The organism is Bradyrhizobium lablabi (genome assembly GCF_018129385.1).
Lineage (GTDB): Bacteria > Pseudomonadota > Alphaproteobacteria > Rhizobiales > Xanthobacteraceae > Bradyrhizobium > Bradyrhizobium lablabi_C.
In genome coordinates, this window is record NZ_JAFCLN010000007.1 from 110373 (window position 1) to 293866 (window position 183494).

At 62.0% G+C, this 183494-nt stretch carries 146 protein-coding genes, 1 tRNA gene and 2 pseudogenes (1 of these 149 only partly in view); 47 read left to right on the forward strand and 102 right to left on the reverse strand.

What is annotated here, in order from left to right; genetic code table 11:
- The 6 genes from JQ628_RS16215 to JQ628_RS16240 form a co-directional block, all read right to left on the reverse strand.
- A protein-coding gene (locus JQ628_RS16215) for a DUF3754 domain-containing protein (protein WP_212223665.1) crosses the window boundary here: on the reverse strand, nt 1–1223 show its 5' portion. Its footprint begins 67 nt before the window's first position; only the first 1223 of its 1290 coding nucleotides appear in the window; its start codon is at nt 1221–1223; its stop codon lies off the left edge, out of view.
- A gap of 174 nt (nt 1224–1397) precedes the next feature.
- On the reverse strand, nt 1398–1628 hold the full coding sequence (locus JQ628_RS16220; protein ID WP_212223666.1) for a hypothetical protein: 231 nt from the start codon (nt 1626–1628) through the stop codon (nt 1398–1400).
- The gene (locus tag JQ628_RS16225; RefSeq protein WP_212223668.1) at nt 1618–3480 is read right to left on the reverse strand and encodes an HlyD family type I secretion periplasmic adaptor subunit; all 1863 of its coding nucleotides are present in this window, start codon (nt 3478–3480) and stop codon (nt 1618–1620) included. Before JQ628_RS16225 ends, JQ628_RS16220 begins: the two co-directional genes overlap by 11 nt.
- 2 nt (nt 3481–3482) lie before the next feature.
- Nucleotides 3483–5195: a type I secretion system permease/ATPase gene (locus tag JQ628_RS16230; protein ID WP_212223901.1), complete on the reverse strand. Its 1713-nt coding sequence runs from the start codon at nt 5193–5195 to the stop codon at nt 3483–3485.
- Between the two features lie 364 nt (nt 5196–5559).
- A complete protein-coding gene (locus JQ628_RS16235; protein WP_212223678.1) occupies nt 5560–7512 on the reverse strand; it encodes an endo alpha-1,4 polygalactosaminidase in 1953 nt (650 codons plus the stop codon).
- A 596-nt stretch (nt 7513–8108) separates the two neighbouring features.
- Nucleotides 8109–8699, reverse strand: coding sequence for an HdeD family acid-resistance protein (locus JQ628_RS16240; RefSeq protein ID WP_212223680.1), 591 nt, complete (start codon nt 8697–8699; stop codon nt 8109–8111).
- A gap of 225 nt (nt 8700–8924) precedes the next feature.
- Here JQ628_RS16240 and JQ628_RS16245 point away from each other — a divergent pair, with 225 nt between their 5' ends.
- From JQ628_RS16245 to JQ628_RS16280, 8 genes are all read left to right on the forward strand, one after another.
- Complete coding sequence (locus tag JQ628_RS16245; RefSeq protein ID WP_212223902.1) at nt 8925–9545, forward strand: hypothetical protein; 621 nt, start codon at nt 8925–8927, stop codon at nt 9543–9545.
- Nucleotides 9546–9556: 11 nt separating this feature from the next.
- Nucleotides 9557–10006, forward strand: a complete 450-nt coding sequence (locus JQ628_RS16250; RefSeq protein ID WP_212223682.1) for a DsrE family protein — start codon at nt 9557–9559, stop codon at nt 10004–10006.
- 216 nt (nt 10007–10222) lie between these two features.
- Nucleotides 10223–13069 (forward strand): bifunctional transaldolase/phosoglucose isomerase, encoded by a 2847-nt coding sequence (locus JQ628_RS16255; protein ID WP_212223684.1) that lies wholly within the window; start codon nt 10223–10225, stop codon nt 13067–13069.
- Nucleotides 13070–13080: 11 nt separating this feature from the next.
- Nucleotides 13081–14067, forward strand: a complete 987-nt coding sequence (gene gnd, locus JQ628_RS16260; RefSeq protein WP_212223685.1) for a phosphogluconate dehydrogenase (NAD(+)-dependent, decarboxylating) — start codon at nt 13081–13083, stop codon at nt 14065–14067.
- Nucleotides 14068–14072: 5 nt separating this feature from the next.
- On the forward strand, nt 14073–15584 hold the full coding sequence (zwf, locus tag JQ628_RS16265; protein ID WP_212223686.1) for a glucose-6-phosphate dehydrogenase: 1512 nt from the start codon (nt 14073–14075) through the stop codon (nt 15582–15584).
- A gap of 2 nt (nt 15585–15586) precedes the next feature.
- On the forward strand, nt 15587–16333 hold the full coding sequence (gene pgl, locus JQ628_RS16270) for a 6-phosphogluconolactonase (protein WP_212223688.1): 747 nt from the start codon (nt 15587–15589) through the stop codon (nt 16331–16333).
- Nucleotides 16334–16370: 37 nt separating this feature from the next.
- Nucleotides 16371–16859 carry a gluconokinase gene (locus JQ628_RS16275; RefSeq protein WP_212223904.1) on the forward strand — a complete coding sequence of 163 codons (489 nt, stop codon included), beginning with the start codon at nt 16371–16373 and terminating at the stop codon, nt 16857–16859.
- Entirely contained in the window at nt 16856–17656 is an 801-nt protein-coding gene (locus tag JQ628_RS16280; protein WP_212223691.1) for an HAD family hydrolase, read from the forward strand. Before JQ628_RS16275 ends, JQ628_RS16280 begins: the two co-directional genes overlap by 4 nt.
- 134 nt (nt 17657–17790) lie before the next feature.
- Here JQ628_RS16280 and JQ628_RS16285 read toward each other — a convergent pair whose 3' ends face one another.
- Entirely contained in the window at nt 17791–19590 is a 1800-nt protein-coding gene (locus JQ628_RS16285; RefSeq protein WP_212223693.1) for a glycoside hydrolase family 15 protein, read from the reverse strand.
- Nucleotides 19591–19620: 30 nt separating this feature from the next.
- On the reverse strand, nt 19621–21579 hold the full coding sequence (malQ, locus tag JQ628_RS16290) for a 4-alpha-glucanotransferase (RefSeq protein ID WP_212223694.1): 1959 nt from the start codon (nt 21577–21579) through the stop codon (nt 19621–19623).
- A 355-nt stretch (nt 21580–21934) separates the two neighbouring features.
- Here malQ and treS point away from each other — a divergent pair, with 355 nt between their 5' ends.
- Genes treS through treY form a run of 5 tightly spaced genes read left to right on the forward strand, consistent with a single transcriptional unit; the run spans nt 21935 to nt 34017 of the window.
- Nucleotides 21935–25237: a maltose alpha-D-glucosyltransferase gene (gene treS, locus JQ628_RS16295; RefSeq protein ID WP_212223695.1), complete on the forward strand. Its 3303-nt coding sequence runs from the start codon at nt 21935–21937 to the stop codon at nt 25235–25237.
- Complete coding sequence (gene glgB, locus JQ628_RS16300; RefSeq protein ID WP_212223696.1) at nt 25237–27381, forward strand: 1,4-alpha-glucan branching protein GlgB; 2145 nt, start codon at nt 25237–25239, stop codon at nt 27379–27381. Before treS ends, glgB begins: the two co-directional genes overlap by 1 nt.
- Nucleotides 27382–27384: 3 nt before the next feature.
- Nucleotides 27385–29460 (forward strand): glycogen debranching protein GlgX, encoded by a 2076-nt coding sequence (gene glgX, locus JQ628_RS16305; RefSeq protein ID WP_212223906.1) that lies wholly within the window; start codon nt 27385–27387, stop codon nt 29458–29460.
- The gene (treZ, locus tag JQ628_RS16310; protein WP_212223697.1) at nt 29457–31232 is read left to right on the forward strand and encodes a malto-oligosyltrehalose trehalohydrolase; all 1776 of its coding nucleotides are present in this window, start codon (nt 29457–29459) and stop codon (nt 31230–31232) included. Before glgX ends, treZ begins: the two co-directional genes overlap by 4 nt.
- A gap of 4 nt (nt 31233–31236) precedes the next feature.
- The gene (treY, locus tag JQ628_RS16315; protein WP_212223699.1) at nt 31237–34017 is read left to right on the forward strand and encodes a malto-oligosyltrehalose synthase; all 2781 of its coding nucleotides are present in this window, start codon (nt 31237–31239) and stop codon (nt 34015–34017) included.
- A 315-nt stretch (nt 34018–34332) separates the two neighbouring features.
- Here treY and JQ628_RS16320 read toward each other — a convergent pair whose 3' ends face one another.
- The gene (locus JQ628_RS16320; RefSeq protein ID WP_212223700.1) at nt 34333–34641 is read right to left on the reverse strand and encodes a polyhydroxyalkanoic acid system family protein; all 309 of its coding nucleotides are present in this window, start codon (nt 34639–34641) and stop codon (nt 34333–34335) included.
- Nucleotides 34642–34802: 161 nt separating this feature from the next.
- Between JQ628_RS16320 and JQ628_RS16325 the strand changes: the two genes are divergently transcribed.
- A complete protein-coding gene (locus JQ628_RS16325) occupies nt 34803–34967 on the forward strand; it encodes a DUF3309 family protein (RefSeq protein ID WP_212223701.1) in 165 nt (54 codons plus the stop codon).
- Nucleotides 34968–35096: 129 nt separating this feature from the next.
- Here JQ628_RS16325 and ligD read toward each other — a convergent pair whose 3' ends face one another.
- Nucleotides 35097–37712, reverse strand: a complete 2616-nt coding sequence (gene ligD, locus JQ628_RS16330) for a DNA ligase D (RefSeq protein ID WP_212223702.1) — start codon at nt 37710–37712, stop codon at nt 35097–35099.
- A gap of 95 nt (nt 37713–37807) precedes the next feature.
- Between ligD and JQ628_RS16335 the strand changes: the two genes are divergently transcribed.
- The 6 genes from JQ628_RS16335 (at nt 37808) to JQ628_RS16360 (ending at nt 44937) form a co-directional block, all read left to right on the forward strand.
- A complete protein-coding gene (locus JQ628_RS16335) occupies nt 37808–38692 on the forward strand; it encodes a Ku protein (protein WP_212223703.1) in 885 nt (294 codons plus the stop codon).
- Nucleotides 38693–38841: 149 nt separating this feature from the next.
- Nucleotides 38842–40449 (forward strand): AMP-binding protein, encoded by a 1608-nt coding sequence (locus JQ628_RS16340; RefSeq protein ID WP_212223704.1) that lies wholly within the window; start codon nt 38842–38844, stop codon nt 40447–40449.
- A 156-nt stretch (nt 40450–40605) separates the two neighbouring features.
- Nucleotides 40606–41232, forward strand: coding sequence for a hypothetical protein (locus JQ628_RS16345; RefSeq protein WP_212223705.1), 627 nt, complete (start codon nt 40606–40608; stop codon nt 41230–41232).
- A complete protein-coding gene (locus JQ628_RS16350) occupies nt 41229–42422 on the forward strand; it encodes an AAA family ATPase (protein WP_212223706.1) in 1194 nt (397 codons plus the stop codon). The genes JQ628_RS16345 and JQ628_RS16350 overlap by 4 nt, the downstream gene beginning before the upstream one ends.
- A 131-nt stretch (nt 42423–42553) precedes the next feature.
- Complete coding sequence (locus JQ628_RS16355; protein ID WP_349628067.1) at nt 42554–43888, forward strand: tetratricopeptide repeat protein; 1335 nt, start codon at nt 42554–42556, stop codon at nt 43886–43888.
- 77 nt (nt 43889–43965) lie between these two features.
- Nucleotides 43966–44937 carry a hypothetical protein gene (locus JQ628_RS16360; protein ID WP_212223723.1) on the forward strand — a complete coding sequence of 324 codons (972 nt, stop codon included), beginning with the start codon at nt 43966–43968 and terminating at the stop codon, nt 44935–44937.
- Between the two features lie 13 nt (nt 44938–44950).
- On the opposite strand, the gene JQ628_RS16365 is transcribed toward JQ628_RS16360, so the two are convergent.
- Nucleotides 44951–45904: an ABC transporter substrate-binding protein gene (locus JQ628_RS16365; RefSeq protein ID WP_212223725.1), complete on the reverse strand. Its 954-nt coding sequence runs from the start codon at nt 45902–45904 to the stop codon at nt 44951–44953.
- A 162-nt stretch (nt 45905–46066) separates the two neighbouring features.
- Nucleotides 46067–47653, reverse strand: a complete 1587-nt coding sequence (locus tag JQ628_RS16370; protein WP_349628068.1) for a cache domain-containing protein — start codon at nt 47651–47653, stop codon at nt 46067–46069.
- On the opposite strand from JQ628_RS16370, the gene JQ628_RS34860 reads away from it, so the two are divergent.
- Complete coding sequence (locus JQ628_RS34860) at nt 47612–47947, forward strand: hypothetical protein (RefSeq protein WP_349628069.1); 336 nt, start codon at nt 47612–47614, stop codon at nt 47945–47947. The genes JQ628_RS16370 and JQ628_RS34860 overlap by 42 nt on opposite strands.
- Here the strand turns inward: JQ628_RS34860 and JQ628_RS16375 are convergent.
- From JQ628_RS16375 to JQ628_RS16405, 7 genes are all read right to left on the reverse strand, one after another.
- On the reverse strand, nt 47944–48633 hold the full coding sequence (locus JQ628_RS16375) for a response regulator (RefSeq protein ID WP_212223730.1): 690 nt from the start codon (nt 48631–48633) through the stop codon (nt 47944–47946). The two genes, JQ628_RS34860 and JQ628_RS16375, sit on opposite strands and share 4 nt — an antisense overlap.
- Nucleotides 48630–51344: a sensor histidine kinase gene (locus JQ628_RS16380; protein WP_212223731.1), complete on the reverse strand. Its 2715-nt coding sequence runs from the start codon at nt 51342–51344 to the stop codon at nt 48630–48632. The genes JQ628_RS16375 and JQ628_RS16380 overlap by 4 nt, the downstream gene beginning before the upstream one ends.
- Nucleotides 51345–51379: 35 nt before the next feature.
- Nucleotides 51380–51985: a K(+)-transporting ATPase subunit C gene (locus JQ628_RS16385; RefSeq protein WP_212223732.1), complete on the reverse strand. Its 606-nt coding sequence runs from the start codon at nt 51983–51985 to the stop codon at nt 51380–51382.
- A 105-nt stretch (nt 51986–52090) separates the two neighbouring features.
- Nucleotides 52091–54205 (reverse strand): potassium-transporting ATPase subunit KdpB, encoded by a 2115-nt coding sequence (kdpB, locus tag JQ628_RS16390; RefSeq protein WP_212223733.1) that lies wholly within the window; start codon nt 54203–54205, stop codon nt 52091–52093.
- A gap of 20 nt (nt 54206–54225) precedes the next feature.
- Entirely contained in the window at nt 54226–55929 is a 1704-nt protein-coding gene (gene kdpA / locus JQ628_RS16395) for a potassium-transporting ATPase subunit KdpA (RefSeq protein ID WP_212223734.1), read from the reverse strand.
- 113 nt (nt 55930–56042) lie between these two features.
- Complete coding sequence (locus JQ628_RS16400; RefSeq protein WP_016846764.1) at nt 56043–56132, reverse strand: K(+)-transporting ATPase subunit F; 90 nt, start codon at nt 56130–56132, stop codon at nt 56043–56045.
- A gap of 10 nt (nt 56133–56142) precedes the next feature.
- A complete protein-coding gene (locus JQ628_RS16405) occupies nt 56143–56304 on the reverse strand; it encodes a hypothetical protein (RefSeq protein ID WP_212223735.1) in 162 nt (53 codons plus the stop codon).
- A gap of 376 nt (nt 56305–56680) precedes the next feature.
- On the opposite strand from JQ628_RS16405, the gene JQ628_RS16410 reads away from it, so the two are divergent.
- The 6 genes from JQ628_RS16410 to JQ628_RS16435 all read left to right on the forward strand — a co-directional run bounded on the left by JQ628_RS16410 (nt 56681) and on the right by JQ628_RS16435 (nt 59718).
- Nucleotides 56681–56956 (forward strand): hypothetical protein, encoded by a 276-nt coding sequence (locus tag JQ628_RS16410; protein WP_212223736.1) that lies wholly within the window; start codon nt 56681–56683, stop codon nt 56954–56956.
- A gap of 33 nt (nt 56957–56989) precedes the next feature.
- A complete protein-coding gene (locus tag JQ628_RS16415) occupies nt 56990–57433 on the forward strand; it encodes a hypothetical protein (RefSeq protein ID WP_212223738.1) in 444 nt (147 codons plus the stop codon).
- Between the two features lie 8 nt (nt 57434–57441).
- The gene (gene dapA, locus JQ628_RS16420; RefSeq protein WP_212223908.1) at nt 57442–58386 is read left to right on the forward strand and encodes a 4-hydroxy-tetrahydrodipicolinate synthase; all 945 of its coding nucleotides are present in this window, start codon (nt 57442–57444) and stop codon (nt 58384–58386) included.
- Between the two features lie 37 nt (nt 58387–58423).
- Nucleotides 58424–58825, forward strand: coding sequence for a hypothetical protein (locus JQ628_RS16425; RefSeq protein WP_212223740.1), 402 nt, complete (start codon nt 58424–58426; stop codon nt 58823–58825).
- 106 nt (nt 58826–58931) lie between these two features.
- Nucleotides 58932–59399 (forward strand): hypothetical protein, encoded by a 468-nt coding sequence (locus tag JQ628_RS16430; RefSeq protein ID WP_212223742.1) that lies wholly within the window; start codon nt 58932–58934, stop codon nt 59397–59399.
- A gap of 85 nt (nt 59400–59484) precedes the next feature.
- A complete protein-coding gene (locus JQ628_RS16435; protein ID WP_212223744.1) occupies nt 59485–59718 on the forward strand; it encodes a hypothetical protein in 234 nt (77 codons plus the stop codon).
- On the opposite strand, the gene JQ628_RS16440 is transcribed toward JQ628_RS16435, so the two are convergent.
- From JQ628_RS16440 to mobB, 10 genes are all read right to left on the reverse strand, one after another.
- A complete protein-coding gene (locus tag JQ628_RS16440; RefSeq protein ID WP_212223746.1) occupies nt 59696–59935 on the reverse strand; it encodes a hypothetical protein in 240 nt (79 codons plus the stop codon). The genes JQ628_RS16435 and JQ628_RS16440 overlap by 23 nt on opposite strands.
- Nucleotides 59936–59945: 10 nt before the next feature.
- Nucleotides 59946–60203, reverse strand: coding sequence for a hypothetical protein (locus tag JQ628_RS16445; protein WP_212223748.1), 258 nt, complete (start codon nt 60201–60203; stop codon nt 59946–59948).
- 125 nt (nt 60204–60328) lie between these two features.
- Nucleotides 60329–63094 carry a formate dehydrogenase subunit alpha gene (gene fdhF / locus JQ628_RS16450; protein ID WP_212223750.1) on the reverse strand — a complete coding sequence of 922 codons (2766 nt, stop codon included), beginning with the start codon at nt 63092–63094 and terminating at the stop codon, nt 60329–60331.
- On the reverse strand, nt 63091–64800 hold the full coding sequence (locus tag JQ628_RS16455) for an NADH-ubiquinone oxidoreductase-F iron-sulfur binding region domain-containing protein (protein WP_212223752.1): 1710 nt from the start codon (nt 64798–64800) through the stop codon (nt 63091–63093). The genes fdhF and JQ628_RS16455 overlap by 4 nt, the downstream gene beginning before the upstream one ends.
- A 292-nt stretch (nt 64801–65092) precedes the next feature.
- Entirely contained in the window at nt 65093–66745 is a 1653-nt protein-coding gene (locus JQ628_RS16460) for an OFA family MFS transporter (RefSeq protein ID WP_212223753.1), read from the reverse strand.
- A gap of 350 nt (nt 66746–67095) precedes the next feature.
- A complete protein-coding gene (locus JQ628_RS16465) occupies nt 67096–69114 on the reverse strand; it encodes a sensor histidine kinase (RefSeq protein WP_212223754.1) in 2019 nt (672 codons plus the stop codon).
- Complete coding sequence (locus tag JQ628_RS16470) at nt 69107–70504, reverse strand: sigma-54-dependent transcriptional regulator (protein WP_212223755.1); 1398 nt, start codon at nt 70502–70504, stop codon at nt 69107–69109. Before JQ628_RS16470 ends, JQ628_RS16465 begins: the two co-directional genes overlap by 8 nt.
- Nucleotides 70485–70733 carry a sulfurtransferase TusA family protein gene (locus tag JQ628_RS16475; RefSeq protein WP_212223756.1) on the reverse strand — a complete coding sequence of 83 codons (249 nt, stop codon included), beginning with the start codon at nt 70731–70733 and terminating at the stop codon, nt 70485–70487. The genes JQ628_RS16470 and JQ628_RS16475 overlap by 20 nt, the downstream gene beginning before the upstream one ends.
- Before the next feature lie 31 nt (nt 70734–70764).
- Nucleotides 70765–72021 carry a molybdopterin molybdotransferase MoeA gene (locus tag JQ628_RS16480; protein WP_212223757.1) on the reverse strand — a complete coding sequence of 419 codons (1257 nt, stop codon included), beginning with the start codon at nt 72019–72021 and terminating at the stop codon, nt 70765–70767.
- 14 nt (nt 72022–72035) lie between these two features.
- Nucleotides 72036–72557 carry a molybdopterin-guanine dinucleotide biosynthesis protein B gene (mobB, locus tag JQ628_RS16485; RefSeq protein ID WP_212223758.1) on the reverse strand — a complete coding sequence of 174 codons (522 nt, stop codon included), beginning with the start codon at nt 72555–72557 and terminating at the stop codon, nt 72036–72038.
- Between the two features lie 92 nt (nt 72558–72649).
- Between mobB and JQ628_RS16490 the strand changes: the two genes are divergently transcribed.
- The 3 genes from JQ628_RS16490 to JQ628_RS16500 all read left to right on the forward strand — a co-directional run bounded on the left by JQ628_RS16490 (nt 72650) and on the right by JQ628_RS16500 (nt 74542).
- On the forward strand, nt 72650–73540 hold the full coding sequence (locus tag JQ628_RS16490) for a formate dehydrogenase accessory sulfurtransferase FdhD (RefSeq protein ID WP_212223760.1): 891 nt from the start codon (nt 72650–72652) through the stop codon (nt 73538–73540).
- Nucleotides 73530–74174, forward strand: a complete 645-nt coding sequence (gene mobA, locus JQ628_RS16495) for a molybdenum cofactor guanylyltransferase MobA (RefSeq protein WP_349628070.1) — start codon at nt 73530–73532, stop codon at nt 74172–74174. Before JQ628_RS16490 ends, mobA begins: the two co-directional genes overlap by 11 nt.
- Nucleotides 74175–74293: 119 nt before the next feature.
- Nucleotides 74294–74542 carry a hypothetical protein gene (locus JQ628_RS16500; protein WP_212223764.1) on the forward strand — a complete coding sequence of 83 codons (249 nt, stop codon included), beginning with the start codon at nt 74294–74296 and terminating at the stop codon, nt 74540–74542.
- Between the two features lie 13 nt (nt 74543–74555).
- On the opposite strand, the gene JQ628_RS16505 is transcribed toward JQ628_RS16500, so the two are convergent.
- From JQ628_RS16505 to JQ628_RS16515, 3 genes are read right to left on the reverse strand one after another with little or no spacing between them, the layout of a single operon-like run.
- The gene (locus tag JQ628_RS16505) at nt 74556–75686 is read right to left on the reverse strand and encodes an FAD-dependent monooxygenase (protein WP_212223766.1); all 1131 of its coding nucleotides are present in this window, start codon (nt 75684–75686) and stop codon (nt 74556–74558) included.
- Nucleotides 75687–75725: 39 nt separating this feature from the next.
- Nucleotides 75726–77681 carry a molybdopterin biosynthesis protein gene (locus tag JQ628_RS16510; protein WP_212223768.1) on the reverse strand — a complete coding sequence of 652 codons (1956 nt, stop codon included), beginning with the start codon at nt 77679–77681 and terminating at the stop codon, nt 75726–75728.
- 13 nt (nt 77682–77694) lie between these two features.
- A complete protein-coding gene (locus JQ628_RS16515) occupies nt 77695–78807 on the reverse strand; it encodes a molybdopterin-binding protein (RefSeq protein WP_212223770.1) in 1113 nt (370 codons plus the stop codon).
- 170 nt (nt 78808–78977) lie between these two features.
- Here JQ628_RS16515 and JQ628_RS16520 point away from each other — a divergent pair, with 170 nt between their 5' ends.
- On the forward strand, nt 78978–80189 hold the full coding sequence (locus JQ628_RS16520; RefSeq protein ID WP_212223771.1) for an ABC transporter substrate-binding protein: 1212 nt from the start codon (nt 78978–78980) through the stop codon (nt 80187–80189).
- Between the two features lie 142 nt (nt 80190–80331).
- Here JQ628_RS16520 and JQ628_RS16525 read toward each other — a convergent pair whose 3' ends face one another.
- Entirely contained in the window at nt 80332–81297 is a 966-nt protein-coding gene (locus tag JQ628_RS16525; RefSeq protein ID WP_212223772.1) for a TAXI family TRAP transporter solute-binding subunit, read from the reverse strand.
- 122 nt (nt 81298–81419) lie between these two features.
- Here JQ628_RS16525 and JQ628_RS16530 point away from each other — a divergent pair, with 122 nt between their 5' ends.
- Both JQ628_RS16530 and JQ628_RS16535 read left to right on the forward strand, forming a co-directional pair.
- Nucleotides 81420–82388, forward strand: coding sequence for a Bug family tripartite tricarboxylate transporter substrate binding protein (locus JQ628_RS16530; RefSeq protein ID WP_212223773.1), 969 nt, complete (start codon nt 81420–81422; stop codon nt 82386–82388).
- 123 nt (nt 82389–82511) lie between these two features.
- Nucleotides 82512–82587, forward strand: a tRNA-Ile gene (locus JQ628_RS16535).
- 301 nt (nt 82588–82888) lie between these two features.
- Here the strand turns inward: JQ628_RS16535 and JQ628_RS16540 are convergent.
- The 10 genes from JQ628_RS16540 to JQ628_RS16585 are packed head-to-tail and all read right to left on the reverse strand — an operon-like array spanning nt 82889 to nt 93172.
- A complete protein-coding gene (locus JQ628_RS16540; protein WP_212223774.1) occupies nt 82889–83794 on the reverse strand; it encodes an allantoinase PuuE in 906 nt (301 codons plus the stop codon).
- Nucleotides 83791–84291: an ureidoglycolate lyase gene (locus JQ628_RS16545; protein ID WP_212223775.1), complete on the reverse strand. Its 501-nt coding sequence runs from the start codon at nt 84289–84291 to the stop codon at nt 83791–83793. The genes JQ628_RS16540 and JQ628_RS16545 overlap by 4 nt, the downstream gene beginning before the upstream one ends.
- 32 nt (nt 84292–84323) lie before the next feature.
- The gene (locus JQ628_RS16550) at nt 84324–85391 is read right to left on the reverse strand and encodes a 2Fe-2S iron-sulfur cluster binding domain-containing protein (RefSeq protein WP_349628071.1); all 1068 of its coding nucleotides are present in this window, start codon (nt 85389–85391) and stop codon (nt 84324–84326) included.
- On the reverse strand, nt 85366–86502 hold the full coding sequence (locus tag JQ628_RS16555; protein WP_249127971.1) for an ABC transporter substrate-binding protein: 1137 nt from the start codon (nt 86500–86502) through the stop codon (nt 85366–85368). The genes JQ628_RS16550 and JQ628_RS16555 overlap by 26 nt, the downstream gene beginning before the upstream one ends.
- A gap of 2 nt (nt 86503–86504) precedes the next feature.
- Nucleotides 86505–87722: a DUF1116 domain-containing protein gene (locus tag JQ628_RS16560; RefSeq protein ID WP_212223780.1), complete on the reverse strand. Its 1218-nt coding sequence runs from the start codon at nt 87720–87722 to the stop codon at nt 86505–86507.
- Between the two features lie 10 nt (nt 87723–87732).
- The gene (locus JQ628_RS16565) at nt 87733–89343 is read right to left on the reverse strand and encodes an ATP-binding cassette domain-containing protein (RefSeq protein WP_212223781.1); all 1611 of its coding nucleotides are present in this window, start codon (nt 89341–89343) and stop codon (nt 87733–87735) included.
- The gene (locus JQ628_RS16570) at nt 89340–90290 is read right to left on the reverse strand and encodes a branched-chain amino acid ABC transporter permease (protein ID WP_212223782.1); all 951 of its coding nucleotides are present in this window, start codon (nt 90288–90290) and stop codon (nt 89340–89342) included. Before JQ628_RS16570 ends, JQ628_RS16565 begins: the two co-directional genes overlap by 4 nt.
- Entirely contained in the window at nt 90287–91156 is an 870-nt protein-coding gene (locus tag JQ628_RS16575; protein WP_212223783.1) for a branched-chain amino acid ABC transporter permease, read from the reverse strand. Before JQ628_RS16575 ends, JQ628_RS16570 begins: the two co-directional genes overlap by 4 nt.
- Before the next feature lie 14 nt (nt 91157–91170).
- A complete protein-coding gene (locus JQ628_RS16580; protein ID WP_212223784.1) occupies nt 91171–91785 on the reverse strand; it encodes a hypothetical protein in 615 nt (204 codons plus the stop codon).
- A gap of 22 nt (nt 91786–91807) precedes the next feature.
- A complete protein-coding gene (locus tag JQ628_RS16585) occupies nt 91808–93172 on the reverse strand; it encodes an aromatic ring-hydroxylating dioxygenase subunit alpha (protein ID WP_212223785.1) in 1365 nt (454 codons plus the stop codon).
- Between the two features lie 217 nt (nt 93173–93389).
- On the opposite strand from JQ628_RS16585, the gene JQ628_RS16590 reads away from it, so the two are divergent.
- Complete coding sequence (locus tag JQ628_RS16590; protein ID WP_212223786.1) at nt 93390–94349, forward strand: LysR family transcriptional regulator; 960 nt, start codon at nt 93390–93392, stop codon at nt 94347–94349.
- A 179-nt stretch (nt 94350–94528) separates the two neighbouring features.
- Nucleotides 94529–95110, forward strand: a complete 582-nt coding sequence (locus tag JQ628_RS16595) for a DUF488 domain-containing protein (protein ID WP_212223788.1) — start codon at nt 94529–94531, stop codon at nt 95108–95110.
- A gap of 766 nt (nt 95111–95876) precedes the next feature.
- On the opposite strand, the gene JQ628_RS16600 is transcribed toward JQ628_RS16595, so the two are convergent.
- From JQ628_RS16600 to JQ628_RS16665, 14 genes and pseudogenes are all read right to left on the reverse strand, one after another.
- Nucleotides 95877–96188, reverse strand: a complete 312-nt coding sequence (locus tag JQ628_RS16600) for a ferredoxin family protein (RefSeq protein WP_212223790.1) — start codon at nt 96186–96188, stop codon at nt 95877–95879.
- Entirely contained in the window at nt 96188–98374 is a 2187-nt protein-coding gene (locus tag JQ628_RS16605) for a molybdopterin-containing oxidoreductase family protein (protein WP_212223791.1), read from the reverse strand. Before JQ628_RS16605 ends, JQ628_RS16600 begins: the two co-directional genes overlap by 1 nt.
- A gap of 42 nt (nt 98375–98416) precedes the next feature.
- The gene (locus tag JQ628_RS16610; protein ID WP_212223793.1) at nt 98417–98881 is read right to left on the reverse strand and encodes a nuclear transport factor 2 family protein; all 465 of its coding nucleotides are present in this window, start codon (nt 98879–98881) and stop codon (nt 98417–98419) included.
- On the reverse strand, nt 98878–99948 hold the full coding sequence (locus JQ628_RS16615) for an ABC transporter ATP-binding protein (protein ID WP_212223795.1): 1071 nt from the start codon (nt 99946–99948) through the stop codon (nt 98878–98880). The genes JQ628_RS16610 and JQ628_RS16615 overlap by 4 nt, the downstream gene beginning before the upstream one ends.
- Nucleotides 99945–101054, reverse strand: a complete 1110-nt coding sequence (locus JQ628_RS16620; protein WP_212223797.1) for an ABC transporter ATP-binding protein — start codon at nt 101052–101054, stop codon at nt 99945–99947. The genes JQ628_RS16615 and JQ628_RS16620 overlap by 4 nt, the downstream gene beginning before the upstream one ends.
- 4 nt (nt 101055–101058) lie before the next feature.
- The gene (locus tag JQ628_RS16625; RefSeq protein WP_212223799.1) at nt 101059–102027 is read right to left on the reverse strand and encodes a carbohydrate ABC transporter permease; all 969 of its coding nucleotides are present in this window, start codon (nt 102025–102027) and stop codon (nt 101059–101061) included.
- Entirely contained in the window at nt 102024–102881 is an 858-nt protein-coding gene (locus JQ628_RS16630) for a carbohydrate ABC transporter permease (protein WP_349628072.1), read from the reverse strand. Before JQ628_RS16630 ends, JQ628_RS16625 begins: the two co-directional genes overlap by 4 nt.
- A gap of 58 nt (nt 102882–102939) precedes the next feature.
- On the reverse strand, nt 102940–104424 hold the full coding sequence (locus JQ628_RS16635) for an ABC transporter substrate-binding protein (RefSeq protein WP_212223918.1): 1485 nt from the start codon (nt 104422–104424) through the stop codon (nt 102940–102942).
- Between the two features lie 42 nt (nt 104425–104466).
- A pseudogene (locus JQ628_RS34955) lies at nt 104467–104562 on the reverse strand (twin-arginine translocation signal domain-containing protein); the annotation flags it as partial.
- A 75-nt stretch (nt 104563–104637) separates the two neighbouring features.
- Nucleotides 104638–106002, reverse strand: coding sequence for an FAD-dependent oxidoreductase (locus JQ628_RS16645; RefSeq protein ID WP_212223801.1), 1365 nt, complete (start codon nt 106000–106002; stop codon nt 104638–104640).
- Nucleotides 106003–106386: 384 nt separating this feature from the next.
- Complete coding sequence (locus tag JQ628_RS16650; RefSeq protein WP_212223803.1) at nt 106387–107883, reverse strand: PLP-dependent aminotransferase family protein; 1497 nt, start codon at nt 107881–107883, stop codon at nt 106387–106389.
- A gap of 259 nt (nt 107884–108142) precedes the next feature.
- The gene (locus JQ628_RS16655) at nt 108143–109633 is read right to left on the reverse strand and encodes an aldehyde dehydrogenase family protein (protein ID WP_212223805.1); all 1491 of its coding nucleotides are present in this window, start codon (nt 109631–109633) and stop codon (nt 108143–108145) included.
- A gap of 326 nt (nt 109634–109959) precedes the next feature.
- Nucleotides 109960–112029: a molybdopterin-dependent oxidoreductase gene (locus tag JQ628_RS16660; RefSeq protein WP_212223807.1), complete on the reverse strand. Its 2070-nt coding sequence runs from the start codon at nt 112027–112029 to the stop codon at nt 109960–109962.
- Nucleotides 112030–112089: 60 nt separating this feature from the next.
- Nucleotides 112090–112671, reverse strand: coding sequence for a helix-turn-helix domain-containing protein (locus JQ628_RS16665; protein WP_212223809.1), 582 nt, complete (start codon nt 112669–112671; stop codon nt 112090–112092).
- Between the two features lie 280 nt (nt 112672–112951).
- On the opposite strand from JQ628_RS16665, the gene JQ628_RS16670 reads away from it, so the two are divergent.
- The 4 genes from JQ628_RS16670 to JQ628_RS16685 are packed head-to-tail and all read left to right on the forward strand — an operon-like array spanning nt 112952 to nt 116300.
- Entirely contained in the window at nt 112952–113986 is a 1035-nt protein-coding gene (locus JQ628_RS16670) for an ABC transporter substrate-binding protein (RefSeq protein WP_212223811.1), read from the forward strand.
- A gap of 12 nt (nt 113987–113998) precedes the next feature.
- On the forward strand, nt 113999–114814 hold the full coding sequence (locus JQ628_RS16675) for an ABC transporter ATP-binding protein (RefSeq protein WP_212223813.1): 816 nt from the start codon (nt 113999–114001) through the stop codon (nt 114812–114814).
- Nucleotides 114811–115662 (forward strand): ABC transporter permease, encoded by an 852-nt coding sequence (locus JQ628_RS16680; RefSeq protein WP_212223815.1) that lies wholly within the window; start codon nt 114811–114813, stop codon nt 115660–115662. The genes JQ628_RS16675 and JQ628_RS16680 overlap by 4 nt, the downstream gene beginning before the upstream one ends.
- A gap of 23 nt (nt 115663–115685) precedes the next feature.
- Nucleotides 115686–116300, forward strand: coding sequence for a 2-hydroxychromene-2-carboxylate isomerase (locus tag JQ628_RS16685; RefSeq protein ID WP_212223817.1), 615 nt, complete (start codon nt 115686–115688; stop codon nt 116298–116300).
- Between the two features lie 8 nt (nt 116301–116308).
- On the opposite strand, the gene JQ628_RS16690 is transcribed toward JQ628_RS16685, so the two are convergent.
- Complete coding sequence (locus tag JQ628_RS16690; protein WP_212223819.1) at nt 116309–116872, reverse strand: helix-turn-helix domain-containing protein; 564 nt, start codon at nt 116870–116872, stop codon at nt 116309–116311.
- 416 nt (nt 116873–117288) lie between these two features.
- Between JQ628_RS16690 and JQ628_RS16695 the strand changes: the two genes are divergently transcribed.
- Genes JQ628_RS16695 through JQ628_RS16705 form a run of 3 tightly spaced genes read left to right on the forward strand, consistent with a single transcriptional unit; the run spans nt 117289 to nt 120106 of the window.
- The gene (locus tag JQ628_RS16695) at nt 117289–118614 is read left to right on the forward strand and encodes an MFS transporter (RefSeq protein ID WP_212223821.1); all 1326 of its coding nucleotides are present in this window, start codon (nt 117289–117291) and stop codon (nt 118612–118614) included.
- 26 nt (nt 118615–118640) lie between these two features.
- On the forward strand, nt 118641–119156 hold the full coding sequence (locus JQ628_RS16700; protein WP_212223823.1) for an MOSC domain-containing protein: 516 nt from the start codon (nt 118641–118643) through the stop codon (nt 119154–119156).
- Entirely contained in the window at nt 119156–120106 is a 951-nt protein-coding gene (locus JQ628_RS16705) for a PDR/VanB family oxidoreductase (RefSeq protein ID WP_212223825.1), read from the forward strand. The genes JQ628_RS16700 and JQ628_RS16705 overlap by 1 nt, the downstream gene beginning before the upstream one ends.
- Here the strand turns inward: JQ628_RS16705 and JQ628_RS16710 are convergent.
- From JQ628_RS16710 to JQ628_RS16725, 4 genes are all read right to left on the reverse strand, one after another.
- Nucleotides 120103–120726: a pyridoxamine 5'-phosphate oxidase family protein gene (locus JQ628_RS16710; protein WP_349628073.1), complete on the reverse strand. Its 624-nt coding sequence runs from the start codon at nt 120724–120726 to the stop codon at nt 120103–120105. The two genes, JQ628_RS16705 and JQ628_RS16710, sit on opposite strands and share 4 nt — an antisense overlap.
- Nucleotides 120727–121417: 691 nt before the next feature.
- Nucleotides 121418–122428: a quinone oxidoreductase family protein gene (locus JQ628_RS16715; protein WP_212223829.1), complete on the reverse strand. Its 1011-nt coding sequence runs from the start codon at nt 122426–122428 to the stop codon at nt 121418–121420.
- Nucleotides 122429–122445: 17 nt separating this feature from the next.
- Nucleotides 122446–123357 (reverse strand): 3-keto-5-aminohexanoate cleavage protein, encoded by a 912-nt coding sequence (locus tag JQ628_RS16720; protein WP_212223831.1) that lies wholly within the window; start codon nt 123355–123357, stop codon nt 122446–122448.
- 37 nt (nt 123358–123394) lie between these two features.
- Nucleotides 123395–124315: a dioxygenase gene (locus tag JQ628_RS16725; RefSeq protein WP_249127974.1), complete on the reverse strand. Its 921-nt coding sequence runs from the start codon at nt 124313–124315 to the stop codon at nt 123395–123397.
- A gap of 112 nt (nt 124316–124427) precedes the next feature.
- Here JQ628_RS16725 and JQ628_RS16730 point away from each other — a divergent pair, with 112 nt between their 5' ends.
- A complete protein-coding gene (locus JQ628_RS16730) occupies nt 124428–125480 on the forward strand; it encodes a LacI family DNA-binding transcriptional regulator (RefSeq protein ID WP_349628074.1) in 1053 nt (350 codons plus the stop codon).
- Between the two features lie 11 nt (nt 125481–125491).
- Here JQ628_RS16730 and JQ628_RS16735 read toward each other — a convergent pair whose 3' ends face one another.
- From JQ628_RS16735 to JQ628_RS16760, 6 genes are read right to left on the reverse strand one after another with little or no spacing between them, the layout of a single operon-like run.
- The gene (locus tag JQ628_RS16735) at nt 125492–126856 is read right to left on the reverse strand and encodes an amidohydrolase family protein (protein WP_212223833.1); all 1365 of its coding nucleotides are present in this window, start codon (nt 126854–126856) and stop codon (nt 125492–125494) included.
- Entirely contained in the window at nt 126857–128239 is a 1383-nt protein-coding gene (locus tag JQ628_RS16740; protein WP_212223835.1) for an amidohydrolase family protein, read from the reverse strand.
- A 6-nt stretch (nt 128240–128245) separates the two neighbouring features.
- A complete protein-coding gene (locus tag JQ628_RS16745; protein WP_212223837.1) occupies nt 128246–129619 on the reverse strand; it encodes an amidohydrolase family protein in 1374 nt (457 codons plus the stop codon).
- Between the two features lie 14 nt (nt 129620–129633).
- Entirely contained in the window at nt 129634–130458 is an 825-nt protein-coding gene (locus JQ628_RS16750) for an ABC transporter permease (protein ID WP_212223839.1), read from the reverse strand.
- Nucleotides 130459–130467: 9 nt separating this feature from the next.
- Nucleotides 130468–131268 carry an ABC transporter ATP-binding protein gene (locus tag JQ628_RS16755; RefSeq protein WP_212223841.1) on the reverse strand — a complete coding sequence of 267 codons (801 nt, stop codon included), beginning with the start codon at nt 131266–131268 and terminating at the stop codon, nt 130468–130470.
- Nucleotides 131269–131308: 40 nt separating this feature from the next.
- Nucleotides 131309–132343: an ABC transporter substrate-binding protein gene (locus JQ628_RS16760; RefSeq protein ID WP_212223843.1), complete on the reverse strand. Its 1035-nt coding sequence runs from the start codon at nt 132341–132343 to the stop codon at nt 131309–131311.
- A 702-nt stretch (nt 132344–133045) separates the two neighbouring features.
- On the opposite strand from JQ628_RS16760, the pseudogene JQ628_RS34960 reads away from it, so the two are divergent.
- Nucleotides 133046–133378 (forward strand): annotated as a pseudogene (locus JQ628_RS34960) (DUF7380 domain-containing protein); the annotation flags it as partial.
- A 147-nt stretch (nt 133379–133525) separates the two neighbouring features.
- Here the strand turns inward: JQ628_RS34960 and JQ628_RS16765 are convergent.
- From JQ628_RS16765 to JQ628_RS16820, 12 genes are all read right to left on the reverse strand, one after another.
- A complete protein-coding gene (locus tag JQ628_RS16765; RefSeq protein ID WP_212223845.1) occupies nt 133526–134089 on the reverse strand; it encodes a gamma carbonic anhydrase family protein in 564 nt (187 codons plus the stop codon).
- A 10-nt stretch (nt 134090–134099) separates the two neighbouring features.
- On the reverse strand, nt 134100–134492 hold the full coding sequence (locus JQ628_RS16770; RefSeq protein ID WP_212223847.1) for a nuclear transport factor 2 family protein: 393 nt from the start codon (nt 134490–134492) through the stop codon (nt 134100–134102).
- 26 nt (nt 134493–134518) lie between these two features.
- Nucleotides 134519–136060 (reverse strand): AMP-binding protein, encoded by a 1542-nt coding sequence (locus JQ628_RS16775; RefSeq protein WP_212223849.1) that lies wholly within the window; start codon nt 136058–136060, stop codon nt 134519–134521.
- Nucleotides 136047–136781 carry a nitroreductase gene (locus tag JQ628_RS16780; RefSeq protein WP_212223851.1) on the reverse strand — a complete coding sequence of 245 codons (735 nt, stop codon included), beginning with the start codon at nt 136779–136781 and terminating at the stop codon, nt 136047–136049. Before JQ628_RS16780 ends, JQ628_RS16775 begins: the two co-directional genes overlap by 14 nt.
- Nucleotides 136782–136796: 15 nt before the next feature.
- On the reverse strand, nt 136797–137507 hold the full coding sequence (locus JQ628_RS16785; protein ID WP_212223853.1) for an ABC transporter ATP-binding protein: 711 nt from the start codon (nt 137505–137507) through the stop codon (nt 136797–136799).
- Complete coding sequence (locus JQ628_RS16790; RefSeq protein ID WP_212223855.1) at nt 137504–139297, reverse strand: branched-chain amino acid ABC transporter ATP-binding protein/permease; 1794 nt, start codon at nt 139295–139297, stop codon at nt 137504–137506. The genes JQ628_RS16785 and JQ628_RS16790 overlap by 4 nt, the downstream gene beginning before the upstream one ends.
- Nucleotides 139297–140214, reverse strand: a complete 918-nt coding sequence (locus tag JQ628_RS16795; RefSeq protein ID WP_212223856.1) for a branched-chain amino acid ABC transporter permease — start codon at nt 140212–140214, stop codon at nt 139297–139299. The genes JQ628_RS16790 and JQ628_RS16795 overlap by 1 nt, the downstream gene beginning before the upstream one ends.
- A gap of 15 nt (nt 140215–140229) precedes the next feature.
- Entirely contained in the window at nt 140230–141429 is a 1200-nt protein-coding gene (locus JQ628_RS16800; protein ID WP_349628076.1) for an ABC transporter substrate-binding protein, read from the reverse strand.
- A 124-nt stretch (nt 141430–141553) separates the two neighbouring features.
- Nucleotides 141554–142486 carry a LysR family transcriptional regulator gene (locus JQ628_RS16805; RefSeq protein ID WP_212223858.1) on the reverse strand — a complete coding sequence of 311 codons (933 nt, stop codon included), beginning with the start codon at nt 142484–142486 and terminating at the stop codon, nt 141554–141556.
- A gap of 106 nt (nt 142487–142592) precedes the next feature.
- Nucleotides 142593–143813, reverse strand: a complete 1221-nt coding sequence (locus tag JQ628_RS16810) for a GTP-binding protein (protein ID WP_212223859.1) — start codon at nt 143811–143813, stop codon at nt 142593–142595.
- Nucleotides 143814–143920: 107 nt separating this feature from the next.
- The gene (locus tag JQ628_RS16815) at nt 143921–144433 is read right to left on the reverse strand and encodes an antibiotic biosynthesis monooxygenase family protein (RefSeq protein ID WP_212223860.1); all 513 of its coding nucleotides are present in this window, start codon (nt 144431–144433) and stop codon (nt 143921–143923) included.
- A gap of 249 nt (nt 144434–144682) precedes the next feature.
- Nucleotides 144683–145105 (reverse strand): nuclear transport factor 2 family protein, encoded by a 423-nt coding sequence (locus JQ628_RS16820; protein ID WP_212223861.1) that lies wholly within the window; start codon nt 145103–145105, stop codon nt 144683–144685.
- A gap of 180 nt (nt 145106–145285) precedes the next feature.
- On the opposite strand from JQ628_RS16820, the gene JQ628_RS16825 reads away from it, so the two are divergent.
- The gene (locus JQ628_RS16825; RefSeq protein WP_212223862.1) at nt 145286–146776 is read left to right on the forward strand and encodes a PLP-dependent aminotransferase family protein; all 1491 of its coding nucleotides are present in this window, start codon (nt 145286–145288) and stop codon (nt 146774–146776) included.
- On the opposite strand, the gene JQ628_RS16830 is transcribed toward JQ628_RS16825, so the two are convergent.
- From JQ628_RS16830 to JQ628_RS16855, 6 genes are all read right to left on the reverse strand, one after another.
- The gene (locus JQ628_RS16830; RefSeq protein ID WP_212223863.1) at nt 146739–147392 is read right to left on the reverse strand and encodes an ABC transporter ATP-binding protein; all 654 of its coding nucleotides are present in this window, start codon (nt 147390–147392) and stop codon (nt 146739–146741) included. The genes JQ628_RS16825 and JQ628_RS16830 overlap by 38 nt on opposite strands.
- Entirely contained in the window at nt 147385–148152 is a 768-nt protein-coding gene (locus JQ628_RS16835) for an ABC transporter ATP-binding protein (RefSeq protein WP_212223864.1), read from the reverse strand. Before JQ628_RS16835 ends, JQ628_RS16830 begins: the two co-directional genes overlap by 8 nt.
- Complete coding sequence (locus JQ628_RS16840; protein ID WP_212223866.1) at nt 148149–149153, reverse strand: branched-chain amino acid ABC transporter permease; 1005 nt, start codon at nt 149151–149153, stop codon at nt 148149–148151. Before JQ628_RS16840 ends, JQ628_RS16835 begins: the two co-directional genes overlap by 4 nt.
- Nucleotides 149150–150055: a branched-chain amino acid ABC transporter permease gene (locus JQ628_RS16845; RefSeq protein WP_249127975.1), complete on the reverse strand. Its 906-nt coding sequence runs from the start codon at nt 150053–150055 to the stop codon at nt 149150–149152. The genes JQ628_RS16840 and JQ628_RS16845 overlap by 4 nt, the downstream gene beginning before the upstream one ends.
- A gap of 79 nt (nt 150056–150134) precedes the next feature.
- Nucleotides 150135–151451, reverse strand: a complete 1317-nt coding sequence (locus JQ628_RS16850; protein ID WP_212223868.1) for an ABC transporter substrate-binding protein — start codon at nt 151449–151451, stop codon at nt 150135–150137.
- A 21-nt stretch (nt 151452–151472) separates the two neighbouring features.
- Entirely contained in the window at nt 151473–151913 is a 441-nt protein-coding gene (locus JQ628_RS16855; protein ID WP_212223869.1) for a nuclear transport factor 2 family protein, read from the reverse strand.
- A gap of 242 nt (nt 151914–152155) precedes the next feature.
- Here JQ628_RS16855 and JQ628_RS16860 point away from each other — a divergent pair, with 242 nt between their 5' ends.
- A complete protein-coding gene (locus JQ628_RS16860) occupies nt 152156–153580 on the forward strand; it encodes a PLP-dependent aminotransferase family protein (protein WP_212223870.1) in 1425 nt (474 codons plus the stop codon).
- A 35-nt stretch (nt 153581–153615) separates the two neighbouring features.
- Here JQ628_RS16860 and JQ628_RS16865 read toward each other — a convergent pair whose 3' ends face one another.
- Nucleotides 153616–153999, reverse strand: a complete 384-nt coding sequence (locus tag JQ628_RS16865; protein ID WP_212223871.1) for a nuclear transport factor 2 family protein — start codon at nt 153997–153999, stop codon at nt 153616–153618.
- Between the two features lie 947 nt (nt 154000–154946).
- Nucleotides 154947–161315: a VCBS domain-containing protein gene (locus JQ628_RS16870; protein WP_212223872.1), complete on the reverse strand. Its 6369-nt coding sequence runs from the start codon at nt 161313–161315 to the stop codon at nt 154947–154949.
- A 458-nt stretch (nt 161316–161773) separates the two neighbouring features.
- Here JQ628_RS16870 and JQ628_RS16875 point away from each other — a divergent pair, with 458 nt between their 5' ends.
- The gene (locus JQ628_RS16875; protein ID WP_212223873.1) at nt 161774–162598 is read left to right on the forward strand and encodes a LuxR C-terminal-related transcriptional regulator; all 825 of its coding nucleotides are present in this window, start codon (nt 161774–161776) and stop codon (nt 162596–162598) included.
- Nucleotides 162599–162747: 149 nt separating this feature from the next.
- On the opposite strand, the gene glmS is transcribed toward JQ628_RS16875, so the two are convergent.
- The 14 genes from glmS to JQ628_RS16945 all read right to left on the reverse strand — a co-directional run bounded on the left by glmS (nt 162748) and on the right by JQ628_RS16945 (nt 183462).
- On the reverse strand, nt 162748–164577 hold the full coding sequence (gene glmS / locus JQ628_RS16880) for a glutamine--fructose-6-phosphate transaminase (isomerizing) (protein WP_212223875.1): 1830 nt from the start codon (nt 164575–164577) through the stop codon (nt 162748–162750).
- A 15-nt stretch (nt 164578–164592) separates the two neighbouring features.
- Nucleotides 164593–165492 carry a Crp/Fnr family transcriptional regulator gene (locus JQ628_RS16885; RefSeq protein ID WP_212223877.1) on the reverse strand — a complete coding sequence of 300 codons (900 nt, stop codon included), beginning with the start codon at nt 165490–165492 and terminating at the stop codon, nt 164593–164595.
- A gap of 461 nt (nt 165493–165953) precedes the next feature.
- Nucleotides 165954–167339 carry a polysaccharide biosynthesis/export family protein gene (locus JQ628_RS16890; protein ID WP_212223878.1) on the reverse strand — a complete coding sequence of 462 codons (1386 nt, stop codon included), beginning with the start codon at nt 167337–167339 and terminating at the stop codon, nt 165954–165956.
- A gap of 209 nt (nt 167340–167548) precedes the next feature.
- Entirely contained in the window at nt 167549–168931 is a 1383-nt protein-coding gene (locus JQ628_RS16895; RefSeq protein ID WP_212223879.1) for a tetratricopeptide repeat protein, read from the reverse strand.
- Between the two features lie 65 nt (nt 168932–168996).
- Complete coding sequence (locus tag JQ628_RS16900) at nt 168997–169986, reverse strand: GDP-mannose 4,6-dehydratase (RefSeq protein ID WP_349628077.1); 990 nt, start codon at nt 169984–169986, stop codon at nt 168997–168999.
- Between the two features lie 98 nt (nt 169987–170084).
- Entirely contained in the window at nt 170085–171470 is a 1386-nt protein-coding gene (pelG, locus tag JQ628_RS16905) for an exopolysaccharide Pel transporter PelG (RefSeq protein ID WP_212223881.1), read from the reverse strand.
- The gene (gene pelF, locus JQ628_RS16910) at nt 171433–172992 is read right to left on the reverse strand and encodes a GT4 family glycosyltransferase PelF (protein ID WP_212223882.1); all 1560 of its coding nucleotides are present in this window, start codon (nt 172990–172992) and stop codon (nt 171433–171435) included. The genes pelG and pelF overlap by 38 nt, the downstream gene beginning before the upstream one ends.
- Entirely contained in the window at nt 172992–173906 is a 915-nt protein-coding gene (locus tag JQ628_RS16915) for a hypothetical protein (RefSeq protein ID WP_212223883.1), read from the reverse strand. The genes pelF and JQ628_RS16915 overlap by 1 nt, the downstream gene beginning before the upstream one ends.
- On the reverse strand, nt 173903–174952 hold the full coding sequence (locus tag JQ628_RS16920; protein ID WP_212223885.1) for a hypothetical protein: 1050 nt from the start codon (nt 174950–174952) through the stop codon (nt 173903–173905). Before JQ628_RS16920 ends, JQ628_RS16915 begins: the two co-directional genes overlap by 4 nt.
- 223 nt (nt 174953–175175) lie before the next feature.
- Entirely contained in the window at nt 175176–175961 is a 786-nt protein-coding gene (locus JQ628_RS16925) for an endo alpha-1,4 polygalactosaminidase (RefSeq protein WP_212223887.1), read from the reverse strand.
- Nucleotides 175962–176083: 122 nt separating this feature from the next.
- Complete coding sequence (locus JQ628_RS16930; protein ID WP_212223889.1) at nt 176084–177007, reverse strand: NAD-dependent epimerase/dehydratase family protein; 924 nt, start codon at nt 177005–177007, stop codon at nt 176084–176086.
- Nucleotides 177000–177797, reverse strand: coding sequence for a sugar phosphate nucleotidyltransferase (locus tag JQ628_RS16935; RefSeq protein WP_212223890.1), 798 nt, complete (start codon nt 177795–177797; stop codon nt 177000–177002). The genes JQ628_RS16930 and JQ628_RS16935 overlap by 8 nt, the downstream gene beginning before the upstream one ends.
- A 301-nt stretch (nt 177798–178098) precedes the next feature.
- Nucleotides 178099–180018: a hypothetical protein gene (locus JQ628_RS16940; RefSeq protein WP_212223891.1), complete on the reverse strand. Its 1920-nt coding sequence runs from the start codon at nt 180016–180018 to the stop codon at nt 178099–178101.
- A gap of 111 nt (nt 180019–180129) precedes the next feature.
- Nucleotides 180130–183462 carry a beta strand repeat-containing protein gene (locus JQ628_RS16945; protein WP_212223892.1) on the reverse strand — a complete coding sequence of 1111 codons (3333 nt, stop codon included), beginning with the start codon at nt 183460–183462 and terminating at the stop codon, nt 180130–180132.
- Nucleotides 183463–183494 lie beyond the last annotated feature (32 nt).

Sequence of the window (183494 nt, forward strand, 5' to 3'; positions counted from 1 at the left end):
ACCGCTATCAAGCCGTCGCCGGTCTCGACGACAAGGTCATACTGCCTTAGCCGCGACAGAGCGTGGTCGACGTCGAAATCGGCGGAGATTCCGATCATGCGAGCCAGAAGCTCCTCGATGCGCGTATCCAGCAATTCGCGTGCAATAGGCGCGGCTTCGGTCAGCAGGCCGTAGTACGCCAGCAGCGTTTCCTTCCAATCCTGATCCTCGGCTTCGCCGATCAGATAGCTGAAGATGCCGGAATTATTGTTGACGTTGCGGTAATAGACATTGTCGGTGAGCTGCTTCTGATGGACCAGCGACTGGCGGTGGAAATTTCCCCATTGCCGCAGCAGGAACGCGCCGAGTGCCAGCAGTCCGCTGAGCGCGGCCAGCGCCTGCTCCACGTCCTTGTCGTGGATCGTGCCTGATAGCCCGAGATAGAAGCCGGCGACCAGAAACAGCACCGTCATGGTCGACGCCAGCTTGATGAGGATCGGCACGCCGCCGAGAATCGCCGGCACGCCCAGCGTGAGGTGATCGATCAGGCTCCTGACCACGCGGACATTGGGAAACAGCGCCTTGAGGTCGGCGCGCGCGATGTGGCGGAAGTATTTTAGCAGCATCGCGCCGCTGCGGACTTTTTGTCCGCCGCGCCTTGCGCTCAGCAGGGCCAGCCGGTTGTCGGCCGCGTCCATGCCGTCAGGCTTGGTTGCGACCATCAGCACGACGTCGTCATAGACCATGATCTCCAGCGGCCGCCGGCGCAGGCCGAACCAGGCCGGCACCTTGATCGTCTCCATGTGAGAGCCGCGGCGGAACATGCGGACGTCGCGATAATCCTCGACCGGCGCCTTGATCTTCACCCTGACACGGGCGCCTTCGGCGAAGGCTTTCGTGATCTCCGCATGCGAGACCTCGATGAAGTTGGCGTCCGTCAATACGCGGACGAATTCATCGGTCAATTCCCGATAAGCCGCGTTCAAATCCTTGGCCGAGCCGAACTCGTGCGGATCGATCTCGGGATCGAAGTAAAAGTAGGTCTCGCGCAGCCGATCGAGTTCTTCGAGATAGTCGTAATGCAGGATGGCGCCGAGCATGCGGGCCAGTTGCCTGAACCTCGCCTGGTCAGCTTCGTCGAGCCGGCCCTCTGCAATCAGCCCGTCGATGACATCCGACTTGCGCAGCGGAATGACACGGTCACGCTGCTCTCGCGGGGCGATTCCGCGCACCGGCGCGTCCATCAAGAACCGCTCGCCAGCATCATGACAACCATCGGGAACGCTTTCCTGCGGGATCGATCCGGAAGTAAAAACAGGCCCCCCTGCCATAGCAGACCGGACCGGCTCGGGGAAATATCGCGTCCCGAGCCGGAAGTCGACGGCTTGGCCGTGCCGGCCGATGCCTGCTCGCCCGCGCTATGCCGCGACCGGCTCGTACTCGTGGTTCCTCAGCCGCAACGCCGGCGCGATGAAGGTGATGCCGAACACGATCGAATAGGCGGCGATCGCCCAGATCAGCCCGAGCGCACCGGCGCCATCGGGCACGATGCGCGGATGGGCGATAGCGGTGAGCAGGACGTGCGTGCGATCCGCGAATGCGAGTACCACGGCGGGATGCAGGATCGCGCAGCGGCGGCTACCGCTCAACAAAAGCCCGATTGAACTGCTCGGTGATGGGCTTGAACAGATAGCTCATCATCGTGCGGCTCCCGGTCTGCATGAAGACCTCGGCCGGCATGCCCGGAACGAGTTGTAGGCCGCCGAGCCGGCGACGCTCGTCATCGGGCAGCACGACCCGGACCGAGTAATAGGACGCATTGGTCTGAGAATCGTGCCTGATGTCGGCCGATACCAGCGACACCGTGCCGGCGAGCTGCGGTGTAGTCCGCTGATTGAACGACGAGAAACGGACGAACGCCTGCTGCCCCGGGCGGACCTGGTCGATGTCATGCGGCTGAAGCTTCGCTTCGACAAGCAGATCGTCCGCGTCGGGAACGAGCTGCATGATGACGTCGCCGGGACGGATCACGCCGCCGATCGTATGGACGGAAAGCTGGTGGATCGTGCCCGACGTCGGCGCGCGCAGCTCGATACGGTTGAGTTGATCCCGGGCGGCAACGCCACGTTCGATGAGTTCGGCTTCCTTGCCCTGGGTCTCGCCAAGCTCCTTGACCACGTCGGTGCGGAAGTCCTGATCGAGCCGGGCGATCTGGAGTTGATTCTCATCGACCTTCGTTCTTGTCTCGGCGATCGAGGATATCAATTGCCCGCGCTCGCCTTCGATCCGGGCGGTTTCGCGCTGCAACGTCGTCAGGCGCGCCAGCGGCACCAGCCGCTTGTCGTAGAGATCCTGCACCCCCGTGAGCTCGCCGGCGATCAGGTCGAGCTGCTTCAGCTTGGAAGAAACCTGGGCCTCCAGCCCCGACGTTTCCTGGCTGAGCTGCGTGATCTTGCTCTGCAAGAGATTCTTCTGGCTCGCGCGCCCCTCCGAACGGGCCTTGAACAAGGAGGTCTCCGAATTCAGCAGGCCGCGGACGTTGGCATCGCCTGCGCGCGCCGTCAACACGGCGGGAAATTCAACCTGGGCGAGGCCATCCCGCTCGGCAGTCAGCCGCGCAATCCGCGCGCGGACCTCGTCGAGCTGCTTGCTTACGATCTGAAGGCTGGCCTGCACCTGGGTGGCGTCGAGCCGCAGCAGGAGATCACCCGCGGCTACCCGCGCGCCGTCGGTAACCTTGATTTCCGCGACCACGCCGCCGGTCGGATGCTGAATCGATTTCACATTGGACTGCACGACGAGATTTCCCGGCACCACGACGGCGCCTGCGAGCGGAGCCAGCGCAAGCCAGCCACCGCCCAAGAGGGTGACGACGAGCAGAACACGAAGGCCGGTCCGCAACTCGTTCTCATACGACCGGCCGGCGCGTGTCAGCAGGCTGGCATCGGCGGCATCAATCGCGCCGGCGTGGCCATTGCGCCCGAGCAGGAATGACGTTGCCGCGACCAGACTGACGCCGCCAACGCGCAGCATGCGTTCAACGGACTTCGCGGGCGTCAACGACGGCGAAAGGTTCACTCGTGGCGTATCGATTGCCGATGCGGATTTCGTCAGGTCCATCGTCAATACACGACGAGACACAAGGCCATCGCCTGTTTGGCGAGGTGCAATTGGAATCTCATCCTGCGCGATGCCTCGCTCGATGGCGGGGGATTTCAATCCGAACTGGACGAGACAGAAATCGATGACGCGTCCCAGCCTGCTCTTTTTCCTGCGCCTGCTCTTGCCGGCCCGGCGATCAGAGGATCGCACCGACGCGTCGGACTGCGGGCGCCGCCCATGCGAACCGGCATGATGCCTGCGGATCTCGCCGTCGAAGGCGCGGCGCAGACGCTGTAGCTCGAGCACCAGGGCGGCGCCCTGCGGTCCGTGCGCATCCGAATTTGGCGTGCGGGTCACGCCTGCCTCTTCCGATGGTCCCGTTGCGAGTGTGGGCGGCATGGTCAGGCGGTCTCGGTAATCGCGGCGCGACGCATCGCGCGGACGGTCCGCGCGGCGGCCGGATGCATTGCGGCCCCGGACTTGCCCGATCCCGCCTCGATTCGTGCAAAGATTTCCTCGCACGTCCCGAACGCAATCGTCTTCCCTTCAAACAGCACCATCGCCATGTCCAGCACGGCGAGCGCGCTCGGACGATGCGATATGACGATCACGATGCTGCCGTTGCGGCGCAAGGTGTGAATGGCGCCACCCAGCGAATTCTCGCCGTCGGTGTCAAGGTTCGCGTTGGGCTCATCGAGCACGATCAGGAACGGGTCGCCGTAGACCGCGCGCGCAAGGCCAATCCGCTGGCGCTGGCCTGCGGAGAGCGACATGCCGCCCTGACCGATGCGCGTCGCGTATCCCTGCGGCAGACGCAGGATCATGTCGTGCACGCCGGCGATCCGCGCAGCCTTCAGGATTGCCTCTGACGTCGCCTTCTCGTCGAACCGGCAGATATTCTCGGCCACCGTGCCATCCAGCAGCGACACCTCCTGCGGCAGATAGCCGATATGGCGGCCCAGTTCCGCGCTGCCCCATTGATCGATTGCCGCGCCGTCGAGCCGAACGACGCCCTGTGCAGCCGGCCAGATCCCGACCAGCGCTTTCGACAGCGAAGTCTTGCCGGATGCACTGGCGCCGAGCAGCGCCAGTCCCATGCCCGACTTCAGCGAGAACGAGATGTCGGACACGATAGGCTTGTTCATGCCGGGGACCGCGACGCAGAGATTTTCCACCGTAAGCTCGCGGCGGGGACGCGGCAGCGCGACCGGCGGCGCCGGCGGCTTTGCCGTCAGCTTGCAGATGTCACGCAGCCGGATGAGGCTCTGGCGCGCCGCAACCAATTGCTTCCAGGTGCCGAGTGCAAGCTCGACCGGCGCCAGCGCGCGTCCCATCATGATCGACGAGGCGATCATGATGCCGCCAGAGGCCTTGTCGATCACCACGAGGTAGGCGCCGATCCCCAGCATCCCCGACTGTAGCACGTAGCGCAACAGCTTCGCACCCGATCCGAGATTGGCATAGATGTCGGTGGCCCGGATGTTTTCGCGTAAGTAGCGCTCGTTGGTCTGGGACCAGCGCGCCGTGAAGCGATCGGTCATGCCGAGTGCCTGGATGACCTCGGCGTTGCGTTGGGTGGCGTCGGCCAGCACCTGCCTGCGAGCGCTCAGGTCCATCGCGATCTTGGTCGCACCGCGCGAGAGCCGCTCCGTCACGAGCGTCATCGCGATGATCGCGATTATTCCCACCACCGCGGTCATGCCGATCGCAGGATGGAACAGGAACAGCGCAATCAGGAAGATCGGAATCCAGGGCATGTCCAGAAACGCCGTCGGTCCCAGTCCCGACATGAAGCTGCGCACCTGGTCGAGATCGCGCAGGGGCTGCTGTAGCGTCATCGGGCCCGCGCCACGAAGAGGCAGCGTGGCCAGCGCGGTATGAATCGATTCCTGCAGGCTGACGTCAAACAGTGTCGCCACCCGGCACAGCATGCGCGAGCGCAATGCCTCGAAATAGCCTTGGACGAGGTAAGCGAACAACACCATCAGCGAGAGGCCGAGCAGGGTCGCGAGGTTGCGGCTCGGGATCACCCTGTCGTAGACCTGTAGCATGTAGAGCGAGCCCGACAGCATCAGGACGTTCACCACGCCGCTGAACCCGGCGATGCCGACCATCCGTCGCGCGCTCGCGCGCAGGCTCACGCCAACGGGATCATCCGCAGGCGCCGCCGGCACCGCGTCCTTCACGTTGAAGGACGGCATCATGCCCATCTGAACGAACCAACTCTCATCGGTTGCGGTCCCCTCGTACGATCATGCCAAGGTTCCATGATGACGGATGCTGACGAATTGCTGACAGCATTGCGGCCCTCGCGTGTCTGCCAACAGAACCCACCTACCCCAAAAGAGGTAGGTGAAAAGAGGTAGGTGGCCGTCGATCCCTCTGCCTCAGCGAGGCAGAGGCTCCACTGAAGTCCAAACTTCGCCCCATCGGACCGCGCTCGCCAAGGAAGCAGGCGACGGCGCTGGGGCGTTGGCGTCACCACAAGTGCGAATAATGGTGATGCAGGTCGTGAGTATGATCCGCACTCCAGTCGGTCGCGACGGGTGCCATCGTCGCAGTAGTGCTGCTCGCGGCGGTAGCCTTGTCGAACTTGTGCCACCAATCGTTTTGAGACGTCGTCGTTTGAGTGTCGGCAATCGGCGTGGTGGTACTGGTGGTCGTTTCGAGCGAACGCACGGTCTGACCAGGCAGCACGCCGTCGTAGTCAATCCCGTCGAGATCGAGATGCGTGACATAGGACCCGAAGCCGTCATTCGTGGCCTTGGCTTGAACGTCCGCGATCTTCTTCGCACTGTTCACATATTCGATGACCACGACCGGCTTGCCAGCATCGACAGCCTTTTGCAGGTTTTCGACCGTGTACTGCGTCTCGGCGAGAGGCTGCTTCCTGCCGCTGTCCGTATAATACACCTCCTCCTTGAACATGCCGTCGATGGCGTTCACGTAGTTGGCGTGATCGAGCAGCTCTTCGGCGCCGTTGACCCACACCTTGAAGCTCGGATCCTTCGACACCGCGTACTGCTTGAGCGATACGACGAGGTCGACCATGTCCTGTTCGGCATTCGGATCGTTTTTCTTCGCCCATCTCGCGTAGAACTCGTCGACCACGTCGAAATAGATGCCGTCGTAGCCGGCAGAGATCATCTGATCGATGGCCTTCTCCGCAACCGCCTTCCATTCCGGCGTCCAGTAGGCAACGTGGAAATTGCCCGGCCAGTCCCGGTCCTCGGGGCCGATGATGGACTTCGACAGCGTGCTGAAATAGTCCCGGTAATTCTCGGCCTCGCCCAGGTTGAAATAGCCGAGCACCTGGCTGCCGCCGCTCTTCATCAGCGACACCTGAGACGCCGTGAACGGCACACCGGAATCATTCTCGGTTTCGACCACCTGAACGTCGAACGGTGCCTTCGCGATCTCCGCGGGATCCACCCCTTGCAGTACGTAATCCGCCGTGATCGGCCCATACGAACCGCCCGAGCTGGTGCCACCGTCCGTGCTTCCGGTCGAACCGCCGGTGCCATCGGTCGTACCGCCGGTGCCGCCCGTCGTGCCGCCGGTGCCGCCCGTTGTGCCGCCGGTGCCGTCAGTCGTACCGCCGGTGCCATCGGTCGTGCCACCGGTCGATCCGTCGATCGGATGCACCGTCTGCCCCGGAAGTACGCCGTCGTAGTCGATCCCGTTGAGATCGAGATGCGCGACATAGGACCCGAGACCGTCACGTGTGGCCTGCGCATGAACATCGGCGATCTTGGTCGCCCCGCTCACATATTCGATGACCACGACCGGCTTGCCGGCATCGACAGCCTTTTGCAGGTTTTCGACCGTGTACTGCGTCTCCGAGACAGGCTGCTTCTGACCGCTGTCGGTGTAGTACACCTCCTCCTTGAACATGCCGTCGATGGCGTTCAAATAGTTGGCGTGATCGAGCAGCTCTTCAGCGCCGTTGACCCACACCTTGAAGCTCGGATCCTTCGACACCGCGTACTGCTTGAGCGACACGACAAGGTCGACCATGTCCTGTTCGGCATTCGGATCGTGGTTCTTCGCCCACGAGGTATAGAACTCGTCGACCACGTCGAAATAGATGCCGTCGTAACCGGCAGAGATCATCTGATCGATGGCCTTCTCCGCAACCGCCTTCCATTCCGGCGTCCAGTAGGCAACGTGGAAATTACCCGGCCAGTCCCGGTCCTCGGGGCCGATGATGGACTTCGACAGCGTGCTGAAATAGTCCCGGTAATTCTCGGCCTCGCCCAGGTTGAAATAGCCGAGCACCTGGCTGCCGCCGCTCTTCATCAGCGACACCTGAGACGCCGTGAACGGCACACCGGAATCATTCTCGGTTTCGACTACTTGAACGTCGAACGGCGCCACCGCGATCTTCGCGGGATCCACCCCTTGCAGCACGTAATCTGCGGTTACCGTCATTTGCATTTCCCCTACTTTATTGTTCCCAAGCGTGTTGCTCCGGAGGAAACGAGGCCGAATAAAGGTCGCTTCGGGAAAAGTTGGCGGCCAGCTTGGAGCGGCTTTGGAGCACTGTTGGAGCGCTCTATTGATATTATTTGATTATCAATCTGAACGTGCACGACGTTCCTGAAATTATTTCCGCGGCCGTCAGCAGCACAATCCGTCGATGCTTCCTCGTCAGCGCGCAGCAGCGCCGACAAAATAGGATCATCTTCTCTTGCTGTCGCTCACGCGCGGCGCCGCCCTGTGGCGCATCTCGAACCATAAGGCCGAGCACATTCACAGCCTCCAAAGTCCACCAGCGCGTACCCTTGATGGTGGAATTTCGCTTTCCGGCCCAAGTAGCGATTTTCTAACTTGCATTAGAAGACCTTCCGACGGCGCCCGCGAGGCAGACCTGAACTAAGGCGCACTTCCAGGCGGGCCTGGCAATTGCGGACGCAAATCGGCGATGATGCGCTCGATCCGCGCAACATCCTCGGAAGGCATCGACGACTCCATTCATCGCCAACTTCCCCGCGATGATACGAGCATCGAGAGGATGCCGTCAAAGGTTACGCCGCGACCGGCTCGTGCTTGTGGTTCCTCAGCCGCAACGCCAGCGCGATGAAGGTGATGCCGAACACGATCGAATAGGCGGCGATCGCCCAGATCAGCCCGAGTGCGCCGGCGCCCGGAGCTATCAGCACGATCAGGCCGAACAGCACCGAGATGACGCCGGAGAGGATCAGCATCCACTCATTGTCGATCTCCTTGCGAAGCTGAATGGCCCCGATGATCTCGAAGATGCCGTGCACCAGCGCCCAAACGCCGATGAATATGATCAGCAGCAGCGCGGTGATGCCGGGCATCAGGAAGGTGACGATCCCGGCCGCAATCCCGAGCAGGCCGACGATGACCAGCCACCAGGTCGGCGCCGGCCTGCCCCCGCCGCCGGAGAAGGCCGCGATAAGCGCGATCACGCCGTCCACCAGCGCGAAAGCGCCGTAGAACAGCACCAGCGTCACCAAAGTGAGGCCGGGCCAGACAAAGGCCAGCACGCCGAACACGATGGAAGCGATGCCGCGGAGCAGTAGCAGCCACCAGTTCTTGGCGAGCGCGTGCAGCATCGGGCGGGGAAGAAGGGTCATGGATGGAGTGGACATGGCGATCACCTCTCGAAAGCGAGCGCTCACGAAGGCCGCGGCGCTCGGAAGTCGCTCCGGTCTCAACGGCAGGTAGCACCCGGCAAGAATACCGGATTGATCTGGATCAGTCGACTGGCCGGGATGTGACGGAAACGGAAAGCCGGCCCTGCCGGGCCTTGAACGCCAGGGCGTCCGGAAGCGACTAATCGGGGGTCATCACCCATTTTCGCGGGCAACCCCATGATATCAGCGCGTATTCTGTTTGCCCTGTCGATCGCGGCACTCGCTTGCGGCACCGCCGCCGCCCAGGAAGAACAAGGAGAAATCGACAAGGCCAAGGCCGCCACTTTCGACAAGCGGCTGTTTGCAGCGCCGCTGACGCCTGACATCACCTACGCCTGCTTCGTACGCGTCTATGATGCCGAGCATCTGGCAAAGCATCCAAAGCAGAAGGTCGCGGCGATGAAACTACTCGTCAGCGCGGAAAATCCACCGGACGAGAAGATCACCAACTACTCCTTCCGCCTCGGCGTAAAATTTCGCCATCGATCGGGCCAGTTCGACTCCTCCGGCTCGTGCAGTCACGTGATCGCGGAAAATACCGATGGCGAAATCCGCCTGGGCTGCGGCGTCGATTGCGACGGCGGCGGACTCCAAGCCGCAGTCTCGAAGGACGACAAATCAGCGGTCATCCGGCTCGAGCGCGTTCGCATCTGGCAGAACAACAAGCCGGACGACGAGGCCGATCATTCGTTGACCGCGGGCGCCGACGACGGGATATTCCGGCTTGATCGCGTCGACAACAGGGAATGCGCCTCGCTCGTGACCGACCGCAAGGTGCTCGCCGCGCTTCGACGCAAGTGATGGAGAATGCCATGCATCGACGCAGCCTGCTATCGGGTGTGATTGCCGCGATCGGCGGTGCATTCGGAGCCTCTCGTGCCAACGCGGCAACCGAGACGCCCGCGGCAAGGAAGCTCAAGGTGGTCTACCACCTCAACGACCTCGACAAGGTCAATTTCGTCCTCGGCAATATCCAGAATCATTTTGACGGAGTCGGCGGCCCCGGCAATGTCACCATCGCTCTGGTCATTCACGGCCAGGCGCTGAAGGCATTCCATGCATCGTCCGCCAATCCCGATATCACCAAACGGGTCGGGCAATTCTCCAAGGCCGGCCTTGAGCTTGCCGCCTGCGGCAACACCATGAAGTCGCAGAATGTGACCGTGCAGGATTTGCTGCCCGGCTTTGTGGCCGTGGAACAAGGCGGCGTGGTGCGCATCGCTGAATTGCAGTCGCAGGGATACCTCTACCTGCGGCCCTGATAGCTGCGGCCCCGGGTGCGGCGCTGTCTGTCACAAAATTGCGGTCTAATCACCGGCGTCGGCCACGGATCGAACGGATTTGAATGGCGTTATCCCCTTGGGAAGCGCAGATTCTCCCTATCTGTATCCTGCCCGTGTTGACAATCCCCGCTCCCGCCCGAAAGCTGGAACCCGCATTCCACGCTGGCTCGCGCCAAACCAAGCAGAACAGGCATCATGAATCCCGTCAAAGCACTCGAAAACCACGGCCAGGCGGTCTGGCTCGATTTCCTCGCCCGCGGCTTTGTCGCCAAGGGCGACCTCAAAAAGCTGATCGAGACTGATGGCGTGAAGGGCGTCACTTCCAACCCCGCCATCTTCGAGAAGGCGATCGGCAGTTCCGATGAGTATGACGGCGCCATCGCCAAGGCCCTGAAGCAGAGCGACCGCTCGGTGGCCGATCTGTTTGAAGCCGTGGCCGTCGAAGATATCCAGAATGCCGCCGATGTGCTCAGACCCGTCTATGACGCGACCAACGGCGGCGATGGCTTTGTCAGCCTGGAAGTATCGCCCTATCTCGCCAACGATACCAAGGGGACGATTGCAGAAGCGAAGCGGCTCTGGAAGGACGTCAAACGCAAGAACTTGATGGTGAAGGTACCGGCGACCGACGAGGGCCTGCCGGCCATCGAAGCGCTGATTGGCGAAGGCATTTCGATCAACATCACGCTGTTGTTCTCGCAGGAAGTCTACCGAGATGTCGTTGAGGCTTATCTTGCGGGGTTGGAAAAATACGTCGCCAAGGGCGGCGATCCCTCGCATGTCGCGAGCGTCGCCAGCTTCTTCGTCAGCCGCATCGACAGCGCGGTCGACAAGCAGTTGCTTGAGAAAATCGCGAAGGCCAACGATCCAACCGAAAAGGAGCGGCTAGCCAACCTGATGGGCCACGTCGCCATTGCTAACGCCAAGATGGCGTATCAGGATTACAAGAAGCTGTTCGCGGGCCCACGTTGGGAAAAGCTCGCCGCCAAGGGCGCCAGGCCACAGCGGCTGCTATGGGCGTCCACCGGAACCAAGAACAAGGAATATTCCGACGTCCTCTACGTCGAGGAATTGATCGGCCCCAACACGGTCAATACCGTGCCGCCCGCCACACTCGATGCGTTCCGCGATCACGGCAACGTTCGCGACTCCCTGGAAGAGGATGTCGAAGACGCCGCCCGCGTGCTGGAGGAACTGGAAAGAACCGGTATCTCGCTCGACGCGATCACGGCCGAACTCGTCGTCGACGGCGTTAAATTGTTTGCGGATGCTGCCGACAAGCTCTACGGCGCGGTTGCCTTCAAGCGCGCAACGTCGCTTGGCGAGAACATCGACGGCCAACAGCTCGCCCTCGGTGAGAGCCTCGGCAAGACCGTCGCGAAGAGCACCGAAGAATGGCGCGCCTCGGCGAAAATTCGAAAATTGTGGCAGAAGGACAAATCGGTCTGGACCGGCGATGACGAGAACAAGTGGCTGGGCTGGCTCGATAGCCCGGCAAAAGCCGACATTGCGGATTACGAAGACTATGCGCAGCGCGTGAAGGGCCAGAATTTCACTGATGCCGTCGTGCTCGGCATGGGCGGATCGAGCCTTGGTCCGGAAGTGCTGGCACAGACCTTTCCGAAGAAGGCCGGCTTCCCGAAACTGCACGTGCTCGATTCCACCGACCCGGCGCAGGTGCGGGCGATGGAGGCTTCCGTCGATATTGCCAGGACGGTATTCATCGTCTCCAGTAAGTCCGGCGGCACCACCGAGCCGAACGCGATGAAGGACTATTTCTTCGACCGCGTCTCAAAGGCGATCGGCAAGGACAAGGCCGGGCATCGCTTCATCGCGGTGACCGATCCCGGCTCGTCGCTGGAGAAAGTCGCAACGAAGCAGGGTTTTGCGCGTATCTTCCATGGCGAGCCCAGCATCGGTGGACGTTATTCCGTGCTGTCGCCGTTCGGTCTCGTACCCGCCGCGACCGCCGGGATCGATGTGCGCGGCCTGATTGGGCTTGCGCTCTCGATGGTGCGCTCCTGCGGGCCGGACGTGCCGCCGCATGAAAATCCCGGCGTACAGCTCGGCCTCGCCATGGGCCTCGCCGGGCTCGAAGGCCGCGACAAGGTGACGATCTTCTCGTCGAAGGCCGTCGCGGATTTCGGCGCCTGGACCGAGCAATTGATTGCGGAATCGACCGGCAAGGAAGGCAAGGGCTTGATTCCGATCGACGGCGAAACGCTCGGCGATGCCGTGCTCTACGGCGATGACCGCTTCTTCATCGACCTGCGCACCGAAGGCGAGGACGATGCCGCGCATGACGAAAAGCTCGATGCGCTGGAAAAGGCCGGCCATCCCGTGGTGCGCATTGTCATGAAGTCGATCGACCATCTCGGCCAGGAGTTTTTCCGGTTCGAGATGGCGACCGCGGTGGCGGGCGCGATCCTCGGCATCAACCCGTTCAACCAGCCCGACGTCGAATCCGCAAAAATCAAGACACGGGAATTGACCGGCGCGTTTGAGAAGACCGGCACATTGCCGGCCGAAGAACCGGTGGTGTCTTCGGACGAAGCCGATCTCTACACCGACGAGCAGAATGCCGAGGAGTTGCGCAAGGCCGGGGCCGACGGCACGCTCGGCTCCTGGATCAAGGCGCACCTTTCCCGTGCCGGCCGCGGCGATTACGTCGCCCTGCTCGCCTATATCGAGCGCGACGGCGAGCATATCGATGCCCTGCAAAGGATGCGGCTGGCGGTGCGCGACCACAGGCATGTGGCAACCTGCGCTGAGTTCGGGCCGCGCTTCCTGCATTCGACGGGGCAAGCCTACAAGGGCGGCCCGGACAGCGGCGTGTTTTTGCAGATCACGGCCGACGAGAAAAAGGATCTCAAGGTGCCCGGTCAGAAGGCGAGTTTCGGCATCATCAAGGCGGCGCAGGCGCGCGGCGATTTCGACGTGCTCACGGAGCGCGGCCGTCGCGCGCTGCGGGTGCATCTCAAGGGTGATCTTGCATCAGGCCTGAAAGCGCTCGATGCCGCGATCACCGAAGCTCTCAACTAGGAAGAACCAGGATGCAGCTCGGCATGATCGGCCTCGGCCGGATGGGCGGCAACATCGTCCGCCGGCTGATGAAGCACGGACATAGCACCGTCGTGTACGATAAGGATTCCAAGGCCGTTGCCACGCTTGCGGCCGAAGGCGCGACCGGCGCCGCTACGCTGGAGGAATTCGTCGCAAAGCTCGAGAAGCCGCGCGCCGCCTGGGTGATGCTGCCGGCCGGCAAGATCACGGAAGCGACTGTCGAGACGCTGGCAAAGCTGATGCAGGCCGATGACGTGATCATCGACGGCGGCAACAGTTTTTGGCAGGACGACGTCCGCCGCGGCAAGGCGCTCAGGGAGCGCGGGCTGCATTATGTCGACGTCGGCACCAGCGGCGGCGTCTGGGGCATCGAGCGCGGCTATTGCATGATGATCGGCGGCGACAAGAAGGTGGTCGACCGGCTCGACCCGATCTTTGCCGCGCTAGCGCCGGGCATCGGCAATATTCCTCGAACCGAAGGCCGCAGCGGGCGCGATCCCCGCATCGAGCAGGGCTACATCCATGCCGGTCCGACCGGTGCCGGGCATTTTGTAAAGATGATCCACAACGGTATCGAGTACGGCCTGATGCAGGCTTATGCCGAGGGTTTTGACATTCTCAAGAATGCCAATATCGAGGCGCTGCCGCCCGAGCATCGCTTCGACCTCGATATCGCTGATATCGCAGAAGTGTGGCGCCGCGGCAGCGTGATCCCGTCATGGCTGCTCGATCTCACCGCATCTGCGCTCGCCGAGAACCACACACTGGATAGTTACTCCGGCTTCGTGGAAGATTCCGGCGAAGGCCGCTGGACCGTCAATGCCGCAGTCGATGAGGCCGTGCCGGCGGAGGTGCTGACCGCGGCGCTGTTTGCACGCTTCCGCTCGCGCAAGGATCATACCTTTGCGGAAAAAATTCTTTCCGCGATGCGTGCCGGCTTTGGGGGCCACAGGGAACCAACCAAGCCGAAGGCTTGATACGAATGGCAATCAGCACATCAGTCCAGAAGAAGCCCGACCCCTGCTCCTTCGTCATCTTCGGCGTGACCGGCGACCTGACGCATCGCCTCGTGATCCCCGCCCTCTACAATCTCGCCGCCAGCAACCTGCTCCCCGACAAGTTCTGCCTCGTCGGCGTCGCGCGCAAGGGTACGACGAGCGAGAAGCTGCGCGCAGACCTGATGCAGGGCCTGCGCAAATTCGCCACCCGTGCGGTCGATGAGGCAATCGCCAAACGATTGCTGGATTGCGTGACGGCGATCGAAGCCGACCCGAGAGAACCCGAATCCTTCGACACGATGCGCGACCAGCTCGACAAGCTCGAGGCGGCGCGAGGCACCGGCGGCAACCGGCTGTTCTATCTGGCAACGCCGCCGGGCGCGTTCTTGCCGATCAGCCGCGAACTCGGCCGCACCGGCATGCTGAAGGAAAACGGCATGTGGCGGCGGCTGGTGGTGGAAAAGCCGTTCGGCACCGATCTGGCCTCGGCCAGGGCGCTGAACGGCGCGCTGCTGCAACTCATGGACGAACACCAGATCTACCGGATCGATCACTATCTCGGCAAGGAAACGGTACAGAACATCCTGGTGCTGCGCTTTGCCAACGGCATGTTCGAGCCGATCTGGAATCGCAACCATATCGACCACATCCAGATCACGGTCGACGAAAAACTTGGCGTCGGCCACCGCGGCAGCTTCTACGATTCCACGGGCGCGCTGCGCGACATGGTGCCGAACCATCTGTTCCAGTTGCTGTCGCTGGTGACGATGGAGCCGCCGGTGAAATTCGACGCGCATTCGGTGCGCTCGGAAAAGGCGGAGGTGCTCTCCGCGATCCAGCGCCAGAGCGAAGCCGACGCGCTGAATAATTCCGTGCGCGGGCAATATCTGGCCGGCAAGATCGGCGATACCGACCTCGAGGACTACCGCAAGACCGAAGACGTCAAGCCGGGCAGCACCACGGAAACCTATGCCGCGTTGAAGCTGACCATCGACAACTGGCGCTGGGCCGGCGTTCCCTTTTACCTGCGCACCGGCAAGGCGCTGTGCGCCAAGCGCACCGAGATCGCCATCAAGTTCAAGCAGGCGCCGTTTGCGATGTTCCGCGATACGCCTGTCGATCGGTTGTCGCAGAATTTCATGATCATTTCGACCGAGCCGACCGAAGGCATCGAGCTACAGTTCAACACCAAGGTGCCGGGCCCGACCATCAATATCGACGGCGTCGAGATGAAGTTCCGCTACAAGGATTACTTCAAGGCCGAGCCGTCCACCGGCTACGAGACACTGATCTATGACTGCATGATCGGCGACAACATCCTGTTCCAGCGTGCCGACGGCGTGGAGGCGGGATGGCAGGCGGTGCAGCCGTTCCTCGATGCCTGGAAGAAGGCCGGCGCCGACGGCCTGGAAAACTACAAGGCCGGCAGCGAGGGCCCCGCCAAGGCGGAAGAGCTGCTGGCGCGCGACGGCCGCAGCTGGCGGAAGCTCGGCTGACCATGGGCTCGCTCAGCAAGCGCAAGATCATCACGGTGGCCGACCCGGCCGCGCTGGCCAAATCCGCGGCAGACCGGCTGTCGGCGCGGGTCTCGGAAAACAACGGACGCATCGCGGTGTGCCTGACCGGCGGCTCAAGTCCGCGCCAACTCTATGCATTGCTGGCGACGGATGCCTATCGGGGCAAGATCCCCTGGGATCGCGTGCATTGGTTCATCGGCGACGAGCGCTTCGTGCCGGCGGACGATCCGCGCAATAACATGAGCGCAGCGCGGCAGATTTTCCTAGATGAGTGCGCGCCGACCGAGAATGTGCACGCCATTCCAACAGATGCCGACGATCCCAACGCCAGCGCCGAGCAATACGCAGAAGAACTGAAGTCGTTCTATGGCGCCAACAATATCGAGTCAGACCGTCCCCTGTTTGATCTTGTGCTGATGGGCGTCGGCCCCGACGGGCATACCGCCTCACTGTTCCCGAGCTATCCGGCGCTTGAAGAGACGTCACACTGGGTCGTCGGCGTGCCCAAAGCCAATGTCGAGCCGTTTGTGCCGCGGGTAACCCTCACCCTTCCCGCGCTGGGCTCGTGCCGCGAAATGCTCTTCGAAGTAGCAGGCACCGACAAACGCGCCATCCTGACCCGCGTGTTCGGCGGCGAGAACCTGCCGGCCAACCGCGCGCGATCCGCGGGCGAGACCGTCTGGCTGGTGGACCAGGCCGCGCTTCCGGAGAGCTTTCGTGGACGATGAAAAAGTCCCTCGTACGGTTCTTTGCGCGCTGATCGTGATGGGCGTGTCCGGCTCCGGCAAAAGCACGATCGCGGAGACGCTCGCAGAGCGGATCGGCTGGCGTTGCGAGGATGGCGACAGGTTTCACCCGGCAAGCAACATCGCCAAGATGAGCGCAGGCCAGCCGCTCACCGATGAGGACCGCTGGCCCTGGCTCAAGGCCATCGCCGATGAAATCGACCGCCTGCTCATGAAAGGCGAGCGCGTGGTGGTAGCCTGCTCGGCGCTGAAGCGCGCCTATCGCAACGTGCTTGTTCACGGGCAAGACGACATCCGCATCGTCTTTCTCGACGGCACGCAGGAACTGATCGCCGGCCGGCTCGCCGCCAGGCGCGGCCACTTCATGCCGCCGGGCCTGCTGGACAGTCAGTTCAAGACCCTCGAACGGCCAACCGCAGATGAACGGCCGATCGTGGTTTCGATCGACGCTACGGTGGATGCCGTCGTCGACGACATTGTCAGCCAATTGGAACTGGACCCCGTATGACCCGCATCAAGCTCGTTGTCTCCGATGTCGACGGCACGCTGCTGACGAAGAACAAGACCCTGACGGATGCGAGCAAGCAGGCCGCACGGCGGCTGCACGAAGCCGGCATCGGCTTCACCATCGTCTCCAGTCGCCCTACCATCGGCATGGGATTTCTGGTCACCCCGCTTGCGATCACGCTTCCGGTCGGCGCCTTCAATGGCAGTTCGATCGTCGATCCGCAGCTAAAGCCGATCGAACAGCATCTGATCCCTCCCGATACGGCCCGGCGCGCCCTCGACGTGCTGACGGATTTCGGCGTCGACATCTGGCTGTTCACCAACGAGCAATGGCTGACGCGCAATCCCGATGGCGAATATGTCGGCCACGAAAAACTCGCCATCAAGCATGATCCCGTGATCGTTGCCGATTTCGCGCCGTATCTCTCCCGCGCCTGCAAGATCGTCGGCGCCAGCTCGAACGCGGAACTGCTGGTCCGGTGCGAGGCTGCGATGCAGGCCGCCGTCGGTACGCAAGCCACCGCGGTTCGCTCGCAGACCTATTATCTCGACGTCACGCCGCCGGGCCGCGACAAGGGCACGTTTGTCACTGACATAGCAAAGCGGCTCGGCGTCCCCCTGTCCGAAGTTGCCACCATCGGCGACATGCAGAACGATCTGCCGATGTTTGCCAGAAGCGGCGTTTCGTTTGCGATGGGCAATGCGAGCGACGACGTCAAGAAGCGCGCGAAGCATGTCACGGCCTCGAATGAGGAAGACGGGTTCGCGAAGGCGATGGATGTGATTTTGGCTAAGTAGTGCCACACCATCACCGTCGTCCCTGCGAACGCAGGGACCCATAACCACCGTTGCCAATTGTTGGAAGAGGAAGCCGCTGCCGTGCCTCGAGAGAGGCCGCAGCGTATGGGTCCCTGCGTTCGCAGGGACGACAATTATTTTGACCGCTGCACCGCCGGTTTTTCGGTCGTCCGCTTCGCGCTGCTGAGATTGTGCGCAGTATTGATCAGCGCGATATGGGTCAGCGCCTGCGGGAAATTGCCGGTCTGCCGGCCGGCTTGCGTGTCATACTCTTCCGCCAGGAGGCCGAGATCGTTAGCTACCTTCACCACCTGGTCGAACAGTGCCTGCGCCCTGTCGATGTTGCCGGCCAGCACATAGGCATCGGCCAGCCACAGCGTGCAGGCGAGGAATGCGCCCTCGATCGGCTGCGTTTCCTCCGTGACCTCGCGCGGGTCGTGCCGCAGCACGAAGCCGTCCCGCATCAGGTATTTTTCGACGGCCGCCAGCGTGCCCTGCACCCGCGGATCGGACGGCGGCAGAAAGCCCACCGCGGGCAGCAGCAGGATGCTGGCATCGAGCATTTTTGAATCATAGGACTCGACAAAGGCGTTGAGCTCGCGGTCAAATCCCTTTTCGCAGACGTCGCGATGAATGATCGCGCGCAGATCGCGCCACTTTTCGAGCGGCGCCTTGAAGCCGAATTTTTCCACGCTCTTGATGCCGCGGTCGAACGCCACCCAGCACATGACTTTCGAGAACACATAATGCCGGCCGTCGCCGCGCCGCTCCCAGATGCCGTGATCCGGCCGGTCCCACACGCCCGAGAGATGCTCCAGCACGGAGCATTCGATCGCCCAGCTTCCTTCGTAAAGCTGAAGCTTTTCCATCCGCGACTGATGGAACGCGTCGATCAACTCGCCGTAGACGTCGAGCTGCAACTGCGCATGCGCGGCATTGCCGACCCGCACCGGCCGCGCGCCCTCATAGCCGGCGAGCCACCCGGCCTCCCACTCCAGGAGGCGCCGCTGGCCCATGATGCCGTACATGATCTGCATCAGGGCCGGCGATCCCGCGACGGCGCGCAATAGCCAGTTGTGCCAAGCCAGCGCTTCTTCGGTGTAGCCGGAGTTCATCAGAGCCAGCAGCGTGAAGGTGGCGTCGCGCAGCCAGCAGAAGCGATAATCCCAGTTCCTGGCTCCGCCCAGTTTTTCCGGCAACGATGTCGTGGGTGCCGCAACGATGCCGCCGGTTGGGGCGAACGTCAGCGCCTTCAGGGTGATCAGCGAGCGGAGCACGAGATCGCGGCCCGCCCCTTCATAGGTGCAGCGGCTGCTCCATTCGGCCCAGAAATCCTCGGTGTCCTCCAGCGCCTGAGCCGGATCGATCGGCTTTGGCACCGCCAGATGCGACGGACCATAGGTGAGCACGAACGGCACGGTCTCGCCCTCGCCGATCTCGAAATCCGCGATCGTGGTCAAATCCTCGCCCCGGGTCTCGACCGGCGTGCGCAGCACCGTCATGTCCTGCCCGCAGATCGCGAGCAGGCCGTTCTCGTGCTTCCTGACCCAGGGAATGTCGGCGCCGAAGCCGAAGCGGATGATGAGCTCCATCCGCATCTTGACGCGCCCGCTGATGCCGCGCACCAGCCGCACGACGTCCGATGCGTTGCCGCGCGGCGGCATGAAGTCGATGATCGCGACCGTGCCGTCGACCGTCTCGAACTGCGTTTCCAGGATCAGCGTATTGTCCCAGTAGCGGCGCGAGATCTTTGTCGGCTCCGTTGCCGGCGCGATCAGCCAGCGGCCGTTCTTGCGGGTGCCCAGCAGAGCGGCAAAACAGGCATCGGAATCGAAGGCAGGCCAGCACAGCCAGTCGATCGACCCGTCCCGGCCGACCAGCGCCGCGGTCTCGCAGTCGCCGATCAGTCCATAATCTTCGATTTTGCAGGGCAAATTTTCGTCACCGTCAATATGCCCCGCCCGTTATTCAGCCGCTTGCGACCGCACGCGCGTCGCAGCCCGGAGCCGCTTCACGTCGATCGATCCCGCAATCTCGTCGATGCATAGCGGCATGCGCCGCCGCCAGTTCGGATGTTCGTGCACCGTGCCGGGCACGTTGGGCTGGTCGACCACGCCCAGGAGATCCTCCAGCGCGATCGCCATCAGCCGCGACTTCGTTCGCGCGAGGAATTCGGCAATCGCATAGAGCGTGTTGTTCCCAATGCCGTTGTGCCGCAGCACATTGTCCAGCATGGTCAGCGCGTGCCAGCGCGCATCATCGCTTTCGCCGGGATCGATGCCGAGCGAGCGCTTGAGCTTGAGGTCGCCGAACGAGCGCCAGCCGGCATAGGTCGACAGATCGTGGGTGTTGAAGGTGACGAGCGCGTTCGGCAGGTAATAGTCGATGTCTCGGAATGCGCCCTGCTCGTCGCGCTCGAACATCATCACAAGGTACGACCAGATGCCCCAGTCACGGGTGCGGTCGCGAAAGCCCGCCGGCACGGTGCCGAGGTCTTCGCCGATCACCACGCAGCGATTGGCGACGCTCTCCAGCGCGGTGACCGCCAGCATCGCCTCGAACGGCATCGGCACATAGACACCGTCGGCGGCGCCAAAGCCCCGCGGCACAAGGTACAGACGCTTCAGCCCCATCACGTGATCCAGCCGGGCCGCGCCGGCATGGCGCATCGAGGCCTGTAGCATCTGCCGGAACGGCTCGAACGAGCGCTGCTCCAGCCCCGCGGCATTGAAGCCGGCAAGGCCCCAATCCTGGCCCGCGGTGTTGAGCGGATCGGGCGGCGCGCCGACGCCAAGATGGCGCGAGATCGCATCCTGCTCGTTCCAGGCATCGAACCCGTTGGATTGAACGCCGACCGCGATATCGAGATAGAGCCCCACCCGCATGCCGAGTTCTTTGGCCAGCGCGCTGCACGCAGCCAGTTGCCGGTCGGCATTCCATTGCACGAATTCGACGAATTCGATCTCGTTAGCGTCCGCGCCCTCGCGCAGTTCGGCGCATTTGCCGTCGTCCGGCTGCCGCCATTCCGCCGGCCATTCCCACCAGGGCGTCTTGAACTTGTGCCGGAGCACCTCGAAACAGGCAAAGTGCGACAGCAGCGCACCTCGTTCCGCGCGGAATTTTGCGAAATCCTCTTTCCGCTCGAGGCTTGCCTTGCTCTTGAAGGCGGCAAATGCCGCCTTCAGCGCGCGCCATTTCAGCCCGGCGACCGCGACATAGTCGACGGTCTCGCTTTGCCGCAATCGCGGCGTCAGCTCCATGCTCTCGGTCAACGCACGGGACGGAAGCTCGGGAATCCGTTCGACGTCGATATAGAGCGCGTTCAGGAACAGCCGGCTGTTCGGCGAATAAGGGCTGCAATCGCCGGGCTGGTCGTCGAACAGCACGTGCAGCGGATTGAGGCCGACCCCATCGGCCCCCAGGTCGCTGGCGAGTTCGATCAGGTTTTCGAGGTCGGTGAAATCGCCCATGCCCCAGTTGCGAATCGAGCGCACGCCGTAAAGCTGAACGGCGAGCAGCCATCCGCGGTCGAAATCGCCGGAAAATGCCTGGTGCGGGGCGACGACCAGCGGCACATCTTCGATGGTTGAAGCCGCATCCGCCAGCGAAGCCCGGTAGATGCCGAACGGCAGACCGTCGGGCCAGGCGATGATCCGGTCGGACGCCTTACCCTTGGCGATGGTCTTGCCGTCGGCAACAATCTTCCACTCCACCGGCAGCTTGGCGGCCTCTGAAAGCTCGCTCGTGCCGGGCAAACCGGACCGCAGTACCACAGGCTCGGAAAGCAACGCCCGTATGGGCTGTAGCGGCAGCGCCTCGAGGATGGTTTTGAGGGCCGCCGCATCCGTCACGCGGCGGTGGCCCTGTCCGTCGAGGAATTCCGTCTGGATTCCCAGGGATTTGGCTTTGACAAAAAGGTCCATTCGGCACGCGGTTTGCACGCGACAGGAAGGCAATGTCGCGAAATTGTCCAAATACAGGAAGGAGATAGGAGGTGATAACGCTTCGGCGCGTCGGCTGTTCCCGTGGAACCAACGCCCCTTGAGCGGCTTTTCTATATCATCCGGGGCGCCTCCTTCCCGCAAGCGGGGCGTCATTCCATGTCAGTGGCGGCATCACCGTGACCAAAACAAGTCAAACTGTCGAGAGTGCCCGCGGCACTTTCTCTACCGGAAATGTTTTTCCGTCGGCCATGGACTGGCGCGATCCGGCAGGCCATATCGTTTCGCTACTGCGCACAGTCGCCCTGCCTTGCCGCCTGGCGTAAGGGAAAACGCCATGAATGTGATGTCGTCCGTCGATGCCAAACGGCTGGTCGCAACCGAAGGCGATGACCAACTCTGGTACAAGGATGCGATCATCTACCAGCTTCACGTGAAGGCCTTTGCCGACAGCAACAATGACGGCATCGGCGATTTCGCGGGACTGACGGAAAAACTCGGCTATCTACAGGACCTCGGCGTCACCACGCTGTGGCTGCTGCCGTTTTATCCCTCCCCCGGCCGCGACGACGGCTACGACATCGCCGACTATGGCGACATCAATCCCGATTTCGGGACGATGAAGGATTTCAGGCGCTTCATTCAGGAAGCCAAGAAGCATGGCCTGCGGGTCATCACCGAACTGGTGGTCAATCACACCTCCGATCAGCACCACTGGTTCAAGCGCGCCCGCCGCAGTGCGCGCGATTCCAGTGCCCGCAACTGGTACGTCTGGAGCGACAGCGACCAGAAATATCCGGGCACGCGCATCATCTTCACCGACACGGAAAAGTCGAACTGGACCTGGGATCCGGAGGCCGGCCAGTTCTACTGGCACCGCTTCTTCTCGCATCAGCCGGACCTGAATTTCGACAATCCGCGCGTGGTCAGCGCGATCGTGCAGGTGATGAAGCGCTGGCTGGATACCGGCGTCGACGGCTTCCGGTTAGATGCCATTCCCTATCTGTGCGAGCGCGACGGCACCAACAACGAGAACCTCCCGGAAACCCACGCCATCATCAAGCACCTGCGGCAGGAGCTCGACGCCTATGCCAAGGGCAAGGTGCTGCTGGCCGAGGCCAATCAATGGCCGGAGGACGTGCAGGAATATTTCGGCCGCAGCGATGAATGCCACATGGCCTATCATTTCCCGCTGATGCCGCGCATCTACATGGCGATCGCGCAGGAAGACCGCTTTCCGATCACCGATATCCTGCGGCAGACACCCGACATTCCCGCCGACTGCCAATGGGCGCTGTTCCTGCGCAATCATGACGAGCTGACGCTCGAAATGGTCACCGACGTGGAGCGCGACTATCTGTGGTCGACCTACGCCAACGATCCGCGCGCCCGCATCAATGTCGGCATCCGCCGCCGCCTCGCGCCGCTGATGGACAACGACCGGCGCAAGATCGAACTGATGAATTCGCTGCTGCTGTCGTTTCCGGGTACGCCGATCATCTATTACGGCGACGAGATCGGCATGGGCGACAACATCTATCTCGGCGACCGCAACGGCGTGCGCACACCGATGCAATGGACGCCCGACCGCAACGGCGGTTTCTCGCGCGCCGATCCGGCGCGGCTCTATGCGCCGATGATCATGGACCCGGTCTATGGCTATGAGTCGGTCAACGTGGAAGCGCAGTCGCGCAGCCTGTCCTCGCTGCTCAGCGCCACCAAGCGGCTGATCGCGGTGCGCAAGTCGACGCTCGCCTTCGGCCGCGGCACCATGACCTTCATCCGTCCCGAGAACCGCGCGGTGCTCGCCTATGTGCGCCAGCATGACGACGAGGTCATTCTCTGCGTCGCCAACCTGTCGCGATCGGCGCAGGCGACCGAGCTCGACCTGTCCGCGTTCAAGGAGCGCATCCCGCTGGAGATGCTGGGCCGCACGCGGTTTCCCGCGATCGGCGAACTGCCCTACATGATCACGCTGGCGCCTTACGGCTTCTACTGGTTCGAATTGCAGGAGCGCGGCAAGTCGGAGCCCGTGCGGCAACGCGCCGTGGGAGAGTTCGAGACGCTGGTGGTGCCGCTGAACTCGACATGGATGACGCTGGCCCGCACCCGCGGCGTGTTCGAGCATGACGTGCTGCCCGGACATCTGGCGCGCACCCGCTGGTATCCCGAGCATCAGGCCAAATCGATCCATCCGACGCTGACGGCGGCGATTCCGTTCTGCGACATCGGCGACAACCGCCCCTACCTGATATTCTTCGATGCGACCCAAAAAGGCGAGACAGGACGCTATGTGTTGCCGATGCAGATCGAATGGGTGCGTTTCGATCGCGAGCACTACAATCCAAAGGCGTTCGCGGCGGTACGCCAGGGCGCGCGCGAGGGCACCCTGCTCGACGTCGCCAACGACCACATCTTCACGGGCCTGCTGCTGCGCAACCTTCGCGAAGAGCTGACGGTCGATGAGCCCGATCACGGCATCCAGCTCGAATTCCGCCCCACCGAAAAGTTTGCCGAAAAGACGGTCCGCGAGCCGAAGCACATTCGCGTCATCGAGAACGACAAGTTGAGCAGCAGCGCCATTGTCGACGAGGACTACTTTGTCAAGATTTACCGCAAGCTGGACGCCGGCACCCATCCCGAAATCGAGATGGGGCGCTTCCTTACCGAAGTTGCCGGCTTTGCCAATACGCCCGCGCTGCTCGGCAGCGTCGAGCTGATGCACGGAGAGCAGCGGAGCGCGATCGGCATCGTCAACGCTTTCGTCATGAACCAGGGCGACATGTGGACCGTGTCGGCCGCCTATCTCGACCGCTTTGTCGAAGAGCAACGCCTGCTGTCGTCCGGCGAGGGTGTCAAGGAAAGCGAAGAGCAGGTTTCATATCTGCGCTATATGTCGCAAGCCGGACGTCGCCTGGCCGAGTTGCATATTGCACTCGCCGGCAGCAAGGGGATGCCCGATTTCGAACCCGCCGCGGTCGTGCCGGATGATTTCGAACTCTGGCTTGACGACGTCCTGGTATGCGCCGGACGTGTGTTCGACGCTCTCCGTCACCCGCACAAGGCGTTCAACGAGATGGAGCGTCCGCTGGTCAACCAATTGCTGGCCGAGCCGGCGCAGTTGCCGGATCGGCTGCGGGCCTTGCTCCCGCGCGAGATCGACTGCCCCAATATCCGTCATCACGGCAACCTGCATCTCGGAAAATTGCTGATCGTCAAGGACGACGTTTTCATCATCGATTTCGAGGGCAATCCCGCGCGCAGCATCGCCGAGCGACGGCGCAAGGCACCGGCGGCGCGCGACCTCGCAGGACTGATCCGGTCCATCGATTGCTCGACCACGGCTACGCTGGAGCGTGGGCTGAAGGCGACGCCGGACGCGCACGACAGACTCGCCGCGGCCCTGGAGGGATGGCGGGACCGCGCCACCGAGGCGCTGCTGATTGCCTATAGCGAGACCATCGACGGACACGGGCTTTGGCCGTCGCGGGCCGATACCGCCGAAAAGCTGCTCAACTTCTTCCTGATCGAAAAAGCGTTCCATGAAATCGAGCATGGGGTGACCAAGCGGCCCGACTGGCTCCACGTACCGCTCACCGGTATGCTGCGTCTTCTGTCGCATTTACCCTTCGAGGCTTGATGCCGAAATTACCCGCCGAGGCCTATGCGATCATCGAAGGGCGTCATTCCGACCCCTTCCACTATCTCGGACTGCACACCGAGGGCGACAAGAGCGTCGTGCGCGCGTTCCTGCCGGAAGCCTCGAATGTCGAGGCTGTCGGCGAGCATGGCGAAACCGCGCCGCTGAAACGCATCCACGATGCCGGCCTGTTCGCCGGCGCATTGCCGAACGGCTCGCAGCGCTACCAGTTGCGCGCCCGTTTCGGCGATCATGTCGTCGACCTCGATGATCCCTATCGTTTTCCACCCGTGCTGGGCGATATCGACCTCTATCTGCTCGGCGAGGGCACCCATCAGCGCATCTATGACAAGCTCGGCGCCCACCCGATGACGCTCGATGGCGTCGAAGGCGTCGCCTTCGTGGTGCTGGCGCCGAACGCCCGGCGAGTCAGCGTGGTCGGCGATTTCAACTTCTGGAACGCGCGGCGGCATCCGATGCGGGTGCGCGGCAACGGCTATTGGGAGCTGTTCATTCCGCATGCGCGCGAAGGCGACCACTACAAGTTCGACATCATCGGCCCCAACGGACAGCATTTGCCGCTGAAATCCGATCCGGTCACCTTTGCCGCCGAGGTACGGCCGAAAACCGCCTCAATCGTGCTGGACGTAACCAAAATTCCGTATCCGCATCCGGCGCCTGACGGCATCAACGCGCTCAGCGCGCCCATGTCGATCTACGAGGTTCATCTCGGCTCATGGCGGCGCAAGGGCCGCAACGAGTGGCTGAGCTATCGCGATCTTGCCGAGCAGCTACCTCGCTATGCCCGCGATCTCGGATTCACCCACATCGAATTCCTGCCTGTCAGCGAGCATCCGTTCGATGGCTCCTGGGGCTATCAGCCGACCGGGCTGTTCGCGCCGACCAGCCGGTTCGGCCCGCCGGCCGATTTCGCTCATCTGGTCGATGCCTGCCATCGCCAAGGCCTTGGCGTGTTGCTCGACTGGGTGCCCGGGCATTTTCCCGACGATCCGCATGGCCTCGGCCATTTCGACGGCACCTCGCTCTACGAGCACGCCAATCCGCTACAGGGCCGGCATCTCGACTGGGGCACGCTGATCTACAATTACGGCCGCACGGAAGTGACGAATTTTCTGGTGTCCAATGCGCTGTTCTGGCTCGAGCGCTACGGCATCGACGGCCTGCGCGTCGATGCGGTGGCGTCCATGCTCTATCTCGACTACAGCCGGCCCGCCGGCGGCTGGATCCCGAACCAGCATGGCGGGCGCGAGAATCTCGAAGCCATCGCCTTCCTGCGCCGCTTCAACACCGAAGTATTTGCCCGCTTTCCGCAGGCCACGACGGCGGCGGAAGAATCGACCGCCTGGCCGCAAGTCTCGCGCCCGCTCGAATTCGGCGGCCTCGGCTTCGGCTACAAGTGGAACATGGGCTGGATGCACGACACGCTGAAATATATCGGCAAGGATCCCATCCACCGCCAACATCACCACGGCGACATCCTGTTCGGCCTGCACTACGCCTTCTCGGAAAACTTCATCCTGCCGCTGTCGCATGACGAGGTCGTGCACGGCAAGCGCTCGATCCTCGGTCGCATGCCGGGCGACCAGTGGCAGCGCTTTGCGAATTTGCGCGCCTATTACAGCTTCATGTTCGGCCATCCCGGCAAGAAGCTGCTGTTCATGGGCTGCGAGTTCGGCCAGGAGCGGGAGTGGAATCACGACCATTCGCTGGATTGGCATCTGCTCGGCGACCAGAAGCATGCAGGCATCCAGAACCTGATCCGCGACCTCAACAGGCTGTACCGCTCGCAGCCGGCACTTCACCAGCTCGACTGCGAGGAGGCTGGCTTTGAATGGGTGATCACGGATGATGCTGGAAACAACGTGTTTGCCTGGATACGTAAAGGCCGCGATGCGCATGCGCGCTGCCTCGTCGTCGTAAACTTCTCGCCCAACGTCTATTACAATTACCGTGTGCGCGTGCCCTTTGGCGGAAAGTGGCGCGAGGTGTTCAATTCCGACTCCGCACATTATGGCGGAACCAATGTCGGGAATGTCGGCGAAGTACATGCATCGGGACCGGCACCCGAACTCAACCTCACCATCCCACCGCTGGCCGCGATCTTCCTCGTGCCGGAAGGCTGAATGATGCGACTGACTGGGGGCACGTCCTCGCGTCTGGGTGCAAGCTGGGACGGCAGGGGCACCAATTTTGCGCTGTTCTCCGCCAATGCGGAGAAGGTCGAGCTATGCCTGTTCGATGCCCAGGGCCGCCGCGAGCTCGAGCGCATTGAGCTGCCGGAGCGCACCGAAGACGTCTGGCACGGCTACCTCAACGACGTTTCGCCCGGGCAGCTCTACGGCTATCGCGTCTATGGGCCCTACGCGCCGGAGCGCGGCCACCGTTTCAATGCCAACAAGCTGCTGCTCGACCCCTACGCCAGACGGCTCGCCGGGCGGCTGGTGTGGAGCGATGCGCATTTCGCCTACCGCACCGGCAGCGCCCGCGAGGACCTTTCGTTCGATCGCCGCGACAACGCGCGCGGCATGCCGAAGGCGGTGGTGGTCGACGAGAGCTTCAACTGGGGCCGGCGTGAAATTCGTCCGAACATCCCTTGGGAAGACACCATCATCTACGAGGCCCATGTCAAGGGCCTGACCCAGAAGCGCGAGGACGTGCCGCCCAACCTGCGCGGCACCTATGGCGGCCTCTCCTCGCCGGCGATGATCGAGCACCTCAAGAACCTCGGCGTTACCGCGATCGAACTGTTGCCGATCCACGGCCTGATCGACGACCGGCGGCTGGTCGAGCTGAAGCTCGCCAATTACTGGGGTTACAACACCATCGCCTTCTTCGCCCCCGAGGCGCGCTACGCACAGGACAATCCGCTCGATTCGTTCCGCACCACGGTGGCGCGGCTGCACGATGCCGGCATCGAGGTGATGCTGGATGTCGTCTACAACCATACGGCCGAAGGCAACCATATGGGTCCGACGCTGTCGTTCCGCGGCATCGACAACGCATCCTATTACTGGCTGAACAAGGAAAACCCGCGCTATTACGACGACTTCACCGGTTGCGGCTCGTCGGTCAACCTGACCCATCCACGCGTGCTCCAGATGGTGATGGATTCGCTGCGCTACTGGGTCGAGGTCTGCCATGTCGACGGCTTTCGCTTCGACCTTGCCACCACGCTGGCGCGCGGGCCGAACGGGTTCGACCGCGGCAGCGGCTTCCTCACCGCTGTCAGGCAGGACCCGGTGCTCGCCACCGTCAAGCTCGTTGCCGAACCCTGGGATCTCGGCATGGGCGGCTACCAGGTCGGCGCATTCCCCTCGCAATGGTCGGAATGGAACGACCGCTATCGCAGCGCGATGCGGCGCTACTGGAGCGGCGAAGGCAGCCTGATCGGCGATATCTCGAGCCGGATGACGGCGTCATCCGACCTGTTCCATCATGACAACCGCGCCACGCGCGCCGGCATCAACCACATCACCGTGCATGACGGTTTTACGCTGGCCGATCTCTTCAGCTACAACGAAAAGCACAACGAGGCCAATGGCGAGGAAAATCGCGACGGCTCCAACGACAATCACAGCAACAATTGCGGTGTTGAAGGTCCGACCGACGATCCAAAGATCCTGGCGCTGCGCCGGCAATTGCGCAAGAACCAGTTCGCCTGCCTGATGCTGGCTCAGGGCACGCCGCTGCTGCTTGCCGGCGACGAAGTCGGCAATTCGCAATCCGGCAACAACAACGCCTATTGCCAGGACAACGAAATCGGCTGGGTCGGCTGGGACAATCTCGGCAAGGATGGCGAGGATTTTACCGGCTTCATCGGCCATCTGACTGCACTGCGCCGGCAATTTGGCCAGATCCGCTGCCAGCGCTGGCTCGACGGACGCCGCACCGACGGCTCCTATGGCGTGCTCTGGCTCACGCCCTCAGCCGAGGAGATGAAGGAATCCGACTGGAAATTCCCGGAGGGGCGATTTCTGTCCTACGTGCTCGGCCCGATGGAACAAGGACAGGCGCCGATCTTTATCGTGCTCAACGCCGCCCCCGAAGAGATCGCGTTCAAGCTGCCAAAAATGACCGAATACAAGAACTGGCAACAGGTGCTCAACACCACCGGCGAAGAGCCGGCAAGCGTTGCGTTCCCTTCGGGCGCCGACACCAAGGCGCCGCCCCGCTCGGTGCTCGCCTTTGCGGGTTCGGCATGAATGAGCGGCAGTTCGGTCCGGAACTGACGAAAGATGGCACGCTGTTCCGGCTATGGGCGCCGGCGGCCAAGCGTGTCGATCTGCTGCTGGACAAACCGCATGCGATGACGCGCGGCGATGGCGGCTGGTTCACAGCCGGGATTTCGGGCGCCGGTGCCGGTACCCGCTACAAATTCCGCATCGATGACGAGGTCGACGTCCCCGATCCCGCATCCGCCTTCCAGCCCGACGATGTGTTCGGCCCCAGCGAGGTGATCGATCATGCCGCCTACCCATGGCGCGCAAAGGATTGGCGCGGAAGGCCGTGGCAAGAGGCGGTGGTGCTGGAGACACATGTCGGCACGTTCACGAAAGAAGGCACCTATCGCGGCATGATCGACAAGCTCGATCATCTGGTCGAGACCGGCATCACGGCGCTCGAGTTGATGCCTCTGGCGGATTTCGCCGGCAGCCGTGGCTGGGGCTACGATGGCGTGCTGTTGTATGCGCCGGACAGTGCCTACGGCCGTCCCGAAGACCTCAAGGCGCTGATCGATGAGGCGCATCGGCGCGGCCTGATGGTGATGCTGGATGTCGTCTACAATCACTTCGGCCCCGAGGGAAATTATCTCGGCCGCTACGCGCCAAACTTCTTCACGGACGCGCATACCCCGTGGGGCAGCGCGATCGACTATCGCGTGCCTGAAGTGCGCAGCTTCGCGATCGGAAACGCGCTGCATTGGCTGCGCGATTACCGCTTCGACGGGCTTCGACTAGACGCCGTCAACACCATCGTCGAGGCCGGCGAAGTCCCGATCCTGAACGATATCAGCAGGGCAGCCGGCAAGCTTGCGGGCGAGACCGGCCGCCACATTCACCTCGTGCTCGAAAACAGCGACAACCGTGTCACCCTGCTCGACGCCAACGAGGATCCGTTGCGCGGCAAATACCGCGGACAATGGAACGACGACTATCACCACGTCTGGCATGTGATGATGACCGGCGAGGCGCAAGGCTATTACGGCGATTATCAAACCTCGCCGCAGCGCGATCTGGCCAAGGCGCTGGCGTCGGGTTTCGTCTATCAGGGCGAGGTTTCCGAATTCTGGGGCGGCAAGCGGCGCGGCGAACGAAGCGGGAAATTGCCGCCTACCACCTTCATCAACTTCCTACAGAACCACGACCAGATCGGTAACCGCCCTTTTGGCGACCGGCTGGAAAGCATTGCCGATCCCGCTGCGGTCGAAGCGGCGCTGGCGGTTACGCTGATCGCGCCGATGACGCCGATGCTGTTCATGGGCGAGGAGTGGGGCTCAAAGGTCCCCTTCCCGTTCTTCTGCGATTTCAAGGGCGATCTCGCGAATGCGGTGCGCAAGGGGCGTCGCAGCGAGTATGAATGGGCCTATGCGAAGTATGGCGATGAAGTCCCTGATCCCCTCGACAAGGCCACGTTCGATTCCGCCGTGCTCGACTGGGAGGCGTGCAATGTCGAGCCGGGCCGAACACGGCTGAGACTGGTGCGCGACCTGCTTGCGGTCCGCCGCCGCGAAATCGCACCAAGACTTGCGGATTCGAGCTTTGGCGAGGCCTACGCGACCGACGATGGTTTTGTGACGGCAAACTGGCGCATGGGCGACGGCAAGACGTTGCACCTGCTGGCCAACCTGTCGAATCGCGATCTCGCCATTTCGCCGGGTGAAATAAAGGGAACCCTGATCTGGGGCAATGAGTTGAAAGGAACTGTGCCGCCGTCAAAGATCAAGGCTTGGGCGGTGTCCTGGCGCATCGGATGACAAAATGCCTCCGGCGATACCGATTGCGACCTACCGCCTGCAACTCACAGCAGATTTCGATTTCGACGCGGCAGCGGCGGTCGTTCCCTATCTGAAAGCGCTCGGCATCACGCACCTTTATGCGTCGCCCTTCATGAAGGCGCGCAAGGGCTCCACGCATGGTTATGATGTCGTCGATCACACCAAATTCAACCCGGAGCTCGGCGGCGAGGCCGGCTTCGAACGATTGAGCGCGGCGCTCCGGCAGCACGATCTCGGCCTGATCCTCGACTTCGTGCCCAACCATGTCGGCGTGCATTTTGACGACAATCCCTGGTGGCTCCATGTACTCGAATGGGGCCCGGCCTCGCCGCACGCCGCATCGTTCGACATCGACTGGGATCAATTGCCCTATCGCTCGCGCGGCGGCGTGTTGCTGCCGATCCTCGGCTCTTCCTACGGGCAGGTGCTGGAGCGCGGCGAGATCGAACTTCGTTATGACGCGGATGAAGGCAGTTTTTCCGCCTGGTATTATGAGCACCGCTTGCCGATCGCGCCGGAGCGCTACGGCGAGGTTCTGCGCACGATCGTCAGGGAAGCGGACGCGAGTGAAACCGCCGCCGGGAAAGAACTGCTGGCGCTGGCTTCGCAATATCCCGGCCTGCGCCATCCAAACCGCGAGGAAGCTCCCGCCTTCAAGGCGGCGCTTCGGGCGATCCAAGGTGGCGGCGACATCATCGAACGCGGGCTCGCCGCCTATCGCGCCGGAACAGATCGCGCGTCCCAGACGCTGACGCTGCACCATCTGCTCGAACGCCAGCATTACAAGCTCGGTCACTGGCGGCTGGCCTCCAGCGACATCAACTATCGCCGCTTCTTCGACGTCAACTCGCTGGCGGGCCTGCGGGTGGAGGATTCCCGCACCTTCGATGCCGCGCACGACCTGGTTAAGAAGCTGATCGCCGAAGGCAGGTTGCAAGGTCTCCGGCTCGATCACATCGACGGCCTGCGCGATCCCGTGCAATACTTTCAGCGCCTGCGCCGCCTCGTCCGCGACGCACATGGCGGCAAGCAGAAGCCGTTCTACATCCTGATCGAAAAGATCCTCGGCGAGCACGAGAAACTTCACGTCTTTGCCGGCGTTCACGGCACCACAGGCTATGAGTGGATGAATGCGATCACGCAGGCCTTGATCGACGGCAACGGCCTGGCGCCACTCGACGAGGTCTGGCGCCAGGTCAGCGGCCAGTCGCCCAGGCTGGAGCCGGTGCTGCTGGAGGCGAAGCGCCGGGTGCTGGAAACGCTATTGACCAGCGAATTCACAGTGCTCTCGCGGCTGCTCGCACGGATCGCCAGCGGGCATTATTCGACACGCGATTATTCCGCCGACAGTCTGCGGCGCGCGCTCGAACTCTATGTGCTGCATTTCCCGGTCTATCGCACCTACCTGACAGCGGCCGGGCCGACCGCGCATGACCGCGCACTGGTCTCGCGGACGATCGAGAAAGCGCGCGCCGACTGGTTCGACGCCGACGAAGGCCTGTTCGATTTCCTGCGCGATGCGCTCACCATGGATCTGCTCAAGCCGGGACGGCCTCCCCACAGCGCGCCCCGGGTCCGGCGATTTGCGCTGAAGGTGCAGCAGTTCACCGGCCCCATGATGGCAAAGTCGCTCGAGGACACGGCATTCTACCGCTATCACCGGCAACTGGCGCTGAACGAGGTCGGCGGCGATCCTGCGGCAAAAGCCCTTTCCATCGATGCCTTCCACGGTTTGATGCAGAAGCGCGCCGCGGAATGGCCGCACGGCATGACGTCGACCGCGACGCATGACACCAAGCGCGGCGAGGATGCCCGCGCCCGCATCATGGCGTTGGCGGAGATCCCGGGCGAATGGACCTCGGCGGTCGCGCGCTGGAAGGTGCTGAACGCGCCGCACATCGTGCTCGACGGCGAAATGCGCGCGCCCTCGGTGACGTTCGAATACATGCTGTACCAAGCCCTGCTCGGTGCGTGGCGCCCGGAGGACGCTTCTTTGCCGGAGCGGCTGCAAGCCTATGCCTTGAAAGCAGCACGGGAAGGCAAGCAGGAGACGAGTTGGCTCAATCCGCATATGGCCTATGAGGAAGGCGTGAAGACGTTCATCGAGCGGATGCTCGATCGCTCGATCTCCAGTGAGTTCCTCAATTCATTGGACACGCTGGCGAGGCGCATCTCGCTGCTGGGCGCGTTGAACTCGCTGAGCCAGATTACGTTGAAGGCGACGATGCCGGGCGTGCCGGATTTCTATCAGGGCACGGAGCTTTGGGATCTTTCCTTTGTCGATCCCGATAATCGCCGGCCAGTCGATTTTGCGCCGCGTGCATCCGCACTTTCATCCGTCGAGTCGCCAGACTGGTCTCACCTGGTGCAGGGTTGGCCAGGCGGCCAGTTAAAATTCGCCTGGACGCGGCATCTCTTGAAGCTGCGAAGCGACATGGCCGATGTCTTCACTGACGGCGACTATCAGCCGCTGCAAGCGACGGGACCGCACCGCGATCACGTCATCGCCTTTGCGCGGCGACACGGCCGCGATGCCGTGATCGTCGCGGTGGCAAGATCGTTCGCGCCGTTTACGGATGGCGGGCGCATATGGCCGACCGCGGCAGCTTTTGACGGCGCCATCGACATCGCCGGCTATTCAACGGAGAAGGGCGGACGCATGTTGGCTCTTTCGGGCCTGTTCGAGCATCTTCCGGCCGCAGTGGTGAAAGCAAAGGTGCAGCGCACGGCAAGACCACGGCGCAAGCAAAAGGAAGAGGCCTAGAGCGGGATGACTTTTCTTCGAATCGCCATCCCGCTCTATCTTTTGTCTGAGCATGATCACCGCGCAAACGCTTCGCGTTTGTCGCGAGGGAAAACCGGTGTCCACTTTTCCGGATCATGCTCCAGAAACAGCGCGGCCGTCCGGGATCTTTGGGCCGGACGGCCTGGCGGTGATCGTGCCGATTCGAGAGATCGGTTCCCTACCCCGCGCAGCAGAAATACTCCGGGAAATTCGTTGCCAGCAAGCTAACAATCCGTCGATCCGGATTCTTGCAGCATCGTTGCTGTGGCGCAGCAACGATGCTGCAACTGCGAATCAGCGCTTTGTCAGCAAGAGCTTGCCGCGCTGCTTGATTGCGGCCTGCGCGACTTCCGCAAAGCGCTGGAGCAGCCACGGCAGCACCACTTCAACCTTTACATGATCTTCTTCAACGTCGACATGACCGTTCGCGGCCTGGCCCAGCGCACGCACGCGAAAATTCATGCGGTTGTCTTCCCAGCGCTCTTCATCGACGGCCAGCACCGGCACGCTGGAGGCCGCACGCGAGAGCCCGTTCTTGAGCCGGCGCATCGCTTCTTCGCGGCCGAGGCTGTGGGGAATCGAAACAACGAGCGGCGCGGGCATCGCAATATCCTCTGTTGGCCTGACTGGATGTAATCGCAAGCGGCTCAAAAGGAAGAGCGGCAAGCATTATCGCGCCGCAAAAACGGAACTATCACGATTCCGGTTTGTTGCCCCGCCGAAGGCAGACACAGGCGCCCCGTCATGGGCTGAGGAGAGGTCTTATGTCTATCGGCACAATCATCCTGATCATTCTGATCATCGCGCTGCTCGGCGGATTTTCCGGTATCGGCGGCGGCCCGTTCTACGGCACCGGCTATTACGGCGGCGGCGGGCTCGGGCTGATCATTGTCATTCTGTTGATCCTGTTGTTGCTGGGTAAGCTGTAAGCCAAACACATGTCGTCATTCCGGGATGCGCCCTCTTGGGCGCAGGCCCGGAATCCATAACCACCATCGTGAGTATGGATTCCGGGCTCGTGCTTCGCACGCCCCGGAATGACGGTCGTGTTGTAGCCGCTACAGTTTCCCCGCCAGCTTCTTCATCGCCGGCTTGATGGGGCCGGCTGCGTCTTCATATCCGTCCCACGCCTTGCTCTTGCCGAGCAGCGCCGGCACGCTGCGTACCGTATAGCGCTTGGGATCGAGATCGCCGCGCACTTGCGCCCAGGTCACCGGCATCGAGACGGTTGCGCCAGCGCGCGCACGCGGCGACAGCACGCCGACCGCGGTCGACATCCGGTCGTTGCGGAGATAGTCGAGAAAGATTTTTCCCTTGCGCAGCTTCTTCGACATGTTGAGCAGATAGCGATCGGGATCGTCATTGGCCATCCACTGGCAGACGCCTTGCGCGAACGCTTTCGCTTCCTTCCACGTCACCTTATCCTTGGCGCCATGCAGCAGCGGCACGACCACATGCAGCCCCTTGCCGCCGGTGGTCTTGCAAAAGCTTTCCAGACCGACCGCCTCCAGGCGCTGGCGCATCTCCTTGGCCGCCTCGATCACATCGGCGAATTCGACATTTGGTGCGGGGTCGAGATCGAACACCAGCCGGCCCGGCACGTCGGGGGCATCCGGCGCGCAATTCCAGGGATGCAGCTCCAGCCCGCCGGATTGTGCAACCGCCGCCAGCCCTTCGACACGGTCGATCTGGATGTAAGGTTTGCGGTCGCCGGAAACCTTGACCAGCTCCAGCAGCTTGGAGGTCCCCGTCATCGCATGGCGCTGGAAGAACGTCTCGCCATTGATGCCGTCGGGCGCGCGCACCACCGAGCAGGGCCGGCCCTTTAGATAGCCGATCATCCATTCGCCGACTGCTTCGAAATAGTTTGCGAGGTCGAGCTTCGTCACCGGCTCACCATCGCCGCCGTCAGGCCACAGCGCCTTGTCCGGATTGGAGATGGCAACGCCCATCACCGCGGCGCCTTTTTGGGCCGGCGACTTTCCGGCAACGGGTTTTGCGACCTTGGCCATGGTTGGCTTCTCCGCTTCCACGTCGCTTGCGGGTTTGTCTTGCCGAAGCCCCTTGAAGGCTGCCTGCCGGATATTGCCGCCCTCGGTCCAGCCGGCGAATTCGATTTCGGCGACCAGTTCCGGTTTCAGCCAGTGCACGTCGCGCGTCTTCTTCGGGACATTCTCTCCGCTGAACGGATTCTTGTCTGACGCTAGCGCTTTGAGCTGTGGCATCAGTCGACGGACCTTGTCCGCACCAAAACCGGTGCCGACGATGCCGACAAAGGCCAGATGCTTGCCACGGTAGACGCCGGCCATCAGCGAGCGGAATTTTCCCTGCGTGGTCTTCCAGCCGCCGATCACCACTTCATGCCCGGCGCGCACCTTCGCCTTGGTCCAGCTTTCCGTGCGGCCCGAGCGATAGGGCGCATCGCGCCGCTTGGAAATGATGCCTTCGAGATTGAGCTTTTGCGCCGATTCGAGCACGGTCTCGCCGTCCTCTTCGAAATGATCGACATAGCGGACCAGCCTTGTCTTGCCCCTGCGGCTTTCGAGCAATTGCTTCAGCCGTTCCTTGCGTTCGACCAGCGGCAGCGCACGGAGATCCTCGCCAGCCGTAAACAGCAGGTCGAATGCGAAGAAGATGAGATTGCCGGTCTTGCCGTCGGCGATCGCCGCCTGTAGCGCCGAAAAGTCGGGCAATCCCTGCTTGTCGACTGCGACGATCTCGCCGTCGATCAGCGCATCGGGCAACCCGCCGCCTTCTTTCACGATCGCCGGAAACTTGTCGCTCCAGTCGAGTCCCTTGCGGGTCTTCAGCACTGCCTCGCCATCCTCGACGCGCAACTGCACGCGGTAACCGTCGAATTTGATCTCGTGGCACCAGTTCTCGCCGCTCGGCGGGCTTTCCACCGTGGCGCAAAGCTGCGGCGCGACGAAGTCCGGCATGGCCGAAATCTTTTTCGGCTTTGCCGTCGCGGCGCGCGAGGCGCCGGCCTTGCCGTTTGTCCGCGCTTCCGCCGCCATGCCGCGATTGGAGTGCCACACCGCATCGGCTTTGCCCTTGCCGTTCTTCGCCAGCATGAACGGCTTTGGCGCCCGGCCCTTGCCCGCCGCGATCTGCTCCATCGACCGGCCGGAGGCCACCGAACGGTCTTCGTCCAGAATGTCGTTATCTTCCCCTTCCTTGACGTATTCGTCGCGGTGCTTGATCAGCAGCCAGTTGGTGCGCTTGCCGCCATAGCGATCGCCCTTCATCCGAACCAGCACCCAGCTTCCGTGCAGCTTCTCGCCATGCAGGACGAACTTCAGGTCGCCTTTCTTGAAGCCCCGCTCGGGATCATCCGATTCCCAATAGCCGCGATCCCAGAGTTGTACGGTGCCGCCGCCATATTCGCTTTCGGGGATGGTGCCTTCGAAATCGCCGTAGTCGAGCGGATGATCCTCGACCTCCACCGCCAGCCGCTTGTCATGCGGATCGAGCGAGGGGCCGCGCGTCACCGCCCACGACTTGAACACGCCGCCGAACTCCAGCCGTAGATCGTAATGCAGCCGCGTCGCATCGTGTTTCTGGATTACGAAACGCCGCTGTTTCGCGGGCGCCACCTTGACGTCGCCGGAGGGCTCCTCGGTTTTCTCGAAGTCGCGTTTCTTGCGGTATGTGGCGAGGCGATTGAGAGGCACGGCTGATCCTGTGGCTGGCCTGCAACAGTATTCCGGAACGAAAACCAGCGCCAGCCGTTCAAGTTCCAAACCGCAGCCCTTACTGGAGATTGGTCATGGCTCCCCGCGCCTATTGGAAAGGCTCCCTCAAGCTGTCGCTCGTGACATGTCCGGTGGCGCTCTATCCCGCTTCAACAGCGGTCGAGAAAACCCGCTTTCACATGATCAACAAGGAGACGGGCAACCGGCTGAAGCAGCAGATGGTCGACGCCGAGACCGGCGACGTCGTGGAAAGCGATCAGAAGGGCCGCGGCTATGAACTGCGGAAGGGCGAGTATGTCGAGGTCGAGAGGGAGGAGCTGGAGGCGGTCCAGATCGAGAGCAACCACACCATCGAGATCGACAGCTTTGTGCCGAAGGAGGAGATCGACAAGCGCTATCTCGACCGGCCCTACTATATCGTCCCCGACGGCAAGGCCGGGATGGATGCCTTTGCGGTGATCCGCGACGCCATGAAAGACCAGGATCGCACCGCGCTGGCGCGGATCGTGCTGACCAACCGCGAGCACGTGATCGCGATCGAACCGCTTGGCAAGGGCCTGCTCGGCACCACGCTGCGCTACCCCTACGAGCTGCGCGACGAGACCGACTATTTCGACGACATCAAGAGCCCTAAAATATCGAAAGACATGATCGAGCTTGCCGGGCACATCCTCGACACCAAGGCCGCCCATTTCGATCCCTCGAAATTCAAGGACGAATACGAGACCGCGCTGAAGGCACTGGTCCGCCGCAAGGCCTCCGGCAAGCCGCCGAAGACCGTCGAGCGGGAGGAGAAGCCGGACAATGTCGTTAGCCTGATGGATGCGCTGAAGCAGAGCCTGAAAGGCAGGAAGGCCGCGGCCAAACGCGGCCGCTCCACCGCCCGCCGCGCCCCGCAGCGTCGTCGCCCGGCGCGAAAGGCGCATCGTTCGGCGGCGCGGCACCGCAAGGCGAGCTAGTCACTCACGGGTGGCAGACCGTTCACCACCTCTTGTGAGCGTCTTCTGAGGTGTTCAATACCCCTCGACCGCCGCTTGCATTGATATCGCCCCGAAGGCATTTTGCGTTCCGAGGACCGCCTGAACACAAGAGCGGCCGGGAGGACGAAATGGCTTTGACGATGTCGTATGTCGCAGGACCCACCACGCCTGCGGTAAGGGAAATGACGTTCGGCGACCTGTTGCGCCAGGCGGCGGAATCCGCGCCCGACCGCCTCGCCCTGATCGCGGGCGTTCCGGACCCGGCACAACGGCGGCAATGGACCTACGCGCAGTTCTACAGAGAGGCTGAGCGCACCGCCCGCGCGCTGCTGACGCGCTTCAGGAAGGGCGAGCGCATTGCGGTGTGGGCGCAAAACCTGCCGGAATGGGTGATGCTGGAGTTCGGCGCCGGCATGGCGGGGGTAGTGCTGGTCACCGTGAACCCGGCCTTCCGCGCCAACGAGGTGCAATACGTGCTGAAGCAGTCGCGCGCGGCCGGCATCTTCGTGGTCAACAATTTTCGAGGCAATCCGATGCTGGAGACGGTGCAGGCAGTGAAACAAAACTGCCCCGAGCTGCGCGAGGTTATCTGCTTCGACGACTGGGATTCCTTCATCGCCGCCGGCGACGACGAGAACATCGAGCTTCCCCCGGTCAGCCCCGACGATCCCGTCATGATCCAGTATACCTCGGGCACGACAGGCTTTCCGAAGGGCGCCCTGCTGCGCCACCGCGGGCTGCTCAATAACGGCGCGGACACCGCCGACCGGATGGGGGTCGATCCCGGCGACGTCTTCATCGTCACCATGCCGCTGTTTCATACCGGCGGCTGTGTCTGTTGCGTGCTCGGCGCGGTCTCGAAAGCGGTAACGCAAGTGTTGATCGAAGCGTTCGATCCCGCGCTGGTGCTCGAGATGATCGGAACCTACCGCGGCAATGCCATGCTCGGCGTTCCCACCATGCTGATTGCGATGCTGGAGCACCCGAATTTTCCGTCCACCGACCTCTCCCACATCAAGGCGATCTGCTCCGGCGGCTCTACCGTGCCGGCGCCGCTGGTGCGGCGGCTGGAGGAAAAGCTGGGTGCGCCCTTCACCATCGTGTTCGGCCAGACCGAATGCTCGCCGGTGGCGGCGCAAACCCGTACCGATGACAGCGTCGAGGACAAGGCCGGCACGATCGGCCTGCCGCTGCCCAACATGGAGACCAAAATCATCGATCCCAACACCGGCGAGACCGTGCCGGTCGGCACCATCGGCGAGTTCTGCACCCGCGGCTATCACGTGATGCTCGGCTATTTCGAGATGCCCGAGGCGACCGCCGCCGCCATCGACAAGGATGGCTGGCTGCACACCGGCGACCTCTGCGCCATGGACGAGCGCGGCTTCTGCACCGTCGAGGGCCGATTGAAGGACATGATCATCCGCGGCGGCGAGAACATCTATCCGCGCGAACTGGAAGAATTGCTGTTCAAGCACCCCAAGGTCGGCGAGGTCGCCGTCATCGGCGTGCCCCATGAGCGATGGGGCGAAGAAGTCGCGGCCTTCGTCCGCCCGGCGCCGGGCGCCTCGATCGACAAGGAAGAGCTGATCGACTACATGCGCACCGCGCTCGCACCGCACAAGACGCCAAAGCACTGGTTCATCGTGGACGCCTTTCCACTGACCGGATCGGGCAAGATCCAGAAGTTCAAGCTGCGGGAAGCCTGGACCAAGGGCGAAATGATCGCGATCTAGGTAGGCGTGCATTCGCGCCGTTTGACCTCTCGCAGCCGATCGGCGTCCCGGGCTAGGTTGCATTTGATATATTTGACTAGATTGTAGTTAACCATTCAAACTACCTGTCGATGCGCGCCCCATCATTTCTTTAAGGGATCGTCGTATCGGTTGCGCATGAGCAACGATACACGTCCTCTCGCTGCGCATTCCTCGGCCCGCAGCCAATCGCCGACTGAACCGCAACTGCTCGGCCCGCAGCAGCTGCTGCGGCCCTCCGCACTCGCGGCTGGCGCGACCGTGCTGATCGCGGCATTCACGGCTTACCATTTGCTCAGCGAGCTGAAGCCCGGCGCCGACAATGATTCGCGCGATCTCACCAAAGAGGCCGTGCTCACCATTCCCGCCGACAAGGCGCACGGTGCTTTCACGGTGCTTGCCTCCAACTTCCAGCAATCGCCCGGGAGCGTGCTGGTCCAATTGAAGATGTCGGAAGCGGAGAAGCAGCGCCTCGCCGAAAAGCTCGCCGACGGCTCGGTTCGCCTCGCCGCCGTGACGGTATGGGACACGATGGATGAGGACGGGGACATCGTCGAGATCAGCGCCGCCGGCTTCAGCCAGCGGGTGACGATTATGCACAAGCCGGCAACCTTCTTTCTTCCGCTTCATCCGGGCGGCAACGTCACCATCAGGGCAGTGCGCGACGGCTACGGCGGCATAACGCTGGGAGTCCGTACCATCACCGGCAACCTGCCGTTGCCGCGGCTAGCCGTCGGTCAAACGTTGGAGATACCAGCGCTATGATGGCGATGCCGCTCGGTCCGCTGATGTCAATCCTCTTCAGCATAGCCTTCATGGCGATGCTGGCGAAGACCAGCCCCACGCTGGCCCTTCTTGCAACCGCGTTGAGCGCAATCCTCGCTCTCATCATCATCTCTTACACAGGCCGTTACCTCCCGAGGTGGATCATGGATGTTCTGGACAGGCTCACCAACAAGGCTTCGCTCGAGGCGTCCTACGGAGCCCGCTCGCGAAAGCTCGTCACGATCGACGCCGGGCTTCTTGCCAGTCGGCTCAAATCGCGCGTCATCGGCCAGAACGCCGCGATTGATTCGATCGCGGTGCAATTGCGGCGTCGGCTTGCGGCGCAACGTTCCGACAAGCCGGTCGCGGTCTTTTGCCTCGCGGGTCCGCCCGGCGTCGGCAAAACCCATCTTGCCAAGGTTCTTGCTGACGAATTGTACGGTGACAAAGGCCATCTGCATTTCTTCGACATGAGCCAGTTCGGACAGTCGCATGCCGCAGCCAGTCTGTTCGGCCAGGCCCGGGGCTATGTCGGCTCTACGAGTTATGGCTCACTCACTGCCGCCTTGCGCGATACTCCGAATTGCATCGTGCTGCTGGACGAGTTCGAGAAGGCTCATCCAGATGTGCACAAGCGCTTCCTGACGGCCTGGAATGACGGCTTCGTGACCGAAACCAGCGACGGTGCGCGCGTCTCCACGACGGAAGCTATCTTCATCATGACGACCAATGCGGCGTCGCGTCGTATCGGAGAAATCGCCAAGGAACATGAAAGCGATCCGGTCGAGGCGGACCGCCTGATCAAGCGCGCCCTGTCGGATGCCCAGTTCGCGCCCGAAGTATTATCGCGCATCGACACTGTGTTTGCCTTCAAGCCGCTAAGCGGCCTCGATATTGCGCGTGTAGTCGCGCTGGAAACCGAAAGCCTTTGCAAGCAATACGCTCTTCTGATCGAAGACGGTGGAATCGACCCGGCGATCCTGCTGCGCGCAATTGAAGCAATGCAAAAACAATCCGATGGCGGCGTGCGCGACATCGCCCGTGCGATCGAACGCCAGGTCACCGACGGCCTGCTCGAAGCACGGGAAAACGGCGCAAGGAGCATTCGCCTGTTTGCGGAAGGGCAGAACGTTCGCGTCGAGATCGCAAGCTTTTTGGCCACCGCCGAGCGCAGCGCAGAGGTCGGCTGATGGCAGCCCCGCCCGTGCAGGCGATGCTTCCGGCGGACAACAGGCGGCCGTCGTTCTTCTCTCACGCCGTCAGCCTCTACCGGAGCAACCTGTTGCTTCGGGGACTGATCGACCTCGCCTTCGCTGGCGTGGTGATCCTGACGTTCAGCGGTGATTTTAAGGCGGCCTGGCGTCCCGTCGATGCTGCCATCAAATCGCTCACTCGCGGACTGGACCGCCCGATCTCCGAGATCAGGGCGGGCAGCGGCAAGTCGTTCACGACGGCGACAAGCGGCCCCGGCCATGAGGTCATTGACGGCTTGAAGCCGCCGACTATCCCGGTCGCTATCATCGAGAAGATGCCCGCGGCAACGGCGGCCGTGTTGAAGGACGCGCGCTCCAAACTGCTGGCCGGCCGGCCGAGCGACGCACTCGACGTCCTGCAAACGGCTGCCGAAACCGACCCGGCCATCGCTTATGCAAAAGCCGTCGCGACCCTCAACTATCCAAGCAAGGACCAGGCGATCACGGCGCAGCGCCTGCTGCGCCAGGCGACCCAGAAGGCGTTTGCGCCTGCGTTCACGCTGAATGGACTGGTCTTGTACCGGCTGCTGGCTCTGGATGAGCGTGGAGAGCTTCCCTATTCGGATCGCGTGACGCTGGACGGCTCGGGCCGGACCGTGAACGTGACGAATACGCAACTGGCTTCGGAGGCCATGTTGTGGTGGCAGCGGGGTGCGGCCTTCCACGATCCCGAGGCCATGCGCCTGCTCGGCATGGGCGAAGCGAGGGGTTTCAACGGCAAACCCAACCTGTCAGCCGCGATCGCCTACTGGCATGACGCAGCTCGTCGCGGCGACGCGCTGGCGCAGCTCGAACTGGCACATTTGTATTATCAGGGCGCCGGCGTTGAAGCAGATTCCGAGAAGGCAATTGCGCTGTTCCGGCAGGCAGCTGATCAAGGACTGTCCCGTGCCGCGCTCGGGTTGGGCGCGGTACTGACCGGCAAAGGCATCACCGGCGATCTCGACGCCACGAGAGATGCCTTGCGGGTGCTCGACACTGTTGCACGGACTTCCACATCGAAGGAAGAGCGCGCGCTGAGTCAACTGGTGCTCGGCCGCCTCCTGAGCGAGGCTGCTCCGCCCGCCTTGCGTGATCCCGCGCGGGGGCTCGAGCATTTCCGCATGGCCCTTCGTCTTGGCAATCGCTCGGCTCGCGCCCCTCTCTGCCGTGCTTATGAGACGGGGGTTGGCGCTCCGCAAGACCTCGTGCGCGCCGCGAACTGCTTCATGGCTATGGGCGGCGCCGACATATCCAAGGACGTCGCGAGGGTGGTCCAAAATCTCAATGAAGCCGACCTCGCACGCGCCAAGGCGCTTCAGACATCGGAGGATCCGCCCCCGGAATTCCTCGCCGAGTACACGCCGCGGACAAGCGCTCCGACGTTGCGGTTGACGCGACCTTCCGAGACGGTGAAGCCTTGACGACGTTTGGTAGACGCACGGCACCGCTGTTGGCCGCATCTTCAGGCGGAGCTACTGCTCCGGCAATTCCGACGCCCATGATGCGTTGGGTCGCCATCGCCGCGCTAAGCGCCGTTGCGATGCTTGCGACGCTGCACGTTTGGTTCAACGTCTTTCAAATACCGCTGGAGTTTCCCCCGGCGCTATCCCTGTTCGAGCAGCCGCGAAGCTGGACGGGCCTGGGAGACTCACGGAAAGCCGGCTGGATGGCCTGGTATGTGCCGGTATTGACAACCGCCTTCTTCGCCTCGGTCGTGCTGGCTCGCCTCACTCGGCAACGGACCCGCTGGAGCGTGCTGTCAATGGCGATTGCCGGATGCATTGCCGTCCTGGTTGGCGTGATGATCGCCTGCTGGGCTGAGCATAACGGCTTCATATGGTACCACCGAACCGAAATGACGCTGCGGATGCTGCTCGGAGTTCAAGGTCAACTGCTGACCTTTTCGTTCTGGGAGTCGGTGAGGTTTCTCTCCGGCCAGTGGCCGCTTCTGGTGATCGGGGCGGTCGTGGGCGCTGGATGCGCATTTCTGGCAGGGGCTCCGTTGAGGCGGCCCCGTGCGGGCGCGTTCGCCGAGGAGACCACCGTCGAGCCTCTAGACGGGCGGACAGACCTGACGGCCCGGATCGTCTCGACAATCGTCCTCTTTATCTTCAGCCAGACGGGCAGCACGTTCGGACACCCGTTTTTCATGCTTGCGGCCGGCACCTGCATTGCCATCGCGTGGTTTACGGTTGCGTTTCCGAAGGTCGAGTTCAACCTCAAGCGCCTGTTGCTGGGCGGTTTGATTGCATCGATCGCCGGATCGCTCGTTCAAACCGTGCTGTTCGCCAAGAAAAATCCCCTTGCGGTGACGTTCGCTAAAAATCCATTCGTAGGGGAGATCATCTTCGCCCAGAACGTGCAGGCTTTCGTGATGATCTTCATCATGTACCTCATCGGCCTGACGTTGATCTTCATGCTCTTCGCGAAGGTAATGGTTGCCCTCTGCCGACGCCGCACGTCCCCATAGCGTACGCCATCGTCTACTCGATCACCTCGTCCGCGCCGCTGACGAGCGCAGGCGAAAACTCGTGGCCGAGGAATTTGGCCGTCTTCAGGTTGATGACGAGTTCCACCTTGGTGACCAGTTGGACCGGAAGATCGGACGGCTTTTCGCCCCTGAGAACCCGTCCGGCATAGATGCCCGCGCGGCGGTGCGATTGCATGAAATCTCCGCCATAGCTCATCAAGCCGCCGGCCATGGGGAAATCCCGCGTTTGGGTGATCGCGGGTACGCGATACTTCATGGCAAGATCGGCCAGCCGCCGGCTGCGAAATGCAAAATAGGGGTCGGAGGTGAAGACAAGTCCACCCGCCAACTGCTGGGTCACCGAAGAGACCACAGACTCAAACTCCTCTTCCTTGCTCGCATTCAATGTCTGTAGCTGGACCCCCAGCGTTTCGGCTGCGGAGCGAAGTTTCTGCAATTGTGAATTGGCGGTGGGGCTCGTGGGGTTGGCGACGACAGCCAATTTGCTTGCCGCCGGCAGCAGCTCATGCATCAGTTCGAGCCGCTTCGGCGACACGTCGACGCTCAGGCTCGAAACTCCCGTGATGTTGCCACCCGGCCGCGACAGGCTGTCCACCACGCCGAGTTGGACGGGGTCGCCGCCCATCTCGAAGATGATCGTCTTGGAGGTGCCGGAAGCTTTCGCGGCAAGTGCGACTTGAGCGCCGCCGGACGCAACAACCAGATCCACATTGCGAGCGACCAGTTCGGTCGCGAGGGCCGGTAGCCGGGCGTACTGCCCACGGGCCCATTGATATTCGATCGCAACATTGCGCCCTTCGACAAAACCGGCTTCGCGAAGTCCCTGGTGGAAAGCCCTCAGCCGGCTGTCAAACAGCTCCGGTGTTTCCGGGCCAAGATAGCCAATGACCGGCATCGACGGCTTCTGCGCATACGCAGAGGTCGTCCAGGCGGCGGCGCCTGTCATCAGCAAGAGGACGTCACGCCGCCTGACGCCTCCGTGGGGCGCTGCTGCGGTGTGGTTAGCGCGTCTCATCCTTCAATCAACCGGCTGCCATCCGTTGTCGATCGGAGCATATCCCATGATGCTCCACCCGTCGCCAGCGGATTGTGCCAGATGCGGCATCAGCTAAGACGCATTGAAGGAAATTCCGAATACCGGAATGGCTTCATCAAAACCCTTGATTTGACGGCCTCCAAGATCATCCAGTAGCCGCTTGCCCCTGACGCTTGCGGCGACTTCGGCGTCGATCAGGATTTCCCGGTCTGCGGCAGATGCGCACAGGCGCGCGGCGAGATTCACAACGCTGCCGATGGCGGTGTAGTCGAGCCGGTCCTCGTAGCCGATCCGGCCGACAGTTGCCGGTCCTTCGGCGAGACCTATTCCGAAACCAACGTGGTAGCCGCGCGATCGCCAGCCGGCGATGAGTCCTTGCACGATCTTCTGCATTTCGATGGCGAGATCGACGGCTCGCAAGGCCGGTTGTTCGACCGGGACAGGTGCGTTCACCAGCACCATCAGGCCGTCCCCGGAGAAGCTGATGAGCGTTGCTTCAAACTGCGCAATGACCCTGCCAAGCGCCTCATAATACTCCGAGAGCACGCTCATGACTTCCTCGGGGGCAACGCCTGCGGAAAATGCGGTAAAACCTCGCAGATCGCAGAACACAACGACGACGTCGGTACGGCGGCCGTCCAGCACGCTGTCGTCGCCGGTTCGATCGACAAGATCGGCCACCTGGGGCGCGAGGAATCGCTTGAGCTTCGCGATGCGTTCCTGGTGCTGCTGCGCGAGCGCCAGCTCACCAGCCATCCTGTTAAAGCTGTTTGCAAGACGCTGAAACTCATCGCCGGTCTGGATCGAAATGCGGTGGTCGAAGGAGCCGGCGCCGATCCGTTCCGTCCCCTCCTCGAGGAGCTTGATCGGATCCGTCATTCGGTGCGCCAATGCATAGGCGAGAAACCCTGCGAATATGGTGCTGATCAAGAGCAGCGTTGCGGTCCGCGATAACGCCGCATAGATCGGCGCGTAAGCTTCGGATAGCGGCTGCTCCACCACGACGGTCCAATCGGGACCCGGTACCGGAGCCGCGCTGGCGGCAACGGCGCGTCCCTGTGCATCCCGGCTGGTTGCGAAGCCGCCTTCCGGGCCGATCGCGTCTCGTATGGTACGGAACGGTCCGGAGGTTGCTTCTTCCGCCCCGCGGAGGACGAGGCTGATATCGGGATGGGCAATCAGGCGGCCCGGCTGGTCCAGCACGAAGGCAATGCCGGTCTTTCCGACCTTGATTGACGATATCACATCCCAAATCAGCTTGAGATTGACCTCGGCGACGACTGCGCCAACCGCCTGGCGATTACCCACGATCGCAACCGTCAGGTATGGCTCGGAGCCTCGATGGTAGCTTACGGTGCTGAACCAGATCTGGGTGGCTCGGGCCCCCACCAGCGCACGATCGGTCGACCAGTCTGCGCGGCTTTCAATCCGGTTGAGACCGATTCGCGAGACGTAGAGACGCTCCAGGCCATTATTGTCAAGCAGCGTCAGACTGACGATGGCGGGCGCCTGCCGAAACAGGCGTAACGCGTCGGTCCGCCGCCGCTCGTCCGGCTCGTCGGTCCACGAAACCTGGACCAGCCAACCGAGCTGGTTGGTGATGCCATAGATAAAATCATGGATTTCGGCGGCAGCGGCCGTCGCCTGAACGCCAAGCAACTGGTCGACCCGGGCGCGCTGGTCGCGATAGCCGAACCAGGCTTCGATGGCGCCGTTGATGACGAGCGGAATCGCGACAGCCATGAACAGCGCGAGCAGGTATTTCTGGAAAAGGCCGCGAAAGCGTTCTTGGGCAATCATGCTTCTGGTGCTTGTTCAATCAGAATAGTACAGGGACGCACTATAGCACCTGCTTCGCAGGCCCAGCGGCGCTCGTTGTCACATATTCCGAAGCATGCAGCCCTTTTCCAGGGCTTTGAGCCGTTTGCCGAACCGTTGCGGAAGGCGCCCTAATCCGCCGCGCGCAGGCGATAGCCGATCCCTGTCTCGGTCAGCACGAATTGCGGACGCTCCGGATCGGCTTCGATCTTCTGGCGGAGCTGGCGGACATAGACGCGCAGGTATTGCGCGTCGGTCAGTTCGTCCCACAACTCCCTGAGCAGGAAGCGGTGGGTCAAGACCTTGCCGGCGTGCTGCACCAGCACGCGCAGCAGGTCGTATTCCTTCGGCGACAGCTTGATCTCCTTCTCGCCGACCTTGACGATGCGGCGCACCAGATCGACCGAGAGATCGCCGGTGCGAAAAACCGGCCGCTCGCCCTGCACCTGCAATTGATGCCTGAGCGCCGCGCGCATCCGCGCCAGCAATTCGTCCATCCCGAACGGTTTAGTCAGGTAATCGTCGGCGCCGAGGTCGAGCGCCTGCACCTTCCCGGCCTCGTCGCCGCGGCTCGACAGCACCACGATCGGCACGTTCTCGTTGCGGCCGCGGATCATGCGCAGGAGATCGTGGCCCTGGATGTCGGGCAGGCCGAGATCGAGGATGATCAGCGCGGGGCTCTCGGCCAGCTTCTCCAGTCCGATCTTGCCGTTGGAGGCTTCGATGATGTCGTAGCCCTGCGTGCTCAATCCCATCCGCAGCAATTTGCGGATCGGCGGCTCGTCGTCGATGACAAGGACCTTGATGGCGCTGGCGTTCATGCGGCGGTATCCAGCTTGTCTGCCCCGGCCGGCACCGGCAGGCGAATGGTCATCACTGCGCCGCTGCGGTCGGTGCGGTTACCGGCCGAAATCGTGCCATGCATCGCCTCGACAAAGCCGCGCGAGATCGCGAGCCCGAGGCCGGTGCCCGGACGGACGTGATCGCCCTTCTGCGCGCGATAGAACTTGTCGAACACGCTGTCGAGCTCGTCAGGTGGAATGCCGCTGCCTTCATCCATGATTTGCAGCGTGATCGCATCAGCCTCGCGCCCACCCCGGATCGATATCGTGGTGTCACGGGGTGCATATTTTGCCGCATTGTCGAGCAGATTGAACAGCACCTGCTCGAACAGGACGGCGTCCAGCTCGAGCATCGGCAAGTCAGCCGCCAGTTGCAGCGAAACCTTGTGATGCACCAGAATCTTGCTGGCGCGCCGCAGCGCGCTGCCGACGATCTCGCCGATGTCATGCCGCGCAGTGTTGGGCACGATGGCGCCGGATTCCAGTTTTGTCATGTCGAGCAGATTGGCAATGAAGCGGTTGAGCCGTTCGGATTCCTCGATCACGGTCGCGAGCAGTTCGCGCTTCTCGGCATCGCTCAAGCCGCCGCCGAGGTCGCGCAAGGTGCCGGCCGCGCCGAGCACGGAAGCCAGCGGCGTCTTGAGATCGTGCGAGATCGACGTGAGCAGCGCGCCGCGCAGCCGGTCGGATTCCACCGTGCGTTTGACGCGGTCCATATCCTCCACCAGCAGCACGCGCTCGATCGCGAGCGCGCCCTGATCGACCAGCGCGTCCAGCAGGCGCCGCTGGTCCGGCGTCAGCAGCGGCCCGGTCCGGTCGTCGTCGATGCCGATCACGCCGGTCAGGCCGCGCCCGGTCCGCATCGGCAGGAACAGGCGCTTTGCGCCGGGCAATGTATCCGCGCCGCGACCGGCGGGACGATCATTGCTCCAGGCCCAGCTCGCAGCGGCCAGGTCCGCCTGATCGAGCTGATCTTCGGGCGGATAGCCCGTCATAACCGTCAGCACGCCGTTGTCCGGGAGCAGCAGCACCACCCTCACCTTCAGCATCAGCGCGATCTGGTAGGCGGTCGCCCACAACACGTCGTCCAGGGTCGCCGTGCCAGCCAGCTTGCGGCTGAACGCATAGAGCGATTCCGTCGTACGTACCCGCCCGATCGCGGTATCGGCTTGCAGGCGCACGCGTGCTGCGATGTTGGAAACCAGGAAGGCGATCAACATGAAGAAGAAAAAGGCGGCAATGTTGGTCGGATCGGTAATGGTGAAGGTATAGACCGGCGCCAGGAAGAAGAAATTGTAGCACAGCGAGGCCGCAAGGCTGGCCAGCAGCGACGGCCACAAACCATATCGGGATGCGACGACGATCACGGCCGTGAGGAAGACCAGATCGACGTTCTCGGTCCCGAACACCGGCTGAATCAGCGCGGCCGTGCCCAGACCGATCGCGACCAGCAGCAGCGCCATCAGATAAGGCCGCGGATTGAACGGCTCGCTCCGCGCGGCGGCGCGCACCTCGGGTTTGCTGGCCGGCGGTTCCTCGCCGGCAATCACATGCACGCTGATATTGCCGGCGCTCCGCACAAGCTCATATACGACAGAGCCGCGCGTCAGCTCGAACCAGCGCGAGCGGGTGGATTTTCCGATGATGATGTGCGTCACGTTGTTGGCATGCGCAAAATTGAGCACGTCGTCGGCGATACGGCGGCCGACACCGGGGATCGAGATGGCCTCGCCGCCGAGCGCCTCGGCAAGGCGCATGGTATCGGCCAGGCGGTCGCGCTCCTCGTCGGTGAGTTGCAGGCTACGGCGCGTGTCGATTGCAATCGCGGTCCACGGTGCATGCAGGCGGTCGGCGAGGCGCTTGGTGTAACGCACGAGCCCGGCGGCACGTGGATCTTCGCTGACGCAGACCAGGATGCGCTCGCCCGCCGCCCAGGGGCCGGCGATCGCATTGGCCTGCATGTGGTTGAGGAGCTGCTCGTCAACGCGCTCGGCGGTGCGCCGCAGCGCCAGCTCGCGCAGCGCGGTGAGATTGCCCGGCGAGAAATAGTGTTCCAGCGCGCGCTCGGCCTGCTTCGGGACATAGACCTTGCCGTCCTTCAGCCGCTGGATCAGGTCATCGGGCGTGAGGTCGATCAGCTCGATGGCATCGGCGCGGTCGAACACCGAATCCGGCACCGTCTCGCGCACCCGCACATGCGTGATCTGCGCGACGACGTCGTTGAGGCTTTCGATGTGCTGGATATTGACGGCGGTGTAGACGTCGATGCCGTGCGACAACAGCTCTTCAACATCGAGGTAGCGCTTGGGATGACGGGAGCCCGGCGCGTTGGTGTGGGCGAGTTCGTCGACCAAAGCGAGCTGCGGGCGGCGCGCGATCAGCGCGTCGATGTCCATCTCCTCAAGGGTCTGGTCGCGGTAAACGATCCGCTTGCGGGGGACGACCTCGAGGCCCCTGAGCAGCGCTTCGGTCTCGGCGCGCCCATGGGTCTCGACCACGCCCACCACCACATCGACGCCGGCCTTGAGCTTGGCCTGCGCGTTCTGAAGCATTTCGTAGGTCTTGCCGACGCCGGGCGCGGCCCCGACAAAGATCTTCAGCTTGCCGGTGCGGCCGTCCTCTCGCCGGGCCGCTTCCAGCAGCGCTTCCGGCGAGGGACGCAGGTCTGTGTCTCGGCGCTCATTGGCCATGCCGTAATATAGTTACCCCATGGCCCAAGCCTAGGCTACCTGGCCGTTGCGGTATCGAGCGCGAGGTTGAGCGCCAGGACGTTGACGCGCGGCTCGCCCAACAGCCCGCCGAGGCGGCCCTTGGTGTTGTCTGTCACGAGCTGGCGGACGCGGTCCTCCGGCAGGTTGCGCGCCTTGGCGACGCGCGGCACCTGGAATAGCGCGGCTTCCGGCGAGATGTCGGGATCGAGCCCGCTGCCCGAGGTGGTGACGAGGTCGACCGGCACCGGCGCATTGGGATTCTCGGCCTTCAGCTTCTCGACGTCCTCCTTGAGACGGTCGGCCAGCGCCTTGCTGGTTGGGCCGAGATTGGAGCCGCCCGAATTGGCCGCGTTATAGGGCGCGGACACGGTCTTGCTGGAGTTGGCCGGATCGGGTGCGAGGGTCGCCGACGGACGGCCATGGAAATATTTGTCCTCCTTGAACTCCTGCCCGATCAGCGCCGAGCCGATCACCTTGCCGTCCTTTTCGATCAGGCTGCCTTGCGCCTGGCCCGGGAAGAGAACGCCGGCGATGCCGGTCATCGCGAGCGGATAGGCAAGGCCGGTGATCAGCGTGAGCACGAGCAGGACGAGGATCGCGGGGCGAATTTCTCTGAGCATTTCAAGTCTCCTTCGGTCGTCAATGCGAGGAGCGAAGCGACGAAGCAATCCACACTTTGTTCGCGGGGATACTCATGGATTGCTTCGCTGTGCTCGCAATGACGGTTAAGCCAGGTGCAAGGCGGCGACGGCGAGGTCGATTACCTTGATGCCGATAAAGGGAATGATGATGCCTCCCAAGCCGTAGATCAGCAGGTTACGGCGCAGCAGCGCACCGGCGCCAATTGCGCGGTAAGCCACCCCCTTCAGCGCCAGCGGAATCAGCGCGATGATAACAAGCGCGTTGAAGATGATCGCCGACAGGATCGCGCTCTGCGGGCTCGCCAGGTTCATGATGTTCAGCACCCCAAGCTGCGGATAGAACGCGAGGAACATCGCCGGGATGATCGCAAAATACTTTGCGACGTCGTTGGCGATCGAGAAGGTGGTCAGCGCACCGCGGGTCATCAGGAGCTGCTTGCCGATCTCGACCACCTCGATCAGCTTGGTCGGGTTGGAGTCGAGGTCGACCATATTGCCGGCTTCGCGCGCAGCCTGGGTGCCGGTGTTCATGGCTACCCCGACGTCGGCCTGCGCAAGCGCCGGCGCGTCGTTGGTGCCGTCGCCGCACATCGCCACCAGCTTGCCCTTGGCCTGCTCGTCGCGGATCAGCTTCAGCTTGTCTTCGGGCGTGGCCTGGGCGAGGAAATCATCCACGCCGGCTTCCGCCGCGATGGCGGCTGCGGTCATCGGGTTGTCCCCGGTGATCATGATGGTGCGGATGCCCATGCGGCGCAGCTCGGCAAAGCGCTCGCGGATGCCGCCCTTGACGATATCCTTGAGCTGGATGACGCCGAGCAGGCGACCGTCCTTCGCAACCGCAAGCGGCGTGCCGCCCTCTTTCGCGATCTCGTCGGCGATGACCTGCAACTCGCGGGCCGCGTCTGACGTGACTGAAGGCTGGATGGCACGAACGGCATTGCCGCTCGCCAGCGACTGCGCCGTGCCGCCGCCGATATAATTGAGGATCGCTTCCACCGCGCCCTTGCGGACCGAAGAACTGCCGGCATCGATGCCGCTCATGCGGGTTTGCGCCGTGAACGGCACGAAGGTCGCGGCCAGCTCGTTCATGTCGCGGCTGCGGATGCCGTACTTCTCCTTGGCCAGCACGACAATGGAACGGCCCTCCGGCGTCTCGTCGGCCAGCGAAGCAAGCTGCGCCGCATCGGCCAGCTCCTGCTCGGTGACGCCCCGCACGGGCCGGAAGGCCGTCGCCTGGCGATTGCCGAGCGTGATGGTACCGGTCTTGTCCAGCAGCAGCGTATCGACGTCGCCCGCGGCCTCGACCGCGCGGCCGGACATCGCCAGCACGTTGAAGCGCACCAGGCGATCCATGCCGGCGATGCCGATCGCCGAGAGCAGCGCGCCGATGGTGGTCGGTATCAGCGTCACGAACAGCGCCACCAGGACCACGACCGAGATCGAACCGCCGGCATAGCTGGCGTAGCTCGGAATCGTCACGGTCGCGAACACGAAGATGATGGTAAGGCCCGCCAGCAGGATATTGAGCGCGATCTCGTTCGGCGTCTTCTGCCGCTCGGCGCCCTCGACCAACTTGATCATGCGGTCGATGAAGGTCGAGCCCTGCGCGGCGGTGATGCGCACCTTGATCCAGTCCGACAGCACCTGCGTGCCGCCGGTCACCGCCGAGCGGTCGCCGCCGGATTCGCGGATGACGGGAGCGGACTCACCGGTGATGGCGGCCTCGTTCACGGAAGCGACGCCCTCGATCACCTCGCCATCGGAAGGAATGTTGTCGCCGGCCTCGACCAGCACGACATCGCCGACCTTCAGGCTGGTGCCCGGGACGAGCCGATAGTTGCTGGTCAAATCCATCAACAGCTTGGCCTGGCTCTCGGTGCGGGTCTTCTTCAGCGATTCCGCCTGCGCCTTGCCGCGGCCTTCCGCCACCGCTTCCGCGAAATTGGCGAACAGCACCGTGAACCAGAGCCAGAGGATGATCTGGAGGGTGAAGCCGAGATTGGCATCGCCGGTGACGAGATCGCGGATGAAGATGACGGTCGTGAGCGTGGCCACGATCTCCACCACGAACATCACGGGGTTCTTGGCCATCAGCCGCGGATCGAGCTTGGTGAAAGACGACCAGATCGCGGGCACGACGATCTTCGGATCGAGCATCGTCGACGCGGTCGTTTTCTTTTGCAGTTTCATGGTTTCCATGGAGGTTACTCCGAATACGATCAGAACACGGTGTTGGCGTTCATCGCGAGGTGCTCGACGATCGGGCCGAGCGCCAGCGCCGGGAAGAACGTCAGGCCGCCGATGATCAGGATCACGCCGACGACGAGGCCGACGAACAGGCCGCCCGTGGTCGGGAAGGTGCCAACCGATGCGGGAATCGACTTCTTCGCCGCCAGCGAGCCTGCGATTGCCATCGCCGGCACGATCATGAAGAAGCGGCCGACGAACATCGAGACCGCAAGCGTCAGGTTGTAGAAGAAGGTATTGCCGGTAAGGCCGGCGAAGGCCGAGCCGTTGTTGGCGGTCGCCGAGGTAAAGGCATAGAGCACCTCGGTGAAGCCGTGCGGGCCGGCATTGGCCATCGAGGCAACCGCCGGCGGGAACACGACGGCGACCGCGGTCCAGCCGAGATACATCAGCGGCAGCACCAGGATGGCAAGCATCGCCATCTTGACCTCGCGGGCCTCGATCTTCTTGCCGACATATTCCGGCGTGCGTCCGACCATCAGGCCGGCGACGAAGATCGCCAGGATCACGAACAGCAGCATGCCGTAGAGACCGGCGCCGACACCGCCGACGATGATTTCACCGAGCTGCATGTTGATCAGCGGGATCATGCCGCCGAGGGCCGTGAAGCTGTCATGCATGGCATTGACCGCGCCGCAGGAGGCGGCTGTCGTGATGACGGCGAACAGCGAGGACGCGACGATGCCGAAGCGGACTTCCTTACCCTCCATATTGCCGCCGGTCAGGCCCAGGCTGCTCAGGGTGGAGGTACCGTGAGCTTCAGCCCAGTAGGTGACCGCGACGCCAGCGATGAACAACACGCCCATTACGGCGAAGATCGCCCAGCCCTGACGCTGGTTGCCGACCATCCGGCCGAACACGTTGGTCAGCGCCGCGCCGAGCATGAAGATACAAAGCATATGGATGTAATTCGTAAGCGCCGTCGGGCTTTCGAACGGATGCGCGGCATTGGCGTTGAAGAATCCGCCGCCATTGGTGCCGAGATGCTTGATCATCATCTGCGAGGCGACAGGACCGACCGCGATGGTCTGCTTGGCGCCTTCCAAGGTTGTTGCTTCGACATAGGGACCGAGCGTCTGCGGTACGCCCTGCCACACCAGCACCAGAGTTCCGATCACACAAATCGGCAGGAGGACATAAAGAGTCACCCGCGTCACATCGACCCAAAAATTGCCGATGGTGCGCATCGAGGCACGCGAGAACCCCCGGATCAGCGCCACGGCAAGCGCGATGCCGGTCGCCGCCGACAGGAAGTTCTGGTGGGTCAGGCCGAGCATCTGCACGAGATAGGACACCGTGCTCTCGCCGCCGTAATTCTGCCAGTTGGTATTCGTCAGGAACGAGATGGCTGTATTGAACGAAAGATCCGGCGCCACCGCGCTCTGCTCAGCAGGATTGAAAGGCAGAAATGCCTGCAACCGCATCAGGCCATAGATGATGAGGAAGGCGCCGACATGGAACAGCAGCATGGCGACCGCATAGGTCAGCCAGTGCTGCTCGCGCTTCTCGTCGACGCCGCCAATCCAGTATATGGCGCCCTCGACCGGGCGCAGCACCGGCGACAGGAAAGTGCGCTCGCCGTTGAATACTTTGGTCATGTACCAGCCGAGCGGTTTGACCAGCGCGGTGATGATCGCACAGAAGAGAATGATTTGGATCCAGCCAATGGCGGTCATGGGTTCAGGCCTTTCGAATTTTCTTCGAACGCAAGAGGAGGGCCAACAGGCCAAACAGCGCCGCGCTCAGGGCTGCGAACGCGAGCAAGAGTTGGACAAGGATGAGCATGGCTCTAGAAGCGTTCGGGGCGCAGCAGGGCGTAGGTGAGGTAGAACAGCAGACCGAGCGAGACGAGGCCGGCGAGCGAGTAATCGAAGATCATTTCACCCTCCTCACAACCGTTCGCAGACATAGGCGTAGCCGATCCCCGCTGCGAACAGGCCGGCGGTGATGGCAAGCATGAGAATGTCGAGCATGGGATGTTCCAGTGCGCCAAAATGCGGGCCGCACGCACGGCCCGCTTCATTCGCAGGCTGAGATGCCACCCGGGACATAGGTTTTCGAGGCTGGAGCCCGGCCGGTCTTATAGGAATCTCATAAAGACGGTTTGCCGCGGCAAACCGGCCAACCCTGTGACATCAAAGATAGTTCCGCCTGACTTCGCGGTCTTGCGTGCCCGTCACGGCCTTTCCGAAACGCACGTTTGTGAGAGTCCCACGCCTTCTGCATTTCACCGCGCCGGCCGCGAGCGTGAACGGGGCAGCGGCATTTGCCGGCCTTATGCGGCGCTTATGCCGTCGTTCCGGCAGCGCCCTCGAATTCATATCCGGCCGGGAAGATATTCAGCGGCGTGAGTGAAGCGGCCTTCCGTCAAACGAGGCCACGGCCTTGCAGAGGTCCGCCACTCCACCATTGAAAGGGAATACCAACGTGAAGCTCGTCGAACCTCCATCGTGTAGTTCACCGTCTACCATCGTTTTCATCGGCCGTAACAGCCGCGGCCAATGGGTCGCCCAGGAACAGAACGGGCTGTTCGGCGGTCTGTTCGTGAACCGCGCCCAGGCCGTCAAATACGCGCTGTTCGAGAACGGCCATCATCCCGAAACCATCATTGAACTATCGCGCGGCATTGAGCTCGATATGAGCGGCAACAAGCCGGCGCCCGCCATCGCCTTTGCGACGTCCGCCGCCCGCCGCGCGCGCTGACTGGGCGGCTGTTACAAATCTCCGGGAGTACCCATGATGCAGGCTCATCCCAACACAGATCGCGAGCAGGTGATCGACACCATGATCACGCTCACGCGGTTGTCCAACCTGCATCGTGCCATCGTGGCCGGCGACGACAGCATGGAGCTTTGCCTCGCGTTGCGGCAGCGCGGCTTTGTGCGCGTCGCCACACCTGCCACGCCACGCCTGGCCCGCGGACAACGCACCATCGCCCTGGTCACGGCGCGGCAATCGCCGTCCGCGACCGAGGCGGTGCTGATGCAGGTCTCGCAGTTCCTCGCCGCCAACGCGACGATTACCGTCCTGATCGATTCCCGTGACGGCAATACCTCGCTCAAGATCCGCAGGAAGCTCGAACAGATTGGTTTCCGGATCGAGGCTGGGGTGCGTTGCCACGAGGGGCTGGTGCTGTCGGCCTATCGCCAGGCCTTTGCCCAGATGGAAAATGTGGCGTGAGGTACAAGATGTCACCGGCGATCTCTGTTTCTTCCTCCACCCCTTCCTCCATTTCCTGGCTCACGGGCTATATCCCCGATCTGCCGACCCCGTTCGATGAAGCCGATCGCATCGACTTGCCGGCCTTCACGCGGCTGTGCGAACGGCAGATCGCGAACGGGGCTTCCGCCGTCGTGGTCTGCGAGACCGGCGGCGAGGCCTCCACATTGTCGCCGGCCGAGCAGGGAACGCTGATCCGCGCCGCGGCGGCCACCGCGCGTGGCCGCGCGCGCATCATCGCGGGTGCCGGCTCGAATTCCACCGAGCATGCGATCGAACTGACGCGCCTTGCCGAGGTCGCGGGCGCCGATGCCATCCTCACCGTCGTGCCTTACTACAATAGGCCGATGCAGAGCGGCATCTTTGCGCATTTTCAGGCCATCTCCGTTTCAACCGGACTGCCGGTCATCCTGCACGACATCCCCTCGCGAACCATGCGCGAGCTGGCGGACGAAACGATCGCGCGGCTGTGCCGGTCCAATCGGTTCATCGGGCTGCGCGATGGCAGCGGCGACATCGCCCGCCCCATGCGCTTGCGCGCCCTGGTGCCGCAAGGATTTCGTATCCTGTCCGGCGATGATGCGACCGCCCTCGCCTGCATCGCCGCCGGCGCCGATGGTTGCATCTCCGCTGTCTCCAACGTCGCGCCGGATCTCTGCCGGACGATCTTCTCGAATCTGCAACAGGGCCGGATGCAGACCGCGCGCCTCCTCAGCAAGCGCCTGTCGACGCTCGAGGCTTGCGTGGCCCGGCAACATCCCGCAGCCGTGAAGTATGCGCTGAGCCTGCTCGGCTTGATGGATCCTGCCGTCCGCCTGCCGATTGTCGAACTGGACGATGCCGCAAAGGCCGAGGTCGCAAGAGCCGTCAGCGGCATGGCCGACGAGGATCTGGCCGTCGCGATCCAGGCGTGATGCCGGTTCAGGCCAGCCGATCACGAAAGCCTCTCAAATGAGTCCGCTGGGTTCTGAACGCCACGCCGGCCTGCTGCGCGCCTGGCATCTCGCCGTCCTGCGTTTTGCACTGACGCGCGATAACGCCGACCGGCTCGGCGTGCTCGCCATAGCAAACGAAATCGACAGGCTGGGGCACCAGCACCAGGTCGAGCCGCCCTTCAGCTTCTTCCGCCGGACAAGCGCGGAACTCTGCGCGGCCATGATGCGGCAACAAACGGCAAACGACGACATTCTCAGCCGCTATCTCGCGCAAATCGAGGATGTTCGTCTCCATCGCGCCCTCTCCGCCGCGCTCGGAATTCCGCAACAGGAGCCGGACTCAACGAAGAAGCGCATCAAGCCGAAACATGATCTCTGGAAGGGACTGCCGTCGCGAAGCAACCTCAGCCGCTTATGAGATCCCTATATTTCCGCAGCTTCCCTCCTCTCGTTTTCAAACGGCGTTTTGACCACTTTTGCAGTGCGGCCAAAACTTCAAGCCGCCTGTTATGTGAGTTACCGCCATGTCACTCATCTCTCTCCCCCAAAATCCCGCCACGCTCGTCGAACGTCTTCAGGATGCGCTCTCCGTCACGCCTTCGCTGATTGCTGACATCATCCGCGTGGCCTGCCGCCGCCTTCCCTCGCAGGTCCAGGCCGGCAAGACCGAACGGGTCGAGCACCTGATCAAGATGGGCGCCTGGACCGACGCCGCGCTGGCGCTGATCGAACTAGAGCTGCCGCAATGGCAGGTCCGCCGCATCGCCTATGATAGCGGCGAATGGTACTGCGCCCTTTCGCGTATCCACGAACTGCCGGACTGGCTCGATGAATCCGTCGAGGGTCGCCACACCGATCTGGCGCTCGCCATCCTCAGCGCGTTTGTCGAAGCACAGCATGACAACGCATCCTCGAATCGGACCAGCGTTCCGCGAACCGGAGAGCGCAAGAACGCGCACTACGAACCCGTTCTTTGCGACAACTTTGCGTAAAGCCGGTGCCGCGCTGCTGCCGAAAGTTCACGCGTTGAGTCAGTCGAAAAAGCTGCCGGAATCTGCCCGGCCCGCCCGAATCGTGATGCGCTTCCTGGTGCGCCTAGCGATCCTTTTGCTGTTTGCGGCCTTCAGCGGTGCCGGCTTCGTGAAGGGCATGGTGGCGCTGCTGTGGATGGCCGCTATCCTCTGTGCAGCAACCGCCGTCTTTCGGGGAGAGCCGCCGCTCGACGGCGACCTCAACAACTGGGATGAAGCGGCGGCCTATCTCGCCGTGTGCTGCCTCGCCAACAGCTTTATGCTGCACGCTCCGGCGTGAATGCGGTGCGGGGCGATCCAAGCTGATTGAGTGAACTGCGATCAGCCCCGCTGTTCAGCAAATGCTTCTCCCGCCATTTCGGACCGGGGCCGCGCATATAGTGCTGTTCGGGATGGTACGCCTTGTCCGGACCGATGGCGGCGCGGACGAGCCAGGCCATGGCGCTCGCTGCGATGGAGAGTGCTTTCCTGGTCAACGGGATATCGAGGTGGGACATGACGAATGTCCTAAAAATCCCATTTGTCGCCCAGGATCAGCGGGCGCTGCGGGAACTTTGCGGCGTCGAATTCCGCCGGCGCATGCGCGCTACGGTGAAACATCAGCTCATGCCGCAAGCGCCGCAGCTTTGCCGCAACGATCGCACGATGAATCGCCCGCAGGGCCACTGTGATTTTTCGCGTGATGCGCCCAGCCGAGAAGCGGCTGCCGCGACGCAAGCCGCGCGAGCCGATCGGCTCGCCGCGATGAATGGGAAACAGGGTCATAACCGTCTTCCAGTCGCCGGCGCGAACCGCGCCGGATCAGCCGGAAGATGCGAAGGACGGCGTAGGAATTCGAGACGGGCGGACGCCGTCTCGCATAGGCGCGCTATGAAGACAGCGGGTCGCGGCTACTCCGCCGCGACCTGCTGCTCGGCCTTCTCCGCCTTGACGGCGCAGAACTTGAACTCAGGAATCTTGCCGAACGGATCGAGCGCCGGGTTGGTCAAAAGATTCGCCGCCGCTTCCGCGTAGCAGAACGGCATGAACACCATGTTCTCCGGCACGTCGCGGTCGGAGCGCACTTTCACCTCGACCGCGCCGCGACGAGTCATCAGGCGGATGAAATCGCCCGGCCACACTTGCAGCCGCCGCATGTCCCTGGGCGACATGAACGCCACGGCCTCGGGCTCGATGCTGTCGAGCACCTGCGAGCGGCGCGTCATCGAGCCGGTGTGCCAGTGTTCGAGCACGCGGCCGGTGGAGAGTACCATGGGATATTCCGCGTCCGGCAATTCGTCCGGCGGGATCACATGTGCCGGCACGATCTTGCCGCGGCCGCTTTCGGTCGGAAAACCCGTGGTGAAGATGATCTCGTTGCCGGGCTTGTTCGGATCATCCGCCGGATAGGTGACGGCGCCTTCGCGCACCAAACGTTCCCAGCTGATGTTCTTGAGCGACGGCATGAGCTGCGCCATCTCGGTGTAGACGTCGCCGGGACCCGAATAATTCCACGGCAGCCCCATGCGCTTGCCGATCTCCTGGATGATCCAGAGATCCTGCCGCGCGTCGCCCGGCGGCTTGATCACCTGGCGCGCGAGCTGCACGCGGCGATCGGTGTTGGTGAACGAGCCCTCCTTTTCCGCGAACGCGGAAGCCGGCAGGATGACGTCGGCGTGGAACGCGGTTTCCGTGACGAACAGGTCCTGCACGACGAGATGATCGAGTTTCGCCAGCGCCTCGCGGGCATGCTGGAGATCGGGATCGGACATCGCGGGGTTTTCGCCCTCGATGTACATGCCGGTGATTTCTCCGGCGTGGATCGCGTTCATGATCTCGACCACGGTCAGGCCGCGCACGGGATCGAGTTCCTGCTGCCACAGCTTCTCGAAGTTGCCGCGCATGTCGTCGCGGCTGACGGGCTGGTAGTCCGGAAGGAACATCGGGATCAGGCCGGCGTCGGATGCGCCCTGCACGTTATTCTGACCGCGCAACGGATGCAGCCCGGTGCCGGGACGCCCGACCTGGCCGGTAATCAGTGCGAGCGCGATCAGGCAACGTGCGTTGTCGGTGCCATGGACATGCTGGCTGATGCCCATGCCCCAGAAGATGATCGAGGATTTCGCACGAGCATAAGTCCTCGCGACCTCGCGCAGGGTTTGCGCCGGGATGCCGCAGATCGGCGCCATCTTCTCCGGCGTGAACTCCTTGATCTTCTCCTCCAGGTCCTGGAAGCCCTCGGTGTAACCCGCGATATACTGGTCGTCGGTGAGACCTTCGGTGATGATCGTGTTGATCATCGCATTCAGCATGGCGACGTCGGAGCCCGGCTTGAACTGCAAATGCTTTGTCGCGTGACGCGACAGCGTCTGCCTGCGAGGATCCAAAACGAAGAGCTTTGCGCCCTTCTTCGCAGCGTTCTTGATGTAGGTCGCGGCGACCGGGTGGTTCACTGTCGGGTTAGCGCCGATCACGATGATGACCTCGGCGTCCATCGCCGCTGCGAACGGTGCCGACACCGCGCCCGAGCTCAGACCTTCGAACAGCGCGGCCACCGACGAGGCATGGCACAGCCGCGTGCAGTGATCGACGTTGTTGGAGCCGAATCCGGTGCGCACCAGTTTTTGGAACAGATAAGCCTCTTCGTTGGAGCCTTTTGCAGAACCGAATCCGGCGAGCGCCTTCACGCCCTTCTCGTCGCGGATCTTGACGAGACCCCTGGCGGCGATATCGAGCGCCTCATCCCATGACGCCTCGCGGAAATGCGTAAAGGGATTGGCGGGATCGACCTGGTCGTTGGCATCCTTCTTCGCATTCGGCAGCCGCACCAGCGGCTTTGTGATGCGGTGCGGATGGTGGATGTAGTCGAAACCGAAGCGGCCCTTGACGCAGAGACGATTGTGATTGGCCGGGCCGTCGCGGCCTTCGGCGTAAATCACCTTCTCGTCCTTGACCTGATAGGTGACCTGGCAACCGACGCCGCAGAACGGGCACAGCGAGTCCACTTTCCTGTCGGCATAAGTGACGCGGGTCTGCTGCTCGTCCAGCATCACCGCGGGCATCAGCGCGCCGGTCGGGCAGGCCTGCACGCATTCGCCGCAGGCAACGCAGGTGGATTCTCCCATCGGATCGTCGAAGTCGAATACGATCTTGGCGCCGTGATTGCGATAGGCCATGCCGATGACGTCGTTGACCTGCACCTCGCGGCAGGCGCGCACGCACAGGCCGCACTGGATGCAGGCATCGAGATTGACGCGCATCGCCGGATGGCTGGCATCGGTGTCCCAGCGCTCGGCCGCGGGAAAGCGGCTCTCGGTGACGCCGGTCTTTTCGGCCCAGTTCCAGAATTTCGAATCCGGATCGTGCGAGGTCTCGCGCGCCGGCTGATCGGCAACCAGGAGCTCCATCACCATCTTTTGCGCCGCGACCGCGCGCGCGCTTTCCGTCTTCACCTTCATGCCGACGGTCGGCGTGCGCTTGCAGGACGCGGCCAGCACGCGCTCGCCCTCGATCTCGACCATGCAAGCGCGGCAATTGCCGTCGGGCCGGTAATCCGGCGCCGGCGAATAGCAGAGATGCGGAATCTCGCGGCCCTGGCGCTGCGCGACCTGCCAGATGGTTTCGCCGGGAGCGGCCTCGACCTGTTTGCCGTCGAGCTCGAATTGCACCTTTGTCATTCCGCGGCTTCCTTCGGCACGAACTCTTCCGGAAAGTATTTAATCACTGACGTGACGGGATTGGAGGCTGCCTGTCCGAGACCGCAGATGGACGCATCGCGCATGGCTTGGCTCAGTTCATCCAGCAGCGCGCGGTTCCACACCGGCCGCTGCATCAGGATCGCCGCCTTTTGGGTACCAACCCGGCACGGCGTGCATTGGCCGCAGCTCTCATCCTCGAAGAAGCGCATCAGATTCAGCGCCGCCGCTTTCACGCTGTCCTGCTGGGACATGATGACGACCGCGGCCGAGCCGATGAAGCAGCCGTATTTTTCCAGCGTGCCGAAATCGAGCGGGATATCGTCCATCGATGCCGGCAGTATGCCGCCGGACGCGCCGCCCGGCAGGTAGGCGTGGAAGGTGTGACCGTCGGCCATGCCGCCACAGAATTCGTCGATCAGTTCGCGCACGGTGACGCCCGCCGGCGCGAGTTTCACGCCGGGATCCTTTACGCGGCCTGAGACCGAATAGCTGCGCAGTCCATGCCGGCCATTGCGGCCCTGGCTGGTCCACCACGAAGCGCCCTTCTCAACGAGATCACGCACCCAGAATAGCGTTTCGAGATTGTTGATCAGGGTGGGCATGCCGAACAGCCCGACCTGGAACGGATAAGGCGGCTTGTGCCGCGGCAGGCCGCGCTTGCCTTCGAGGCTTTCCAGCAGCGAGGATTCCTCACCGCATATGTAGGCGCCGGCGCCGCGACGAAGATGAATTCGTGGGCCGCCGGGCGGTAGCTTGGCGATCTCGATCGGCAGCAACTTGTGCGCCGCCGGATACTCATCGCGCAGGTAGATATAGACGTCCTCTGCATCGATGATGTGCGCACCTATCAACATGCCTTCGAGGAAGCGGTGAACGTCGCGCAGCAGATAAAACCGGTCCTTGAACGTGCCGGGCTCACCTTCGTCTGCGTTGACCGCCATCACCCGCGGTCCGGGCTCGCCGAGCACGGCGCGCCATTTGCGGCCCGTAGGGAAGCCGGCGCCGCCGAGGCCGCGCAAGCTGGAATCGTCGAGCACCTTGAGGATGTCTTCCTTGCTGACACGGCCGGCCCTGAGATCGCCCAGCAGCTTGTAGCCGCCATCCTTTACGTAGGCGTCGTAGTCGACGAACGAGGGAATGATGGGATGAACCTCGCCGCGCGCGGCGGTGTCGAGCACATCGGAGGCCTTCGCGTTGAGAACGTAGCGATGCCCGACCTCCGCGACCGGGGCGCTGTCGCAGAAGCCGACACAGGGCGCCCGCACGACGCGAACGTCGGGACCGGCTTTGTTTTGCAATTCCGACAGCAACTGCTCCGCGCCCATCATGGCGCAAGTCAGGGAGTCGCAGACGCGGATGGTCAGCGGCGGGATGTCCTTCTCGCCCTCCTTCACCACGTCGAAATGCGCATAGAAGGTCGCGGTCTCGAACACTTCCGCAAACGACAGACTCATCTCGTCGGCGAGCGCGGCAAGATGCGCGGCGGATATCTGGTGATACTTGTCCTGGATCAGGTGCAGGAATTCGATAAGGAGGTCGCGCCGGCGCGGCCGGTCGCCGAGCAGAAGCTCGATCTCGTGCGCGGCGGTCGGATCGACCTGACGGCCCTTTGGTGTTGCCTTGGCGCGACGGCGGCCCTCGCCAGGGTGCTCGAATGCGCGGACCTTATGGACGTCGTGACTCATACAGTCGTCTCAGCCAGTTAGTACGGTTTAGATCAACTCTAATACCTTGGCATACCAGATGCCAAGAGAATTATCGCGTCTGAATAAGTATTTAAGCGCAGGCGGCCGGCCTTCCGAGATCGCCGGGACAGCGCTTTGACTCGCGCCAGGTTCGCCTTCGCCGAGAGGGAACGAGACCGGGAATCCGCCCCGAAATCAATAAAGGCATCTTATGCTGCGATAGCGAAAGCCTATCGATGCCAATCCGCGGGCGGACGCCGCGGGGTGAAGTGCCCGCGGCGCCTTGCCTCGGTCAGATAATCTTGACCGCGCTCTCCAGCGTCTTCCAGACGCCCCAGAGCAGGGGAATGCCGACAAAGGCCCAGAACAGTGCGGCCTTGGCGTCAAGCCCGCCAAAACCGATGCCATAGGATCCCGAGGCGCCCCTGGCGTCGGCGCCGGCGGTCACCGCCTGAAGTTTTGCGACCTCTTCCTCGCTCATGTGCCACTTCTTGTCGACCGGCTTGACCAGGAAGTTGCAGATCAGCCCGGCGATCAGCATCGCGCAGAGGATGTACATGGTCGTGTTGTAGAGCTGGTCGCGCGGAACGCCGGCCGCGAGCTGGAACTCGCGGATGTAGTTCACCACGACAGGACCGATGATGCCGGCGGTCGACCATGCCGTCAGCAGGCGGCCATGAATGGCGCCGACGAACTGGGTGCCGAACAAATCGGCGAGATAGGCCGGCACGGTGGAGAAGCCGCCGCCATACATCGACAGGATGATGCCGAAGCCGAGCACGAACAGCAGCTTTGAGCCCATGGCCGCAAAGGTCGGGGCCAATGCGTAGAGCGCGATGCCCAGGATGAAGAACGTGTAGTAGGTGTCCTTGCGGCCGATCTTGTCCGACAGCGAGGCCCAGAAGAACCGGCCGCCGATGTTGAACAGCGACAGCAGGCCGGCAAAGCCCGCCGCGATACCCGCGATCGTCGCCTTCTGCGCGGCGTCGAGCTGGTTGAAGCCGACATCGGGCAGGCCGATCAGCTTGCCGGCAAAGATCTCCTGAAGCATTGGCGAGGCCATGCCGATCACGCCGATGCCGGCCGAGACGTTCAGGGTCAGCACCCACCAGACCAGCCAGAACTGCGGCGTCTTGTGCGCGTTGTCGAGATGGACGTTGTACTGCGAGATCATCGCATTGGATTTCGACGGCGCCGTCCAGCCTTCGGGGCGCCAGCCGGCCGGCGGGATGCGATAGCGGAACGCGCCGATCATCATGAAGACGAAATAGATCACGCCCATCGCGACGAAGGTTTCCCAGACGCCGACCGAGGTCGGGGTCTTGAAATAGTTCATCAGCAAATTCGCCAGCGGCGCGCCGATCATCGCACCGCCGCCAAAGCCCATGATGGCCATGCCGGTCGCCATGCCGCGGCGGTCCGGAAACCATTTCACGAGCGTCGAGACCGGCGAGATGTAGCCGAGACCCAGACCGATGCCGCCGATCACGCCGGACCCGAGCCACATCAACCAGAGCTGATGCGTGTAGATGCCGATCGCGCCGAGGAAAAGCCCGCCGCACCAGCACAGCGCGGCAACGAATCCCGCCTTGCGCGGGCCGGCGCGCTCCAGCCAGCCGCCCCACACCGCGGCGGAGATACCGAGAACGACGAAGAACAGGGTGTACATCCAGCCCATGCTGGCGACCTTCCAGTCGCAACTGGTGGTGAACAGTTCCTGTAGCAGCGACATGTCCGGGCATGCCTTCGGTGCGGTGACGCCGAGCGCACGCGACAGCGGCAGCCAGAACACCGAGAAGCCATAGGCCATGCCGATGCAGAGATGGATACAAAGGGCAGCCGGCGGCACCAGCCAGCGGTTGAAGCCGGCGGTCGCAACTGTGTGCTCCTTGTCAAGGAACCCAAGCGCTCCCGGCTGGACAAGTGTGACGTCGGCAGTTGTCATAGGCATTACCTCCTGAAGTTCGGTGGCCGTCGCGGCTCATCCGTTAAATCGTGATGCTGGATTGAAAGGGCGCGGCCGCTGCATGGCCGGTGCCGGCCAAAGCTGGATGGAAGCGGCGCGCTGCGGGCGCGTATCCGGGACGATCGGCGTCGATCGAACAAACTCGCACAGTCGCCAACGTTGCGACCGAACACCCGGTCATGCGCCCTCCCGCGTCCCCTTTAGCGTGAGATCAGCAATCCATGTGCCAAATGGCGTGATACCGGGAATCAACTACTTGCGGAGGCAGCCGCGCTTTCCTTGGACAAAATGTCCGGACTGTGCAGCGCGGCGATGGACAAAATGTCCAGTCAGTCTGCGGCTTCAGGCAGCCATACAGTGAAGGTACTGCCTTTTCCTATCGCGCTTTCTGCCGTGATCCGGCCACGCTGTCGCTCAATCAGTGTCTGACTGATGGAGAGACCAAGGCCTGTACCTTCGCGCCGCTTGGTCGTGAAGAAGGGATTGAAGATCTTTTCGATCACGTCTTCGCTCATGCCGATGCCCGTATCGGCGACCTCAATGGCGATGCCGGGACTGCCGTCGCGATCGGAATCGAACGAGCGCAGCGTCAAGGTACCGCCGTCGGGCATAGCGTGGATCGCATTGACCATCAGGTTGATCAGCACCTGTTGTAGCTCATTGCGATTCATCGCAACCAGGCGGCTGGCGCGATCCTCTCTCACCACCGAGATATCGGTCTTGTTCAAGAGGTGCTGCACCAGCGGCAGGCAATCCGAAATGACGTTCGCGGGCGCATGGCGCTCGACATAGCCGGCGAACTCTTCGGGCCGCGCAAATTGCAGCAGCTTGGTGACGATCTGGCTGATGCGATGAATCTGCTCGTCGACCAGACGGAATTCGACCTTGGCCTTGTCGGCTTCCGCGCCGATCACGCTGCGGATGACATCGAGATTGCCCTGCATTACCGCCACCGGATTGTTGATCTCATGGGCGACGCCGGCGGTGATCTCGCCGATCGCGGCCAGCTTTTCCGACATGATGAGCTGCTTGGTGGTCGCTTCGAGCTTCAGATTGGCGATCTCGAGATCGCGCGTCCGCTCACGGACCCGCAGGTTCAACTCCTCGTTCCATTCGCGCAAGCGCCGGTCGCTCTCCTGAATCTGATCGAGCAGGGTATCGAGGTGAACCGCCACACGGCCGATCTCGTCACCCGCCGCAGGCAGCCTTGTGCGGGCGGAAAGATCGCCCTTCTCCACTTCGCCGATCGTTGCGGTGACGCGCTCGAGCGGCATGAAGATCGAGCGCGCCCAGCGCAGGAAGATCGGCACCGTCGCCGCCGCGATCACGACGAACGCAAGCGTGATGATCAGCAGGGTCTGATACTTGGCCGCGCTGAACGGCTTTTCCAGGAACCCGACATAGAGCATGCCGACGCGTTTGCCGTAGGTGTCGACCAGCGGCTCGTAGGCCGAGATGTACCAGTCGTTGACCACGAATGCGCTGTCGAGCCAGGTGCGCCCTTCATCCATCACGGCGGATCGCACCGCCGCCGACACCCGCGTTCCCAGCGCGCGCCGGCCCTCGAACAGCCGGACATTGGTACTGATGCGCACATCGTCCAAAAACAGCGTCGCCGTGCCCTGGCTGCCCTCGGGCAGGCTGGCGGCCTGGTAGACGAGGTCGTTGATGGTATCGATGAATTCGAGGTTCTGGTTGAGCAGGATGCCGCCGACCAGCGCGGCCGTCCCGCCATCCGGCGTCGTCGCGGGGCTTGCCGCATGCACCACCATGCCATGGGTTTCCGTGCCGCGGTCGGTCGGAACGGCGTTCGGCGTCGGCACGAGTTCGAGACGCGCGCGCCTGGCAAGATCGGGCGAAATCGCCGCCAGTTCGTCATTGGTGAAGATGTCGATTCCGGTCGAAGCGGGCGCACCCGACAGCGCAGCGCCGATGATCGGCCAATCGCTTTTCAGCCGCCCCTTGAACGGCGGTGACGATGCGATGATCTGGCCATTGCGATCGACCAGATAGAGGAAGTCGAGGCCGATTTCCTTGCGCGTCTGATCGAGCAGCTCGGTCACGGACGCGTCCTTCTCCATCGCGTTGCGGAAGTTGGAAGAAAGGCTGAGCGCACGGACCTGCGCGCCGGTTTTCTCGAGGATACGCGCCAGATACTGGTGGGCGATGGTGAGATCGCCATTCACCTTCGAGATCAGCGCGGCGTCGAATTTCGCATTCCAGCGATAGATGGCCACCCCGAGCAACAGCGGGAGAAAAACCAGCATGGGCAGAAGCGCGATGGCGAGCAGCCTGAAGCGGACGGATTGCCCGCGCGGGGGGGCGTCGGTGCCCGCCCGGTCAGACATTCCATAACGCGAATTTGCGGTCGATGGTCTTGCGCGAGATGCCGAGCCGGCGCGCGGCTTCCTCGCGGTTGCCGCCGACCTCCTTCAGCACCGCCATGATGTGCCGTTGTTCCATATCGGCCAGGCTGTCGACGGCTCCGAGCTGCCCAGAGCTTCGCTGCCCGGCGAAATCGTCCGGGAACGCGCCGAGGATCAGCGTGCGTTCGATCAGATTGCGCAACTCACGCACATTGCCGGGCCAGTCGTAGCTCGCCAGCGCAGCCCGCACCGAAGCATCGATCGCCACCGGCGGCATGCCGAGCTGCATCGAAAGCTTGCTCATGAAGATGGTGGCGAGTTCCTGCACGTCGTCGCCGCGGTCCTTCAGCGGCGGCAGATGAATCTGCATCACGTTCAGGCGATAATAGAGGTCGGCGCGGAAGCGTCCCTGCTCCACCAGCTTCTGTAGATCGGCATTGGTCGCAAACAGGATGCGCAAATCGACCGGGACCTCGCGTTCCGAGCCGACGGGGCGGACGCGGCGGTCTTCCAGCACGCGCAGCAGCTTGCTCTGCATCGGTAGCGGCAGTTCGCCGATCTCGTCGAGGAACAACGTGCCGCCATGCGCGTACAGGAAAAGGCCCTCGCGCCCGCTGTCCGCGCCGGTGAAGGCGCCCCTGATATGCCCGAACAGCTCTGCTTCGATCATGTCGGCCGGAATGGCCGCGCAGTTGACGGGAACAAAGGGCTTTTCGGCGCGGTCGGACAGCGAATGGATCGAGCGCGCGGCAACCTCCTTGCCGGTGCCGGATTCGCCGGTGAGCAGGATCGAGGTCGGCAGACGCGCCACGCGCGCGATCGTTTCGCGCACGCCGCGCGCCGCCGGCGACTCGCCGATCAGATTGTCGCGCAGAAAGGTCCGGTCGGACGAAGCGCGCAGCGCGTAACGCAAGATGTAGTTCTCGCGCTGCAACCGGACGCGATCGAGACAGCGCGCAACCGCATTGAGGATCTGGTTCGAGCGGAACGGCTTCAGCACAAAGTCGACCGCGCCCGCGCGTAGTGCTTGGATCGCCGTGTCGAGATCGGCATAGGCCGTGATCAGGATCGCATCCGCAAAGAAGCCGACGGCGCGCTGTTCGGCCAGCCAGTCGACGCCGTTCTTGCCGGGCATGATGTTGTCGAGGATGACGACGTCGAACCGGTTCAGATCGAGCTTACGCGAGGCCTCATCGGTGTCGGCCGCCTGCTCCACGAACTTGCAGCGCGGGCCGAGGGTGCGCATCAGGAAATTGCGCATTCCGGGTTCGTCGTCGATGATCAGGATCGAGGCTTGCGCCAGTGCGCTGAATTCGGGACTGCCGTTCGGTCTGCCGGTCTTGATCGCCGGTTCATTGCCCACGGGGGCCATCAGTCGATTTCTCTATCAGGAAAACGATGCGGCTGCCGTTGCGTTCGGTGATCTCGACCTTGTCGCCGGTTTCGCGGATCAGATTCGGGATGTCGATCACCGACAGCGGATCGGTGCACAGCACTTCCAGCCGGTCGCCGGGCGGAAGCATCTTCAGCGCCTTTCGGGTCTTGAGCGCCGGCAGCGGACATTTCAGTCCGGCAAGATCGAGTTTGATCGTCGTTGTCATGGGCTGAACATGGCGAACGCAGTTCGCAGCGTCAATTTATCAGATGGGCGTAGGAGAGGAACCCGACCACCTGTCCGGGCGTGACTTGCGTGACATCTTCGCCGAGTTCGACCAAGCCGTCCGTGTCGGCCAGCGACGACAACAGCCCCGCGCCCTCGCGCGGAAACTTGACGGCCTCGAGCACGCCGTCGCCGCCCCGTCGCAAGGATACGCGAACATATTCGCGGCGCGCGATCTTCTTCTTGTAGCTGAAGGCGGCGCGCACCGGCATCGGAACCAGCGGCTCCTGCGCCGCGCCGGAGAGAGCCAGGATGATCGGCCGCACCACATGGACGAAAGTGACGAAGCTCGCGACGGGATTGCCCGGCAGCCCGATCAGCGGCGTGCCCGCGACGATGCCCATCGCGACGGGCCGGCCGGGCTTGATTGCCAATCGCCACAGCACCAGCGACCCGGCGCTCTCCACCGCGGCCTTGACGTGATCTTCTTCGCCGGTCGACACGCCGCCGGTCGTGAGCAGAAGATCATGCTGGCCCGCAACCTGCTTCAGCGCGCCGGCGAGCGACGCGCGCTCGTCGCGAAAAATACCGGCGTCGCTGACCTCGCAGCCGAGCCGGCGCAGCATCGCCATCAGCATGAAGCGGTTGGAATCGAACAGTTGCGATGCGCCGCGCGTATTGCCCGGTGAAACCAGCTCGTCGCCGGTGGAGAACACTGCAACGCGGATACGCCTGATCACGTCGACATGCGTGAGCCCGAACGCGGCCATGACCGCAATATCCTGCGGCCGCAGCCGCCGGCCGGCCGTCAGCACCGCATGGCCGAGCGGAATGTCTTCACCTGCCGGGCGCACATTGGCGCCGGGTTTCAGGCCAGCGGGCAGGACGACTTTTTCCTCTTCAAGGCGGACATCCTCCTGCATGAAGACGGTGTCGGCCCCCTCCGGCATCGGCGCGCCGGTGAAGATACGCATGGCGTGGCCCGGCTCAATCGGCTTGCCGGCCGAACTGCCGGCGGCCACGCGTCCCGTCACCTTAAATGCCTGCTCTGTGGTTTTCGGCAGATCGCGGCTTGCGACCGCATAGCCGTCGACGGCGGAGTTGGTGAACGGCGGCAATGGCAGGGGCGCGGCTATATCGCGCGCCAGAATGCGTCCGTCCGCGCCGGCGAGCGGGACGGTCTCGACGCCTTCGACCTTGGCCACCCGCGAAGCGATGATGCCGACGGCCTCATCGACCGACATCATCGGGCCGCCAAAGGCAAAGCAGTCGTCGGACAATTGCGCCATTCGGATCCCGTGCCCTAAACCGCCGCTTCCGAAAACAGGTCCTCGAGCGAGATCGCCGATCGCTTGATCAGGGCTGCGACCGCATCGATATCGTCAAGATGGACCACCGGCAGCCTCGTCTCGACGGCCGCGTCCGTGACGACACCGACAATGCCGGGATCATCGGGAAACAGCCAGGGCTTGCCGTTGGCGGCGCGATGCACCTCGATCTTGCGATGCGGCTCGCGCTTGAAACCCTCGACCACGACGAGATCGACCGGCGCCATCTTGGCCAGCAGTTCCTGTAGCCGCGGCTCGGCGGCGCCGCGCAGCTCATGCATCAACGCCCAGCGCCGCGCCGAGGACACCAGCACCTCGGTGGCTCCGGCCTGACGGTGTACCCAGGAGTCCTTGCCGGGTACGTCCACATCGAACTCGTGGTGAGCGTGCTTGATCACGGAGACGCGCAGGCCCTCTTTCAACAAATGCGGCAGCGCGCGCGACAGCAAGGTGGTCTTGCCGGCGCCGCTCCATCCCGCGAGGCCAATCACTTTCATCGCATTCTCCGCCGCCTTGCCCGGACCGGGCTAGGCATTCTCTATTCGTGCTTTATATCGGTCTTCAGGGAAAGTCATGCTAGCCTCCTGATATGATGAAGATCGACAAAACCCCGGTCCCCCTGATCGTCCCCAATCCGGACGATCCGCGCCTGACGCAAGCCGTCACCGGGACCGACCAGACCGGCGCCGCGGTCGAGATCCGGGTGCCGATGGAGCGGGCGCTGACGCTGTACCTGAACGCGCAGGAAATCGTCACCATGATGACGATCGGCGACTATCCGGAATATCTCGCGCTCGGCTATCTCCTGAACCAGAATATGCTGAAATACGACGACGTCGTCACCGAGGTCGAATATCACGACGATCTTCAGGTGGTGGTCGTGCGCACCGAACACCACACCAATTTCGAGCAGAAACTGAAGAAGCGCACCCAGACCTCCGGCTGCGCCCAGGGCACGGCCTTCGGCGACCTGATGGAAGCGATCGAGAGCGTTGCACTGCCCAAGGCAGAGCTGCGCACCTCCTGGCTCTACCAGATGACGCATGCCATCAACACCATGCCTTCGCTGTATCTGGAGGCCGGCGCGATCCATGGCTGCGTGCTCTGCAAGGAAGGCACGCCTGTCTGCTACACCGAGGACGTCGGCCGCCACAACGCCGTCGACAAGATCGCGGGCTGGATGTTCCGCCACAATGTCGATCCCGCCGACAAGATCCTCTACACCACGGGACGGCTGACGTCGGAGATGGTGATCAAGACGGTGCGGATGGGCATTCCGATTCTTGTATCGCGCTCGGGCTTCACCGCCTGGGGCGTTGACCTCGCGCGGCAGGTGGGGCTGACGCTGATCGGCCGCACGCGCGGCAAGCGTTTTATCGCGCTATCCGGCCAGGAGCGCATCGTGTTCGACCAGAACCTCGACTATGTCGAGGACGAATCTGCACGCCACAAGCGCAAGGGCGAAGCGCGTGACGAATAGGGCTGCGCCACGGAGCGCGCCCGAGATTCCGGGCGTCCTGCTCGCCGGCGGCCTCGCACGCCGCATGGGCGGCGGCGACAAGCCGATGCGTACCATCGGCGGCCGCACCATTCTGGAGCGCGCGATCGCGCGCCTCGCTCCGCAATGCGACGGGCTGATCCTCAACGCCAACGGCGATCCCGCGCGCTTTGCGGCGTTCGGACTGCCCGTTATCGCTGACGGCGTCGCGGATTTTCCCGGCCCGCTCGCCGGCATCCTGGCGGCGCTCGACTGGGCCGCGGCGAACAGGCCCGAAGTTGAATTCGTCCTGAGCGCCGCAGCCGACTGCCCGTTCCTGCCGCGCGATCTGGTGGCGCGCCTGTACCAGGCGCTTGACGAGCAGAACGCGGAGCTCGCGGTCGCCGCCTCCGGCGATCAGTCGCATCCCGTGATCGGGCTATGGAGCGTGGCCCTGCGCGACGAACTCCGCCATTCACTCGTCGTCGAGGATATCAGGAAAATCGACCGCTGGACCGCCCGCTATCGCCTGGCCACGGTCACCTGGTCCAGCACGCCGCTCGATCCTTTCTTCAACGCCAACACGGTCGAGGACATCGCCGAAGCCGAGCGGCTGGCGGTGCTGGATGGCAGCTAGCGTTGCTCTCTCCGCGGTGCCCCGGAATGATACAGACCGTGCGATCACGCTGCTGGCTGCCTGAACCTTCTCGCCTTTGGCCGCGACAAAGCAACGCGGCAACCGTTCAGGATTTCCCAATGGCCGAGTTTCTCTGGAGCACTGTCGGCCTGATCCTCAAGGCCGTCGATTTCGTGCTCGACATGACGATTTTTATATCGCGGCTGCGATTCCTCGCGCGGGCGTGGACCGGCAGCGACCGGCTCGTTGCGGTCCCCGCGGACCCAAAAGCACTTTCACCCGCCGCCCGACGCGCCCTCGCCGAGGCCGAACGGCGCCGCGACGGCGCCTCGTTTATCGACAAGTACGTTCGCGAAGCCTCGAGATAAGATGTGGCCCGCTCTACGCCGCCAGCGGGGTAGTCCACGCATCATAGCCATAGACCCAGTCGCCGTCGGTCCTCTGCTTCAGCCAGGTATTGGCGCGCGATGTGGCCTGCACGCGCGAGGTCCGCTCCTTGCGGGTCGCCTCGAAGCGGTGGAACGCGTCCGCGACACCGTCGCGGTTGACGCCGTCGAGACAGCGCGACAGCACGGCGGCATCTTCAATGGCCATCGCCGCGCCTTGCGCCATGTAAGGCGTCATCGGGTGGCAGGCATCGCCCAGCAGCGTGATCTTGCCTTCCGCCCAGCGGTCGAGCGATTCCCGGTCGACGATCGCCCATTTATGCACGTCGGGGCACGCGGCCAGCACATGCTCGACCTGGCGATCGAAACCAGCGAATGCCTTGCGCAACTCCTTCACATCGCCCCTGGACGACCATGACTCGATCCGGAATTCCGGCTCGGGCTGGCTGGTGACGAGATAGATCTCGCTGCGGTCCGGCTTCACGTAATAGATCACGATGTGGCGATCCTCGCCCCACCATTTGGTGCAGTCGTCGATCTTTTCGCCATTGAGCAGAGCCGCCGGATAGGTCGTGCGAAAGGCGATGCGGCCGGTGTACTTCACCGGCGGCGTATCGAACAGGATGTCTCGCACGACGGAATGCACGCCATCGGCGCCGACCACCGCATCGGCGACCGCTGTCGCGCCATCGGCGAACGTAAGACGCACGCCGTCGGCCACCTCGTCCAGGCCAACCAGCTTATGGTTCAGCCTGACACATTCTTCCGGCACGGCGCTCGCGAGTGCCTCGTGCAGATCGCCGCGATGCGCCAAGAGATACGGCGCGCCGTATTTGGCTTCCGCGCTCTCGCCAAAGATCATGTCGAACTTGACTTCGCCCGTCTGCCAGTCGCGATTGTTCCAGGAGCGCGGATAAAAGGATTGGCCGCGCATCCGCTGCTCCAGCCCAAGCCCGCGCAGCACCTTCATCGCATTGCAACCCACCTGAATGCCGGCCCCTAGCCGCGCAAATCCTCTCGCCTGTTCGTAGACGGTGACGTGGATGCCCACCTTGCGCAGTGCAGCCGCGGTCGCGAGCCCGCCCATGCCCGCGCCAATGATCGCCACGTTGAGAGGCCTTGGCATCTGCTCCCCCAATTTCTTTGAGCGCGATGACATCGCGCTCTAGGCGGGTCTGAAGCCCGCTTGTTCCAGCGCCTTGCGGCCCGCCTCCGATGCCAGCGCTTCGAAAAACGCCTGCACCGCCGGTCGCCGCTTGCGCGCCGTCACCAGTGCAAAGTCATAATGCTCTTCCGCCTGCGGAATGAAACCGAGCCCGGATGCATGCGCCACCGGCGCAATCGTCATACCCCAGTCGGCGCGATGCTGCGCCACGGCCGCGGCAACCGCATTGTGCGAGCGCGGCTGATTCCAGTAACCGTCGGGCCGCGCTTCTCCCAGCAGGCGGTCGATCAGGATGCGCGTGCCCGCGCCCTGGTTGCGGTTGACCATGATGCAGGCGGGATCTGACAGCGCGGAGCGCACCGCTTCCTGCGCAGTCAGCCCCTCGAAACGTTTATCGCCCTTGCGGAACACGATGCCCTGCATGCGCCGCCAGCCGGGCACCAGTTCGAGGCCCTCGCCGAGGAACGGCGTGTTGTAGGTCTCGGTCTTCTCGTCGAACAGATGGATCGGCGCAAAGTCGCATTCGCCGCGCCTGGCCGCCGCCAGCCCACCAAGGCTGCCGACCGCGATCGAGCGCACCACCAGACCTGCATGCGCGAGCGGCGCGGTGACGAGATCGAGCCCGGTGCAATGGCTGCCGACGATGACAAGATCAGGCACACGCACATGCGGCGTGAATAGCGTGACTTCCGTTTGCGAGCCCGCCGGCATCTGGTCCGCCAGCGCCTCGATCTTCAGAAAACCGTCGGCCTGCGCGAACGAGGTGATTGCGCCGCTTCCCTTGCCGGTGGGATAGGCGATCAGGCCCTCAGTGCCTTCCACCAGCGACACCATCACGAATTCGGTGCGGCCGAGTTCGGAAGCGATCCGCACCGGCACCCTCGCCGTCACCTTGGCATCCGGGCGCGGCGGCAGGCCCGCCATCCGGCGCAGCACCGGCACGATCATGTCGTGAAAGGTGAACATCGCCGAGGTCGGAAAGCCCGGCAGGATGATCACGGGCTTGCCGTCACAGACCGCAAGACACAGCGGCTTGCCCGGCTTGAGCGCCACGCCATGGGCGATGATGCCGGGCTTGCCGAGCTGGCCGATGATGCGATGAGAGACATCGCCTGCGCCTTTTGAGGTGCCGCCGGACAGCACCAGCATGTCGCTGGTGGCGAGCGCCTCGCGCATCGCTGCTTCCAGGGCCGCCTCGTCATCGGGGATGGCGCCGAGAAATGCGGCCTCGCCGCCGTTCTCGTTGATCGCCGCCGTGACGATCGCGCCATTGGTATCGTAGATCGCGGCGGGGCGGAGCGGATGGCCGGGCTGCACCAGTTCGTCACCGGTGGAAATGACGGCAACGCGCGGCCGGCGCGCGACGGAAATTTGCGCGATGCCGCACGCGGCCAGCATGCCGATCTCACGCGAGCCGATAACAGTGCCAGCGCGCAACAGCGCCTCACCGCGCGCGATATCCGAGCCGGCATAGGAGATGAACTGCCCCGGGGATGCAGCGCGGCGGATTTCAATCGCGCGCGAGCCTGACGGCTGGGTATGCTCGACCATCACGATGGCATCGGCGCCGCGCGGCACCGGACCGCCGGTGGCGATCGGTGTCGCGGTGCCCGACAGCACAGGGCGCGTCGGCGCGATGCCGCAGGCGATCACCTCGTCGTTCAGGATCAGCCGAACCGGCGCAGCCTCGCCCGCGGACGCGAGATCGGCAGAGCGCACGGCAAAACCGTCGACATTGGAACGGTCGAACGGCGGCACGTCGATCGGCGCAAAGATATCCTCCGACAGCGCGCAGCCTAGCGCATGCGCGAGGCTTCGTTGCTCGCCCGGCACGGGGCGCGGAAACAGCGCGGCCTCAAAGCGCACCAGCGCTTCCTCACGCGACAAAATCGTCAGGAACTGGTCCTGATCGATGCTTTCGCGGTTGTTGGACGCAGGCGCCTTCGCGTTGGTCATGGCAAACTCTTGTTCACTCCCGCAGCATATAGGCATCGACCGGCGCGTTTGCCGCAAAGCCTTCCGAGCCGCCGGGAACCACCAGAAAAGCTTCGGCGCGAGAAATCGTTTCCAGCGACAATTCGCCCGTCGCCAGCGGCACCCACATGCCTCGGTTTTGCTCCAGCAGCACAATCTCGGCGATGCCGACGCTCGACGCAACCTTGCGCGCCAGCGGCAAAGTGAGCGTCTCGCGCGGCCGACAACCCGACAGGCGATCGAGCACCGGCAGCGCCAGCGTCCACCACGCGGCGCATGCCTGATCCGGCGCCCCCGGCAGCGCGATGACAGGCGTCTTGCCGATCCTGCCGACCGCGGTTGTCCGGCCCGGCTGCAGCGCGATGCCATGCGCGATCACCTCGCCGCGCTGCGCCAGCGCCGCAACAGCCGCGTCGGTGCGGCCAACGCCACCTCCGCCGATCGTCAGCAGCAGGTCGCACGCGCCGGCATCGAGCGCTTGCGCGATCGACGCCGCATCGCGCGCCACCGCCTCCATGCGAGAAACCTCGGAGCCCGCGGCGCGAGCGCCTTCCGCAATCAAATCCGCCGTGAGCGTGCCGCCGGGCACGTTGACGATGCGCAGGCGCGGCCGCCGCACGCGCAGCTTCATCAATCCCGCCGCGCGCGCGATCAGGAGATCGCGCGGCGAGACGAGTCTTCCGGCGGCGACGGCAGGACTCCCTTCGCCGATATCGCCGCCGGCGCGGCGCACGCTCTGACCCGGGATGGCTTCCGCCAGCACCTGAACGATCGGGCTGGATCGATCGACCGCGTCGGCATCGAGTACGCAGTCGCACCCCTCCGGCATGGCGTCGCCCGCCTCGACCCAGACCAGCGAAGTCGTGAGCGGCAGCGGCGCATAGGACGAGGCACCGACCAGATCGCGCGCGCGGAATGCAAAACCGTCACTGGCAGCGATGTCCCGCCGCGGCAGCGCGCGCAAGGGCGGCATGTCGGCAGCGACGACGCCGAGCGCCTCGGCCAGCGGCAGCTCCACTGGCGCCACCGGCTCCAATCCGTTCAGCAATGCATCGCGCGCCACCTCGAGGGGCGTGAGCGAAGCCGGCAGGCGCTGGGGTGAGATCATCTTCCGCCTATGCCCTGAATCGGCTTCGAAATACAGAACCAAATACCGCTATCACATTGCGGCATCATCCCTTTGACTCGTTGACGGAGAAGAGAAATAGTTGCAAATGGAACCAATCAGAGCGGCACAACCGCCAACGGCCGAGCGCCGGTTCTCCAGGGAGGAACAGAATGCTTGCCAGGAAATTTGCCGTGCTTGCGGCCTGCGCCGGAGCGATGCTCGCATCATCAGCGGCGCTCGCGCAGGTGTCGGATGATGTCGTCAAGATCGGCGTGCTGACCGACATGAACGGCCCGGCCTCGACGCCGACCGGCCAGGGCTCGGTCACCGCCGCGCAGATGGCGGTCGACGATTTCGGCGGCAAGGTGCTGGGTAAACCCATCAGCGTCATCACCGGCGATCATCAGCTCAAGGCCGATATCGGCAGCAGCCTTGCGCGGCGCTGGTACGACGTCGATCAGGTCGACCTGATCGTGGACGTGCCGGTTTCCGCTGTTGGGCTCGCGGTGCAGACCGTCGCCAATGAGAAGAAGAAGCTGTTCATCACCCACTCCACGGGTTCAGCCGACTTCCACGGCAAGTTCTGCTCGCCCTATGCCATTCAATGGGTGTTCGATACGCGCGCACTGGCGGTCGGCACCGCGCAGGAAGTCGTCAAGCGCGGGGGCGATAGCTGGTTCTTCATCACCGACGACTACGCCTTCGGCCATTCGCTGGAACGCGACGCTTCGGCCGTCATCACCAAGAACGGCGGCAAGGTGCTCGGATCAGTTCGCCCGCCCTTTGCAACGCCGGACCTGTCGTCCTTCGTGCTACAGGCGCAGGCCTCCAAGGCCAAGATCATCGGCATTGCCGCAGGTCCCCCTAACAACATGAACGAGATCAAGACCGCCGGCGAATTCGGCATCTTCAAGGGCGGCCAGCAGATGGCGGGCCTCCTGGTGCTGATCACCGACGTTCACGGTCTCGGGTTGCCGGCAGCGCAGGGGCTTCTGCTCACAACGTCGTTCTATTGGGACATGGATGAGAAGACCCGTGAATGGTCAAAACGCTACTTCGCCAAGATGAACCGGATGCCGACGATGTGGCAGGCCGGCGTCTACTCCTCCGTGATGAACTACCTCAACGCCATCAAGGAGTCCGGCACCGACGAGCCGCTGAAGGTGGCGGCGAAGATGCGGGAAAAGCCGATCGAGGATTTCTTCTCCCGCAACGGCAGGCTGCGCGAGGACAATCTGATGGTGCATGACCTCTGGCTGGTGCAGGTCAAGAAGCCGGAAGAGTCAAAATATCCGTGGGATTATTACCAGGTCCTCGCCAAGATCTCGGGTGAGGAAGCGTTCGGTCCGCCCAATCCGGAATGCTCGCTGGTGAAGAAATAAGTCTCGCGTCCCGGACGCGGTGCAGCGTTCTTCACGCTGCTCCGCAGAGCCGGGACCCACAACGCCGCAAAGGTGGACCCCGGATCAGCAGCGCATCACTTCGTGCTGCGCAGCATCCGGGGAACGCCCCAAAGGGCGAGCGTTACTTCGCCACCCCGATTTCCCGAAAATACTTCATCACGCCCGGATGGATCAGCTCCGCCTTCGGCGCCGCCGCTACCGTATTCGCCGCCGTCGTCTCGCAGGCCTGCGCCAGCTTCTTGCACAGCGCGCCTTCGGCTCCATGCAGCGCGCGCGCCAGCCGGTAGGCGACATCGTCCGGCAGGCTTTCGCGCACCAGCACATAACTCCACGAGCCGATCGACGGAAGCGCCGCGGTCTGGTTCGGATAGCTGTTCGCCGGCACCGTCAGCGTCTTCAGGAACGAATGCTTCGCCACGACGCGCGCAATCTGGCTGGAGTCAGGCGCGATGAAGCGCGCACCACCGGGGCTTTCCGCCATGGCCTTGAACCCCGGCCAGCCGACGCCGGCGCCCCAAAGCGCGGCGGCGCGGCCGTCCTGAACCATCGCGGGACCATCGCCGGCGCGGTCGAGATAGATCGACTGAAAGTCCTCGTCCTGTTTCAGTCCGATACCGTCGAGCATGTAGCGCGACATGATCGGCAGGCCGGAGCCCTTGGCGCCGAACACCACCGGCTTGCCGACAAGGTCCTGGATCGTCTTGTACGGGCTGTCCGCACGCACCACGAACATGCCCGGACTTGAATAGATCGCGGTCAGGATCTTGATCCTGGTCGCCGGCCGTCCGATCCCCATGAAGGCTTCATAGGCCGGCTCGCCCGCCACCAGCGCGATATCGAGCTTGTCGTTCTCCAGCAGCGGAATGTTCTCGTTGCTGCCCTTGGTGTTGCGCGGCTCGATCGCAACCTGCGGATCGGCTTCGTTCATGACCGCGGCAAAGGCATCGCCATAGAGCGGAAAGCCGCCGCCCGGCGTTGCGGTGCCGAGACTGATCGTGGTCTTTGAAATGGCCTTGCCTCCCTCTTGCGCCGCAGCAGCGCTTGTCAACAACATCACACCGGCACAAACGACATGAGCAAGTTTCATTCTGAGGCTCCCGGGCATTGTATGCGGGAAGTGACCAATGATCGTGCAGGACTGCTTGTAGGCAAAGTGGAATTTTTGTGAAAGCATCCCACCACCGCAACGACAAGAAAATGGGAAACAGCATGAGCGGACTTTTGCGTACTTCGATTTTTGCCCTGTTCTGCCTTTTCAGCCTCGCTTCCCCCTCCTCAGCCGCCGACTACCCCAACCGCCCCGTAAAGTGGGTGATCGGCTTTGCCGCCGGCGGCCCGGTCGACATCGTGGCGCGCATCATGAGCCAGTGGCTGTCGGACCATTTCGGCCAGCAGTTCGTGGTCGAGAACCGCACCGGATCCGGCGGCAATATCGCCGCCGCCGCGGCCATCTCCTCGCCGCCCGATGGCTACACGCTGCTGTTTGTGGCGCCTAACAATGCGATCTCGACTTCGCTGTACAAGAAGCTGCCGTTCGACTTCCTGCGCGACACCACGCCGGTCGCGAGCATCATGCAGCTCACCAATATGCTGGTGGTCTCCAACGAATTTCCGGCGAAATCGGTGAAGGAGTTCATCGACTACTGCCACGCCAACCCCGGCAAGATCTCCTACGCTTCATCCGGCAACGGTACCTCGGTGCACATGTCGGCCGAGCTGTTCAAGGCGATGACCAAGTGCGACATGCTGCACGTGCCCTATCGCGGCTCGGCGATCGCCTTCCCCGACATCATCTCCAACAAGGTGCAGTTGATCTTCGATAACCTGCCTTCCGCGCTGGAGCAGGCCAAGGGCGGCAATGTCCGCGCGCTCGGCGTCACTTCGCCCAAGCGCTGGCCGACCGTGCCCGACGTTCCCGCCATCGCGGAAACCGTACCGGGCTTTGAGTCGGTCGGCTTCTACGGCATCTCCGCGCCCAGGGGCACGGCGCCGGAAATTGTCGATATCCTGAACAAGGCCGTCGCCAAGGCGCTGAAGGATCCGAAGCTGATCGCCCGCCTTGCCGAAGTCGGCGGCATCCCGAGGGAAATGGCCCCGGCCGAGTTCGGCAAGCTGGTCGCAGACGAGACCGAGAAATGGCGCAAGGTGGTCGAGTTCGCCGGGGTTTCGGTGGATTAGCAAAAAACGCGAAAACAACCCCATGCACAGTAGAAACGGCCCCGGCATTGCCGGGACGCGCCCATCCCTGTAAACGGTCCCGGCACCGCACGCGTGCCGCCGGCCGGCGGCCGCCCCGCGGCGGGGCCTGTAGCTCAATGGTTAGAGCCGGCCGCTCATAACGGTCTGGTTGCAGGTTCGAGTCCTGCCGGGCCCACCAACAAATCAATCACTTAGCCGACCTACATTCCGCCGTCCGCCAGGGTACCGCACCAGAAACACCGTGTGTTGTCCCTCATTGCCGCCTTCAAGTGCTCTCAAGCTAGCGCTTCACATTCGATCTGGCCATCGTGTCTCACTCTTGATCGCAGATTCGGCGGTGTTATCGCGCGGACCGGCTAAACAGCGCTTTTCGCCCCTGTCGTTGAACGGTCCGTTAACGGTCGGCATATTTTGGAAGTGTCCGACCTGGCACAAAACAGCCTTGCGTCGCGACCATTCCTGCTTTCGCTCTGATGAGGTTACCCGGACGGCTGGTGATGGTCATGCCAATGTCGCGCGATCTCGCTCCGGCGACAGATCCAGACGCGGTCGTGTCGATTCACATGGTCGAGAAACCGTTCCAGTCCGACCGCACGTCCGGGATGGCCGACGATTCGAAGATGCAGTCCGACCGACATCATCCGAGGCGCGACTTCCCCTTCGTGGTACAACATGTCGAAGCTGTCGCGGAGCATCTCGAAATACTCGTTTGCTGTCGCGATCGATCCTCGGATGAACTTGGCGTCATTGGTAACAAGGCTGTACGGCACGACCAGGTGCGGCCGACCTGCCACGCGCACCCAGTAAGGAAGCTCGTCATTGTAGGCATCGGAGTCGTAGAGAAAGCCGCCCTCCTCCGCTATGAGCCGCCTCGTGTTGGGTCCTGGTGAATAGCGGCAATACCAGCCGAGCGGGCGCTGTCCCACAGCTCGCGTGAGACTTTCGACGGTACGGGCGATCCGATTTCGCTCTGTTGTCTCGTCGAGCTCCGCATGGCGTTCCCAGCGCCACCCATGGGCGCAAACGTCCCAGCCGCGCGTAACAATGTCGGCCGCTGCTGCCGGATTTCGCTCCAGCGCAAGGGCACATGCCATCGCCGTCGCGGGCAGGTTTCTCTCGCCGAGGATGCGCGACAGGCGCCAGTACCCGACGCGGCTGCCATACTCAAACATCGATTCCGCCGCGAGGTCGTGTCCGCCTGGACTAGGAGCGTCTATCAGACCGCCTTCGCTGTCACTATCGCCATCTGCGATCGATGGCTCGGATCCCTCCTCGTAGTTGACCACAAAGTTCAGCGCGAGGCGAGCGTCACCCGGCCATCTCGGATGCGGCGGCCGGCCGCCATAGCCGATGTAATCGCGCTCGCGCCCGACAGGTGTGCTCATGGCATCTTCTCCGATATGGCGGCGATGGTGACGTGGCGGTCGACTGGAAAGGTTACGGTATCGTCGGCGCAGCCCTTGGCAAGGGAAACGACGAAGTCCGCCGCGCTGCCAAGGGCGACCATCGCGTGATGCCAGACATTGCGACGGTAGACGATGCCTTGATCGCCCCGCGCAATGAAGGCCGCCGTTAAATGCATGTTCGGCTCCCCGCTTGCACGACCAGGGCACACAACGACGAGGAATCCGCGGCAGGCGAGCGGACTGAACAACTGCGCTGAGTGCGGGTGCCGCTCCATCGCCATGACGCGCAGCGGCAGGCTGCTCGGCTCTGCCAGACGGTAGGTCCACAGAAGCCGCTCGGGAGCCAGACCATCCGTCTCGAACGCGGACGCAATCATGCGCCGCGGCGACGTGCCGGCGTGTTCGATGACTTCGCCGAATGGCGCGAAGGCCGCCGCCGAGAGCGGACGTGGCCGGATGACGAGTTCGCGCGACATGCGACCTCCGGGTCTGACCGCGATTGGCGGGCCTATACGGCCCCTCCGGCTGTCGCGATGAATTTCTCCGCGAAGATCGACGACGCGGGGGCACCGAACTCGGTGACGATCGTCCGCGCCCGCTCGGTCATCGCCGGGGGGCCACAGAGATACACATCGGAGTTTGCGGCGCTCTCGGCGTCGATCAGATCCGTTACGAACCCACAATGCAGATCAGGCTTGCCGGTCCCCTCCGCAACGGCGATTCGAAAATCGAAGCTCGGGAGCACCTGTCGGAACTTTGCGAGTTGATCCAGGAGAAACAAATCGTCCGTGCGGTTAACGCCAAAGCAGAGCGCGACAGGCCTGTACTCCTTCGATGCGATCATCTGCGACAACATCGACGTCATGGGCGCGACACCCGTGCCGCCCGCTACCATCAGAACCGGTCGCTCGCCGCTGCGCAGATAGAAAGTGCCTTGTGGACCCCGGCATTGAATGACATCGCCGGGCGCCGCGCGCTCCGCCAGATAACGCGACATGATCCCGTCATCCAGCAGCCGAACGAAGAACTCCAACACGCGCTGCTCGCCAGGCGCATTCGCCATCGAATAGGACCGCCATTCCGACGTCCCGGGCACCTGGAGATTAACGTACTGCCCCGGCAGGAACTTCAACGCGCTCAATCCCAGCATCCGGGCGGAAATGCCGACCACGGAACTGCTTAGGCGGTCGATGCGCTCCACCTTGATCGAGAACGGCTTTGCCGCGATCAGCTTGCCGCGTTCATAGGGAAGGTGAACCTCGAGATCGGTCGCAGCCGCGGCGACGCAGGGCAGAATTTCACCTGCCTCCACTTCGCCGGGGCTGAGCGAGATCGAGGACAATTCGTCGTACTCGATCTCGCCGGCAAGACAGGTCGACCGGCAGGTCTGGCAGTCCCCGATTTCGCAATCGGAGGCTAGCGCGATGCCGGCGCGCCGTGCCGCCGCGAGGATTGTCTCTCCGCTCCTGGCGGCGAACACCGCACGGTCGCCATCGGCAAAGCTAAGCGTTACGGTCGGCATGCATTCGGCTCCTCTCGAAGAGCGCGCCTTAACGGGCGAGTGCGAACTTGCCATCCTTGACCGTGAGCAGAACGACGCTGTCGGCCTTGGCGCCGAAGTGATCGTCCGGTCCGTAGGAGTAGACGGCGGTCACTCCGACATACTCTTTTAGGCCCTCGATGGCGTCGCGGATCTTGGCGCGGTCGGTGCCGCTCTTGCGGATCGCCTCGGCAAGCATGTTGACCGCGTCATAGGCGTTGCCCGCGAAGGTGGCCGGCGGCTTGCCATATTTGGCCTGATAGTCGCGCACGAAGGACGAGAGCGGCGATTTCTGCGGATCGTTTTCCTTCAAGGAATCGATCACGTAGATCTTCGATGACGGGATCAGGATGTCTTCGGCCGACCCGCCAGCCAGCCGCAGGAAATTGAAGTCGTTAGCGGCGTGCGACAGATAGAGCGGCGCGGTCAGGCCGAGCTGCCGGTAGTTCTTCACTGCAATAGCCTGCCCCGGACCGGTCGCCCAGACGACGACCGCATCGGGGTTGGCGCTGCGGATCCTGGTGAGCTGTGGGGTCATGTCCTTGTCGTCATTGCCATAGGCCTGCTGCGTCACGATCGTGATGCCGAACGAGGCGGCGTTCTTCTCCAGTTGCTCGCGACCGCTGGTGCCAAACGGGGAGTCCGCGTTCAGTAGCGCGACGTTCTTGACGCCACGCTGTTTCATATCGGCCATCATCACGCTCTGGACGAGGACGTCGGTCAGGGGCGACAGGAATATCCACTTCTTGTCCTGCGGCGGAAGCACGATCCCGCGCGAGCCCCCGTTTGAGATCATTGCGGTCGAAGCCCTCTGCACCGTATCGATGATCGCGTAAGAAGAGCCGCTGTTCATCGGCCCGACCAGCCCGACCACCTCGTTCTGCTCCAGCAGCCGCTTGGCCGCCGTCACTGCCTTGGTGTTGTCGCCTTCGGTATTGAGGTTGATCAGTTCGAGCTTCTTTCCGCCGATACCGCCCTTCGCGTTGATCTGCTCGACCGCGAGCATCGCGCCATCGAGACCGGGCTGGCCGAGCGAAGCGATCGGCCCCGACGTCTCCAGAAGACCGCCGATCTTGATGGTCTCCTGTGCCTGCGCAGTCGAAATCGCCGTCATCACGAGCAGCGAAGCCAATACGGACTTGATCATGGTCACCCCCTCTTTCGTAAGGTCAGATTCAACTCAAGCGTCGTGATCGCCGTGGCGAACAGGTCGAGCGGCGGACGATAGATGCCACCGCCGATGCGGCCGCCTTTGCCGCTGCGATCGAGAATGCCAAGGACGATGTCGGGAGCAGCTCCCTGCTCGGAGATACTTCGCGCCGGCATGCCGAGGCGGACGCGGCTCTGCTCGAACGCGGGGTGCTGCATCGGCAGAAGGCCCGCAAGTCCACTCGGCACCGAGCCGGCGCTGGGCAATGACACCGATGTCATTGCGCCGAAGCCCATCGCATCGACCAACGCGCTGTCGCCTACGGCGCCGAGCCGGTCTTCTTCCTGATAGCCGGACAGCAGGCTACCCGAGGGTGGCGTCGCCGGGGCCACGAACCATTGCCCGGTCCGGCCACCCAGTTGCAGCCCAACCTCTGTGCCGTTGCCGCCAAGCGCAGTGATCACGCTGCTGTGCTCGCCCTCGCCCGCTCGCGCGATGCATTTGACGGCAGCCATCCAGAGATTGAGGAAGAAGCCCGATGCCTTGTCGAGGAAGCGTCGCTCCGGCGTGTCGCCGCCGAGCCGCGGCGCGAGCACCTGTACCAGCCGGCTCGTCGCCGCGGCCGTCCGCGAATGACAGTCGTCTCCATCCGTCAGTGCCGCGTCGGCAATATCGATCAGCGGAACATCGCGGTCAGCGATGATCTCCAGCGTGGAGGCGAGATTGCCGTTGATCCATCGCAGATGCGACAACACCTGCTGGCCACGCAGGCCAAGGCGCTGCGCGAGCGCCATGCCGCCGTTGAGCGGGCTGAAGGCAACGTTGTCCGGGTCTTGGGCGTCCGCGACGATCTGAACCGCCATGTTGGGTGACAACACGGCGGCCAGCGGCACCATCGCACCGTGGTCCTGTGCAGGCAGGAGCTTCACGTCGCCGCGCTCGAGCATCGCTGCCGCCGAATCCACATCCCTGGCCCAGCCTTCATACAAGATCGCCATCACAGCGCTATTGACGAGCGGCTGCGCGATCCCACCGGGGCGGACAGGCGGTCCCGCGTGCAGGATAGCGCGGCCGGGAAATGCAATGACGTCGCTCGCCAGCGTGACGCCGCGCCAGACTGGGCGGACCGCATGCATTCGCTGCAGCGCATCCCGGTCGGCGGGATGAAGGTCGGATTGGGTCGCGCCGGAGGTCGATGCTGCGAGATGTTGCGTCACATCGACCTCCTTACACCGCCACCGCACGGACGCCTTGAGCTGCGCGTTCCAGCTCCCGATCGCCTGATCCGAGATAGGCCTCGGTGATACGGGTGTCCTCGAGCAGTGAGCGTCCGGAGCCCTGCGCTGCGACCCGGCCGTTGGCAAGCACATAGCCGCGATCGGCGATGCCAAGCGCCGCCGACACGTTTTGCTCGACGAGCAGGATGGTCAGCCCGTCGTCGCGCAGCCTTTCTACACAACGCAGGATTTCGGCGAGAACCTGCGGCGCAAGACCTAGTGATGGCTCGTCGAGCATCAGCAGGCGCGGTTCGCCCATCAGCGCGCGGCCGATTGCCAGCATTTGCTGCTGGCCGCCACTCAGCGTGCCTGCAAGCTGCCCGGCACGCTCCTTGAGCACGGGAAAAAGCTGATAGACAGCCTCAAGCCGCTCCGCGAAAATCCGCCGCTCGGTCGCGCTACGCCACATCACATGCCGGAATCCTTCGGCGCGCCGGCGGGCGTAACGTCCGGCGGCGAGGTTCTGCAGCACGGTCAGGGACGAGAACAATGCGCGCCCCTCCGGCACCAGGTTGATCCCGCGCGCCACCGCACGATCTGCGGATTCGCCGCGCAGGTCGACATCGTCGAACGTCATGCGGTCGGCACGGGACGCCTCGACCCCCGCAATCGCGCGAAGCAGACTGCTCTTGCCGGCACCGTTGGCTCCGACCAGTGCGACGATCTCGCCCTGCCCGACGCCAAGCGAGACGCCGTCAAGCGCTGCCAATCCGCCATAGCTGACGCTGAGATTGGAGACGTCGAGCAACGGCTTTGCGGCCACAGCCCGGGATGGCGCTGTCCTGGCCGGTACGACGCCGCGCTGGCCGAGATAGGCCTCGAGCACGCGCGGATTGCTCCTGACCGCAGCGGGCTCGCCGTCCGCGATGATACGCCCTTGGTCCAGCACGAGGATGCGGCGCGCGATCCGGCTCACCAGCGGCATGTCGTGGTCGATGAACAGGATCGTCTTGCCCGAGGCGGAGAGCGCCAGGATGATATCGCCGAGCACACGCTTCTCGATGTCATTTAGCCCTGCGCCGGGCTCGTCCAGCACCAGCATCTGTGCGCCGGATGCCAGCGCCCGTGCGATGCTGAGCAGGCGGCGTTGGCCGGCCGTCAGCACTGATGCCGGTTGACCGGCTAGCTCGGCCAGCCTGACAGTTGCGAGATGCTGATCGGCCTCGGCACGAAGCACGCCGTGGTCGAGCAGCGCGCGGCCCCGCCCTAACAGCGACGGCAGCAGGCCAAGCTGATGATGAGACACACCGCCGATCATGACGTTCTCGCGCACGGTCAGGCGCTGGAAGGGTTCCGCAGCCTGGAATGTGCGCACCAGTCCATCCGCCACAATGCGGTGCGGGGCGTTGCCGGTGATGTTGCGGCCGCTGAAATGGACGGTTCCGCCCTGCGGGGTGATCTCTCCCGACAAGACATTGAGCAGCGTGGTCTTGCCGGCGCCGTTCGGGCCAATCAGCGCCACCAACTCATTCGGCTGAATGCTGAAGCCGACATCGGTCAGCGCCTTGAAGGCACCGAATCGGACGGACGCGCCATCCACCGTCAGGAGGGGCTCGGTCACGGCGCACGCCCTACATTCACGATCCGCAGACCGCGCCCGAGCAGCGCTGACAGGCCGTGCAACAACCCGTTCGGGCAATAGATCACGCTGACCACCAGCAGCACGCCATAGGCGACGACATCGTAGGCGCCGAGCGGCTTCAGGAGTTCGCCAAGCAGCGTGATGAAGATGACGCCAAACAGCACGCCCCAGACGTCGGCGAAGCCGCCGATCGCAACCATCAGGAGCAGCTTCACCGAAAAGCCGACATCGAACGGCCCGGGGCTGAGGTAGCCTACATAATGGGCGTAGAGGCTGCCGCCGAGTGCGCAACAGAGCCCGCTCACCATCATGATCAGACGCTTGATCGACTGCACGTTGTTGCCGACCGAGCCCGCGACGCGTTCATTCTCGGAGATGGCCCGCATCGCGAGTCCCGTCGGCGAAGCGATCAGGTTCTCGGCGCAGACGATCGCAATGATCGTCACCACCCAGACTGCCGGCAGGAAGACGAAGTCGCCATTGAGCGTATAGCCGAACAACGCCAGCGGCGGGATTCCCGTGAGCCCGTTCGGGCCGCCCGTCACATCGTGCAGTTCGACGAATCCGACCTGCACGATGATCCCGAACGCCAATGTCGCCATCGCGAGGTAATGGCCCTTGAGGCGGAAGACGAGCCAGCCGATCGCCCAGGCGATGACGGCCACCAGCGACGTTGCGAGGATGACATCGAGCCAGGCGGGAACGCCGAACCATTTGCCAATCAACGCCGCGCCATAGGCGCCGAGCCCGTAGAAGGCGGCATGTCCGAGCGAGATCTGACCGGTATAGCCCGCAATCAGAGCGAGCCCGATCGCCGGCAGAGCCTGCAGGCCGATCACAACGAGAAGGCTGACAAGGTAGCCGCTGCGGGAGGCCGCGCAGAGTACGAGCAGCGCAATCAGAGCCGGGATGCGCCAGCTTGTCATGCGCGCACCCGTTCGTATTCGCCGAGCAGCCCGCCTGGCCGGAATAACAGGAAGCCGAGCAGCAGCGCAAAGGCGATCGCATTCTTGTATCCCGAGCTAACATAGCCTGCGGAGAACGCCTCGAGCACGCCGAGCACGATTCCGCCTAGCGCAGCGCCGATTGGACCGCCGAAGCCGCCGACGATGCAGGCGACGAATCCCTTGATCCCGAGCTGCAATCCCGTGTCGTACTGCGTGAGCGCGATCGGCGCCACAACGATACCTGCGATAGCCCCAAGCGCGCCGGACATCACGAAGCCGACGAGGCTCATGGTCTCGACCTTCATGCCGACGAGCCGCGCGGCGAACGGATTCATCGCGCAGGCGCGAAACATCTGGCCGAGGTATGTCCTGCGGAACAGCAGGTCGAGCGCGACCATGGCTACCGCAGCCGTGCCCAGCACCCACAATGACTGCGGCATCACGGTGGCGCCGAACATATGGAGAAGCTTTTCACCGGAGAAGGCCGGCAGCGGCTGCGCGTCCGTACCCCAGATGATGGCGGCTACGCCCTGCAGAACGACGCCGACACCGATCGTCACGATAATGCCGCGCATGACGTCGCCGCGCACCGGCTGGACGGCGCTGCGCTCGATCAGCACCGCAACGACGCAGGTGATCAGGATCGCAAGGATAATGGCGAGCCACATCGGCGCGCCCGCGCTCTGGATCGCGATGGCGCTCATCGCGCCAACCATCGCGAAATCGCCCTGCGCGAAATTGACGATGCCGGTGACATTATAAATGCAAGTGAAGCCGACGCCGATCAGCCCGTAGATGCTGCCGACGACCAGTCCACTGATGAGAAACTGCAATGCGTCGGACATCGGGCCCCCTTTCGCTAGACCTGCATCCAGGATTCGGAAAACGCCAGGAATGCCGTGCTCTTGCGCGTGCCCGCAAAGTCGCGTTGCACGACCTTGCCCGACAGCGGCCGACCATTGAGCGTGACCGAGCCGTCTCCCGCATCGAGGAACAGGCTGTACATCTGGTGGATCTTGGTCGGCCCGTTATCGGCCGGCATGTCGACCGCATAGGGAGTGCCGAGATTCTTCCAGGTTGCGACGACCTCGACGTCTCTGGCGCGCACAATCTCCGAGTAGGTCGATAGCGTGCTGCCCTCGCGGCGGCACTCGGTCAAAGGCAGATGGGTGACGGCCTGGATGCCCGGAGAGACGCGGAAGGAAGCGAATGTCGAGAAGAACTCCGCGATCAGATACCGCGCCAGGGGCTCGTTGTCGCTGATGCAGAAATTGGCGACATTGGGAAAGCCCTGCGCGACACCGGGCTTGTCGAGCACGACAATGCCGCTGCCCATGCCATGGCTGGAATAGAAGATGCGGAAGAAGCACATCAGGCCGGTCCAGGGACCGTCCTGAGTGTCCTTCAGATAGATGCCGGGATTCTCGCCGGTCCAGGCGACCGGGCCGGGATGGATAGGACTCCTGTTCGCCACAGCGACTTCTCCTTGTCTCTGGTCAGGCCGCGGCTTGCGACACGACCGTGCGCTCATACTCGCCCAGCATATTGCGCACGGTCGCGAGCCTATCGTCGGAGGTGTGGTGGCTGCCTTCGACGACGATCTCGGTGACGCGCCGACCGACCTCTTCCTGCAATTCCAGGTCGTCGATACCGGTGATCGGCGGGATCGCGAGCACGGTATCGTGGCAGTAGGTCGGGATCAGGCCGCCCGAGCGAAGCGTCGAGGCCGGGACCTCCTCGCCTGCGGCGAGCTTGCGGATATCCCGGCGCAACAGCTTGCGCAGCATCACCACGCCCTTGTCGCAATAGGTTAGGTGCTCCAGGGCATGCCGTGCGATGGGGCGCTGCGAAACGATGGCGTCGTAGTCGCCGGGCAACCGCTGGCGTTCTTCGAATGACTGGCCAACGCCCTGCCCGTAGAAGTCGACCTTCTCCAGGCCACACTCTTCTTCCTTGCCAATGCCGCGCGGATTGACCTCGGCATGGAAGTGGCGCCATCCGATCACCTTGCAGGTTGTGTTGTCGATCGGCGTCGTCCAGCGCGTGATGCCGACGCGCGCAAACTGCTTGGTATCCTGGCCGTCCTCCCAGATGTGCCCGACCTGAGCAAGGTTCGGCATAATGATGTCGTTGGAACGAACCCAGACCTTGTCCTTCCAGCGACGAGTCGTGACGTAGATCATGCCCGTGGGCGTTTCGACGAAATCCATCACCGGCAGTTCGCCCCAAGTGTCGGAGAAATGCGAGAAGGTCACGCGCGTGTGCAGGAACACCGCATGCGCGGGATCCATGACGTTTTCCTGCACCTGGAGCCAGTTGCAGGGATAGGTGATGCAGTATGGAACGAGCTTATCGTCCGGATATTCGTAGCTGTCGTAGATCGGGAATTCGGGAATGCTCGCGGGCGGGCCGAAATAGCCGAAGATCAGGCCCTTATATTCCTTGCAAGGATAGGCACCGTGAAACAGGCGGTCCTTCAATGCGCTTCCCGGTGGATCGCCGGGCGTCTCAAGTACGCGCCCGTCCACACCGAACAGCCAGCCGTGATAGCAGCAGCGCAGCCCCTCCCCCGTCGGCAAGCCGAATTCGAGCGAGGTGCCGCGGTGGCTACAGTGGCGATCGAGGATACCGTACTCGCCCTTGGTGGTGCGGAAGACCACGAGATCCTCGCCAAACATCCGGAACCCAAGCGGCACTTCACCGAGTTCAGACGTCAATGCGATCGGTTGCCAGTAGCGTCTCAGCAGGTCTCCGCCCGGTGAACCCTTCTCGACATGGGTCAGCTCCGCATTCTCGGCCGGTATCTCCTGCTTGAGATACCCGCCATACGCGGTGGTGAGGAATTGCTTCTGAGCAACCATCGCCGGCTCCCTGCCCTTCTGGCGTCAATGCGCCGCGTCAAATTCTCCTTGTTCGACTATTGCTTCCGGTCCTGGTTCTGCCAATAATAATTAGTTGCTGGTTTAGTTTGGTTTTTTTGAACTGCTCACAGATCGACCGGAATTGCTGAAAGGAGTTGCAGCTTTTTGCGCGAATGATGGGCAATTCAAACGCGACCATCTCGCGAAAAGGAACGACGTGAGTCCCGACAAGAACCAGGACAAGCTCGAAGTGGGAGAGACCGTTCCGAAGCTCTCGCTACGGCAACTCACCTACTTTCTTGCGACCGCCAACAACGAGAGCGTGTTGCGGGCCGCAGAAACGCTCAATGTGTCGTCTGCGTCGATCTCAACCGCGATCGCCCAGATGGAGGAGTTTCTCCAGCTCCAGCTTTTCGTCCGTCGACATGCGCGAGGGTTGGTGCTGACCTCGGCGGGTCAGGACCTTGCTGCCCACGCCCGCAACATCCTCCTTCATGCGCGCGAGATCGAATCGGTCGCACAACGAGGTCCCTACAAGGCAGTTGGACGACTCAACATCGGCTGTCTCGCTACCATCGCTCCGTATCTCATCCCGCTGGTCCTGAAGGAGGTGGCGGAAAAGTACCCCGAGATCCAATTGCGTTGGCGAGAGGACAAGCACGAGGCGCTATTGGATGCGCTGCACGGCGGCGGGTTCGATCTCATCATCGTCTACGACTACGACATTCCGACGACGCTTCACGTGGCCCCATTGCGATCGATGCCGGTGCAAGTGGTACTGCCGTCGTCCCATCCCCTTGCAAACAGCCAGACATGCTCACTGAAGGACCTGGTTGACGAGCCGATGATACTTCTCGATCAGCCGCGGACGCGCGATTATTTTCTTTCCCTGTTCGGTGGCAAAGGGTTGAGCCCAACGATCGCCCACAGGACCGAGTCCTTCGAAATGGTTCGGAGCCTTGTTGCGAATGGCTTTGGATACGCGCTCTTGAACTTTGTTCCACCTTATAATGTGGATGGGCACGGCAAGCTGGTTTCGCGCCCTCTGGCTGATGTCGATCGTCCACAAAATCTGGTGCTCGGCAGACTCTACCGCTTCCGGGCACCTCGACTTGTCGATGAGTTGTTCAAGTCCGTGAGCGCTGCCGTCCAGAAGCTTCAGATCTCAGCGACGTGAATCGCAAGCGCGAGACGGCTCGGTTGTCGGCGAAGGCCATCTAACCGAAGGTCGTTGCCGGTTCTCCAACTGGGATATCGAGCGGTTCGAGTCCGAACGAAGGATTTCTACTTACACCCTTGCGCGGACTCTCAGGCGTTCCGTTCCATCGGCAAGGCAAAACACCGGGTACATCGATCTTGAGCACGCCAACAAATCCAGCCGTACTTGCGGAAAAAATCCTTACTGTCGGCCATTCCAACAGGTCGCTGCCCGAGTTTGTCGAGGTTCTGCGTTCCGCTGAAATCCAGACACTAATCGACGTGCGCCGATTTCCGATGTCGCGCCGGCACCCTCACTTCAATATTGGACCGCTAAGAGACGAACTTGCCTCGATCGGCGTCGCCTATCGTCATCTTCCTGAGCTTGGCGGCTACCGCGAGTCCCGCGGCACTCAATGTCAAAGCCCGAATGATGGTTGGCCTTCGGGGTTCCTGCGAAATTACGCCGACTATGCCATGACAGAAACATTCCAGGCCGCACTTACCGCTTTTCGGCAGTCCCTTCGGCCTCGAAGCGCGTTGATGTGCGCAGAAAAATCATGGAGAGATTGCCATCGACAAATCATTTCCGACTATCTTATGGCGAATGGCCATCAGGTCACACATTTGGTTGACGCGGAAATCCACGAGGATGGAAGGCTTACTGCCTTCGCCCGGTTGCTGGACAAGAACACTATCCACTATCGCGCAAATCCTGCCCAGCTTCGGCTGGACGTCTGAAAAAGAGGCTCATGGAACTTTAGTGCTAACCGCGGGCTTCTGACAAAACCGGCGCCCGCCGCCGTTCTGTCCCGTCGGGCTTTCCTTTTTTGTCCAACGTTCCGCTGCGAAGCTGGGGCGCCGCCGAAGGAAGCCAGGTGATGTCCTCGATCACGATGGCTCCCTCGGGACAATTGGTCGGAGCGGTGTAAATTTTTCTCGACCTCAAACGCCATGAGTGCGTCGCTGGCCTGCCGGCTGTTCTTGAATTCGTCGGGTTGAAGCCGTTCGGGCACAACCACGATGTCGCGCCAGGCACGGTCGTGACCGCACCAGTTTCGCACCAGAAACGACGTCATCGAAACACAACAAGAGCAATCGAACTCGAACGAAATCGCTGGAAAATCAACGAAACTGACCGCTATCTCCCGCCCATAACGGTCTGGTTGCAGGTTCGAGTCCTGCCGGGCCGACCAGTAAATCAATGGCTTAGCTGTTTTTCATTTCGAAGCTTGTTCGCTACCGCATCAGAAATGCTTGCTTCGTTACTCTCACATGGTGCTTCGGCGGTCCACGAGGTACTTCTCCGGCTTCGATCCGCCCACGATCTCTCCACGCGATCGTAGATTCGGCGGCATTTTCGCAACGTGAGTGCAAGCAGCGGCTTGCTTTTCTGTGATCGGAACAGCGTCGAGGGTTGAGAACCTGCGGGCGGAACGTGCAGATCGGCGATGTCCGCAGAGGCGGATGCAAATAGGCCGGTCAATGTCGGTTATATATTGAGGCGTCAAGCCCTCCCGGCAACGGAAGCGCGCCGCGCTTCGGCACCGGGAAACGGCGCCTGTTTTTCCCTAACCACAGGTAGCGCCGAGGCTTTATCCGCGTTGATCTCGATCCACTCGAGCCGATCGTCCGTGAGATTAAGATCCTCGGAAATCGCTGCGACAGGACAGAGCGGCACACAGGCACCGCAATCGATGCACGCGACCGGGTCAATATAGACCCGGTCGTCGTCTCCATGGAAACAGGAGACCGGACATACGGTCACGCAATCCGTGAACCGGCACCCGGTGCAATTCTCGGTAACGACGTGCGGCATCAAGCGTGCTCCGCGATTGCGGCGCGACGAGCACCCATCGAGAGAGCCTCGATCGCTTCACTATCGACCTTGGCGACCTCGACGAGGTTATCGGAGAATGTTGGAGCGCGCCCCATGTTGGCAGCCCGGTCGGAACTGATCGAATTGACGGCGCTCTTGGCCCGCGAGTCCGTTCCCCAATGCCCCAGATAGCTCGCGACCACGCCCCGTATCGTGTCGGTTGATAGGATCGCCGCACCGATGAACGCACCTCGGTCGTTGAACACCTTGACGGTGTCGCCGTTGCCGATTCCACGCGGCCGGGCGTCCTCCGGGTGGATGATCAGGATGGGATCGCCCTGCCGCTTTCGTTGCTTGATCTCGTTCGCGTACTGCGAATTCAGGAAGCCGTGCGCCTTGGGACTGATGATGTTGAGCGGGTATTTCGCCGCGATCTGAGGCGCGCTGTCCCGCGACTCAAATGGCGGGATGTAAGTCGGCAGCGGATCGATATAGCTGCCGTCCTGCATGGCCTCGTAGCCCGCCCTGAACGGCGACGGAACGAAGTCGCCCTGCTCCGCCAGGCTTGACTTGAACTCGCATTTTCCCGAGGGCGTTGGGAAATTACCCTCGGCGTGTGGGGCACGAGCGTCCTTGTCACCTACTGCCGTCCGCATGTAGCCGTTCTGCTGCAGGGCCTCGAAGCTAATCCCCTGCATCATCGGCGACTCCCAATCAATGAAGTCGCGGATCATCTCCTCATCGGTTCGACGCCACTCCGGCTCGTTGAATCCCATTGTTTCCGCCAGAAGCCGGAATAGTTGAGTATTCGGCACCGCTTCGCCGGGAGACTCGATCGCCTTGTTGTTGTAGGTCCAGTAGAAATGCCCCCACGAAAACATCAGATCGGTTTGCTCCGCCTGCATCGTCGCGGGCAAGATAATGTCGGCATATTTGGCCGTATCCGTCACGAAGAGATCGCTCACGACCAGGAAAAGATCCTCGCGAAGCAGACCCTTTTTAATGCGCTCCTGGTCCGGCGACTGCACGAGGGGATTGTGGTTATAGACCATCAACGATTTGATCGGCGGGTCCGACGTTTCAAGCAACACCTTTCCGAGATTATTGAGATTCAGGACGCGCGGATCTTCCTTGATCCAGTCGGGCCGACACATGGCATCCCATTTCATGGCGAAGGCCGAGAGGGTCAAACCGAGGTAGCCTCCGCCGACATGTCGCCACGCGCCAACGAGGGCCGGCAAGCAATTGATGGCACGAGATGCCTGGCCACCGTTGCGGCTACGTTCGATCGCAACCCCGAGCCGGATAACCGCCGGAGCCTGCGTGGCATATTCGCGAGACAGAGTGAGAATATCCTGCTCGGGTATACCAGTGATCGCCGAAACCAGCTCTACAGGGTACTCGGCTGCGCGCGCCGCAAGCTCGTCAAACCCAACGGTGTATCGCTCGACGTAGTCACGATCGAACAGCCCCTCGGAAATGATGATATTCATCATGCCGAGCGCCAGCGCCGCATCGGTTCCGGGTCGAATCGGAATGTGCCAGTCTGCTTGTGTGGCTGTCCTACTGCGAAGGGGATCGATGGCGACGATCTTTGCGCCCCGTCGCTTTGCTTCCGCGATGAACGGCCAATGGTGATTGCCCGTGCTGAGCGTGTTGACCGCCCACAGAACGATATACCGGGAGTGAATCAGGCTTTCGGGATCGACCCCCGTGGAGGGACCGATCGTGAGATGCGTTCCGACTTCCCTGCCGACGCCACAGAAAGTCTTTTCCGCGATCGTCGAGCCGAGGCGGTTGAAGAAGGCGTCACCGACAGTCAGTCCGTTGAGGACCCCTTCTTGTCCCAGGTAGCTGCACGGCATGATCGCCTTGGACCCGAACTCGTCGATAATTCGGGCCCATCGATTTCTGATCTCGCCGAGCGCCTCCGCCCAGCTGATGCGCTCGAACTCGCCGGCACCTTTCGGCCCTACCCGCTTCATCGGATAGATGAGACGGTCCGGATTGTAGTGGTGCTTCGCGAAATCGTTCAGTTTGGTGCAGAGACGTCCCTGCGTTACGGGATGCTTCGGATCTCCCTGAACATCGATCAAGCGTCCGTTTTCAACGGTATAGATAAACGCACATGTGTCCGGGCAATCCTGCGGGCACGCACCCTTCACCGTCGTCTTTTCGGGATTCATCTTCACGCTCCATCGATTAGAGAGATTGGATTCCTCGCTACGTCACATCGAATAAAGTTTACTCGTGATCTTCCACGTGCCGTCGATCCGGGCGAGAGCGAACACGTCGGTCCCCGTGAACTCGTCGGAGCCCAGCTTCAGGACAAACGGCACATGGACGCTCGCAACCGGCCCCGTAATCGCCACGATCGGATTGGTGTGAAATTCCTCTACGTGCCCGTTCTTTTTGTGCAGGTCGTCGACCAGTTCGAGGAACATCGGCAGGGTTGACACCGCAATCTTCTCGTCGGCGATCGAGCAGTGCGAAACATTGGCTGTTTCGGCAAACGCCTCGTGAAAAAGGCTCTTGTCGGCCTTGTGCAAGGCCTTCAGATAGGTTGCGATCGTGTCGAGAACGAGCTTTTCGTCGTTCGAAGCGGTTGCGGCTTGGGGCATATGCGTTTCCTTTTTGCTTGGTCGAAGAACAATTGATGGATTCTTATCGGTGGTCGCACGCGTGGCGGTCATTCCATTCCGAGACGATCTCCTTCGCTGTCGAACAGATGCAGCCGCCTCTCATCGAACACGACCGATCCGCCGTGGTCGTCAGGACCGTCGAGCTGACCCGAAACCCTGATCTTGATCAGCTGGCCGCCGAGCGTCGCGTTAACGATCGTGTAGCCGCCAAGCGGCTCGATTGAATTGACGGAGATACGGAAGCGGCGCGTCGCATGATCTCCCGCCCGATGGATATCCTCCGGACGTATCCCCAACGTTCCCTGCTCTCCGGCGGGAACGTCCCGTATTCCGGCGACGGCCACGACGATGTCGCCGCATTCGAAATGTCGTCCATCCGCGCTAAAGCGACCTTGAAACAGGTTCATCGGAGGAGATCCGATCACTTGAGCGACTGACAGCGAATTCGGCTTGTTATAGACGTCGTCCGGGGCGCCGACCTGGGCCACACGACCATCGATCACGACGGCGACCCGATCGGCTATCGCCATCACCTCTTCTTCGTCATGCGAAACATAGACGAAGGTCTGGTTGTTCGTTCGCTGAAGGCGCTTGAGCTCAACGCGCATTTCCTCGCGCAAACGGGCATCGAGCGCGGCGATCGGCTCATCCAGAAGGATCGCACGGCTGTCGGCGATCAAGGCCCGCCCCAGGGCGATGCGCTGCCGTTCTCCGCCGGACATCTGCGCGGGGTTCTTGTGAAGAATATGCCCGACATGGAGAACGTCGGACACCGCATCAAGACGCGCCGCGATCTCCTTGCTGGAGACGCCTCGTTCGGTCAGCGGAAACGCGATGTTCTCACGGCCGCTCATGTGCGGAAACAAGGCAAGATTCTGAAACACCATCGAAATCTGCCGCTCCGCAACTTCCATCTCGTCGCTGTTGGCCCCGCCGATCAGGACCTTGCCCCGGTCCGGCTTCACGAGGCCGAGGATGAGCTTCAAGATGCTGGTCTTGCCCGCCGATGGCGGCCCCAGAATTCCAAACAGCTCACCCCGCTCCACGCTCAAATCGATCGGACCAAGCGTAAATTTTGGATACTTCTTGATCGCTCCTTGGATGCTGATCGCGTTCACTGCAGCCGCCCGCCGAGCCGGTCGCCCGTGGCCATGTCGAATGCCAGGCTCTTCTCCGCAGTCAGGTAGAAGGCGATTTCGTCGCCAGGCCTCAGCCGGTCCTGTTCATCGACGGACAGAAACCGCGTCTCCTGGACCTGCAGATAGGCCAGCCGTGTCGGCCCGACGCGCTCGATTTGTTCGACATGGCCCTTCATCTCCATGTCGTCGGCCGAGCGCCGCTCTCCCGCATAAATGTGCTGCGGCCGAATGCCGAGCGAGCCCTTCTGCGTCGACTTCGCCTGGCCGAAATCGGCAGCTGCCTGCCCGGCCAAGGGGATTTCAGCTCCACCCGCGAGCACGAGCCTAAGGCGCCCGGCTTCATGCTTGAGGTCACCGTCGAGCAAATTCATCCGCGGGCTACCCACGAAGTTTGCGACGAAACGATTGCGTGGGTCGTTGTAGACCTCGAGGGCAGCGCCGTATTGCATCAAGCGCCCCTTGTCGATAATCGCAATCTTGTCGGCAAGGCTCATCGCTTCGATCTGATCATGTGTCACGTAGATCATGGTCTGACCGAACTCTCGCTGGAGCACTTTCAGTTCCGCGCGCATATAGGCGCGAAAGCTTGCGTCGAGGTTCGAGAGCGGTTCATCAAGCAGGAAAACACGGGGCTCCACTATCGCGGAACGCCCTATCGCCAGTTTCTGCATCTCGTTCACGGAAAGCCTGCCGGCGGATTCGTCCAACCGATCGAAGAGCCCCATCCGTTCGGCCATTGCCCGCGACTTTCGGTCGACTTCGGACCGCGCGACACGTCGCACTTCCAGGCCATAGGCCAGATTTTTGTAGACAGTCAGGTGGGTAAATATGGCGTAGTTCTGGAACACGAAGCCGATGTTGCGATCCTGCAACCGCATTCCCGACAGATCGCTGCCGTCGAACGAGATCGATCCTTCGCTGGGGTCTTCCAACCCGGCGATCATGTTCATCGTCGTGGTCTTGCCACAGCCGGACGGCCCCAGAAGCGCGACAAACTCGCCTTCGGTTATGTCGAGCGTCAAATCGTCGACTGCGACAAATTCGCCAAAGCGCTTGGTGACGTTATTGATCTGAATGGATGTCACTGCCTCATCCCTTCCTCTTGGCTGCGTAGGACAGGCCACGCGCGGCAATAAGACTGAGCGAGAACAGGATCGTCAGGCCGATTGCGGCAACATATGACCAATCCAAATCGGCAAATGTCTTCTTGTATAGAAACAAGGAGATGGTTTCGGTCTCGACGCCTGGACCACCCTTGGTCATGACGAAGATGACGTCGAAAATCTTGAAACATTCGACCGAACGAAGTACCAGAGCGATGGCAATGACAGACTTCATGCGCGGCAGAACGATCTTGCAAAAATTCTGCCAGTTGGATGCGCCCAGCAAGCGACCTGCTGTCAACTGGTCCGCCGGAACTCCTAACATTCCCGCAAGCAGGATCAGGAACATCAACGGCGTCCACTGCCACGTGTCTGCGATGATCACGGCAAGCATGGCGCGATGCACGTCCGTCAACCACGCAAAGCTAGTCGGCAATCTCAGCGTGTCGTTTACCGGGCCGGTGCCCTGGAACAGCAGGAAGAAGATCAGGCCGACGACTGCCGGCACGATCATCATCGGAGTCAGGAGAATGGAGTAGAAGAACTTGCGGCCGACGAACTGCTCCATGAACAGATACGCCAATCCAAGGCCAAGCAGGAACTGCGCCGGAACGGCGATCGCCATCAGCAAGACAGTCCTGCCCAACGCTGCCCATAATGCGCCGTCGGTCAGCAAGCGCGCATAATTATCGCCGCTGTTGAAGCTTTCATAGGCGCGATACCAGCGAACGCCATCGAGCGGCGTCCACCAGGTGAGGCTGAGATAGAGCTGCATCGCCAGCGGAAAGACGACGATGAACAATAGCAAGAGTACGGCGGGAGCGACGAACCAAAAGCCAAGCTTCCGGCTGTCGTGAGCAACGCCCGCCCAATATCCGCGACTGCGCCGGTTTGCCTTCGCAGACGCCGGCTCAGCGGGCGTGTCCGTGATCGTCTCGGCTGTCGCGTCGGTCATTGCTTGAGCGCTCCGAACGTCAGTCCTCGGACGAGGTGCTTCTGAATCAGTAGTCCGAAGACCACCGGCGGAATTGCCGCAATCAATCCCAGTGCAGCTTTCATGCCGTACATCTGGCCGCCCATGGGCGAAGTGAGGGTGGACATGTAGATCGGCAGCGTGACCCAGTTCTTTTGAGTCAGCAGCAATGCCAGTAGGTAGTCGGACCAGTTCAGGATGAATACGAACAGCGCGCAGGTGGCGAGCCCCGGCTTCACGATCGGCAGCGTGATGCGATAGAAAACCCGCCAGTAGGAGCAACCGGAGACGCGCGCAGCATCTTCAATCTCGACAGGAACCTCGTCGAAGAACGTCTTCATCAGCCAGAACGCGAACGGCAGTGTCACGATCCCGTAGATCAGCGACAATCCCCACCACGTGTCGACCGCGCCGATGAAGGCCCACATCACCATGACCGGAATCATGACCGCCAGCGGCGGAAACAGCCGCAATTGCAGCACGGACAGCGGCAATAACGACATGATGCCGAAGCGCGCGACCGCGTAGGAGGATAACGTCCCGGTCACGACGGCCAGCGCCGTGCCGCAGATCGACGTGATCAGGCTCGCCGCCAAAGGCCCGACGATACCGCGATCAAGGCTGACGACCAGGCCCTGCGCGTGCCCGAAGATGACGAACTCGAAATTCTGCAACGTCGGCTGCTTCGGAAACCACGTCATGCCGGTGCCGGTGGTCCACTCGGGAAACGGCTTGAACGCCATGGTGATCATCCAGAGCAGCGGATAGATCACCACCGCACACGCAAGAATGACGAAGGCGTATCTGATCACCAGGGCTCGAAGCGGTGTCCGCACGTTTCAACTCCTCTCCGCCGGACCCGCCTGATGCGAGTCTGGCCCGGTTTCGTCAAAGTCAGGCCGGATCTCCACCCATCGGCCAGGTGGCACGGCTCGCCTTGATCGCTTCGATGATGCCCTTGCCGCGCTGGCGACGGATGATCTGCTCCCACTTGCCTTGTGCCGCATCCATCGCCTGGCGCGGCGTCTTCTGCTTGGTCAGCGCCGCCTGCAGTTCTTCGTCCAGCGCGTTGTCCATCGCGGTTTGACCGCCGAAATTGAGCGACGGCACCGATCGTGCGATGGAGTACGGGATCGTCTTCATCGCGTAGGGTTGATAGTTCGCGGCGACCAGCGGCTCCTTGAAGTTTGCCTGCTGGAACGGATCGAAGAATCCGGTCGGGCTCGCCATGATCAGCGTGAACGTTCGGGTCGAGCTGAGCCACTGCAGGAACAGGTAAGCAGCTTCTGCGTTCTTCGACTTCGGCGATATCCAAGCCGTGACGCTGTAGTACATCACGGCACGGCGGTTGATCTTGTCGCCGAACCGGCGGCCGACCGGATTGTGGGACCCCATCAAGCCCGTCGCTTTCGACTTCGGGGTACCATCAGGCTTCAGCCCGTCGCCGTACTTGGCGATCGCGGTATATGTGCAGATTTGCGGAACCTGCAGCTTCCAGAGCGAATTCCAGCCTTCCAGGAAGGTGAAATTCAACGCATCGGGCGGCGACCATTCGAACGAGCGGACGTGCTCTTCCGCACACTGGACGCCCAGGTCGGTATTGAGATTTGGATTGCCCTCGTCATTGAAGAAGTAGTAGTTCGGGAACGCCATCGACGCGAAGCGCATATAGAACGTCGGAAGCCCCCAGAACCGGCTCATCAGACAGCCGTTGCCGTACATCTTGCCGTTGCCGAAATCCTTGCCGGTGAAGAATTTCGAGATCGCGTCGACCTCTTCCCAGGTATTCGGCACGTCGATAGGACGCCCGGCCTCCTTCAGGAAGGCTTCCTTGACCTCGGGCTTCTCATAGAGGTTCCGTAAGTAGTACCAAACCAGCGTATCGCCATCGAGGCCGATCATGTAGTTTTTGTTGTTGTAGGTATAGAGCAGCTTTTCGAACGCATCGTCCGTCACGCCGCGCTCTCGATCGTTCCAATCCGGCTTGTACTTCTTCACGAAGTCGGAGCAATCGATCGCGCCGCCTGATGCGACAAGATCGCCCGTCGAATTCCAGGGTCCGGTATAGACATCGAACGCACCGTCGCCGGTCGTGACGTCCTGCATCACCTTCTTGAAAATATCGTCCGGAGTTCCGCCGATCATCTCGATCTCGATACCCGTCTCGCGCATCCACACGTCCAGCGGCGACATCGCGCCCTCGCGGAACGGCTTCCGTATCTGGTCGATAGTGCCGTCGAGCAACAGGACCGTCAGCTTTTTCGGCGCTTTTCCTGCCGCCTTCAACGCCTTGATGCCGTCGATCGCGCGGCCTTCCGACATGCTGCTGTTGTACTGGAAGCGTTCAGCACCGTCGAAGCCCAGTGGGCCGCCCGTCATGCCCGGCGCGTACTCGGCCGCTTGAAGCGGCAGGGAAACAAGAGGGCCGCCACCGCCGCCCAGCGCAGCCGCGGCAATTGCTCCCGTTGACGTTTTCAAGAACTCCCGGCGAGTCGAATTCAGCTTCTCAATTGACATTTGATTCAGCTCCCCTTGGCCTGTGGCTGTGCCACGTTGCCGTTGTCCAGACTTCGCGATAGTTCGACTGTGGCTTCAAACGAGCGTTTGCTCCGAAGCTTTCAGCATTGCAGGGACCCTCGTCAGTTTTTCGCGCGGCTTGGCTTTGGCTGCGCCAGCCGCCCGCTCCAGCGCGTCGATCCTGCGCCACCCCGGGAAGTCGATCAGCTTGCGTGATTGTCCGTGAAGCGCGCTACGAAACCGGTCACGTTGGAAGTCCAGCGCGCCGAAGCTCGTCTTCTTCAAGTCCGCCAAGATCGATTCGACCGTTTCGATAGCGCACGCGCGGTTGGTTCCGATGATTCCGCTCGGTCCACGCTTGATCCACCCTGCGACGTACAATCCCCGAACGGTTTTGCCATCGCTGGCGACAACCCGCCCTTCCCGCTGCACAATCGTCGCCGAGCGTTCGTCGAAGGGCACACCCGGAATCGACAGGCCGCGATAGCCGACGCTGCGAACGATGAGGCCTGCCGGTATGCGTACATACTCGCCAGTTGGCGTCCCCTTCTGGCTGCCTGCCGGTCCGGAGAGGTTCAATTTCTCGAACTTGACGCGCTCGACCGCCCCGGTCCCCTCGATCGAAGCTGGTGCGAGCGAGAAACGGAAATGTATCCGCTTCCGCTTGAGCGCGCTCCCCTGACGGCTTGCGAATACTCGCAGGATTTCGAGATTCTTCGCGGCGGAAGCCGAGCATTCGATTTCATCGTTCGAGGCGGCGTCAAGCTGCAGATCGGCTGGATCGACGACCGGCTGCGCGTCTTGAAGCTCGCCGAACTCACGGAGTTCCTTCGCTGTGAACTTGGCCTGCGCCGGTCCCCGCCGACCTATAACGAAAACGTCCGTGATCCTGCTTTCGGCAAGCGCATCCAGCGCATGCTCGCAGATATCGCTGCGCTTGAGCTCATCGACGCTTTTCGCGAGGATTCGGCATACGTCCAGGGCGACGTTGCCGTTTCCGATCACGATCGCCGCCGGATGCGAGAAATCGAAGATCTTGTCCCGGAAATCCGGATGGCCGTTGTACCAGCCGACGAGTTCGGTCGCCGAGACGCTTCCCGGCAAGTCTTCGCCGACAATGTCGAGCGGACGATCGGCGATCGCTCCGGTGGCGAGAATCACGCCGTGGTAAGCCGCCTGAAGCTGCGATACCGGCACTTCCCGTCCGATATCCAGGTTGCCGACGAACGAGAAATTGGCGTTGTCGGCGATCTGCTCGAAGATCGCCGTGACCGCCTTCAGCTTCTGATGGTCAGGCGCGACCCCGTGACGGACAAGCCCGAAAGGCACGGGCAACCGGTCGAACATATCGATACGAACCGGCCGATCGGAGCGTAGCAGTGCTTCTGCGGCGTAGAACCCGGCGGGGCCGCTCCCAACGATGGCAATATTGAAGACCATGGCGCAGAAGCTCGACGCTTGTTGTCCCTCGCGCCGGGCCGACCGAATTGGACCTCCCGCCGCGCAGGATTAGAGAAGCGCCAAGTCTTGGTTCTGAAAAGTACCAAAACCTCGTAACTCCATGGCTCCAATGCGACGATTGTTTAAGCAGACGAACCACGGCAACGATAAAAAAATAGTCAGAAAACGCTGCGTTTTGGCGCGGTTTCCGGCGAGTCGCACCGACGATGCCTGCCAAAACGTTACGGCTCGCGTGTCGTTGGCCTGGCGCGCGCGCCGAATCCTCGTCGAGTGCCTGCGCGAATGCAAATGTCCTGACGATAGATCGCATGTGTGGAGTCGTTTCGGTCGAGCCGCGATACAGGCTCAGAGCTGAAGCGCGCTTCAAGGAATGTTCAGGCCGGCATCCTGGGAGTTCATCACGCGCAAGATGCCGTGCAGCTTCTCTACAGCTTCGACGATCCTGCTTTCCGTCAGCGACGCATAGCCGAACATCAGCATGTCGTCCGGCGCCGTACCGTCGAAGTCGAAAGCGCCACCGCTGGACAAGGCATACACGCCTATCCCGGCGGCGCGCGCCTTCATCTGGATCGTAACCGCATTCGGCATGCCCTTGGGCAAGCGCCATACGAGATGCAAGCCGCTGTCCTGTCCTGAAATAACCGGATCGCGAAATCTCTTGCGAAGCGCGGAAATCAGCGCATCCCTGCGGCTCTTGTAGAGCTGGCGCAGCTTGCGGACATGGCGATCGAAGTGGCCGTCACTGACGAACTCGGCAAGTGCGCATTGCTCGAGCCAGGATTGACCGTTGCTCATCTTGGCCTTCAGCAAGCGGGCATCGTCCGAGAAGATTCGCGGAACGACGGCAAAACCGAGACGCAAGCCTGCCCCTACCGATTTGGAGAAGGTGCCGACATAGAGAACACGCCGTCCCCTGTCCAATCCGGACAGCGCCGTGAGCGGCGGCCCGTCATAGCGGAAATCGCTGTCGTAGTCGTCTTCCATGATGTAGCTGTCGGTATCATCAGCCCATCTAAGCAATGCGAGGCGCCGGCTCAGAGTCATCACGACGCCCGTCGGATATTGATGCGAGGGCGTCACATAGATCAGGCTGCGCTTCTTGTTGGGAAGGCAGTCCGTTCGAATCCCTTCCGAGTCGACCGGCACCGGCTCAATCGGAAGCGTCTCGCTTTGAAAGATCATCGACGCGCCTGCGTAGCAGGGATTTTCAATGCACAGCTGCTCGGTGTGACCCCGCAAAAGATTCATGACGAGGTTGAGCGCGTCCTGCCCTCCCGCCGTGACGATGATTTGATCCGTCGTCACGTGCATTCCGCGGGTTCGTCCGAGATGATCAGCGATGGCCTTTCGCAGCGGCGGAATTCCGGCAGGATCGCAATAGTCGGTCAGATATTGGGACTCGCCGGACAAAAGCCGTGTGACGATCCGGCGCCAGACCTGAAGGGGAAAAGCGCTCGCCGCCGATCGTCCCACCCAGAAGTCGATGGTCGGGCGATCTGCCCCGCCTCCCGGAGAGCCCGCAAAGCAGAGCAGAGGTTCACCGGCTTGAGATGGCGGCGGCCCATTTGGACGCAAAGGGTCTGGCGGGTTGCTGACCAGCAGGAGATCGTCAGGAGGGATCGACGTAACGAACAGCCCGGATGTCCCCCGGGCTTCGACATAACCTTCGGCAACCAGACGATCGTAGGCAATTATGACCGTATTGCGGGACACATGATATCGCTCGGCCAGCAACCGCGTCGGCGGTAGCGACATCCCTGCCTGAAGGCGCCCATCCAGTATCAGCGACCGAACCTGGTCGAATATCTGGGCCTGAAGCGATTTGTCCGCGCTCGTCTGAAGCGTAAGTGCCAGTTCCACAAGTCGACCTTTTTCAGCGCTCGCAGGTTAGCCTTTCCAAACTGTATGCATTCAGCTGCGTAGCACTGCCTTTCGAGCTGCCAAGGAAGCAAGATTTCCCGGTCCTTGTCGAGTCAGCCGCTCGCCAGGCAATGCATCTCGAATTCAGCGAGACGGACAACGACAATCGCCCGGCTCGACGCCAACTACGAGTCGGGCAACCTTTCGACCAGACCGGCAGCTTGCTGCAGTTGCAATCTGCGGATCGTTCACGAGTTCGTCAAAGCGGACGCACGACCGACTGCTTACGGTAGTAATCCTCGAGCGTATCGGGACCAAGGACGCCGCCTCCGCATCCACTCAAGTTGCACCCTCCGTATGACACGCCATGCGGAAACAGATTATGCGCGTTGATCCAGGAATTTCCAGCGACGAGCCGCTCGGCGACCCGCGTCGCCCTCGCAAGGTCAGTTGACCACACGCTGTTGGCGAGTCCGTACGGGCTGCTGTTGACCAACGCGATCGCCTCTTCCTCGTCTTGAAACGTCATCACGTAAGCGACAGGCCCGAAAACCTCGTCGCGCGCGCAGATATTGCCGGGTGCTCCACCGAGGAGTGCAGGCTTGACGTAAAACCCGTCCTGATAGCCGGACACCTCCGCAACGCCGCCGGAAAGATAGGCCTCCGCGCCCTCCTTTACGGAGCGCGCGACATATCCGAGCACGCGGCGGCGCTGCTTCTCGCTTACAACCGGACCGATCTGCGTCGACTCATCACCGCCATAGCCGATCTTCATTCCGCCCATCGTCGATACAGCTTTGCTGATAAACGCATCGGCAACTTTCTTGTGCACCATCCAGCGGGTTGCCGTGCAGCACACTTGCCCCGCATTCAACGTTACTGCCGACGCAAGCGACTCCGCAGCGCTTTCAACCGCGGTATCGTCGAAAAGAACAGCGGCACCCTTGCCGCCAAGCTCCAGTTTGACAGGGACCAGATTGCGTCCACAGGCCTCGGCCACGAGCCTGCCGACTTCCGGCGAACCCGTGAACGACATGCGATTGATGCCAGAATGAGATGAGAGCGCTGCGCCGGCGGTTTCGCCCAGTCCAGGGACGACATTGACGACGCCGGGCGGAATACCTGCCTGTTCCGCGAGCCTGGCAAAAAGAAGGGCAGACAGCGGCGTGTCCTCTGCCGGCTTGATGACAATGGTGTTGCCCGCAGCGAGCGCCGGCGCCACACCCCATCCGACCAGCAAGAATGGAAAGTTCCAGGGAAAGATGAAGCCGCACACTCCATATGGCTGCCGCACCGACCAGGCTTCGTTTCCTGACACGGCAAAGGGCTCGCGTTGGCGCGCATTTGCGCTCAGATCGGCATAGTAACGGAAGGTCTGCGCCGCGTGAGGGATGTCAAAGGCTGACGCTTGCGCACGTGGCTTGCCAACGTCCCGCGATTCGATTTCGGCGAGCAACGCCGTATGCTGATCAATCAGATCCGCCAGCCGGTGAAGGAGGACAGCGCGATCTTTCGCCGGCATCGTTCGCCAGGGCGTGGTGTTGAACGCCCGGCGCGCAGCCTCAACCGCGGCGTCGACGTCCGCGGCTTGGGCCGCAGCAACCGTTGCGAGGTGCTTGCCAGTACCGGGATCCAGCGTTTCGAAGGTTCTTCCGCCGGATGCAGCAACTTGCTCGCCGCCAATGTGCATCTTGATTGGCTGGGAAAGGAATTCACTGACAGCGAAAGCTTTCGTGTCGATCATATTCATGGCCGTTCCTCCGGTTTCAACATTCACGCTTGGGCTGCCGCCGCACGCCAGTTGATCTGGGAGCGTCGTGCATCTGCGCGATGTCGCGATTATTCTTCACGTTCCGACTTGCCACCGGACCGATTGCGTCCATCCGCTTTCGACACCGTTGGTCTTGCTCTGAAAGAACATCGAAGGTTGGTTCTGAAAAGGACCAACGTCTTCACGCTGGATGGTACCAACGTGCAGATTTTCAGACCTGGCGATGATCAGGTTAGTGGCGTTTGTTTGGCCGCAGAGAGCTCACAAACGAGCCGCGCGAGATCGCTGATCGCGTCCGTTCGCGCCTACGAAGCCGCTTTCAGCCACACAGCGGTATCGTGGAACGCCGAGCCGCCATTCGGCGGGACAGGGTCGCCACCGATCAGCCTGTTGATGCAGGTCTTTTCCTCGAACGCGTCGGCCGGCCAGATGCCCTCCACGACCAGCGTGTCGGGCTGCTGCCCGCTGTCGAACTCGGCTTCAAGCACGACGGATCCGCGATCGTTACCGATCCGGACGCGCGCGCTTTCGCTGACGCCGTAGCTTGCGGCCGCGGCGGGATGGATTCGTACACGCGGACGCCGTTCCTTCTGAAGCGCCGTCGGCGTCTCGGTGAAGGTGCTGTTAAGGAAGTTACGCGCCGGTGGACAGACGAGCTTGAACGGCACGGCCTCTGTCGCGCGTTCGAAGTCCTTGCTGTGATCGACCATCTCAGGCATGCGCGCATGCTGCGGACCGATGCTCTTCCAGTCGGCTTTGAAGTGGAAGCGGCCGTCGGGCTGTGGAAAGCCGTCAAGGAAGTGGGCCTTCTCGAACGAGACTGCACGATCGATCCAGCCCAGTTGGCTGGTCTCTTCGATCCCCGGCAGCCCGGCGCGGCGCAAGCCGTCGTCGAGCAGTTCGTTCGGCGTCATGTCGAAACCCGGATGCTGCGCGCCGAGACGCCCGGCGAGCGCGCACACCACGTCATGATTAGACCGGGCTTCGCCAAGCGGCTCAATCAGCTTCGGGCCGTAGGTCAGCATGGTGTGGCCGAGTCCGAAATACATGTCGTCGTGTTCGACGAAGGTGGTAGCTGGCAGCACGATGTCGGCATAGCGGGCTGTGGGCGTCAGGAATTGTTCGTGCACGACGAGAAAAAGGTCCTCGCGCGAAAGGCCGCGCGCGACCTTCGCACTGTCGGGCGCAACAATCGCAGAGTTCGCGTTCTGCATCAGCATCGCGGTGACAGGCGGGCCACCGCGCAGCGCCTCAGTGTCACCGGTCAGAACTGCCCCGATGCGCGACTGATCGAGGATGCGCACCTTCGGATCGATCGCGTCGAGACCATGCAGGATCTTCGTATCGATACCCCAGTAGCCCATATCGTAGGCAAGGAAGAACGCGCCGCCCCCCTTGTATTGCCATGCACCGGTGATCGCCGGAAGGCATGAAACGGCATGCATCGCAGCCGAACCGTTGCGCGTGCGAGTAAATCCGAAGCCGGCACGGATAAAGCTTTTCTGCACGCGGCCGTAGAGACGCGCAAAGTCGATGATCTCTTGCTCGGCGAGGCCGGTGATCGCGGCGGCCCATGCCGGCGTGCGCGTCATGATGTGCCGCTCGGTCGCCGCGTCGAAATCGGTATAGCGCGCCAGATATTCACGATCTGCAAAACCTTCGCTTAGCAGCACATTCATCATTGCGAGCGCCAGGGCGCCGTCCGTGCCGGGCTTGAGGATGAGCGCGATGTCCGCCGCCTCGACGGTCGGCGTGCGGTATACGTCGACCACCGCGAATTTCGCGCCGCGCTGCTTTCGCGCGCGGGATACGTGCGTCATCACATTGACTTGTGTCGAGACGGGGTTACCGCCCCACGAGATGATGAGATCGGATTCGTCCATCTCGCGCGGATCGACACCGGCTAGCTTGCCGATTCCGGCCTTCCAGCCAGACTCCGCCGGCGTCACGCAAATGGTGGTCTGCTGGCGGCTGTAGCGCATGACGTTGCGCAGCCGGTCGAGGCCCCACCGCTGCACGATCCCCATGTTGCCGCCCGAGTGATAGGGCCAGACGGCTTCCGTGCCGTCGCGTTGCGCCGCTTCCTTGAAGCGTCCAGCGATCTCGTCGAGCGCCTCGTCCCACGAGATCGGCGCAAACGATCCCTCGCCCTTGCCGCCGGTGCGGCGCAGCGGTTGCGTCAGACGATCCGGGTGATGCACGCGCTCGGCGTAGCGCGCGACTTTCGCGCAGACCACGCCGGCCGTGTATGAATTCTCGGCGGAGCCCGAGATGCGGCCGATGCGATTGTCCGGCAGCACCATAACTTCCAGCGAGCAGGCGCTCGGGCAATCGTGTGGGCAGGCGGACTTGCGGGATTCGGGTCGGACAAGCATGGCTGGATTTCCTCCGCGATTTAACCAGCAATCACCGTGCCAGGCGCATCGCCGCTGCGATCAGGCGCGGGTGATGACCACCAGCACGCTCGCTTCCGGCGAAGTCCGGCGCACCTGGTGCTGCAGGTGACCGGGGAATTGAACCGAGTCGGACGCATCGAGCGCCAGCGTGCGATCGGCGAAGCGGATCTCGACGCTGCCCGAAAGAACAAACAGCAATTCCTCGCCGCCATGTTCGGCCCGCATGTCGTCGAGAAACTCTTCCGGCGGAAAGAAGACAAAGCCCTCAAGACCTTCGCGGCCCTGGCCGGTCGTGAGCGCCTCGGTGCGGTAGCCGGAACCATCCTCGCCAACGGGGCCCTTGCGCAGCGCGCCGCGCGAGACATGGATCAGGCTTTCGTCCACACTGTCGCCGAACAGATGCGACACCGGCACTGAAAGCGCGCCCGCAAGCTTCAGCAGCGTCGCGATCGACGGAACTTTCAATCCGCGCTCGACCTTCGACAGATAGCCCTTGTCCAATCCGACGGTGGTCGCGAGCTCGGCGAGGGTCAGGCCACGCGCGATGCGGGCAGCCTTAACTTGCAGCGCCATCGCGGCGCTTGCCCCCGGCCGCCGCAAGGTCTCCAGTTCTTTCAGCATGCGTAGCCCCGCTCGCGATGCGAGATCGCGCCGTTGATTCGGTTGCCCTAAAGGCAAAATGATCGACTTGCAGTTGCACTGTCAAGCCGGCGGCGTATCTGCCGCCCACCACCAGTGGCACGGATGATGCATTCTTCCCAGCAGATTGGGCACTCCTCGCGAAAGCTTGGGGAATCTGCTCAACAAACGGCCGCTTGGGCAACTTGTTGCCCAAAAGGCAATCATTGGGGTCTTGCGCGTCCGAGTGATGGCTCGGTGCGTTCGCAGCAGGAGTGATGCCATGCCCGACCACGCTTTTTCTCCCGACCGCCGCCAGTTTCTCGGTCTCTCGATCGGAGGCGCACTCACCACTGTGCTTGCCGCACCGGCCTACGCTGCGTCCTTTGACTACGGCATCGCCAGCATCGATCCGATCTACACGGCGGCGTATGTGGCGCTGAAGAAGGGCTTCTTCGGCAACTCGGCGAGCATCAACTATGTCAACACGCAGAGCGGCCCGCGCGGCAAGCAGTTGCTCGCTGCCAAGCAGATCGGCTGCTCGACCTCCGGCTCGAACGACTCGGTCGCGCTGTCGCTCGCCGGCAAGCAGTCGGTGCTGGTCTACACGTTCGACGTACGCGTTCCCTTTGCGAACATCATGATCAACAAGGAGGTCTACGACTCCGGCATCAACTCGCTGGAGAAACTCGGCGGCCGCTCGGTCGGTATCACGGCGCCGCAATCGGCGACCTGGCTGATGGCGGTCTATATGGCGGAGCGCGCCGGCCTCAAGGACAAGGTCAACATCCGCCCGCTCGGCGACTTCGCCACCATGATGGGAGCGGTGAAGACCAAGAGCGTGGACGCCTGCATGGCCACCTACGCGATGCTGGAAAAGGGCAAAGAGGAAGGCTGGGGCGTCCCGCTGTTCGAGATCGTCGATGCGGCGGCCTGGGAGAAAGTGTTCGGCGGCCCGGTTCCCGGCGCCACGGCCTACGTTCTCGCCGATACGATCGCGGAGCGGCCGGACGATGTTCAGGCGCTCGTCAGCGGCCTTTGCAAGGGCACCGACTTCATCTTCGCAAACTCCTCGGAAGATGTCGCGGATCTGATCCTCGCCGACTATTTGACGGGCTTCTCCAAGGCATCCGTGGTCTCCGCAATCTCCACCTTCAAGAAGGTGTGGAGCAAGGACAACATGATCATGCCCGAGACCTATGCGCGGCTCGCGAGCATCATGTCCGACCGTCAATACCCCGCGGCGGAAATGGCGACGGCGACCTACGAGAAGAACGTCGACATGAAATTCGTCCGCAAGGCCCGCGGTCTCGCCTGACGAGGACTGGCCATGCGGTCGATGATCGAACTTAGCGGCATCAGTAAATCCTATGGCACTGGCGCCACGCGCGTGCCCGCGATCGGCAATGTGAGCTTCTCGGTTGCCGCGGGGGAGTTTGTTTCGATCGTCGGTCCTTCCGGTTGCGGCAAGTCGACGATCCTCAACATGATTGCCGGCTTCCTTCCCCCGACGTCCGGCACGCTCTCGGTCGACGGCATCCCCGTTGCGGCGGGAAGCGTGCCGCAGGGGCTCGGATATATCTTCCAGAAGGACACGGTGCTGCCCTGGCTCACCGTCGGCGACAACATCGGGCTCGGGCTGCGCTACCGGCATGAGCAGAAGCTGCGGATCGAGCGCAAGGTCGCGGATCTGCTCGCGATGGCCGGCCTCTCCGGCTACGAGAAGCTCTATCCGCACCAGCTCTCGGGCGGCATGCGCCAGCGCGTCGCGTTGCTGATGACGCTCGCCTGCGACCCGGCCGTATTGCTGCTCGACGAGCCGTTCGGCGCGCTCGACACCCACACCAAGATCGTCCTGCACAAGGAGCTTTTGGATATCTGGCGCCGCCTCAAGCAGACCATCGTGATGGTGACGCACGACCTCGACGAGGCCGTGACGCTCTCCGACCGCGTGATTGTGCTCTCGGCCCCGCCGAGCCGCCTGATACTCGACCACCGGGTGTCCATTCCTCACCCGCGCGACGTCTTCTCGGTGCGCGAGCAGGAGGCCTTTGCCGGCAACGTTCGCGCCGTCTGGCATGTGCTTGGCGACGAATTCAGGCGCAACCAGGCGTTCGACCGTATCGTGACCGGGAGCGCGGCATGACGGACGCAGTAGTGGCAGCTCCCGCACAACCCAGCCCCCGCGCCAGACTTCCGTGGCGGCGGATTGGCATCATCGCCGCGCAGCTTGCCCTGCTCGGCATAATTCTCGCGATCTGGCAGATCTGCACGGGCATCGCCTGGTTCCGCACGAATACGTTCCTCGATCCGTTCTTCATCAGCCGCCCGAGCCTGGTGATCCAGAAGCTTTATGACTGGACGGTCGGCGCGCAACGCGGCTTCCTCTGGCCACATCTCGTCTCGACGGTCGGTGCGACGCTGCTCGGACTAGTGGTCGCAGTCATCACCGGCTTCTTTGCCGGCCTCGGGCTCAGTCAAAACCGCGCACTCGCAGCAGTATTCAACCCATTCATCGTCGCACTCAACTCGCTGCCGCGCATCGCGATGGTGCCGCTCATCACGATGATCTTCGGACTGGGCCTTGTTTCGAAGGTCGTGACCGCGTGGTTCATCGTGTTCTTCCTGATATTCTTCAATGCCTTCAAGGGCGGCGTGAACATCGAGCAGCACCTGATCAATTTCTGCCGTACGCTCGGCGGCTCCAACCGGCAGATCATGTTCACGGTGCGTATTCCCAACTCGCTCGCATGGACCTTCGCGGCGCTGCCGAATGCCGTCTCGTTCTCGCTGATCGGCGTGGTGATCTCCGAGTTCGTTGGTTCGACGACCGGCATGGGCTATCTGATCGTCACCTCGCTTGGGACAATGAATGCGACCGACATGTTCGCCACCATCACGGTGCTGGGCGTGATCGGTCTCGTTCTGGTGAGCGTCATTGGCGTGGTGGAGCGCCGGCTACTGCACTGGTCGCCGGAATTCCGCAGGACCTGATCACGTGGAGTGAGAGACTGGCGATGGCCAACGACAGGATCGTTTACTACTTCTGGACCATCTCGGACTGGGCCTATTTCGGGCAAGAGCGGCTCGAGGCGCTGGCGCGGAAGTACAACGTGGCGATCGATTATCGCCCGGTCGACTTGCCGAAAGTCTATGCACGGACAGGCGGCATCCTGCTCGGCCAACGTTCGAAGCAGCGGCAGGACTATCGTATCGCCGAGCTCAAGCGCTGGAGGAAGCGCCTCAGTATTCCGCTCAACATCGAGCCAAAATATTTTCCCGTGAACCAGGATGCTTCGTCACGCCTCATCGTCGCGGCCAAGCTTGCTGGACTGCCACTCGGAAATCTCACCTTCACGATCATGCGCGGCATGTGGGCCGACGAGGTCGACATCTCGGACGAAGCGACATTGCGCAAGATCGCGGCGCCGCACGTACCTGATGTCGACGCGCTGCTCGCAGCTTCGAAGACGCCGGAAGTGCAGGCTGAATATGATCGCTACACCGATCAGGCACCGGCCGACGGTGTATTCGGCTCACCGTTCTATCTCTATGGCGGCGACATCCTGTGGGGACAGGACCGGCTCGAGTTCCTCGAGGAGCTTCTGGCCGAGAAGCAGGGCAAGGGATAGCGATGCGGTCAGCGCTCGGAGGCTGGAAGCGCTACGACGAGCAATACCTCCGCGCGGTGCCGGCCGAGACTGCGCACCTCGTGCGGCGTCTCGCCGGAGAAATACAGGCAGTCTCCCTTCGCGAGCCGCAGGTCCTCGCCGTCGAGCTTGATCGAGATCGCGCCGCTGACTACGAACAGCATCTCCTCGCCGGCATGCGATACCCGTGGCGCGGATTTGAGCGGCGGCTTGATGAGGAACGGTTCCATCATCTTGCGTGCGCGACTCGCCGCCAGCGCCAGCAAATGGAACCCGTCCTCTTCAACGCCAGCTGCGCGCTCATTCTGCCGGAACAGCGTGTAGCGCGCGGCCGGGGCGGCGTGTGGATCGAACAGATGGGTCACGCTCACGTCGAGCGCCTTGGCAATCCGCAGCAGCGCCGCGACGGACGGTGTTTTCAGCCCGCGCTCGACCAGCGAGATATAGCCACGCGTCAACTCGCTCCGGCCTGCAAGCTGGTCGAGCGTCAGCCCCTTGGCGGTGCGCAGTTGGCGCAGATTGAAGCCGACCGCTCCCTTGCTCACATCAAGCACATGCGTCCTCCCTCACCTCGCCCCGTGGTGGCGCGAAACGCAGGCGCGCGCAACCGCGAATTCGATCTGGCCGGAACATTCTGGCGCCACGGCAGCGGCGCAGTGTGTATTCTATAAGTAAATACCATGCATCTATTTCCGGCGGTACGCGCTAACAAAAAATGCAAATCGGGTTTTCTACGCGGCATTCTGACATCAGTATAGGCATATCTACTGCCTGCCGCTTTCCGCGCCGATGCCTGCACCTCACTTGAGCTTGATTGCTCTCAGTAAACATGGTCGGCTTACGGTCGACCTTCAGGAGCGTGGAAACCACGTCGTCGTACGTCGGTTTCGAGCCGGCACCACCGCGAAGGCAATCGGACAACGCCCGGAGGGGCGGCGTTCGCCGCGTCAATTTTCTCGGAGGAGCAAACATGACAATTGCTGAAGGAGTCGCCGGTCCCTTACCGATCGTGAACGTTACGGCGGATTCGTCAAGCCTGCGCCGTATCGTGTGGTCAAGCGTTATTGGCACTGCGGTCGAATGGTACGACTTCCTGATCTACGGCGCCGCGACCGCGCTCGTGTTCAACAAGATCTTCTTCGCGTCAGGAAACTCCACGGCCGCGACCATCGCAGCATTCGGCACATACGGCGTCGGCTTCTTCGCCCGGCCGCTCGGTGCGGCGATCTTCGGCCACTTCGGAGACCGTGTCGGCCGCAAGGCGATGCTGGCGATCACCATCATGGTGATGGGGCTCGGGACATTCCTGATCGGCCTCCTGCCGACATACGAGCAGATTGGCGTTGCCGCTCCAGTGCTGCTTGTCGTGCTACGGTTCCTGCAAGGCATCGGTCTCGGTGGCGAATGGGGCGGCGCCGTCCTAATGGTCGTGGAGAACGCCCCGGTCGAGAAGCGCGGCATGTTCGGCAGCATGGTCCAGGTCGGCAATCCGATCGGCAACCTCGCAGCGATCGGCATGTTCGCCCTGGTATCGCAGCTCGGCGATGCGAGCTTCATCACCTGGGGGTGGCGCATCCCGTTCCTGATCTCGATCCTGCTGGTTGGCGTCGGGCTCTACATCCGGATGCGCATGGAGGAGACGCCGGCATTCCGCGAAGTCAAGGCGGCAAATCAGGTTGCGAAGCTCCCGGTCGCCGAGGTGTTCAAGTATCACCGCAAGCCCTTCTTCATTGCGGTCGGCCTCAAGATCTCGGAGATCGCCTACGCGAGCATCGGCGGCGTGTTCGTGATGTCGTATGCGACGCAACAGCTTGGCCTCTCGCGCAGCCTCGTCCTGAACGGTGCTTTCATTGCGTCCTGCGTCGCGCTGTTCGCCATCCCGCTGTTCGGCTGGCTATCGGACAAGGTCGGGCGCAAGACCATGTGCTACGCAAGCTGCCTGTTCTCGATCGCATTCGCGTTCCCGCTGTTCTGGCTGCTCGACACCAAGAATCCGGCGATCGTCATCCTCGCCATCGTGGCGGCGATCACGTTCGGCCAGATGGTAATGTTCGGCATCGGCGCCCCCTGGTACTCGGAGTTGTTCTCCGCGCGCCTGCGCTACAGCGGTGCCTCACTGGGATTCCAGGTCGGCGCCGCACTGAGCGGCGGTCTAACGCCCTTGATCGCCGCCTCGCTGATGGCGTGGGCCGGCGGCCTTACCTGGCCGGTGTCGGTCTATCTCATCGTCTGCGCACTCATCACGGCGACTGCCGCCTTCGCGGCGCCAGAAACCGCCAATAAGGAGATATCGTGATGCGCGGACGCGGTGGGAACTGAACCATGCTCGACACTGCAACAGTCGACCGGGCGTCGACCTTCGCTCCTACGTGGAGCGGCGTGATCCGCCATCTACACATTACGCCGCGTGCTTTCCTGCCCATGCGCTCGATGCCGGAGCTCAACCTGGTTGCAGGCAAGGGCATCGAAGGCGACCGTTACATGATCGGCCGCGAGGAAGGCTACTATTCCAGCAAGCCGGAAGAAGGCCGGCAAGTCACGCTGTTCGAGATCGAGACACTGATCGCGCTCAAACGTGACGCCGGCATCGACCTCGGACCGGAGGAGCATCGGCGCAACGTCACGACCGAAGGCGCGCCCCTCACTCATCTCGTCGGCAAGCAGTTCTGGCTCGGCCAGGTGCTGCTGGAGGCGACGCGTCTCTCCATTCCGTGCCGCCATATCGAAGAGGTGACCGGCAAGTCGATCTTCGATCCGCTGATCAATCGCTCCGGGCTCAACTGCAAGATCCTGAAAGGCGGGACGATCCGCGTCGGCGACGCGGTGCGGAACGCCTGATGGCCGGCCTGCCTGTCCGCGGCATCAAGACCGTCGTCGAGGCCATCGAGGATGGTGGCCCCGGCATCAAGGTGTACACCTTGTGCGATCCGGACCGTTGGGAGCTTCCTCCCTTCAAGCCGGGCGCGCATATCGACATATATTTGCCTGGTGGCCTCGTCCGCACCTACTCGCTCTGCAACGATCCGGCGGACGACAAGCGCTATGTCGTAGCGGTCAAGCGTGAGGCGGACGGCCGAGGCGGATCAATCGCCTTCCACGACGGGGTAAAAGCCGGAGACACACTCGTCGTGTCGCTGCCGCGCGGCGGCTTGCGCATTGACGGAGCGCATCATGTCACGTTCGTGGCGGGTGGAATCGGCGTTACGCCGTTCCTGTCGGCTGCTGATTACCTAGCGCGACGCGGCGGAGATTTCACGCTGCATATCATTGCGCGCGGCGAACCACCGCTCGCAGCCATGCTCGCGCCGCATCGTGCGAGCGGCCATGCGATCATCCACGATACCCGCGTCTCTGCCCGCCCCACGCTTGACGCATTGATCGACACCGCACCGCAGAGCGCAATGCTTGCGTGCTGCGGGCCGCTCGACATGCTCGATGCCTTCGAGCGGGCAACGCAAGGATGGCCGGCCGAGCGGGTACACGTCGAGCGTTTCGTCGCGCCGGCGCTGCCTATCGACCCCGAGGCCAGGCCCTTTCAGCTTGTGCTCGCACGCTCGCAGCGCGAGATCGAGGTGAGGCTCGGCCAGAGCATGCTCGACGCGCTGCTAAAGGCCGGCATCGACATTCCGGCCTCGTGCTGCGGCGGCATCTGTGGCGCATGCCGCATCGACTGGCTGGAAGGCACGCCTGTACACCGCGATCGCGTGCTTTCGCCGGCCGAGCGAGCACGCAGCCTCATGGCTTGCGTAGCGGGCTCTGCGGAAGAGCGGCTGGTCGTGGATCTCTAGTAGAGCCCGCGCTCGGCCATCACCTGTGTCTGCCGCTCGTTCTCTTCGCGCGTCAGTCCTCCGACGTGGTCGAGCAGCATTTCGGGATAGCTCGGCAAGATCGCACGGTCGATGTGCTTCGCCGGGTTCCAGAGTTCGGAGCGCACGAGCGCCTTGGCGCAGTGCAAGAATGCCTCCTCGACCGTCACGATCAGTCCAATCTTGGGTGCGTGGTTCTGCATGGCGCTTGGCGTCAGCAGCCGTGCGTCGTCCGTGATGCGCGCGGTACCATTGATGCGCAGCGTCTCGTTCATGCCGGGCACAAGGAAGAGAATTCCGATGCGCGGATTGACCAGCAGATTCGACATCGCGTCGAGGCGATTGTTGCCGACCCGGTCGGGCACAAGAAGTGTGCGCGTATCGAGGATGCGAACGAAGCCGGGCGGGTCCCCACGCGGCGAGACGTCGGCGCCGCCCGGTCCCTGGGTGGAAACCACACAGAACGGCGACAGTTCGATGATCCGCCGGCAATGGGCATCGATCGCTCGCAACACCTTGTCGGTCGCACGGCTCATCGGCGCATGATGGCGCGCTCGCAAGGCGGTCTCGTCTGTGATGAAAGTTGTATCGCCAGGCAGCACAACGCCCTCACTCGTTTTCGCGGCTTGAAGAAAGCACGAAGCGTGCCAGTCGCTCAATCACTGGGATTCCAGGTTAATTTCGTCATCGAAAGCTTGGAACCTTAGAGGACTGGGATCGTTCCAGCCAACAACCCAGACATCTTGGCTGACACTCGGAATGTCAGCTCTGGGTCCACGGGCGGAAAAGCTCAGCTGAGCAGATCACTTCCGCTTCTCATCCGATGTAAACCCTCTTCGAGTGATGGCGCGTCGGCCTTCCGTTAGAACCGGCCAATCGACTGACGACCGCGGCCGCACAAGTTTCGCACCAGAAAGGGCTTGAACAAACCAGAACGAATGCAATCAATTTCAAACGAAAGCTCAGCAAAATCAACAAAGCTGATCGATATTCCGCCGCTCATAACGGTCTGGTTGCAGGTTCGAGTCCTGCCGGGCCCGCCAGCAAATCAATTCCTTGCCGCGTTTTCGTTTTAACCGCCGCTGGGGTACCGCACCAGAAACGGCTCGTTTCATGCCTCATCGCTTTAGGTTCTACGCTCCTCAAACTACCGCTCGACATGCGATAGCGCTACGGTTTTCCGTAACAATCGTAGATTCGACTGCGATATCGCAGAAAAGGCACAACGGCGGTTTGCACTCCTGCCGCGTAGAGAAATGTAAGCATGAAGGATAACGATCGTCGAATGCGCGATCAGGCCGCCGGCTTGAGGATCACACGGTCGCGCGTGCCGTTGCTCACGACAGCATAGGCGCGCGCAGCATCGGTCAGCGCGTAGACCGCGTGCGGCACTATCGGAAACGGCCGCAGACGGCCGCTGGCAAATCCGCCCGAAACCTTGCGCAGAGTCTCTCCGCTTTCGATCGAGGACATCGCGAGCGTGTCGATCCCGACATAAGTGTGCCGGCCGCGATAGAATTCGAGGATGTTGAACTGCACGATGCGATCGATCGCTGCAATCAGGATCTGCCGTCCCGCCAGCGCAAGCGACTTGTGAGCGTCCTGAAAATAGGGATCACCGACCGTATTGAAGACGATGTCGGCACCTTTCCCGCCGGTGAGTTCGCGCACGCGCTTGGCAATATCCATGCCCTGCGCATTGATCATCTCGACCGGCGCGGCCGCATAGCCGTCGTAACGGTCACTGCGCGCCACACCGATCACCCGCGCGCCGCGAAGCGCAGCAAGCTGCGCTGCCGCCTGGCCGACCTTGCCGTTGACGCCCATGATCAGCACGGTCTCGGATGCCGCAGGCTCGCCGGCGCGGCGATAGCCTTCGATCGCGGTGACAAAGGGAACGCCGATCGCGGCCGCTTCGTCCATGGAGATATTATTTGGCTTCTCCACCAGCGCCGCAGCTTCCACCGCGAGATGGGTCGCATGCGTCCCGTCGCGGCGGATGCCGAGATCGCCGGACGTTCCGAACACCTGCTTGCCGAGCCATTGCGACGGCCCGTCGACCACGATGCCGGCGAAGTCGCGCCCGGGCGTGCGGGGGAATACCGCATAGGGCATCAGCCCGGTTGCCGCCTTGACGTCGGAGGGATTGACGCCGGCCGCCCGCACCTCGACGACCGCATCGTCCGCGCCGCGCCGGAGTACGCGCTGCTCGAGCACAGACACGACCGATGCCGTATCGACCGCCTTGGCATTGAGCCGCACGCACGTTGCCTCGAACGCCGCAGTGGTCCTCACCTTTGTCATGCAGGTCCCTTGCTCCCTTAGGCGGCGCGCGAGCCGGCGAGCCGCTGCGGCAGGCCGACGATGTCACGCGCCTCGCGCGGCGAGGCGATCTGGCCGCCGAGATCTTCGACGATCCGCCGGGCCTTCTCCACCATCGCCGCGTTCGACGGCGCGAGCTCGCCCTTCGACAAATAGACGGCATCCTCCAGCCCGACGCGGACATGGCCGCCGGCGAGATAGGATTGCGCCACCGCGGTGAACGCCACCTTACCGATGCCGATCGCCGTGAACTCGGCGCCCGGCGGCAGCATGTCGCGCGCATAGAGCACAGTCTCGGGCGACGGCTGAAAGCCGTAGCGCACGCCCATCACGAACGAACAGAGCGGCGGACCTTCGAGGCTACCGTCGCGCAACAGGTCGTGCATAAGCGCGATATCGCCGGAATCGAACAATTCGACCTCCGGCTTGACGCCGGCCTCGCGCATCACCTTGGCCATGCGACGAACGTTGCCGGGCGTATTGATCACCACCTCCTTGCCGGAGTTCATGGTGTTGAGGTCGATGGTGCAGATTTCGGGCTTCAGCACTGCGATGTGCTCGACCCGCTTCTCCGGCACCATCAGCGTCGTGCCGGGCGCCGCCACCCGCGGCTCGTCCGGCGACGGCACGAAACGGCCACCAGGTCCGGTCGTGATGTTGAGTATCAGTTGCGTGTTCCTGGCACGGATGTGCTCGACCACGTCGCGGTAGTAACTGAGCTCCATCGATGGCTTGCCGGTGCCGGGTTCCCGCACGTGGATATGCACGATCGCAGCGCCCGCCTCCGCCGCGCCGAGGCAGGCGTCAGCGATCTCTTTCGGCGTGATCGGCAAATGCGGCGTCTGCTCTGGCGTGGTGAGATTGCCGGTGACGGCGCAGGTGATGAAAATCTTGTCGCGTGGTTCACGCATGGGGTCCTCCTCGAGGGCCCGAAAAGGGCCGCAGGATTCATTTGATCGGCGGCACCGGAAGCTTGGCTTCGCCCGCTGCCATCACGAAGGCCGCATCGAGCGTGAACCACGGCGTTTTGACATCGGCCGCAGGCGGCGTGCCGCTGTCGTGCCTGCGGAATTCGCCGACAAGGGCGCGCGTCACACCGAACACGACGTCGGATTCCAGGTTCTCGTCATCGTCAACGAATATCTGCGTGACCAGCGTCTTGAAGCCCGACCTGTAGATCAGGAAATGCAGATGCGCCGGCCGATACGGATGGCGCTTCTGCGCACGCAGCATGTCGCCGACCGGTCCCTCGGTGGGCACAGGATAGCCGGCCGGCTTGACGGAGCGGAAACCGAAGCGGCCCTCGGCATCCGTCGTGAACTTGCCGCGCAGGTTCATGTCGGCCTGACCGTCATCCTGGTTCTCGTAGAGCCCGACCGGCGAGGACTGCCAGACATCGACTTCGGCGCACGCAACCGGCTTGCCGCCGGTGTCGCGCACCACCGCGGACACGAACAGTTCGGGCCCCGGCGTCGGCGAGCGCACGATCGAGCCGCCGCTTGCCGTGCGCGGCGAGTTCATGCGCCAGAACGGCCCGAGCAGCGCAGACGCGGTTTCGCTTGCGCCGCCGGCGCCATTATTCAGCAGGCAAACCAGCGTGGAGAAGCCGATCGCGTCGGCGAACAGGATTCCCTCATTGTGGGAATCATGGGTAGCCTGCCCGATCCGGTTCACGAAATCGATGCCGATGTCGTACTCCGCCTCGGTCAACTTCACCTCCCGCGCAAAGGCGTGCATGTGGCGGACGAAGGCGGCGGCAACCTCGCGCAGCCGAGGATTTGGGGTGTCCTGCATGGTGGCGAGCACCACCGGCGTCACCTCGTCGGCTGAGCCGATGATGCCGGAACGCTGATTTGCTTTCTGGTGCATGGCAACTGGCCCTTTACGGCAACTTCTTTATAATGTGCAATCGATTGCATAGGTTGATTTCGACTATGCCGCTTCGCGTCTTCCGTAGGGCGCGAAAACACAAGGACGACAGGTGAAGCTGAAGGCGCCAGCCACGCTCAAACAGATCGCAGCGCTTGCGGGCGTGCACACCTCCACGGTGTCGCGGGCGCTCGATCCGGAGAAGCGCCACCTGGTCGCCGAAGACGTCGCCCAGCGCGTCGCCGAGCTCGCGCGGTCGCTCGCCTACCGGCCGAACCGCGTCGCTACCACGCTGAAGACCGGCCGCTCCCGCCTGATCGGCGTGCTGTTGCCCGACATTGCCAACCCCGTGTTCGCGCCGATCCTGAGCGGCATTGCAGAAGCGCTCGCCACCGACGGCTACGCACCGATCGTAGTCGATGCCGGCAACGACGCCTCGCGCCAGTTCGCGTTCGTCGAGAACCTGCTGGTGCAGCGCGTCGAGGGGCTGATCCTCGCGACCGTGTCGTCGGAGGATGACGTGGTGGCGCATTGCGTGCGCCGCGGCCTGCCGGTGGTGCTGGTCAACCGCTCCGAATTCCGCAACCGCGTCTCCTCGGTCGTCTCCGACGACGAACGCGGCATGCTGATCGCGGTCGATCATCTGACTTCGCTCGGCCACCGCCAGATCGGCCATATCGCGGGCCCGCGTAACACCTCGACCGGCGTGCTGCGCAAGGAAGGTTTTGCCAAGGCGATGGCGCGTCATGGGTTGAAAGGCCCGACCGAGGAGGCCGAGCGCTTCACGCGCGACTGCGGCCTTGCGCCGGCGCGCGCGCTGATCCGGAAGGCCAAGCGTCTCACGGCGGTCGTCGCCGCCAACGATCTGCTTGCGCTCGGCGTTCTCGACGCCCTGCACGAAATGAACCTGCGCTGCCCTGATGACATCTCCGTGGTCGGCCATAACGACATGCCGCTGGTCGACCTGATCTCGCCGCCGCTCACCACCGTCCGTATCGAACACCGCGCCATGGGGCGCGAGGCCGCCGGCCTGCTGCTGAAAGAGCTCGGCGCCAGGAAGACTGCGAGCAGCCGGCTGGTGCTTGAGCCGCAACTGATCGTGCGCGGCTCGACCAAAGCGATCGCCGCCGTTGCCACCGCCGGCCGTCAGCCAAGCCGGGTCTAGCGCCGTCGTAATCATCGCCTGACACCCGCGGCAAACGGCAACGCATAGCCGGCCTCGTCCGACAGTCGCTGCACCGACTCGATCAGGCGTGCGCCGAGTTCGCGCCGCTTCGCCGGATCAAACAGCAACTCGCCGCCGCGCTTGCGCACGATGCCGTCGACGATCACGGTATCGACATTGCCGCCATGCGACTGCTCCACCACGGAGTAGACGGGGTCATGCACCGGGAACAGGTTCAGGTCGTTCGACCGTAACATGATGATGTCGGCCTTCATTCCGGGCTTCAACGCGCCGATCTCGCGCTCCATCATCAGCCCCTTGGCGCCCGCGGTCGTCACCCACCGCAGCGCCTCGAGCGACGGCACCATCGGCTTGAACAGCCCGCGCTTGAGGTTCTCGATCCGCGCGAACAGAAGCGCGGCCTGCATCTCGCGCCAGAGATCGCCCGCGATCATCGCCTCGACGTCGACACCGATCGACGGCGTCGCGCCCAGCGCCAGCACGTTCATCATGGCGGTCGGATGCGGATAGTCGTGCAGCTCGTTCATGTTGGTGCAGGTCACCGAGCAGCCGGCATCAAGCAGGCGCTTCAGTTCGTCAGTCGCCAAATGATTGCAGTGAACGAGGTTGTGGTCGGGACCAAGCAGGCCCATCGATGCCAGGCGGTCGTAGCCGTCGGGCACGATGGCGTTCTTGCTCGCCTTCGTGACATGCGACGAGGCGATCAGGCCGAGATCGCGCGCCAGTTTCACGTTGTGCAGCGAGGCGTCCCAGTCGGCCCAATGCGGCCCGGCGATGCCGAGCCCGAGCTTCACCCTGCCTCCTTGCGCAAACCGGCTCTTGACCAGCGCCTCGACGCGATCGCGTGGATGCGGCCGTGAAGCCGGAAACTGCCCGGGCTTTGCCGGCTCGCGCAAGCCGTCACCGTGGGTGTAGAGCGCCCGGATGCCGGATTCGATCAATGCATCCACCGAGCGCTCGGCCTGCGCCAGCGAGCGGATGTTGTGGGAATAGTCGAGCAGCGTCGTGACGCCGCTGTTGAGCTGGTTGAGCGCGCCGAACAGCGTTCCCAGGTAATTATCCTCCGGCAGGTAGCGCGTCGCGATGTCGCCGTAGAAGATCCTGAAATAGTCGGGGCCGAGCCACTCCGAGCCGGCCGCGCGGAAACCGGCCTGGAAGGTGTGCAGGTGCATGTTGATCAGCCCGGGCATCACGATCATGTCCGAGGCGTCGATCACCTCGTCGGTGCCTTGCGGAAGTCCGGCGTCGATCGCAGCGATCCGGTCGCCTTCGATGAGGAGATCGACATTGGCGCGCTGGCCGATTTGATCGTCCATCGAGATCAGCCGGCCGCATCGGATGAGAGTGCGCTTCATTCAGGCGGCCTTTCCAAATGGCCGGTAGCCGATTTCGCCCATCAGCCGTTCGGCGGAAGAAACCAGCTCTTCCTTGCGACGCCGCAGCACGTCGGCAGGGAATGTCAGCTTGCCGTCACGCTTGCGCACGACGCCGTCAATCACGACTGTATCGACATTGCCCTGATTGGCTTGCTCCACAATCGCCAGCACCGGATCATGAACCGGGAAGAGATTGAGGTCGCTGCCGTCGAGCAGCACGATGTCGGCCTTTTTGCCAGGAGTCAGCGAGCCGATTCGGCTTTCGAGACCGAGCGCGCGGGCGCCACCAAGGGTGGCCCAGGCAAGCGCCTCTCGCGAGCGGATCGGCACCACGCGGAACGGCTCCTTGCCGTCGCGCGCGTTTTCACGCTGGCAGACGGCCAGCGCATGCAATAGCGCGACCTGCATCTCACGGAACATCTCACCCGAGACGCGCGGCTCGACATCGACGCCGAGCGCCGGCATGTGGCCGAGCGCCCGCACCCGGTTCACCAACGGATCGGCGGCATAGCCCTTCAACTCAGTCTGCACCGAGGAGCACACGCTGACGCCGAAGTCGAGCAGACGCTTCAACTCCTCGTCGGAGAGATAATTACCGTGAACGATGGTGTGGTCGGAGCCAAGCAAACCGTCGTCCATCAGCTGCCGATAGCCTTGGGGCGCTATCGCCAGTTCGCTGCGCTTGGTGGCATGCGACGACGAGCGCAGCCCCATCTCGCGCGCAAGGCCGATATTGATGCGGTTGGGCTCGATCTCCGACCAATGCGGCCCGGATACCGCGAGCGCCATGGTGACCCGCGCATCGTCGCTGGAAAGCCGTTCTTTTCGGAACAGCTCGACCCGGTCGCGCGGATTGATCCGCCGCTCGAACGGGTCGACCTCCTCAAGGTCCGGCGGCAGCTTGCCCGCGCCCAGCGAGAACACCGCGCGAATGCCGGAATCCTGCAATGCATCCAGCGAACGCTCGGCCTGCTCGGTGGACGTGATGTTGTGGCAGAAATCGTTGAGAGTGGTGACGCCACCGTCGATATGGTTCAGCGCCCCGACCAGATTGCCGAGATAATTGTCCTCGGGACGATAGCGCGTCGCCATCCCGCCATGCAGGTAGGTGAAGTAGTCGGTGTGCGCCCACTCGCTTCCGATGGCGCGCAGGCCCGTCTGCCAGGTGTGCAGATGCGCATCGACAAGGCCGGGCATCGCGATCATGTCAGGGCCGCCCAGCGCGGCATCATGGTCGCCGCCAAGATCGCGGCCGACCGCGACGATCCTGTCACCCTCGATCAGGATCCGACCGCCCTTGATGTCCCCGATCGCGGGGTCCATCGAGACGATCCAGCCGCACTCGATCAACGTCCGCGTCATGGCTGGCTACGCCGCCTTAAGCGCGAAGTCGCCCTCGCGCATGATACGCTCGACTGAGGCGATGAGCTCGGCGCGGCGCTGCTCGAGCACCGCCTCGGGAAAAATCCGCTTGCCGTGCCGCTTCCTGATGACGCCGTCGATGATCACGGTGTCGACATTGCCGGCATGCGCTTGATCAGTGATCGATAGCAAGGGGTCATGCACCGGGAAGAGATTAAGGTCGGTAGCTCGGAGCATGACGATGTCGGCTTTCTTGCCGGGGGTCAGCGATCCGATCTGATCCTCGAGACCGATGGCGCGGGCATTGCCGATCGTTGCCCAGGCCAGAGCCTCCCGCGACTTGATCGGAATGGTCTGCGGCGGCGGATTGCCGGCCGCGGCGTTGTCGCGAAGCGAGGCCCAGCGCGCATGCAACAGCGCCCCCTGCATCTCGCGGAACATCTCGCCGGTAACGATCGGCTCGACATCGATACCGATCGACGGCATGCCGCCAAATTTGCGCACCCGGAGCGTGACGGGTTCGGCGACGTGTCCGTGCAGTTCGGTGAGAACGGTCGCGGTAAAGGACGCACCGGATTCGACCAAAAGCTTTAGCTCCTCATCGTCGATGTAGTTGCCGTGCACGAGATTGTGGTCGGGACCGATCAGGCCCGCCTTGGCAAGTTTGGTGTAGCCGCCCGGCGCGATCTGGTCGGCCGGTTTGCGCGTGGCGTGCGATGTGGACAACAGATTCAGTTCGCGCGCGAGGCGGATGTCCTGCTCTGCGACCTCGTAGGTCCCCCAGTGCGGGCCGAGGATCGCCATCGCCAGCGTAACCAGACGATCGTCGCTGGCAAAGCGGCCGTTGCGCAGCGCCTCGATGCGGTCGCGGGGATGCGGGATATGGGTATACGGTAATTCGCCCGGCTTGGTCGGCGGCTTCGCCGTACCATGGGCGAACACGGCTCGAATGCCTGACTCTTCAAGTCCATCGACCGACCGCTCGGCATGTTCGAGCGAGGTCAGGTTGTGGCACCAGTCGAGGATGGTTGTGACGCCGCCGTCGATCTGGCCGAGCGAGCCGACGAGGTTGCCGAGATAATTGTCTTCAGGACCATAGCGCGTCGCGAGATTGGCGTGAATGTTTCGATGATAATCCGGACCCAGCCATTCCGAGCCGATGGCGCGAAGCCCGGCCTGCCAGGTGTGGATATGGGCATCGATCAGGCCCGGCATCACGATCATGTCGCGCGCATCGATCGCCTCATCGACCTCGGCTTGAAGGCTCTTGCCAACCGCCGCAATCTTGTTGCCTTCGATCAGGACCTGCGCATCGCGGAAGTCGCCAATGGCGTCGTCCATGGTGACAAGCCAGCCGCACTCGATCAGGGTCCGTTTCATCATTTGCTCCAGCATTATCTCGCACGCCAGCGGTCAACGATATTTCCGATGCGATCCTGCGCCTTGGTCAGGGCGATGCCCATCACGGCGAGCAGCAGAAGGATCGCGAACACCTGCCCCGTCTCCAGCACCTGCCCTGCAAGCTGAAGCTTGGCGCCAAGGCCGTAACGCGCAGTCTGCATCTCGGCGGCGACCACCAGGATGATGGAGATGCCGAGCGCCAGCCGCAGGCCACCGAAGATCGCCGGCACCGCCGCAGGCAGCACCACTTTGCGTTGGATTTGCAGCTGCGTGGCGCCGAGATCACGCGCGGCGAGGATGAGGCCTTCATCGCATTGGCGCACGCCGATGATGGTGTTGATCAGGATCGGAAAGATGCATCCGAGCGCGGACAACGCGATCTGGAAGGCGTTGCCCGTTCCGAGCCAGATCACCAACAGCGGCAGCAGCGCGATTTTCGGCACCGGGTAGATCGCGGCGATGAAGATGTCGCAAATCGCGTAGATCCGCCGCGACATGCCCATCAGCAGGCCAAGCCCGATGCCGATGATGGCTGCCAGGACAAAGCCGCCGAAGATACGGTACAATGTCACCACGAGGTCGTAGGCGAGTTGCTTGTAGGCGAAGAGTTCATAAAGCGTCACGACCACGAGCGACGGACGCGGCAGGAACACTTCCGGTACATTGCCGACGCGGACGCCGACTTCCCAGAACACGAGGAAGAGCGCCATCGCGACCGGGCCATACCACCAGGTGTCGTCGCGCAGGCGGACCTCCGCCTTCTGCATCGATTTTGAGGTTTCGGCCTCGGCGCGGGCTGATTGTTCGACCTGAGTCATCTCGGCGCCTCAGCTCAACATCGACTTGCGCACTTCGTCGCGCAGCAGCCCGTAGATTTCGGAGAACAGGTCGCCGAATGCCTTTTCCTTCTGCACCTCGAAGCTGCGCGGACGCGGCAGGTCGATGTCGAGGGTAGCCGCAATCTTGCCCGGCCGCGCCGTCATCACCACCACGCGGTCGCCGAGGAAGATCGCTTCCTCGATCGAGTGCGTGATCAGGATGACGGTCTTGGCGCTCCTCTCGACCAGTTCGGCCAGCTGTTCCTGGAGGTAAAGCCGCGTCTGCGCGTCGAGCGCGCCGAAGGGCTCGTCGAGGAACAGGATGTCGGGCGACATCACGATGCCGCGCGCGAGCCCCACGCGCTGCTTCATGCCGCCGGAAAGCTGGCCCGGATAATGCTGCTCGAATCCGGCGAGATCGACCGCCTTGATCGCGGAGATCGCGCGCTCGCGCCGCTCAGCGACCGGCACGCCCTGCAGTTCGAGACCGAATGCGACATTGTCGATGACGGTTCGCCACGGCAGCAGGTTGAAGGACTGCCAGACGGTCGCCATTCGCGGGGCGGCACCCGCGGTCAGCTTGCCCGATCCGTTGCCATAGAGGAAACGCACCTTGCCGTCGGTCGCCTCGACGAGACCGCGCATGATCAACAGCAATGTCGATTTGCCGCAGCCGGATGGGCCGACGATCGACGTCACTTTCCCGGCCGGGAATTGCGCCGACACGTCATTCAGCGCCACGGTCGGCGAGCGGTTCTTGCTGAGGAACCGGTGCGACAGTCCCTCGATGGAAATGGCCTCAAACTGCATCGCTTGGCGGACTCCAGAAAATCCCGGCCGATGAAGCGGATTACTTGAACGGGTTCTTCTCGGACAGCCGCTGCCAGGCCTCCTTAATCGCACGATCATCGAAGATTTCGTTCTCCGGCACGGCCTTGGCCAGGAGATCGGTGCGCTCGCGCCAGAACTTCTGTTGCGCCACGATCGAGGGCATGTTCGGAATGCCGTCGGGGTTCATGTAGGTCCAGCGCGGCCGCGTCTCGTCGATCACCTGCGTGGTCAGGCCGGTGTTCTCGGCGATGATCTTCAACACTTCCGGGTTACCGGATTTTGCGGCATCCATGAATTCGATGTTGGCTTGCATGATCGCCATCGAGAAGCGAACTGCGGCGGAATGCTGCTCGCGCAGGAATTTTCGGCTCGCGACCGAACATGCGAGCACGAAATCGGGAGCAAGCTCGTCGCTCCAGGTCGCGACCTTGCCGATTCCCTTGCTCTGCGCGGCATAGGCGCCGGGCAGCGGCAAATTCATGATGTCGAGCCGGTTCTGCTGCATCAACGGCAGGCTGACCTGGGGCGTCAGCCCCCATTGCCACTCCGCATCATCGACCTTGAGGCCGGCCCGCTCGAGGCCGACGGTGTGCAGATAATGCGCGACGCTGCCGCGCGAGGAGATGCCGATCTTGGCGCCCTTGGCGAATTTGTAGCCGTCGACGTTGCGGAAACCTTTCTCCCACATCTGGTTGGACACGAGGATAGCGTTGGAACCCCAGCCCGGCGCTTCGCGCCCACGCTCGAAAAACAGGCGGAGATTCGTGCCCTTGGCCATCAGGTTGAAGAGACCCGCACTCAGCGTGGCACCGGTGATGTCGAGTTCCCCCGCAGCCAGCGCCGGCATCGACAACGAGCCGTCAACATGGCTCGTGGGCACGACCTCGACCTTCAGCTTGTTGAAGTAGCCCTTGGCCTGCGCGATGTAATAGGGCCCCGCGGAAATGTAAGGCGCATAACCCATCCGGATGCGCACCGGCTCCATGAAGTCGGACTGCGCGATCACATAAGGAGCGTGGAAGACGCCCGCGGCTGCCGCCGCAGAGCCAGCCAAGAATCGACGTCGACTGAGCGCAGTCATGTTACCCCCTATTCGAATTTACCGGCTTGCAAACGATTGCAACCACACCTCTATAATCCTGTCAACCGGGACGCCGTCAGGTAGCCGCATCAGATCGTATGCGCCACAACTCACTCGCGTCCCATGACTGCTCAGGGTTGCAAGCGAAGTCTCGATTCGAACAGATGATTTCCGATTCTCACGCGACGGCGGTAGCGCGCTGCCTGTTCGCCAAGGGCTGCAACCTTGGACCGCACCAGCTTCGCACCAGAAACGGCCTTGTCGAAACAGAACAAACGCGATCGGCGGCAATTTCGCATTGGGGCACAAAGCAAATCGCCTGCTTTGGCTGGTCGTCGCGGCCTTTCAGCCGGTCCAGAGCCTGCGAGCGGAACGTGCAGTTCGCCGCTGTTTAAAAGAGTCGGGTGCATATGAAACCAACTTCTCAACTCTCGTTCTCTTAGTCCGCCATGACAAACAGAGCGGAAGATGCGGAGATGACCCGACCGCCGTGAACGGATCTCAAGGTTCACCGGTCTGATTGAGAGCATCTTTGGCAGATCTTGTTGACCTCGATTTTGAAGCCCCGATCGTCGGATATCAGTCTGCCGACTGTGACGAACTGGGCCAACAGTTTCGGGCTGCGATAGATAGTGCCGTGTTCGATGGCAGTCCGGAAGGACTGCAACGCGTGTCTTCTGCATGCCGACGTCCGTGATGGGGATGCATCTGAAAGCTAAAGAGCCAAATGAGCCTTTCGGTCCAATGGTGGCCTGGGCTGACAGACGCAGGTTTGCGGTTCCTATCGATTTTAACGGGGAACCGCTTGATGTGCTTGCCGCAGATAGCGCCGCATGCGGAGCATCCAGTGCTGCGCGCACGGCTGCCGACGTGTGCTGGGCCGATATGAGTGCGCGCGAGTTCGTTGCCGACCTACGGAGGACGTCATTGAAAAGCGGTTATTGCACCAACTTAGCATGGTTGTTCATCGTTAGAACGACACAGGCGCATCGTGCCGAACGAGCATGAGCAATGGGTCCTCGGTCTTACAGTTCAATAGGGACTCCGGGAGACGATCCACGGAGACTGAGCTGGACTGGCCTCCTTGAGATCGCTCATCTCGCCGGCGCAATATGAAGCGGAACAGGCGCCGCAAGGCCCCCATCCTCGGGCTAGTCAGAATGGAGATAAAGCATTGAAAAATCTCGCGGCATTTCTTGCATAGTGAGGTGCCGTCGCAAGCAGCTCTTCTCGCTCCTGTTCCGTGAGTATGCGGCGCAGCTTCGCGGGTGCTCCTGTCCAGAGCTCTCCAGCAGCTATCCTCTTGCCTGCTGTAAGCAAACCTCCCGCGCCGAGAACGCCACCTGTCTCGATTATTGCTCCGTTCATGACGACGGCACCCATACCCACAAAGGCTTTGTCGTGCAGGCAACAGCCATGAATGATGCAGGCATGCCCAATAGTGACATCGTCGCCAATGATCGTGGAGAACTCGCCGGGATCAACGTGAACGATCGTTCCGTCCTGGATGTTCGTACGTTTTCCTATCTGGATGAAATTGGCGTCCCCGCGCAGCACGCAGTGAAACCACACTCCGGATTCCGCGCCGACCCTCACGTCCCCTATGATCGCTGCGGTGGGTGCGATCCATGCCGTCGGATCGATCGTCGGCTCGGCATCGCCAAGCCGGAAAATCGGCGATCCTGGTTGAGCTGCCGTCCTTCGAAAATTCACGTTCATTATCGTATCCTCAAAGGTAGTAGCTCTTGTGAATGATCTTCCACTCACCCTGGCAGAGAGCGAGATTGAACAGATCCTGGCCGTCCATGGTCCGCGGGCCCATGACGAAGCTGAAGGCTACTCTTACGCTTGCAAGGTGGTCGACGATGCTGATCTCGATCTCCCGTGCCTTTTCCTCGGCATTGTCGTATTTGGCGTGGAGTGAACCGATCGATCCGACGAACTCATCGAGCGTGATCGTCTTGATCTCGTCGCCTTTGACGTAATAGTGCTGAATATTCGCCTTGGGGTGAAACGTTTCACGAAACGATTTCTCATCCCACGTTCTGACCGCCGTCAAATACTTCGAGATCACTTCCCCTACGGCCTGTTTCCTGTTTTCGATTGTTGCGCTTTCGCTCACGACGCTTCTCCCTTGCGATCCCAGTGCTAGATGGCACGACCCGACGCATTCCAATAATGCGCCCGGATATCTTTCTTCAGGACCTTCCCGACATTGCTGCGTGGGAGCGCGTCCCAGATCGCAACAGTCTTGGGCGTCCTGACGCTCCCAAGCCGATCCTTGCAAAGTTCGATGAGCTCACTCTCGCAAACGTTCGCGCCCGGCTTCAGCTCGACAACGGCCGTGACGGCCTCGCCCCATTTCTCGTCGGGGATACCGATGACAGCGCAATCCTGGATCGCCGGATGCGTCCACAAGACCTGCTCCACTTCGCCGGGATAGACGTTGAAGCCGCCGCTGATAATGATGTCCTTGCTGCGGTCGACGAGATGGACATAGCCCAACCCATCCTTGACGCCGATATCGCCGCTCCGGAACCAGCCATCGCGAAATGCTGCGGCGGTCGCCTCGGGATTGGACTGATATCCTCCACACAGGTTCGCGCCGCGGCAAACGACTTCACCCCTCTCCCCAGGTCCGACGAACCGGCCCTCCTCGTCTTGAACATCGATCATGACGAGGGGGCTACCTCGGCCGATGCTGCCGAAGCGCGATGACTGAAGCGCTTCCGCGTGTTCGTCCGGCCCCATGATTGAAACGGTGCTGGTCGCCTCCATCAGTCCATAAAGCTGGGTCATCACCGGGCCGAACACGGCCCACGCTTCGCGCAGTTTCTCGAGAGAGATGGGTGCGGCGCCGTACATCAGATGCCGCAGCGATCCGAAGTCGTACTTCCCCGGCACATTTCGCGCCAACATCATGTAGAGAAGCGTTGGCGGGACAAACAACGTTGTTATCTTGTACCGCTCAATCGCTTCCAGGATATGATCGGGATTCGGCTTGGACAGAATGACATTCACGCCACCCTGAGCGAAGACCGCATGGGCGACCTCGCCGGCAACGTGAGAGAGCGGCGTAGCGACGAGATTGACGGGCTGGCTCTCGGCAAACAGTTTCAGCCGATAGTTCACGATCAGGGTCAGCCAATTGGCGCTCACGCGCATGACGCCTTTCGGACGGCCAGTCGACCCGCCGGTGGAGATCAGCGTCACCGTATCAAGGGGCGCAATGTTGATATCCTGAGGAGCCGCCGAAAACGATCCGCAAAATTCGTCAAGGGATGGGCAGTCCGACATGCTGCGGTTCAGGACAACGATCCCTCTAAGGCTGGGCACCTTCTCCCGCAGGAAATCAATGTGCTCACCAAATTGCTCGTCGATGAATAGCCATTCCGCGCCGAACGCCTCCATATTCGCCGCGCACTCCGAGGCGATCGAGCGGAAATTGATCGGCATCCAGACAAAAGGCGTACGGTGGATTCCAAGCTGAACAGAGAAGAACAAGGGATTGTTCGGGATCCAGCTCGCAACCTTGGCGCCAGGGGCAAGGCCCGTTGCCAGCATCGCGGCCGCTATCTTGCGGCTCTCTGCCTGGATCTGGCCATAGGTCGCGACTTCGTCCGCATAGATGACAGCCGGCGCGTCGGGCCGCAGGTCAGCTTGCTTGTCAAAAAAGTCAAACAATCGCATAGCTGTTCTCTCCAACCCGCGTGGATCCGCTGTCGACCGCCTCAATAAACGTCGCAAAGCTGTCGACCGGTTCGCGCTCGGTCGCGAGTTGGTTCGCAGGTGCGCTGCTGTCGCCGTATCCAAGCGACATGCCGCAAACGACGATTTCGTTCTCGGGAAGCTTGCAAATCGGACGAATGATGTCGTGGTAGTGGCGCCACGCTGCTTGCGCACAGCTATCCAGCCCGACATCGCCAGCGGCGAGCATAAGCGATTGCAGGAAGATACCGTAATCCAGCCAGCTGCCCTGTTGTAGGCTGCGGTCGATGGTGAAAATCAGACCGACGGGAGCGCCAAAGAACTCGAAATTGCGGCCGGCGATCGACCAGCTGGCAGCGCGGTCGCCCCGGGCTACACCCAGTAACTGATAGAGCGCAAACCCTACCGTTCGCCGTCGCGTCAGATAGGGTTCGAACAGCGGCTCTGGATTATAGTCGTATTCGCCGAACGGCTTTGGAGGCCTTTCCCGCTCCGGTTCCAGCTCACGTTTTGCAAGCACCTCCCAGACAAGCCGGTCTTTGGCCTCGCCCGTGAGAACATAGACCCGCCAAGGCTGCATGTTCGTTCCGCTCGGCGACCGGGCCGCCGCGTGCAGAATTTCACGGATCAGCTCTTGCGGCACCGGCTTCGGCAGGAAGCTGCGCACGGATCGCCGGCGGTGGAGAAGTTCAATGACACTCATGTTCGCCTGACCATTCTAGAGCCCTCCGAGGAACGTCTTGCGCACGGAGGGATTCGACCTCAGCTCCGAGGAGGCGCCTTGCAGAACCAATGTGCCGACACGGAGAACGTAAGCGCGGTCAGTGACCTCGAGCGCTTTCGTCAGATTTTGCTCTGCCAGGACGACGGCCGTACCGGCTTTGGCAATCTCAGGAATTCTCCAGAGAACCTCGTCGGTCAGCTTTGGCGACAGTCCAAGCGACGGCTCGTCGAGGAGAAGTAGCCGCGGCTTGCTCATCAAGGCCCGGCACACGGCCAGCATCTGCTGCTGCCCCCCGGAGAGCGTCCAGCCGAGCGAACGCTCCTTTTCCTTCAGCGCAGGAAAGATCGTGTACATCTGGTCGATCAGGCGTCGCGTCTCCGCTGCGTTCGAGAACGACGCAACTTCCAGATTCTCCCGGACCGACAGCCCGGGAAATACCCTTCGCCCCTCCGGCGAGTAGCCGATTCCAAGGCGCGCACGCAGGTGAGCCGTCACGGCCCGCACGTCGGCTCCGTCGAATAGAAGCTCGCCTTGACTGAGCGCAAGCAGACCGATGATGCTTTTGATGAGCGTGGTCTTCCCCGCGCCGTTCGCTCCAACCAGCGCAACGGCCTCGCCTTGCTCGACGTACATTGTGAGTTCGTTCAACGCGGCAATCTCGCCGTAGCGAACGCTGAGATTCCGAGTTTCGAGAATGTACTTCACGCGGTGGCCTCCGCCGCCTGCCGCCGGCCGACATACGCCTCGATAACGCGTTCATCCTGATAGATGGCGCTTGGCCGCCCGGAGGCAATCAGTTCGCCGTAGTCCAGGCAGACCATGTGCGTCGCCAAATTCTTGAGAAACTCCATATTGTGCTCGATGATCAGCAAAGTGAGGCCGCGCGCAGCCAACGCCTCGAGTAGCCGCGCGAGCTCCGCCTGCTCGGTCTCATTGAGCCCTGCAGCCGGCTCGTCGAGCAGCAACACCGCGGGATCAAGGCAGATGGCGCGAGCAATTTCGACGAGCCGCTTGGTGCCGTGGGCAAGCGATGCGCAATTGACGTCCGCAGCGTGCTCCAGACCGACGCGCCGCAGCACGCGCAAGGCGTGGGATCTCGCTCGCGACAGCTTTTCATCACGGCGACCGATGAGAAACGATTTCCCCAAGGTCGCTGCTTCGGCGCGGAAGCGTGCAACGGCGACGTTGTCGAGCACGGTCATGTCGTCGACAAGCCTCAGGTTCTGGAACGTGCGGCCGACCCCCCGCGCCGCGATCTCGTCCGAGCCAAGAGCCCCGATTTCGCCGCCGCCCAGGAGGATCGCGCCGCTGTCAGCCCGGTAGTTGCCGGTAATGCAATTGACCAGGGTGGTCTTTCCACTGCCGTTCGGCCCAATGACGGCGGCTATCGAGCCACGCATCAGCGAAAAGCTGACATTGTTGAGCGCATGCACGCCGCCAAACGTTTTGGTCAGTTCGCGGACCGCAAGTATTGGCGTCTCGGAAGGCATAAGGACGCCATCGCTCGTCCTGTCCTGGATGGGTGACAGTCCATCACTGTCCGGCGATTTGGAACGCTGCGGCGGAAGCAGCCGATCGACCAGTCCGGCGAGCCCCTCCGGCGCGACAATGAGGATGGCGATGAGAACGCTGCTCGTGATGATCAAATAGCTCTGCTGGAAGCCGCGCAGCCATTCCGGCAGATGCACGACCAGAAGGGCGCCGGCTATGGCGCCCCAAATGTGCGTACGTCCGCCGATGACCGCCATGGTCAGGCACGCAATCATGACCTTGAAGTCGAGGCCTTCCGGAGAGACGATGCGGATCGTATGCGCATGCAGCGCGCCCGCGACGCCCGCCATCGCGGCGCTGAGCAGAAACATCGCAAACCGGATGGAGTCGGGGTCGATCGCAAGCGAACGCGCGGCGACCGCATTCTGCCGCACCACGTGACAGGCAAGTCCATAGAGCCCGCGCTTGACCTGGAACGCCACCATCGCCGCAAGCGCGACAAAGCACCAGACGAATAGCAGCAGAGGCCAGCCCCGCGCCACCTGGACTCCAAACAGCTTTGGAAGCGGCACACCCGAAAGTCCGATCGCGCCGCCCGTCAAGGACTGCCATTCGATCGCAACCAACAGAAGCACCTGGCCGACGCCCAGGGTCGCCAAGGCGAAGTAATGGGTCGAAAGGCGGAGAACAGGTATCGAGACGAGAACCGCCAGCAAAACGCAGACAATGATCGAAGCGGCAAAGGATTGCGGAAAATCGGCTCCCGCCTTCACGGCCAGGATGCCGCTGACGTACGCGGACAAGCCGAAGAAAGCGCCTTGTGAAAGCGAAAGCTCCCCCACATTGCCGAAGATGAACTGGTAACCGATCGCGAGAATGGCGAAAACGCCGGCGAGCGTGAACAGCCGCAGGTCATAGGGCGACGACATGATCAATGGCCAGGAGGCCAGCAAACAGAGGCCAACGGCACCGAGTAGCGGCCGGACATGGGCTGACCGAGACATCAGGCGCGCTGCTGAACGGCTTCGCCGAACAGTCCTTGCGGGCGGAAGAACAGAACGACGAGAAACGCAAGATAGAGCCAGATCGTGGAGGCGATCGGAGAGAACAGCGCTTCAAGCGACGGAAGGGCACCGACCAGAGACGGCATCGCGAGCGGCAATGAAGGCACCAGCACTTCGAAAGCGGCGACAAACAGGGCCCCCACGATGGCTCCGCGAAGACTTCCCCACCCGCCCATGGTGGCGGCGACGTAAGTCTTGATCATGTACGCTTCGCCGTCGCCCGGCGTGATGTAGAAGGTGTTGGCGAACATCAAGCCGGCTGCGCCAGCGAGCGCGGCGGCAATCCCGAACGTGATGACGATCATGGCGTTCACGTTCATGCCGAGCGCCCGCGCCATCTCGCGGTCCTCGGCGACGGCGCGAAGGCGCTTGCCAAGAACAGTCCGCGAGAAAATGACGTATTGAGCAGCCACCAGAACCACGGCAAGCAGCACCGTCGAGAGCGACTGTACATTCAGGGCGACGTCACCGACCTGAATCGCTCCTGACGAAAGGATCGGTGGGCCCACCCGCGGTGACGGACCGAAGATGAGAAGCGTAGCGGTCTCGAGAATGGCGCTCATCGAAAGCGTCGAAATGAAGACCGACACGGCCGGCCGGTTCCGAAGCGGATAGTAGGCGATGAGCGAGAGCAGGCCGCCGATGATCATCATTCCTGCCAGCACGATCGGCAGCACAACCGCGCCCGGCAGCTTCAGCCAGGAACCAAGGCCGGCGGCGAGAAATCCGCCGACGACGACAAAGCTTCCATGGGCCAGGTTCACGGCGCCCGTGGCATTGAGGACGAGAACGAAGCCGATTGCGAGCAGCGAGTAGGCCGCTGCAAGCGAGAGCGTATTGAACAGAAGCTGGATCATCGTTGCACTGCGCGCTCAGAAGCCGGCGACGTTGTCGTAACGCTTGACGAGCTTCGGATTGAGCGACGCACCGTCGTAGCAAACGATCACGACGGAATGGGCGAGATTGCCTTTCGCGTCTGCTTTGTATCGCATCGCGACGCCCTTGTACTCGGTCGTCGACATGTATTTGCGGACGTCTTCGGTGGATTTCGCACCGCCCTTAACGGCGACCAGCGCCATCATCAGCCCGTCGTACTGCTGAATGGCGTAAGCGTCGGGCATGGCTCCATGCTTCGACACATAGTCGTTGATGAACCGGTCGGTCGCGGCATCGGCGCCCTTCTCAAGCCACGACGCGCTCTCCGCACATACACCCTTGAGCTCGGAAGGCTGGAGCAGAGAGGCCGTTGCCGGCATGGCGATCGTTGTGTTCCCAACGACCGGGATTTGAATGTTCGCGGCTGCCAGTTGCTTGACGACCATTGCGATGGAAGCGCTATGCATCTGGATGAGCACGACATCAGGCTTCGCAGCCTTCAGCTTGGCGAGCGTTGCGGAGATTTCCTTGGCGCTGAGATCAACCCCTTCAGAGAAGATCACCTCCCCGCCGACCTTGGTGAGGTATTCCGACATGTATTTGAAGCCGCTCTGCCCATATCCCGTGGTGTTGTAGAGAATGGCGGCCTTCTTGAGCTTCAACTCCTCCACGACGTATCTGATGTGAGCGGCCTTTGAGACCGCGTCGTGCGGGTAAAGCCGAAACATGTACGGATTGCCCTGCTCCGTTACCGGTCCTGTCCCCGTCGGCGCGAGGATTGGTATCTTGTACTCGAGCGCGACGGGAAGCATCGCGAGGACCTGGGTTCCGAACAAAGGCGCAACCGAGAAATATGTGCTCTTATCGCCCGCAACCCGTTCAAGTGCATTTGCGCCGCCTTCAGCAGCGGTGCCGGAATCGATGACCTGGCTCTTGATCTTCAGTCCGGCCGGCGCGTGAGCAATCGCCATATTCGCGCCGTTCAGTTGAGATGTGCCCTCGAGCGCGAGCAGCCCGGTGATCGGCGCAATGATCGGCACGGTCAGGCTCGTTTCCTGCGCCAGGGCGCTCGACGACAAAAGCGCAGTAGCTGCCAACATGATCCTGCGGGCGAATCTCATCCTGCCTCTCCCCAAGTTGCGAGGCAAACTTCGCCTCTGATGTTGGAAAGCTGGCACGATCCTGCGGCAACGCACCAATACTGATTTCCGACGGCAGCCTTAGATTTTTCTTTTGTCAGTCATGACTAGAGATGCAGAGCACCTGCCACAGGCCATATGATTGCGTGCGGCGAGCTCAAGCCAAAAAGGAAGCGAGCGCCTACGCACTCAGGCTGTAGCGCTGTCGTGTGATGCTCCGGGGCGCCGTAAACTCGCCGGCAAGCTGCGAGAGCAGTTCGACCACCGCGTTGATCGACCGGCAGTTGGGTCGGTTCGCGCCTCGAACGATGTAGCTTTGCAGCGCAAGCGGCGGGTCGACGATCGGCCGGTAGTCCACTGCGCGCTGAAACAGCGGCGCTTCGCCGACGCAAGGAAAGATGCTGTAAGCGTTCCGCGCTGCCACGAAGTCGTAGAGCAGCGTGATGGAGTCGATCTCGGCGATGATATTGAGGTCAACCCGCATTCTGTTCGACATGCTATCGAGCAAAAGACGACAGGCATGTATCCGCGATGTGTGATGCAGAGGTATCGTGCTCAGTTCGGCAAATCGGATCGGCTTGCCAAGTTCCGTCCCGCCTATGATCGGTCCAAGCAGATAGAGCTGTTCTTTCACAAAGGATATCGCTCCGGACACGTTGTGCCCTTCCGGAAGATAGAGAATCGACAGGTCGAAACGGCCATCGGCATGCCAAGCCGTAACCTCTCCGCTCAACGCTTCGAAAATTTTTACATCGAGCTTCGGGTAAGCTCGTTTTGCCCGCTCCAGCAGCTTCGGAGCCACAACGTTGGCTATCGTTGTCATCATGGCGATCGTCACGCTGCCCGAAACCTCGCGATCAAGTTCGGCCACCGCGCTTCGCGCCTGATCGATACGGGCCAAAATGTCGCGACCGTGCTCGAGAAACAGGGAACCGGCGGCGGTCAGCCGCACCCCTCGTGCATGCCGTATCAAAAGCTCGGTGTTCAGCTCGGCCTCAAGCTGCCCGATCTGCGCGCTGATTGCCGGCTGCGAGATATGCAACTTCTCAGACGCTTTCGCGAAACTCCCACTGTCCGCGACAGCCTGAAAATAGGAGATTTGCTTGATATCCATAGGAAACACCAAGCAAATTGCATGCCGCCGCATGACGGCATCTCGCACCCTGAACTCATTGAGAAAACGAGCCGGGGGCGGTGCTCCAGGGGCGGTGCTCCACGATCTAGGCGTCTGCCTTCGCCCGCCAGACCGGGAAGCAGTCTTTTTCATCGTAAAGGCGCGACGGGTCCGGCGACGGCCGAGAGACGGTCAAACAGAAGTCGAGCCGCTTTTTGAGGTCGTCTTGATCAAAATCGACGCCGATGAAGACCAATTCCTGCTTTCGGTCGCCGTAGCGGGGATCCCACACCGCATCCAGGGCACTTCGCCACGCGGGATCCTTGGGCCACCGCGCTTGATCAACCGCGCTCCACCACCAGCTTCTTCCGCTGGTTCGGAGCAGTGCGCCGGAGTGGCTCAGCTCGCCGACCCACCTCGGACGCGTTGACAACCAGAAGAAGCCCTTTGCGCGCAGTATCCCGCCCCACGAGCTCGACAAGAATGCAGAAAACCGTTCCGGATCGAACGGCTGTCGTGCCCGATAGACAAAGCTCGAAATGTCGTATTCCTCGGTTTCCGGCACATGTTCCTTGAAACCTTCGAGCTCCTTTTTCCAAAGCGGATGAAGCGCTGCCTTTTCCGGATCGAACCGGTTCACACCAATGATCTGCGGCAGATCCACGCGCCCGAAATCGGTTTCGTAAATCTCGGCATCAGCGTTGAGCCCCCGAATGACGGAATAAGCATGCTTTCGCTGTTCGGCGGTAGCCGAGGAGATCTTGTTGAGGATGATGGTGTCCGCGAACTCAACCTGGTCGACGAGCAATTCAACAATTGTTCGCTTGTCTTCAACCGACACATCCTTCTGCCGGGACTGGAGGAAATCCCGTGACCAGAAATCGTCTGCGATCCGCGCCGCATCGATCACAGTCACCATGTTGTCGATATAAGCCGCATCCTCCAGGCTCCGGCCATAATCATCGCGGTACGAAAATGCCGTCGCTATCGGCAACGGCTCCGAAATGCCGGTTGCTTCGATAACCAGATGGTCAAATCTTTGTTCGGCACAGAGCTTTCGCACTTCCTCAATCAGGTCGCCTCGAAGCGTGCAGCAGATGCACCCATTGCTGAGTTCGACGAGGCTTTCTTCGGTACGGGATAGCCGTGCCCCTCCGGTCTCGACGAGCACCCTGTCAATGTTGATCTCGGACATGTCATTGACGATGACAGCGATGCGCCGGCCGACCCGGTTCAACAGCAACTCGTTCAACAGGGTCGTCTTGCCGGCCCCGAGAAACCCCGAAAGGACCGTGACCGGCAACTTCCCGCTACCGCCTCTTGGCATCCACTACCCCGTGACTTACACCCGCGCCCGCAGAAGCTGATCGACAGCTGCTCCGGGCCAGCCCTCGCAGTTAACGGAAAGGTCCATCGGGCGCCCCGGAAGACAAGCTATTCCGCGGCGATTGCCGTTGGGACTGCCGCGACATCCTTGAACACAGCCGTGCTGTTGGCGGTCTCGGCCATCACGGGGAAGATGAAGCCGCACTTCGGACAAGGCTCTGCCAGCGCGGCCTGCTCCATGGCGACATCGAACGCCGTATCCGAGATATGCGCACAGGCAGGGCACACGCGGATGAGGCGCGCATTCTTGTATTCAAAATTGACGACGATGTCCTCCATGATGGCGCCGGTGCGGACCGCCCACTCCTTGGCGTGCTTATGGTAGGTGTCCATGTGCCAATCCTTGAGGGCCTCGAAACTCGTCCAGAAGCTTACTTCGTTGTACCAATGGGGATCATCCGGATGCACCCACCAGGTCAAATGAAGAAAGCCCGGCAACTTCTTCAGCTGGTGGCGCACATTGGCAAACACGACCTGAAATTTCTTGTAGCCGTCCTCGCTCGAGAACCGCACCCTCTGCATGCTCTGATACACAGCCATTCGCTCGCCCTCACCTGTCACGCGCCCATTGCGCTGGTGAAGCCAAGATTAGAACGATTTAGAAATGGTGCTGGGACCAGTCCAGCATTTTTCGATTGATCCACGAAACCTGGCAGGTGTGCGCGAAGGCCGGGCTGGTGAATGACGCGAAAGCGCTTTACGCAAACGAGCGCCTTCGGCAGTCGACCGGAGACGTCGTCCTGATATCAACGACCAGCCGCGGAGCGAATGCGCGTCCGGCTGGCCTTTGCGGGCTCGGCCGGCATAAGGTCAGATAATGCCGAGCTGTCCTTCGGCATCTTTTGCGCCGATGTTGAAGGCGGCCTCCCAGACCGCAAGCTTGCCTCCCCGCAGCTGCCAGATTTCGACACCGTGGCCCTGCATCATTTCACCGGTCTGAGAATCCTCCCACGTCGCGTTCCAATCGATCGCCAATGTCGAGCCAGCCATCGCTCGAATGTTCTTTTTCAGCCGGTAGTTCTTCTGCCTCTCACTGCGTTTGTGGAAAAACTCTCTGACGGCTTCACGGCCTCGCATTTCCGGAAGCAATCCAAAGCGGGCGACACAGTCTTCGGTGAAACCGGCGGCCATTCCCTCGACATCCCAGGGCATGCACAACTGCTCGACCTGACGGACAAGCGCCTCCGCTTCCTGAAGCGTCCTTGGATTGCCTTCAATTTCCATCGTGTTCATCGCAACAAACCTCCGCGTATCGGAGCCTCGGACCCACGATCCGACTCGAGAACTGAACATTTCCGGGGCATATCTCCGTGGATCCAGATCGAGAAAAAACGATGGGTCCATGCGTCCAACGCTGCGCCTGGAGGCGATCTTTGGTAACCTGGTGGCACGTGCATTGCTTGAAATACCCTCATGCAATTGCCTATCGATATAAATGCGGCAGGGAATGGCCATCTCCAGCACCGGTTGGTCGACCAGGTGCGAGGACTTATCAGCCGTGGAATTTTGCCGCCCGGCACACAGCTTCCGTCGACCCGCGAAATGGCCACACAATTGGGCGTCTCGCGGCGTACAGTCGTTCTGTCCTACGAGCGCATGATCGACGACGGCTTGATTGAAACGAGGCCGGGACTAGGCACATTCGTTTGTGATCAACTGCCGACCGCGTACGTCCGCATCAAGCAAGTCTCGCTGGCCCGCACCGCATGCCAGATGACTGGCCCTCGGGCAGTGCCTCATGTCGACGGGATGGAGCTCTTTCAGAAGCCAGGCGAACGATTGCCGTACGACTTCAGGATCGGCAGGCCCGACGCCGGGCTTTTCCCACGTAATCTCTGGCGAAAGCTCACCATCGAGCACCTGGATTCGTTCACAAAATTGATCAGCGATTATACGGACCCGGCCGGATATCTGCCTCTTCGCGAGGCAATTGCAACGCATCTGCGCACCGCTCGTGGCATACTTTGCCATCCTGATCAGGTGGTGGTGACGGCCGGCGCCCAAGAGGGACTGAATCTCGTAGCGCGGCTGCTGTTGCAGAAAGACAAGCCCGTTCTTCTGGAAGATCCTTGCTACGACGGGGCGGTCCGGGTTTTCACATCACTTGGAGCCCGGCTTGTGTCGGTGCCTGTCAGGGAGGACGGGCTGGATACCGAGTTGCTTCCGCTGGATGGCGCGTGCATCGGCTACGTAACCCCCTCGCACCAATTTCCTCTGGGCGTCACTCTTTCCCCCGAACGCCGAAATGCGCTGATCGCATGGGCGCGCCAAACCGGCACCTTCCTCATCGAAGACGACTATGACAGCGATTTCAGGCATAATTCCTCGCCGCTTGTCGCACTCCAGGCGCTCGCGCCGGAGTCGGTCGTGTACCTCGGAACATTTTCGAAATCGATCAGTCCCGGACTTCGCTTGGGCTATGCGGTGTTTCCCGCGGACCTTGCGCCTTCGGCCCGTAGCCTGAAGTCGATCATGAACAACGGCCATCCGTGGCTCGAGCAATCTGTTACCGCCGATTTCATTTCGTCCGGTTCGTTCGAGCAACATCTCGTGCGAATGAGGACCTGTTATCTAGAGCGCCGAAACACGCTGATGGACAGCGTCGCATCGCTTTTCCCACAGAGCGAGATGAGTGGCTTCGAAGGTGGCATGCACCTCGTCTGGATGCTTGATTCGAGTTTACCCTCTGCAGCCAAGCTCAAGGAGATGGCCAGGACCTGCGGCGTGGGCGTCTACGCCCTACAGGCCAGTCCCGCGCATCATCTGCGGCCGCGTCCTCAAAGCTCCCGCCAATTGCTGCTGGGTTATCCATGCCTCGATCCGTCACAGATACAGTCCGCGATCGAGTTGGTTCACCGTGCCGTCTCTAGAAGGACGGCTTCGCCACACGTCCTCGCTCAATGACATAACCGTGGTCGACCAGATCATCGCTATGTGTACCGTCTGACTCGGATACCAGTACGCTCAGCGCGCTCTGCCGGCGAAGATCGGAGAGAATATCGACCAATCGCTGCACCAAGGCCGGCGCAACGCCTTCAAATGGCTCATCCAGGATCAGCAAATTGCTGGCGGCCATCATGGCGCGCGCCAAAGCCACGAGCTTCTGCTGGCCTCCGCTTAGTTGCAGAGCCTTTCGATCGCGAAAATTTGCGACCTCGGGGATTTGCGCATAGATTCGCTCGAGCTTGCTCTCTACGTCTTGTTTGCGGCTAGCCCATGATGGCAACCTGATATTTTGCTCGACGGTCCAGTCTGGCACCAGGCGACGATCCTCAGGCATATAGCCGACCCCGCGGCGCGATCTTGTATGTGCCTCCAGGCGGGTCACGTCCTGGCCATCGATCTCAACTCGCCCTGACGAAACAGCCAACAATCCCATAATCGCGCGCATGAGCGTTGTCTTGCCAGCACCATTTCGGCCGACCAAGGCGACAAACGATTTGGGCTGCAGCTCGAGAGACACATCCCGCAAGATGTCGGCACCTGCAATCTTTACGCTCACATGCGACAGCCTAAGCATGTCCGGCGCTCCCGTCGCGGGTCCCGAGGATGAGGCGCTTTACCTCAGGATCTGCGAAGACCGCGTTCGCCATGCCGTCGGCAATGACCCGTCCGTCATAGAGGGCAATCACGCGCGACGCATACTCCCGCACGATCTCCATGTCATGCTCGATAAAGAGGACAGTCATCGCGTCCGCCGCGAAGCGCTTCGCCAATCCTTTCATGAGATCATGCTTTTCTTCGCTGCTGACTCCACTGGTTGGCTCGTCCAGCAGTAACAGCTTGGGCTCGGCACAGGTCGCCATGGCGATATCAAGCAGTTTGCGAACGCCTTGAGGCAGATTGCCTACGACCGAATCCGCATGTCCGGTCAGCCCGTAGGATTTTAGGACGATATCGGCCCTCGCCTCCAGGTCCCGATCACCGAATGGCCGCAGCAATGCGGATCGAGGCTCACACAGCAGGGCAAGAGCCAACATCATGTTTTCACGCGCCGTCGACCTGACGAATAGTTGCGGAATCTGAAATGACCGCGCAATCCCTCTTTTCGCCAACACGCGAGGAGGCGTGCCCGTGATATCGGCACCGCGAAAAAGTACCCTGCCCGCACTGGGTGTGAGATAGCCGGAGACGATGTTGAGCAGCGTCGTCTTTCCTGCCCCGTTGGCGCCAATAATGCCGACAATCTCGCGTTCAGAGATGGAGAGATCGATGCCTTGCGTTGCGAGAACACCGCCAAAACTCTTCTTGATATCAACGCATTCAAGTACAGGCGTCATGGCCGCGCCGTTTCTTCGTTCATCGCTGCCGGAACGACGGTGCGGCCGCGAGCTTTCCAGCGGGCGCCGAGGGCGATGAATATGTGCCCGAGACCCTTTGGAACAAACAACACAATCAACAGCATGATCGTGCCAAGAACCATCTGCCATGCATCCGGGAAATTGGCCGCCGCGAATGTTCGCAGGACCTCGAGCGCGAACGCGCCGAAAAAGGGACTGAGCACACTTGCTTGACCACTTAGAATGACGATGAAGACAAAGTCGCCTGCCGTCGTCCAGTACGCAAAACCGGGATCAACGTGGCGCGCTGAAAGTGCCGCGAGTACACCGCCCGCGCCCCCGAGTGCACCCGCCAGAACGTACGCCGCATGGATAGAGCTTCGAACCGACGTTCCCAGATATTCCAGGCGAACCTCGTTGTCCTCGATGGCTTCGATCACCTTGCCGAGCCGCGACCGAAGAAACAGATGAGCTACCATTGCCATCAGGCCCGCCGTCCAGATGCAGATCAGGAACATGGCAAGCTGGAGGTCGGGGCCCCGGTAGCGAAAACCAAGAATAGAGATCAGCCCAATGTTCAATCCGTCACTACCGCCGAACAGGGATACCTTGACGGCAATACCGTAGACCAGCATTGATATTGCAAGCGTCAGCATTGCAAAGAAAATGCCGCGGTAGTTTGAGATGAAGAACCCGATCGCCGCTGCAACGCCCCCGGAAATCGCGATGCTGAACAGAATCAGCAGAACCGCTTCGTTCAGACCTAGATACTTGTAGGACAAGGCTGCGGTATAGGCGCCGGCGAAATAGAAGAGTCCCTGGCCAAACGACAACAGGCCGGCCCGCAGCAACACCATCGCGCCGAGAGACGCCAGCGCTGCGGAGATTGCCATCTGGCTGATAAAGCGAATCCAGCCCGGAATCCACCAGGCGCCGATCGAAGCTCCGATCGCCAGGAGAAGTAGAACAACGATCGTCGTATCGGGCTTTCGAAGAGTCATATTTTGCGTGCCTCTGGTCGCGCAAAAAGTCCCTGCGGTCGAACGGCGAGGACGACTGCCATCGCTGCGTACACGGCAAAGAGTTCGATCTGTGGAAAGAGGTGCGCCGTAACGGCTCGGGCCATGCCCACAATTACAGCGCCTGCCATGGCGCCACCGATGCTCCCAAGCCCACCGATGACAGTGACGGCGAAGGCAAGAACAATCACGTCGACGCCGATGCCCGAGCTGATGGCGATTTTTGGCGCTGTCAGTGCTCCCGCCAGCGTGCCAAGCGCCGCTCCGACGAGAAAGGTGCCCGTCATAATCCGATTGACGTTAATGCCCATCGAGGCACTCATTTCGCGATCAAAGACGACCGCGGTCACGCACCGGCCGATACGCGTAGAGGAGAGCGTGAGTGACACTGCAACGGCCAAGAGAATAGCGACCAGGACCATGGCGAGGTCGTAAACGGGGTAAATCAATTCTCCCAACCGGATCTGCCCGAGCGCATCACGCGGAGCGTTGGCGTAGCGGGACTGTCCGCCCCAGAGGAGTTTCGTGGCATCTTCGAAGATGAGGAACACCGCGTAGGTCGCGAACAGCACCAAGACCTCTGGATAGCGGTAGAGCCTCCTGAGGACCGTCCATTCAATCAGGATTCCGAGCCCCGCCCCGCAGGCGACGGCAAGCGTCGCTGCAAAAAGGAGCTGCGCGCCGGCACCAAATCCGTTGGCTGCCGCAGCGCCAATGGCATAGGCTGCCAGATAGGCGCCGACGGCGTACATGCCGCCATGCGCTATGTTCAGAATACGCAGGACACCAAAGACAAGGGTCAGTCCAACGCTGATAATGAAGAGCCAAGCTGCGTACGAGACGCCATCGATAACGATCGTCGCAAGATGACCCAGCAACTGCATGCTCCCTTCCAGCGCAAGCGCCATCACTTCAAGACTTTTGCTTGGCAGTTACCACTCAAGGAAGCTCGAGAGCCACTGGTCAGCATTTCGCGCCTTTGAAACCGGACTTGATCCAATCCACGGCCTTTATGCCGTCAGGCGGATTTACGCATTCCGCGGGGTAAATCCTGATGTCGCGGAAAATGGCGGCATTCTTTTCCTTGTCCCAACCGGCAAAGGTGCCATAGGCAGTTGCCTGGATGCCCTGGTGCCCGTTCGCCAAAGCCATTGTAATTGGAAAGCCGTTGGCCGTTTCGAAGGTGAGCCCGCGAAGAGCCCCCACGACGGATTCGGTCTTCTGCTTGCCCGGCTTGCCGTTGGCAGCTTTCTCGTAAGCTGCCTTGATGCCGAATATGCCTTGCGCGGCAGCGTAAGCGCCTAACGGAGGAACACGTTTATAGGTCGCCTGATATTCGCGCAGAAACCAGTCTGAAAGAACAGAGCTCTTCGCGAGGTATCCATGGGGCCCTCGAGCGCCGAGATATGATCCTACGATAGCGTTCTCGGCCAGAGTGTCGACCGTGCCTGTGCCCACGGTGAGAACCATCTTTGACTTCTCAGGCAGTCCGCGGGCCTTGGCCTGAAGAGCAAATGCATCCGCATCGCCTCCCCAGAAGCTGGAGAAGACCACGTCCGCAGGATCGCTCAAAAGCGAGCTGATTTCGGCTCCATACTCACCTGCACCAAGACTGGGAAACTTTTCGTTCTTGAATGCGACGTCCGGCTTCAGGGCTGTCATCGCGGCCTTGAATTCGACCCATGCATCCTGGCCCCAGGAGTAGTTTTGGTTGATACCCGCGACGCTTTTTACACCGGGCATCCGATCGACCACATAACGAGCCGCTCCCACCTGATCCATTGTGCCATGCGGCGCGGTACGCACGGAATATTCGGGCTTGGTGATGATTTCCTCGAACAACTGCGGATTACCGCAATGGAAGAAGTTTGTGAGTACAGCGAGTTCTTCGGCGACAGGAGCGATCGCGTTGCAATCGGCGCTCGAGTTGTAGCCGATCACCATATCGACCTTTTCGCGTTCTACGAGCCGGCGGTATTCGGCGAGCTGCTTCTGCGTACCGCCTGCCTCGTCGGCCCAGACCGGTTCGATCTGCACGCCGTTGAAGCCAACCTTGTCGTAAGGTGCCGGGACCTTGCCCGCGTTCAGGGCCTCGACGATCAGCTTTGCGCCGTCGCGCGCGTGGCTTCCGTAGGCCGCGCCGGGACCGGAAAGAAAAAAGACAAAGCCGATTTTGATTTTTTCCTGGGCCGCGACCTGCGCCGTGAACCCCAGTTCATGGTCGATAAGACCAACTGTCGCAGCAAGGCCAAGCAGCGCCCTTTGAACGAACCGCTTCATCATTCCCCTCCCCCTAAACCGCTAGGTCAACAACCCTTCCATCGCGCCTTTCGCACCGACGGGGGCTGCGTTGAAGGCGCCCTCCCATACGGCGATCTTCCCGTCGCGCATCAGCCAGACTTCACAGCCGAACCCCGCCATCTTCTGGCCGGTAGCGGCGTCCTCCCACTGCCCCTCCCACGTGTTGCAGATCGTGTCGTTCATCAGCGATTTGAGCGTCTTGACGAGGGTGTAGTTCTTCTGGCGCTGGCTGCGGGCCGTGAAGAATTTCCTGAGCGACTCTTGTCCTTTGAATTCGGGAAGATCGCAGAACCGGATGACGCAGTCCGGCGTGAAGCCGTCGACAAGTGCGTCCACATTCCAGGGATTGAAGAGGGATTCGACGTACTTCACCATGACCCGCGCCTCCTCCATGGTGCGAGGGTTACGGTCGCCTGATCTCGCGAGCGGTTGAACGTTCATCGTCTGTCTCTCCGGTTGAATAGTCCGCATCGGTTTCCCCAGTCTGGACCGGGAGAATGAAGGCTGGACAGAACCACGGGCGGGAATTTCCTTGGATCCACCGGCAATCGATTGTTCAGGGTCGTCTGGAGGTCCAGCGCCGGATGTGTTTGTCTTTGCCGCGCAGGAAACGAACCGGGACAATCATGCAACTACCTATAAGCATCGACAAAAATCTAAGCGCGTCGTTGCAGGATCAGCTCATGACGAAGGTTCGCGAGCTCATCCTGCATCGCGGGCTATCGTCGGGTTCCAAGCTACCTTCTTCGCGCGATCTCAGCCGCCAATTGGCCATATCGCGAAACACGGTCATCAACGCCTACGATCGGCTCATTTCAGAAGGCTACCTGGAGGTCAAAGGCAAAGCAGGAATTTTTGTCAGCGAGCAGATTCCAGAGACGGCGCTCAGCATATCGACCGCAAGCGTCGATGCGGAACAGCGAGCCTTCTCGGTCACGTCCAACAAGATCATGCCGCTACGTCACAGGAGCCCGCTTCTCTATCAGCGTCCGAAGGAAAGGCTCGAACTGGACTTTAGAATCGGACGCCCCGCCGCCAGCTCCTTTCCTGAACGGTTATGGACCAGACTGATCGTTGAGAAGATGGCGAGCAGCGGCCGCCGAATGACGGAGTATGGCAACCCAGCCGGCCTGGAGGAATTGCGCGTCGCGATCGCAGCGCATCTCGCAACAGCTCGCGGTATTCGTGCACATGCGGACCAAGTGATTGTCGTTGCCGGATGCGAAGAGGGCCTGAACCTCATTGCAAAGGTTCTGAGCCCTCCCGGCTCGACGGTCTATGTCGAGAACCCCTGCTACAAGGGGGTGCCATTCGTTTTTGAAAGCTACGGCGCATCCATCGTCCCGATTTCTGTAGACGATGAAGGTCTGTGTGTCGACGAGCTTGTCGAGCGTGAACGAGGCATAATCTGCGTGACACCGTCACACCAATTTCCATTGGGAGTGACGATGTCTCTGAGCCGGAGACTGAAAGTTCTTCAATGGGCAAACAGCATGGGCACGTATGTCGTTGAAGACGACTACGATAGTGACTTCCGATACGATGGCTCACCTCTTCCAGCCCTGGCTGGCCTGGATAAGAGCGGATCCGTCATCTACATCGGAACATTTTCCAAATCGATCGGAGCCGGTCTGCGGGTTGGCTATCTGGTCGTGCCCGAAGAACTCATAGGTCCGGTTCGAGAGGCCAAGGCGCTTCTCAACAACGGAAACCCATGGCTAGAGCAGGCGGTCATCGCCGAATTTCTGTCCTCCGGCGGCTTCCGCAGTCATTTGCGGCAGATTCGGCAAACCTACCTGAAGCGACGAAACACGCTGCTCGAGCAGTTACGAGCACACTTCAATGAGATCACTATCATGGGTGAAGGCGGTGGCATGCACCTGACCTGGATACTACCAGACAGCATCTACAATGCACGGGCGCTGCAGTATGAATGCCTTCATGTAGGGGTCGGCATCTACTCTATCGACGATAGTCCGGCGATTGACTTCAATAACATGCACTTGCGAGAACGAGCGATCTTCTTCGGCTATCCATGCTTGTCTGAAACCGAAATCGTCACGGCCTGCAAGCGCCTGGCTGCTGCGGCAACCAGAGTGCTGCGCTAGAAGCGCCAGCGATTGCGCCGCTCGGTCGTAGCACTTCAAAGCACTTTATCCAGCGCCTTGCGGAACGCGTTCTTCTTCGTGACCAGATCGCCCCGAAATTCAAGCAAGTCGCAGCCGGCGGTTCGCACCTGCTTGCCGGTAGAATCGCTCGCGACGAAATCCCACTCGAAAGTCCCAATATCGCCCGAAACGACCACTTTCAGGTTCTCAAATCGGCCATCCGGAAAACGTTCGAAAAACACCTTCGCGCCTTCCCTCACTTTCCCCCGTCCTACGAACGTCTTTCCCAGGTGATCAGGTCCGACAGATGCATGATAAACCCCGTCTTCGGAAAAGAAGCTTGCTATCAGGTCCGGGTCACGGCTGTTCCAGGCGCTTCCAAACTCTGTGGCGCGTTCGAGGGTCATCTTCTTACTCATAGCTCTCCTGACAGGCATCGTTCGTTATGGCGGTACCGTGCTCCAACCTGACGCAAGTTGTCTGCGGTGTCACGAGTCCACCCGGACGAAAACTTCTAGGTCCAACGGCTCGGCTGGTCGGCCCAAACGCACGGTTTTGATCTTGTCGCCGCGCTGCCGGGTTCATGTCTCTGCAGGTTTGCCGTGACTGTTCGCTACGCTATCCCGAGGCGGATGGCCGAGACTGAGACCGCTGCTCAAGTGAAGCGAACGACTGGGGCTGACCGGGAACGTCAGATCTGTCAGGGTGTGTGGCCGACACGTTCTGAACAGGTTTTGCAGGATCGGATGTCCCCTGCTCAAAACCTTGTCTGCCATGACTTGCGGCCAATTCGCCAAGCAATATGTGAAGTAGCATCTTGGGCACCTTGCAGCGGAGCCCATGCACTCAACTTCGGACATCGATGTATAGAGCCAGCTGGCAAACAATCGATGGGGCCACTCAAGAGATTGCCGGCGAACTACTCGGCCATGCCGAGCTTAATCCTCACGCCCGCGTGCCGGTCGCCTCCTTCCCCGCTGACGCTGGACCGGAGCCTTTGAGGGGCCAACACCGGCCGCACCAGTTTCGCACCAGAACGATCTCAACAAGACGCACCGAACGCGATTGATATCAATTGAAAACGCAGCAAAATCAACGAACCTGATCGATATTCCGCCGCTCATAACGGTCTGGTTGCAGGTTTGAGTCCTGCCGGGCCCACCACTGAATCGATGGCTGTTTTTCATTTACAGCCTGCTTGCTGGACACCGCACCAGAAACGCCCCGCTTCCCCCAGTAGTTCTTCAGGGTGGACGCGCCAAGGAGCTTCGCGCCACTTCGGCTTGGGGCGATTGAGGGTCTTTTTTCAGAACGGGACGCGTAGCTTGTCTTTTTGATATGGCGAACCCACAAGCACACAGCATCATCACACGATCAGATCGTGCATCACATGATGATGGCCGCCTTTGGCGTGATCACCGGCGGTTTGCTCCGCAAGTGATAGCCAAGCCGGTTCTGCATCCTGGATAGACGCCAAAGCGTCTTGTCCGGCAGCGTCCCGGGCATGCGCGGCCGACGCCGGACCGTGGCCCATCTCCGCCAGGTCAACAGCGTCCGAATGTCTGGAAGCGGCGATCTCGTTCTTGAATTGTAGAGAATCTTCGAATTCCGGCGCGGCCGCCATTTCTGCGTGACCGGCGGCGGCGAGCAAGAGCTGGTTCTTGCCTGCAGTGCTCAGGTTCGATTCAGAATCCGAGTCGTTGGACGGGTCTGCAGACACTGTGTGCAAGTCCGGCTGCGATTGGCCGGGATCAGCACCGTTCCTGGATGCGGCGTCCCGCGCCACATGCTGCTCGGCGGCTGGGGGACCGTCATGAGCCGCCGCCTGCAAATCGCGCCGCGATGGGTCGTGATCGGCATCACTCCCGGGTGCTGCGTCCTGCGCCCCATGCTGCTCGGCCGCTGGGGGACCGTCATTAGCAGCCGTTCGCAAATCGCGCCGCGATGGGTCGTGATCGGCATCACTCCCGGGTGCTGCGTCCTGCGCCCCATGCTGTTCGGCGGCTGGGGGACCGTCATTAGCAGCCGTTCGCAGATCGCGCCGCGATGGGTCGTGATCGGCAGCCCCCCCGGGTGCTGCGTCATCCCTCGCATGCTGCTGGGCGGCCGGGAGACCGTCATTAGCAGCCGCCTGCAGATCGCGCCACGATGGGTCGTGATCGGCAGCACTCCCGGATGATGCGTCATCCCTCGCATGCTGCTGGGCGGCTGGGGGACCGTCATTAGCAGCCGCCTGCAGATCGCGCCGCGATGGGTCGTGATCGGCACCACTCCCGGGTGCTGCGTCCTGCGCCTCATGCTGCTCGGCGGCCGGGGGACCGTCATTAGCAGCCGCCTGCAAATCGCGCCGCGATTGGTCGTGATCGGCAGCACCCCCGGATGCTGTGTCATCCCCCGCATGCTGCTGGGCGGCCGGGAGAACGTCATTAGAGGCCGTTCGCAAATCACGCTGCGATGGGTCGTAATCGGCATCACTCCCGGGTGCTGCATCCTGCGCCCCATGCTGCTCAGAGGCTGCGGGACCGCCTTCAGCGGCCGCCTGCAAATCGCGCTGCGATTGGTCGTGACCGGTAGCTCTCCCGGATGCTGCGTCATCCCCCGCATGCTGCTCGGCGGCTGGAAGACCGTTATTGGACGCCCTGTGCGAATCGCGCTGCGATTGGCCGTGATCGGCGCTCCCGGGTGCTGCGTCATGCGCCACATGCTGCTCGGCAGCTGCGGAACCGTCTCCAGAGGCCTGGTGCAAATCGCGCTGCGATCGGCCGTGACCGGCGTCGCTCCCAGGTGCTGCGTCGTGCGCCGCATGCTGCTCGGCAGCTGCAGAACCGTTATCGGAGGCCGTGTGCAAATCGCGCTGCGATTGGCCGTGATCGGCGCTCCCGGGTGCTGCGTCATGCGCCACATGCTGCTCGGCGGCTGCGGAACCGTCTCCAGAGGCCTGGTGCAAATCGCGCTGCGATCGGCCGTGACCGGCGTCGCTCCCAGGTGCGGCGTCATGCGCCGCATGCTGCTCGGCAGCTGCAGAACCGTTATCAGAGGCGGTGTGCAAATCGCGCTGCGATTGGCCGTGACTAGCAGCGCGCCCCGGTGCTGCGTCGTGCGCCACATACTGCTCGGCAGCTGCGGAACCGTTATCAGAGGCGGTGTGCAAATCGCGCTGCGATTGGCCGTGACTGGCAGCGCTCCCCGGTGCTGCGTCGTGCGCCACATGCTGCTCGGCGGCTGCGGAACCGGCTCCAGAGGCCCTGTGCAAATCGCGCTGCGATTGGCCGTGACTAGCACTCTCGGGTGCTGCGTCATGCGCCGCCTGCTGCTCGACGGCTGCGGGACCGTTATCAGAGGCGGTGTGCAAATCGCGCTGCGATGGGTCGTGACTGGCAGCGCTCCCCGGTGCTGCGTCGTGCACCACATGCTGCTTGGCGGCTGCGGAACCGCCTTCAGACGTTGTCTGAAAAGCGCGCGGCAACTGGCCGGAATCGACAGCAATTGGCGGTGTTGCGCCTTGCTCGGCGAGCTGCGACGTTGTCAGTGCGACGGCGAGTCCGCCAGGATCGATCGTGGCTCCTGAAGGCGTTGCGACCGCATCGCTGGTCGTCGTTGCGAAGGCACCTGCGTGGATCGGTTGCTGATCGAATGTGAAATGAACCTCCATCAGTTGGGTCCCGGGAAGCTCAATCGAAGGCACGCTGGCGAGCTTAACGGAGTCATCGCCGCTGTCTTCCGTCGCATGCTCCGGAGCTTTGTCGAGACTGGCCCGGGTGGAATCGGTTAGGTCGACCCGATCTCGCGCGAAATGGAAGCTGAAGCTCTTATCGGCTGTGGTCCAGCCGCTGCCTGTGACGCTCGCGCTGTCGGTCGCTTCGGCGCTACTCTCCGCTAGAACATCCAATGCCGCCATTGCGGCCAGGGCAGGATCAATCGACTCGCTGGCGGCAGCGACGGTCGCGGTTGCGGGCTGATAGACGAAATCCGCCTCTTGAACGGACGCTACCCCCTGCAAGTGAATCTCCAGGAGGGCCGGATGCCCGATATCAAGGGCTCGATCGGTCTGATTCACGTACACGATGACTTGATTGTTCGCGCTGTCGTAGATCCAGGCGACGGTGTGCGGGGGCACGGACGTCGCTGTCGGAGACAGCGCCATGAACGCCAGAGCGCCAAATGCCGCCAGATTGAGCCTGTCAAACCCCGATGCGAAATCGGTAATAGTATCGAGCTGGCCCGAGTTGGAGTCGGCCACGGCCAGATAGACGAATGTGTCGTTGCCGTTGCTCCCCGTCAGCCTGTCGCCGCCAAAGCCGCCGATGATGCTGTCGTTGCCGTTATTGCCGTTCACGGTATCGGTCCCGGATCCTCCGTAGATCGTGTCATTGCCATCATTGCCCTTGATCGTATCGTTGCCGGATCCTGCATAGAGCGTGTCATCCCTTCCGGTGCCGTTGACGATATCTTCGCCGGCGCCCGCATAGACGATTTGAAACTCATCGCCTCCTCCCGCGATATTCTCACCTTGGGGAGTTCCGTAGACGAACGGCGGATCAGATACTTCCTCGGGTCCCGGAGCGAGGTTGTCGAAATCGTTGGGATCGGCATCGCTGCTGCCATGGATGGTGACCGTCACCACTTGGGTGGTGCCGTCCGCCGTGGCCACAGTGAACGTGTCGGTCAGGGTATCGCGGACATCAAGCGCCTGCACGGCGCTATTGGCGTTGTCGAGCGTGTAGGTCCACACGCCCGACGCCGTCATCGTGAAGGTGCCGTAGCCTTCGTCGCTCTGCGTCGGTGAATTGACCGCCGTGAACGTGTTGACTGTGTTGTCCACGTCGATGTCGGTGAGCGTGCCGGTAGCAACGGGGGTGCCGGCCCCCGTGCCGTCGGCTTCGATCACCGAGCCACTCGCGGTGCCGGAAACGACGGCTGCATCGTTGCTGCCGGTGATGGTGACCGTGACAACTCGCGCGGTTCCGTCCACGGTTGTCACCGTGAAGCTGTCGGTCAGCGTGTCACCGACATTGAGTGCCTGCACTTCGTCGTTGGCATTGTCGAGCGCGTAGGTCCATACGCCGGAGGCTGTCATAGTGAACGTGCCGTAGTCCTCGTCGCTCTCGGTCGGAGTATTGACCGCCAAAAAGGTGTTGGCAGCATTGTCCACGTCGATGTCGGTGAGCGTGCCGGTCGCCACCGGGATGCCGGCCGCCGTGCCGCCTGCCTCGGTCACCGAGCCGCTCGCGGTGCCGGAAATGACGGCCGCGTCGTTGCTGCCGGTGATGGTGATGGTGACCACTTGCGCCGTGCCGTCAGCGGTGGTCACCGTGAAGTTGTCGGTCAGCGTGCCACCAAGATTGAGTGCCTGCACCGCGCTGTTGGCGTTGTCGAGCGTGTAGGTCCACACGCCGGACGCCGTCATGGTGAAAGTGCCGTAGCCTTCGCCGCTCTCTGTCGGCGAGCCGACAGCCGTGAAGGCGTTGGCAGCATTGTCCACGTCGATATCGGTGAGCGTGCCAGTCGCGACGGGGGTGCCGGCCCCCGTGCCGCCGGCCTCGATCACCGAGCCGCTCGCAGTTCCGGAAATGACGGCTGCGTCGTTGCTGCCGGTGATAGTGACCGCGACAACTTGCGCGGTACCGTCCACGGTGGCCACCGTGAAGCTGTCAATCAGCGTGTCACCGGCATTGAGCGCCTGCACCGCACTATTGGCGTTGTCGAGCGTGTAGGTCCACACGCCGGACGCCGTCATGGTGAAAGCGCCGTAGCCTTCGTCGCTCTGCGTCGGTAAGTCGACCGCCGCGAACGTGTCGGCCGCATTGTCGACGTCGATGTCAGTTAGCGTGCCGGTCGCAACGGGAGTGCCGACGCCCGTGCCGCCGGACTCGATCACCGAGCCGCTCGCGGTGCCGGAAATGATGGCTGCGTCGTTGCTGCCGGTGATAGTGACCGCGACAACTTGCGCGGTGCCGTCCACGGTGGTCACCGTGAAGCTGTCAGTCAGCGTGTCACCGGCATTGAGCGCCTGCACCGCGCTGTTGGCGTTGTCGAGCGTATACAACCATGCGCCGGCTGCCGTGATCGTGAAGGTGCCGTAGCCGCCCGTGCTCGGCCTCGGCGAGGTGATCGCCGTGAAGGTGTTGGCCGCGTTGTCGACGTCGGTGTCGGTAAGCGTGCCGGTCGCGGTCGACTCACCCAGCAGCCCATTGGCGATGCTGCCGGCTTCGACTACCGAACCGCTTGTGGCGCCGGATATGATGGCCGCATCGTTCATGCCGTTGATGGCGACCGTAAAGGTCCGGTTGGCCGAGAGCGTGCCGTCTGAAACGGTGATGGTAAAGCTTTCGGTCGTGCGTGCCGTTAGTGCATTGACTGCGTCATTGTCGGGAACGTAGGTGTAAGCGCCGGTCGCGCTGTTGAGGTAAATCGTGCCGTAGCGACCGGCCCTCCACACATCGTAGGTTATGCCGTCCCACACAATCTGGCCGGCAGTGCCGTCGCTGATGCCATAGGTCAGTGCGGCGGCCTCGCGAGGACTGCCGCCGACGAAGATTCCGTTCGATGTTGCGAAAGTGTCGAACACTGCCGTATCCACCAGGATCGGGCCAGCCGCTGCATTCAGCGTCGGCGGCGCGGGCGGTGGAGGGGGCGGCCTGACGATGGTGATCTCCAGTACCGGGCTTGGAGCCGACTCCAACGGCGGAAGAGAGGCTTGCGTTGCTGGACTGCCGGGCGGGACATAGTTGATCGGTTGCAGCAGCTGCGGATTGAAATAATACGGCGTGCTGGATCCGTATGGCCCGTAGCCCTTCGCCAAGTTGGCGAACACGGCCTTCTGGGCCGCCTGCAACTCTTCCATTCTGGCGGTAGAATTCGTGGCCCGGCTCACGCTGATCGAGGAGCCAACCCTGTTGAGTTCGACCGTCTGTCCGGGATCATCAACAATAATGCTTCGCGGAATCGCCTCCTTGGTCCAGAGCTCGAATACGCCGTGTTCGAGATCCTGATATGCGATGCTGTCGTCATCGAGGAATGTGGCATCCGGATCCGCAGCCTGGACGTCGTCCGGCGCTATGGCGGTCAACACTGCAAGCAACAGCGCGCCGAATCCGCCGTATCGTTGTGATATGGCGAGCGCCGCGAGCACCGTCCGATTCCGGATTTCAAGCTTCTGATATATGTGGTGGAGGTGCACCTTGATGGTGCCGTCGGAAATGTTGAGCCGGCGCGCAATTGCCTTGTTCGACAAGCCTTCGGCCACCAAACGCATGATTTCGCGCTCGCGCTCCGTCAGCACCGCCAGCACATTTTCGATATTGGCAACGTTTACTTCCTTCCCCGTTGGCGTCGATTCCGACGACGATTCCGGTAGTAAACTGACGCCCTCCGCCACCAACCTCAGGGATCGCAGCAACGTTTCGTTGTTTGCGTATTTCGAAATCACATTGCAAGAACCGGCCGCGATTGCCGCGGCGAGATCGCTGTCTTCGACTGCCGCGGTGAAGAAAACCAGCTGGATGGGAACGTTCTCATCGTCGGCGATCGCGAGAATTTCGGATGCCGTCACGTCAGGAAAAGAATCCCCTAGAAGCGCGATATCGGGCGCCAAATTCCGGATCGCTTCGAGGCAGCTTGTTCCGCTGTTGCACCGTGCGACAATCTCGAAGTCGCGCTGCGTCGCGAATACTGACGTCAACCCCTGCAAAACGATCGGATGTCGATCCGCAATCACCAATCGGGTTCCACGCATGAGCGTTCCCTGCCCGTCCCCCTAAAAACTCCGCGCCCAAGCAATATTTTCAGAGTCGTAGCTTCTTCAAAGGGTTGGTAGTAGGCAACCTAATCTACGGTGCACCGACATCCATCGTTTGGGGTAGTGACGCATCCGTCGTTTGGGGTAGGGGCTATCCTCTTTGGGGTACGGGCACCCAGAGACGCCCACCTTTCGGGTTAGAGACATCCATTGTTTGGTGATCGCTGCCGCACGGCTTGTTTATAGCCAACGGCATATAGGGGCATGGCCAATTCGCATCTAAACTTAGGCTAAGTCGAAAGGCCGCGATATCGACAAGAGGATGCCGCAAGTTCCATCCAGTCGACACAATATCTGCACTTTTGAATCTGCACTTTTGAGCAGATCGCCAAATGGGAGAGTTGATAAAAGTTTCAACCGCTACTCAACGTTGATCAGAGTTTGGGAGTATTGTCATGCTACGGCAGCGATTTTTTTCAGTCGTCCTTATTGGAAAAAGCATTTTGCTTAGGGAAGGATTGGCTAGAATCTTACGTGCAGCGAATTTTCGCATCCTGGCATCGGTATCATCCGCAGTTGATTTGCGGCAGAGCAAACCTACGCATGGTTTGCCGCTCTTTCTAATCGTCCATACCGGCGATGATTTTGAATACGTAGTCGAGCTAATCGAAAATTTCAGACGCATGCATCCAGATGGACGCATCGCGGTCGTTGCCGACCGTTATGGGCTGAAAGAAATGAGTTCGGCATTCCGCGCGGGTGCCAACGGATACTTCGCCAACGCCATTACGTGCGACAGGTTCACAAAATCAATGGAGCTTGTCATGATGGGCGAAACGATTTTCCCACCGGCATTCCTGTCACGCGTACTCGATCCCAAAAGCAGTCAGACGGTTGAGGCCACGGCCGATGATCGGATGGGCGAGCCAATCCTCGTCGCGGAAAAAGATACTCCCCCTTCGCTGCTCTCCCCGCGCGAGAAGCTGATTTTGCGCTGTATCATCGGGGGTGACACCAACAAATGCATAGGCCGGAAAATCAATATTGCCGAAGCAACCGTCAAAGTCCATGTCAAGGCGATCTTTCGCAAGATCGGGGTCCAGAACCGGACGCAGGCCGCGATCTGGGGCCTCAATAATGGATTCCCACACCCTGGAAGACGGCAAATGCTGCCATCGATTTCAAACGGGTCATTTTCAGGTCACGTCAAGACAGTCTCCGAGGAGAAGCAACCTGAGGGGCTGGTACCTCCGTCTAGGCGGCCATCATTCAGCCTCTAAGCAGCAACGCCAGACGACGTTCCGGCGCGCGAGGACTCGCGAGCAAGAACCGCTCCTTCCCCGCCAGGTCGCGACTCGTTGTCTCATCTCAGATTGCCTGAGGACTGGTGGCCCATAGGCAGACGCAGACGATTGCGGCCTCCGACGGACTATTCGACCGTCACGGACTTCGCCAGATTGCGCGGCTGGTCGACGTCGGTACCCCGGACTACCGCGGTGTGATAGGCCAAGAGCTGCAGTGGCACCGCAAAAACCAGCGGCATCACGATCTGCGGCATGTCCGGTAGCTCCAGCACAGACCAGGCGCCGGGTGCCGCCAGTGAGGCGCCTCTCTGATCGGTCAACAGGATGATACGGCCCCCGCGTGCGATCACTTCCTGCATGTTCGACATGGTCTTCTCGAACGCCATGTCGCTGCCTGGCGCGATCACGATCACGGGCAGATCCTTTTCGATCAGCGCGATCGGTCCGTGTTTGAGCTCGCCGGCCGCATAGCCCTCTGCGTGGATGTAGGTTATTTCCTTGAGCTTGAGCGCCCCTTCCAGCGCAAGCGGATAATTGGTGCCGCGGCCTATGAACAGGGCGTCGCGCGCCGCGGAGATCTTGCGCGCGAGCTGGCGGACTTGCGGCTCCAACTCAAGCGCTCGGGTCATGTAGCGTGGGATATCGGCAAGCGCCCCGACCAGCAAGTTTTCGTCTTCGGTCGCCAGCACACCCCGATCGCGGCCCGCCGCGATCGCAATGCAGGCCAGCGTCGCCAGCTGGCACGTGAACGCCTTGGTGGACGCGACCCCGATTTCCGGGCCTGCCAGCGTCGGCAATACGATCTGGCTGGCACGTGCCATCGTCGACGTTTGCACGTTGACAACGGAAAGCACTCGCTGACCATGGGTTTTTGCGAACTCCAGCGAGGCGAGCGTGTCCGCCGTCTCGCCGGACTGCGACACAAAGATCGCCAGATTACCCGCGCCGAACGGCACGTCGCGATAGCGGAATTCCGACGCGATGTCGATGTCGACTGATAGCTTGGCGTAGCGCTCGAACCAGTATCTTGCGATCAACCCGGCATAGAATGCCGTACCGCAGGCTGTAATCGACACGCGATCGATTTCGCGGAAGTCGAGACCGGAGTGCTTTGGGAGTCTGATTGTACCGCTGGAACGGTCCATGTATTGCGCAAGCGTCTGGTCGACCACCTTCGGCTGTTCGTGAATTTCCTTTGCCATGAAATGGCGATGCTCACCCTTGTGAATGACCACGGCCGAACCGGCGATCCTGGCCGGCGCCCGGCGCAGGTGCTGGCCTGTCACATCGAGAAACTCAATTCCCTCTCGCGTAATGACCGCGAGGTCCCCGTCCTCGAGGTAACTGATCATGTCAGTCAGCGGCGCAAGCGCTATCGCGTCGGAACCGAGAAACATCTCGCCGTGCCCGTAGCCAACGGCGAGCGGTGAGCCTCTTCGGGCGCCAACCAGGAGATTATCGTGCCCCTCGAACAGGAACGCGAGCGCAAACGCGCCGTTCAGCCGCGGCAATGCCTTGCGCACCGCCCCAACCGGTCCGCATCCCTTCTTCAGTTCGCGACTGACGAGATGCACAACCACCTCTGAATCGGTCTCGGTGGCGAAGCGCGCACCAGCCTCCTTGAGTTCGTTGCGCAACTCTCGATGGTTCTCGATGATCCCATTGTGAACCACCGCGACGCCGTCGATGGCGTGCGGATGCGCGTTGTTCTCATTTGGACGTCCGTGCGTTGCCCAGCGGGTATGACCGATGCCAATCCGCCCGGCAAGCGGCTGCGAGGCAAGCCGGCTCTCAAGGTTGACGAGCTTGCCGACCGCGCGACGCCGCGTCAGCAAGCCGCCCTCGAGCGTCGCAATCCCGGCGGAATCATATCCGCGATACTCCAGCCGCTTCAGCGCGTCCAGAAGGGGAGCAGAAGCCGGGCCCTGCCCGACGAAACCGACGATTCCACACATGGCCCCTCCGAAAATCTATGATGCGCCGCGCGAAGAGTGAGGATTGCTTGCAGGCGAACGCAATCCGGCGACGGTTAGGACCAGGGGAGCGACGCTGTGATCTTCGTCCGCAGGAGCTGACGTGCGTGCTTCGGCATGACTCCCAAACCCGTACTCCTGTCGGTCCGTTCGCTTCTCGAACATCGCCGACAGCAGAGAGGCGAGCGGAGATTTCTTCTTCAGCGCATCGATGTCGACGACGCGGATTGCATGTCGGCTCTCGCGCTCGATCAGACCGCTGTCGCAGAACCGCATCATCGTACGGCTCAACGTGTCGCAGTTGATCACGAGATAGTTGGCAATGTCGGTGCGTGACATCGGAAGTTCGACGGACACGCAGCGCGACTCCTTGCCCAGCTTCCTTAGCGCGAGCGCCAGGATGAACGAGGCAACGCGCTGCTCGGTCTCCAGACGCCCGGTCAGCAATTGATGAATATTGGCACGTGCTAGCTGCGTGTGGCAGCGCATGACCAGGAAGGTCCAGTAATCATGCGGCGGCACGGTCCGATTGACGGGAGGCGGATCCAGGGACACCAGCGAAGCGGGAGTGATTGCCCGCAACGAAACGCCGGGGGCGGGAAGGACCGTCGCGGCTGACAGCACGTCGTGCGGAAGGAGAAAGTCCAGCACCTGCAGCTTTCCCTTTGCCGGCATTGCATCGATTGCCAGCGTTCCTTCCCGCAGCACCACCACCTTGCCCGGCTGGGGAAGCGGAACGCGCTGCTGCGACCGAAGATGCAGGCAGTCGCCATGAGCACAGATGTATTCGACAAATCGGGCAAGCTCAGACTCGTCGTGCGACGCGTTGACCGTGGATGGGTACGTTTGCGTCGGGGAAAGATCATCTTCGATATATGGCTTGTGCCGGAACATCATTGCGGAGCCCTCGTGAGCCTCGGCACCGACGTCGCGGCCAGCGGCGAATGCTCGAAAAGAAATAAATAAGGTAAACAGTATCTAGAGCGCCGACCTTAGCAGTTTCGTCAAATTGATCGTACGTTAATGAGAGGTAAGCCTTTGAGCTGCATTTTCAGGTCGAGAAATATCCTTTGGAGGTAACTCGCAGATCGCAACGACCGCGCCAATGCGCTTGTCACGTCGACGCATCTTTCGGGCTCATGCCGACGTCATGGTGACCGCGGCTTTCAGACGCGAGCGCGAGATCCTCGAGCGACCCATGCATCACATCGGCTGATTGCATACGTGGTGAACAGCGTGATGGCGCCGCTCCTCCGGAAGAGGTTCGCGAAGCTCACCGGAGCTTCAGCGGCGGCGTGAGGTACTCAGCAATGACCTCTGTACCTTATCTCGCCAGCAAGTGCAGGACAGGACCACCCTCACCGTTCGTTCGACGTGTACGTGCGATTCGGACCGGGTTCAGACTGTGGCAAGGGAGCGAGCACGCCGGGCACGACTGGAGACGTCGTCTTGGCGATCACCTTGAGCACATCGCCCGGCATCAACGAGGACATCTCCGTCGCCTGGCGCTTCTGGGGACCTTCCCTGGATTGACGCACGATTTCGTAAGATTCCGCCTGCGGTGCGCCATTCGTCTTCTGAAGAACCACCGCAAGCGCCCTGGCCGAGGTCATGGTCTCCTGGGCTGCCGCAATCTCCTTGTCAATGGTCGCAATAGATTTCGCAAGGTTCGCCGCGTCCTCCGAGAGCAGTCGCGGACCGGCTTCTTCCGCTTCCGCCAGCCGCGACTCGGCCTGCGCGATCTGCGCGAGATAGTCTTGCCGGCGCGCCTCGATGTCAGACAATTCCGAGCGCAGCGTGACGACGTTATTGCTCGTCACCCAACCGCGGTCCTTGAGCTTTTGCAGCTCGCCAAGGCGCTCAAGCCGCATATCCCTCTGGGCATCGACCTGCTCGAGCTTGCGTCGCAACGCCTCCATCTCGTTGCGCGCGGAATCCGCTTTGGAATTCACTTCCCGAACCTGCTGCATGCGCCTGGCCTGCTCGGCGCGAAGGATCGTATTCTCGATGGCAATCAGCCTGCGGGCGACCGCCTCCTCGCCGGCCAGCGAGGCCAGTTGCAGCGGAACCGACAGCGACGAGGCGCCGTCTCGCTCCGCTTCCAGCCTAGCACGGCGGACCAGCAAATGCTTGACCTGAACGGTCGCACTGCGCAGTCGCTCCATCTCCCGCGCGCCTTCGATCAGACTGGCCAGACTGCCTTCGCCACGGTCCAGGCCGCCGGCGAGCGCGACTGCATGAAGCACGATCATGCCGGGCACGTGCTTGTATGACCCCGGATTCTTCACAGAACCGAGGACGTAGATCGGCGCACGCTCGGCGATCTTGATTTCGATGTTTGCGCTGCGGCCCATCACCGACATGAACGAGACCGCGATATCGGCCCGTAGCTCGTCAAGGGCGCGCTTCTCGACCGCGAAGCGGCCAAGCAGAGGGATCGAAATCGCGCCGTCCGGCTCGACCGTGTAATCGCCACCCAGGTCCATGCGCTGGTAGAAAGTTCGCAGCACGCCCTGCGGTTCGGCCCGGTCACGGTTTCCCTGCTTCGCGGCCCCGACATCGATCGTTTCGTAGAACGAAATCTTGAGCTTATCGCCGACTTCAAGCGACGGCTCGCCCGGTGACGCTGCTCTGGCGGCATCGGGAGCGCCCGGCTGCGGCGGATTGGTTTGACCGAGAGCCACGCCGCCCGCCAAAGCGACGGCAACCAAAATCGTAGCACAAATTCTGACGATCGCGAGCATCGGACTGCTCCATTCCTGCAGTGGCCCAGCACCCTCCTGGGTCTCCGATAGTCGCATCTACCCGCCACACGCGAGCAACTCGGCACGAAAACACGGGTTGTGGCCACGCAACAAACTGACGGGTTGCGATCGGCAAAGCGAGTGTAAAACACTGATCTGCATCAGCAACGATACAGACGCACGCAACGGAAAGTAAATAATGTACGCCACTACCTTGAAGCGTGTCCGTCGGGTTGATACCTGACGGAATTCCAGATCCGGTCGTGGATTCTGATTCGCCCTTGTTTGACCGCTTCATCGGCGAACTGGGGAAGCAATTCCGGAGGCAGGCGTCCCTCGCTCCACAGCGTCGTCAACCGCGTGACCACCTCGGCGTCGGTTTCCAGGCGATGCAGCATCGTCAGCCATTCGGTCGACCGTTCAGCCGACAACTGCGCTGGTTCAACCCGGGCCAGGAACCAGCGTGCCATCTCACTGTTACCTTCGAACAATGAAAGCTCTGCGGCAAACAGCGGCCGTGTGAGCAGCGCCTCGTTCGACAGAAACGGCCGGATTGCAGCCAAGGCCGACTTGCCAAACGCATTCGCCACTTCTTCGGCCAACTTGCCTTGCGCGTTCAGGTCAGAGCCGCTGCGCACAAGCTGCGCCATCTTGGTCAACGGAGCACCGACATCGCCGACCAGCGCTGACGCCTGAACGAACGCGCGCAGTTGCTGCCCGTCCGGCCTGGACATGCGGTCGCCCCAGCGCAGCAACATCCGATGCGCAAGCCCCTGCCGGCCTTTGCCAGCGAGATAATGGATCATCTCCGGCGCATCGTCTGGCATCAGCTCCACATAGTGTGATGCCAGTTCGGACGCTCCAGCATCGAGGCCGGACCGCGCCAGTCTGAGAATCAACTTCGCGCACAAGAAGGGGCTGCGCCAGGCCTTCATCCAGGCCCGCGCGCGTTCGGTAGCACGGTCGTTCTCCTTGGCCTGGATCAGCAGCTCAAGCAGCAGAAGACGCCCGGCACTGGCGGCAGCCGGAGCCCGTCGGTCGGCCAATTCCAACCACTTGCGCGCCTCGCGCCAATTCCCGCGTTCGGCGAGGATCGTTCCCAGCCGCTCGAGCTGCGATTCATCCAGCATCCCCCTGCGCGCATAAGTCTGCAACGTTGCCAGCTCGTCCGCTTCGCGTCCGTGCAGACGGAAAAGCTCTATCAGCCGGCTGACACTTGCGGGAGACGGCTGTGCTGCGACCAGGCGCGCTTGAACGTCGAGATAACGATCCCTTGATCCGCCCAGCAGCAGGAGCTCTGCCTCACTCCGCAGCGCCGCCGCATCATTCGGACGCATCGCTAGATACGCATCGAACGCTTCGACTGCACGCGGCAAGTCGCCGAGCGCGGCATGGGAGCGGCCAAGCGCCGCGAGCGCGTCCGGGTCCTTGGCGGAACCAGCTGACTGACGCTCGAGCAGAGCAATCGCCTCCTCATGTCGCCCCTCGCTGGCAAGCATGGCGGCATGTTCTTCGCGCCGGGGCAACAACACAACGGCCGCAACACCGAGCGCGACAACCACCATGAGGACGAATTGCCGCGATGTCTTCATTTCGACACCTCGTCGGGTACTACCACCTGAGACATGTCATCGCGTGACGCACTGCGGCCAGCCACTTACCGGACATAGCTTTCCACCTGGCTGCCCAGCGAATGCGTGCGGAAAAATGCAATAGTCCGCTGCAAGCCTTCATCGAGCGATACCGTGGGCGTCCAGCCCATGATCTCTCGCGCCCGGGTGTTATCCGAAACCAGCTTCATGACCTCGCTCAGTGCCGGACGCAACCGCGCATCGTCCTGGACGAGCCGTTTGTTGACACCCATCAACTTGAGGATCCGTTCGGCGAACCAGCCGACCGAGTAAGTCTTGCCAGTGCCGAGATTGATCGTCATCCCTTCGAGTCCCTGCGTTGTCCCCGCCGCCATGAAACCGGCGACCGTGTCGCTGACGAGCGTCATGTCCCTTTCTGGGGTGAGCGATCCGAGCAGGATCTCGTCACGCTCGAGTGCCTGCGAAATGATGGTTGGAATGAACGCGCGCGCGCTCTGGCGAGGCCCGAACGTGTTGAAGGGCCGCACCGTCGTGACCGGTGTCCCGAACGACCGGTAATAACTCTCCGCCAGCTTGTCGGCCGCGATCTTCGTCGCCGAATAAGGCGACTGTCCCTGCAACGGATGGTTCTCGTCGATCGGCGTCCTGAGCGCGGTGCCGTAGACTTCGGAGGTGCTGGTATGCACCACCCGTTCGGTGCCGCAGCGACGGGCGGCCTCCAGCACATTCAGCGTGCCCTCGACATTGGTGCGCACATAGCTACGCGGCGCCTCGTAGGAGTAAGGGATGGCAATCAGCGCGGCGAGGTGGAACACGACATCCTGCCTCTCGACCGCCCGGTTGACGAAGTCGCTGTCCTCAACATTCCCGCTGACGATCCGTATCGCGTCGCGCGTTCGCGCATCGAGAAACGCTAGATTGCCGATCGACGAGGAAGAGTTGTATCGAACCATGGCGGTCGTAATCGCCCCCGCCTGAGCCAGCGCCTCAGCCAGGTGACTGCCGATGAAGCCACCCGCACCAGTAACCAGAACCTTCCTGCCCTTCCACATGATCTACCTCCTCCGCTCCGGAATCGCGCACGTGATGAAAATTTCCGTACAACCGGCAAACGAGCTGCCGTAGAATGAAATTGCGTTTCTCGCTGGCTCCCTCACAACGACGGATTGTTGGTGACGAAGGCGTGGAAATGCAACCAGGACAATTCTTTCAGGACGAGGCTGAAGCCCACCAGAAGGCTGGCGGCCGCCGCGATCATATTCCCGTAGCCGTAGAAATCCGGACCGAGCGGCAGGAGCGCCAGGGTCAGGGCGGCATTGAGCACGAGGAAGCTCAGCACGGTCAGCAGCGCCGGCCGACGCAGGTCGAGGTGGAGCAGGAATGTGAAGCAGAACATCGCGCTGGTGTAGAACGCCATCGAGCACAGTGAAACGCGCAGGATACCCATGTAGGCCGGACGGAGGCCGAGTTCCGGCATGAATGCCAGCGAGAGCATGATCATCATTCCGGCAACGATGCCGAGCGCCGAGAACAGGCCGAACATGCTCGACAACACGTAAGTCCCGACGCTGCTGACGATCTCATTCAGCTCTCGCAGCGTCGCGCGCTGTTGCATTCGCGTATGGTAGTTGTGGGTCATGACGGAGAACCGTGTCTCCACATGAACGAAGAACACTGCGATGATCGGAATCGAGGACAGCTGCGCCCAAAACATCGCTGTGTCGTAGCTCGGCATAGTCTTCAGCGCGCCGGCCGCCACCAGGCCGCCAGACGGCGCGGCATGCCACATGATGATCTTGTCGATCCACAATCCGAGTGCGTATACGAAGCCGGCCGCCGGCAGTTCCCAGTGTCGCATCAAGCTGGCCCGCAATTTGTGATCGACTACGATCTTCGTACCGAAGCGATACACCACATTGCCGAGCAAGATCAGGTTGGTGATCGCGAAGCTGCCGTTAAAGGCCAGCAGAAGCGTTGCCGCCTGCGGCTCGTGCAACGCGCTGCCGAAAAGCAGCATTGAGACGGCGCCGGTACCGAACGCCACCAGCACGGCATTGTAGGCGCGCACTCCACCGAGGAACGGAATCAGCAACCACGAGCAGCCGATCATGATTGCGTTCTGGATACTTGCCACCTTCTCGGCATCGTCGAGAGTCGTTGCATAGATATAGAACGGCGCAACGCTTGCGAGAGTGAGCAGGCCGAAGGCACCAACCGCAAGGACGAGGGCGTGAAAGATGGCATCGCAGCATCCGCGCTCCACCTGCTCCGAGACAAACCGTCCGCAGAGGAAGGCCAGCGGGCTCGTGACGATCAGCGCATACATCGAATTGTAGATGACGATGGACCGGAAGATCGTCAGGTCGATGCAGTTCCCCGTGCACGCGGCGCCGAGACTGAACAGGCCGAGCACGGTAAAAATCCAGGGGCCGGCGACAAGCAGCGCGGCGTATGTGTAGGCGCTGAACACGCCCGCCAGCGTCCCGCGCCGTGTCATCGCCTCAATTGTGATATTGATGCCGGTCATCGTTCTGGCCATAGGTGATGGATCGCGCGGCGAGATCGGAGTAAAGCCCTTCATAGAGAGCTCGAACGCGGTCCTTGTGGTAGTAAGAGGCAACGCGGCGGCGCATTACGTTCGCCATCTCCGCCTGCATGTCGCGATCACGCAGGATTGTGGCCAGCGCTTCGGCCATCGCCGTCGGATTGCAGGGCTCGACAACGAAGCCTCCACGACCCTTGACCGGATCCCCATCGAAGCCCTCTAGGATCTCGCGACACGATCCGACATCGGTCGACACAATCGGTATCCCAACCGCGGCCGCTTCCAGCATCGCGATTGGTTGGGCTTCGCTGATGCTCGATAGCGCCAGCACGTCGGCTGCGCCGAGGTAAGTCAGGACGTCCGGCACCCGGCCCGGGAACTGTATCGACGAGGCGACACCGAGCTGATCGACGAGCCGATGACAGCTTGTCGCATACTCGGGATCCTCATCCTCCGGTCCGATCAGGATGGCCACGACGTCAGGCACGCGCTCCTTGAGCAGCGCGACCGCCATGATGAAGCTTCTGACATCCTTGATCGGAACGATGCGACCGATCATCAGTACTGTCGGTGATCGCGGCGCCGTGCTTTTCGGCACCGCCGCGAATTTGGCGACGTCGATGCCATTGGGGACGATCCGCAGCTTCTCGTCGGGCGCGCCGTCATGGCGCTGGAAGTTCTGATTGGCGCGGTACTGCGTGGTGATGATATCGGCGAAATCGTAGCTGATCTTTGAGAAGGATTTGAATGCTTCCAGCCAGGTCGACCGCAGCTCGATCGGCTCGGCGGTCACGTAACCTCCAGCGCCTGAGTCGAACAGCCAGTCCGACACCGCGAGCTCGATCCGGCGCTCGTTCGTGTAGATCCCGTGCTCGGTCAGGAGTAACGGCGCTTTCGCGGCTACCTTCGCGTAGCTACCCACGATGCCGGCGAACCCGGTCGCCACGGCGTGAAACACGTGAGCTGATGGCAATGGAGTGCTGATCACGGCGAGCACGCTGCTCACAAGGAAACGCCATGACCAGAAGAAGTCGAGGAGAGGGCCGTTGGGCAGAAGGCTTTCATATGCCTCCTCCATCGCGCGCCAGCCTTCCTTGGAATCCAGCAAGGCCGCCCGTCCCAAGCCTGTGATCCGCACGAGTTCAACCAATTCCGCGAACTCGTCTCCCTTTCCAGTGGTCAGCGCTCCGCGCAAACGCTGGAAGATTCGCTTCATGCTCTCTCCGTCGCGAGACGTCGGAATGCGTCCGCGAGGACAGACGTCGAGGAGGATGTCGGTGACGCCGAGCACATTGTTGGGAAGCACAAAACTGCGACGCCGTGGCTGACTTGAAATGCTGATCGCAATGACGTGGAACGTCAGGTTCGGCGAAGCGCGCATCAACGCGTCGGACCATGACGCCACGCCACCGAGAGTATAAGGGTAGCCGCCCTCGACGATCAGGCAGACGTCAGCCGTCCGCTCCGCAATTGCCTGCTTCGTATCGGCCTGATGCTCGGACGGCGACGGCAACATCACGTCCTCCAGGCTGATAGTTGTCGCCGCGCGGATTCCTGGTGACCGGCACACGCCAGATCTGCAGGATCCAGTTCCTTTGCACGCGACAAGTCACCGACGGCAGACTCGATCTGTGTCCGCGCCTGCTCGCCTTCGAGCAGGCCGCTCGCAGCATAGGCAAGGCGGGCTTGCGCGAGATTGCACCAACTCTGCGCTATCAGCGGATGCGCGGCCGCTGTGGCCTGACAGACGCCCACCTTGCCGACAAATATGGCGTGCAGCTTGGACATGACAGTCGCCGCCAGCACGCGAACCGACGCATCGGAGTCGCGCAGGCCGCGTCTCAATACGGCAACCAATCCCGTCTCGAATTTCCGATAAACAACGCCCAGAGCCTCGAGCTTTTCCGGTTGTGATCCCTCAGAAATGACGTCCATCAGCGGATGGATACGGGAGGCCCCTTCGATACGGATGCGGTGGTCGAGTAAGGCGATGTGAACGCGCTCGCAGAGTTCGACCTCGTCATGCTCTGTTGTCGTGCGCGCAACGCCTCGATCGCGCGCGATCCACGAATGGATCGGTGACGAGAACGCAATAGCCATCGCAACGAGCGTACCGAACGGCCCCGCCACGGCGGACCAGGCCACGATCTGCAACGCCGTGAAGTAGCGCTCCCGATTCCGGGCGTGGCGTGCGCGCCATACTAGAAGGGCCGCCAGCGCCGCGCAGCCAAAGACATCAACGACGATGTAGGTGCCTAGCTGAATCTGCCCGTTAAGTAGCGCGCTGAGCAGCGCGGTTTGACATCCGAGCAGCGCGACAGCAAGACTGGAACGCCAGCGCGTCAGTACGGCAAGGCGGCGGAAGCGCCGCACGAGCCGTGCAATCTCTCTTCGACCGAACACGAGTGGCAGGGCCGCGGCGGACGTCATGAGCGCGTCTCCAACGCCACATCCGGGCATGCGTGCAGAATTGTCGCAAAGGCGCGTCCCATCTCGTTCGAGCGGCGGTGAAACTCGCTTGCATCCCTCGATGCATCGAAGTCGCAAACGATCACCGCCAACTGCTCCGCAGCATCACCGGATGGAGGCACGCGGACCACAGCACGCTCGACGCGCGGCTCGCTATCGGTTGAGTCTGGCGGGAGTTCGCGTTTGGCGTCTCCAGCCATCATCGTCTCGACTGCGAGGCCGGTAAGCGCCTGCATCGATCCCGTGGGGCGGACGCTGTCGTCCGCGATTGCCCACACCGGCACGTAACTGCCGTGGTCCTCTAGATAGATCGTGATGGTCGAGACGCCGGTGGCGACCCGGAACAACTCGCCACAGCTCTGCGCCGCGGCTCGCCGATTGCTCAGATCGATCAGCGCGAGGGCTCGCGAGAACGCCGCCGCGCTGCCGGTTTCAAGCGCCAGCCGACGTTCGAGCGCGTAGATTTCGATTGCGGCACGCTCGACGCCGCCGCTGAGGTCATTGGCACGGCGACGCATGGCTGCAAGCTGGTCGGTCAGTTCCTGGAATTGATGAATATGCAGGTTGCGCAAGCCGCCGAGAACCAGGGCGGTTGCCAGCCAGGTGGCCGGCTGGACCGCGACCGTCCGCGCGTACGCGTAGTAGTCCTGGACCGCGGAAGCGGGCGACAATTGAGCAAAATATATGACGGACGCCGCAATGCTCGCGACGAGGCCGCCGTTGACGCCGTATTGGCACGACGCCAGAAGCACAGGAAGCCAGTAAGGATGCGGCAGCCCCAGAACGTCGGCGGTGCCAAACAGCCAATGCTGGAAGGCCGTGATCAGGCCAAGCATAAAGAACGTCTCGAGGAACAGCCTTCGCCATTCCGTGAGCAAAAGAATCTCGAGTAAGGGCAGATCCCGGTGCGCCACGCCGTCGTCGCCCGTCTTCGCACTTCGATCCTCACGGCGGTTGCTCGCGGGCGCCGGGACCGCCAGATCACCCTTGATCGAAGTGCTCGACATGACCGGATACTCACTAGAGGGCGCTCGCGGCCTGACGACGCAAGCTCCCTTTTTCAGGCCGCATGCAATCTTCGCGCAAAGCACGCACCGGACGGCACATGCGCGCGCCTGTCGACTGGTGTAACCGCTGACTTTAGGCAACGCCAACCAAGAACCCTGATCTGCATCAGATCGACGTCAGCGCTGTCGGTGGCCAGTATTTCTCTCGCGGCTTTTTCGGAAATCAGCGGCTCTCGGACACGATCCGGTCCAGCGATCGCGTCGCGACGTAGGGGTGATGACCAAATTCGCGTTCCCGACGATAGATTTCCGCCATCGTGCTCGTGTCATCGGGATTCCAGTAGTCGAGGCTCAGAATCGGCAATGGCGGATTTCTGCGCGTCGCGGGCTGAAGCAGCGCCAGCTGCTGGTCGAGCTGGTGACGATCCACCCAAGTAAAGCCTTCGCCGAGCGGCCCGGGCGAGGTCATCAGGCTCTCGGCAATCACAGCGTCGATCTGTCCGGCGATATCCGGCAACAGGGCATAACCCCTGTTCATGATCAGCATCATGTCCGGCCAGCGGGTGCGGATAGACGCCACCAGCTCGATGGCGGCAGCACGCATCCCGCGATAGCAGACCTGGTTCAGTTGTTCGAGATACGGGGGCGAGTCGAGGGTATCGAGCATCAGGCCGGTGAAACCCTGCGCCGCAATAGCCGGGATCCGGACGTCGAGAATGAGCGATCGCCATGCCGGATGCCTGATATCGACGCGATGGATCCCGGGCCAATCCGGGTTCTCCGGAAGCAACGCCGCGGGATCGAGCTGCGCCACGAGCGCGTCCGACATGCTGATTTCGCCGAGGCTGAGATAACCGCAAACCCTTGCGCCGCCGCTGGCGACCACGCTGATCGAGCCTCGAAAGGCCGGGTCCAGCACCACAATATCGTAGCTTGCCAGTACAGCCTCCTCGGCTGCCGCTCCGTAGAATGCCAGCCAACGGATGGGCTTCCGCGCGACGGCGCTCACTCGTATTGAGCCGGCCGCTCTGGTGGTCGCAGACAAGAACGCTGCACCCGCAGCGAGGAATCCCCGACGTGTCGACCGCCCCCAGCCGGCGGCCAGTCGGTCGATAGAGGACCCTTCTTCGATCATGACAACAGCGTTGCGCCTTGTTCCATCTCGCGAGATATGCGCGCGATCAGGCCTTGGAAGTCAGTCGGCGGAGGTGGACAGCCGAGCGTTTCGAGCAGATCGGTACTCCCGATGATGGTGCGTGGCTCGTTGCCTCGCACCCTCGACCAGTCCACCTCGATGTCCACCTTCCGGCCGGAGAACTCTATCAGCATCTCGACCAGATCGCGCAAAAGCGGCGCCTGGCCGCTACAGATATTCACGACGCCGCGGGCATCCAGTTTGTCCGCGAGCTGGCACAGCAGCGTGGCAATGTGCTCAACGTCGATCATGTCACGCCGCACATCAATATTGCCGACATGCAGCGTGCCGCGGTTGCCTGGCATGGACGCGATCTGGCTGGCAAAGTCCCCGATCGCCAGATGCGTTGGCATATTGGGGCCCAGCGCATTGAAGATGCGCGCCACCAGCACGGGTGTGTCGGTTGCATCGCCGTAAGCAAGCGCCGCGCGGGTCTGGGCCTGCTTGCTGATGCCATAGGCGGAGAGCGGTGCGCAAGTCGCCGTTTCGCGGACGGGTTCGCCGTCCTGAATCGCACTGCCGTACTCCGCGGCACTGCCGGCGATGATCAATCGAGGCCGCAGGCCTGTTCGTTTGAGCGCGCGAAACAGGGCGCGCACCAGATCGCCATTGATGTGCGCAAGCTCGGCTGGCGTTCCGCGCGCCTGCCCTGCGAGATGAAAAATGCAGTCGGGCTCCGCATCTTCGAGGATCCAGTCGAGAGCCAATGAATCCCAAGACGCCTCATCCAGAACAGCATGCGTCACGTCGGCGGAAGGCCTGCGACCAATCGTCGTGACTGCCACGCCGCGCTGGCGAAGCGCGTCGACAAGATGTCGACCGATGAAACCCCGACCGCCAGTTACGACGGCGCTACGCATGACCCAGAAAAGCCTCGCGATCTTCCTCAAACATCTTCTGCGCAAGTGCAAAGTCGTCGGGCCGTCCGATATCAAGCCAGATGCAATTGTCCTGGTAGCAGACGACGTTGCCATTGCCGCCTTTGATCTTCAGCAAGAGATTCGGCATGTCCAGATAGTCGACGTTGGACACATGGGGCCGCACGGCCTCCCGTTGGAGGATGTAGACACCCATGCTGACGTGATACTTGCTGGTCGGCTTCTCGCGGTAGGCGCACATCCGATTCCGGGCGTCGAATTCGATCAAGCCGAAGTCGATCTTGTTCTCGCGCTCATAGACGCCGACCGATGCATCGGCATTCTCGGCGAGATGGCGCAGCGCCATATCCCTGAGGTTCATCGTGGTCAGGAGATCGCCGTTCGTCACGAAGAACGTATCGTCCAGGTGAGGGAGCATGTTGCCGAGCGCGCCCGCAGTACCTAGCGGCTTGTCCTCGTCGCTGTAATACAGTTTAAGCCCGAGATCCGAACCGTCGCCAAAGTACACTTCAATCAGATGTCGAAGGTGATTGACGGCGATGATCACCTCGCGCACTCCAGCCGCTCTCATCCGCCGGAGAAGGAGCTCCAGGATGGGCATGTCACCGAGCGGCATCAGGGGTTTCGGGAACAGCGCCGAATAAGGATGGAGGCGCGTACCCTTGCCTCCTGCCATGACGACCGCCTGACGGACGATAACAGGCGGCGGTTCGCAGATGGGATAGGCGAGACTGTTCGCAGACCGCGACCCGGGAAAAGAAAGTTCATTCATACGCCGTCTCCATAATTGCGGCGACGGTCACCCTCACGCTTGCTATCAGAACGGGTACCGCCGCATACCGATGACGCAGCGCCGAAAACAGAGTAGCGCCAGGTATCCAGAAATTGCATTTCTGTAGCCAAGAAGTATTGATGTCATGGACTGTAACTTATCGAATGCATCAACAGCCAACGCCAATATCTGATTTGCGTCAGATGAACTTTGAGGGCTCGATTTCCGTTGCCCGCATCGTTCTGCAACCAGCAGAGAGCTGGACCATCCAATCACGACCCCACCGTGCTTACCTGAGAGACTATTGCTGAGGTGCGAGAACGGAGCCGACGCAATCCATCTTGATCTCGACCGCATCTCTCGCGGTTGCCGGAACGACGAACTTCAAATTTCCGGCACTATCGGCTTGTGCAGTCTGCTGCCAGATATCCTCGCCTGCCCGAGCCACCTTGATCGTGTAGTATCCGGGGACGGCGCCCGACCAGAGAAACGAGCCACTACCGTAACCGCGCGCCGCGAAACTCGCCGTACATGGGCCTTTCACGAGGTGACCGACGCGCCATCGGCTCTCGACGAGAGTCATGCTCGGAGCATCCGTGCCGGAGTGGGCCAACGGGCGAAGAACGACAGTGGCCTGCTCGATCGCCTCGTCGAGCGCGACATAGAGCGTGGTACCGGCTCGCTTCTGCCCTACGACACCGACGCTGAGCTGAATGTCCACTTCGCGATCTTCGGCGCCGTCGAACCGGATCGTCTGTAGTGCGCCACGATTGCTAATCCGCCAGGCCGCGCTGCCGACGCGATCTATTCGCGCGTGAAAGAATCCATCGACTATGGCCGCATACCCGTCCACGGACACGGGGTTAAGGGCGCCATCATTCGCCTCGCGCAGCACCTCCTTCACCGAGCGCAGCGGGGCCGGATATTCGCCCACATAGGCATGGTAGCCGACGGCGAACGGCTTGAGGCGACGTGGTGCCTCGGTATTGAGAATGGATTGCTTCAGCGCAACGAACCCGTTTTCACCGACCGGCCCCTCCTTGTTGTAGTAGCTATCATCACTGATAGGCATATTGATGAGTTGATCGGGCCCCGCGGCGGTCAAAGGCGCAAGGTTTGAAATCGACGGATGCTCCGCATCGAACCGTGAGAGCGTCGCGCGCAGGCGGCGCAACGGCAAATCGACGTTGCTGGAGGCCAGCAGGCGTTCTTGCAGGATTTGCGCCTGTCTGCCGCTCCTGCCGAAATTCGTGGCAGCCTCCTCGCGAAGCTCGACGGTCGTCGGCAGGTCTTTGAACGGCTCGATCAAGTCGCGCAGGACGACCTCGCCAGCCACCAGTGAATTGTTCCGGGCGTCCTTGATCTTGCTCGATCGGGTCCAGCCTTCATTGTCGAGCACACCGAGGAACAGCCGATTGCCCGATGCGGTGGTGGTGTCCGGCACCGGCTGGCCGTTCGCACCCAAAGCCTCAGCAAAGAACGCAAACGGATTGATCAGCCACCTACCCTGGTACAGCGGGGGTCGTTGATGGCAGAACTCGTAGCCGAGCGCGGCATATCCGCCTCGCCCACCGATCGCCACCAGAACCGCCGGCCGCCTTCCGTCAGAAGGCGGTGTTTCGAGCATCAGTCCGATGTGCGTACCGGGCGCGTTCGCAGCAATCACCGGATAGTCGGGGATAACCGAGTCAAGGCGGCATTCGAATTCGATCAGGCCGGAATCCTTGTACGCAACGCGGGTTCCCAGCGTCGGCCCGATGTAATCACCGGTGTGACGGATACCGAGCATGCTGAGCAGCCGGTTCACTGCCAGAAGATTGGCCGAGCCGGGCACGACACCGATATCGCCCAGAACCACATAACGCAGGCTCCGGCCCGCGACCTGGTTGGCCCAGGCGAGATAGGCGTCGCTATCCGCAACCGGCCCGGCGAACCAGGTGATCACGCCGCGGTACCGCTCCATCTCGGCCGGACTCGGCAACCCTCTGCCAATGTCTCGAAATCTGACGATGAAGCCGAGATGATTGAGCGGCAGTTCGGCGAAGCGATGAATCCGCGAGTGCTCGGCACCGCCTTCCTGCGCACCATCATAGAGCGCAAGAATCTCGCGCTTGACAGGCACCGGCTCCTGCGCTGCAGCCGCCAGCGCGCCACAATCGGCAAGAGCGACTAGCAGACCGGCTGCGAGCAGCCTCCAGCGAAGACGGTTTGATACGGCCATAGCCCGTTTCCATAACATCCTGTGCCACATCGCATTGAGCGACATACTCCGTTGATCAGGCGACGCTTTTCCTCCCCCTTGTGGTCCGCCAATGTTCATCCAGGTCAGCCATCAGACCAGGTGGAAGTCGACAGATGCGCCTGCCTTGAGCGTTGCGAGCGACACATTGCTGAGCGTGATCGAGTCAGTCGGATCGATCGCGATCACGACATTGGCGCCCTGCTGCGTCACGGTGACGAGTCCGCCTGCGGCGTTATGGGCAGTGCCGTTGACGAGCGAGTTCACGGTGGTACCGGCCGCGAACATCGACGCCGATAGCTGCAGAACGTCGTGGCTGGTGTTGGTGCCGGTAGCGAGAAAGTCGGTGATCACGTCACGACCGAAGCCCGCAACGTATGCGCCGTTGATGGTGATCGGATTGACCGGCGCGAAAACGAAAGTGTCGCTGTTACCGCCGCCGCTCATCCGATCGTTGCCGGCACCACCGATCAGCCGGTCATTGCCTCCCTCGCCCAGGATCGTGTCGTTTCCGGCCCCCCCGGCGATAGTGTTCGCCAGGCCGTTGCCGTCGCCGACGAAGTTGCCAGATCCGGTGTAGGTCAGGTTCTGGACGTTGTTGTCCAGTGAATAACTGGACAGCGAGGTCATCACCTTCGAATTTGTCGCCCCGGCTGCTTCAACCACCGTGGTCTGGGCATTGCTGACGGTAAATGTATCCGCGCCGCCGCTTCCCCTGAGCGTAACGTTGGCGAACCCGCCGTCGCCCAGCTGATCCGCGCCCGCCCCTCCGGTGATCGTTTGCCCTGCGCCCGTTGCCGTCGAGCTGAAGCTTCCGGATCCAGTGTAGACCAGCCGCTCGACATCGGTGTGAAGTTGCAGGCTCGACAGAGTCGTCTGCACAGTGTCGGTGCCATCGTTGGGATTCTCGTTGATCACGGTCCCCGCATTTGTGACAACGAAGGTGTCGTTACCGGCATCGCCCCTCAGGGTGATGCCGATCAGGCCGTTGTCCCTCAGGATATCGGCGCCGGCGCCGCCATTCAGCGTCTGATTTGCGGCTCCAGCCGTCAGGGTATCGGCTCCTCCCAAACCATTGATGATCGCACCTGGCGTTGTGCTGGTCAGGTTGTCACTCGATCCCGTTCCGTTGACGAGCACTGCCGCGACAAGCTGCGCCGCCGTCACGACCAGACCGTCGCTGAACCGGAACATCTCGACACTGGAGAACGTGGCCGTGCCATTCGGCGTGCCCGATCGCGTGTCTGCGAGCGTGATGCTGCCATCCGCATTGGAGGTCTTGGTATATTGGCCAAGCAGGCCGCTGAATACGGCCGTGTCGGTCCCGTCGCCGCCGTTGATTCTGCTGGTCCCGTCAAAGCCGCTGAAAGTATTATCCGACGCGTTGCCGGTAACAGTCGTGCCGGTCGTGGCCGTGTAAATGAAGTTCTCAACGTAATCGGGCATCACGAAAGCGGCGAGAGCGGTCCGGATCGTATCGATGCCTCCGGTTGGCTGCTCGATGATAATGTCGTTTGTTCTGGCAACGATATAGGTGTCGTCGCCGTCCCCGCCTTTCATGGTGTTGACGATACTGCCGGCGGCGGCCCCGCCCGCATCGCGAAGCGTGTCGTTGCCGTCACCTCCGTCGAGAAGGGTGTTGCCACCAATGCCAGCCGTGAGCGTGTCATTGCCGCCGAGGCCAAGGATCGTCTCGCCCGGATTCGCCGTGGAGGAGCCGGTCAGAGTGTTATTGCCCGAGGTACCGATGATGAAGCGGCCATCGACACCCTGGATGTTGATCGTCAGCGCTGCTGACGATTGGCTGCCGTCCGCATCGTTGATCGTGTAGTGCAGCGTGAAGTTCAGATTACTTCCCGACGCCAGCGCCGCCGTTGCGGCACGGTTGCTGTCGAGCGCATAGCTCCAGCTGCCGTCATTGTTCTGCACCAGCGTGCCGTAGGTGTTCAGCGCGCTGATCGCCGCCGCATCGTCCGCTCCCCATGACACGAAGCTCATCGGCGCGTCCGCCCCGGAAGCGTCATTGGCGAGCACGTTGCCCGTCAGCGGGCTGAGGCTGCCTTCCACCACGGTGTCCGGGCCATCATCGGCTGCCGTTGGCGTGTCGTCGACTGTCCGGATCACGAGGCTATCGCTAGCCGCGATGCCGGTGGATCCATGCACTGTCAGCAGGAGGCTGTCGTTGAACCCGTTCGCATCGACCGTGTCGGCGTCCGAGGGCACCTTGCTGTCGTTGTCGATTGTCGCCGACAACGTGTAACTGAAGCTCACCGTACCGCCGTGACTATCGCCAGTGTAACCGGTCAGCGTCAGAATGCCTTCGCCTGTATTCACGTTTCCATTGGTCGAGCCGAAGGCCTGGATCTGCTCTAGCGAGAAAGTCGTCCCGCCGACCGCGATGTCCTGGATCCCGTCGCTTGCCGAGATTGTGAAGGTGCCCGTCGTCGTCCCGGCACTCGAGCCGAGCCCGGCCTCAGACACCGAGGCGTCCGGGCCGATCGGCTGCGCCGTCACCACCGATGCGGTGCCGTCCGCACCCGTGATGGTGATCGTCAGCGCCACCGACGATTGATCACCGTCCGCATCCGCGATCGTGTAGTTCAGCACGTTGCTGAGGACATCAGCCGACGTCAGCGCCTGCGTTGCCGGACGGCTGCTGTCCAGCGTGTAGGTCCAGGTGCCGTCGTTGTTCTGAACCAGCGTACCGTAGCTGTTCAATGCGGCAATCGTGATTGCATCGCCTGGATTCCACGCGACGAAGCTGGTCGGCCCATCCGCACCGGAGGTGTCGTTGTCCAGCACGTTGCCTGACACCAAGCTGGCGCCGTTCTCCACCACCCCGTGCGGACCATCAGCGGCCGCGGTCGGCGAGTCGTCAACCGCCCGGATCACCAGGTCGTCGCTGGCCATCGCGATTCCGCCGACGCCGTGGATTGTCAGCACGATGCTGTCGTTGAACCCGGTCGCATCGACCGTATCGCTGCCGGCCGGCGCCTTGCTGTCATTGTCGATCGTCCCCGACAGCGTGTAGCTGAAGTTCACCGTGCCGCTGGAGCCGTCCCCGGCGTAACCGGTCAACGTCAGAACGCCTTCGCCGGTATTCACGATCCCGTTGGTGGTACCGAAGGCCTGAATCTGCTCCAGCGAGAACGTCGTCCCGCCAACCACGATGTCCTGGATCCCGTCAATTGCAAGGATGGAGAAGCTGCCCGTCATTGTCTCCGTGTCCGCGGGCGCGCTCGAGCCATCCGGATTCAGCCCGGCCTCGGAGACCGACGCATCCGGACCGGTGGGTTGCGCCGTCACCAGGGCGGCGCGGTTCAGTAACTGGGCCTGAGTGAACGTCGCCCCGTTGCCGAACCGATAGAACTGGATGTTGGCGTCGGTATCGGTGCCGTCGGGAGAGCCGGCACGCAAGTCGGTCACGGTGAGGCTGCCGTCGGGGTTTTGCACGAAGC

Bases quoted from the DNA above. Each gene is read 5' to 3' on its own strand.
- JQ628_RS16225 (WP_212223668.1), bottom strand. From the start codon at position 3,480: ATGCCGCCCACACTCGCAACGGGACCATCGGAAGAGGCAGGCGTGACC.
- JQ628_RS16230 (WP_212223901.1), bottom strand. From the start codon at position 5,195: ATGGTCGGCATCGCCGGGTTCAGCGGCGTGGTGAACGTCCTGATGCTG.
- JQ628_RS16235 (WP_212223678.1), bottom strand. From the start codon at position 7,512: ATGACGGTAACCGCAGATTACGTGCTGCAAGGGGTGGATCCCGCGAAG.
- JQ628_RS16240 (WP_212223680.1), bottom strand. From the start codon at position 8,699: ATGTCCACTCCATCCATGACCCTTCTTCCCCGCCCGATGCTGCACGCG.
- JQ628_RS16250 (WP_212223682.1), top strand. From the start codon at position 9,557: ATGCATCGACGCAGCCTGCTATCGGGTGTGATTGCCGCGATCGGCGGT.
- JQ628_RS16255 (WP_212223684.1), top strand. From the start codon at position 10,223: ATGAATCCCGTCAAAGCACTCGAAAACCACGGCCAGGCGGTCTGGCTC.
- gnd (WP_212223685.1), top strand. From the start codon at position 13,081: ATGCAGCTCGGCATGATCGGCCTCGGCCGGATGGGCGGCAACATCGTC.
- zwf (WP_212223686.1), top strand. From the start codon at position 14,073: ATGGCAATCAGCACATCAGTCCAGAAGAAGCCCGACCCCTGCTCCTTC.
- pgl (WP_212223688.1), top strand. From the start codon at position 15,587: ATGGGCTCGCTCAGCAAGCGCAAGATCATCACGGTGGCCGACCCGGCC.
- JQ628_RS16275 (WP_212223904.1), top strand. From the start codon at position 16,371: ATGGGCGTGTCCGGCTCCGGCAAAAGCACGATCGCGGAGACGCTCGCA.
- JQ628_RS16280 (WP_212223691.1), top strand. From the start codon at position 16,856: ATGACCCGCATCAAGCTCGTTGTCTCCGATGTCGACGGCACGCTGCTG.
- malQ (WP_212223694.1), bottom strand. From the start codon at position 21,579: ATGGACCTTTTTGTCAAAGCCAAATCCCTGGGAATCCAGACGGAATTC.
- treS (WP_212223695.1), top strand. From the start codon at position 21,935: ATGAATGTGATGTCGTCCGTCGATGCCAAACGGCTGGTCGCAACCGAA.
- glgB (WP_212223696.1), top strand. From the start codon at position 25,237: ATGCCGAAATTACCCGCCGAGGCCTATGCGATCATCGAAGGGCGTCAT.
- glgX (WP_212223906.1), top strand. From the start codon at position 27,385: ATGCGACTGACTGGGGGCACGTCCTCGCGTCTGGGTGCAAGCTGGGAC.
- treZ (WP_212223697.1), top strand. From the start codon at position 29,457: ATGAATGAGCGGCAGTTCGGTCCGGAACTGACGAAAGATGGCACGCTG.
- treY (WP_212223699.1), top strand. From the start codon at position 31,237: ATGCCTCCGGCGATACCGATTGCGACCTACCGCCTGCAACTCACAGCA.
- JQ628_RS16320 (WP_212223700.1), bottom strand. From the start codon at position 34,641: ATGCCCGCGCCGCTCGTTGTTTCGATTCCCCACAGCCTCGGCCGCGAA.
- JQ628_RS16325 (WP_212223701.1), top strand. From the start codon at position 34,803: ATGTCTATCGGCACAATCATCCTGATCATTCTGATCATCGCGCTGCTC.
- JQ628_RS16335 (WP_212223703.1), top strand. From the start codon at position 37,808: ATGGCTCCCCGCGCCTATTGGAAAGGCTCCCTCAAGCTGTCGCTCGTG.
- JQ628_RS16340 (WP_212223704.1), top strand. From the start codon at position 38,842: ATGGCTTTGACGATGTCGTATGTCGCAGGACCCACCACGCCTGCGGTA.
- JQ628_RS16345 (WP_212223705.1), top strand. From the start codon at position 40,606: ATGAGCAACGATACACGTCCTCTCGCTGCGCATTCCTCGGCCCGCAGC.
- JQ628_RS16350 (WP_212223706.1), top strand. From the start codon at position 41,229: ATGATGGCGATGCCGCTCGGTCCGCTGATGTCAATCCTCTTCAGCATA.
- JQ628_RS16360 (WP_212223723.1), top strand. From the start codon at position 43,966: ATGATGCGTTGGGTCGCCATCGCCGCGCTAAGCGCCGTTGCGATGCTT.
- JQ628_RS16365 (WP_212223725.1), bottom strand. From the start codon at position 45,904: ATGACAGGCGCCGCCGCCTGGACGACCTCTGCGTATGCGCAGAAGCCG.
- JQ628_RS34860 (WP_349628069.1), top strand. From the start codon at position 47,612: ATGGATTTCGGCGGCAGCGGCCGTCGCCTGAACGCCAAGCAACTGGTC.
- JQ628_RS16375 (WP_212223730.1), bottom strand. From the start codon at position 48,633: ATGAACGCCAGCGCCATCAAGGTCCTTGTCATCGACGACGAGCCGCCG.
- JQ628_RS16380 (WP_212223731.1), bottom strand. From the start codon at position 51,344: ATGGCCAATGAGCGCCGAGACACAGACCTGCGTCCCTCGCCGGAAGCG.
- JQ628_RS16385 (WP_212223732.1), bottom strand. From the start codon at position 51,985: ATGCTCAGAGAAATTCGCCCCGCGATCCTCGTCCTGCTCGTGCTCACG.
- kdpB (WP_212223733.1), bottom strand. From the start codon at position 54,205: ATGGAAACCATGAAACTGCAAAAGAAAACGACCGCGTCGACGATGCTC.
- kdpA (WP_212223734.1), bottom strand. From the start codon at position 55,929: ATGACCGCCATTGGCTGGATCCAAATCATTCTCTTCTGTGCGATCATC.
- JQ628_RS16400 (WP_016846764.1), bottom strand. From the start codon at position 56,132: ATGATCTTCGATTACTCGCTCGCCGGCCTCGTCTCGCTCGGTCTGCTG.
- JQ628_RS16405 (WP_212223735.1), bottom strand. From the start codon at position 56,304: ATGTCCCGGGTGGCATCTCAGCCTGCGAATGAAGCGGGCCGTGCGTGC.
- JQ628_RS16415 (WP_212223738.1), top strand. From the start codon at position 56,990: ATGATGCAGGCTCATCCCAACACAGATCGCGAGCAGGTGATCGACACC.
- dapA (WP_212223908.1), top strand. From the start codon at position 57,442: ATGTCACCGGCGATCTCTGTTTCTTCCTCCACCCCTTCCTCCATTTCC.
- JQ628_RS16425 (WP_212223740.1), top strand. From the start codon at position 58,424: ATGAGTCCGCTGGGTTCTGAACGCCACGCCGGCCTGCTGCGCGCCTGG.
- JQ628_RS16430 (WP_212223742.1), top strand. From the start codon at position 58,932: ATGTCACTCATCTCTCTCCCCCAAAATCCCGCCACGCTCGTCGAACGT.
- JQ628_RS16435 (WP_212223744.1), top strand. From the start codon at position 59,485: ATGCGCTTCCTGGTGCGCCTAGCGATCCTTTTGCTGTTTGCGGCCTTC.
- JQ628_RS16440 (WP_212223746.1), bottom strand. From the start codon at position 59,935: ATGTCCCACCTCGATATCCCGTTGACCAGGAAAGCACTCTCCATCGCA.
- JQ628_RS16445 (WP_212223748.1), bottom strand. From the start codon at position 60,203: ATGACCCTGTTTCCCATTCATCGCGGCGAGCCGATCGGCTCGCGCGGC.
- fdhF (WP_212223750.1), bottom strand. From the start codon at position 63,094: ATGACAAAGGTGCAATTCGAGCTCGACGGCAAACAGGTCGAGGCCGCT.
- JQ628_RS16455 (WP_212223752.1), bottom strand. From the start codon at position 64,800: ATGAGTCACGACGTCCATAAGGTCCGCGCATTCGAGCACCCTGGCGAG.
- JQ628_RS16460 (WP_212223753.1), bottom strand. From the start codon at position 66,745: ATGACAACTGCCGACGTCACACTTGTCCAGCCGGGAGCGCTTGGGTTC.
- JQ628_RS16465 (WP_212223754.1), bottom strand. From the start codon at position 69,114: ATGTCTGACCGGGCGGGCACCGACGCCCCCCCGCGCGGGCAATCCGTC.
- JQ628_RS16470 (WP_212223755.1), bottom strand. From the start codon at position 70,504: ATGGCCCCCGTGGGCAATGAACCGGCGATCAAGACCGGCAGACCGAAC.
- JQ628_RS16475 (WP_212223756.1), bottom strand. From the start codon at position 70,733: ATGACAACGACGATCAAACTCGATCTTGCCGGACTGAAATGTCCGCTG.
- JQ628_RS16480 (WP_212223757.1), bottom strand. From the start codon at position 72,021: ATGGCGCAATTGTCCGACGACTGCTTTGCCTTTGGCGGCCCGATGATG.
- mobB (WP_212223758.1), bottom strand. From the start codon at position 72,557: ATGAAAGTGATTGGCCTCGCGGGATGGAGCGGCGCCGGCAAGACCACC.
- JQ628_RS16490 (WP_212223760.1), top strand. From the start codon at position 72,650: ATGATGAAGATCGACAAAACCCCGGTCCCCCTGATCGTCCCCAATCCG.
- JQ628_RS16500 (WP_212223764.1), top strand. From the start codon at position 74,294: ATGGCCGAGTTTCTCTGGAGCACTGTCGGCCTGATCCTCAAGGCCGTC.
- JQ628_RS16505 (WP_212223766.1), bottom strand. From the start codon at position 75,686: ATGCCAAGGCCTCTCAACGTGGCGATCATTGGCGCGGGCATGGGCGGG.
- JQ628_RS16510 (WP_212223768.1), bottom strand. From the start codon at position 77,681: ATGACCAACGCGAAGGCGCCTGCGTCCAACAACCGCGAAAGCATCGAT.
- JQ628_RS16515 (WP_212223770.1), bottom strand. From the start codon at position 78,807: ATGATCTCACCCCAGCGCCTGCCGGCTTCGCTCACGCCCCTCGAGGTG.
- JQ628_RS16520 (WP_212223771.1), top strand. From the start codon at position 78,978: ATGCTTGCCAGGAAATTTGCCGTGCTTGCGGCCTGCGCCGGAGCGATG.
- JQ628_RS16525 (WP_212223772.1), bottom strand. From the start codon at position 81,297: ATGAAACTTGCTCATGTCGTTTGTGCCGGTGTGATGTTGTTGACAAGC.
- JQ628_RS16530 (WP_212223773.1), top strand. From the start codon at position 81,420: ATGAGCGGACTTTTGCGTACTTCGATTTTTGCCCTGTTCTGCCTTTTC.
- JQ628_RS16540 (WP_212223774.1), bottom strand. From the start codon at position 83,794: ATGAGCACACCTGTCGGGCGCGAGCGCGATTACATCGGCTATGGCGGC.
- JQ628_RS16545 (WP_212223775.1), bottom strand. From the start codon at position 84,291: ATGTCGCGCGAACTCGTCATCCGGCCACGTCCGCTCTCGGCGGCGGCC.
- JQ628_RS16550 (WP_349628071.1), bottom strand. From the start codon at position 85,391: ATGGCAAGTTCGCACTCGCCCGTTAAGGCGCGCTCTTCGAGAGGAGCC.
- JQ628_RS16555 (WP_249127971.1), bottom strand. From the start codon at position 86,502: ATGATCAAGTCCGTATTGGCTTCGCTGCTCGTGATGACGGCGATTTCG.
- JQ628_RS16570 (WP_212223782.1), bottom strand. From the start codon at position 90,290: ATGACAAGCTGGCGCATCCCGGCTCTGATTGCGCTGCTCGTACTCTGC.
- JQ628_RS16575 (WP_212223783.1), bottom strand. From the start codon at position 91,156: ATGTCCGACGCATTGCAGTTTCTCATCAGTGGACTGGTCGTCGGCAGC.
- JQ628_RS16585 (WP_212223785.1), bottom strand. From the start codon at position 93,172: ATGGTTGCTCAGAAGCAATTCCTCACCACCGCGTATGGCGGGTATCTC.
- JQ628_RS16600 (WP_212223790.1), bottom strand. From the start codon at position 96,188: ATGCCGCACGTCGTTACCGAGAATTGCACCGGGTGCCGGTTCACGGAT.
- JQ628_RS16605 (WP_212223791.1), bottom strand. From the start codon at position 98,374: ATGAATCCCGAAAAGACGACGGTGAAGGGTGCGTGCCCGCAGGATTGC.
- JQ628_RS16610 (WP_212223793.1), bottom strand. From the start codon at position 98,881: ATGACCGCCACGCGTGCGACCACCGATAAGAATCCATCAATTGTTCTT.
- JQ628_RS16625 (WP_212223799.1), bottom strand. From the start codon at position 102,027: ATGACCGACGCGACAGCCGAGACGATCACGGACACGCCCGCTGAGCCG.
- JQ628_RS16635 (WP_212223918.1), bottom strand. From the start codon at position 104,424: ATGACGGGCGGCCCACTGGGCTTCGACGGTGCTGAACGCTTCCAGTAC.
- JQ628_RS16645 (WP_212223801.1), bottom strand. From the start codon at position 106,002: ATGGTCTTCAATATTGCCATCGTTGGGAGCGGCCCCGCCGGGTTCTAC.
- JQ628_RS16655 (WP_212223805.1), bottom strand. From the start codon at position 109,633: ATGAATATGATCGACACGAAAGCTTTCGCTGTCAGTGAATTCCTTTCC.
- JQ628_RS16660 (WP_212223807.1), bottom strand. From the start codon at position 112,029: ATGCTTGTCCGACCCGAATCCCGCAAGTCCGCCTGCCCACACGATTGC.
- JQ628_RS16665 (WP_212223809.1), bottom strand. From the start codon at position 112,671: ATGCTGAAAGAACTGGAGACCTTGCGGCGGCCGGGGGCAAGCGCCGCG.
- JQ628_RS16670 (WP_212223811.1), top strand. From the start codon at position 112,952: ATGCCCGACCACGCTTTTTCTCCCGACCGCCGCCAGTTTCTCGGTCTC.
- JQ628_RS16675 (WP_212223813.1), top strand. From the start codon at position 113,999: ATGCGGTCGATGATCGAACTTAGCGGCATCAGTAAATCCTATGGCACT.
- JQ628_RS16680 (WP_212223815.1), top strand. From the start codon at position 114,811: ATGACGGACGCAGTAGTGGCAGCTCCCGCACAACCCAGCCCCCGCGCC.
- JQ628_RS16685 (WP_212223817.1), top strand. From the start codon at position 115,686: ATGGCCAACGACAGGATCGTTTACTACTTCTGGACCATCTCGGACTGG.
- JQ628_RS16695 (WP_212223821.1), top strand. From the start codon at position 117,289: ATGACAATTGCTGAAGGAGTCGCCGGTCCCTTACCGATCGTGAACGTT.
- JQ628_RS16700 (WP_212223823.1), top strand. From the start codon at position 118,641: ATGCTCGACACTGCAACAGTCGACCGGGCGTCGACCTTCGCTCCTACG.
- JQ628_RS16705 (WP_212223825.1), top strand. From the start codon at position 119,156: ATGGCCGGCCTGCCTGTCCGCGGCATCAAGACCGTCGTCGAGGCCATC.
- JQ628_RS16715 (WP_212223829.1), bottom strand. From the start codon at position 122,428: ATGACAAAGGTGAGGACCACTGCGGCGTTCGAGGCAACGTGCGTGCGG.
- JQ628_RS16720 (WP_212223831.1), bottom strand. From the start codon at position 123,357: ATGCGTGAACCACGCGACAAGATTTTCATCACCTGCGCCGTCACCGGC.
- JQ628_RS16725 (WP_249127974.1), bottom strand. From the start codon at position 124,315: ATGCACCAGAAAGCAAATCAGCGTTCCGGCATCATCGGCTCAGCCGAC.
- JQ628_RS16735 (WP_212223833.1), bottom strand. From the start codon at position 126,856: ATGAAGCGCACTCTCATCCGATGCGGCCGGCTGATCTCGATGGACGAT.
- JQ628_RS16740 (WP_212223835.1), bottom strand. From the start codon at position 128,239: ATGACGCGGACGTTGATCGAGTGCGGCTGGATCGTCTCGATGGACCCC.
- JQ628_RS16745 (WP_212223837.1), bottom strand. From the start codon at position 129,619: ATGAAACGGACCCTGATCGAGTGCGGCTGGCTTGTCACCATGGACGAC.
- JQ628_RS16750 (WP_212223839.1), bottom strand. From the start codon at position 130,458: ATGACTCAGGTCGAACAATCAGCCCGCGCCGAGGCCGAAACCTCAAAA.
- JQ628_RS16755 (WP_212223841.1), bottom strand. From the start codon at position 131,268: ATGCAGTTTGAGGCCATTTCCATCGAGGGACTGTCGCACCGGTTCCTC.
- JQ628_RS16765 (WP_212223845.1), bottom strand. From the start codon at position 134,089: ATGAACGTGAATTTTCGAAGGACGGCAGCTCAACCAGGATCGCCGATT.
- JQ628_RS16775 (WP_212223849.1), bottom strand. From the start codon at position 136,060: ATGCGATTGTTTGACTTTTTTGACAAGCAAGCTGACCTGCGGCCCGAC.
- JQ628_RS16780 (WP_212223851.1), bottom strand. From the start codon at position 136,781: ATGAGTGTCATTGAACTTCTCCACCGCCGGCGATCCGTGCGCAGCTTC.
- JQ628_RS16790 (WP_212223855.1), bottom strand. From the start codon at position 139,297: ATGTCTCGGTCAGCCCATGTCCGGCCGCTACTCGGTGCCGTTGGCCTC.
- JQ628_RS16795 (WP_212223856.1), bottom strand. From the start codon at position 140,214: ATGATCCAGCTTCTGTTCAATACGCTCTCGCTTGCAGCGGCCTACTCG.
- JQ628_RS16805 (WP_212223858.1), bottom strand. From the start codon at position 142,486: ATGGATATCAAGCAAATCTCCTATTTTCAGGCTGTCGCGGACAGTGGG.
- JQ628_RS16810 (WP_212223859.1), bottom strand. From the start codon at position 143,813: ATGCCAAGAGGCGGTAGCGGGAAGTTGCCGGTCACGGTCCTTTCGGGG.
- JQ628_RS16820 (WP_212223861.1), bottom strand. From the start codon at position 145,105: ATGAACACGATGGAAATTGAAGGCAATCCAAGGACGCTTCAGGAAGCG.
- JQ628_RS16825 (WP_212223862.1), top strand. From the start codon at position 145,286: ATGCAATTGCCTATCGATATAAATGCGGCAGGGAATGGCCATCTCCAG.
- JQ628_RS16830 (WP_212223863.1), bottom strand. From the start codon at position 147,392: ATGCTTAGGCTGTCGCATGTGAGCGTAAAGATTGCAGGTGCCGACATC.
- JQ628_RS16835 (WP_212223864.1), bottom strand. From the start codon at position 148,152: ATGACGCCTGTACTTGAATGCGTTGATATCAAGAAGAGTTTTGGCGGT.
- JQ628_RS16840 (WP_212223866.1), bottom strand. From the start codon at position 149,153: ATGACTCTTCGAAAGCCCGATACGACGATCGTTGTTCTACTTCTCCTG.
- JQ628_RS16845 (WP_249127975.1), bottom strand. From the start codon at position 150,055: ATGCAGTTGCTGGGTCATCTTGCGACGATCGTTATCGATGGCGTCTCG.
- JQ628_RS16850 (WP_212223868.1), bottom strand. From the start codon at position 151,451: ATGAAGCGGTTCGTTCAAAGGGCGCTGCTTGGCCTTGCTGCGACAGTT.
- JQ628_RS16855 (WP_212223869.1), bottom strand. From the start codon at position 151,913: ATGAACGTTCAACCGCTCGCGAGATCAGGCGACCGTAACCCTCGCACC.
- JQ628_RS16860 (WP_212223870.1), top strand. From the start codon at position 152,156: ATGACGAAGGTTCGCGAGCTCATCCTGCATCGCGGGCTATCGTCGGGT.
- JQ628_RS16865 (WP_212223871.1), bottom strand. From the start codon at position 153,999: ATGAGTAAGAAGATGACCCTCGAACGCGCCACAGAGTTTGGAAGCGCC.
- JQ628_RS16870 (WP_212223872.1), bottom strand. From the start codon at position 161,315: ATGCGTGGAACCCGATTGGTGATTGCGGATCGACATCCGATCGTTTTG.
- JQ628_RS16875 (WP_212223873.1), top strand. From the start codon at position 161,774: ATGCTACGGCAGCGATTTTTTTCAGTCGTCCTTATTGGAAAAAGCATT.
- glmS (WP_212223875.1), bottom strand. From the start codon at position 164,577: ATGTGTGGAATCGTCGGTTTCGTCGGGCAGGGCCCGGCTTCTGCTCCC.
- JQ628_RS16885 (WP_212223877.1), bottom strand. From the start codon at position 165,492: ATGATGTTCCGGCACAAGCCATATATCGAAGATGATCTTTCCCCGACG.
- JQ628_RS16890 (WP_212223878.1), bottom strand. From the start codon at position 167,339: ATGCTCGCGATCGTCAGAATTTGTGCTACGATTTTGGTTGCCGTCGCT.
- JQ628_RS16895 (WP_212223879.1), bottom strand. From the start codon at position 168,931: ATGAAGACATCGCGGCAATTCGTCCTCATGGTGGTTGTCGCGCTCGGT.
- pelG (WP_212223881.1), bottom strand. From the start codon at position 171,470: ATGGCCAGAACGATGACCGGCATCAATATCACAATTGAGGCGATGACA.
- pelF (WP_212223882.1), bottom strand. From the start codon at position 172,992: ATGTTGCCGTCGCCGTCCGAGCATCAGGCCGATACGAAGCAGGCAATT.
- JQ628_RS16915 (WP_212223883.1), bottom strand. From the start codon at position 173,906: ATGACGTCCGCCGCGGCCCTGCCACTCGTGTTCGGTCGAAGAGAGATT.
- JQ628_RS16920 (WP_212223885.1), bottom strand. From the start codon at position 174,952: ATGTCGAGCACTTCGATCAAGGGTGATCTGGCGGTCCCGGCGCCCGCG.
- JQ628_RS16930 (WP_212223889.1), bottom strand. From the start codon at position 177,007: ATGCGTAGCGCCGTCGTAACTGGCGGTCGGGGTTTCATCGGTCGACAT.
- JQ628_RS16935 (WP_212223890.1), bottom strand. From the start codon at position 177,797: ATGAATGAACTTTCTTTTCCCGGGTCGCGGTCTGCGAACAGTCTCGCC.
- JQ628_RS16940 (WP_212223891.1), bottom strand. From the start codon at position 180,018: ATGGCCGTATCAAACCGTCTTCGCTGGAGGCTGCTCGCAGCCGGTCTG.